We start from the raw sequence: 230,686 nt of genomic DNA, 5'->3' as shown, positions 1-230,686 counted from the left end.
TCAGGGCTATTTTCGAGTAATTTAGCTAATAATTCACTACTGTTAGGATACATAGTTTGAAACTTAATACAATAAAATGGTTTACCATGTTTACCAACTCTTTTGTGGAAGAAAAAAACCTTGTCTTTAGTTGTAAGTTTTATAATAAAAGCGATTGTAAGAAATACAGGGCTTAAAATTATTAACCCAACTACAACCAGTATCAGATCAAATACTCTTTTTAGAAAGGCATTAAAAGGACGAGCTAGATTATTGTTTAAGCGTAAAATTAAATGATCATTACCAAAAAAATGATCTATATGTGCGCCATATAAAGCTAGACCAGTAATTTCGGGTAACACAGATAAATACATACAATTATGTTGTAAATAATTTATCATCTTCATTTGATTATTTAATTCTTGATAACTTAATGCAACAATAATTTCACATTCACTATCTGCTTTAACAAGTTCAAGTAATTCATCAATATGGACAACCCCAGCAGGAAGATCTAAATCTGCCACAGAAGAATTTGTTGTAACAAATTTCTTAATACGATAACCCATGAGAATATTTAGTGCAAATAATTCATACGCCTCTTTTGCTGTAGTACCAGTACCAATGATATATAAATTTCTTTGCCAAATATTAAAGTTTGACATTAACAGCTTGGCACATATCCTAATTAATGGTAATACTATTGCAAAAGAAACCCAAAAACCTACAATGAGGACTTTTAATGAAGATTTACCCATTACAAAAGAAAGTCCCAGATTAATAACAATTAAGAGTCCAATAATCCGGTAGGTTTGAAGCAACTCTTCCCAAAAAGGTCTCCGTTTGGTGTATTGCTCCGCATACCAGAAAATAGCTATTATTAATACACCTAAGAGCTTAGAAACCCCGAAATGAAAAAAATTTGACCAAGGACTATTAAATAAATCTAAATGATAACGCTGGGTAAGAGAGATTGCTAAAAGAAATGCTACTGTTAGGCTGATAATATCTGCCCCAATCAAGCCAATTTTCTGTATGGTATTTTTTTTTAACTGCATAAAATTTAACTATTTTTCTTAAAGCTTTTATATAAATTCGGAATAATTATTAATAATGCCAGCAATACCAGCGGAATCCATAGTTCAGGATTAGTTAAAACGTCTAAAGAAACTTTTGCATTTTCTGCCAATTGACTACGTACTCCATTACCAATCATGACATAAATTACCGAAGTCGGAATGATGCCGATAAATGTAGTAATAATAAAAGTAACTAAGGGAATATCCAAAATTGCAGCAAGTATATTGAGTAACCAGAAAGGAATTATTGGAATAAATCGTAAACCAATAAGGTTATAAGCGGTTCTTGTACGTCCACCATCGCGCAAAACAATATGCCGAAGATGAGAAAATTTTTGATGAAGAACATCTTTAAATAGCGTCCGAACTAGTATAAAATTAAGTATCGCGCCACTAAGATAGCTAACAAGAACAATTGGTGTACCTAAAACCGTCCCATAAATAAAACCAGCCAAAAGGTCAAATAATATTGTCCCAGGAATACAACAAGCAATTAATACAATATAGCTCAGGATATAAATAAGCGTAAAACTAATTACATGTTTTTGCTCGAACTCTAGTATCTGCTGATGATAGTGATTAAATCCATCTAGACTTAAATATGACCATAAACCATAGTGATTAAAGAGCATATAAATAACTAATGCACTTATTCCAATGCCCAGAAGTCTATACCACAGTTTATTCATTACTTAACACTAAAAAAACAATTTATCCATTATTATAAGAGTATCTGAATTTAGAAATAAATTTATTTGCTAAAATTGCTCTTATCACACATAATCTGATATTCTAATATTGCGAAAGAATTTCTTATTTTTATCAATTACACCTTCTAACTGATAAGCTGGGTCAAAATTCTCTTTATCATGCCAGATCGATGATCTCCCAATATAATCTGGTGGTAATATATGTCGCGGATCAGATGGTCCAAAAAATGCTTTCAGTCGAGCATGAAGCCCCATCGCAACACCAAAATGCATTGCCCCACAATCAGTTGTATAAAATATTCTAGCTTTACTAATCAAATAGGCACTTTGCGCCAAAGATAACTCTCCCGCCCAGTTATAACAATTAGAATTATCAAGCAATTGACTAATATAATCATCATAATTTACCCGATCCACTTTACCACCAATTAGAATAATTTTTTTCCTTTGCTGAATAATGAGCTCAAGTAATTCAATAACTTTATCTTCTGGTAACATCCGGATACCTGTCTTCTCATAGGCGTTATTTCCGCCACTATTTACGAGAACAACAAAATCTTCAAGATTATTTTCATAAAGTTTTTCATTGATATATTTTTGGTCACTATCTTTAATTGGTAAATCAATCTGGATATCGGTATAATCAGGGCTAGCAAGATTACTTTGCTTTAATAAATCAAGATAATAGTAGCAATGGTAGCGTGTTACGTCATTATATAATACTGGATAATATAAAGTGAATTTTTGCCAATCCTCACGATAATAACCAACAGTTTTGGTGCAAAGCAGATTAGCCATCAGATTAAAATACCAGTGTTTATCAAGAAGAAAGACATAATCATATTGCTTACGAAGTCTAATTAATTGTATAGCAAATCTAAATACACCTTTAATTGAAAAATCAGTATCGGGTAATATAATTAGCCTATTAAGGTGAGGGTTATCCCTACAGGCAATTGCAGCATTCTCGCCAACCAGAAGGTCAATACTGGCATTACATTTTAATTTAAGCTGACGAATCAATGGCGTAGCCATTAATAAATCACCAATTGCCCCACGCTTAATTAATAGGATTTTCATAATATATGATCCTCAATAAGCTCTTTAAGCTGCTCTGCATAAACGCTCCATGAGTATAGTGGCAAAATTTTTCGTCCATTTACAATTAATGATTCTCTCAGTTCTGAATTTTTTAATAGATACTCTATTTTAGCAATAATATCATCTGAATTATGTGGATCAAAATAAATTGCAGCTTCTTTAATAATCTCCCGAAAGACTGGAATATCTGAAATAATTAACGGACTCCCGGAGGAAATTGCTTCAAGTAATGGAATCCCAAACCCTTCATACAGTGAAGGAACTAAAGTTGCATATGCGTTCTGATATAATGTATGTAATTGAGCATCGGAAACAACTCCTAACTGAATAAGATTATCAGGCATAGATTCTTTTTCTATTTCAACACTGCCTACGCATACAAAAGTATAATTAACTTTAGCTATCGCATCAAGATAAGCTCGAATATTTTTATAGCTTGAATTTTTTTGTGAAAAGATAGAAAGTATATAGCCCTCCCTGACAATACCAATCATTTGTAGGTATTCAGAAGATTCACTTGTGTAAGTAAAATTATCTGCACTATTACCAAATACGACTACTGGATTTTTTGGTTTGCCTATTACAGCATTAATTTCTCTAGCACTAAAATTAGAAACTGTACCAATATATTCAGACCTCATAACTAACTGTTTATGAAAAAATTGTGTAATTAGCCTGAATTTCCAGCTATATGACTCTGGATATCTAAAAATCAGCGCATCATGGATCACACATAACTGATTTTTTTTAATAATTGGCGCAAAATTAGCAAAATTAATCAAAAAGCTTTTACCTGTGTATAATGGGAGTAGTATCTGCTCCCAAAGGTATTTATTTTGAAAATAAGTAATTTCATGTATTTTTATATTCTTAAGAGAAACCTCCAAAAAATTTATCTTTGGGACTAACAAAATAAATTCAGTTTGACTATCTTGAACCATTGATTTAATGATCTTATCAAACGCAATTGTCATTTGTAATGCAAAACGATTCACACCACCTTTTACCTGTTCAGTCAGGAAATAACCATTAATATAAATTTTTTGCATCATTTTCAAATAACCGAGCAAACGTTTTCAACCAGTAGGGAATAACATTTTCAATCATAAAAGGTTTTAACGCTAAATGCCTATTTTGTATCAATTGCTTTCGTAATAACTCATCATTAATGACTTTCTCAATTGCCTGAGCAAGAATAGCTGGTTCATTGACAGGAATAATAACTCCGCAACCATGAGTTAAGATCTCTCTTGCTCCTGTATCGGTAGCAATAATAACTTTGGATAATGCCAGAGCTTCAATGATAACTGAGGGTAATGCTTCCGTGGTAGAAGTAGAAACAAGTATATCAGAAGCAGCAATGTACCCAAGAGGATTGTCTGTTTGTCCTACAAATAGTAATTGTTCATAAACATTTAGAGCAATTGCTTCCTCAATAAGCGCATTTTTTTCACTACCCTCACCACAAATAATCAACTGAAGATTTTTGTTCTGTAACATACTGAGAGCCCTTATTAATAAGGCAAAATTTTTCTCTGCCACCAGACGCCCTAACACAATAATTTTTATTTTCCGATTATCTAAGTCAGCAATCGGCAATGCTTTTTCTAATTCAGTAATTATAAATGGATTATAAATTACTTCAATTCTGGTTGATATTTCCGCCCCAGCGTATGCAGCTAGACTTCGTGCCGACTCATGACTTACACAAACAATTTGTGTAAAAGATTTTAATCCGATGCAGTGAATACTCTTGATAAGCTGGTTTGGATAATATTTTACTTTATCAAGACAGGCATGTACCCACGCGATAACTCTTATTTTTTTGAAAAGAGAAAATATCCAAACCGGAATCACCACCTGAAACAAATCACCATTAACGATGATAATGTCATAACCTGAGATTTTTCGGGATAATTTTAGACTATCCGAGAACAATCTAAATAATTTCATAACTTTATTTTTGGCTTCGTGCTGGTTTAAAATAAATACTGGTTTAAAACCTGCATAATCATTTCTGGAATTCAATAATCCTATATCCATTTGATAATTGCAATCAAGATTAATAGCTTGTTTAAGTGTTTGTGAAACTGTAGCAACACCACCACAAATATAATCCTCCGTAATAAATAAAATCTTTTTTGTCATTGTAATCTAACTTTCCTAATTAGCTTATTAACAATTGAAAGTTCGCGGACAAATAAAGATAATTCTTTTTCTGGAAAGATTTGAATTTTGCGATTATTATTTTCAATCTCTTTTAATACATAGGTTGACCATAACATATTATATAATTTGCTAAAAAGGCTTCCAGGAAGGACAAAAGCATTTAGGTAGTAATTAATTTTTTTGTGCTTAATTTTAAGCTTAGTTAATGTATATGAAATAACTTCTACTAGGGTAAGATTAATATTTTTTTGGTTTGCCTGACTTAGAGATGATTTAGAGAGTCTGTAGCTTAGAGTATATTCTGGGAGATTTGCAAATTTAATACCTTTTTGGCTTAAAGTTAACCACAAACTATAATCCTCTGCATTATTCCTCATATCTTCCGGATAATGATTATTTTTCAAAATTTCTCTGCGCAAAATTACCGTAGGATGCCCTATTGGATTATCAAGCAGATTCATATAAATTAGTATCATATCATGCTCAAGTGGCTTTTGTTCATGATAAAGCATTTTTTCCATACCATCATCAAATACATTATACCAAGTACCGCTTACACCAATTTCAGGATTAGCCTCCATAAATTCAACCTGCTTGACTAATCTGTCTGGTAAAGATATATCGTCTGCATCCATCCGTAATATATATTTCCCTACTGCATGGTCAATCGCAAGATTTAATGTAGTAGGTAATTTGCAATTCGTTTCATTATGAAAAAGCTTTATTCTATTATCACTATTTCTATATCTTTTAAGAATCTCAAAACTATTATCTGTAGAACAGTCATCAATGATAATAAATTCAAAATTGGTATATGACTGATTCAATATACTCTCAACCGCTTCAGCAACATACTTTTCAGCATTATATACCGGCATTACTACTGAAACTAATGGACTATTCATATTTTTACCCAAGAGGCTGGCAATAAATCACTAGTATTTATTTGTGGATCATTAAACCACTTTGCCGGAGCAATTACAATTTTATTGATATTACTATTTAGCCATGCACCCCACCAACTGAAGGAGCTATTGGCAATTATATTATGCTTACATAGGCTCATTAACTGCATATCACGATAACTGTTTTCACCATCATTTCCACCCACATAAACTGCATTAGCTAATGGAAGATTATTTTTACACCAGTCAATTTCATTCGAAAATACAAAAAATTGTGGACCTTCTACTTTATCTTTGATTATATCTATCGCTCTTAAATAAAACTCCTTAGTGCAAATGCCTCCATGCAATGGATGATTAACATAGTCACCCATTCTAACGTGCAAAGAAATAGCATTAGTGCTCCTTATCTGATTAGCAATAAGCTGATTAGCGGCATCTAGAGATGGAAAAGTAAAATCCTCCCTAATCTGCCGCTCTATTTCTGCAAAATATGATTCAGACTGCCAGTAGCCAATCAGATAACGTGAGAAAGAATAATCAAGATATTTGGAATTAAAGTTAAATTCCGATTGGCTAATAATTCGTTGATAAAGTTTTAATCTGGCAAGTACTTTAAAAAATTTATTTTGCCGGAATTTTTTCACTGCAATAGATGGAATAATTTTAGGAGCAACTGCAAATATTTTTTGTAACTCAAAACCATTATGGAGATCATAATTATTAAATTCACTTAAATCAAGGTATACTTCTTTCCCCATCAATTCAAGTTTACGATAAAAGGCATATTGAAACATCTGATTCCCTAATCCACCTAGACACCACACTATCTGCATTTAAACTTCCCTGCCATAAACTTGAGAAATCTTTTAACCCGGCTTTCCATATTACGCTCTCCACGCAAAAATCCATGACCCCCATAATTATTTTTATCCCGTAACCGAATTTTTGCCAAAAACGGGATCTCCCAGCCATTTGGATATAGATACGCCGGAGATAGAATATGTAATATTGGCTCAATCAAACTACGTTCGTTATTAAGTAGACTATTCCAGTGACTTTCATCATGCCACAGAGCAACAATACCATTATTTAAATCAATTTCAATATTTTCAGAAATTTTATGGCACATTTCAAGAAATAAGCGACTATCTCCACCATTTATACCGCCAGCAAAGTATTTCCATGGTTTTATTACAAATGCGGTAGAGGTTTCTCTCTTCTCATAAGTATACTCTTCATGCTTTTTGTCAAAGAATCCCGGATGAAGACAAGCTAATAACTTAGACTCAACTCCAAAGAACTCATTAAATTCAACGTTATCCACAAAAACACAATTGCCATTAAAAAACACCACTTTATCAAAATTAAGTAGTTGTTCTTCTATTCTCAAAAACATTTTATATCTGTATAAGGTATTAAATGGCCACCCTAAATTATCCTGATAGATAATACTAACATGCTCATCGCCATGAATTCGTGGTGAATCAGTAAATACAAAAAAGTGCTTTTCTTGTTCCGGACAAAACATTTTTTTACAGCTATCATAAAACTCACTCCAGAAAACATCATATTTTCCGGTACAAATATATAGTATTGCGATTTTCATGATCACCTTAAAACAAAGCGAAGTAAATTAATTCGAGGAGAATGCATGTATAGAGTCTTTTTTAAAGCATCCTTATCTAATATTTTGGATTTATTATTAGAATAAATAATCATTATTGCGGCTAATGGATAGAGTAGAATAGCTACCACTTTCCTTAAAAAATCGTCTCGTAAAAGACTTTGCCGATATAGTTTTCCAATATATTTTTTATGACAGATTAACTCAATATTTTCAATAACCATAGCCTCAACAACTGGTCTAAATTTGTGGCTATTCATTACGGTAGCCTGTAAATTATCACCAAAACGATAATAAACAAGAGGTTTGTTAATGTTTAATAATTTTAAATCATTTTTCAGAATTTGTAACCAGAATTGATAGTCTTCTGCTATACCCCCATATGATTCATCATATCTCAGGTTATATTTATTGAGAATATCTTTCCGTAGCATCATGGAGGACTGAATAAATGGATTATCTCCAAAAAAAGCTTCAGCCTTGATCAACGGATAGTTAACTGGAGGTATTATATACCGTCCAGATAAATTACCATCTTTATCTATATACTCTCCATAGCTTCCACAACCTACACAATCTGGATTATTTTCAAGATATCCAAGCTGGAGCTGAATTCTATTCTCACAGGCGATATCGTCAGAATCAAGAAATGCAATATAGTCACCAGAGGAGAGTTCAATCCCGATATTTCGACAATAAGCTTGCTTTTTATTTTTGGAGTTAGCTATTATTCTAACCCTATTATCTCGTATTTGATAGCTTTCTGCTATTTCAAGACTATCATCACTAGAGCAATCATCAATAATGATTAGCTCCAAATTAGTATGAGTCTGATGCAAAATACTCTCTATTGCACGAGCTAGATACTTTCTGGAATTATAAACTGGCATAATTACGCTAACTAGGTTCATCAGCTTTAAACTCAAATTATCTTTTTTTAAACCAAAAACACCCACATCCATAATGTTGTGCCTGGTATAACTGAGGTTCTGGATTTATAACAAATTGATGTTCGTCTGTGACTAGAGCATGTTCAATTAATTTAAACTCAGCAAATAAATCCATAACCTGCTCAAAGCTGTATTTCCGATGAGCGTTAAATTCAATTTCAGGCGTTGCTGATATTGGAACCACAAAAATTAGGCTGCCATCAGCCCTAAGAACTCGTTTAAGTTCACGAATAGCCTTCAAATCACCATTATAGTCTATACTATCACCATAACGCCCAAGACCAATATGTTCAACAACATGCATACATGATAATGATTCTACACTATTATCTTCATGTGGCAAGTCTAAAATATTGGCTGATTTACACACTAGACCGTCAAGACATATATCTGCTGGTCTAAAATCATAAAATTCTGTAGGCACAATTGCTGAAACATTTGCACAAAAATTTAATGACGAAGAAATATCAATATGCTTCGATGGGTTAATTGCGACAATCTTTCGACATGCCCAAGCCACATGATATAAGTAATGTGGATCAAAACCCGTTGTTTTTGTGCGATCAAGTAAACATGGATAGTCTTGACCAAGCTCAAAGCGTTTTTGATTGCTATTTGCCAAAAATACTTTCTTTTCTTTGTAGAACAGAAAAAGTTTAGCCAACTGCTTGAAGAGCTCTTTTGTTTGTAATTTATAAAGTTTATAAATTATCGCAATTGAATCTTTCATAGTCATATTACCTTGACTTTATATTTTTTATGAATAAATATAGAGCAAATAAGCTTATAATCTCACACAATAGATAGTTATAGCTCACCGCAAAATAAGTATAATTTTTAATAAGAATTAAATTAGCCATAATACAGTAAATGACACCTATAATATAAGCATATACCTGATATCGCTCTTTCTTTAACGCAAAGCAGTATGTTGACAATGCTGACGAGAAAGCCATAATTATAGGGACTAACGATAAAATGCGCAAGACAGGGATAGAAAGATCATATTTATGTCCGGTAAAGATATGAATTATTAAAGGTGCAAATAAATTAAGGAACACACAAATCATAACCCCTAAGAAAATATTATACCGGAATAACTTCAATGTTTTATGCTTGATAATTGAACCTTGTTCTTCGGCTGTTATCGACGGGTAAACTGCCTGAATTAACGCCCCTTGTACTGTTAACACTATACCAATAATTTTATCTGCAACACCATAAATAGCAACATCTTTATAACCACAAAACCAACTTAGTAGAAGAGAGTTAAATGTGGTATAAAAACTAATCAGTAGTACTGCGGTAAAACTTGCAAAGCCCTCCTTAATGGTAACCAGTAAGGCTGTGAACTTAAATGACAATTTAAGATGAATATGATATTTGCTGATAACAATATAGATAGCCAGTACCCCTATTATTAATGAAATAACAGCATTCATTATAGCAAAATTTAGAAGATCATCATTATTCCGTACAATCAAGAATAATAATAATACACCAAGAACTCTACTTAGCAAATTAAATTTGGCAATATTCTGCATATTATTGGTGGCCTGAAAATACCAAGTAGGAAATAATAAATTACCGAAAACCCCAGCAAAATACCACATAAAAATTGAAGCATGCCTGCTGTATTTATCCGAAATAAAAATAAAGCCACATAACGGAATTAAAAAAACAAAATATAAAACAATTTTAGCAGTTATTACACTATTAAAAATCCGATTAATTGCTAGTGGATTTTCTTTTGCTTCTTTTGCAATGTCGCGAGTTGCTGAAAGATTAAAACCAAAATCGGTAAATAAACCAAGATAACTGGCAAATGCTGTAGCAGTAATGATTAAACCATAATTATCTTGGGAAAAAATCCTTGATACATAAGGAAAGGTTACGAATGGAAAAATATAATTTATTACCTGTGTCAGATTTAGATAAACAAAATTTCGAAAAACAGCACTACTTGCATATTTTCTAAAATTGGTCATTTTTGCTGCTAACAAGGTTATTATTTAAATACCAGTCACTTAATTCTTTTACTCCACTTGAAAGCTTGATCTTATGCCGCCAACCAAGTTGATGCAGTTTACTTACATCTTGTAGTTTACGATAAGTTCCGTCTGGTTTAGTTGCATCAAATTCTATCTGTCCATTAAACTGGATTTGTTCCTTGATTAAATATGCCAATTCCCTAATTGTTAAATCCTCACCAGTTCCAATATTGATGTGAGTATTTCTAATTTCGCTCTTACCTTTGATAAGATCGGTAAAATCAACTTTATTCATGACATAAATACATGCATCTGCCATATCATCTACATGCAAAAACTCTCGATATGGATTGCCACTACCCCAGAGCTTCAATGTTGTTATCTTAGCAATTTTAGTTATACCATATTTAGCAAGAGTCTTTTCCAATAAAGTATTGTCAGGATTGATGCTCAGATTTTTTGCAATCTCTAAATAATTCCCCTCATCCAGCAATTTTGCCAGATGTATCTTACGTATCATTGCAGGTAACACGTGTGATTTCTCAAGATCAAAATTATCATTCGGTCCATAAAGATTGGTTGGCATAACCGCTATATAATTAGTCCCGTACTGCAGATTATAGCTTTCGCATAGCTTAATACCAGCAATTTTAGCTATTGCATATGGTTCATTAGTATATTCAAGCACTCCTGTTAAGAGGCAATCTTCAGGCATCGGTTGAGGTGCCTCTTTAGGATAAATGCAACTGCTACCAAGAAATAATAGTTTCTTGACATTATTCTGATAACTGGCATGAATAATATTATTCTGAATCTGTAGATTATCATAGATAAAATCTGCCCGGTAAGTATTATTAGCATGAATCCCGCCAACTTTAGCCGCAGCTAAAAATACATATTCAGGCTGTTCTTTGGCAAAAAACTCATGTACTGCCTGTTGATTTGTCAAATCAAGTTCAGCATGGGTTTTTAATACCAAATTTGTATAACCATTTACCTGTAAGTTCCGAACTAGCGCTGAACCAACCAGCCCACGATGTCCCGCAATATAAATTTTACTTTTTTTATCCATCTTAATATCTCGCCAATCTCATTCTTTCAACATAATCTAAATCGTGTGTTGTCATAATCTTAACTAGCTGTTCAAAGGATGTTTTGGTTGGATTCCAGCCCAATAGCTCTCTAGCTTTTGCCGGATTCCCCAGTAAGGTATCCACTTCTGTTGGGCGAAAATACTTTGGATCTACTTCTACCAATACTTGACCACTCTGACGGCAAACTCCTTGCTCATTAATACCTTCACCTCGCCATTCAATATCGATTCCAGCAACTTTAAATGCTAGCTCAGTAAATTCACGTACTGAATGTTGCTCACCTGTTGCAATTACAAAATCTTCTGGGGTATCGTGTTGAAGTATCATCCACATACATTCAACATAATCTTTGGCATAACCCCAGTCACGTAGGGAGTTTAGGTTACCTAAATATAATTTTTTTTGATAGCCCTTTTTGATATTGGCAACGGCTAAGGTAATCTTACGAGTTACAAAAGTCTCACCACGCCGTTCTGATTCATGATTGAATAAGATACCATTTACCGCATACATATTATATGCCTCACGGTAATTTTTGGTAATCCAGAACGCATATTGCTTCGCTACCGCATAAGGCGAACGTGGATAAAATGGGGTAGTTTCAGTTTGTGGGATTTCCTGTACTTTACCATATAATTCAGAAGTTGATGCCTGATAAATCCGAGTTTTCTTTTCCAAGCCTAGCATTCGTACAGCTTCCAAAATTCGTAGCGTTCCAATTGCATCACCATTTGCAGTATATTCAGGAATCTCAAACGATACTTTTACATGTGATTGTGCCGCCAGATTATAAATCTCATCTGGCTGGGTTTTTTGGATAATATGAATTAATGAAGTTGAATCAGTCATATCGCCATAATGTAATTGTAGCTTACGTTCTTTATGCATATCTTCAACTAGATCATCAAGATATAAATGCTCTATCCGTTGCGTATTAAAAATTGAACTACGACGAAGAATACCATGAACCTCGTAACCTTTTTCTATCAATAATTCTGCCAAATATGAGCCATCTTGACCATTGATTCCAGTTATTAATGCTACTTTTTTCAAAGTCATAATCCTTTTTTAAATTTGTCTAATGCCATCAGGATTGATGCATGCATATCATAGTATTTATAATCAGCAAGCCTACCAGTTAAAATTATATTTGGATAATCTTTGGCTTTTTCTTTATACTGATTAAATTTTTCAATATTTTCTTGTTGTGGAATCGGATAATATGGAATATCATTACGATTACAATCTTTGGGAAATTCACGAATAATTGTTGTAACATTACTCTTTTGCCCGGTAATTCTTTTCATTTCTGAAACCCGAGTAAATTCGTATTCATTTGAAAAGTGAATCGTTCCAGCTTCCTGATAAAACTCCCGGTTAACAGTTTCAAATTTAAGTTCCAGCCCCCGATACGGCAATTCACCAAAACAAAAATCAAATAATTCATCAATTTTACCAGTATAAATTAGCTTCCCTTCAAATGGCTGTCCAAATAATTTAATCTGTTTTGTTAAATGATTTACCGTTAGAACCTCGCGATAATCAGTATTTAGCATTAATTTGATATTATTATGATTAAGCATATTTTTAATCATCCGCGCATAACCAAACTTTGGTACTCCCTGAAATTCATCCTTGAAATACCTATCATCATAAGAAATATAAATTGGCACTCGCCCAGTAATTGATACATCAAGTTCTTCAGGTCTTAATCCCCACTGTTTATGGGTAAAATTTAAAAACACCTTATCATACACATAATCGGCAAGAAACTTCAGATCTTCATCCTTAGTTTCTTTAAGTTCTAAAACATGAACCTTATTGCCATAACCAAAGAAGTTTATTAACTTACTACTTAATTTTTCAGCAACGGGCTTGGGAAATAGTATTTTAATGCTGTTTAAGTTGAATGGAATTGGCACCAAATTACCGTCCACATGTCCTAAAACCTTATGCTGATAGTGATGCCACTCGGTAAACTGAGATAGATACCCCCAGATTTCTTTTAGCTTAGTATGAAATACATGTGGGCCATAACGGCTAACTAAAATACCATCTTCGTTATAATAGTCGTAGGTATTGCCACCAACATGTTCCCGGCGTTCAATAATCAGCACTCGCTTTTTTAGCTGGCTTGCAATCCGCTCTGCCATGACAACACCAGATAATCCAGCTCCGACAACCACATAATCAAACATACTCATGATACTAAACCCTTATATCTCTAATAGATTGGCTCAGGAATAGCTACCTGCTCTACTGAAGTAGTAATCACAACTGGGATTTTATCAATATGATAGCCTTGCGGCGGAGCAACAGTATACATGATATCGACTCGTTGATTACGTGGCTGGTGTCCATCACTGTCTTTAGCAAAAACAGGATGTTTATTACCTAATGATTTTATACTAATCTGCTGATCACTTACGCCCATATAAAGTAGAACGTCTTTAACATTTTGCGCTCTTGCCATAGCTAGTTTTTCATCAGATACTGAATTATGCTTATCATCAGCATTTCCCTGAATCTCCACTTTTGCATTTGGGAACCGGAGTAAATAGCCTGCATTCCAAGCAATTATTGGCATAAATTGCTGACTAACTCTACTTTCATAAAGATCAAACAAAATAGCATTTGGCATCTGTTGTTTTATAACCGTATCTTCAACCAATACAGGCAATGTTGACTCTGTTGCTGTAGCTGAATTATTTGCCGCAGTCTGATTTACACTAGCATTGCTAACACTTGTTGTCGGATTAGAAGACTGGCTATGCGATGCACATGCTGTCATCAAGCCAATTAAAGATAATAAGATTAATTTATTCTTCAAATACTTACCCCAAAATAAATTTGCTATCAATAGCAATTGTAACACATTTTATAAACACTATAAACCAAATGGAGCCTTAAACAAGACTCCATTTGGTTTATTGAACACTTTGGCTACTTATCCAGAAGCAAAAACTCATCAAGAGTCATTGCACCAAGATCTGTGCCATCCTGTTTACGGACTGTTACTTGATTATTTTGCATCTCGCTATCACCGATCACAAGCAAATATGGAACTTTTTGCATTGATTGCTGACGGATTTTATAACCGATCTTCTCATTTGATAAATCAATTTCAGCACGAACCCCAGCATCTCTTAAAGCCTCATATACTTTATTCGCATAATCATTCTGTTTTTCAGAAATGTTTAATACAACAGCCTGAACAGGTGCTAGCCAAAATGGCAGATTACCTGCATAATGCTCAATCAATACTCCAATAAAGCGCTCAAGCGAACCAAGAGCTGCACGATGGAGCATGACTGGAATTTTCTTGCTACCATCTTCAGCAATATATGATGCGCCTAATCGCTCAGGTAAGTTGAAATCAAGCTGCAAAGTACCACATTGCCATTCTCGACCCAAGCAGTCTTTTAACGCAAATTCAATTTTCGGTCCATAAAATGCACCCTCACCCGGCTGTAGAGTATATGGTAAACCTTTATCATCTAGCGCTTTAGCTAAAGCAGCTTCAGCTGAATCCCATAGTTCATCAGCACCAACCCGTTTTTCCGGGCGAGTAGAAAGCTTTAAATCAACCTTATCAAAACCAAATTTTTGATATACTCGATAAGTTAAATCAATAAATTTTGCCGCTTCACTACCAATCTGCTCATCAGTACAGAAAATATGCGCATCATCTTGGACAAAACCACGCACACGCATAATACCATGTAATGCACCCGATGGCTCATTCCTATGACACGAACCAAATTCAGCTAAGCGTAATGGCAAATCCCGGTAAGATTTAAGCCCCTGATTAAATACCAATACATGACATGGACAATTCATTGGTTTAACTGCATAATCACGGTTTTCCGATGAAGTTAAGAACATATTTTCACCATAATTTTGCATATGTCCAGACTTTTCCCAAAGAATCTTATCTACCACTTGTGGAGTTTTGATTTCCTTATAGCCGTCTTTATCCAGCTCTTTACGTAGATATTGTTCAATTGTCTGCCAGATAGCCCAGCCTTTAGGATGCCAAAATACCATACCTGGCGCTTCTTCCTGCAAATGGAATAGGTCTAGCTGTTTACCAATCTTACGATGATCACGCTTCTCCGCCTCTTCAAGCATATGTAGATATTCTTTTAGCTCATCTTTATTGCGCCAAGCAGTACCATAAATCCGCTGCAACATCTCGTTATTAGAGTCTCCACGCCAATAAGCTCCAGCAACTTTCATTAGTTTGAAAGCCTTCAATTTACTGGTGCTTGGTACATGTGGACCACGGCATAAATCAATAAAATCCCCCTGTTTATAAAGGGAGATAACCTCACCAGCCGGGATTGCACTAATGATCTCAACTTTATATTTCTCACCGATTGAATCAAAATATTTAATCGCATCTTCACGAGTCATTTCTACGCGTTCAACCTGAATATTTTGATCTACCAGATTCGCCATTTTCTTTTCTATGGCTACAAGGTCTTCTGGAGTAAATGTGCGCTCAAAGCTAAAATCATAATAAAAACCATTGTCAATTACCGGACCGATAGTAACCTGTGCAGTAGGATAAAGCTGTTTTACTGCCTGCGCTAACAAATGTGCTGTCGAATGACGAATTACTTCCAGACCTTCACTATCTTTATCAGTGACTAACTGGAGCTTACTATCTGTGGTAAGGGTAAAACTCGCATCAACAAGTTTTCCATCAACTACTCCGGCTAAAGTCGCTTTAGCCAGACCTGAACTGATGTTTTTGGCAACATCAAGTACAGTTACTGAATCGGCAAATTCACGTACTGCACCATCTGGCAAAGTAATTCGTAACATTTATATTCCTTAATCTAAAATTTTATTGTAACTACCCATACTATGTAACTCCTGTAACTGCCGGAATATATAGCAAGAGCAAGGCGCAAGGCGACGCGATTTACATGAGAAGTAAATAAGGAGCCTTGTAACGCAGCTATTGCGAGATAGTACGAGCAGTTTTATTATAACTAAATTTAGATATCATGAGTAGGTGCTCTTGAATTCTTGAATTTAGGGCACATATTTTATCATAATATAGGCTATAATCTTGCACAAACATCAAGCGAAAGGAATAAAAATGGAACAATATCATGGCACCACCATTGTTGCCGTACGCAAAGGAAATCAGGTAGCAGTTGGCGGAGATGGACAGGTAACACTCGGACATGTAGTAATAAAATCAACCGCACGGAAGATTCGTCGCTTATATAAAGGGCAGGTATTAGCTGGCTTTGCTGGCGCTACAGCAGATGCGTTTACGCTATTTGAAAGATTCGAAGCTAAGCTGGAACAACATGGTGGAGCATTGATGCGATCAGCAGTTGAGTTAGCCAAAGAGTGGCGTACCGACCGGGTATTACAAAAGCTTGAAGCAATGTTGATTGTTGCTGATAAAGAACATAGTCTGATTATTACCGGAACAGGTGATGTGCTAGAACCGGAACATAATATTGCGGCAATTGGTTCGGGTGGTTCATATGCTTATTCAGCGGCTAAAGCATTGACAGATAACACTGAACATTTATCTGCCTCTGAAATCGTTAAGAAATCATTAACTATCGCTGGTGAAGTTTGCATTTATACTAATCTTAATCATGTTATTGAAACGATTGACTTCTAATCATGAAGAATATCCGTAAATATGCTGGGATTTCACCTGAAATTCATGATAGTGCTTATGTCGATGATAGCGCAGTAATTATTGGCAAAGTATTTATTGCTGAAAATGCCTCAATCTGGTGTAATTCAGTTGCTCGTGGCGATGTAAGTTATATCAAAATTGGTAAGAACAGTAATGTTCAGGATCTAACTATGCTTCATGTTACGCATAGCAATCCCGGACGGACGGAAGAAACCCCATTAATAATCGGTGATAATGTAACCATTGGACACAACTGCTGCTTGCATGCTTGTACGCTCGCTAATAATGTATTTATCGGTATGGGTACAACTATTCTTGATAATGCATATATCGAATCAAACGTCATGATTGGTGCCGGAAGTTTAGTTCCACAAGGTAAACGGCTGGAATCGGGCTATCTTTACTTTGGGAATCCAGTTAAACAAATCCGTAAGCTTAGTGAGAGTGAAATCGAGCATATTGCCTATTCGGCACAACATTATGTTAAAATCGCTAAGTCTCATAGATAATGAATAAATTATTGAATAACTATTCAGACAGTGTAACCGCATTAACTGCCGGAATATTTAGCAAGAGCAAGGCGCAAGATGACGCAGTTTACAAAACAAGTAAATAAGGAGTCTTGCAACGTAGCTATTGAGAGATAGTCCGAGCAGTTACAATTATTGAAAGGAAAAAGATGACTCAAGTATTACTAAAAACCACTCATGGTGATATCAAACTGGAATTAAATGCCGAAAAAGCCCCTTTGACGGTAGCTAATTTTGTCGAATATGTTAAATCAGGTCACTATAATGGTAAGATTTTTCATCGTGTAATTGATAATTTTATGATTCAAGGTGGTGGCATGGATAAAAACATGAAAGAATCTACTACTCGCGAGCCAATCAAGAATGAAGCTAATAATGGTCTTAAAAATGATAAATACACAATTGCAATGGCGCGTACTATGCAACCACATTCGGCTACGGCACAATTTTTCATCAATGTTAAAGACAATGATTTTCTAAATTTCAGTGGTGAAAATCTTCATGGTTGGGGCTACGCCGTATTTGGCAAAGTAGTTGAAGGTACTGAAGTTGTGGATAAAATCAAACTAGTTGCAACGGGTCGTCATGGTATGCATGACGATGTCCCTCTAGAAGCCATTGTCATCGAAAGTGCGGAAATAGTCTAATCATTAGTTCAAAATAAAAAAGTTGGTTTTAAAACCAACTTTTTTATCATTAAGCTGCAAAAATGTAGTTTATTATACACCATTATTTCTAAACTGGATATTATATAGGTTGGCATAATGACCGTTATTTGCCAATAGTTCATCATGTTTCCCGACCTCAATAATCTGCCCCTTATCCATAACAATAATTTTATCAGCATGCTGAATCGTTGACAGGCGATGGGCAATGACTAATGTTGTTCGGTTAGACATTAATCGGTCTAAAGCTTCTTGCACAAGCTTTTCCGACTGATTATCTAAAGCAGAAGTAGCTTCATCCAAAACAAGTATCGGCGCATTTTTTAATAATGCACGCGCTATTGCCAGTCGCTGTTTTTGTCCGCCGGATAAACGAGTTCCATTTTCACCAATATCAGTATCAAAGCCATTTGGAAGTTGCTCGATGAATTCTAATGCATTAGCTAATTTTGCGGCATTATAAACATCTTCCTTGGTAAAGTTAGAATTACTACCATAAGCAATATTATTATAAACCGAATCATTAAAAAGCACGACCTCTTGACTAACTAAAGCAATATGCTTACGCAAACTTTTAAGTGCAATAGTTTCCAAATCCTGATTATCAAGAGTTATTACCCCTGTGGTTGGTGAATAAAAACGCGGAATCATATTGGCAAGAGTAGTTTTACCACTTCCGGAGCTACCAACTAAAGCAACGGTCTCCCCTGCACGAATCTCAACACTTATATTTTTTAATGCCATGTCTTCTGCAACTGGATATTTAAAACTCATATTCTGAATTGATATGTTACCAGTAATTGTTTCTAATTCAGCATGCCCATCATCAGCCTCCTCTTTTTCGTCAAGAAACTCAAAAACTGACTCAGCAGAAGCTAAACCACGTTGCAATGACTGGGTTACATTGGTAATACGTTTCATTGGCTGGGCAATCATAATCATCGCAGTAATAAATGAAACAAAGTCCCCTGCAGTAAAACCGCTTGCTTGCGAACGACTAGTTGCAAAATAAAGAATACATGATAATGCCATTGCGAATAGAAATTGACTTAATCCCGAATTAAGTGAAGAAGTTCCTGACTGACGAACATTATTTTTTTTGATTGATGAAGCAAAGTCAGTAAATCTTGAGGTTTCATAACTATAACCATCAAAAAGTTTGACTACTTTCTGACCTGACACAGCTTCGGTCACTACCTGAGTCATTTCACCATACTGTTCCTGATTATTTTTATTTAATTTACGCAGGCGCTTGGCAAGTATTCTTACCAAAACTAAAACAAATGGCATGGTAAAAAAACAAAACAAAGTTAATTGCCAGTCGGTATAAAATAAAAGCCCTAATAATCCAATAATGGTCAGGCCATCCTTAACAGTAACTGTAATGACATTAAACCCGGCATCCGTAATTTGAGTTACATCAAATAAAATCCGTGAAATCATGCGTCCAGAATTATGATTATCGTAGTAAGCAACAGGCATACGCAATAATTTATTAAACATTTGCTGACGCATCTGCTCTACAACAGTACCAGATAGCCAAGTTGATGTTGTTTCATTAACATATGATGCAGCACCACGGATAAAAAATATCCCCATTACGGCCAAGGGAGTAAGAATCATGGCAGTCTTATCCTGGTCGGTAAAGCCTTTATCAATTAAGGGCTTCATAAGTCTAGCAAATGCAGGCTCGGTAGCTGCTGCAACAGCCATAGCTACAAGAGAAATTGAAAATTTACGCCAATATTTTGAGAGGTAAGCCGTAAAAATACGACGGTATAATTGATACGATTCATCAAAACTAACTTTTGCCATAAATGCCCCATTGAAATTTTATCAAGTTATATGTTATCATCAATTATAGCATATAAATGATGTAGGGAGCTTACAAGAGGACTGATAATCGGCACGCACTCCCAAGAAATAATTTTAATTGAAGATAAAGCAAATAATTATGTGGCATGACAAGTTAAAAAAACTAAAGAAACAATCTACACTTATAAGTAAAAATCGAATAGAAAAACAAGAATCAAAAAATGAAACGCTTGATGATATCAGCTTCAAAGATTACTGTCTCAAAAACAATATTAAAGCCATTAGTAATGATACGGTTGAATTACAACTAACTCAGATAAAATTGGAAAGAAAATTAATTCAGCCATACGAATCTAGGCAACAGGAAGGATTTGACTTTTTCGATGAATACAAAAGTGATGCTACTTTTTTCCGGTATGGTCAAAAGAATCTACCAAAAGAGCTGCGTAACGAAAAGTTCAGAATAAGTGCAGTACTTGATTTACATAACTATAGTAAGTTACATGCCCTAGATCTATTAGAAAGGTTTATAAATGCAAATGATAAGGCTAGCTGCCTAAAAATAATTCATGGTCAAGGAGAAAATTCAATCAACAATCAACCCGTATTAATGAATATTGTGCGCAGATATCTGCAAAACCTACCACAAATCATTGGCTATAGCTATGGAAGCCCAAAACAGGGAGGAAACGGGGTTACAATAATAAAATTAGGTCGATGAGAAAAAGATATTAATTGTTAACTAATTTAAAGTTTAAGCGCCAATAGATAAGTACAAAAATACAATTACAAATAACTGTAAGCATTAATAACCACCAAAGGCTAATAAAAATTAATAAAATTGAACATAAAATAGATGCTACAACCATATAGGCCGCATTCATTAAATTATTTACCGCAATCACCTGAGATAAAATGTTAATTGGCGAAATTACCTGTAATTCATTATAACAAGTTACTGAGTAAAAGCCAGCTGAAAAGCCAATTAGAAAGATTAAACCAAAGTTTAAAAGACCAATTAATTGATGACTAAACTCAGGAAGATCCAAGCAATGGTTTTTTACAGTATAATTTAGAAACAACAGAATCACACTAAAAACAGATTTTCCTAAAGCACCATAAATAACAAACCGTTTATGAATATGACCATTAGAAATTTTGGCACAGACAACCGAGCCAAGCCCAATTGAAACAGAAAACACTCCTAATAAAATACTAAATACATGTGCACAGCCACCCATATAGCTTTCAGTAAATACAGGAAGTTGAGTTGTATAGATGACTCCCATTGCCCAAAACCAAGAAATGGCATGCAGGTTATTGCGAATATTTTTATTAACAGTAATTTTCTTATAAACTCGGTAAGTTTCCTGAAAAACATTCCAATTTATTTTCTCCTGCTCGCCAGCAGGAATAGTTTTTTCTAGGCGAAAACTTAATAATAATCCCATAAATGTTGATACCAACATCATTGCGACAACTATTTCTAGCTGCCTATTTGCCATATACCAGCTGCCAAGCATTTGCCCAAGAAGGACTGCCACAAAAGTACCCAGCTCAATGTAACCATTAGCGAGTAATAACGGTTTTCGCTCACTAAAATACTGCGGAAGAATTGAATATTTTATTGGACCAAAAAAGCTTGAATGTATGCCCATGGCAACCAGTGAAGTAATTGAAATATAGAAATTATGTGTGATAAAGCCCATTATTGCAACTATGACTATACCTATCTCACAAAATTTGATTATTTTTATAAGAAATACTTTACTATAAGTATCAGCCAGTTTACCAGCATATGCCGAGCAGAGAAAAAACGGCAGGATAAAGAGTAAAGTAGCAATATTTACTGAAAGCTCACGACTCAATCCTGCCAGCACCATTCCCTGATACGTAATCATAACAAGGATGGCATTTTTTAATATATGATCATTAATAGCATTTAAAAACTGTATTGTAAATAGTGGTAAAAACTTACGACTATTTAATAATGAATTACTATTTAATGATTCTTGCATCTTATTTATCTATTTAGTAGGAATGCCGTTTAGGTAAACAGTTCCACTTTCAAGCGAAATTGTACTACTAATCATGCTTTCTTTCTGCGTTAAGAACCCTTTTTTCAGCCAAACATGTAACTGATTATCAAGAAGTATATTAACCACTTTTGCCAACGCATCGCTACTTTGTTGATCCATTTGCGCATTTCCTGCGGTCAAGAAATACTTCATTTGTAAAATAAAGAAGTATGCCAGAACTGATTTAGGTACGGAAAATTTCATATTTGCCGACATTTTCTTCATAAAGCTTGCCTGATCTTGCATATCTGAAGATTCAAAATTAATTGTAGTCGCACGCCCGGAAAGAGAAATTACACCATCTGGAGTTACCAAACTGAAACCATTTAATATAACCTCAGGTTGCTGTACAAAAATAGGAGTCAAATACGTTTTTAGCATGGCAATAGTTTTGTCTCTACTTAGTTGATCTGTTTGATCCTGCCCGGCAGTATCATTCAAATTATCAAGTAATTTACTAAATTCAGGCGAAGAAATATGATTTAGACTCAAATCAAAATTCATTGGACCATATTTTCTATTATTACTAGTTAGGCTCTCAAATCCAGCCTTGGCTGCAGCACTAAAGAAATTATTTTCATCCTTACTTATCGCATTATAAACCACATTTTGGATCTGAAAATTTGCCGGGTTTATAACATCAATTCCATTTAGAAAATCAGCTGAATTTACCCCAACCAGAGCGTGAACCATCTCACCAAATCGCAGCCCAACAGAATTAGATTCAGCCATAGCAACCCTAAGATTGTCAAGCTTGAGCGCGGTCGTTCCAACTTTTATATTGTTTACACTATAACGTGAGTCTGAAGCATATTCAAACCCATTGAAAACAAACTCTCCTTTGGTTGGTGCATTCAATTCAAATAATGGTGCTGACAAATCATTTTTAAAATAATTAAATTCTGGATTATACGCAACTTTCAGATATAAACCACCCCAATTTATCTTTACTCCAGATAAAGCTTCATCATAACCAAAGCCTGGTGAATAAATTACATAGCGTCCAGATTTATTTAAATAAATAACATTGTTTATTTCAAGTGGTTTTTTACTAGCAAAAAATTTTGTTAAAAGTTTGTCTATTTTGTCAGGAAAAACTATATCAGTTGAAGCATAAGCCAATGTGGGAATAAATGTCCCATGCAACCAGCCAGCAAATAAACCGTGAGTTATTTTAGTTGTATAATGAATCTGATAAGTACCATTTGCAAGCGCATTAATTGATTCATGGGCATTAGCACCAGGTAAAATTGCCAGTACATTTTTTAGCACCTGATTATTAACCGATAAAACTACACTTTCATTTGAAGTAAGCCAACCACGATTATAGTCTCGACTAACGACCTTAATCAATGATGTATCAGTAATATATTTAAACTGCAAATCCAGTTGTTTTTCTGCCATTACACCAAAGAAATATGCAGAAATTAATTGTACTAGTAATAGAATCAGTAAAATCCCACCAACAACCTTAAGCTTTATTTTCAATATCTTTTTTAACATTAAACTTCCTATACCACAAGCAGCCACCATAAAACCGAATGGTAACAGCTTTAATCAGTATTGCACTTGTTAACAACCAAAATTTTAAGCTATAATTATATCATCAAATAAATAGCTGTATAATACTTGCTTATATTGAAGGGTGCTATTTATTGAGTTTAGATCTTTATAATAAATAAATTCATAAACCACCCGATACGCATCAAGATCAAGATTTAAAGCTATTCAAGCCAATGATTTTATACAAATGGAAAGAAATTCATGACTAATTGTATATTTTGTAAACTTATTAATGGTTCAATACCAACAAAAATAGTGTATCAGGATGAAGATCTCTTTGTTTTTAACGATATCAACCCTAAAGCAGATGTCCATCTATTGTTAATCCCCAAAAAACATATCGAAAGCATGTTGGAACTTACAGATGCGGATCAGGATTTGATGGGAAAAATGATGATTACAGCTAATAAATTAGCCCTCCTTCATGGATTAAATAAAGGATATAAAACCCAAATTAATACTGGCATTGGAGGTGGACAAGAGGTTTTTCACCTGCATATACATGTTTTTGGTAATCGTTAACAGGAAAATAGAAAATGGGTAGTATAAGTATTTGGCACTGGTTAATCGTGCTTTTAATTGTTGTGATGGTCTTTGGAACCAAGAAACTCAAGAATATCGGGCAGGATTTGGGCGAGGCAGTAAAAAATTTTAAAAACGCCACCGATGAGAATACTAATAACAAACAACATTCAGAAGATAGTAAAAAATAATGTTTGGTATTAGCTTTAGTGAAATTATTCTTATACTGGTAATTTCACTAATCATTTTTGGTCCAGAACAATTGCCTATAATTGCCAGAAAAGCAGGTAAAGTAGTTGCAACTTTCCGCGAAATGAGTAGCAATATTCGTTCACAGCTGTATGAAACGACAGGTATTGAACAGTTTAATAACCTAAAAACAGAATTTCAGCAACAAATCGATCAAATCAAAAATCAATTCAGGATAGAAACGCCTCTAATCCAAATAAATGATTTGCAGAATGAGGAGTTTGACTATCAGGAATTTTATTTCCTCTATCAACCAGAACTTGATTTCAATCGAGAACCGGAATTATTTGATGAATAAGCAGATAGATCAAGTATTTATTTCACACCTGATTGAACTGAGAAAGCGGATTATAATAGCTGGACTTGGATTTGTAGTAGTTTTTATTGCCCTATTTCCTTTTAGTAATAGACTTTATCAATTACTAGCTACTCCAATTGGAAGGTTTTTACCCAAAAACTCGCAATTAATAGCAACGGATATAACTTCACCATTTTTTGTCCCATTAAAGCTAACCGCTCTAGTTGCATTTATTATTAGCCTACCGCTGATAATCTTTCAGCTGTGGAAGTTTATTGCACCAGGCCTCTACCAACAAGAAAAAAAGTTGCTCTTAGGTACAATTAGCAGTTCATTTTTATTATTTATTGGCGGCATTACTTTTTGCTACTATTTGGTATTACCGGCAATATTTCATTTTATTGGTAGCATTAAACCCGATTCAATAACAATGCTAACTGATATTGGAAAATATCTTGATTTTGTATTAACATTATTTTTCACATTTGGCTTAACATTTGAAACACCGGTAATAATCTTTTTCTTGATTAAATTTAATTTTCTTACTATCAACACCGCTACTAAAATCCGCCCCTATATGTTTGTTGGCGCATTTGTAATCGCAGCAATAGTTACCCCACCGGACGTATTATCGCAAACAATGCTAGCTATACCGCTTTATCTATTATATGAATTAGGCGTAATTGCTGCAAAAATTTTTATAAAACAGAACCCGCAAACTTAAAGTTTATGATAAAAATCAAGTAACCGCTGCTGCTCTCGTTCCCAGCTATAATTTTCAAGAACAGCCCTACGCCCATTTTCTCCCATCTGGCGAGCTTCGACCGGATCAGACAAAATCTTCTGGCAAGCCTTAGCAATTTCATCAGGATTAGCTGGATCTACCATAAGTCCACAATTATTATCTAAAACAATTGGACGCCATAATTCAAAATCAGAAGCAATTACAGGAATACCTGAAAGCATATATTCAAAAAGCTTAATCGGTAAAGACTCCACATAGCTTGGTGTTGGCAATAAAGTTACCATGCCGATTTTCACCGAGGATAAAACTGATTTGACGCCATTACGATCAAGCACCCCATGATACCTGACGTTACTATACCCAGCACTATTCTTAACTTGTTTTTCAATTCCCTCGTTACTGAAAGGACCAGCCAAATCAAGCTTTAAATTACTTATTGATAGTGAATCAATAAGTGGTAATATGCCACGAGTTTCCGAAATACTCCCCAAATAGCAGAGGTTATCAGAACGACTACTCCAATCAATTGCAGCCACATCAAGCTCAGCAAGGATTGGATAATTATGAATGGCACAGGTATTCGGATTTGACTTTCTAAATCGATCAGCTATAATCTCAGTGGCAGTAACTATTCCGGTAAAAGCCCTTGCCGCTGTTGCTTCACGATATTTAACTAACCATGAAACGAGAGGGCGGATAGCTTTCGGAATCCAATGCTTATTTAAAACCTGCTTTGGCACATCTTCGTGGACATCATAAATTACTTTATACCCTAATTTAGCTAATTTAACTCCGATACCAATAAGTTCGGGATCATGAAAGTGAATAACCTCAGGCTTTAGCTCAAGTACTTTATCAAATATTTCCCGACTGGTTTTTCTGATTCTTTGTAATCTGCCACCTACTGGTTTACCAACATCATGAATTTTTATTCCATCTTTAATTTCTTCCCCAAGAGAATCAGCAACTATCAGGCTAACATCATGATTGTGGGCTAACGCCCTACACTCTTTAATAAAAATCCGAATATCATAGCGTGGGTGGACAGAAGTAATATGACAAATATGCATATCTAAACTACTAAAATACGGGATAAATAATTTTGTAGCTGTACTAGCTTACCATGAAAAAAATGTCCAGTATTAATAAAGACACTTACTGGCATATCATATTTTCCCGCCCAAAGATAAACCGCATCTAGTGGGATAACCTCATCATCCTTACCATGAACAATAAAAGTCTTACTTGGATCAGGAACTACTACATTATAGCGCGTAACTGCTGGACCAACGAGCAATAATTGCTGATGCTCACGTTTAGCTGCAACATTTGAAACCACAGCCGAACCAAATGAAAACCCAGCCAAAGTAAAAGGTAATTCCGGATATAACTTACGTAAATAATCATAGATAGCTAATCCATCATCTACTTCCCCATTGCCAAAATCATGCTCTCCATCACTCTGCCCTACTCCTCTTAGATTTGGACAGTAACAAATATAACCTTTAGCATTCATAACCTTGGCAATTGTTTGGACTATTTTATTGGTATAAGTTCCACCACCTTTAGGGTCTGGATGAATAATAAGTGCCACTCCACGAACTGCTTCTTTGGGACTTAATTCAAGAACATCAAGAAGCCCCGCTGGTCCCTGAATGAATAGCTGGCGTGCATTTTTAGGTAATATAAGGCTAGTGCTGTTCATTTGCCACCTCATGCTTAAACTGCTCAATCTTAGCTGCAATACTTTCTATTTGGTCATGCTTATTGACAAAGATCCAGCAAAAAAACAAACTAACCAATATTACTAGATAGTTATCACTAGGGAAAGATATAATTGACTTACCATGTAGCTCTGAAATCAGATATAAAATAGCGATATATACAATTAGAAACCAGCTTTCAGCAATTACTTTGATAAAGTTAGCTTTAGCAAATATTGTAGCGTAAACAATTGCAACGGCAATAATCAGAATAACCAAATAAAGAAGATTTTGCGTACCTGACCAGTAAACAAACAAACCACAGCTAACAAAAGCCAAATAACCAGTTAGTCTATATAGTGGCACGGTAAATTTACGCTCAAGCGTAGGAAATTTACGTCGTAAGATAATCAATGCCACCGGACCAGACATACAACTTAATAATACCAGAGATGATAAAAAATTTACTAATTCCGTCCAAGTTGGAAAAGGAAGCAAAAAGCAGATACCAAGTAACATATTTATCCAAAGACAAATAGCAGGAGCATTAGATTTATTAAGTCTAGTCAAAATTGATCTTGGGAAAAACTCACGCCCAAGTCCTAAAAGAATACGTCCGGTTACTGCAGTAAAAACATTTGCCGTCCCAAGTGGTGCAATTACCGCATCAACAAACAGAATAATATATATATAGTTTAAGCCAAATAAACTTAATAAGCCAAGTAGAGGTGCTACTGCTTTTACTAGTGCAAATTTTTCAGATGGCAAGCAAAACATAAACATTAGTGATAATGAAGAATATAACACCCAACCAATTATAACTGGCGCAAAAATCGACCATGGTATTGCCCGTTTTGGATTACTGGTACTATTTGCTAAAATCAATCCATTTTGAAAACCAGAAAAAGCAAATGCCAGACCACTTGAGGTTATCGCTAATAAAACCGGCTCAAAAGCAAGTTTGGGTAAATGGTCGCTTGCAAAAAAATGCTCTGGCTTACCAAATACTAGTATCATCCCCCAAGCAATTAGTAGTGGAATAAAAATTTTCCATAAACTGACAGCGGCGTTAGTCTTACTAACTTTAGATAAATGTAATGTATTGAACCAGGTTAGAAATACCATAATCACTAATGCAGCCCATAGCCCAGCAGAAGAAAGCGAAACGTTGCCATCATGATTGCTAACTAACTGTGGAATCCAGAAGCCAAGATACTGAATCGCAGATTGAGCTTCAAGCGGTAAATAAACAATATAGCTAATCCAACCAAGAACCAGAAACATGAAGCCTAAAGTCCGACTATGCGTAACCCCCATAAAACGCATCAAGCCACCAACAACAGGAAGACAAGTAGCAACTTCGGCAAAAGTTAACCCTAATATCAAGGTTAATAAAGCGGTTATAGTCCAAGAAAGAATAACTCCCCCTCCAGCTGTTTGTAGTCCATAATATGGGGAAAATAACCAGCCACTGCCAATCATACCGCCTGTAGATAACAGCACTAGCTGAAACGTTGATAATTTACGCATTCACTATCCTTAGAAAACTTTCCAGTATTATATTATAGAACCATCAGAAATGGCTAATTTGCTCGGGCTTCAATTTAATTTTGGCATTCTCGGACGTTTTTTTTCATAAACTAGCTCATGAAGTTTTTTACAATAGTCTTCTTTGCTAAAAGTAAACGTATTCGTGAAGTTCTCCCGTTCCATTTTTACTTTTTGGTAAATTGATAACAAATTGACATGCGAAAAATTAGTCATCATTTTTAAGTCAGTAATTACAATATCATCAAAACTATCACAATGAGCTTCAAGATAAGCAATCAATATAAAAAGCTCACTAAGATCCAGATCTTTCGTTTCAAGAACATGTATTTCAGGTAACGGGAACTCACGAGCTAGAAGCGGCTGATTAAATAAAGCCTGAATAATATTTTCAAGAAGATTCAGATTTAATGGTTGGCGTTTCAGATTATTCTGATATGCATTAGAAATATTTTTAAGTGATTTATTATAAAAAGCAAACCTGCTCCGATTATTTAAAATACTTTCAACCACCGAAGGATCTAAATCAACCATGGTAGCAAGCTGCTTTTTTAAAATAACCTGTAAAGCAATTGCCTTTATCTGCTCAGTGTAAGGTTTAACCAGACTGATTAAACGCGCTTTACCTTCGTCAGTGGCAATATTTACTTCCTCAAGGAGTTGATTTAATAAAAAAGTAATTAATCCAGTAGAATGATTATTTGCCAAATTTTTAAATGCGTCTGTACCATTTTCGCGAATATAACTATCTGGATCGTGCTCTTCTGGCAGGAAGAGAAAATTAACCGATTTAATGTCAGTAACCAAACCAATCGAACGCTCAAGTGCGCGCCACGCTGCTTTCTTCCCAGCATTATCACCATCAAATGAATAGCAAATATTGTCGCAAAATCTAAACATAGTCTTGATATGCTCTTCGGTCGCTGCTGTTCCCATTGTGGCTACAACATTATTGATTCCATATTGATTAAGAGCAATTACATCCATATACCCCTCAACCACAAATACTTGATTAAGATCACGGATCTCTTTTTTGGCTTCATATAAACCATAAAGCTCATGCGATTTATTAAATAATTCCGTTTCAGGCGAATTAAGGTATTTTGGCTCCCCTTTAGCTATTATCCGACCGCCAAAACCAATAATTTCGCCTTTAATATTACGAATTGGAAAAATCACCCGCTCCCGAAAGCGATCATAGCGTTTATTATTATCGTTAACTACCACTAGACCCGCATCCAGTAGAAGCTTATTAGTCGGATAATCTGGAAATGCCTGCTGGAGATTATTAAAGCCTGCCGGGGTATAACCTAAACTAAATTTATTTATAATCTCGGGAGAAAGTCCGCGTTTTTCACGTAAATAATGTAAGGCAACACTAGACTGACTTAGCTGCTGTCGGTAGTATAGGCAAGCTTTCTCCAGCGTCTCATAAATGTTAAGCTTATGCTCTTTACGCTTTTGCTGCTCCTCTCGGCTGATTTTTTCCTGGCGCTCATCCTCTGGGATAGTTACACCATACTGCTCGGCAAGCGACTGAATAGCGGAAACAAAATCAAGTCCCTGATACTTCATTACAAAACTAACAGCATTCCCAGATTCGCCACAACCAAAGCAATGGTACATCTGTTTTACCGGGCTAATTGAAAATGATGGGGATTTTTCATTATGAAACGGGCAACAGGCGAAATAATTCTGCCCTGATCTTTTTAGTTTTAGGTGCTTACCAATCACTTCGACCAAATCAGCACGCTGATTTACCTCATCAATGACACTCTGTGGAATTTGCATTATTTACCCGTCTTATTCATAACTTGGCTAATTTCCTTATCCGTAAGATAACGCCATTTTCCCGGTAACAAACTGCGATCATCGATATTACCAATACGGATTCTCTTTAAATCAAGAACCTTATAGCCCATAACTTCTGCCATCCGTCGAATTTGCCTATTTATTCCTTCTGTTAGTGTAATCCGGTAAACATTATCATTTACCTGCTTTAATTTAGCTGGTCTTAATTGCTTGCCATCAAGAACAATACTCCCTGATATCTGCGATCGAATAAATTCTGGAGTTACTGGCTTATCAACCCTTACCAAATACTCTTTCTCTTTTATAAACTCAGCCCCAAAAGCCTGATACACAAACTTACCATCATTAGATAGTAGCAATAATCCATGACTATCCTTATCAAGTCGTCCAGCATAAGTCAAATCTTTTATATCCGGCAATAGGTCAAAAACAGGTTTACCATCTTTGCGGCTATGACTACAAACATAGTTTTTGGGCTTATTAAGAAGAATATATACAAAGGAATCTGTTTCCTGTTTTAATTCTGGCAATATTTCAACTTTATCTAGCTCACTATTAACTTTATAGCCTAATTCAGTGATAATTTCACCATTAATTTTGACATAGCCTTTAGCAATAAACTCATCCGCTTTACGCCGTGAGCAAAGCCCCATATCTTTTAAATACTTATTTAATCTAACTAGTGTCATGTATAACTTTATTCAAGATAATTTATTAGCTAAGAATTATAACAGATTGAGTAAAAACCAGATTTAAACTAGCTAAATTAGTAAAATTATTTATATTTTAGCTGCAATTAAATATATAACAATATCAGAACATTAATAAATATAGTTGCTAAAATGAATCTTTTTTGTGCATTGCATATGACAAAGAAATCAGATTGGTTGATATAATCCAAAGTTGTCCATTACTATTTTCAAGGAAGATGATTATGCGTAGGCTCCTATTTTCTATTGTTTTATCATTAATATCCTTCATTGCCTATGCGGCAAATAAGCCAACAGTTTATTTATTAGCAACAGGTGGAACTATTGCAGGTACAGCTAGTTCACAAACATCTACAACATACAAAGCAGGAAGCTTGACGGCTGAACAGATTATTGCATCAGTGCCAGGACTAGACAATCTAGCAAATATAAAATACGAACAGGTTTATAACAAAGATAGCGGAAATGTTACACTCTCAGATTGGTTAAAGCTTGCCAATGAAGTAAATAAAGTTATCAATGATCCAAACGTAAGTGCTGTAGTAGTTACTCATGGCACAGACACGCTAGAAGAAACAGCATATTTTCTTGATCTTGTAATTAAAACTAAAAAACCTATCATTATCGTTGGGGCAATGCGTCCTGCTACTGCAATCAGTGCTGATGGTCCATTAAATCTATATAATGCAGTAGCGGTAGCAATAAATCCTAAATCTATTGGTCGTGGAGTAATGGTAGTAATGAATGATGGAATTTATGATGGTCGTGATGTTACTAAAACAAATACAACCAATGTAGATACTTTTCAATCACCTAACACAGGACCAATCGGTCACGTTGTTATGGGTAAAGTAAATTACCATGACAACGGGCGTGCAAATGCATATGATGCACCATTTAACATTAGCAATATCAAATCATTACCATCGGTAGCAGTGGTTTATGAGAACGTCGGTGTTGATACTGAAATGCTTGACAATATACTAAAAACTAAAAACCTTAAAGGGATTGTGATTGCAGGTGTTGGCGATGGCAATATCCCGGATTATGAAAAAGATTTCTTGATTAACGCGCGTAAGAAAGGTATTGTAATTGTTAGAAGTAGCAGGGTTGGTAGTGGTGAAGTAAGTTATGACTATAATAATCTTGACACAACCTATGACCTGATTGCTGGGGACGATTTGAATCCTCAAAAAGCACGCATTCTTTTAATGCTAAGTTTACTGACAACCAATGATGTTAAGCAAATTCAGAAAAATTTTTACACATATTAAATAAATTTATTAACAAAGGGATAAGATGGAATACCGGATAGAAAAAGACTTTATCGGCGAATTTAAAGTACCCCAAAATGCATACTATGGGGTCCATACTGCACGAGCCCTGGAAAATTTTAGGCTGAAAGATTATCACCTTACTCATTCATATTTGATAAATGCTTTTGCCAAAGTGAAAATGGCAGCCGCAAATGCTAATTGCCGGACAGGTAAGTTCTCCAAAGAAATCCGTAACGCAATAAATTTTGCTTGTGAAGAAATTCTCTCTGGAAAATACCATGACGAATTTATAATACCAGCAATTCAGGGGGGAGCCGGAACCTCAACCAATATGAATGCGAATGAGGTAATTGCTAATATCGCACTTGAACATTTGGGGTATGAAAAAGCAAGATATGACATTTTATCACCAATCAACCATGTAAATGCATCTCAATCAACTAATGACTCCTATCCAACTGCCATCAAGATTGCAATTTATGAGCTAATTAATGATGTAGAAAAAAATCTTAAATTGTTAAGACGAGCATTGGAAGATAAAGCCAATGAGTTCAAAGACATCATGAAAATGGGACGCACCCAGCTTGAAGATGCAGTTCCAATTGCGCTTGGTCGCGAATTCAAAGTTTATTCAATGGCAATAAACCGAGATGTTCGTAGATTACACCAAGTAAAAGAACTATTTTTACAAGTTAACATGGGTGGTGATGCAATTGGTACCGGAGTATCAAATCATCCTGATTATCGAATCGCGGTAATTGAAGAGTTACGCAAAGTTACTGGTACACCGATTACAGCTTGTGAAGACTTAGTTGACGGCACCCAAAATCTGGATGTGTTTCCCCAGCTTTCAAGTATGGTCAAAATTTGTGGGCTTAATTTACGCAAAATTGCTAATGATTTGCGCCTAATGAATTCTGGTCCAACAACTTCGATCCATGAAATAGATCTACCTGCATTACAGGCTGGTTCAAGCATTATGCCCAAAAAAGTAAATCCGGTTGGTGCTGAATTTATCATGCAGATTGCATATAAGCTCTTGGGTAATGACTTAATTATTTCTGAATGTACGGTTGGTGAATTTGAGCTAAATGCTTGGGAACCACTAATTGCTGATGCAATGATTGAGAGCCTGACGCTATTGCGGGATGGTTTGGAACGTTTTACTAATACTGTAGTAAAAGGAATCACTGCCAATAAGGAATTGTGCGAAGCTTACTTTGAGCGCTGTCCAACTGCTGCAACAGAGTTGATATCCATAATTGGCTATGATAGTGTGGCAGAAATCATTGCTAAAGTCAATGAAACTGGCGAATCATATAAGAAAGTTGCAGTGGAAATGGGCTTTGTTCCGCAAAGCTTCTTCGATAAAAATAAATAACTGCTGTTTTTTTTATCAACACTTTTTAATATTTAAACAAAACAAAAGTAAAATTGGGCATAAATATGAATGTTTTCAAATATTAAACAATCTTTTTAATGCTACAATATAGCTGGTATTTATAATTTTATTTTTTATCAATGAGGGTATTTATTATATGAAAGCTGCTAGAGCGATTATTATCAGTCTCATTCTGGGTATCCTGTTTGGTTGGCTAATTCGCAATGTAATTCAGCCAAATCAGACAGCTACTGCCAGCCTGCTTGAATATTTGGGCATGGCTTCAGACATATTTATCAAACTAATCAAAATGATTGTTGCACCATTAATTTTTGCCTCACTAACTCTTGGGGTGATAAATATTGGTGATAATGCTAAAGGATTAGGTGTATTATTCGCTCGGGTTTTAGGCTTATTTCTTATCTCATCAATCTGTTCGTTATTTATTGGCTGGTTCATCATTGATTTATTCAAGCCGGGTCTATCAATGACAGAAGTAGGTAAAAGTTTGCTTGAAGCAGGAACAACTGCTGGTGGAAAATTTGATTCATCATCAATTTCGTTATCTCACTTTGTAAAAGAGACTATTCCAGATAACGTGGTTAATGCTTTTGCTGGTAACCATATTATTCAAATTGTAATCTTTTCACTGTTTTTTGGCTTCGCACTAACTAAAATTGATGCTAAAGGTCGCGATGCAATCCGTGACGTACTTGATGGCATTATGCATGCCATGTTTGCAATTTGTCATTCAGTAATGAAACTAGTTCCAATTGCAGTATTTGCCTCAATTTCCAATGTAATTATCAAAAATGGGTTTGGGGTTCTTTATACTTATCTGGTATTTATTCTTGAATACTACCTAGCATTAATTATTGTTTGGTTTGCAATTTATCTTCTGTCACTAAAAGTGGTTGGACGTAAAATTAATCAACTAATATCAGCACTTATTCCACCACTATCATTATCATTTGCAACCTCATCCTCAGAAGTTGCCTACCCTGCTGTATTTGAAGAGCTTGAAAACTATGGGGTGCGTGAGAAAATCAGTAGTTTTGTACTACCGATGGGATACTCATTTAACATGATAGGATCAATGGTATATTTCAGCTTTGCAATTATTTTCATCACTCAAGTCTTTGGAATTGATATTGCATTCACTGACAAGTTATACATATTCTTTATGTTGTTAGTTACATCTAAAGGTATTGCTGGGGTACCTCGTGCTTCAATTATGGTAATCTCTTCAGCAGTAACAGCCTTTCACTTCCCTGCGGCAAGTGTATTACTATTATTACCAATTGATGCTTTTGCGGATATGGGGCGAAGTGCAACCAATGTCTATGCTAATGCAGTAATGACAACCTTTATTGACAAATGGCATAAGGATTAATCACAAAAAGCCTCAAAAAAACCTGATCAAACGATCAGGTTTTTTATTATCTTCATGGTGCCCTCGACAGGAATCGAACCTGTAACTGCCCCTTAGGAGGGGGCCGTTATATCCATTTAACTACGAAGACAGCTACGAAAGGTTTCTAAGAGCCTAAGTTATTTAGAAATGGTGATGATGGCTATGTTTAGGATGAAGATGCTTGTAAAAATAATGATGTACTGCTTCTTTTGCTTCTTCAATAGAACCATAATCACCAATATGTCTTGTTTCAGTAAACTCAAGACGCATCAAATCTGGTCCAACATGGGTATAACTTACAAGGTTCACGCTATAAGGTTTATCCCCTTCCTTTTTTTCCTGAAGCTTGAAAGTTGATCTTACAGATAAATCATCGTTTTTATAGTAGAGTGCTTCTGCATGAAACATATTCACAACTTCTGCAGTTACCCGATTTAAAACGTGATGATTCACTTCTTCCCAAATTAATTCATCTTTAGCCACATGAACAATCATCAAAGATTCCTTATAAATAATATATAATTAATTAGCCAAACTTTGTTTTGCTGCGCGCTTACGCTCATTCTCATCAAGATGACGTTTACGCAAACGAATATTTTGTGGAGTAATCTCAACCAACTCATCATCATCGATAAATTCAATCGCACTTTCAAGAGTTAGCTTAATGGGAGGAGTAAGCCGAACAGCTTCATCAGTACCTGATGCACGAACATTAGTAAGTTTTTTACCCTTAATCGGGTTAACATTCAAATCATTATCGCGGCTATGAATACCAATAATCATACCATTATAAAGCTTTTCGCCAGGACTAACAAACATTCTACCCCGATCTTCCAGATTCCATAGTGCATAGGCAACTGCCGCTCCATCTTCCTGAGAAATAAGCACGCCATTGCGACGACCTGGAATATCTGCTTTAACTGGACCATAATCATCAAATACATGTGCAATAAGACCAGTTCCACGAGTAAGAGTCAGAAACTCCCCCTGAAAACCAATTAAACCCCTAGCAGGAATACGGTATTCAATTCTGGTTCTACCTTTACCATCGCTAGACATGTCAAGCATTTCACCTTTACGACGTCCAAGCTCTTCCATAACTGCCCCCTGATGCTCTTCTTCTACATCAATAGTAAGCAACTCATATGGTTCACAGGTTTCACCATTGATAGTCTTCATCACCACATGTGGCTTAGCAACTGCCATTTCAAAGCCTTCACGACGCATGTTTTCAAGTAGGATGGTAAGATGCAATTCACCACGTCCAGAAACAAGAAATTCATCAGTATTTGCCGTATCTTCTACACGCAATGCTACATTTGTCAGAAGCTCTTTGTTCAAACGATCGCGAATCTGACGACTAGTTACAAATTTACCTTCAGTTCCAGCTAGTGGAGAAGTATTGACCTGAAATGTCATACTAATAGTAGGTTCATCAACTTTTAACATTGGCAATGGATCAGGATTTGCTACATCACAGATCGTTACACCTATGTTTAGCTCTTCTATCCCGTTAATCAGAACAATATCTCCAGCAGAAGCTTCATCTACTAACTTGCGTTCCAAACCGCTAAATACTTGAACCTGATTTATTTTTGCATTTTTTTTCTCACCATCAGGACCGTGAGCAACACATATCTGCTGACCAGCCCTGATTTTGCCACGACGGATTCGTCCAATACCAATTCGTCCGACAAAACTATTGTAATCTAGTGCAGCAATTTGCAACTGTAAACTGCCTTCATCATCACCAACTGGTGCTGGCACATTATTTAAAACTGTATCAAATAATGCCTCCATATTACCGGGGTTTTCTGAAGCTTCAAGCGAAGCATAACCATTTAATGCAGAGGCATAAACAACAGGAAAATCAAGCTGTTCTTCCGTTGCCCCAAGTTTATCAAATAAGTCAAAAGTCTGGTCTATCACCCAATCAGGACGAGCACCAGGTCTATCAATTTTATTAATCACCACAATTGGTTTTAACCCAAGTGATAGTGCTTTTCTAGTTACAAAACGGGTTTGCGGCATAGGACCTTCAACGGCGTCAACCAAAAGAAGTACACCATCAACCATTCCAAGTACACGCTCAACTTCGCCTCCGAAATCAGCATGTCCAGGAGTATCCACGATATTAACCCGAACTCCTTTATAATCTAAAGAAGCATTTTTTGCGAGAATTGTAATACCGCGCTCCTTTTCTAGATCATTACTATCCATTACCCGCTCAGCTACCTGTTGATGCGCGGAAAATGTTCCTGCTTGCTGCAAGAGTTTATCTACCAAAGTTGTTTTCCCATGATCTACGTGGGCGATTATTGCGATATTTCTTAAATTAGTGCGTGTTGCGTTACTCAATGTTATTCCTAATAATTAACCAAAAATTAACGCGTATTATAGCATACTTGAAAGTATTATTTAACCAGTAATATCAATATTCTAAATATGGTTAAACTCTTTAATTGAAACTACAACAAATTGGAAGTAACCGAAAAAACCAAAGCTTATGTATTTTAAACTTTAAAGCTATTCATTTCAAGATAATATAAATCTATTTCAACCTTAAACAAGATTACATTCAGCTCTTAAATCATTCAAACTTTTAATAAAGTTTGCCTCATATTCCCAGTTATCAGTGAAATCTAAGGAACAATTCATACCCACCCTGATAGCATTCCAATACTTCTTGCGTTCAAGTTTATTAACCTTTTTAATTGCATTTGGATTTTGGTAATAGTACTCAATAATTCCAATAGCCGCAACAATAAAGGAACCACTCATCAAATTTCCAGCAATAAAGGCTAATGTAAAAAGATCACCTCTTATATCGTATCGATAACCAGCAATTAATTTCACAATATCGTAAATCAGAACTATTTTATCATTGGATAGTAGCCGTTCGCCGGGCAATGGGAATTTATTTTTTCGGTATGATTTATATAAATTATAACCTAAGCTATTTTTTGCAAGAAGAGTTAATTTCTGATACTTATCACTTAAGCCAGGACTATTCTCATTAAGCATAAATCTATCATCGGAATCATTACTAGAAGTTCGACCAACTGTTGATTTCAATGCTTTACGAAATTCATTATATTCAATAAGCTGCTGATACTGATTAAACGTTTGGCTTAACTGCTTGAGCAATAGATCACTTAATTTAAGTGAACGCAGATATCCTTCCACAAGAATTCTTTTCTCATCAAGATAATCTTCTACGTAATGCATGGCTAAAACCAAAAACTCTAAAGCAGCTTTTTTCTGCTCACTATCCTGAAGCGTAGCAGCTAGTTCAATTGGATTTGCAAATGGAATCTCATTAATGTCTATTTCTGTTGATAATAAAAAGTAAGAACTTAACTGTAAGCACTGAATATTTCTTTCGGATAGATCATATTTATCCCCAACTGAAGCAATAAATTTGGCAGCACCAAGCAATGTATTTATTTGACTATTATTCCACACAAAATCTTTCACAACTGCTCCATTAACGATTAAGACATGCTATTTTATCACACATAATGTTTAAATATAATACAGCAAGCACTAATTATTATTTAACAATAGAATAACACTAGCTACAATAACGAGAGTGAAAGAGGATCAATCCAGATGATGGAATTTACCCCGAAGTAAATGAAAGTTGAATAGCAATCTCAATGGCAGAATGCAAGCTTACAGATGAAGCCAGTCCTTTTCCGGCAAGATCAAGTGCAGTACCATGATCAACCGAGGTTCTAATAATGGGTAAACCTAAAGTAATATTCACACCAGTTTCAAATCCTGAATATTTCAACACTGGTAAACCTTGATCATGATACATAGCAAGAATAACATCAAATTCAGAAGCCCGATTAAAAATAGTATCCGCCGGGTAAGAACCCGAAACTAAGTAACCAACTTGCTGCCATTTTTCTATAACCGGATTGATTATATTAATCTCTTCCATGCCAAGATAACCATTTTCACCAGCATGGGGATTTAAACCACAAACTGCAATTCGCGGTTGAGGCTGATTAAAATTACTTGTAAAACTATCATGAATTATTTGGATTGCTGAATCTAAATTTTCAGGAGTAATCTGAGAGGGAACTTTTGCCAATGGTATATGCGTAGTTAGTAATGCCACACGTAATAGGTTATTAGCCAGCATCATCACGACTTTTTTTACACCAAATTTTTCGGCAAAATACTCAGTATGCCCAATAAAATCAATTGCTCCTTGATTTAATACATCCTTATTAACCGGAGCAGTAACAATTACTTTACTCGCGCCCTTTTTACAAAGATCTATTGCAATATCAAGAGTATTTAAAACATAGCTGGCATTAATAGCTAATGGTCTACCAATACAGTTATGATCAGGACAGTCAACATGCAGCACTGCCAACTGCCCATATTTCAAGACTGGAAAATCATCGGGATTACTAATTATAATGAAATCAACATCTTTACCCAAAGATTTCGCCCGTTTATTAAGAAGATGAACATCTCCGATCAATAATAAATTATGACTATCAACATAAGGAGAATTAATTAGATCAAGGCAAATTTCGGGACCAATTCCTGCGGGTTCCCCAGTTGTAATACAAATTAATGGCTTCTTATTCATCTTAGTTATCATTAAGCTTTACATAAGCCATCTCACGTAGGTTGCGCACCCATTCAGTATAAAGCATTTGCGCCTTCATTTCTCTTAACTCCTGACGAATCTCCGCCTTTTCTTTGTCATTAGCAAGATTACTATCACGTGTTTCAGTAACTTCAAGAAGATGCCAACCAAATGGGCTTCGAACTGGTTCACTGATTTGCCCAACAGGAGTTTTTAACATTGCTTGCTCAAACTGAGGAACTGTGTCCCCTTTACTAACCCAGCCTATATCACCACCTTTAATACTGCTGGTGTCTTCTGAATACCGTTTAGCCAAATCAATAAAATCTTTATTTTGTTTGGCGGTATTTCCATTATCCTTGATTAATTGATCACGGATTGAATTAATCTTCTGATGAGCCTCTTCATCACTGGTTAATTCATTAACCTTTATAAGAATATGCCTAACATGGTACTGCTTGACAATTTGCGGCATTCCATGCTGCTTGACTCCTGTTACCTTAAAAATAAAAAAACCAACTGGCATTTTAATAACTGGAGTAACTCCGCCTTGCGGCGTTTGAGCAACAGGATCAAGAACTATTGGGGGCAAGGAACTATTACTCTTCCAACCTAAATCACCGCCATTTAAAGCATTTGGTGCTGAAGAGTATTTGATCGCAAGCTGTTCAAATGACTGACCTTGTTTTAACTGGGCATAAACCTGATTTGCCAAAGCTTCCCTTTTTGCAACAGCATCTTGAGTTGCCTGCTCTGGAATACTAATTACAATATCGGATAATCTATAGTCAATTCTATTTTTATAGGTTTCACTATTTAATATCCGGGTTACCTCATCATCATTAACAACTACACGCGCATCAACTTCACGCTGCTTTAATTTATCTGCTGTTATCTGATCATTTAACTGCTGCCTAAAATCATCATATGACATCCCCTGCCTAGCAAGCTTTGCCCTCATCTGCTGATCAGTTATACCTTGAGCTTTTTCAAGATTGTTAATTGCATCATTTACTTCAGCGTCCGTAGTCTTAATTCCCCTCTAGCAGCCAAGTCCAGCTGAATTTGCAGTAAAATTAGCTGATCAAGCACCCTAGTACGTAAATCATTGTAATTTGTATTAGTAATTCCGCGTTGCTGCAGTGAATCTCTAGTTTGGGCAATCTGCTTCTCTAACTCATTTTGGGTAATAATACGCTTATTAACATAAGCAACTATCTTATCAACTAATACCGTTGACTGCTGTCGATTTCCAGCAGAGGACGGAGACCTCTGAGCCTGAGTAGTAGCTTTGACCTGACTAGCTGTAATACTTTTGGCAGCGACAATAGGTTGGCTCGCATCCACCCCAGAGACTAATGCAGATTCAGCTTCATTAGCATAAACAAAAGCTGGTAAAGAAAATGCAGAGATCAACACTAACAATATTCTAATCATTCTAACTCCTAAAACCCTGTAAATTGTGGTTGAGAAATTGGCATATATCCAGGAACATTTGTCTTCAGATCTGAAGTAGGATCTCCGGTACCAACACCACCGATACCTTTTAAAGAAAATTGTAAGAAATAGCCAATCTGTGTCTGATTCACGTTAAAGGTAAACTGCTCATAAACTGCACTAACTGTCCAGCAACCACCATTATATTCAACACCACCCACCAGATTCAAAAACTGACTCATAGTGAAATCATAGTTGCTTCGTCCAACAGCAAAAAGCTTATCATCGTATATTGGCCATTGTCCGGAAACATCCAGTGCATATTGATTTTCAAATGTAGCACCATTCGCTGTTAGCGCCTGCCCAGGTGTCCATCCATAAAAGAAAAGCGGTAGTTGATATTGATAACGGAATCTTACATTCAAAACTTTATAGTCTTCTGGATTAAATTTAAATCCTGCACTATAAGCATCTACTGTATTATAAACGGTTGAATATTGAAAGCTTGCTGAAGTAGAAAATTTTCTGGTCCAGTTATTATTTAATTCGGCTATAAGATTCGGATTTGGCAAAAACAATTGAGCATACTGCGTCTGATTACCGTAAAGAAAATTATTTTGTTCCGTAATATAATATCTGTATCCGGCACTAAAATTCATTAATTCCATACCATTTGAATCGTTTAGTATTCTGGTAGTACCGCCAATAGTCACATCATTTGCTGAATTTATCCGGTCAAAACCAGTAAAGCGGTTTTCACTAAATAACTGATTATAATTATAAGTAGCTGTTGCGGTATCAAAATCAGGTAAATTTGCTTGATTATTCTGTGGAATATACAGGTAATATAATCGTGGTTCAAGCGTCTGAGTAAAATTTCCGCCACCACCAAGTTGCATTGGTCGATCAAAATATAAACCGTTATCCAGTGAAACAACTGGTAATGCACGCTGCACTTGCATTGAACTGTTGGCAACATTTGGTGCTTCACCAAGATTATAATAGGTATAATTATAACCAATTTTTGGCGTTGAATACCCCCAAGTCGCCTGCATTGGATAGGTTATACTCGGATATAAGTAAGTACGTTGACCGCTTTGCATTGCCGGACTATAAAAATAGGTATAATTACTGGTTAATGCCCCTTTAAAACCCTCACCAATATCTTGTGGTTTTACATTGAAATTTATCGCTGGGTAAGAAGAGTATATTGGTACGGTTGAAGCATAACCATAAGGTTGTAAGGTCTGGTAATTAAGTAATTTAATCCCAGCATTACCCCAAGTTGGCGTGTAGTTGGCAAAAACACTTTGTTCTAGGTTGACATTATCCGTTACCGAATAAAAATTTCCAAAATCATTAAAATAGTTGCTATCAGATACTACGTTATATTTATATCCCATTTGTAACTGATTAACTGGAGTATAAATATCGTTAAGACTCCAATAATAGCGATAACTATTTGGTACTGTTGTTCCCCAATTGTACGGAAGCTGCTCGGTATAGATACTACCTACGTTTGATTCAGTCATATAGCGAAACTGATCAGAAACCATAACCCCCTGATTAGCCCAGATGTACGGCGTAATCGTCATATCATAATTTGGTGCCATATTCCAGTAATACGGATCAGAGGCCATAAACCCTGAAGTAGAAGTACCACCAAACTGCGGAGTTAGCCACCCTGATTTACGCTGCCCCAAAGGAAAACTCATATAGGGAGTAGCAAAAATTGGCACGGACTCAAAATACATGGTAGCATTTCTGGCGGTACCACTTGCATCCTGATAGTTTACATTTATATTTTGTGACTTTATATACCACGCAGGATCATTGGGATCACAGCCAGTAAAATAGCCATTACTAATACCTAAATGATTTTTATCATAGACATTAATGCTCTCCCCAGCCCCAGAAAGATTACCACTTTCGAAGTAAATATTAGCTTTGGTAAACGTGCCCTTATATAAATCAAGGTAATAATCTGCCTGCTGACCAGTAATAACATCGTACTGTCTGGTTAGAACCATATTGTCCCCAGTAGTAACCCTACCAGCTGGCTGATTATAAATTAGCCAATCTGCAGAAAATGTCTGGTTCCCCTTGTAGCCAACAACATTACCCTGAGCTATCTGATTACCTTTATTTTGTCCATTAATGGTATCCGCAGTTAAAAACAGTGTTTCCGACTCAACTCGTGGGTATTTGACATAATCTGGTCCAGATTGATCAATCCATGCATCATCAGCCAAGCCGCAAACTAAAGGCTGGGATTCTTGCAATTTGCTCTGCCCAAGAAATGACCATACATCCCCAGCGGCATAGCTGCAATAGTTGGCAAAGCCAAGAATGATGAGTAATTTCTGCTTGTGATAAGTCATGCAATCCTGATAGCGTAATGGTAATAAAAGAAATAAAGCTAATAATTATATCATGTTTAATCACGTAATCATCCGGTAACAAAAGATAAGGAGGGTCTAACTATGATAAAATATTGCATTGATTCTTGGTTATCTTAAAATATCAATTAGATATTCTTTATAACTTATTGAAAATCAAATTTATACATAGATGAAAAAATGCAACAACTCACCTCAAACACTCAAATTAATCACCAACTGAATAAATTTCTAAAAGGAAAAAACGTTAGTGATCAGCTTATCAAGTCAGCTTTAAATGAAATTAGTGAATTAGCTAATGAAGTTAATAAATTTCAAGATGAAATTGCAAAAAGTAGCTACTCACAAGTCTTAGCAGAATTAACCGAAAAGACAATTGAAATATCTGAGGAAGCTGAGCTTCTTGAGTACATTATTCCAAAATGGCAAGAATTAAGAGGTAGTATAATTAGTAACAAACCGATTGATGAATTTTATTATGAACTCGAACATTACCTACTCCTTAAATTAATAAAGCAAATGGCAGAAACACAGATAATTTCGGACACAAGCCTAAAAAAAATGCGTGAGATAGTTCGCCGTTACAGCGTAATGCCTAATTTCTGGCAAATTTTATGCCTGCTAAATGGAGACTCAATAATTAATGCTTATACATTTTAGGTAATTACTCATACTATATGACCCCGTAACTGCCGGAATATGCAGCGAGAGCAAGGCGCAATGCGACGCGGTTTACATGAGAAGTAAATGAGGAGCCTTGCAACACAGCTATTGCGAAATAGTCCGAGCAGTTACCATTTTAGCTGATAAAAATGAATTACACACGAGATAATATTGTTGCAATCGCTTCTGGGACAGGATATGCCGGAGTAGGAATTATCCGCATTTCAGGGTATGACCTATTCCCAATAATCGAAGCCATCTCCGGCAAAAAGAATCTTAAACCACGTTATGCGCAGTATTGTAATTTCTACGATGACAAAAATGAAATTCTTGACTCGGGAATCTTAATTTATTTTGACAACCCAAAATCCTTTACTGGTGAAGATGTCGTTGAATTACAAACACATGGAAGCCCCGTTGTTCTAAATATGCTATTAAAGTATTGTATTTCATTAGGTTGCAGACATGCACAGCCTGGCGAATTTACCAAACGAGCATACCTCAACGGAAAGCTTGATCTACTTCAGGCAGAAAGCATTGCCGATCTTATTCATGCAGAAAGTGAAGCCAGTGCAAAGGGCGCAATTAAGTCATTGCGTGGCGAATTCTCCCATTTCATAAATGCGATTAATGAACGTCTAATCAATCTTAGAATGTTTGTTGAAGCAAGTCTTGATTTTCCTGATGAAGATATTGAGTTTGTTGCCAACGCAAAAATTAAGGAAAAACTGGAAGTAATTCGCAATGAAATTCATCCACTATTAAAAACCACCAGACAAGGTGTTTTCCTAAATAATGGTGTTAATACTGTGATTATCGGACAACCGAATGTTGGTAAATCCAGTCTGTTAAATGTAATTGCAAATGAAGAAGTTGCAATTGTGACAGATATAGCAGGAACAACCCGCGATATTGTAAAACAGAAAATCATTATTGATGGAATACCTTTTAATATTATTGATACTGCGGGAATTAGACAGACAGAAGATGCCGTTGAAAAAATAGGTATAGAGCGCGCCATTCATGCTATTAGTGAAGCGGACATCTGTATTATCCTGATAGATAGCAGATCTGGAATTATGGCGGAGGATAAATTAATTTTAGAGTATGTCCCGGACCACGTAAAGAAAATTTATGTTCACAATAAGATTGATCTATCTGGTGAGGTTCCTCGTATATCAGTAGAAGCAGAGAAAACCAATATTTACATCTCGGCAAAACACAAAGCAGGAATTGATGAACTACGCAAATATTTATTGGATACAGTTGGTTTTGAATCTGCAACCGAAAGCTTATTTATTGCAAGAACGCGACATCTTAATGCCATGCAAAAAGCAGTGTCCCATATCAATACTGCATTTGTGCACTGGGAGGAACTTGAGATTCTTGCTGAAGAATTACGTTATGCCCACACTGCGTTGGGTGAGATTACCGGAGAATTTAGTGCCGATGATTTATTAGGTGAGATATTCAGTAAATTCTGTATCGGAAAGTAGAATGAGTTTCTTACCGCATCTTTTTTATAGTATATTTGTCTGATTTTTCAGTATGTTATATAATATTTAATGTTTCAATATATCTCATAAAATCCAGTATAATTTAATATATTAGTACTAGATATGGCACTATGGTATAATCTATCAAGTACTAATTAGTATCTGGACAAAAGAGCCGTGAAACATGTATTAAAATCAACAGATGTTGATAAATTATATAAAAATCCTGTAGCAGGTAATTACTCTGATGGTGATTATCTATATCTTGTAGTTAGTGAAAAAGGAGTGTTATCATTCCGTTACAGAGTAAACCTCGGTAATGTTAAAAATTGGATAACAATTGGACGTTACCCTGCTGTAACCTTGGCGTATGCTCGTGATAAAGCTTTGGAATATAGCAAGCTTATTGCACAAGGTATTAATCCTAAAGATTATATAGAACGCCAAAAAGCACTTTCTATCACAATCGCAAAGCTCGCGGAAGAGTATATTGAACATCAAGCTCCGCTGGTAAGAAAAAATAAATCTTCACTAGCTCAATTAGTTAGATGTATTAACAGCGAAATAGTAGCTAAAATCGGCACCATAAAACTTAGTGATCTTACTTCTGAGATCATTCATAAGAAATTAATTCAACCAAAAATTAAAATTAGCCCAGCCGCAGTAAAGCGTAATATCATTACATTAAAGCAAGTCATAAAGTATGCTTATGAGATTGGCTATATAAACACAAACCCTGTAGATAGAATAAATGTAGGTACTCTCTATCAAGATAGAGTTAGAGAACGAGTACTCTCCGACATTGAAATATCATTATTATTAAATACGACTTATAAAGCAAACATTCGAACCCAGTGGAAAATTGCAGTTCACCTTTTACTTATTCTATTAGTACGTAAAAATGAACTTTTACAAGCAACTTGGGATCAAGTAGATTTTGAAAACAAGTTATTTCATATTCCCATCAACAAAACAAATAAGCCAACAAAAGTTCCACTTAGTGAAAGCGCTTTGAAATTATTTGGAATTTTAAAAGAGTTAAATGGTGAATGTGAATCAGTATTTACTGGCAAAACCGGAAAAAGCCCATGCCATAATACATTAAATAACATGATAAGATTTACAGAAACAGTTTTAGAGGAACCATTCACTATCCATGACCTAAGGAGAACTGGAGCAACAAAATTGCAAGAGCTTGGTTTTGATATGATTGTTATTGAAGCAGCACTTAATCATGAATTTAGAAACAAGTCAGGGCTTAGTTATTTTAAGCATGATTATTTAGATGAGCGCCGAAAGATGCTTGAAGTGTGGTCGATTAAAGTTGAAGCGCTTATCCCTGAATATAATAATTACCTATCTACCGTATACTAAAGGGGTGATTAAGATGAATGAACCTGCAAATAAATTTTCTGAATTTTTAGAAATGTATGACCAGCTATTCGCTCTTTTAAATAAAGAGGAAGAACGCGAAAAAAATCTATCTATTCTTAGACGATATTTTAGATATACACTAAATACTCCGAATGGTGACAGGGAAATTGACTTTGGAGGTGTAATTGAGGGAGGTACAAAATTAATAAATAGCCAATTTTTTTTATGGAAAGTGAGAGAAGTTTTAAATTATAGAGTCTTACACGGTTTACCATTAGATGAATTAAGTCGAAAAATTTATGAGATTTTAGGGGAGTTTTTACAAGAACTAATTAGCATTATTGATCAGTCAAATGTAATCAAGTTCGATGGAAGTCGTTTGGTTCCGTTAAGAAAAGATAAGCGCGTTAAGTTTGAATATCTTCGCAATGTTATATTATGTGCACTTTTTATAGTTTCCAAATTTTGGTTAAAACCTATTTCTGAGAATGATTTCCAGTCTATTATCTTTTATATTGCCGCTCTAAGGGCAATAACTAGGACTGAATTCAATCTATTATTTGATAGTAACGGTTTTAATCCAATTTTTACATTAGCAGGAAAGAAAAGCTACTCTGCCCGCTCAGAAGAGCTTCCCATGAAACCAATATTAGTTATGACGATTACCAATGAGTATTTAAAGTATAGTGTTTTGGACCCTGGATTTTCACCGAGATCATTTAATGATTTAGTTTTTGATATTGGAGAAGATATCTTAGATACGTATAGAAAAATAATGAGAGGGAAAAATAAAGCTCATTGTTACTTTTTGGAGAGCAAAGGTAAGATATATAAAGATTTTCATAAGTTAATTGCTAAAGAAGTTCAAGATCGGTTAAATGAAGAACAAGCTGATGCCAAGAAAAATAATTTTGATGGGTTTTTCTGGGGCAAATATAAAGTAGCTCTTGCAGATTCAGGTACATCATCGTTAGATGAGTTATTTAAAACTCATCATGTAGTGATTAAAAATGGTTCGTTATTCTATCACAAGCTTGATTTTAAATCGCCATATCGCAGTTCTTTTATGGAGATAAAAGAAGAAAAATTGAAGGATTTTTTGAATGAATTTGAGTATAGGGATATTAACTGTAATGACCCATTAAAAATTGCAAAATTATTAGATAAAAATGTAAAAGTGCTCTCTTATCATAAATACTGGATGTTTCCCATTTTAGCTCAGAGAGTATATAGCTGTAGTGAAACATATTGCGAAATATCCAGAGAAATATATAGTTTTATAAAAAATTTAAAATGGAATTTAAAGGGAAATCAGGAAAAATTGCGTTTAAATATGCTTAAACCTATCATTGAAAGCAATTATGAAAAATTAAATTTATTATTAGATAAACATAATTTATAACAGATGGTTAAGTAATGTTTTTTGAGGTTCGCAGTTTAAAAACATATAATTAATTTTGTTGAGAAGAGTTTAAATAATGCTATGTCATACTAAGACATTAATCGATATATTTAGAAAGGTACTTAAATGAAAAAATATTTAACAATGAAAGATGTTCTGAATATTACTGGGATCTCGCGTGCTACTTTGTATCGCCACATGAATGTGATTGGGGATTTTCCAAAGCCTGCATTCAAGGTTTTTGACAGATTAAATAGATGGAGTAACGAACAAATAGATCAATGGCTTGAACAGCAGCGAGTAGAGTTGAATGGCTAAGTAACAGTAATTACTTAGCCATATTGATTGGCTAATTTGGGGCGGCAACCCCTTATTAGCTATGCTTTTAACACCAAAGCGACTTACATTTTATCATAAATCAAATTTATATGCTATTGTAAGTTGCATGGTTGGCTATTGCCGACGTATTAGGAGTGCAATTTATGATTGTATCTGCAAAAATTACCGGAGATTATACTCCAGTTCCCAATGCCTTATTAAACTCAACATTTTTAGATCCTATTGCCAAAATTATTTATATGTTTTTGCTCTCAAAAGGTAAACGATGGATTGTCATTAATAGTTATTTAGCCAAAGCATTAGGCATAAGTATAAATACGTTAAAACGTTATATTCAACAATTGATTGATTCTGGTTGGATAAGTCGAAAACCAAGACGAAATCCAAATAATGGTCAATTATTAGGTGGCTATGATTATTTTCTACATAATTCCCCTCAAAAAAACCCTGAAGAATTAGTTGTGGATAATTTCGAAAATGATCCTGAATCGTATGAGAAATCAGTCAATTTTTATAACGCTGTTCAACCGGATCGGCAAAATTTGACACCTAATATAAAACAAAATAAAAATAATATAGAAAAAATAACAAACATAAATCAGACCCAAATTACTGTGGATAACTATTCAGAGCTTGAAATAAATGCAGCTAAACAGTACACTGCTTCGCAACCAAATGTAAAAAATACTGATGCATATACGCGTTCGGTGCTAAAAAACAACTGGCATTTACCAATTTTGAATGAACTGCTTAACTCGGAAAGGAAACAAAGATATAAGATTTTTGATACTAAAAAAGGTGATGAAGCTTATCGCGGTTTAGTTAAACAAATCAAAAAATCTGCTTTAATCAACGAGTTGATAGCTCAACAAATTTTAACTCCAGCAAGAGTTATTGTTGGTAATCCGCGCAAATGTCTAGCACCAAATTATCTCGGCTTCCTGTATTGGCTGTACTTGAACTATCCTGATATTTGTAAATTTAATACTGATGAGCCAGAGTATCTTTATATTCAATTTTTTACTGTGCTTAACCCTAATAAGGTTCCGCCAAATGAATAATTTAGCAAATTTGACACTAAGTCATGAAGATAAAATCAAGCTTAATCAGCAACGGCGGGATCAAATTTTACATTTTCTGGCGCTTGTGGATTGGACTACTGCTGATAATTTGACCATGATACTTGGTGTTAATCACATCAAATATACACGCAGACTTTTGGATAGCATGGTTAAGGATGGATTAATCTCCAAAAGTAAATTTGCTTGCAGTACTGGTTACCGAATAGTTTATTTTATTACAGTAAATGCACTTTCGGATCTGGGTTATGAGCCTAAAAAACTTAGGTCACCACAAATTTCACAACAGAATTTTATTCACTGTGAATTAGTTCAGCGATTGCAGATTATTGCCAGCAAGAATAACTTTGAATGGATTACAGAAAGAATCTTGATCAAACACAGAAGCTATAAAAGTTACCCCGATGGCTTATTGGTTATCCGGGATGAATTTAAAATCAGTATTGAATTGCAACGCAATCGTTATAGTTTGGAAGCATTAAAGAATAAAATAGCCAAATGTTTGGCAGATTGTTTATCTGGCAAATTCAATAGGGTTTTATTTGTCTGTGCGGATAATCTTAATTCCGAGGTAATGCGAAAAGCATTATTTTCAGTATCAGTTTTGAAAGGTAAGAATCATCAGGACATTCATTTTAAGGATGAATATAAATCATTTTTTGAGTTCATTAATTTTGATGAATTTCAAGATTATCTACAAAAATTAATTTAATTTTAGGAGCAATTGCAATGGCATTAGTTAAATCTATTGAAAATAAATCTGAACTCAAGCTTAAAATTTCAAGCGAGCTTTTAACTGAATTGGAGCAGCTAAAAGTTAATGCTAAAGAGCGAAATTTAATGCTTGATCTGGATGAAGCTATTGAGAAGTATCTCAAAAAACTCATAAAAAAAGCCTACGAAGAGCTAACTACAAAATAGTTAGCTCTTTTTTTATTCGTTGTTTTATTCGTTGTTTAGTTCGTGTCTGGATGACAACGATTTAAAACAACGAAGTTTATTGCTTCATGATTTATTTTGTTTATATGACAAGGCACGCTACAAACCACGGCTGGACGCCTGTTTGCTGCTATTTACTAGGGTAAATACCTTGTCGTTTATTGGTTGCCCACAACCGCCCCGCGTGAGCGAGGCCTCGGCATTTTACCGCTGGTTTTTTGTTAAAACCTAAGGTAAATGCGTCGTAACATTCTGCGTCAGCTGCACTGGCGTTTGCTGACTTGACTGTTCCTTAAAATGCCGAGGCCTCGCTCACAAAACCCTGGTGGGTGCTGGCGCTATTTTGTGGCAGGCGGTTGTGGCGGGCAAGCCCCCACTAAGGCATCGCGACTGGGGTCGCTAAAATCGGTTGGCGATTTTTGCCTAAGTGGCACCCCCATTTGAAGCTTTGCTTCAAAGGCTGCGCTCTGGACGAGCTTGCCCCATTGCGCCATTTCTGCTTCAGCTTAATTACCGCAGCAATGGCTTATGGTTCCCGGTTTCTTTTATCATCGTTTAATTTTTTATCGAAAGTTTATATCATGCAGAATTTATTGGATCAGATGTTCTTATTTTTAATGAAATACTTTTTTATACAACCGTATCATGAAGTATTTTTAATGGCTAATATTTATTGGGTGGCTTTTGCTTATGGGATATTTACTAGCTTTGTGTTTTACACTATGAAATCAAAAAATATCATTGTTAACTTTATTCAACGTTTAGGATTTGGCATTGGTATTCTCTATTGGGGCTTATCTACATATTTACTCTACATTTCATTACCTGAAGTCATTAATGATTATGGGAAAAAATTACAGGCTTATCGTAGGGAGCAATTTACTGAACATATATTATTTGAACTACTGACTTTGTTTGTTATTGGCTTAGTTGGTAGCATAGTAATCTCAATTCTACTAAAAAGGAAATATGGAACCAAGCTTCAAGGATTAATTGCCCGATTTACCAAAACTAATTTCAATAGCACTATGAGTACAGAACAGTTAGCTAAGGAGATGAGCAAGGTTCAACCCAAAGAGTATAATCCAGTATCTTATTTAAGGATTGATAAAAAGCAGGTGTTTCTAAATTGGGATGCAGAAAAAAAGCAGCCAGTTTATGAAGACTATTCAATATTCTCAAAGAAGCATGCTCAATTTAGTGGACGTAGTCAGTCTGGTAAAAATTTAGGGATTCAGCCATTGGCTATTCAAATGATGATGTTTGGTGAGTTGGTAATTATGCTTGATGTTAAAAATGGTGGTGATGATATTATGGCGCCATTATTATATAAAGCAGCTAATGAATTACAGCAACCCTATACCTATATGGAATTTGGAGTATCAACCTCATTTCAATTTAATATTCTGCAAACTAAGGATGTAGATACCTTACAGGAAATAATCCTACAGTTATGCAATATTCAGGAGACTTCAGATATGGCTACTGACTATTATCAGAAGCAAGCTAAAAAAGTAGCTTTAAGTCTGGCTCAGTTTATAGCCAATGAAGAGCAAGAAATAACTATTCGTGATTTAATGACTATTCATTATGATAAGTTTTTTAATCCGTCTGCTAAAGATAATGAAAAGTCGAAGATTGAAACTAGCTTACAAATTTTGGCTGATTGGGATTGCATAAATGCTAAAAATGCTATAAGCATTGATGAATTAATTGCTAATGGTGGCGTGTGGTATATCCAGTCCAAGACTAAGGAAGCTTATCCAATTATTCAGGCTTTAATTTCAATACTATTAAGGCTACCTAATCGTAAACGTAAAGTTTGTCTTATTGCCGATGAATTTTTTAAATATGTAAATAAAGATCTGACTGAAGTATTTACTGAAGGTGGTGGCAAAGGTATTCATTGCTTGGTAGCTTATCAAACTGCTGCATTATTAAAAGCACCACAACTAAATATTACTAGTGAGGATATGATAGGCACTCTATTTACTAATTGCAGCTACAGCTATATTTATGGCTCTAATGATCCATTTATTATCAAGCAGCTAGAAAAGGTTGGCGGAAAGATTAAAGTTAGTGTTGAAACCCAACACACTGAACGCGGGCTAACATTAGTGGATAAAGGAACTGGTAATAAAAGCTATCGTGAGCAGGATGTACCAAAAATTACTAACGACATGCTTAATTTATTACGGGATCGCGAATGTTTCTTGGTCTGTGCAGGAAGACCAACTAATCGGGCGCATACGGGGATTATTCAGATTTTACCCGGAAAGTTTGATAAAGATAGCCGTGAGTTTAAGGAACTTCGCAGAATATCGAGAGAAATCAAGTCAATTGTTCAACCAGTTTTCGATAACGATGATTCCACGCCCAAATCGATTAATCCTTTTGCGTAGCTTTTAGTTAACTATGCTATGGATAGTTTAAATTCGAGACGCACTGCGTCTTGAATTATTCATAATTAATTATGCGAGTTAAAGAATTGTCTGGGCTTATAGCTATCACAAAGTATGTACAAGTATGATTAACGTAAGAGTATAAATTAAGTATTAGTGTAGTTTTTAAATTGAGAAAGAATCGCAAGGAAGTTGCAGTATACCAGAAGAGCATAAAACCATTGTTCTCTAATTTTATCATTTAAGTCAAGTAGAAATCAATATATTTTTGATAAATTATGGGATGATCTGATATAATATTTTCAGAAAAATTACCTATTTTTTCTGAAATTTTTTTATGGAGTTAATTCTTGCAATCGATTGATAGTAAAGCATTTATCAAGATCTCTGGTAGTGGGAGAGGTTATGTATTCTCTGGGGCAGATTTTGTTGATCAATTTCCAGGTGATAATATTGACAAAGCCTTATCCAATTTAAATAAGGAAGGCAAGATTCGGCGGATCATGCGCGGCATATACGATTTTCCTAAGTACAGCGAATTATTGCAGCAGTATTTAAGCCCGGAGATAGATAAAGTAGCCCATGCTCTTGCTCGGAAATTCAAATGGCGAATTGAACCATCAGGAGATACTGCACTTTATTTGCTTGGTCTATCCACTCAAGTGCCAGCCAGATATATTTATCTTAGCGATGGACCAAAGCGAGAATATGAGGTTATGGGCAATCAGCTAGAGTTTAAGAAAATAGCTCTTAAAAATGTTGGGTTTAAATACGCAGAAAGCGCTTTATTAGTTCAGGCAATTAAAAGTCTTGGTAAAGATAATATTTCAGCTGAGATTATTACTAAACTCAAGCAAAAAATTGATAGCAAATTATACCCTAAGATAATAAAAGATACTAAGACCGTTACAGATTGGATCTATAACGTCATTAAGCAAGTTTGTCAGGATTAGATATGGATCATATCGCCACCCTTAATAAATCTCAACTGAAAGAGATATTTAATGAAACCGCAATTAAAAAACAAGTAACTCCAGTAATTGCCGAAAAAGACTTTTGGGTTACTTGGGTGCTAAGTAAAATATATAGTGATCAATATCTATCCTCAATCTTAATGTTTAAAGGTGGTACCAGTTTATCCAAGGTGTTTAAGGTAATTGAACGTTTTTCTGAAGATATAGACTTAATTTTGGACTGGAGCACTGTTACTCAAGATAATCCAAGGCTAGCAAGGAGTAATAGTCAGCAAAATAAATTTAACCAATCGCTCAATGATAGCGCTCACGAATTTATGCAAGATCAGTTGTTGTCAAGATTTAACGAGATATTGCAGCCTATTTGTCATTGTGAGTTAGACCAAACAACCAAACTAGTTATTCAGGTTAATTATCCTGCTGTTTTTAATGACCCTTATTTACGACCTCAGATTTTATTAGAGATTGGTCCACTAGCAGCATGGTTGCCATTTGGGGAATTCTCCATAACTTCGTTTGTAGCAGATGCTTTTCCTCAATTATCTAAAGATCCGATTTGTAATGTAAAAGCAATCGTTGCCGAACGTACCTTTTGGGAGAAAGCAACCATATTACATCATGAGTCTAATCGCCCGCTTGATAGCCAATTACCACTACGTTATTCACGTCACTATTATGATTTAGCTATGTTGGCTTCTTCATCTATAAAGGATAATGCATTAGCTAACATGAGTCTATTAAATGATGTTGTCGAATTTAAACAAAAATTCTATCCCCGCAATTGGGCTAAGTATGAAGATTGTTTAACTGGTAATTTAAAACTAATCCCACCAGAATATCGCTTAAAAGTGCTTCAAGACGATTATAAGCAAATGAGAGCTATGATTTTTGGTAGTTATCCAGATTTCAGTGAGATACTAACTAAGTTACACCAACTTGAAAATCAAATCAATTTGTTATAGCAGATATCCCCAAAAAATGTGAATAAGTAGTGAGTAAATACTCACGGCTTAAGTTTATTTAAGCCTATGGCTGATTACATTGTTAAATTTTTCTTTTGCGGCTAACATTATAACGCCGATAAAGCATGTCCATGCTTCAGCTTGCCGAGTGTGAAATTATTAGCTCGGTAACCCTCACTAATAATCTTCATGAACGACACTACCAGAAACCAGTTAATTAGCAAATCTTATCAATTGCTAATTATGGTTCTGGTGTGCACCAAATTTTTATAAATTCTTTTACTTCGTAAACTCCATAAAACAATTTAAAAACTTTCCTGTTGGCGCAATCGCACTGGCAAGCACATGTCCATGCTTTTTAGTATCGCCATTAAGCCGCAAAAGAAAAAATATGCTGGTTTGGATGATATGCCTCTGGCAGCCAAAGGATTATCCTTTGGAATCAAATAATCTGGGTTTGGCTTAATTAATCGGTAAATAGCGCTCGTTGGCGCTTAGTAAGCATGTATCTTTATGGAGTAGTAATCATGAATAAACTAGAAAATGCAATTGTTATCTTTGGTCTTAAAAATGGTCAATACACCATCAATGATATAAAACAGACCTATAGAAAGCTAGCTAGTATTAATCATCCTGATAAGGGTGGAAATACTGAAACCATGCAATTAATTAATACTGCTTTTGCTGAATTATGCAAATACTTTGTAACTAATCAGACTTTAGATATTAATCAGGATAATAACGAAACAGCACATAACTTTGATTTTAGCTTTCTGGATACTCTTAAAACCTTACATGGTGTAATTATCGAAGTTTGCGGCTATTGGGTATGGTTATCTGGTAATACTTACCCACATAGAGAAACTATCAACAATCTGGGCTTTAAATTCTCTGGAGCTAAAAAATCATGGTATTGGAGTCCAACCATCAACATAACCAATTATAAGCGCGGTTCTAAATCAATGAAGCAAATCCGTAAGGATTATGGCAGCAAAATCATTGAAACCGAATTACAGCCAGTAATCAACTAATCTAGTGGGAGCAATCTCATTTAGTTAAACAACCAGATCAAAGAACAAAAAAGAATTAAAAAAGACGTATCAAATACCAATTAAACCACAGGAGCTAATCAATATGACTGATAAAGAATATGCTAAAGAAATAGTTACTACGATTTTAAGTCAGTTAGGTGGCAGTAAGTTTACTACCATGACCGGAGCTAAGTTATCTTATAGCATTAATAGCAAAGATCAGCCAGTCTTACATTGTAAACTACCAGCTGATATTAAAATCAGGAACAATATTAATCTAGTCCTTATTACCTACAATATTGGGTTAGATTTATATGAATATACCTTAATGAATACCAGAAAAGATACTGAAAACCAGATAATCAAGCAGATTAATGATGTTTATGCGGAAGAACTAATCTCACTGTTTGAACAAGAGACTGGTTTGTACTGTTATTTATAAGTAATTATGCAACACTCTTCAAATAACTAAAACTATAGGCTTAGGATAAACCTAAGCCTAATCTAATTAATGCGCTGAACCAAGTTTTGCCAGCAAAACTCGCCATGCCATAGCCAGCGCTGTAATAATCCCTCCAGAATGTATGATATAACTAAAGCATAATTTGTGATTATGGTAAAATTGAGAACATTCGTTGTTTCGTTATAGAGTTTCATGCTGCTTACACCCTATCATGCCAAATTTTTTGCTTACGATATATTACGCAAAACACGTAGTGATATTTCAGCAACGGTATTTAATGCCAAGGTACAGATGAATCCGCATCAAGTTTTGGCAGCACAGTACGCAATTCGCTCACCAATTGCCAAAGGTGCAATTTTGGCAGATGAGGTTGGTTTGGGTAAAACCATTGAAGCTGGGCTAATTCTTGCGCAAATGTGGGCTGAACGTAAGCGCAAGCTAATAATTGTTTGTCCCGCAGTATTGCGTAAACAATGGCAGGAAGAACTTAAAGATAAATTTGCACTTGATTCGATTATTCTTGATAGTAAACCTATTATCCAAGCTAAAAAAGATGGCATTGACTTATTCAATTTATCCGAGCCTAACATACTAATTTGCTCTTATAATCTGATTAATCGTGAAGAATATAATTTAAAATTAAAATCCATCCCTTTTGACTTAGTAGTATTTGATGAGGCGCATAAATTAAAAAATGAAAAGTCAAAGGTTTATCAGTCGATACAAGAAGCATTTTCACACACTAAAAAAATCTTATTAACAGCTACTCCGTTACAAAACAACCTCAACGAACTCTATGGATTAGTTAATATTATTGATAATAAGTTTTTTGCAAGTAAGCGAGCATTAAATAGTAATCTCAGTGACCTTGAATTATCTCATTTACGGGAGAGATTAAAATCAGTTTGCCATCGCTCCCTACGTAAAGATGTTGCTAGCTTTATTCGCTACACAGAGCGCCATTCTCAAACATTTAATTACCAGTCAACTAATTTTGAACTACAACTATTTCAGGAATTAAATGACTTTATTTTTGATGAGCTAGTTAATGTTTATGATGTGCGGGTTATTCATTTAATCAAGGTTGCTTTATTAAAGATAAAATCTTCATCTTCAATTGCAATTTTTGATACTTTGCAAAAAATTCGCTTGAGAGTTGAGCAAAGCTTGGCTGATGATAATGCGGTTACCAGCTTAGATGAAATTGAAGAAGAGATATTGGTGGAAACCAGCGAGGATCTAGATGATGAAGAATATCAGGAACTAGCAGATAGTCCTCAATTAGTTGCCAAAGCCGAAAAATCACGTGTTTTAATTAGGCTTGATGAAATAATCCGTAATCTTAAAATCTTAATTGATAATAATCAAGACTCAAAACTACCTAATTTATTAAAAGCAATTAAATTTGGCTTCGCAAAAATGAAAGAGATTGGCGCTCGCGAAAAATGCGTTATTTTTACTGAGTCAGTAGCAACACAGAAATATCTAAAACAATATCTGGAACAAAACGGCTTTGCCGATAAAATCGTTTTGTTTAATGCTAGTAACAACGATGATAAATCCAAGCAAATCTACCATGATTGGCTAAATGTTAAAGCGAATCGCAAGAAAATATCTGGTGTTAAATCAGCGGATATGAAATTAGCCATAACTGAATACTTTGAAAAAACTGCCAAAATCCTGATTGCCACCGATTCCGCTTCTGAAGGGGTAAACTTACAATTCTGCTCATTGCTAATTAATTATGATTTACCATGGAATCCACAACGAATTGAACAACGGATTGGTCGAGTGCACCGCTATGGTCAGAAATATGATGTAGTGGTAGTAAATTTTGTCGATACCAATAATATGATTGATAAACGTATTTATGAAATACTCGATAAAAAATTTGGTCTATTTGATGGTGTGTTTGGTGCATCAAATGAAATCTTGGGAAGTATTGCCAACCTCAATAATGGCTTTGAGCAAGCAATACAAAATATTTTTACACGATGCCGTGATGAAGAATCTATTAATCAAGAGTTTGATTTACTTGGTGAACAATTCAAGGAAGAAAATAATCAACGCTTACAGAAAGCAAAACAAATTCTGGAGACTTATTTTGATGAAGATGTTCATAACCTATTGCAACAATCTGAGGAACAGAGCAAAAACCGTTTAGATCAAATCAGTCAAAAATTCTGGGAACTTACCAAGTATCAATTACCACAATTAGCGCCTAAGGTTGAATTTGATGAAGATGATAAAACTATCGAACTTAACCAGCAAATTCAAGGGATTCGCTCTGCCATCTATTACATGATCAAAAAAGACAACTGGGAAGAACAGCAGGATTATACTAATAATCAGCTCTACCGCCTGAATCATCCACTTGGTGAGCTGGTAATCAATTTTGCTAAGGCACAAACTACGCCAAATGCGTTACTTGAGTTTGATTTAAGCAACTATGGTAAACAAGTAAATGCGCTTGACGCATACAAAAATCAGAGTGGTACATTAGCTTTAGAGCATCTGGTTATTAAAACTAATGATCATAATGAAGATTATTTGGTATTTAGTGGTAAGCTGGATAATGGACAGGAGCTTACACAGTCCGAATGTGAAAGATTATTTAATCTGGTGGCAACGGTTAGGAATACTGACAAAATTGATAATATTGAATATTTACAAAAGCAAAATCGTGATATAGCATTGGCAAAATTTGAACAACAGAAAGCCCAGAATTTTGATGATGTATATTTGCAAATTGAAAATTTTCGTAATGATATTTTAGCTGATTTTAATTCTCAAATTGAAGAGATTGACGGGCAAATCAAAGAAATCAATAAAAGCATTAAACAGGCAGTTAATATTCGTGATAAAGTTTCATTAACCGGAGAAATTAACCTTTTAAAAAGTAAAAAGCGTAAGATGATAGATAATCGTCAGATGAGAGAGCTGGAACTTGATGATGAAATAGCCGAACTGGTTCAGCAATATCAAACTCAGTTAGAACCAAATATTAAAGCAAGTAATTTGTTTTCAATAAAATTTAAGGTAATTTAAATGTCACAAGAACAAAAACATGTTTTTATTTCTTATTGTTGGACTTCAAGCGAATATCAGTCATTTGTAAGAGGAGTAGCAGATCGTCTAATGTCTGATGGTGTGAATGTTACAGTTGATATTTATGACTTAAAGGAAGGTGATGACAAGTTCTCTTTTATGGAAAAAATGGTAAATGATCCTGGTATCACAAATGTGCTGATAATGTGTAATCAAAATTACAAAATTCGGGCAAATAATCGCGAGGCTGGTGTTGGTACTGAAACACAAATAATTTCTAAAGAGGTATATGAGCAAGTACAGCAATCTAAGTTTATTCCAATCATTTGTGAGAAGGATGAAAATGGTAGTGCTTACACACCTAGCTATTTATCGTCGCGTATCTATATTGATTTTTCTTCCGAACAAAGTTTAAATGAGAATTGGGAACAGCTTGTTCGATGCATTTATGGACAACCTCAATACCAGAAACCGGGATTAGGAGAAAAACCTTCATATCTCAGTGAAGAGTTTAATTTACCTTCCTCTTCAATTTCTGCTAAGTTTAGCATACTAAAGCAAGCAATTATCAATAATAAGAATAATAAGCTTTTATATCGTAATGACTTTATTAATGCATGTGATGAGTATGTTGATAGTTTAAGAAGACGGAGTGCACCAACTGTTAATATTGGACAATTGATAATTGATGACTTTAGTAAGTTAAAGGTTGTAAGAAATTGCCTGATTGATTGGATAGCTTTAGAACTTAAGCTTAATCCTGCTACGGAACTAATTGACCCCTTAATTAATGTTTTAGAAACATTTGCAGGATTTAGGTGTAGACCAGAAGGGTTAAGTCAATGGGGAGAGAATTGGTTTGATGCACATAGGCTATTTCTAGTTGATTTTGTTTATTATCTTATAGCTATTTTAATCAAATATGATAGATTCGATCTAATACACAAATTATTATTAGAAAAATATTATATTTATAATGATTATACATATCAAAAAGAATATCGCGATTTTTCAACATTTTACTACGGTGGCAATGAAAGTATAAACCAAGCATTAGGAAAACAGTACTACAGTCCTGCCGCAGAGTTAATTCGTAAGAATGCAGATAATCCAGAACTACCATTTGATAAGCTAGTTGAAGCTGATTTACTAATTTTGTTAGTTGTCTTAGTTAATGACAATATTACCCGTTGGTATCCACAATTGCAATATTACAATAGGCATCACCAACTAGAGTTATTTGCTCGCGCGGAGAAAAAAAGCTGGTTTAATAAAATTGCCACGGCAACTGGAATATCAAATCCAGATGAATTAAGAGTGAAGGTTCAACAAGGGGTTATTCGACTAGACATGAAAAGCTGGCATAGGTTTGACTATTCATTTTGGGAATGCTTAAACCTTGATAAATTAGGTACATTATAAAAATAATAAACTACTTAAAACAAAAAATCTTTATTAAAAAAAGCTTACCATGAGAATAAAAAAAATCCAGTTAAAACAATTCAAGCGTTTTGATGACTTAACTTTAGACTTAGGTAATGAGCCTAGAAAAATAATTGCGCTAGTTGGTCCAAATGGTTGTGGTAAAAGTTCAATTTTTGATGCATTTGAAGCAAAACTAAAAAATTTTAGAAACTATGGAGATGAAGGAAATACTTTTTATTCCAAAGCATTATTTTATGAAGATCAACAACATATAAGCCAGTCTTACTCTCACAATAATTCAATCATTATTGAACCATCCTTAATTACCCGAAAAAGTTTTTATATTAGAACATCTTATCGCTTTACTTCAAAATTGAATGTAACTCAAATTAAGGCATTGCCAGATATGTTAAGCGATAGAAGTGAACCAATCAGTACCATTGCTTTAGATACTCGTTTAGAATCAAACTATAAACGATTAATTGGTAATGCTCAGGAACAGTTTGAAGAAGGTTCTCAAACGTACAATCAAGTTAAAGAAGCGTTAATCGGGAAGATTAACCAAATCCTAAGAAGTGTTTTGGATATTGAGATTTCAAGTCTTGGAAATATTTTAAAACAAAAAGGACAATTATACTTCAAAAAAGGTAATACTAAAGATTTTCCATATTCAAACTTATCCTCAGGAGAAAAAGAAGTCGTTGATATAATCATTGACTTAATAATAAAAGTTGAAAAGTATACCGAAACAGTGTTTTGTATCGATGAACCTGAATTACACCTAAATACCTCTATACAAAGAAAACTACTAATTGAAATTGAAAAATTAATCCCTGAAAATTGCCAACTATGGATAGCAACTCATAGCATTGGATTTTTAAGAGCATTGCAAGAAGAGTTAAAAGATAAGTCGCAGGTTATTGATTTTTCTGCTGACGATTATTTTACTGGAACTAAAATTATTAATCCAATTAAACCAAGTAGACAAAATTGGCAAAGGATATTTAATACTGCTTTAGAAGATTTAACGGGACTTATCAGCCCGAGAAAGATAATTTATTGTGAAGGAAGAGATTCACCGGGACGTGGGGGTGTAGAACGTGGAATGGATGCGCAAGTATTTAATACTGTTTTTGCTGAAAAATACCACGATGTTCAATTTGTTTCAAGTGGTGGAAATACCGAGCTAGATCAAAGAAGTGATATTGCATTGGCGATACTGACTAAGGTATTTTCTGATATTGAGATTTTAGTATTAAAAGACCGTGATATGGCTTCAGGCAGAGATACAGATGAACAAGCGAGACAACTTTATTTAAATAATAACCCATCTAATCATAGAGTATTAAAACGATGGGAAATTGAAAATTATTTATTTGATAAAGAGGTTTTGCAAAAATACTGTCTAAGTAATGAATTAAATTTTAATGAAGAAAAATATGATTCAGAAATAACTGACATAATTAACCAACACGTAAAAGATAATTTGAGCTTAATCAAAAATATTTGCGGTATTACAACAAATGTAACGCCAGATATATTTAAAATTAATTTATCAAAAATAATAACTTCTGATATGAATGTCTATCAGGAATTAGAAAATTGCATTTTTAACAGGCAATAGAAATGGCAGAAAAATATAAATTGCAGCAAGAAGATATCAATAGTATGGATTTAAACGGTGATACATTGGCGAAACTAAAGCAGATATTGCCGGAAATATTTAGTGAGGGCGCGGATGGTAAGCCAAGTATTGATATTGAACGGCTAAAAATTGCGCTGGGTGATGAGGTTGATATAGAGGCGGATGATAAAACTCGCTATAGCTTTAACTGGAGTGGTAAAAAACAAGCTCAAGCATTAGCCAATCAACCAAGCACTGCGGCATTGCGCCCAAGTGTGGAAGATAGCAAGAACTGGGATGACACCCAAAATATTTATATCGAGGGTGATAATCTTGAGGTGCTGAAGCTTTTGCAAAAAAGCTACTACGGGCAGATCAAGATGATTTATATCGACCCACCATATAATACTGGCAAAGATTTTGTTTATAAAGATAATTTTCATGATAATGTCAAAAATTACTTACAGCTAACTGGGCAAGTTGATGATGACGGTAATCGCATCAGCACCAATACTGACAAAAGTGGACGTTATCATACTGATTGGCTAAATATGATGTATCCACGCCTGAAATTAGCCAGAAACTTACTTAAAGATGATGGTGTGATATTTATCAGCATTGATGATAAAGAGGGGCATAATTTACGTAAAATTTGTGATGAAATTTTCGGCGAAGATAATTTTGTTGTAGCCATAACCAGAGAGGCAATTAAGGGCGGATCAGTCTCGAAATTTATCAGAAAGGTGCACGATTTTGTATTGGTATACTCTAAAAGTATTGATGAGGTTGTTTTTGGTGGTATAGAAGTTGATGGTGTTACTCTTGATCTAGAAGATGAAAATGGTAAATATGCCAGAGGTAGAGAATTAAATAAATGGGGTGCAGGCTCTCGCCGTGAGGATTCTCCTGGTATGTGGTTTCCAGTTCCAGGGCCAAATGGTGAAGAGATTTATCCAACTAGAAACGATGGTTCTGATGGTCGCTGGAGACTAGGCAAACAGAAGATGCATGAATTAATTTCAAATGGCAACGCTATTTATGAGAAACGAGAAAACGGAACTTATGTTATTTATGAAAAAATACGAGATGATTCAAACAGAATAAAGCAATTCACATCATTATTTAAGGATTCTTATATAAATGCAAAAGGTACAGATTCTTTAAAGTCATTATTTAGTATGGAGCGTTCGTTATTTGATTACTCAAAGCCACTTGAGTTAATTACTGACTTTATGTTAATGTCTAACACTTTAAGTGATGACATAATCCTAGACTTCTTCTCAGGTTCAGCAACTACCGCTCATGCAGTTATGCAACTCAATGCTGAAGATGGTGGTAGCCGTAAATATATTTGTGTTCAATTACCTGAAGCAACCGCAACTGATAGCGAAGCATACAAAGCTGGTTACAAAAATATCTGTGAAATAGGCAAAGAGCGGATTCGTCGCGCTGGTGAAAAGGTGCTTGCCGAATGGCAGGAAAAACAAACTAAAAATGATTTATTAGCTGAAGATAACAAATCTTCCACTATTCCGGATATTGGTTTCAAAGTATTCAAATTAGATACCAGTAATTTCAAGCCATTTGATGGTAATTTCTTTAGCGAAGAAATGATATTATCCGGCCGCACTAGTTTAGATTTATTCTATGAGTTAGTTCTCAAACAAGGCTACTCACTTGATTATAAACAACAGATTCTTGATATTGGCGGGACGCAGTGCTATGCATTGGTTAATGATGATGGTATGCCATTTGTTTTAGCAGTACTTGACAATGCCGTAAAAGCAAACTTTGCCCTTGAATTACTCAAATATGCACTAACCTTAGTGATTATTAAAGATGATTGTTTTGCTACAGATGAACTAAAACTAAATACTCTGGCAACATTAGAACAATTGCAATCTAAAGATAATCCTTTGCAAATCCGTATAGTTTAGGAAAAGCATGGAGCCAAAAAATACTAAAGAACTGGTTTTATTTACCTTACCTGAGGGAAATGTCTCAGTAAATTTGATATACCAAAATAATACATTATGGCTAAACCAGAAGTTAATGGCAGAACTATTTGATAAGGATAGTGATACAATTGGTTTACATATTAAAAATATTTTTAGTGAGCATGAATTAAATGAAAATGAAACTACCGAGCTTTTCTCGGTAGTTCAAACTGAGGGAAATCGTAAGGTTACCCGACAAATTAAGCATTATAATTTGGACGTAATCATTTCTGTTGGTTATCGAGTAAACTCTAAACGTGGAACTCAATTCAGGATTTGGGCGAATAAAGTCTTAAAAGACTATATTTCAAAGGGCTACGCTCTAAATAATAACCTAATCAATACCACACACAAAGAATACCAACAGATATTGGATTTACTTAATAATACTCTGATTAGCAATCAACTAGTTAATGCCCAAGGTCAAAATATTTTAGCCTTGATCAATAACTATGCAACTACTTGGAGCTCATTATTACAGTATGATGAAGATAGATTAGAAATCCCAAGTACTACCCATAAAAATAGCCTGAGCTTAGATTACTCAACTACCATTCATGCAATAACTGAATTTAAAAATGAGTTATTAGCAATTGGTGAAGCAACAGCATTATTTGCTAATGAGCGGAATGAGCAATTGCAGTCAATTTTGGCTAATCTAGATCAGACCATGTTTGGTGAAGAACTTTATAAAAGTATTGAGGAGAAAGCCGCCAATTTACTCTATATGGTAATTAAGGATCATCCATTTAGCGATGGTAATAAACGAATTGGTAGTTTTTTATTTGTACTTTACTTACAATTAAATAAATTGTCAACCAACATTAATAATATCGGGCTTACTTCATTGGCGTTATTAGTTGCAGCGTCCAAGCCAGAGCAAAAAGATTTGATTGTTCGCTTAATTATAAATTTACTGGTACAATAAATGAAATTAAAATTTGAAAATCAAGCATATCAATTACAAGCAGTTGCAAGTACTGTTGCATTATTTGCAGGTATGAAAAGCCTCGACTTAGCGACCATGTTACAAAATAAAAATGAGCTATTAAGCTATGATGTGGTGGCAAATGGTTTACAGCTTGATGAAACATTATTGTTACAAAATTTGCAGAGAGTCCAAGTTGAAAACTACATCGAAAATTATAGCTCTGAATTAAATTATGGTGACTATGAAAATATTCCAAATTTCAGTATTGAAATGGAAACCGGTACAGGTAAAACTTATGTTTATTTAAGAACAGCTTTTGAACTCAATAAACATTATGGCTTAAGTAAATTTATTATCGTTGTACCAAGTGATGCAATTCGTGTCGGGACGATAAAAGCACTTGAAATTACTGCCGAACACTTTAAGGCTGAATACAATAATATCAGCTATGATTATTATCCATATGATAGTGAGAAGATCAGTAAAGTTCGTGATTTTGCAACCACCAATAGCATTCAGATTATGGTGATGACTATTGCTGCATTTAATAAAAGTAAAAATAATATCTATGCATTTAAAGACAAATTTGGCGAGTATCGTCCGATTGATTTAATTTCAGCTGTGAACCCAGTTGTAATAATTGACGAACCGCAATCAGTAGATAATACCGCAAATGCTATAGAAGCGATTAAAAACCTTAATCCATTGTTTATATTGCGTTATTCTGCAACACATAAGAATGATTACAATCAAATTTATAAATTGGATGCAATTGATGCCTATAATCAAAAGCTGGTAAAGCAAATTGAAGTAGCTAGTATTGATGAGGCTGAATTTAATAATGCAGGAACAGTAGTACCATATATCAAGGTGGTTGAAATCACACCAAAACTTGAACTATCACTCGAACTTGATGTGCAAGATACAAAAGGTAAAATTACCCGTAAAGTAATAAAAAAGATAGCTAAAGACACTGACTTACAGGAAAAAACCCAAAATGATAAATATTATGGCTATATTGTTGAAGACTATAGTCGTGACTATGGTTTAAAACTTAGTTGTTTGGATAACGAAATTGCTATTGGCGAATCAATCGGCAATGAAATTAGTATTGAACAAAAAGCTAAAATTATGTTGCGCTTGGCTATCGAAAATCATATTGATAAAGAGCTACGATTAGCTGCACGAAAAATAAAGGTTCTTAGTTTGTTTTTTATTGACCGGGTTGCTGATTATCGAATCCATGCTGATGATGGAACTAGTGATGGTTGGTTAGCTCAAGCATTTATTGAAGAGTTAAAACTTGTCTTAGCTACTCCAAAAGGTGCACGCTATGTTGAACTATGCCAAAATACATTTGGCATTAATTTAGCTAATAATGAGGAGCTAATTAAGTTACATAATGGTTATTTTGCTAAAGATAAAAAGGGTAATTATAAGGATCTCAAGGATGATAGTACTGCCGATGCTGTAGATGCTTATGATTTAATCATGCGCGACAAAGAGAAACTATTGGATTCCAAAGAACCATTAAGATTTATTTTCTCACACTCGGCATTAAAAGAAGGTTGGGATAATCCTAATGTATTCCAAGTTTGCGTATTACAAGATGGTAAGAATCAGTTTAAACGCCGTCAGCAAATTGGTCGTGGCTTACGTTTATGTGTTAATCAATTTGGTGAGCGGGTATTTGATGATAAAGTAAATACCTTAACAGTTATTGCTAGCGAATCATATAATGCTTTTGCTGATAATTTACAGCGTGAATATGAAGCATCTTCAGAAAATGGTGGTGCTGGGATTAAATTCGGGATAGTTCAAAAATCAGCCTTTGTAAATAGCTTGTTACATGATAATTTAGAGTTGTCATTTGATGCTGCCCGTAAAATTTCAGAAGATATTCATGCTGAGCTTACAGTTAGAGAATTTATAGACTCTAACAATAAAGTTACTGATAAATGTAAAATGCAGTTACAAGCTGGATTGTTTGAGTTAAGTAGTGCAGAGATTCGCCAATATCAAGTTTTAGCTAAAGAGATTCTGACTAAACTAGCTATGAGGCTACCAATCAAGAATCAACGGGATAAACGAGATATTCAAATTAATCCCAAAGTATATAATAATTCGGCATTTAAACAACTTTGGAGAAAGATTAGTGCCAAAACCATTTACTCGGTCTCACTTAATACTGATGAATTGATTAATAGTGTTGTGACGGATATTAATGCTAATCTTGAAGTAAAAAATAAAGCATTAAAGATAACCAGATCACGGATAAATATAGATGAGTCAGGTATAAGCACTGAATTAATGGCTCAGAATGAGTTAATCTTACAAACAAACCCACAAATAGATTTAGTCAATAAACTGGCTTTAGCCACGGGATTAACCAAAAAAACTATTATTACGATTTTAAAGCAAATAGCACCACATAAATTAGAAATGTACAAGCTTAATATTGATGTCTTTATTGAGCAGGTAACCACAAAAATAAATATCCAAAAATCCAAATTAATCGTTGATGGTATAAAATATACTAAAGTTGCTGATCTATCCTTGCAAGATAGCGTTATTGGTATTGAAGATCATTATTTGCAAGAAAGAATCAATGAAGATATTGATCATGGATATGTTGATAACAATGGTGGTAGTAATTTAGCTGATGCAAGGTATTTAAAGGTAGCTCCAGAACTAATAGCAAATAAGTTTTTGTATAATGTTTTAAGGTTTGATTCTAGTACCGAGGCTAAATTTCTGGCAGATTGCTTGCTTCAGGATAAGGTTAAATTAATTAGTAAACTACCATCATGGTTTAAAGTTAATACACCTCTAGGAGCATATAATCCAGATTGGGCGCTACTAGTTAATGAAGAAAATAAAGATGAGGTTTATTTTATAGCGGAGACCAAAGCAGATAATTTTCTCGAAAATGGACGTGCTATTGAAAAGGCTAAAACCATATGTGGAGAAAAACATTTTCAGGATACTTTAAACGTAAAATATCAGGTATTGAGTAATGCTGAGCAAATTTAACGAAGATGATTACTCTTGATTATACACGTATTAGATTATTTTATAGTTAAATAGGTATAACCTACCTGTTGCTGATTGCCAAATAGTTATTATCCAAGGATTTATTCTCTTTTTAGTACTTTATTGGAAAATAGAGAAAATCTCAACAATAGCTTAAAAATTCGGCACTAAAAGAAGCACTAAGTAATTAATTTACTAAAAATATATACTATATTATCAATATGTTATCTAATTAATATATTTTCTGTATCGGAAATAACACATTTAGACTTTATCATAGCGATTATGGTGGTCAATCGACAATAGTATCCCAAAACCAACCATTAAGACGATAGTAGCAGTTCCACCGTAACTAATTAATGGTAACGGCACTCCAACTACAGGGAATATACCACTAACCATCCCCATATTGATAAATACATAAGAAATAAATGACATGGTAATACTACCTGCCATAACCTGAGAAAATCTGTCCGTAGCAAGCCGCATAATTCTTAAACCACGCAAGGCAACTAATAAATAAATAGATAAAATCACACACACACCTATATAGCCAAATTCTTCTGCCAAAACTGTAATTACAAAATCAGTATGTTTCTCAGGAATGAAATTCAGATGAATCTGGGTTCCATGTAAATACCCCTTACCATGAATACCGCCAGAACCAATCGCAATCATACCCTGAATAATGTGATACCCTTTACCCAACGGATCCGATTGTGGATCAATCAAAGTTAATACACGATGCTTCTGGTAGTCTTTTAGCATGTGCCAGATTAGTGGACTAGAACAAATGACAAGAATAATACTACCAATTATTATTCGCCATGGCAATCCAGCGAAAAAAAGCACAAAAAAACCAGCAGCAAAAACTAAAATTGCAGTTCCAAGATCCGGCTGTTTAGCAATCAGTGCAAACGGGATTAAAATTATCAAAATACCAAGAGTAAACTGCCATGCCTTTACTGCCATAGGTTTAGCGGATAAAACATAAGCAACTAGCAAAGGAACAGAAATTTTACATAACTCCGACGGCTGTATTCGCATCCCTAAGTTAAGCCATCGTCTAGCGCCATTCACTTTCACCCCGATAATTAGCACCAAAACTATCAGAATCAATGAAACTATGTAAATAGGAATTGCACTAGCTCGAATACGATTATAATTAATTCCAGCTATTACCAACATGATAATAAAAGAAAATATCATATATCCTACATCATTGTATATTCTGGTTAATACCTGATCATTTGCAGAATATTGAATAAATCCATTTATAACAAATAACGAAAGCAGTGCAAAAATTAATACATAATCAAAATTATAAAAATATCGCCACAATCGATATAATCTAGTCTTGAATGAATGTTTCATTTTCTTCACCATTATCATTATTTTCAGAAGAGTCTTCCTCCTCATCGTGAGCTGATTCATTTACCCTTGGAGTAAATTTTTTATACCGTAAAGCATTCATACTTTCATGGCTTTCAGCACCTAATAAATAAGTATCAAAAATTGCCCGTGCAATTGGAGCAGCAGCAGTTGCACCAAAACCACCATTTTCAACAAGTACAGCTATAGCTATTTTAGGCTTGTCCACTGGTGCAAAAGCGATAAACCACGAATGATCCTTATATTTTTCACCAGCAAACTTTGCATGACGTGAACCTGCAGCCAAAGCGACTACTTGGGCAGTACCAGTTTTACCTGCCATTGTATATCGTAAACCTTGGCCAATACTTGCGCCTGTCCCAATCTGCATTACTTTTTGCATACCAGTTTTCACCAATTCCAGATAAGCTTTAGGAATGGGAATCTCTTCTTTAGTTCCATGATAGGTAGTTACAACGCTACCACTTTTATCAATTACTTTATCTAAAAGATGCGGTCGGTAATATACGCCATCATTAGCTAAAATACTTGTGGCAAAAGCCATTTGTAATGGAGTGTAATGATTAAATCCTTGACCTACACCCATATTTACACTATCTGCTGCCTGCCAGTTTACCTGATATGCATCTTTGGCAAAACGTTTAGCTTTCCATGCTCTTGATGGTAAAAGACCAGTATTTTCTTGCGGTAAATCAATACCAGTTTTGCTACCGAGGTTGAATAAAGAAAGCCCTTTATCCATCCGGTCAACCCCCATATCTAAACCAAGCTTGAAAAAGAAAGCATCTGAAGATTTAGCAATTGCAGTAACGAAATCAAGTGTTCCTAAGGCACGACCACCTCCGCTATTATGAAAGCGTCGAGACGAACCAGGAATGACAAAATAACCAATGTCGTTATAACGGTATTGAGGAGTTCTAACCCCCAGATATAGTGCAGCAGCAGACATAAATGGCTTAAACGTTGAACCTGGAGGGTATGTCCCCTGGGCACCTCTATTTAAGAGCGGATTTCGCTCATCCTGCTGCAAATCCTCCCAATCCTCTGGTGTGATACCGTCGAGAAACAGACCTGGATCATATCCTGGTTTCGAAACAAAAACCAAAACGCCACCAGTTTGTGGATCAATAGCAACTACAGCTCCTTTATGGTTACCTAACAATTTATATGCCTGCTGTTGAAGTACATTATCAAGAGTAAGCTGTAATGTATAGCCATCATTAGCGGGTTCATTGCTAATCAATCCAACTTCATTACCATGAGCATCAGTACGAATAATTTTTTTACCAATTGTTCCACGTAAAACCGACTCATATTTTTGTTCAAGTCCATTTTTGCCAATATAATCATTAGCCAAATAATTTTGTGTGGTTCCTGCCGCATCCAGCTTTTTCTTGTCCATCTGACTAACTCGGCTTACATAGCCAACACTATGGGAATACACCTCACTAAATGGATAATCCCGCTTGGTATGTGCAAATATATTTAATTTTGGAAAAAGATATGCATGTGAAGTTAAATTAGCTACTTCTGTATTAGACAAGTCATCCTTAACAATTACCCAATCATAGTTTTTGGATTGACGCAACTGTTTAGCATATTTCTTTTTATCTAGCGCAGTTAAATTAATATAGCTTTCAAGTGTCTTGAATAGTTCCTCAATATTGTTATTATCCTTGGGTAAAATAGCAATAGCATAAGAAACCCGATTATCAGCAAGAATAACACCATTACGATCAATTATTCCACCTCGAACAGGCTGAGTTGCAACTATAGAGGAGTAATTTTCTACTGATTTAGTCAATAAATCTTGATGATCATTAATCTGTAGATAGGCATAACGAAGTAATAATATTACTATTACCAAACAAACAAACAAATAGGCAATAACAATGCGTAATTTACTCATTGCTAGAAATAATATTCAGAGGGTTTACGAACAGTTAGCTTCTCCAGTACAAACTGAACAAGTGGTAAAATAACTAGAAGCTGAAAAATCAGGCTATCAACCGAGGTAAATACCCGATGTGTAGATAATTCAATCAAATAAATAACAAAGAAAAAAAGCGCAAAATAAAACATTGAAATTATCATACGCGGAAACCAGCCACACATGCGATAAAAATTTGCGACTTTTCCCGTAAAAAAGCTAATTATAACTACCGCCAATAAATGGCTTCCGAGATACCAATGCCCAATTAAATCACCAATAAAGCTTAATATAATAAGTTGCAACCAAATTAAATTGCCACGTAACAATAAGCTAACCAATAATATGGCAATAACATCAACATAAAAGATTGTAAAGTTATTTATTGTAAACTGCAAAAAAACCAATACAGTACATAATATTATAAACCGTAGATTATTAACTATCACTCTTTAACACCGAAACATACTGTAACTGCCTAAAATCAACAACTGGCACACATACTGCACTATTAAAACCATTATTCTCATAAAATACCCGAACTACTCTTGCAACTGGAATCTGTGCGGGATAAACATCATCCAGCCCAGTTGTTTCAAGGATATCCCCTACTTTAATTTTATCATTCTTATCAATATATTTTACAATTATAGTATTATTACCAGCTCCTTGGGCTAACATTTTTGATTTTGAAACACTATGTTCTACATAAATCTTATACTCTGGGTTAGTAATTAAACTGATCTGTGAACTATTCGGGTTAACCGTAGAAACCTGACCAATGACGCCATCTTTATTAACTACAGCGTAACCAATCTGAATATTTTTATTTTCGCCCTGATCAATCAGTAACTGATTATTAACAAAGAAATTCACATCTAACACAGCTTTGGCAATAACCGGACTAAAATCCTCATAAATACCTTTTTGGCTAAGATCATTAAGCAGTTTTACATCTTTAACCTGATTCCGGCTTTGCTTTAATAATAAGGAATACTCTTCAACCTGCTTTTTTAGCTGAACATTCTGACTTGCAAGCGCCTGTTGCTGTTGCACTTTTAATACCACTAATTGGGGATAACTTTGTATTCGATAAAGTAGAAGGGAAGTATTTTTTTCAAGAAAAACTGCAATACTATCACGTATTCTGCTGATAGGAGAGAATTTATCAATAGCAATAAGGCCTACACTCAAAAGTATAAGCCAAATTTTAAATCTTCGCATTACTTGTTACGATTTAAGTAAACACGCTGATCAGATAAATGATCTAGTGCCATACCACAGCCTTTAGCTACACATAATAAAGGCTCGTCTGCTACAACAACTTTTAGTTGTGTAGTTTCGGTAAATAGAATATCTAAACCACGTAGTAATGCACCACCACCAGTTAATACAATGCCTGAATCAATCATGTCTGCTGCCAACTCTGGAGGGGTTAATTCCAAAGCCTGCTTAACGGCACTAACCATTTGATCCAATGCATCGTGCAATGCTTCACGAATTTCGGATGAAGTTACGATAATCTTTTTTGGCAAACCGTCATAAACACTACGCCCACGAATCTCCATTTCTCCATTATCTGTATCTGGGTGAGCAGAACCAATTTGTTTTTTGATTTCTTCAGCAGTTGCTTCCCCAATCAATAACCCATGACGAGCACGAATATGGTTGGAGATTACTTCATCAAGACGATCGCCAGCAACGCGAATCGAGTTGGCATATACCAGTCCCCCAAGCGAGATGACTCCCACTTCAGTTGTACCGCCACCGATATCCACAACCATTGATGCCCTTGGAGACTCAACCGGAAGTCCTGCACCAATAGCAGCAGCCATGGCTTCTTCAATTAATTCAACGCGTCGCGCCCCAGCTGCAAGCGCAGCGTCCTTAATTGCACGTCGCTCTACTTGGGTTGAACCACAAGGAACACAAATTACAATTGTAGGTGGAACAGACATTAGTATTTTTTGTGCAGAAACTTTTTTAATAAAATATTTGATCATCTGCTCAGTAACGTTGAAGTCGGCAATTACCCCATCTTTCATTGGGCGCACAACTTCAATCTGCCCAGGAGTCTTACCAAGCATTACTTTAGCCTCCTGACCCACAGCGAGTATTTTTTTCCCCATTCCACTTTTATCAACAGCAAGTGCTACCATTGAAGGTTCATCCAGGATAATACCCTTACCATGCATATAAACTAGCGTATTTGCAGTACCCAAATCAATTGCAATACTACTTGAGAAAAACCCCAACAATTTTTTAAACATATAAAAATCCTATAAAATTAATAAGTTTACTAACAACTTAAACATTGTGCCAGATTTATTTCTAGCACAATAACTTAAATGGTCAGCTATTAGAATGCCACCAGCTTATTTTGCATTCATCAAAGCTTTAGCATTATCTAACATTCTATTCGAAAAGCCCCACTCATTATCATACCATGAGAATATTTTAACCAGATTACCATCTACACGCGTCTGAGTAGAATCAAATACCGAAGAATAGCTTGAATGGTTAAAATCAATAGAAACCAGCGGCTTATCATTATACCCCAGAACGCCCTTTAGAAAACCCTCAGAAGCTGCTTTAACTGCCTCATTAACCTCTTCCTTAGTTGTAGGACGTGAAGCAGTGAAAGTTAAATCAACTACAGATACATTAATAGTTGGAACACGTACAGCAAGCCCATCAAGCTTCCCAGCAAGCTCAGGTAATACCAGCCCCACAGCAGCAGCAGCACCAGTTTTAGTTGGAATCATAGAAGAAACCGCCGAACGAGCACGTCGTGGATCACTATGATAAACATCAGTCAATACCTGATCATTAGTAAATGCATGAATAGTAGTCATTAGCCCTTTTTCAATGCCGATGGTATCATTCAGAACTTTTGCAACTGGAGCTAAACAATTAGTAGTGCATGAAGCATTAGACACAACAGTCATATCTTTGGTAAATACATTGTGATTTACCCCGTAAACTACAGTTGCTTCAACATCTTTTTCACCAGGCGCAGAGATCAAAACTTTTTTAGCACCAGCTTCAATATGTGCAGAAGCTTTAGCTTTCGAAGTAAATACACCAGTACACTCAAAGACTACGTCTACACCTAGCTCTTTCCAAGGAAGGTTTTTAGGATCGCGTTCAGCAAAGAAACGCACCAGTTTACCATCAATTGTAATACCATTATCAACTGCTTCAACTTTATGCGGAAAATAACCATGTACAGTATCACGCTGGGTTAGCAAAGCTTGGACAGCAAGATCAGAACCCAAATCATTAACAGCTACAATTTCAAATTCATCAGTACGTTTTGCTTCGTATAAAGCTCTTAAAACATTACGCCCAATGCGACCAAACCCATTAATTGCAATTTTAATTGTCATAATATTTCTTTCACAAAGTTATTTTAATCTAGCAATGATTTTATCAACACTAAAACCAAAGTGGTCAAATAATTTAGCAGCAGGAGCTGATTCGCCAAAAGTATCGATACCGATAATGACTCCATCCTTACCTACATATTTGTACCAGCTATCGGAGACTCCAGCTTCAATGGCAATCATCTTCTTAGCTCCACCCAGAACCTCATCTCGATAACTCTCATCTTGCAAATCAAAAACAGATGTGGACGGCATTGAGATCACACGCACCTTCAGCCCATCGCTAGTTAATTTCGTCGCTACGTTAAGCGCAAGCTCTACTTCAGATCCAGTAGCAATGATCGCATAATCAGGATTTTTGCCACCATCAACAAGAATATAACCCCCACGAGCAATATTATCAATCTGGGCTTGACTGCGTTCAATAAATTTAAGATTTTGACGCGAAAATATCAGACTTGATGGTGATTTATTCCGACCAATAGCATCTGCCCAAGCAACCATTGTTTCAACAGTATCACAAGGACGCCACACTATCATATTTGGAATCATCCGCAATGTCGCTATTTGCTCTACAGGTTGATGGGTAGGTCCATCTTCTCCCAGACCAATTGAATCATGAGTAAACACAAAAATAGGTGCAATTTTCATCAGACTTGCCATACGAAGGGCATTGCGAGCATACTCTGAAAACATCAGAAATGTTCCACCAAAAACACGATAGCCACCATGAAGGAAAATACCATTCATGATTGCCGCCATACCAAACTCACGCACACCATAGGAAATATAATTTCCACTATAGCGATTAGCTTCAGTTAGGGTCGTTGCCTTACTCCAACGAGTTAGGTTTGATCCAGTTAAATCAGCTGACCCACCAAAAAACTCAGGTAAATGCTCGGCATAAAATTCAATCGCGTTCTGCGATGCCTTACGGCTAGCAATAGTCTCTTGTTTATCATTGGCAGCTTTAACTGCAACTTTAACGATACTACTCCAGTCATCTGGTAATTTATGTTCCATTCTACGTACAAATTCAGCTGCAAGCTGCGGATGGCGTGATTGATACTCAGTAAATAACTGATTCCAGCTATTTTCCGCATTCATCCCCTTACTTTTACAGTCAAATCCCGCATAAACTTCCGGAGGAATCTCAAACGAAGCATAAGTCCAGCCAAGCTCTTTTTTCACCAATTCGATCTCGCTTGCCCCAAGTGGTGCACCATGCGACTCTTCTTTGCCAGCTTTATTCGGCGAACCTTTTCCGATAGTTGTCTTACAAATAATAAGTGATGGACGGTTATGAATTGATTTTGCCTGATGAATGGCATTTCTGATAGCATCTACATCATGACCATCGATGGCTTCCACCACATGCCAGTTGTAAGCATCAAAACGTTTGGCAACATTTTCACTATACCAGTCATGAACTTCACCATCAATCGAAATATTATTATCGTCATAAAATACAATTAATTTACCAAGCCCCAACGTCCCAGCCAACGAACAAACCTCATGGGAAATACCCTCCATCAGGCAACCATCACCAACAATAGCATAGGTATGGTGATCAACTATATCATAACCATCACGATTAAACTCTTCAGCAAGGAGCTTTTCGGCAAGAGCCATTCCAACCGCATTGGCAATCCCCTGCCCTAATGGTCCGGTAGTGGTTTCAATACCAGGAGCATAACCATATTCAGGATGCCCAGGAGTTTTCGCATGCAGCTGACGAAAATTCTTCAACTCTTCAATTGAAAGATTATAACCAGTCAAATGCAATAATGCATATTGAAACATTGAAGCATGTCCGTTACTCAAAACAAAACGGTCACGATTAAACCAAGTTGGATTAATCGGATTATGCCGCATTTCTTCACGCCACAAAGCTACGCCAAGTTCAGCCATCCCCATTGGCGCTCCAGGATGTCCGGACTTAGCCTTCTCAACTCCCTCGGCAGCCAGCATTCTGATTGCGTTAGCCAGTAATTTATTATCAGCCATCAAGTAAAATCCTTCGTTGTAATTTTTTATAGACAATTTACGGTGTCTATTCTAACACAATGAAGAAAAATCCAGCCGATAACTTTTAGTCTATAACAAAAACATATTTTGATAAATTCACTCTTTTTATAGTATAATTATCTACTTAACTACCGGGGATGACATGGCTTCGACGGGGGTTACAAAGTAATTAGAGTGCATACCGTGATTTCAGTTTCACGCTAAACGCTGAACTAAATATAATCGCAAACGACGATTCATTCGCAGTAGCAGCTTAAGTCTGCTCTCGTTACCCTAACTTGTTTGTTGGTTAGATCGTAACGCCATTTAAACAAACTTTGATTTAGGTCGACCACTGACTTAGATTAAGCCTTTAGTGGTTAGTCACGAGTTTTGCCTGGTAGGCCGGCGGAATTCGGGCGAATAAAAATAGACCTTCCTAAGTATGTAGGACTCGTTATAGCGGGCTTTCGGACGGGGGTTCAATTCCCCCCATCTCCACCAAACAACTTTTTAATTCATCGCACAATACCACTTTTGAAACCAATAACATGTTTCTAGGAACATTTAATTTTGGCTTTCGTAATAAAAATACATGTTTATTAAACCAAACCCAAATGACTAAATACATTAAAAAATTCAACAATCCTCAATACATAACTAGCCCCTCTCCTTTTAAAGAGCATAGCTATCGTTATAGTTTTTCGATGTATAATTATGAGTAGATCGATAATGAAAGCGTGTAAATGCCAAATATTCATATAACAGTTGCGGCAGTGGTAGAACATCAGGGTAAATTTTTACTGGTAACTGATATTACTTCAAATGGACATAAATTAAATCAGCCAGCAGGACATGTTGAAGCTAATGAAGACATAATTGCAGCGGTTATTCGCGAAGTGTTTGAAGAAAGCTCTATGAGCTTTATTCCAAAAAAGCTGATTGGCATCTATCTATATAATCCAAATCCTGAGAATACTTATCTCAGATTTTGCTTCAAAGGCATAGTTACAAATATTCATGAAACACCAAAACCGATAGCTAATGATGATGGAGTCATTGCAGCGGATTGGTATGATCTGGAAACAATCAAATCACGCAGGAACGAATTACGCAGCACTCTAGTCATGAAATGTATTGATGATTATCTTGCAAAGATTGAGTTCCCACTTGAAGTACTAGCTAACCACCGTGATAATCTAACGGTATATCTGGATTAAAAATATGGCAAAAATCGTAATGGGGATGTCTGGTGGTGTTGATTCTTCCGTGGCTGCATATTTATTAAAGCAAGAAGGACATGATGTAACTGGCATATTCATGCAAAATTGGGAAGATGATGATAACGATGAATACTGCACCATCAAGGAAGACAGCCTAGATGCAATTGCCGTGGCTGATGTATTAGGAATAGACATTGAGATAGTTAATTTTGCCAAAAATTATAAAGATCGAGTATTTAGTTATTTTCTTGATGAATATCAGGCAGGTAGAACGCCAAATCCAGATATCTTATGTAATTCCGAAATAAAATTTAAGGCCTTTCTTGAACATGCCTTGACTCTTGGTGCTGACTATATTGCAACTGGTCATTATGTTGGAAAAACTAGATTAGCCGATGGTGAGCTTCTAATGAAAGCAGAAGATAGCAATAAAGATCAGAGTTATTTTCTTTATCGCCTAAATCAGTATCAAATAGCACATTCGCTATTCCCACTAGCCAAAATCACCAAACCGGAAATCCGTAAACTGGCAACGGAACTTAATTTACCGAACGCCAATAAAAAAGATAGTACTGGGATTTGTTTTATTGGAGAACGACCATTTCGCGAGTTCCTACAAAAATACTTACCTACTAAGACTGGCAAAATGGTCACTCCAGATGGTAAAATAGTTGCCGAACACAGTGGCTTAATGTATTATACTATCGGACAACGCAAAGGTCTTGGGATTGGCGGACAAGGCGAGCCATGGTTTGTAGCTGATAAAAATCTAGCTAGCAATGAGTTGATCGTCGTGCAGGGGCATAACCATCCACTATTACTTAAAAAGTCTCTTACTGCTAGGCAGTTAAGCTTTGGACTCGATAAACTCCCAGCTGAAGGGATTTATACCGCAAAAACTAGATACCGAATGCAAGATGCAAAATGCAACTTAAAGATAACAGGTAATGACGAGATAACACTTGATTTTGATGAAGCGCAATGGGCAATTACACCGGGACAATCAGTAGTAATTTATGATGGTAATTTATGCCTTGGTGGCGGAATAATTTTATAAACTAATTAACACTTAATCTTCTGGAGAAAACCATGCATGTAGCTCAGGTTGATTTTAAATCAGCAAATGCCAGCCCGGAATTTGCTAAATCACTAAAAGAAACTGGATTTGCAGTAATTAAGAACCATCCAATAGACACTCAATTAATGGCGGATGTTTTCAATGAGTGGAAAGAGTTTTTCGCCAGTGACTATAAGATGAATTATGTTTATAAAAATGATACACAGGATGGTTTATTTCCAATGAATGTATCAGAGAAAGCCGTAGGTTATAGCGTTAAAGACATTAAAGAATTTTATCACTATTATACGTGGGGACAATACCCGAAAGAATTAAGTAACAAGACAAAAGACTTATATCAACAAATGAATCTGGTCGCAGTAACCCTACTAAACTGGGTTGAAGAAAACCTTCCTGAGGATATCCGTAAATCATTGTCAGAACCACTCACTAGCATGATTAATGGTTCAAACCAGACACTAATGCGGATACTTCATTATCCACCACTAACTGGCAATGAAGAAAAAGGTGCAGTTAGAGCTGGTGCTCATGGTGACATTAATCTTCTAACCGTGCTCGTTGCTGCCTCACAGTCAGGCTTACAAGTAAAAGGAAGTGATGATAAATGGTATGATGTACCCGCTGATCCGGGGATGTTAGCAATAAACATTGGCGACATGCTAGAAACAGCAACTAATGGATTTTATAAATCAACCCTACATCAGGTAATTAATCCGCTAGACGATAGCAGACATTTATCTAGGTACTCAATACCGTTATTCTTACATCCACGTCCTGATGTAAGGCTTTCTAGTAGTAAAACCGCCGGTGAGTTTCTTGAAGAGCGCCTACGTGCACTAGGCATAAAAAAATAAAATATTAAGTTAACTAAATAGGAAATAGATAAATGAAAAACACTAAATATGTATCAGAAGCAACTGAATTTCTTAGAGGTCTAATAAATAAACCAGAGATTCGCGAAGATCAGCACAAAATGCGCTCAACTTGGTGGGATAAAGGATTTATTGATCAAGAAGAACAAGAAAATTATGCAAAAAACGAAATAAAACATGACGGATACGTTTATTTCAGTTATCCAGCCAATAAAAATAAATAATGCCCAAAACAGTTATCACTGATGAGCTGTATCAGTACTGCCTTGATAAAGGAGTTCGCGAACATCCCGCTCTAGTTAGTTTACGTCAGCAAACACAGGCTCAACTAAAAAATAGCCAAATGCTTATAAGCCCCGAACATGGTGCTTTTTTGGCTATGTTGATTAAACTAATGAATGTCAATTCTTATCTTGAAGTTGGAGTTTTTACTGGCTACAGTACACTATGGGCGGCTCTATCTCTACCTGAAACAGGTAAAATAGTTGCTCTTGATATTAGCGCCGAACATAAGGTTATGGCAGAATCGGCATGGGATGCCGCCAAAATTAGAGACAAAATAGAATACATCATTTCGCCAGCTAAAGAATCAATGCAGTCATTAATAGCAAAAGGTGAGTCATTCGATCTGGTTTTTATTGATGCCAACAAATCACAATATCTAGAATATTATGAATTGGCATTGCAACTTGTTTCTAGTGGTGGACTTATAATGATTGATAATGTGCTCATGTACGGACAGGTACTTGAAAATACCCCTGCCAAAACCTATATAAAGACTTTACAGAAGCTGAATGATTTAATCAAGGAAGATCCACGAGTTGACATATGTATGCTTCCTTTTGGTGATGGCATAACGCTGGCACGCAAAAAATAATATAATTTCAGGATTTTTATGAAACGACGGATAAGACGTGATTCACTACATAACCAGATGAATGTGGTGCCATATATTGATGTAATGCTGGTATTGCTAGTAATTTTCATGGTAACGGCACCAATGTTTACCCCAGGAGTTATTAACCTGCCAAGCGTAGGCAAAGCTGCCCAAGTAACCAAACAGCCACTTGAAATCAATATCAACGCCGACGGTAGCTACACCATGACCCAAGATGGTAAGACCACTCCTGTTGGCGCTCTTAATGATCTAATAACCAAAGCAATGAGTTTAGCTAAAGATGACACCCCGGTAGTAATTGCTGCCGATAAAACTGTACAGTATGACAAAGTCATAAGTGTAGTTGATAAACTATATAGCTCAGGAATTAAAAAAGTCGCACTGGTAGTAAAACAGAAAAATGGTTAAAGAACATAATAAAAGTAGTACAATATTTTCTCTAGCAATGCATATTGGCATTGCTATTCTGCTATTTTATTTTAGTAAACCAATCTCGGTACTTATCCCATCCCGCTCAGACGGGATTGAAGTAAGCCTGGTGTCAATGCCAAACCAGACAGTAATGCCCTATACTCCAAAAGTAAAGGTTACTGCTCCAACGCCGATAAAAACGATGGATACACCAGCAGACATTAATGTAAAGCAAAATAACCAAAGTAAGCCACAACCAACTCCGGCAGCTACTACTCCACCAAAGGTAGAAGCAAAACCAGTTGAAAAGCCAGTTACTAAAGATAATAATCAGACGCAATCACCGACAACAGCTAAACCTAAAACGGCAAAAAACCAAAAAGCAATGATCAATGACCTACTTGGTGATGTAATGTCCACTAATACTACCTCAGTCAGAAAAGGAAAAGCGGTTGGAGGCAATCCAAACGGAACCAGCGATAGCGATAATTTGATAGGTAATTATGCGGATCAGGTAATTAATGCAGTTCGTCCATTTGTGGTTATTCCAGATGATGTTAACCCCAATGCAAAAGCTGTTGTAAAAGTTATCCTTAATCCGGACATGAGCGTACGTCAGGTTAGTTTGATAAAATCAAGTGGAAATGATGCCTATGATCAGAATATCCAAACTGCTATCAATCGCGTAAGAGTATTCCCACCCTTACCTGACAATGCCCAGTTTGTAGATTTTCGAGTATTACGTTTAACATTTAGACCACAATAAATGAAATTTTTAGCTAGGAGTTAAAATTGACGATGAAAAAAATATCACTACTTTTGTTAATGAGCCTATGCGGCTATACATATGCTGACCAAAATATTGAAATTGTTGGGGGAAATAGTGCCGGAAACCCTAAGCTTGCAATAGTGAGCTTCACTAATGAAAGTGGCAATATTTCTGATGAATTGACCAATGACTTTAAAGTTACTGGTGAATTTAACGTACTTAACTATGCAAATGCTGATGCAATAGAAAGTGGAGTTCAATATAGTATAAGTGGCGCAATTTCACAAACTGCCGATGGGCAAATGCAACTTAAATACAAATTAACCAATGTATTGACCAATCAGGTAATGCTTGATCAAACAGCAGCATTTAACAGCAAATTTCTCCGTAAGGCTGTTCATGCTGTAAGTAACAATATTTACCAAAAGCTAACTAATACACCTGGTGCATTTACCAGTAGAATTGCGCTTACTGTCGAAGAGGCGCCTAAAAAATACTCCATTGTTATTGCTGATTATGATGGTTATAACCCAAAAACAATTTTGACTACTGCTCATCCAATTACCTCATTAGCCTGGGATAAGTCAGGTCAATACTTAAGTTATGTAACCTATGAGACAGGAAAACCAGTTGTTTACGTACAAAATCTACAAAGCGGCAATCGATATATAGCCGCCAATTTCAATGGCTCTAATTCTTCACCAGTCTTCACTCCTGATTCGCAAAAACTGCTAGTAACACTAAGTAAAGATTACGGATCACATATTTATATGGTAAATAATGGAAAATATACCTCAGCAAGTCATGCAAGTCCTATAGTTAATTTCGGGACTATTGATACTGAAGCTGATATTTCAAAAAATGGAAAAGTGCTGTTTACTACAGACCATGATGGTGGACCGCAAATATTCCTGACTGACTTAAACGGATCTACTCCAATGCGTATTACCCAAGGACTCGGTAAATATAATACTACAGCACGCTTTTCTAATGATGCAGGCAAAATCACCTTTATTAACCGCAATAATGGAGTATTTCAAACTTATGTTATGGATCTTACTACACAAGCAGCATATCCAGTTAGCCCAAATGCTCACCATGACATAAGCCCAAGCTTTGCTCCAAACGATAAACTAGTATTGTTTTCAAGCGATGACTCAATATACATAAGTAATGTAACAGGTACTACACTGACCAAGCTTAATAACTTAAACTATATGCATATCATTGACCAACGTTGGGCAAAAAATTTCTGATAAGCTTAAAATAATTTATCAATGTTGTAATATGTTCACATTTTATAGTATAATCGAGATAGTAAATAAATACATGGAAGGTACTCTACTATGTTTAAAAAAATTATTATGGTTGGGATGTGTGCTGGATTTGCAACGGTAGCCTTTGCAGATACGGATCAGTATAATGACCCTACTGTAAACTCTCTTGCAGCAAGCAGCCAACAGTTTCCTTCAGAAAATAAATTAACCGGAGAAAAAGGTAAAACCTATAATTCCCCAGATGCCCCTGAAGTAAACAAACCAAATGTTAACTCGTTTGCAGCAAGTAGTCAGCTTTACCCGCAACAAAATGAACTAACTGGCAAAAAGAAACAGAAATACTATACAAAAGACGAAATGAAGAAAAAGAAAAACAAACCAAATGTTAACTCACGGATGGCAAGTTCAGAGCAATTCCCGGAACAGGATTCATTTAATAATGATGGCAAAGGATATAGTAATAATAAATCAAATTCAAGTGGTGGTAAATAATAAAACTTTTATATTTAACTTAAATACTGTATAATCACTGCTGGTGGTTAAATCCATATTAACTTAATATCCAGAAAGGAAGACATATGAAAAAAATTTTAGCTTTGCTTATCGCTGGTGGGGCAATGGTTGCATGTTCTTCAAACAAAGCTCCTGAAACCGATATGAAAGCTGTAGCTTCTGCTCCTGAGCCAGTAGCTTCTGCTCCAGTAGCTTCTGCTCCTGAACCTGTTGTTACTAATCATAATAGTGTGTATTTTGGTTTTAATAAATACGATATCAAAGATGACTATACTGGTATCATCAAAGCAAATGCTGACTACTTGGCTGCTCACAAAGATGCTAAAGTTCAAGTACAAGGTAATACCGATGATGTTGGTTCTGTAGAGTATAACTTGTCATTAGGTCAAAAGCGTGCTGATGTAGTTAAAAAAGCTTTAATTGCTAATGGTGCTACAAAAGCTCAAGTTGAAGCAATCTCAAATGGTAAGTTAAAACCTAAATACGACAATAACTCTTCAGCTACACGAGCTATGAACCGTCGTTCAGACATCAATTACACTGCTGGACAACCTACTGGCTACTCAACTGATAGCAATGGTGTTCCAACTGTTGATGGTAGCGTGTACAATGGTACAGTTACTGAAGGTGTTGAATAACTATGAAAAAAAGTTTGTTGACAATTATAGGATTGTCAGCAAACCTTTTTCTTATAGGTTGTGCTGACGATCAAGCGCGTCAGCAAATTGCTGATACCAATCAACGCTTGAGTCAAATCCAGCAAAATGTTGGAGTCTTAGATAATAAAGTTTCAAATCAGAAATTAATTGATTTATTAAATCAAATAAACGATTTGCAAACACAAATTAATCAATTAAATGGACGCGTATCGAACCTTGAACAGGGACAAAAAACTGGTCAAGGTGATCAGAATCAACAGGTTCAGGCTCTAGAATTAAGAGTACAAGCTTTGGAAGATGCAGCTGGTTCCAAACCAGTGTCTAAATCGGTAACTACTTCCGCAGTTGCGAACAGTAACCCTGAATTGCAAGCTGCAATTAAAAAATTGCAAAATAAGCAAGTTCCTGAAGCAATAACTGATTTACAAAACATTGCCAATGGATCAGATAAAGCAGCAGCGGCTAGTGCCAACTATTATTTATCTGTAGCCTACGTTGCTAATGGTGAATACAAAGAAGCAATTACCCAAGCAAATAAATTTATTGCGGACAACCCAAATAATAAATTTGTTCCCGATGCAATGAGAGTAGTTTATATTTCCCAATCACAACTAGGAAATACAAAAGCAGCAAATGCTACAGCTAAAAAATTGATAAAAAGCTTTCCTAATAGTGAAGCTGCAAAAAAAGTTGCTAAACAGCTTCAATAGTCGAAATGTCTTGGAAAGTTGAACAAAAAACTCAGGCTTATTCAAGCTTGAGTTTTTTAAGGAAAAAATATGCAGGTTAATTTACATAGTAATGAAGGCAATCAATTTACTAACTATTCAACAAACTCCGTAACAATTAATCAAGTTGAATATAGTACGAATTTATTGGTTACACCCAATGCAATTAAGCCAGTTAGTATTAGCTTTATTTCAGAATTAACAGACACACTATTAGATGAAATTCTTAGCCATAAACCAGATATAATAATTTTTGGCACAGGTAGCTCAATTAAATATCCAGAGCGTAATATTTTAATTAAATTACAACAATTAAGAATTGGCTTTGAGGTTATGCCTGTTGCCGCATTATGTAGAACGTTTAATTATTTAATTGGTGAAGGAAGAAACGTCGTGGGGGTAGTCCTATTTTAAAGTGATTGAAGCTGTATAAATAACTCGTTAAATAATGATTGTTCCAATTTATTATTTACTCTAACTCCAGTGCCAATATGTAATTGACAAACATTCAAGTATCTAGCAAGTATTGATGCATTCTGAGGATTAACTCCACTACCGGGAAGCAACTTAGCACCACCTATACACGACTTTTCCTGCATTAATTGTAAAGTATTAATCCCTTCCATCGCAGTTGCTTTACCACCAGAACTTAATACATTATTAACTGAACAACCATAGCTTTGCAACTCACTAAATGCGATAACAGGATCAGCTGATTCATCTATTGCCCTATGGAAAGTTAAGTCTGCCTTACCATCTATAAACTTAATTACAGCCTCTAGTGTCTTAGCATCAATTCGCCGATTACTATCCAGACAACCAAAAACAACTCCATTTATTTTTGTGTGAGAAAGCAGAAAATCTATTTCTTCCAGAATGGTATACAGATCATGTTTATCATATAGAAAACTCTTTGCATGCGGACGAACCATTACATTTACAGGAATAGATACATTAGCACAAACATTTTTCGCTAACTCGAGGTTTGGAGATAACCCACCATCATCAAATGAATGAATCAGTTCTATACGTCCAGCACCAAATTTTTCTGCAGCTATTGCCTCCTCAAGGCTGGTAGCAATTATCTCAATCAACATAGTAATATCCTAAATATCATTAATAAAACTATTTGCAGCTATCCATATTTCCTCAATTTTATCTTCCATTCCATGCTCACAATTAAGGACTACTAATTTAGCAAGCTGATTTTGCCTCTGATAGACATGACTTACCTCTACAGGTATAGTCTTATCATATTTACCATGAATAAGCAATACTGGCAACCCTCGCTTAAAGTCCCTGTCTTTAATATTCTGCATATCATGAATGAAATCATATTTCAGTGGAACCTCACACTTGGCGCCACTATGAAATATATTATATACACCCTGCTTCTGCCATTTTTTGATATTATCAACGCCAAGCTCTTTATCCCATACATTTTTTATTTCTATTGCAGGAGCAAGTAAAATCAATTTCTTAACCTGTATATGCTCTTCCGCAAGAATAAGCGCAAGTAATCCCCCAAGGCTTGAACCAATCAGACAATAATCAGTATCATTAGAAATTAACTCTTTAAGGTATAATAGTTGGGATGAGACTTTTAAATTTGTGAAATCACCTAGATTTAAATCAGGTATTAATAATTCACTTCCAATAAGGTCAAACTTGGATTTAAAGAACTGCGCTTTATATGATTGTGGGCTAGATGCGAACCCGTGTAAATAGATATATTTCATACGTTGAAGAATAAAAAAGCTAACTCATACTTATAGTTAGCTTATAAAAATAAATTCATATTTAATAAGTTAAACCGATTGATACTAAACCACCAACAGTGCTTTGGGGAACCCAAACGCTAGCCCCTGCCCCAACAAGACTTTGAGTATAATATGAATTCTGATAAAAACCTTTGGCACCTAGCTGTAAACTACGCCAAACATTAAATTTTGCGCCAAGTGTTGTAGTATATAAATAATTATCATTTGGAGCTAGCCCTTGAGTAACAGGTGCTTGACTCGCATTGTAAACAGCATTTTGATCCAAGTAAACATCAAATACATCATTGATACGAAAATCTACCCTACCGCCAATTCCAAATGTCCAAAAATAGTCCTGAGTTAAATTTGTAGTCGTTCCTGCATTATTAAGAGTATAAGATGAAAGATTGGTATTACGCCCAACAAGACCATATGGTATTAAAAGTAAATGATCTGGAACAACAGCAAAGGCATAACCAACACTAGCATTAATCCCACCAAAATTAGGCTGAGAACCCGTGGTACTCCCTAGAGAACTAACGGCAGGATCCACTGCTTGGCTATAATAGGTTAGCAGGCTGGCATTTACGTCAAACCACACACCAACATTAAATAAATGTTCAACTTCAAGGTTGATAAACTGAGAGTTATTTACTCCACCTGTGTTACCATTAGTCAAATTTCCTGAAGTAGTAGCGTACCCAACATTATACTCATTATCAAATTGCTGAAAAGCTGCGTACTCATTAGTCGATTGCGCTGAATTACTGCTAGTAGCAGCATAACTAAAACTAAAGAGTGAAGCTAGAGAAAATGCTATAAGATTGCGCATTTAACGTACTTTCAGAATAAATTTTAATAACTAATTCTATATCAAGAAGAAGCCATTGTCAAATATACCAGAAATAAAAACCACTAAAACAGCAGCAAAAATTTCACCACCCAAGGCAAATATAAATAACAAATTGATCTATAACTGTTTTTTAAAATAAAATTAGTGTTAATTCGATTTAGTTTTGTTCTTTTTTACAACAGAAACAATTAGCCAGATTATAAATATTATAGCTAGAATTGAGATAATGAATGTTTCGCTCTGTTTAACCCAGTGCAATAAGTCATCAAGATCATGAGCAAAATAATAGCCTGCGTAGACCCATAATGGAACACTAATTAATGCCGCTCCTCCGTCCATTACCAGAAACTTCCAGTATGAAACACGACGGCTAATTCCTGCCGTCACAAATATTGGCGCACGAAGCCCGGGAAGAAATCTTGCAACAAACAAGATCCGGTTACCATATTTATGAACTTTTTCCTGCATTTGTTGGTAACGTTTTTCAGTAAATACATTTTTAACTAATGGAACATTTTTTACCCTTGGACCAAGGAGTTTACCAAGCATAAACATGGTTCCGTCACCAACAATAACTCCAAGCAAAGAAACTACAACCATTAGATGTACATCCATTGACGCAGCCAATCCACAAATAACCCCACCAGCAACCAAGGTTATATCCTCAGGAATAGGTATACCAAACCCACAAGCTATCAATACCAAAAATACGGCAATATAACCATATACAGTAAAAAAAGCTATAAGTTCGTGTAGTATTTCCATCGCTATCCTTTAATAGCTTCCGCAATTTTATTTGCCCAGTTTATTGCGGTATCAGAATTTTTAGCTTCTACCATTACTCGAACTAAAGGCTCAGTTCCACTTGCCCGAACAATAATTCGCCCATCATTACCAAGTGCAGCACTAGCTTCATCCATCGCAGCTTTACTCGCTAACTGCCAGTCTTTAACATTTTCAGTTAACCGGACATTTACCATCGTTTGCGGATATTCTTGCCAGTCAATCACGTCTTTTGGTTCTCTACCCAAAGAAACTATCCCTGACAATACCTGCAATGCAGCAATTATACCATCACCAGTTGAATGTTTATCAAGACATAAAATATGCCCAGAAGCTTCGCCGCCAACTAACCAACCGCGATTTAATAACTCTTCAACTACATAACGATCACCAACTTTGGCTCGAACAAACTCATAGCCTTGATTTTTCAATGCCACTTCCATTGCCATGTTAGTCATCACCGTACCGACTACTCCAGGTAGCTTATGACCCATATTAGCATATGCCTGAACTATCAGATAAATTAATTTGTCACCATTTAACAAATTGCCATATCTATCGGCAATAACTACCCTATCGCCATCACCATCAAAAGCAACACCATAGTCAGCACCAGTTTTCTTTACTTCTTCAAGCATATTTTCTGGACTGGTCGAACCAAACTCCGCATTGATATTCAAACCATCAGGATTACAGCCAATTTTAATAACTTCTGCACCAAGCTCTTCAAATACGTGTGGTGCTACATAATAAGTCGCACCGTGTGCGCAATCAAGCACAATTTTAAGCCCTTTTAAATCAAGAGCGTTAGGAAAAGTACTTTTACAAAATTCAATGTACCTACCACGTGCATCATCAAGCCGCCTTACCTTACCCAGTTGACTGGCAATAACCATTTCTCCATCAAGTGCAGCTTCAATTTCAAGCTCAATATCGTCTGGCAGCTTTGATCCATTTCCTGAAAAAAATTTTATCCCATTATCATGATAGGGATTATGTGAAGCACTAATAACAACACCCGCAGATAAGCGCAAGGTCTTAGTTAAATAAGCAATTGCCGGTGTAGGAAGCGGTCCAGCCATATATACATCTACGCCCGCATAGGCAAAACCAGCTTCAAGAGCTGACTCAAAAAGATAACCAGACAAACGGGTATCTTTACCAATGATTACTGCCGGGCGCTTTCTCCTATTTGCTAATACCTTCCCTGCCGCATAGCCAAGGCGCAAAGCGAAATCTGGAGTAATCGGAAAAGTTCCAACTCGACCACGGACTCCATCAGTACCAAAATATTTACGCATACCAAATAATTCCGTAACTATTTACACTAAAGTCGTAGTGACTTCCTGATTATTACCATAATTCATAATATATTCGATATCTTTAGCATCAATAGTTTCTTTTTCCAATAGCATTTTTGCCATCATTTCAACCTTGTCAGAATTATCAACTAATAACTGTTTGGCAAGCTTATACTGAGTTTCCAATATATTACGAATTGTTTCATCAATTTTCTGCATAGTTGCTTCAGACACATGTTTAGTCGAAGTAACACTTCTACCCAAAAAAACTTCCGATTCATTTTCACCGTATATTACTGGTCCCATCTCTTCAGTCATACCAAATCTTGTAACTATCCTACGAGCAAGATCAGTAGCTCTTTCAAAATCATTACTTGCACCTGTTGTCATCTGCTTCATAAATACCTCTTCAGCAACGCGCCCACCAAATAAGATCGCGATCTGATTCATTAGGTAATCTTTGGTATAAGCATAACGATCTTCTTCCGGTAACTGCATGGTTACACCTAAAGCACGTCCACGCGGAATTATCGTCACCTTATGCACAGGATCAGTACCCGGCAACAATCTAGCAACAATAGCGTGTCCTGATTCATGGTAAGCAGTATTTTTCTTTTCTTCATCATTCATAACCATTGAGCGACGTTCTGCACCCATGATAATTTTGTCTTTTGCATCTTCAAAATCATGCATATCAACTAGCTTTTTATTTCGTCTTGCAGCGAATAAAGCAGCTTCATTTACCAGATTAGCCAGATCAGCACCAGAGAAACCTGGAGTACCACGCGCAATCACAGAGCCTTCTACATCATTAGCAACTGGGACTTTACGCATATGTACCGTAAGAATCTGTTCGCGACCTTTAATATCTGGTAAAGGAACCACAACTTGACGGTCAAAACGACCTGGACGCATTAATGCAGGATCAAGAACATCCGGACGGTTGGTTGCGGCAATAACGATTACGGTTGTATTCGTATCAAAGCCATCCATTTCAACTAGCATCTGATTTAAGGTTTGCTCGCGCTCATCATTACCTCCACCTAAACCAGCACCACGCTGGCGACCAACAGCATCGATCTCATCAATAAATATAATTGATGGAGCCGTGCGTTTTGCCTGTTCAAATAAATCACGAACCCGTGAAGCACCCACACCAACAAACATTTCAACAAAATCTGAACCGGAGATACTAAAAAATGGTACGCTCGCCTCACCAGCAATAGCTTTAGCAAGTAATGTTTTACCTGTTCCCGGTGAACCACTTAACAATACTCCCTTGGGAATTCGTCCACCAAGATTCTGATATTTCGTTGGATCTTTTAAATAATCAACTATTTCAACCACTTCTTGCTTTGATTCTTCACATCCCGCTACATCGGTAAATCGGATAAGATTTTCTTTACTATCGATCATTTTAGCACGACTGCGCCCCATACTGAAAACACCACCGATTCCGCCACCACCTTTACCACCAGACGCTCCACGCATGAAATAAATCCAGACGCCAATTAGAAGCAGCATTGGGAACCATGAAACAAAAATATTCATTAATAGTGACTCTTCTTTTGGCTTCGCCTGAAAAGTAACTTTGTTTTTTATAAGATCATTTACTAGCTGAGGGTCAAACGGTGCGAAAGTAGTGAATTTGGTATCATCCTTACGGACCCCATTAATCCATTCACTTTGCATATTATTACCTTCAATAACTATGCTTTTAACCTGACCGCTTTCAAGCTCTGTAATAAATTGAGAGTATGGAATTGTGTTACGTGAATCCTGTTTTTCGCTAAATTTGTTAAAAACGACCATTAACCCAAGGCCTATTAATAACCAGATTAATAAGCTTTTGAATAAATTACCATTTCGCATATAATGTGTCCAATATAGTTTAAATAATTAGTCTTACCAAGCAGCATTTTGGATAAATAATAGAAATATTATATCACATTGGCTTCTTTGACTTGCAAAGTAAGTACACTTCCTTACTTTTACTTCGTGAGGCTTCAGGCTTACGAATTATTACCTGAGTAAAAACATTTCTGGCTAATTTAACCAAGTCTTCAAACTCACTCCCCTGAAACACCTTAATCAAGCAATTCCCGCCCACTTTCAAATAGCTAGCAGAAAAGTCAAGAACTAGTTCAACAAGATAAGCAGAACGCGCCTGATCAACATTCTTTATCCCACTTAAATTAGGTGCCATATCAGAAATAACCAAATCAACCTCTTTATTATCAATTGCCATTAACAATCGATTCAAAGTTTCCTGCTCAGTAAAATCACCGTGTATAAAATTCAACCGTGGGATAGGATCAATCTCAAGAAGGTCAACGCCAATAACTTTACCATTAACGCCAACTTTCCCAATAGCAACCTGTGACCAGCTACCCGGTGCACACCCCAAATCAACTACAATCTGTGCTTTATTGAAAAGGTTATCATCCCTATCAATTTCAAGGAGTTTATATGCCGCCCGCGAACGGTAGCCATCTTTCTGTGCCTGATTCACATATGCATCATTAACATGCTGATGAACCCATGCCTTAATTACCTTATTTTTTTTAGGCTTTTCGCTCATTACTTGCTCTTTGTAAAAAATCTATTCAATAATGACAAAGAAAAATAAACAACACTTACAAAGAATGTAATTTTAGCTGTCATATCCGCTAGATTAGGATATTTTACTAAAGGAATAAGTACCGGTATATCAGAAACATTTGCAGTTAACAACAGGGCAATAATCAAAATATAGATAATAAGGTCAAGAAGCCAACTACCTTTATTATTAAGAATTAAAGCGCAGGCTATTGGAGTAGAAAGAATAAAAATCAGACAAAACATGTAATAAAAACTAAAAAATTTGAACAGTACTAATCCAATACAAATTGCAATTACAAATAATGCAAACATAAAAACTCTTGCAGCCCAGAGATTCTCAAGATCCTCTCCCGATTTATTAAACCTTGGGGCATAAATACCATTTATTATAGTAAATGTTGCAAACAAAATGCTATCACTAACTGTTTTAAAGAAAAATAAAATAATTATAAAAAGAGGAATAAATGCATATGGCAAGGCTTTTTTTATAACTACCAATGCGGCAGAGATATAATCAAAATTTCCTTGGGTAGAATTACTTAGGGTTTGATCATCGTCTTCTGCTGCCTTAACTGGAATCACTCCTCGCTGCAAAGTTGCTCCATTACCCGGGACAGCGCGAACAACATACCCTAACTCACCATTATCAAACCGAGTCTGAGTTGTAATAATTTTTTTCCCAGCTATTTCAGGTAGCTTATTAGGTGTAGCTAAAGCAAAAACACCAGTAAAGATGATGATTGCAATCATTATGAATTTAATAATTTGTGCAATGAATGTTGTGCCGGAGTTTTTTAGTACAATTTGCTTTAAATTGGCAAATGGATTTATGACGATAAATGTTAACGAAACAATAACCATAAGCCATAGTTGTAACATTGGGTTAGCAAGTGCTGCTATTGAAGTAAAGCTACTAGCCTGAAGTTTATTATCAGTTGCCACACTCTGTAAACTAGCCACTAAATTCCCAAATCCAATATTTTTATATGAAATCACAGCAATAATCAGCAATAACAAAAAAACAATCACTGAGGATAGTATTTTGCTATACGACAAACCAGCGAAGCCACCAAGAATAAGACAAATCGCTGCAATGGCAATTAATGAAAGCGTGCTATTAGCAAATTCCCAACCAAGCAGACTTTTTAGCATCGAAACCATTACGGCAATTCCGGTACCAGCAACAAGCAACATCAGTAAAGCATAAACAACAAGCATGACAACTGATTGCGCACTAAATTCTGCAATTTGCAACCGCTGGTATAACACAGAATTTTTCAGCCTAAATCCGGCAAATAGGTCAAGAACTATATAGACTATCATAAAAAGCATTAAACCACTAAGCCCGGCATAAGCACCATAACCGCTTAGGCTAATGAACTCTATTATTCCGATACTGATTGCGCCTGAAAGAAAAGTTATCTGCGTAGCTGAAGCACCCAGAAAAAAATCATGGCTACTTCTATTTTTGCGCCTAAAATAGTAAGCACTAGCAAATATAGCACCAAACAGAATAGTCATCATTACATAATCAATATTTGTAATATTTAATAAATACATAAGCTTTATTGTCCAATAAGATTCTTTTTTTAATAGCCAGTTATTATATAACAAATAAAAAACGATGGTAAGGATACCATCGTTTAGATTCTTCAAATAGCTAATTAGCCAAGAATTGAATGCCAGAATCCAGCAACTGTTGCGGTCATGAATCCCGCCAGAATTGCAGCAAAAAGTGCTTTGAAACCCATTGCAGCCAGATCAGACTGTCTTCCTGGTGCTAATGCGGAAAAAGCTCCCATTGAAATCCCAATCGAAGAGAAATTTGAAAAGCTAGCTAAAGCAAAAGTTGAAATAAATACTGAGTTGGGTGAAAGTAGATGCGCCGCCTTCATCTGTCCAAGGCTCATAAAGGCAACAAATTCATTGATAGCAACCTTCTGCCCAAGCAGGCTTCCCACTTGCAAAGTTTCATTCCAACTAACCCCATAAAAAAGGCAAAAAAACGAAAAATTAAACCAAAAATATACTCAAGCGATAAGCCATCAAAACTTTTATTTGAAGAGGTAGCAATATAATCATTAATATGAACCAGACTACCAATCCAGAATAAAAACCCATCTATCGCATGAATCAATGGTATTACTGCCATCAAAGCCGCACAAATGGCGACACCAATTTTAACTCCAGTAAATGCACCGTGCATAATAGCATCAACCAGTGAATCATGTCTGCTACCAGTTACCTTCAAATGTTTGGCATCCATGATAGCTTCATAATTAGTTTCAGGAAAAATCATTTTAGCAAAAACAATTGCTGAAGTTGCATTCATAAATGTTGCTGTTAAAAGTGAATTAGCAACCATTAATTCTTCTGCATGATTCCCTGCTGCTAAAAAGCTTAAATACATCCCCAAAGTTGAACCGGATAAATTCGCTAAGCCCGCAACAAAAGCACACGCCAATTCTGAACGAGTCATGTTTTGCACATAAGGCCCGATAACCATTGGACCTTCTGATTGCCCAAGAAAAATATCGGCGATAACGACAAGGCTTTCAACACCGGACAGTTTGATTGTTTTGCGTAATAAAAAAGCAAGTTTCTCAATTATCCATTGCATAATTCCAAAAAAGTAAAGAATCGAAATTACGCTCCCAAAGAATATAATCGTAGGCACTACAACAAAAGCAAATACAAAACCAACTTTGGATGTATCAGCCAATCCACCAAAAACAAAGCCAGCCCCTTGTTCGCATAATCCATGAACTTCAATAGCCCACCGGATAAAACATGTAGCCCGCTATTTACAATTGGCACATAGTGAATTATAAGAAAGAGACAATTTTGCGCGACAAAAGCAGTTAAAATAAGTCTCCAGTTAATTGCCTTTTTATTTTCCGAACAGATAAACGCTATACCGAGTAAGAAAAAAAAACCAAAAAAACTTTGAATAGCAAGAGTTGACATGCCAAACCCCAAAAATGAAATATAATGTGATTAATGTGAAGGAAAGTAATAACATCAGCACAAAATACCTTATTTACTATTTTAAATAAAAAGGATTTTGCTCCCTGTTTTTATTGCGTATTACTGCAGTTTCGGGTGAAATTAATTACTAATAAACTATTTGTTAGTGCCAGACAAATATTATAATTCAAAAAAACTTTATTAATAACACTAGCACCAAAAAATCTTACCTGATTAAGTTATTTTTTCAATAACAGCAGCAAAGAAACCATCTGTACCATGGACTGCCGGGCTAAGTGTCAAAAAACGACTATCAGTTAGCTTTAACTTTTCTAGTACTGGAATTTGACCAATATCAATCAATCGAAAGTCACTTTCAGCTGCCAAAAATTTCTCAACAATATCCTGATTTTCTTCGCGAAGAATGCTGCATGTTGCATAAACAATTTTACCGCCAGACTTAACTAGCTTACTTGCTGCGCTAAGGATTGAAAGCTGTTGCTCATTAATTTGTAAAAGACTTTCTTCATTATAGCGAAATTTTAAATCCGGGTTACGGCGTAACGTACCCAAACCAAGACATGGTGCATCAACAAATACTTTATCTATCTTGCCATGAAGACGCTTTATCTTGCTATCATTCTCACTCTCGATCAGTTGTGGATAAACATTGGATAAACCTGAACGAGCAAGACGAGGAGTCAGATTCCCCAAGCGGCGTTCATTAATATCAAAAGCATAAATTCGCCCAGTGTTTTTCATAAGCATGCCAAAAAGTAAGGTTTTACCACCACTTCCGGCACAAAAATCAACTACCATTTCACTACGTTTTGGCTCTAATAAAATCCCAGCAAGCTGACTCGCCTCATCCTGCACTTCAATCGCGCCATCAAGAAACAGTTTATTGCGCATAAGGTCAGCTTTATTTTCTAGAGTAATTCCGAATGGAGAAAATTTAGTTAATTCAGATTTGATTCCCTCTGCATTTAAAACCTTATGTACTTCAGATACTGACATTTTGAGAGTGTTGACCCTTAATGTTAGTGGAGCCTGTTGTTCCATCGCTTTCGACAAATTCTTTATTTCCGCTTCCGGAAGATTCTTACTAAGTCTATTCTTGATCCACTCCGGAAATTCAATAGTATTTTCATTGACACGAGGTAAGGTTTCAATTACCGCAAGCTTGATTGACTTTAATTTAGATAACTCAGAAGGAGGAGTTTTTAGATAGTGTAGCCAAACATAAGCAATCAGGGTAAAAGTATTTTTTATCTCTATCGCAGTACTCAGCTTATAGTAATTTCTTAAAATGGTATAAACTGTCTCAGCAATAATACCCCGATCTGTAAACTGTAACTTACGATTCTCACGAAAAAATTTTGAGAGTAATGCATCTGTTGGGATTTTGAATTCCAACACCTCCCTTAACAATTGCACATTTAATTTCAATAAACTATCATTAATCATCTTTTAACTACCATTCTTAACTTTCAAAGCATCCAGTACCGTTTCGGGAACATAACGCTTAACAATTTTTTCCCAACCAGCAGTACCAACCAATCCTTTTACCAAACTCGATGAAACTTCAGCATAATTTCGCGGCGGCATTAGGAAAATGGTATCTATTGTGGAACAAAGGTCTGAATTAATATAGCGCATAGTTTTTTCATACTCATAATCTTGAGTATTCCGAATACCACGCACAATAAAACTGGCTCCTACACCTTGGGCATAATTAACCAGAAATTCACCATTAAAATGCCCTATTTCGATATTTTTATATTGATGCAATGTCTCTTTTAGTAATCCCAATCGCTCATCGAGGGAAAAAGAGTAGTTTTTGTCCGGGTTATCACCAACTGCAACAATTAATTCATCAAAAATCGCAGCAGCACGATCAATCACCCACAAATGACCGTTGGTAATCGGATCAAAACTACCAGCATAAATTGCTTTTGGCATAATGGTTTTATCCTGTGTAATAAGCTTCAAAAACACACATATTCCGGAATTGATACCGGCTACATCCCCAGTATTGTATCCAAGATGGACAGAAAAAATATTATATTTAACAATAAAAAATAATTTTTTGGTAAAAACCCGGTTACATGGTAAACTATTGACCGTTAATTTGTACTCTATTAAAGGATAAAAATATGGAACATACATTACCTCAATTGCCTTATGCACACGACGCACTTGCACCACATATTTCAAAAGAAACTATTGAATTTCACTATGGTAAGCATCATCAGACATATGTTACAAATTTAAACAACCTGATAAAAGGTACAGAATTTGAAAATGCTAGCTTGGAAGAAATTGTGAAAAAATCATCTGGTGGCATTTTTAATAATGCTGCTCAAATCTGGAACCATACATTCTACTGGAATTCTCTATCGCCAAACGGTGGTGGTGAACCAACTGGAGCATTAAAGGACGCTATCATCAATAAATGGGGTTCTTTTGATGAGTTTAAAAAAGCTTTTGCTCAAACTTGCGTAGGTACATTTGGTTCTGGCTGGGGTTGGTTGGTTAAAACACCTGCTGGAGAGCTTGAACTAGTGTCAACTTCAAATGCAGCAACTCCATTAACTACGGCAAATAAACCATTACTGACCTGTGATGTGTGGGAACATGCTTATTACATTGATTATCGTAATAGCCGTCCAAACTATATGGATGCTTTCTGGAAACTAGTTAACTGGGAATTTGCTAGCAAAAATTTTGCATAAATAAAACCAGCGAGCTAAATTTACCTATCTCCGCCGCAAGCAACGGAGTATTACGGCGAATTTGGCTCAAGATTTACCGATAACCGTGATTTACTGTTTTTTAATAGTTTTGCATCATACTTAAATAGTAGCAATGATGCCAAGACGCGGCAAACATCAGCCAATTTACAACTGGTTCTATTGGTCTTGGAATGCAAATAGTGGCGATACTGGTGGAATAGTAGATGATAGCTGGAAAAACATTAATTGGAATCGGATTGATCATCTAAGCCGTGGGGTATTATCCGGACAAACAGTTATTAATCCTTCAGGAATCGGCTTACAACCGTGGTATATTAACCACCAGCTTAAGATGATGTTATCATTGTTTGTGATGTTACCAGTAAGGTATCAACAATACAGGAAGCCAGCGGAATAGCTGGCTTTTTATTAATTGTGGCAAAATTCATCTTATTGACTTTATTAGTTCAAAATTTTATGAGTTTCTTTTAATTTCTGTAATCTTTCCAAAATTTCTTCTGTTGCACAAATAACATTTACATGACTTTCAACATGCTTAATTTGTTCCATGTCAATTAAAGGAATTTGACCATTAGCACCAACTTCCTGAGCTAAAATACATGATCTGCGCAATAAATTGTCATCAATCAGCTGATTCATAATCATAGCAAAATGTTCTTTTTCTTTTGTAGTCAATGATTCCGTTAACTTTTCTTGACTAATATTAAATTTAGAACGCGTAGCTCCTGTACGAATTTCATCAAGCGTTGGATGTTGGCAAATCTCAAAAAGCTTGTTTAAAATTTTAATTTCCGCTGTTACATAATTTTCCATAAGATACTCCAAAACGATATATTGTGGTTACATACTGATATTAACACTACATTTAGTAATTTGTCAAATTAGATATGTAATAACTAAGCTTTTAATTAAATCATATGGTTGAATGGTTTTATGGATAATAATGTGTAAAGAATTACAAACTCATACAAAAACAAGTGGTCAGCCATGCATTCCGCATCGACTATTTTTTTGCCTATACCGTAAGGCATGGCTTTGAGATTTCAAATTTCGACGTTATTATCAATGAGTAGGAGTGCAGCTAATATATTAGTAAGTCCGATCACTTTTTGTTTGATTTACAAATCTCCAGTCCTACTCTCATAAAATATGCAAACGAAATCATCACACCTAGGCATCTATCAATAGCTGTAGTACACACATATGAATAATAGAAATTTAACCGCTAACAGTTTCTATTTGGATAAAAACCAAATGTTTAGCTTATTTCATTAAAATAAAGTGCAGCAGAACCAAGAATCTGAATATCAGAAATATCGCTACATTCTATGGTTAGCTTTTTAATCGTTCTTGGGTATGGGAATTTTGCTAATTCACTAAAAAGAGCTTCTTTGTAGATATCATAGGCTTTCGCGATTGAGCCTCCGATCAAAATTGCTTCCGGATCAAATGCAAGAATGATAGAGTAGATTAATTTACCCAAGTGACTACCAAATTCATTAGCGATTTTTATAGCAGAGGCATCACCAGAACGCGCCAGATTAAAAATTGTTTCACCATCAGAGTTATGTTTCTTACGGAAAAATACTCCGCTACAATAATCTTCAAATTTGCTATCTAGATATGGTATCTCGCCAAATTCTCCCGAACCGCAATTTACATCAAGAAGAAGCTTGCCATTATTAATAATTCCACCACCAATACCCGTGCCAATGGCAACGCCAACAAAGTTCTTATATTGCTGCCCTTTGCCAAATAACCGTTCACCAATCGCAAAACAATTAGCATCGTTATTAATAAATGCTTGACATGAATAACGCTCTTCCAAAACAGCTTTTAATGGTACTTCTTTCCATGATGGTATATTCTGCACATCATAGACTACGCCACTAGCCCGATCTACAACACTCGGAACACCAACGCCGATTCCTCTAACTTCGGGATCAAACACCTGATCAATGCAATCAAATATTGTCTGCATAACTAGATCATATTCCTTGCTATCTGGCAGTGCAGCTTTGGCTAATTTAATTACTTTGCCATTTTGGACAAGTCCAGCACGAACATTACTTGCCCCCATATCAACCCCGATTACTTTAATATCTTTCATCATTACCCCTAGGAATTATTTATCTTTTGTGAAAATCGTTTTATTTTTTATGAATGGCTTGGCTACAAGAGCAATCCAGAACATATAGCCTAGAGTCAGATAGACTAGACACATACCATATTTTAAACCAATCATGTCACCAATGATACCCTCTGCAAAAGGTATAATTGCACCTCCAATAATCCCTGTACAGAGAATACCCGCAAAAGTACCATGATGTTTACTTAATGAATTAAGCCCTAGAGATAAAACACCCGGATACATTACTGAAGTACAGAAACCAAATGCAGGAAAGGCAAATAAAGCCATCTCGTAACCACCAAATAAAGCACAGCTTAACATAATGATACCAAGAATGATGAAAGCACCAAGCAACACTCTTTGATCAAGAAGTTTTATCAGAAACATGCCAAGGATACATCCGAGTGCTTGCCCTGCCCAGAATAACGCCGAAATATGCGCACCAATAGTATCTGGACTGGCATTATAATAAGTCTCAAGAAATTTTGAAATCCAAACAACAACACCTTGCTCGGTACCAACGTAGGCAAATATACCAATAAAATAAACCCATACAGTTTTACTTCTAAATAACTCAAAGACTATTGCTAACCCTTCAACTCGTTCATCTTCTTTTAGTTCTACTTTTGGAAATTTGGTAATAGCAATAATCACAAATAATATTGCAAACATAATCCCGGATACCAGATAGAATGCGACCCATGGCATAGTAGCAGGAGCAACTGATGCAAGTAAGCTGATAAATTTATCCCCACCAGATTCCGCAGCAGGTAACTTAGTAACCAAATATGAGTAAACATATGGCGAACCAAACGAGCCACAAGCAAAAATCATCTGCGCCATTACTGAAAAGAAAGAATAATGCTCTTCACCACCAGCTGTGCGTAAAAGCGGATTTATTACTACCTGTAATAATGCCATACCCAGCCCCATAAAAAAGAGCGAAATCAGATAAACTGGCAAGGTATGAATAAGTGTAAATAACCAGCAAGAGATAATTGCAAACAGCATCCCAAGTAGCGTAATTGATTTAGTTCCATAAATATCAGTGAAGTAGCCAGTTGGTAGAGATCCAACTCCATAAGCAATAAAAAATGCAAATGGTAAAAACCCAGCTAGCCATAAACTCATATGAAAGCTTTCATTGGCAGCAGGCATTATCGGACCGATTATATTAGTTAGAAAAGAAATAGCAAAAAAAGTCAACATTACCATTATAACTAGCACGGGGCTACGTTTCATCGATAGATTCCTGATAAAGGTTAAAATATAGCGTAATTATACTCTTCGCTCCTACGCCAATTTCTCTTTTTTATATTCTATTTAAAGTCTGAAATTCACTGAAGAATACTTTTAATGCTTATTGATAGCTGGATTTTAGAGTAGGTTTTTTATTACGGAATTATAGCGATTAAAGGAAAATGATACTACCATCCAATTTGGTGGGTATCAATTGTTATTCGTGGGCATTCGTGACAAGGGTTAAGGATAAAGAGTCTACCAAAGAACGCTACAGGTAACTATGTGATGTAAAATATTTAAATTGTATGCAAGTATTGATAGTAGTAAATTTATCTATTGTTGATAGTCTATCCTTTAACCTAAAATAACGTTATAAATCAAAAGGAGAAATAAACGTGAAAACATTTGTCGGTAAACTTAAAAACCTGCCAGTAGCAGTATCTGGTTTGGCTCTGGGAACTGCAGGATTGGGTAATGTCCTTGCTAACGAAGTTCATTCTAGCTTACGCTATATTTGTGCGATGATTGCCTTATTGATATTATTGATGGTAGCAATAAAGAAATTATCACATCCAAAAGTACTTTGGAATGAAATCAGTCATCCTGTAGCAGGCAGTTTTATCCCAGCTTTTGATATGGCATTAATGGTAATTGCCAGTATTATTGTCAAACATAATCAAATAGTTGGAAAAGGAATGTGGTATCTAGCAATTCTTTTCCACTTATTTTTTGCAATTAGCTTCATATATCATCGTTACAAAGATTTTGACCTAAATCATATGTTGCCGAGCTGGTTTGTTCCACCTGTGGGTATAATTGTAGCTTGTGTGACAGGCGAGGCAATGCAGGCAGAATTTATTACCCATACAATATTTTACTTTGGTTTTATTTGCTATATTTTATTACTACCAGTCATGATGTACCGTCTGATATTTGGTGATAGAATTCAAGACGCCCAACTTCCATCCTTTGCTATCATGGGTGCTCCAGCAAGCCTATGTCTCGCTGGTTATCTTACTGCCTTTAATGAGCCAAGCCAGATTGTTGTTGGAGTTTTATTATCTTTATCGTTAATGATGACATCATTAGTTATAATTTCAATGATTAGAATCAATCACTATCGGATTCGTTTTATGCCAATTTATGCATCATTTACATTTCCGCTAGCAATTGGAGCTACTGCGCTAATCAAATACTCTCATTTTATTGGTTTGAATACACTTAGTGGACAGTTTTGGCATCAAATCGGGCTAGCCGAAATGGCATTTGCAACTATTGTTGTAAGCTGGGTCTTAATTATGATGACAAGATTTGTGTTCCATAACGTTCTTAAAACAAATCATAGTTAATAAAATGAATCATCGTTATATAAATTTTACTGCCTTATTACTAGCTAACATCCCGATTATGATTACATCGTTAAAGCTTGCCTTATCGATAATAATCATAATCACTGGATACTGTATTATTTATAAAAGCTACTGGATTCTTGCACTATTAACTGGAACAACGATTATTAGCACATTAATTGGCAAATTAATGCCCGTAATTACACTAGAAAATTCAAATCTGACAGTAAACCATGAGAATTTGATAGTTGCGTTAATAATTATTCCAGTTCCATTAATTATAAATAGTCTTTTTATCTGCCTCGGTGAAACAACCAAGTCGGCAGATATCAGCTAATCAGAAGAATCATGAGAAGATAAATAATTATGGTTTGCAAAGTTGCAAGTAAAAATCAGGCAATATCAATGAACTTCAATCTGTTTACGTATATATATGCTATAATTTGCAAGCCAAAAACACTAAATAACTATACAGTTACACATCAGGGTGATAGAGCAGCAATTGATAAGCTGGGAAGCAAAATTAAATTAAAACTCTGAGTTAAATTACAACATTTATTTATTAAAGTACAGATGCAAAAATTTCTTGAATGGATAAACTTCCCCAAATTCGTTTTAATCGTTGGTATTATTAGCGCAATTACTTATTTATTTTCATTCTTATACCCGATTACGGATAATGCTTTTATTGTTGCCAATATTCGTCCCGTCGCAGCCGATGTCTCAGGATATGTAACTGATCTTTTTGTAGTTAATGGGCAAAAAGTGAAAAAAGGTGATCCCTTATTTATCGTATTTCAAAAACCATATGAATATACCTATAAAGCAGCACTAGCTGATGTAGAAGTAGCAAAACATGAATATACCACCATCAGTGAGCAATTAGCACAAGATGTTGCTAGCCAAAATGCGGCCGAACAAACCTACAAAAAATTAGCCAATGACCTAAAAAGTTATCAAGCAGCCTATCAGACTTATGCCGTAGCTAAGCTTGATGTGGATAACCTTAATTATGACACCAAAACTGCGTATAATAATTTTATTGCATTAAAACAAAAAGTAGCCGTAGATAAAAGTAATCTGAAAGTTCAGGAACAGAAAATTAAGCGGCTTGAAGCATTGGCTGGAGTTGCCAAAGTCAATCTTGATGAAACAGTCGTCAGGGCTGCCAGTGACGGGATAATTCAGAATATGTATCTGTCACTTTATACACCGATAAAAATTCATGATCCAATCTTTTCTTTTGTTGATACCAGTGATATTTATATTCAGGCAAATTTTACTGAAACTGATCTGCGTCTAATCCGTGCAGGCGATAAGGCAACAATTATTCCTCGGATGTATCTTGGGCAAAAAGTGTTTCATGGCCTAGTCTTATCAACCAACTGGTCGGTTGAACGGCAGGAAACGAACCCAAGAAGCCAGTTACAAAAAGTAGCGCGAGAAAATGAATGGGTACTATTACCACAGCGTTTTCCAGTACAGATTAAAATTCTCGATCCTGACCCAAAATTTCCGCTAAATGTGGGCGCAAGCATGTATGTATATATTTCACGCAACTGATGTTATCACAACTACCGGACTTTCACAATGAATTCCTTTCTAAGTGCAGGTTATACCCAGTTTAAAAACTATGATGCATACGGTAATGGTCGAATCTCCGTCATTGTATCGTTATATATCTATATTATTCTGTCATGCTTTAATATTTACAATCTGAATTTCAGCCTTAACCAGACTTTTTTCTTTGTTATCCCAGCAGTTTTGGCAATTGGCGCTGCACATCTTAACAATATAAACTCATTTCAACAAAGAAATAGCACTTTTATAGTTTTCATGGTATTTACTGCTTGTGGAGTTTTTGGCTTCACAATCGCAGAAAAATATAATACTTATGCTCTGCTGGTATTTTCTTTTGCGCTATATTTTGCCCTAATGACTGTAACCTCATTTACTGGGTTTACCCAATATCGTGGATTGATTCCACCTGTTTTTGTGCTAAGTTTTCTGACAATTCTTGTAGGTGGTGCCGGGCAATTTTATGTTGCGGTTAATCGCTGTATTTCAATGGCGGTTGCCGGGATTATCGCCTATCTAAGCTTACAACTGATTCCGGCGAAATATTATCATCAGATATGGTTTAATTCAGCAAATATGGTGTTAAAACGGATCATAGATCAATTAGAGTTAATAGTTATAAATAAATCAGGAAATGTGATATTTCATGGTGATTGTGTAATCAGAATGAATAATAGTCTTGGCTTTACTAAGGTAGCCAAACACGAGAAAGACTTTCAGCATTGTACCACAAAAATCAATCAATTCTATTTTGGGATAGCACTCACATATAGCAACTATGCAAAGTACAACCAGAATGGCTGCTTGAGTAATCTTTTTAGCTGGCTAAAAACTGCTTATCCAATATTTAAAGAACATAATAGTATCCCAGCTGATTTGATTGAGCAAATTGTAAGAAATCAGTACACTGCACCAAATAGCGACATCAGAAATCTATGGCAAATTCTTCATGAAATTAGTCAACTATGGAATAGCTTATGCATATCAAATCGCTAAAATACTCAAGATTAATTCATAATACACTAATTTTTACAATTAGTCTCTTCATAAGCTTTTATAGTCATATTCCATTTGCATTCTGGGTTTCAGCAACCGTTCTTGCCATCATGCTACCAATGGATAGCCAGCAAATTAAGGAACGAATTAGCGGAGTCTTTTGGGGTAGTGTTCATGGTTTGGTACTCTTTATTCCTATCTGGCTACTTTTAGACATAAATAGTGGACTGATTTTTCTAATTATTCCTTTATCACTAGCAGCTGCCAATTTTTTTCAGATTCATAATTTTTCGCGAAATATTGCATTTCTAAATATCAATCTTGGACTATTTCTTGAATATATGCAATACGGCAATTACCATTTTTCAGCGTACTTTGTTGCCCGCTTTATGACAATAGTTATTGGCATCATCTTAGCCGGGTGTGGGGATTTCTTTTTTACTCATCGCAAAAATTATGGTCTATATGAATTTAATGATGCCATAACTAGGCTTGATAGTATTATTGCTAAAGCCCAACTTCACTTTAACTCTCTCAATCGCTCTACCTTAAATAAAAATCAAGAACTTGAACTGATTATGCACTTTAATAGCCTTAACCTTTTAACAGTAACTATTGAAAATAGCTTTAAAAGCGCAATTCTTGAACAGGGAAATCAATTTAGGGAAAAAATTGGCAAACATTATCAAGCCTTACCAATGCTAATTAGGCAATATAAGTTAAAGTTATTTGCTTTGGGTTATGCGATTGATTCCCACCCTATATTTACAGAACATAAACTAAAAAACCTCCTCTTGGAGGTTAATAGTGGTAGCGAACAAATTCTTGCTCAAACCCAAAAAATTTTGCAGGCTCAACAATAATGAAACAGCTAACTATCATTCTCACTATTCTTCTTGGCAGTTGTAGCCTCGTCTCCCCCGACCGACCAACAGCAAAAGCAGAAGTTAATAACAACTGGTCATCTTCAAGTAAAGAGGTCGCAACCAATAGCAAAATTAATACTAGCGAAAGTGGTAATTATTGGTGGTATAAATATAGCGACAATACACTAAATCAGCTGATGGAGTCTGCTTTCCAACAAAATAATCAGTTACAAATAGCGGGGGCAAGTGTTGAACTGGCAAATGCTCAGTTAAAAAGGATCGAATTTGCATGGATACCAAATTTGACTGCCATGACTGGTTATTCATCATTCCCAGCGATGGGTAATCTTGGTTACTTTTTTGGGGGTTTTGCCAATTATACAATTAATGTGTTTCAGCTAATTCAGCAACAAAAACAAGCAGAATATATTGTAAATACAATCATGTTTGCAAAAACCCGTGTCCAGCTAGAAGTAATTTATCAGGTTGCAATTAGTTACTTTAGCCTTCTTGCATATGAACGAGAGGAAGTCTTATATCAAAAGCTTCTGTCGGATATGGAGATGGTATTAGCTCTTAACCAACAACGATTTACTACTGGCGTTAGCTCCGAAAAAGAACCATTTGTAAGTAGCGCTGAAATTGCTGAAATCAGGTCAAAACTCGAAATAATCAGGCATAATATTGTATTAAGTCAAAATGCATTACGCTTCCTAACGAACCAAAATCCTGGGAAGATAATTCATAAAAATACATTTAATAATCTTGCACCGAATATACTGATCCCAGGCAATTTGCCGCTTACAGTATTAAATAACCGCCCAGATGTAGCGGAGGTAACAGCGCGTCTTGAAGCAGCCAATGCTGGAATTGGCGTAGCACAGTCAGAACTATTACCAACAATTAATTTTAGTAATTTCTATCGCGATGCTTCACAAAATGAAGGCTATGGTTATGTTCCCGGTGATCTGAAACAGTCCATGATAAGCGTGCCAATCTTAAATGCACAAATATTTGCTGATATTGCTGCCAGTAATGCTATTTACAAGCAGGTTTATTATAATTATCTGCAAACGGTTGAAGCTGCCTTACGCGATGTTGACAATGACATTTCTGCCCATAACCAATTTTCAAAACAGCTTGATGATAATACCCGCGCGCTTGACTATATAAATAAATCTTGCGCGCTCGAAAGTACCAGATTCAATACTGGCATCAGTAGCAAACTAGAATACACTAAATGCCTAGTACGAATTGACTATTATGAGATTCTACTCACCCAGATAAAAATGGCTAAATTATTGGCAACGGCAAAACTTTATCAAGATTTTGCAATTATTCGTGAATAATTTTCTTAAAAGTCTAATAGCAAAAGAAAACAACCACCGTAAACTACGGTGGTCGTCAAGGATCTTTATACTATCTTTGTTTCTATGTACTTACTGTGTTTACCAGAAACTATGTCCTGCACCTGCTACAGATACACTATTACTTACCACTGTCCATGCATCTGACCAGCTAGTCCCTGTTCCCGGTGCATAAACCGATGGAGCCTGATTACACCATCCGGTGTAAGGAAATGGTTTACACTCATAAGTCTTACCATCTGTACCCTTAATACGATCACCTGCCTTATAGTTAGGGTAACCTTCCGGATATACCCCTGCTTGTGGCGTTGGCTCAGGATTGATATGTGTACCTACTGCTATATTTACTGCAGGATTGTTCTTCTCTACTTCATCATTAAACGCATGGTTTAGGAATGTTCCTGCTGATTTTGATGTCGTTGATCCACTTTGATTACCTGATACTGCACTAATCTTAAAGTAAGAACCTTTGTTCTCTAATGGGCTTTGCTCTAATGTAACTTTACCATTAGTAGCTGGAGTTACTGTTGCACGATCATAATAAACACTTGCTGTTGCCGACAATGCACATTTCCCAGTTGGTCCATCCATCTTCTCTAGAAGAGCACTGGTTGCACCTAGCGTAATGTTTCTTGCTGTTTCCCCAGCTTGGATTGTTGGACCACCCAGTACCATCATCGGACAGGTTGTATTATTAGTTATTGTTGCTCGAATTACACTTGGGTATTGGTAATCCGGTTGTACTGGCTTTGGTTTCTCACTTGATGGAATAACTCCACCACCATTTACTGTCAGAACCGCATTATGTGTCTGACCAGCGGATAATTTAATTGAAGCATTATTTAATGGCTGGCTTTGCCCGTCAACCTGTAGTACACCACCAAATGGGTTACTGATTGTCGAGAATGAACTCCCTTGGATTGCAGTCAGAGTAAACGAATCATCTTCTTTTGCTCCTGAGTGATTCCCCGCTGTTGATAATAGCACTGAACCAGCTGCTATCTCACAATGGTATGAACCATCGGAATATGAAGCATATTCGGTTACTGCATATGTACCATCTGAATTTATTGTTGCTGTGCCTGTACCACCAGGAGCTACTGTACTACCATTTACTGATACCGGGCATACTGTATTATTTTGTAACTGAACATTTATATTACTTGCAAAAGCATTTACTGAACCAATTGCAGCTAAAGCGATAAGTAGTTTTTTCATTTGATGTCTCCTTGACGTATGTTTTTTACTTTTTTGCTTACCGGGCTTTTTATTTCCCATGACGCTATATTAACAATTCATCACATAGACTGAATATAGCTAACTACGCAATCTACCTATACGATTTTGAAAAGCCAAATAAATATGATTTTTTAAGATCATAGCAAAAATGGATAGATAAATTGCAGAAATAGCTATATCAAAAACTCATGTTTATTGGTTAAGATCTAATATAAGTAATAATGGTTATTCAAAAGGAAGAAAAATGTTAGTAGTTACAGCAAGTTTATGTATGGCAATTAATCTATACAAAGAATGCCGTAGTGCATCAGATAAAGAATGTCAGTTAGTAAATCGGGTAGTTATAAACCGGATGCATGATAGCCATAAGACTGCTTGTGATATTATTTTTGCTAAAAATCAATTTAGCTGGACTAATTCAACCCAGAAGAAGCTGCAATTTAATAGCTATAATGATATGCTTGCATATTATAAAATTGATGATAGCACACAATTAGTTCGGGCTTTTGAAAATATAAATAAATCACAAGATCAGAGTAATCAATTTAAAACCCCAGATAATATGATCTATTACTATGATAAGTCCATCGTTCAACCTAGGTGGGCGCAACATATGCAAGTAGCTTATAAAACCAAGAAATTCATATTTTATAATGCTTAATTCGCTTAAACTAATAAATCGGAATCGGACGGTTCTCTATAATTCTATTGAGCACAAAACTCGAATGAACACCGCTTACTCCGGGAATTTTGGTAATTTTGCCAAGTAAGATTTGGTGATAATGTTCCAAATCAGTTACCAGTATTTTTAGCATATAATCGGCTGACTGCCCGGTAATTAGCAAACACTCAATTACCTCCGGAATTATCGCAATCTGCTTTTCAAAGAAATCAAATCGCTCGGTAGTATGTTTATCCATTGAAATGGATACAATTGCCATTAAGCTAAGCCCCAACTTGTTAGAATTTAGTATTCCCTTGTAACTACTGACTATCCCACTATCTTCAAGAACCTTTACCCGCCGTAAACAGGCAGACGGTGATAATCCGACTAGATCAGCGAGATCCTGATTAGTTATTTTGCCATCTTCCTGAATAGCCCTCAAAATTGCTTTATCATATGAATCAAGGATCACCTGCAATAATCTTTCATAATTTTACTAACATACAAAATTATATATCATATATATACAAAAATAAAGAATTTATGCAATAAAATTAATAAGGCTAATTAATATAATATTGTTATGAATGATAAAAAGGAAATCAAGATGCTAAAAAATCCGGCTACAAAATATCAACCCGCTGAACAATTTTATTTTCCAAAAAGAACATGGGTAAATAAAACCATAGAAAAAGCCCCAAGCTGGCTATCAACCGATTTACGTGATGGTAATCAGTCCTTATTTAATCCTATGAGTATTGACACTAAACTTAAATTTTATAATGAGTTAATCCGAGTTGGATTTAAAGAAATAGAAGTTGGCTTCCCTGCTGCTTCTGAGATTGATTTCAAGTTTGTTAGAAAACTAATTGAAGAAAATCGGATACCTGATGAGGTAACTATTATGGTGATGACCCAGGCTAGAAAAGATTTGATTCAAAAAACTGTCGAAGCGGTAAAAGGCTGTAAACAAGTAATTGTTCATATTTATAATGCAACGGCAAAACCATGGCGTGAAATCGTTTTTGGAATGACAAAAACGGAAGTTTTAGAATTAATTGATACTCATGTTAAGTACTTTAAATCATTAACTGACAATATTCCTAGTACCAAGTGGATCTTTCAATACTCACCAGAAACATTTTCTTCAACCGAGCCAGAATTTGCCTTAGATGCATGCAATACGGCAATAAGAGCATGGGAAACCTCAGATACACGCCCAATAATTATCAATCTACCTTCTACGGTTGAAAATACAACCCCGAATGTATTTGCTGACAAAATTGAATGGATGAGTAATAATCTTGATTGCCGCCACAATGTGATTCTATCGGTGCATCCACACAATGATCGCGGCACTGGAATTGCAACCGCAGAATTAGCACTACTTGCTGGAGCAGAGCGGATTGAAGGCTGCTTATTTGGTAATGGCGAGAGATGTGGGAATCTTGATCTTGCAACAATTGCTCTAAACCTTTATACTCATGGAATCAATCCAGAACTTGATTTTTCAAATATAAACAAGATTGCCAAAATCGTCGAAGAATGTACCCAATTACCAATACACCCACGACATCCATATGTTGGAGACTTGGTATTTACTGCTTTTTCTGGTTCACATCAAGATGCAATCAAAAAAGGTTTCACTTATCAACAAGCTCAAGAATTATGGACTGTCCCTTATCTACCAATTGACCCAGCTGACTTGGGTAGAACTTATGAAAGTATTATTCGAGTTAATAGCCAGTCAGGGAAAGGTGGCATTTCGTATATCATGGAAAATAACTATGGAATTACAATGCCACGCCGAATGCAAATTGAATTCAGTAGCATAGTACAAAATCATGCTGATACTAGCGAAATGGAAATAAGCCCGGACGAAATATGGAGATTATTTAATCAGACCTATTTGGACAAGCCTGAAAAATCACTAAAGTATATAAGCCACTCATTTACTGATACTGGTGCAATTGGTATTAAACTAGAAGTTAATGGCAAAGAAATTTTAGTATCCGGCACAGGGAACGGCACTATGGAAGCAGCGGTAGCAGCTCTAGGCAATTATCTTGAGATTATTAGCTACGAAGAGAAGTCCATTAGCAGCGGAACTAGTGCCGAAGCAATTACCATGATTGAATGTAGAAGTGGCAGTCACGGTACAAGTAAATTTGGCGTAGCCAAACATCAAGATATTGTAACCGCCTCAATAATGGCGCTGATAAATGCGACCGAAAGGCTTGGATTAGTTACAAAGATATTATAAAATCATGAAGAAGCTAAGCTGATAAGATTATTTATATTTTATCCGCTTTATATACTAAATCAGATTGAAGATTCATGGTAGGCGTGGGTGACAACGCCTAAGGGTAGTAGGCAAGGAGCGAGACAACACTCTAGGAGCTTCAAACGGTTTGAGTATATGAAAGGAATTAATCATTAGATAACTGTGTCTTTATCCTTTCTTATTTTAAGCCAGAATTTAATCAAAAGATATGCTGAAATGATGCCAATTAACCCTCCAATTATCACATCGCCAATCCGATAAAGTGCTACCTCAAACGAATGGTTGGCAGCATAGACAACCGCACAAAAGGAGCGTAATAAATATCCCGGGAAATAATCTTTAAACATTTTCAGACTAAGACAAACCAGTATAAAGCAGCTATAGGTTATCCAAAGAGAAATTGGCAATAAACTACCGACTATCAGCCCACAGCTAACTCCGATTAGCCCAGCAATCGCGCGCTGTCTAAATTTCAATAACGCACTTTCAAACTCTGGATATGTAACACTTAATGCTGACCAAATCACCCACTCTGGCTCATGCAAATGAAATATTTGCCAAGCAAGAACTGCTAATAATGTTGGGATCACATACTTGAAATTAAAGATAAAATTTGGATTGTTGGGTGGGATAAACTGTAAATTAATTTTAGTTACTGGATGCTTTAATGGCAAAAGTAGTACCAAGCCAGCGCTAGCCGTAGCTAGGAACATAATTTCAAGAAGTTGATAAAAACTTAGTGGATATTCCCCTAGCTTAACAGCACCATAAACACAGCCAATGATAACCCAGCTCGAAAGTACTCGTAATTCACTATCCATATTATCAATAATCCCTGCAATTAATGCAAGAATTAACGTAGCAAATAAAAACCATTCCCAAGCACTTAGTAAGATAAGATGTAAGAAATAAGCAACTAGACACACGAGCAATGAGTTTAAGAGAACAAATTTTGGACTATTATGACTTGCCGTATATGGGATAACTCCACATACAGCAAGAAATGAAGCGGTTAGCCACATTAGTTGACCAGTAAGAATGCTTACAATAATACCGGGAATTACCGCCGTTAGCATCATCAAAAACCAGCGGTAATTTATCTTCCAGCCAAAATTAAATACGCTACTAGCCATTTTTTATTACTGACTCACTATCAATAACATTTGCCATATACGTTAGCATTTCAAGAGAAGCTTCATGCCGATGCGGATGACTACTAGCACAACAATCACCGATCACATTTACAACATAGCCTCTATCATGAGCATCACGAGTTGCTGATTGAATTGCTACCTCGGTAGAAACTCCAGTCAAGTATATTTCTTCGACACTATTAATCCGTAAGACATGATCAAGATTAGTACCATAAAATGGATTTACTACATTTTTACAAATAATTGGCTCAGCTAGATCATAATTGAGATCCGCTATAATCTCGGTTCCCCAAGTCCCTAGCTGAAGCTTTTTATACTCGACTGCTTTGGAGAAAATCGGCGATTTGGCATTTGCTTCTAGGTAGTTTTTGCTAAAGCCAACGATAATCCAGACTACTAGCCAGTCAGACTTACGCGCATGCTCAAGGAGTTTATTTAATTTATTAAATGCATCATTAGCGGCAAGCATTGGATAATTACCAAATGCACCATCTTTATGACAGATTTCATTAATATAATCGATTAAAATTAGTGCTTTTTTCATATTATTTTCCTTCATGAGTTGTTAATAAATGTAATTTGATTAGCCCTTGAATACTTTTTACAATACTTTCCGGTATTATATTTTGATCTTCAAAAAGTTTTAGTTTATCTGGATTCTTTACGAGCTTAGTCCAAATGGTTGCACCACGAACCAGATCCAATATCTGACAAGCCAAAATATAACAATTATCTTCGTTATAATTATTTTCTCTGGCAAAAGCCCCAAGAAATCGGACAATGTCTTAGTTATTCCGGTATGATTACCAAAAAACATCTCAAAGAGCTCAGGAAATTCATTTATCTCCGCAATCAATATCCGATACAGATTCACAATTGCATCAGTATTATAATAGTCATATGCCTGCTGGCTATAATCTCGCACACTAAAATATAAGTCATCCAAATTCTTTGCTGCTTTAGACTTAAATATCGGTGCTTTTATCTGATGTAATTCCTGATAATAAGTAAGGCTTGCCACAAATAACTCATTTTTATTTTTAAAATGAGCATAAACCGTTGCCTTAGATACCAGAGACTCTCTAGTCACTTGATCCATACTTACCCTACCATACCCTTCTTGCATAAAGAGTTTGGTTGCTGATTCCAAAATTTTTTGCTTTTTTGCCATCTTACACCAACTAAACTAAACCGTATAGTTCAATATTTTATCAGAGAACCGTGACAAATGTCAATAACATTAATAGAACTCCATACAAAATAGCCAAACTAATTGAAGAGTCAGCTATAAATGATTTAGCGCATTAGCTAGCAACAAGCTGATTTATGGTAAAAATAGAAGAGATAAAATTTAGAGAAATGGAATAAAATAAGCCAGAGATTCTGGCTTATTTTATAGAGGCAAAGCAAATTATGCATGAAGCATAACGCATGATTCTAGCATCGAATAGAATGATTATGCTACCGTCCAAAATGGATGGTATTATCTATTACTCAATAATACGTTAATATTTACGGATTATTTTATGGTTGTGTTAAAATAATTTGCTATGTTTTTTTAAAAGGATCTAACATGCGTAAATTACTAATCATTCTTATGGCTTTACCTGCATTGTCTTTTGCATCTTCTCTAGATATGAGCACTTTGAAATGTAAAAACATGAGTATTACTAATACTACAACTCTAAAAGAAGTACAGGATAATTGTCTGATTAAAGATCAGAAAAACCACAAAGGAATGTATGAAGTAGAATTCACAAACACTACTACTGGAAAAAAAGTAAAATGTGATTTTGCTAAAAATGATCCAACTGCAGTTGTTAACGGCTGTCGTTAATCAAATTAAAAAACAGGCTAAATGCCTGTTTTTTAATTTATAATCATCTGTTGTATCATTCGTTTAGGTTTTAATTGCAAGCGTCCGTTATCTTCTATAATATCTGCAACCCCAAGAAATTTTGATTGATAGTAAAGTCGATATTTGCCCAAATCTAATTGCTCATTAATCTCACAAACGTTACCATGCCCAACTTTAATATACTGCGCATCATTGATCTGGTACGAGTTTAAATCTGGCAAAATTGAGTCTATCGGTAACAACGGTAAATTGCTAATATCTTCAGCTACTTTTTCAATAGTAATCGCAGTATTAATAGAAAATTGATTAGTCCGAGTTCGTCTAAGCGCGATAAGCGAAGCTCCACAGCCAAGAAAATTACCAATATCTTCAGCCAAGGTACGGATATATGTTCCTTTACTTACTAAAGCACGAAACTCGAGCTGTTGCTTAATTGAATCATAATTAATCAATTCCAACTCATAAATGCTAACTTTTCTTGACTGGCGTTCAATAGTAATACCTGCCCGCGCGTATTCGTAAAGCGGTTGCCCATTATGCTTTAACGCAGAATACATCGGTGGAATCTGATGAATCTCTCCAGTAAATTTGCCTAATGCTAACTGAATTAACTCCAGACTTACATTGACACTATTTCTAGCAATAATTTTGCCTTCTGCATCACCAGTATTGGTAACTACACCCAACTGCATTGTAGCGTAATATTCCTTATCACCATCAAGCAGATAAGAAGCAAACTTAGTCGCCTCACCAAGGCATACTGGTAATAAACCTGTTGCCATAGGATCTAGGGTTCCAGTATGACCTACTTTGGTTGCATTAAGCAAATATTTAACCTTATTGATTGCCTGATTGCTGGATATTCCTAATGGTTTATCCAACAACAAAATACCATCAATCTGGTTTCTGATCTTCCGGCTCATCGTCTTCGGTAAACTCACTACTAACTTGACTAATCAGGCTTAAAATTCTTGAACCACGTTCAAGCGACTTATCATACACAAATTTAAGCTGCGGCACGGTATAAGTTGTCAAACCTTTTGATAATTCTGAACGAATAAATCCCTTCGCCTTTTCCAAAGCTTTAGCAGCATTATCAACCTCATTGCTATCCATTACCGTATAGTAAATTGTTGCCAATGAGTAATCATTAGTAACTTCAACATCATTTACAGTAACCCAAGACACACGAGGATCTTTTACCCGACTTCGTAAAATCTGCATAATATCCTTATGGATCTGATCCGCCATCCGCCCTGAGCGCGGATTAGTTTTCTTTGTAACCATCTAAACTATTACTCCAAGGTACGCTGAACTTCTGAGATTTCATAAGCTTCAACAATATCACCCTCTTTAAGATCATTGAAATCTTTTAGCGATAAACCACATTCATAGCCAGATTTAACTTCTTTAACGTCATCTTTGAAGCGTTTCAAACCACTTAGTTCACCACTATGGATAACCATACTATCACGAATAATCCGTACTTTAGAATTGCGACGGATAATACCATCCAGAACCATACAACCACCAATTACCAGCTTACCAAAGCTAAACACCTGACGGATCTGAACGTTTCCGGTAATAGTCTCACGTTCTTCTGGCGATAATAATCCAGATAATGCAGCTTTAACATCATCAATAACTTCATAGATAATATTATAATAGCGAATTTCGATATTATTAGCTTCCGCTTGTTTTTTGGCATTATTATCGGCACGAGTATTAAACCCAACCACAATCGCACTTGAAGCAATCGCCAAGTTAATATCCGACTCATTAATTCCACCAACCGCAGCATGAACTACCTGAACCTGAACTTCTTCATTTGATAAACGTTGTAAGGAATGGGTTAATGCTTCATATGATCCCTGTACATCTGATTTGATAATAATATTAAGAGATTTAATTTCACCAGCACCAACAGAAAACAAGTTATCAAGTTTAGCGGCTTGCTGTTTCATTAGACGTTCCTGACGTGATTTTTCTTCACGGAAAGACGCTATCTCACGAGCTTTACGCTCATCTTTTACTACGATTAGATCATCACCTGCATTAGGTACTTCAGTTAGACCCAAAATCTCAACAGGAATAGATGGACCAGCTTCATCAACAGGTTTACCACGTTCATCAAGCATCGCACGTACACGTCCATAACTAGTACCAGCAAGGACAATGTCACCTTTACGTAAAGCACCCGATTGCACTAGAACTGTTACTACTGAACCACGTCCTTTATCTAGCCTTGATTCGATAACAACTGCTTTAGCAGGAGTATCATAAGTTGCTTTTAATTCTAGTACTTCAGCTTGTAGTAGCACAGCTTGAATCAAATCATCAATTCCTGCACCAGTTTTTGCTGATACCGGAACGCACATCACATCACCACCCCAATCTTCGGCAACTAGCTCATAGGTGGTTAATTCTTGTTTTACTTTATCTGGATTAGCTTCTGGCTTATCCATCTTATTCATTGCAACTACGATTGGAACACCCGCAGCTTTTGAGTGATTGATCGCTTCAATTGTCTGTGGCATAATCCCGTCATCTGCCGCAACCACCAAAATTACTATATCGGTAAGTTGTGCACCACGAGCACGCAAAGCCGTAAATGCTTCATGCCCAGGGGTATCAAGGAATGTCACCATTCCATTTTCTGTTTCTACATGATAAGCACCGATATGCTGAGTAATCCCACCAGCTTCACCTGCGGCAACTTTAGCTTTACGAATGTAATCAAGTAATGAAGTTTTACCATGATCCACGTGCCCCATTACCGTTACGACTGGTGCTCTTGGTTTAAGATCAGAGTCATCATGAGAAACAACTTCATCCAAGAAGCTTTCTGGGTCATTAACCGCGGCAGCAACAGGAGTATGCCCCATTTCTTCGACCACCAGCATTGCCGTATCCTGATCAATTGACTGGTTAATCGTTACCATCATGCCCATTTTCATTAAGCGTTTGACAACTTCAGCTGCTTTTACTGACATCTTATGTGCCAGATCGGCAACTGTTATTGCTTCAGGGATGGCTATTTCAAGTGTTTGTGGCTTCACTGGCTTCTGGAACTCCTGTACTTTCAAGGCTTTAGCTGGAGCTTTCACCTTATGCTCTGATTTTTTAGCTACCTGATGAGTAGCAGGAATAACTTCAATATCTTCCTCTATCTCTACCTTAATATCATCAAATGCCTCATCAAGAACCCCATCTTCCAAGCTAGAGTCTTCCTTACCAATAACTTTCATTTTATTTGGTTTCTTAACTACCTTACCAGGTTGTAGTTTGGCACCTTTTTTATCTTCAACATCATCAAGTTCCGCACCTTTATCTTTTTTCACTGCAGGTCTTGATAATTTTGCTGATGCCTCCTCAACTACTACACCTTGTTCTTCAACAATAATAGCATCATTAATAGTAGTATCAGGTACTACTGCCGCAACTTGTGGTTCCACGTTATCAACAGGAGTGGTTTCTTCAGCTAGCGTAGTAGGAACTTCACGAACTTCAGTTTTCTGATGTGTTGGCTCAATTATTTCTTCATTATTTACATTTTTGTGAATAATTTTTTTCCGCTTTATCTCAACCTTAATTTTGCCACCAGGATTAGCGTCTTCCTCTATAGCCGTTGCATCAGTAGTAGCTTCTTTCTTTTTGCCTAGTGATAGTTTTTTAGGTTTTGCGCTACTTGCACCGCTAAGATATTCTAAAAGTTTGGTTTTATCTTCAGCAGAGACCTCATCATCAATTGATTTGTCAATTCCGGCCTGTTTAAACTTACTTAAAAGCTCAGACTGGGAAATATTTAATTCAAGAGCAAATTCTTTTATAGTCATATATTATCTCCTTACTCTTGAAAGTAACCACATACTTCACGAGCTTTTAAAATTAATTTATTAGCTGTTTCAATGTCAACACTGATAACATCCATCAACTCATCACCGGATAAATCAGCAAAATCATCAATACTTAAAATGCCACTTTCTACTAACTGCAATAAAACATCTTGCGAAAACTTTACAACCGCTGCCAACTCATGTGCAAGCTTATCCATTTTATCCTTATAAATAATTGTTTTGGATAAAAGTTTATTTTTTGCTCGCTCCTGAAGTTCACTAGCTACATCTTCATCAAAATCCTCAATTACAAGTAATTCGGCAACATCGACATAAGCAACCTCTTCAAGCGATGTAAAGCCATTATCAACCAGCAACTCAGAAATGTCATCATCAACATCCAAAGCCTCACTAAATGATTTAATCAAATCAGTACGTTCGTGAGATTTTTTATCTTTGGCTTCAGTTTTACCATAGATATTAATGGTACAATTAATCAACTTGCTAGCAAGTCTTACATTTACTCCATCTGGACCAATTGCCGAACCAAGCTTATCATCTTCAACTACAACATCAATTGTCCGTTTTTCTTCATCAACAGTAATACTATCGATTTCTGCCGGAGCTAATGCATTAAGGGCAAACTGAGCTAAATCATCAGCATATTCGATAATATCGACTTTTTCACCAAATAACTCCTTAGTTACTCCATCAATACGTTGATTTCTAAACCCAATACAAGCACCCTTAGCATCAATCCGTTGGTCTGTGGTAAACACAGCAATCTTGGCACGATTGCCAGGATCACGTGCAATGGCTTTAATCTCAACGCGACCATTCATGATCTCTGGCACATTGTTTTCCATAAGTTTAGCCAAAAAACCTTCACTGGTACGTGAAATGCTTAAACGCCCATTTTTAATTTGCGGATTGGCTTTATCAAAATAACCTTTTGTCATATCTCCTGGTTTTAGTACTTCTTTATCAATTAAATCTGGACGCATGATAATTGCTTCAACTTTACCACAATCAACAATAACATTACCACGCTCAAATTTACGAACTTTTCCAATAATAATTCCATTATTGCGGGATAAATATTCATTTAAAACCTGATCCCGTTCAGCATCTTTGATCTTCTGGGCAATAATATTCCGTGCCGTTTGTGCTGAAACACGTCCTAAATCAACATTTTCTAATTCCTCTTCAATCACATCACCAATATTGGTATCTTCACCAAAACGTTTTGGATCAGAACGGACATCAGACAGAGAAAGCTCTTTATCATCATCATAAAAATCAATATCTGAAACTACATTCCATTTACGAATAGTTCTATATTTACCAGTATTACGATCAATAATTACATCAATTTCAGGAAATTCACCATCAAAACTACGTTTAGTTGCAAATGCCAATGCTTTTTCCAGACTTTGAAATACAATTTCTTTGTCCAGATTTTTTTCTTTGGCCAAAACATCAACTAGCATCAATACTTCTTTACTCATGGCTACCTCCTATTTCTTTTTTGGTTCAAAAATTAAGCGCCCACGATTTATATCGTCAAAAGCGACTTTAAATATTTGTTTATCAGTAAGTTCAAGGCTTATTATTTCACCCTCAACTCCAACAATTCTACCCTCAAAAACTTTCTGATTATTAATTAATTCATGAGTTTTAATTTTGGCAAGCCTGCCATTAAAGCGGATATAATCATTTAGTTTTTTTAGTGGACGCTCAAGCCCGGGAGAAGAAATTTCAAGTCGGTTATAATCGATTTCTTCAACAACTAGTACTCGACTAAGATGATTGGAAACATCGGCACAATCTTCAACGGTGACCCCACCCTCTTTATCAATAAATACCCGGACTATTTTGGCTGGTGTAATTTCAACATCAACCAGCTCATAACCCAACCCCGGAACGGTTTGCTCAAGAATCTGTAGTAACTTCATTTTTCTTACTCAACAAAAAAGTGAGCCTAAAAAGGCTCACTATAATATTTTACTACAGAGATTATAGCACAATTCATCACCCAGCGTCCATAGCAAAACATAATATTTTAATAGCGTTGTCGATTATTCCAACATGCTTTGTTAAATACCATTTAAGCATAATTAGCAACCGATTACTTTAGCAATACTCCAACACCTTGTGCATCATAATTTCAATAGGCATTGCTATTTGAGACATATACTGTCGCATATGTAGGTGATTCCTGAGCAATTGCCATTAAGGTACCATTACTTTGCACTGATAAGCTAACTATACCAACAGAACCATTTTGGACCCAACCTAATGGCGCAACCTGATTATTTGAGTTAACATTTAAAGCATTCCCAAATTTAACTGGGCAAGCATTTTTCTTATACTGTCCATTGTTACACGCATAATTAGTTGCAGAATAAATATTAAATAGATTAGTCCCAACATAAATATTTCCATCGCTAAATGTCACTGCAGTTACAAACTCGTTAACATTTGGAAGAGTATACTGATACTGAGCTGGTACCGGATTCATCGTACCAGGATTACTCTCAACTGTATAATATGTAACTGTATTACCAGTTGTAACCACAGGATTATAAGTTACAGGACCCCATGTACCAAGATTATAATAATAGAATGATGTAGTGTAGTTATAGTTTGCTGGATTATTTACATATAATCCTGATTCAAATGTTGGGATCAAAGCAGTTTGCGCCACTAATGCCATTGCTCCTTGGTTACCAGAGTTACAACTGCCATTAGCAATACAACCAATTGCCATTACAGGACCAATAGCCCCGGCAATTTGTGAAACTTGCTTGCCAGCTGGATTATTAAGTAAGCCAACATAACCTGTATTTGTACCATAAAAAATTGAGCCATTTGATGTAGCAGGCGATACAGCTGAAATAAAGCCATAAGAAGAATCTATGCTACCTACAGCACCACCATTAGCATTATAAATAGTGTCAGATTGTGCTGGCACATAATAAACAGTTCCATTACTTCCTGAGATTACCACGATATTTGAAGTGCCATTTACTGTGGCTGTATTATTACCTGTCACTTGGTAGAAGCCACCATTTGTAGCAACATAAGCACTGCTACCATTACTTCCAAAAGAGGTATAAACCTGATTTGAAGGTGATTTTACAGTAGATTGCAATGTATAATTATCTGATGTTGGAGGCGTTGGTGATGGAGCTGGTGAGCTGCTTCCCCCACCACCATTACATGCGGCAAGACCAATTGATGTTATTAATGCGATTAAAAGATAATTTGTTTTTTTCATAACTCCCCTTCATACAGATTAAATAAGCAATTATAGCACGGCATCATATTGCATCGCAATATAAGACAACACTAAAGTAAATGTAGCATAAATTTTACAACAGAAAGACTAAAAGCGGGAATAAAATAAGATAAAACACCGTCAGACAACTGAAAGCAAGATATTTTACGATTTACACCTCACAGTATGGAACTGCGAGGTGTACTTAAATTTAAAAATTAATTAGTTAAACATTCTTAAAGCACCAGAATTTTTATCCGCAACCACCATTGAAGTAGCTTTAGCAGAGGAAATTACAAATAACTGATAAACTTGCTCAGGTGATAAAACGCCATTAGTTTTCTTCGAAATTTCACCAAAATCTATCATTCTACTCAAGTAAACATTATTCGCTTTATTTTTTTCATACAGTTTGTAATCGCACACATCATAATCACGTGAAGTATCTTCCAACTTTTTCCCTGTTAAACTAACATAAGTAATATTTAAGGCATCACCAATGATATTATTTTTGTCAGCACCAAATATATTAAGTGCAGAACGGACTTTTGAGCCTGGCTGAGAAGCAAGTAGTAATGATTTTAACTTAGGATTATCACCCATTGAATTATTAAAACCATCTCTGAAGTTATCCATTGCTGCCTCACAAGTTGAGTTATTAATATTAGTATCAATAACCCTTCTAACATCAGACTTCGTATCAGCTTTCTGTGCTACAACAAACTCACTCACTCGGTTAGTAAACTGATCCTCAGAAAAATATGTTGCATTTGCCAGAAAAACATTTGCCACACTTGAAACAGCACCAACAGTAGCGGCATAAACTTGTGCTTTTTTATCCAAATCTTTACTAGTATTTGCTTCATGAGAAACTATACAATCTGCAACTTTTGTAGAATTAACAACTGTTTTTATCCATTTGAAAAGCCCTTTGCCTTTTTGTACTTCACTATTCTCATAAGTACACAAGAATAGATTTGCCTCGCGGTTTACCACAAAATAACCACCTTGATTATTGCCACTATCACTAAATAACTCCATACGGGTATTTTGATATTGTTCAATTTCTGATTTTGCCAGTGCTAGATTTTGAGCAACTTCACTCCTACTTGCCCCAGGTTTAATGTTAAGGATAGCCTGATTAGCCTTCATCAAGTGCGGGAAAGATTTAGCCTCATAAGCATTAAGAAATGAAACCATAGTGCTTGAATTACCATTACCTTTAGCAGTATAAACCAATTGACGGTTAAATTCATTATAGGAACTATTTTGTGCAGCTTGAGCATTATTTACTTGTGAAACATCGCTTGACACATTATTCATGAAATTTGTAAATGCCGTTGTAGTCGGAGCAGCAAATACAGCACCAGAAAGTGTCGCAACCAATGTACCAATAATCATTTTTAATTTCATTTTTAATTCCTTCTACAATATGTTTTACTTATATGGAGCTTTTTTATACTAAAATTTTGTTCATATTACGAACTTGATAAAGCTCATGTTTTTTCTTTTGAGATCGATATTATATGATTTTAGCATTCAAATTTTTGTCCCACGGTGAGACACTTTAGACCCTTCCTGCAAATATGCAAGCACTGCCTGTTAAATTTCGCATTTACAAATGATAAAATTATATTTATAATTACTATATGAAATTAGGGGACAGAGACAATGATTAGTTCACTTGAGCAAATAGTAGATACATATAATTATACTTATTCTGATTCATTTATCCAGATTTGCGATAATGATTTTTATTTTCAGTTTTCTGGCAAAAAGGCCTTAGCTTACATGGAAACAACAAGAAATGAAGCTGATAACAGGAGGCTATCTGAAATTAGCTCGCCAATACAACATCTTGCTACAGAATATCGAAAAATAAATGAACCAGTTTTAACAGGAAAAGCTAAGGAAAGTATTTACACCACATACGTAAAAACCAAACAATCTCTAGTCATTGCCCAAAGCCATGTAAAACCTATTGTTATAAAAGATAAAATAGCAGGACTTTTCATAGATAATTCAATTACAAATAATATTCTTAACTTTGATTTTAGCCTCCTTGGTAATAATTTTGCTGAAAACTCGGCAACCATTACCAAAATGGACAAATCAAACAAGGAGCATCAGGAACTATTTACAGAAATTGAAGAATTAATAGTATTTTTGATTGTAATTGGCAAGGTGGATAAAGAAATTGCTGATTTATTGCAAACAGCAGGTGTTTTTCTATCAAGAGCGGGAGTATCAAAACTTATCGCGCGTAAAATATTCCCAAAGCTAAATACGGATACTAGAAATCAATTCATCAGTCAAGTATTCTATCGGGGACTAATTAAAGGTCTTCCAGCTATCTTACTTAATAATCAGGACTTATTTAATCTAACATTTAAAGGTTTTATGAGTCATAACTAGGCTTAAATAATTTAAACAACCTCTCAATAAACTCTGCCAACAGATTTATTGCCTTTGACTGACGATATGGATGTTTTAGTAAATACATTGAAATAGGCTCTATTTCATAATCAGGTAGCACATGGATTAAATGATCTGGAATACCCCTACCTGTGTAATCCCAAACTCCGGCAATTACTTCATTTGATTTAATCAATTCCATATTATTAATTGCACTATTTGTTGTAATATTATTTGGCATTTCCAACATTACCACTTCATCAGTATTTTTATTTTTGAATTTCACCGTTCTATAAACTTCAAAACTATCTGTTATCAAGCCAACACAAAGATGATGAGGTAATTCATTTATAGTCTCAGGCACTCCATATTTTTCTTTATACTCTTTGGTACAAAGCAAATGAATAGGAAAACTTGCAATTTTCTTAAACTTCTGATTAGGATGTTTATGGGTAATATATGGCACCAATGCCAAATCAATATTATCTTTGGCTAATTCAGGTTCTTTATTCTGATAACATAGGTTAAGTTTAATCCCCGGATTCTTACGAATAAATTCAGGAATATACTTAGAGATAAGACTTATCCCCAACCCTGGAGGTAATGAAAATAGCACCTCCCCTGAAACTATCATATCATCAACGGAATTATTTACAAGAAGTTGCAATTTGTCAAAGCTAAATTCACCACCAGCCAGTAAATCAAAAACTAGCTTCCCTTTCATGGTTAAACTAAACGAATTATTACTAACTTCGACTAACTTTACTTTCAATGAATCCTCAAGTGCTATTATCCTACGGCTAACAGTAGTACTATTTACTGAGAAAAATTTTGCCGCCAATGAGTAGGAACCTATTTCAGCCGCTTTATAAAAAAAATATAAATCATCAAAAGAAAATCTGCTATTTTTTGTCATAACAATATTACTCACATCAAATACAAAAATCTGCCTTAAATAAGGCAGATTTCAAAATTTTAACATCAATAACAATGATTAGAATTAAACGTACATCCCACCATTTACATGAATTGTTGAGCCAGTTACATAACCAGCATCATCACTTGCTAGGTATTTGACAGCATTGGCAATATCTTCTGGTTGTCCCAAACGACCTAATGGAATAGCTTTAATATATGCAGCCTTAACATCTTCCGATAATTTATCAGTCATATCAGTTTGAATAAATCCTGGTGCTACACAGTTAGCGGTAATATTACGACTACCAAATTCTTTAGCTAATGATTTCGTCATAGCAATCATACCACCCTTAGCAGCAGAATAATTCAGCTGACCAGGATTACCCATGAAGCCAATAACTGATGCAATATTGATAATCCGTCCAAACTGTGCCTTAGTCATACCACGAATAGTAGCTTTTACTAGCAGAAATACAGATTTAAGATTAGTATCAAGTACCGCATCCCAATCTTCTTCTTTCATACGCAATAAAAGTGTGTCTTTAGTAATTCCAGCATTATTCACAAGTATAGTTACATCGCCTTCATTTTCAGCAATATTCTTGACAACTGAATCAATGCTTTCTTTATCATTAACATTTAGTGCAATACCTCTGCCACCAAACTCTTTTAGATAATCGGTTATTGCTGCTGCACCAGCATCAGAAGTAGCAGTACCAATTACGGTAATACCTGATCTTGCCAAAGTAAGTGCAATCGATTTACCAATTCCTCTACTTGCTCCAGTTACCAATGCTACTTTTTTGATATCACTCATTCTTGAACCTTATAAAAAATGTATTATGCCAATGCCGCAACCAGATTTTCAATAGACTCTCGATTATTTAAATTAAATAACTGAGCCGACTCATGAATCCGTTTATTCAAACCTGATAACACTTTACCCGGACCACATTCAACAATTAATGAAACTTCATTTACAGCAAGAGTCTGGACACTCTTAGTCCATAAAACTGGAGAATAAAGCTGTTTTAATAGATTAGCTTTTATTGTTGATACGTTATCAGCAATACTAGCATCAACATTTTGTACCACCGGAATTTTTGGCTGATTAAATCTAACTTGCTCAAATTCAAGAGCTAACTTTTCAGCAGCAGGCTTCATCAAATCACAATGCGATGGCACTGAAACAGGCAAAGGCATAACTTTACGCGCTCCTTTAGCCTTCAAAACTTCGCTAGCTTTTTCAACTGCATTTTTGCTACCCGCAATTACAACTTGTCCCTGTGAATTAAAATTAACACCCTGAACGACACCAGCACCACTTGACATAACCTCATTACAAGCCTCAATAACCTGCTGATCATCTAAACCCAAAACAGCAGCCATAGCACCCTCACCCGGTTTAACAGCGTCTTGCATATATTCAGCGCGCTTACGCACTAATTTAAGTGCATCAGAAAAGGAAAGTACACCACTAGCGACCAAGGCAGAATATTCACCAAGACTATGACCTGCTACAAAATCCGGATGCTTACCATTTGAAGATTCAAGCCAAGCAAGATAAGTTGCATAGCTTGCTGCCAATAATAATGGCTGAGTATTAATTGTTTGATTAATATTTTCAGGAGACTCTTCCTGCAACATAGCAAGAAAATCTAGCCCGAGAATCTCTTTAGCTTCTTTGAAAGCATCTTTTACTACAGAATACTCAAGTAAGCCATCCATCATTTTTAAGGCTTGCGATCCCTGCCCGGGAAAAACAAAAGCAAATTTAGCCATTTTATTCCTTGTCTGTAAATACTATAAATAACAATTTATTATTAATCTTTAATACTTTAAAATCTAGCAATAACTGCACCCCAAGTAAATCCGGCACCAATACCTTCAAAAAGAAGGTTATCACCACGTTTGATTCGACCATCGCGAACAGCCTCATCTAAAGCTAGCGGAATTGATGCGGCTGAAGTATTTCCATGCCGATCAACTGTAACCACAACCTTATTTATTGGTGTAGCTAACATTTTTGCTGTAGCCTCAATTATCCGTAAATTAGCCTGATGCGGTATCATCCAGTTAATTTCATTAGAAGTCATGCCAACTTTTGCCAAGAGCTCCTTGGCAATTGCGGTTAAGGATTTTACAGCAAACTTAAATACAGCCTGTCCATCCATATATATATATGGACTGCCTTTGATCTGACCATTGTACAGATGCCCACTACTTGTCAAAATAGATCCATAGGAGCCATCTGCTTTTAATTCCGCGCCAAGGATACCAACTTCATCACTGGCTTCAAGAATAACTGCACCAGCCCCATCGCCAAAGAGAATGCAGGTTCCACGATCAGTATAATCAACTATTCTTGAAAGACTGTCTGCTCCAACAACTAAAATACGTTTTGCCAAACCTGCTTTGATATAGCTATCAGCAGTGGCAAGTGCATAAATAAAGCCGCTACAAGCTGCCTGCATGTCATAGGCACCGCCACCCTTAATACCAAGCTTATGCTGCAAAATACAAGCTGTAGAAGGAAAAACTGAATCAGGTGTAGCCGTCGCAACCAGAATAAAATCAATTGAGGAAGGATCAATCTCTGCCATCTCAATAGCCTTCAATGCGGCCTGATACGCCATATCACTGGTATTTTCATTTTCACTAATAGTGCGCCGCTCTTTTATACCTGTGCGCTCAACAATCCATTCATCATTTGTATCAACCATCTTTGCTAGATCGTTATTAGTAAGAACTTTTGCTGGAAGGTAACTGCCTGTTGCAATTATTTTAGAATATTTCATATTTGCCGAATAAACCTTTTAACTGGTCATGGATGTGCATAAATAACCCTCCAAGATTATACCCTATTTTGCGAGACAGATGGCACATGATGCAAGAATGTAGAATAAAAAAACTGCCATACTTATGGCAGTTTTATAAACTACTGAGATCCTTGAATTCAAGCAATTCTTCGTCTTTCTCAAGCATCCCTTTATTCTGTTCAAGGTACTCACGCAAGAGACCAATAACACCAACCTCAACCTCATGATGAGCCTGTTTCAAGGCATAATAAAACCCATCAACATCAGCTCCACCATGGCTTTTAATAACTAACCCATTTAAGCCAAGTAACACGGCACCGTTATATTTACTAGGATCAACTCGTTTTTTTATCCGCTTTAATACGGGTAAAGAAGCCAAAGCAATCAGCTTGGAAAAAATATTACGCGAGAACTCTTCTTTTAATGAGAAAGCAATCATTTTTGCTATCCCCTCTGCAGTTTTCAATGAAACATTGCCTGTGAATCCATCGGTAACTACAACATCTACGATACCTTTGAAGATATCATTACCTTCAACATTGCCATAAAAATTAAGGTTACTATTTTTAAGTAATTCAGCAGCTTTTTTAACTGTCTCATTACCTTTAATGTCTTCACTACCAATATTCAAAATACCTACAGTTGGAGTAGACTTGCCGACTACACCGCGCATTAATTGAGCACCCATAACACCAAACTGTAATAAATGCTCCGGGGTACACTCAACATTGGCACCTAAATCCAACATGCAGGTTTCACCCTTCATGGTTGGCATTAATTTAGCAATTGCCGGACGGTCAATTCCATCCATAGTACGTAGTACATATCTAGCAGTAGCCATTAAAGCACCAGTATTACCAGCAGATACAACCCCATGCGCTTTACCAGTTTGCACTTGATTGATTGCAACACGCATAGATGAATCTTTTTTACTCCGCATCGCACTTTGTGGTGCCTCATCCATCCCCACAACTTGGGTAGTATGGATCACCTCAATCCTATCGCTATACTGAGACAATCTGTCGCCAACCTGCGAATAGATAGCATCACGATCACCGACCAGAATCAGCTTAAGATCAAAGCTTTCGGACAAAAAACGTAAACAGGCGGGAATAGTGATATTTACACCATGATCCCCGCCCATTGCATCTACTGAAAGTATTATCGCCACGTCAATGACTTTCTAAATTATTCGCCTTTAGTTTTGATGACTTTTTTACCACGATACACACCATTTGGACTAATATGATGTCTCAAATGTACTTCACCAGTTGTTGCTTCAATAGCAGTAGCTGGGGCAGTAATAAAATCATGCGAACGATGCATTCCACGTTTTGATGGAGATTTTTTATTTTGTTGAACAGCCATTTCTATAACCTCTAGATAATTTTTTTTAAAACTTCAAACGGATTTTCTGCTTTATCAGCATAACTCATCCCGACACATGTTTCATGCTTGGTTGCATAAGGAAGTAGCATAATAATCTCATCCTCGACCAGCTGCATGATATCAAACTCCTCTTCAGCCACAACACCATCTTCAACACCCGATCCAGAATCAGCAAATAATGCAGCATCCAGATCTTCCTCAGAGAAAAATACTGTTATCCTGGAGGTATTGTCTATAGCTACATCCATTGGCTGTAGGCAATTTTGACATAAGGTATGTATTGTACCACAAACTCGTAAACTAAGTGTAGGCCTATTTAGCTTATCAACAAACCCGACCAATTCATAATCAATTTCACCAGCATAATCATCAATTTCCTGTACACGGGATAATTTCTTTAGGTCTAAAACTCCTTTTTGCTGCTGATTACTTCTGGCAAATTTAACATTATTTATATACATTTTTTCATCCAGGTCTAAATTAATACTTACTATCTCACAATAGTTGCTTGGCAAGACTTTTTATTTATTCTCATTGAATTTAAACAGTTAACTTTAATACTTGAATCTTAATACAGCACAAGGCAAGAATGCAAGCTGTTTTTCTTCACTAAAAATTGTTTTACGAATAACCACACTCAATCAGACTCGAAACACAACTAGGCGGCAAACGCCACTGCCTACAATTAGTAAGCAAAAAGCTTGGCAAACCTAGGATGATGAGTCTGTTTGAGTATAGATTATTTTTCATCACCTAAAGCCGGCTTAGGCTTCAAAAGCCCTTTTGACTTATTAAATACTTTTGCGCCATTACTCTTACCCTTACGCAATAACTTACGCTCTTCATCGGGAAGGTGAATAACTTCCTGACAGTCAGTACTGCAACAACCCTCATAGTCTTTTGCACACTCTTCACATTGAATGAATAGCAAGTGACAACCATCGTTAGCACAATTCACGTGAGTATCTGCGGGCTTTCCACACTGATGACATTTAGCAATAATTTCATCACCAATCTTCTCGCCAAGCCTGCCATCAAATACAAAATTTTTACCAAGGAATTTATTTGGAAGTCCAGCTTCTTTAACTGTATTTGCATATTTTATGATACCACCTTCAAGGTGATATACATTATTGAACCCCTTATGTTTCATCCAAGCACTGGCTTTTTCACAACGGATACCACCAGTACAATACATGATAATATTCTTGTCTTTTTTATCCTGCATCATCTCAACAGCCATGGGTAGCTGTTCACGAAATGTTTCACTAGGAACTTCAAGAGCATTTTCAAAATGTCCCACTTCGTATTCATAGTGGTTACGCATATCTATAACTATGGTATCTGGATCATCAGTCATTTTATTAAATTCTTCAGCATTCAAATATTTACCACGATTAGACATGTCGAATGCTGGATCATCAATTCCATCCGCAACAATCTTCTCTCTTACCTTGATTTTCAAAATCCAAAATGACTGCCCATCATCTACAGCAGTATTTAACCTAATCCCATTTAACTCCGGAATCGAATATAGATAGTCACGAAGCTCAATAAAACTTGTTTCTGGTACACTTATCTGAGCATTAATTCCCTCATGTGCCAGATAAACCCGCCCGAACACTTTAAGGTTACTTAGCTGAATAAACATTTCATCACGAAAGGTTTTGGGTTCTGCGATATGAAAATACTGATAGAATGAAACCGTAATTCTCCTTACCGTTTCTTTAGCTAATAAAGCCTTGGCCTCCTCATTTGTGAGTTGGTTGTATAGCTTCTTTGGCTTGATTTTTTTATGGGTTTTAAGTGGAAATGATAAATCAGTATTATTGATGTCATTCATGTTTATATACCTTTACTTGCAATGTAAGATGTTATAAACCAATAACTTCTGTATTGGGTCAAATAAGGCGGAATTATACCAAATCACTGCTAACAAAAATAGATTTTTATAAAAAGGCTAGCCTCCAGATCTAGAAACCAACTTAAAATCTTCCAATCTATCATAAAAACACTAAATAGAAGCCTCCAGCACCATCAAATTAACCTTTGGTTTTTTTGCTTCGATTTCAATTTGCCGTTCGTAAATAAAACCTATTTTCTCAAGGAGCTTGACCGAACGAAGATTATCTGGATTAACAATTGCCAATAATCTTGTTAACCCAAGACTAACTCTAGCAAAATCAGCAACAGCTCTTGCTGCCTCAATTCCATAGCCACAGCCGTAGTATTCTGGCAAAAAAGCAAACCCTATGTCTAATGTATCAAGGATATCGCGCTTTAATAAACCACACATCCCAATTAATTGCCCTGTGTCCAGACTCTCAACAGCATAAAGACCAAAGCCATGATTTTCATACATAGCCAGTGGACCAAATTTCAAGTATTTAATCGCATCGTTAATGGTATGAATATTACGACCACCTATATATTTGATCCAGTCAGGCTGATTTACTAACTTCACAATAAATTTAGCATCCGAAAGAATAAATCTTCTGATCTTCAATCTTTCAGTAATGACAATTGGCTTCATCAGGAACTTTTTCCACAAAACATAAAGCTAAATAAGTGCACTTATTACTCCAAGTACCCCACAAATGGGAATTAACGCCCAAATTGGAATAAGTTTTTTTCTAACGATAAATAGAACAATTAAAATTAGTACCACATCTAAAACATCACGAATGGCAGAAATACCAAGCTTTAGTGTAGCACTAGCAATACCACCGATTACCGCAGGAAATGCCCACATTGTAAAAATTTTAAGATATGGTGAACTTGTTAATTTCTTCCAAAATAAAGGTATTAATACTAGTGCATTAAACATAGGTGGAATATAAAATCCGACTAAAGACACAAGTAACCCAGGAATACCCGCAACCACAAAGCCAAAGAATACAATACTTATCGTTGTTGGTCCAGGTGTAATTTGCCCAAGAGTTATGCCATCAAGAAATTGTTTATCATTTAACCAATGCATCGAAGTTACCAAGTCAGCGTGTAATAGTGGAATAATTGCTAGTCCAGTACCGAATGAAAATTCTCCAGCCTTAATACAAATCCATAACAACTGTAGCAATTTCGAATAAAGAATCTCAGACTTTGGTATTGAGGCGGCAACAGGTAATGAAGCAGCAAAAATTGCCGGAAATTTTGATAAATCTTTTCCAAGAGTACTATAACATAGAAGTCCTCCAACCCCAAAAGCTATAATTGCTAATGGTTCAATACCTGGATGAAGATAAATAAGTAGAGTACAAACCGAAACAATTACCCAAGCAGTTATATTTTTCACATAGAGACTAATCAGATCCCATAAAGTACATAAGATAATAGCCAAGGTAGCATCCTGCATAAATCTGAATACATCCTTCACCAATGGAGAACTGGTATTCAAATTATGAGTATAAAGGGAACCAAGAATAATTATCATAATAAGTGCAGGCAATAAAAACCCAACACCTGCCAGAAAACCACCTAAACGGCGCCCTCGTTGAAAGCCACAGCAAATAGCTACTTGAACAGCAAGCGGCCCGGGCAATAATTTACATACAGCAAAAATTTCAGTAAAGCTCTCTACGGATAGCCATTTTTTATTATGACAAATTTCTCGCTCGATCAAAGCGACTAAAGCAATAGGTCCACCAAAACCAACCAGACCGATCCTAAGAAACACCAAAAATATTTCAAGCATGTGTCATCTCTAGTGGATTTACCCACTTAGAATATTCATCCTCAGTTACATAGCCTAATTTGATAGCTGAATCTTTAAGACTTAATCCTTCCTTATGCGCTTTTTTAGCAATTGCAGCAGCTTTATCATAACCAATATAACGATTAAGAGCTGTTACTAACATCAGATTTTTAGCAAGGTTTGCCTCAATTACCGGGTAATGCGGCTCAATTCCTACCGCACAATGCTCATTAAATGCAAGACAAGTATCAGATAGTAGTTGAATACTCTCAAGTACATTATGTACCATCACTGGTTTATAAACATTTAATTGAAAATTACCCTGACTACCAGCAAATGCAACTGCTGCATCATTACCATAAACCTGAACGCAAACCATAGTCATCGCTTCACATTGGGTCGGGTTCACTTTACCCGGCATTATTGACGAACCAGGCTCATTTTCTGGAATCAAAATTTCACCAATTCCGCAACGTGGACCACTAGCAAGCCAACGCACATCATTTGCCATTTTCATTAAGGCACCAGCTAAGGTTCGTAATGAAGCAGATACATTAACTAAGGCATCATGTGCAGATAAGGCAAAAAACTTATTTGCTGCCGAGTTAAATTCAATTCCGGTTTCCTGAGTGATATATTTAGCAGCCAGATCACCAAATTGCGGATGCGCATTTAATCCTGTACCAACTGCTGTCCCGCCGATTGCCAATTCAGTCGTCTGCTTGGCACTTATTTTGATATTTTCAAGCGCAGAGTCAATTTGTGCAACCCAAGCACTGATTTCCTGCCCAAGCGTGATTGGCGTTGCATCCTGTAAATGAGTCCGTCCAACCTTAACTAACTCACTATATTGCTGACTTTTTGTTGCTAGAGTATCGCGTAAAATTTGAACGGCAGGGATAAGTTTATGTAACACTTCTTCACTAACCGCAATATACATAGCTGTTGGAAAAGTATCGTTAGAAGATTGACCGCGATTAACATGATCATTTGGATGAACCGGGTTTTTACTCCCCAAAGTACCACCAGCCAATTCTATTGCGCGGTTTGAAATAACCTCATTAGCATTCATATTTGATTGCGTCCCAGAACCTGTCTGAAATACTACCAAAGGAAAATGTTCATCTAACTTACCAGCTATCACTTCATCAGCAGCTGTAACTATCAAATTAGCTAGCTGTTTATCCAATTCACCAAGTTCAGCATTTGCTTTTGCCGCAGATTTCTTAAGAATACCTAAAGCGCGGATAATTGGGCGAGTAAATTTAAAACGCTCGACACCAATTGGAAAATTATGTCTAGAACGTTCAGTTTGCGCCCCCCAGTATTTATCATCAGCAACAGAAATTTCACCCATTGAATCCGTCTCTCTACGCATCATCTTCCCCTAGAAAATAGATTTATCAATTTATTCTTCAATAAATATTGAAGGATTTTTCTCTACCTGAAGCCATCTTATAATTTTTAATAACTTTTGTTCAGGCATTGCAATACAGCCAGATGTCGGCTCATCCGGATAATTCCAGTTATGCACAAAAATTGCGCTTCCTTTACCCTTTATTATCGGATTCATATTGTATTCAATGACAATCCCATATTTATAGTAACGCTTCATTGGTTCATAGCTTTTTGACGTAGTTTCGCCACTAACCCAACTATTGTAATCATCGTTATCAGCATCATCAATAAATTTATCCTGATCAGTTAGCACACGATAAGGAAAATTAACATTCTGCGGTTTTATTCCAAATCCAGTTCCAAGAAGAAAAACCCCAGCTGGTGTTTTCAAGTCCCCTTCAACCTTAGTACCTTCTTTTGCTAAACCATTTTTGCCAATTGCTACTTTAGTTCTAAGGTTTAAGCTTTCATGCCAAGCATTATCCTTCCAACTACAAGCATATAGATAAAATTTACTTTCTGATTTTTTAACTATCAGTAACTGCTTAGTTTTAGCTGAAATTTCTCTATTTTGGTAAATATCATTACAAACAGATGGTTGATCAGCATAACTGTTACCCATAGCAAAAATAGACAAAATGCAAAAAATTAAGCGGATATATATCATTATTAATCAAAAAGCTTACTTGGATTAACCGGCGTCCCTAGATGCCTCAACTCAAAGTAAACCCCACCCATCGGCTGATTACTCGAGTTACCACTAGTCGCTATCGTTTGTCCGGCACTAACCCTTGAACCTTTAGCAACTTTTGCTAAAATCCCACTATAAACTGAAGTATAATTATCTCCATTATCAATAACAATAATTTGCCCAAACCCAGGAAGTTCACCACTAAATAAAACACTACCGCCAGAAATAGAGTAAATCGGAGTATTTTCTTTTGTTGCCAATAATATTCCGTTATTACGCACGCTATCACGCTTTTGCCCAAAACCAACCAAAATTTTCCCTTCCACAGGTTTGGCTAGCTTCCTTTGCATAAACGGTGAATTATCTTCAAAGCTATTATCAGGCTTAGATTGGGTAACTTTCGAGCTAGTGTTAGCAGTAGTGGTATTTTGTTGGTTAGCTTTCTTAGCTGCCAATGCCGCTTGCTGTTTTTGGCGTTTCTCAGCTTCAGCCAATTGCTTTAAAAGCTTATTTAGCTGAACTTGACGCTGTTTAAGGTGTGATAATTGCGCTTTTTCCTTAGCAATTTGTTTTGCAACGCTACTTGCTTGCGCTAATTTAGCATTTTTATCAACTACCAATTGCTGATGCATATCTTTAGTATCACCCAATTTATCATCAAGCCGTTTCACTTCTGCCAAAAGACTTTGATTTAAACTACGCAACTTCAGCAATTTATCATTGAGCTTAATATAACGCTCCTGCTCCAGTTTTAATAATTCAACTAGGTAAATTTTTTTTCGTTCGGAGTCAAGACTAGCATTACCCATTAAAATACTTGACTCCTGAAACTGCAACTCCCTAATTTGCTGGTAAATCTGAGTCATTGAATACTTGACATACTCCTCCGCCCGCGCAGTTTGCGATTCAATCTGAGGAATAGACACTTGTAATTGCCGCAGTTGCGCAACATCCGCATCCCTTTCTGCCTTTAACTTCCTCAATAGAGATTCAGCACTACTAATTGCCTCCTGAGAAGTCTTAATCGCTGAATCCAAAGCCTGTTTTTTTTTCTGCTTGGAATCAAGATCCTGATTTAACGAATTAATCTGCTGGTTTAATGTATTTAAATTACTAGTAACACTGCTACTTTGGGTATTATCTGCAAATGCATGACCAACAACTACGAACACTAACAGAAAGCGCACAAAAACAGAGAACTTCATTCTTTTATCCAATAAACTCAACCAAACTTTCACCCGTCATTTCAGGTGGCTTTGCAACCCCCATCATGGCAAGAAGTGTTGGAGCTACATCTTTAAGTGCTCCCCCTTCACAAATTTTAGCATTTCTCCCGATATAAATGCAGGGTACCAAATTGGTTGTATGCTGCGTATGCGGTTGATTACTATCATAATCAAACATTTCCTCACAATTACCATGATCAGCAACAATAAGAATTTCGCCACCCTGAGCGAGCATAGCATCAACAACTATTCCCAAATACTTATCTAATGCTTCCACCGCATTAATACTTGCCGCATAATTGCCAGTATGTCCAACCATGTCACCATTTGCAAAATTACTAATAATCAACTGATATTGATCAGATTTAATTGCCGCAACAAGTTTCTCAGCAACTTGCGGTAGACTCATTTCAGGTTTTAGATCGTAGGTTGCAACCTCTTTAGGTGAATCAACAAGGATTCTCTCTTCGCCAGCAAATGGCTGTTGGGCACCGCCATTAAAGAAATAGGTAACATGTGGATATTTTTCTGTTTCTGCAATTCTTAGCTGCTTATAACCTAGGGAACTGATATACTCACCTAGAGTGTTTTTAATTGCAACAGGCGGATAGGCAACAAGACAATCAAATTTATCGCTATAACGAGTCATTGAGACATAAGCACCAAGTTCGCCATCCATTCGTTTAAATTGGTTAAAATCTTTTCCGACAAAAGCATCGGTTAGCTGAATTGCCCGATCAGCGCGAAAATTAGCAAAAATAATGGCATCATGAGCTTTGATTCCTGAATAACCATTAAAAATAGCTGGTTTTACAAATTCATCATTAACCCCTTGCCCATATGAAGCCAATAATGCAGATACTGGCGTTGAATGAGTAGCATCACCAATTGCAAAGGTAAGAGCATTATAGGCAAGTTCAACACGATCCCATCTTTTATCTCTGTCCATTGCGTAATAACGACCACAAATTGTTGCAATTTTAGCTTTTGGATTATTGATTATATATTCCTCAAGTCTAGTAATGAACCTTTCAGCACTTTGTGGCGGCGTATCTCGACCATCTAAAAATAGGTGTAACCAAATAGTCGTAATATTTTCTTGTTGACTAGCAAGCTTAACTAATTCTTCAATATGTGTTTGATGTGAATGTACTCCACCATCTGACAATAAACCTAGTATGTGTAAATTACCAGATTTAGCTTTTGCAAAAGCTTCTAAAAAAGCCGGATTTTTATAAAAGTCTCCGGTTTCAATCTCATAGTCTATCTTGGTTATATCTTGACGAATGATTCTGCCAGCCCCCAAATTAAGATGCCCAACTTCAGAATTCCCAAACTGTCCTTTAGGTAGCCCAACAAACTCCTCGGATGCATTTATTGTGCCAAATGCATTATTTTGCATATATTTGAGTAAATTTGGTTTATTAGCACCATTTACCGCATTAAAATCATCATCATGGCGAATCCCAAAACCATCCAGAATAACCAGCAAAACTTTTTTCATAAACTTTCGTTCCATTTATAATATTTACTACATTTTGTTGTTGACTACTGTTTTTTTTGCTACAATAGAGGGGTTATATATCAGCTAATCCAGCCAGTGCTTAGCCTATGCCAACACAATTGGATTATCGTGCTCCTTCTGTAAAAATCTATCTACATAATTGTGATAAGGGGCGATATTTGATGATCTGTATAACCTTAAGATCATGCATTTAACCGGAAAATTACTTAGGTCAAAATTTTAAACAATGACAGTACGTTTGAATAAATCAATACAAGCATACATTTTAATACACATGAGGGCTACATGCAATTAGATTATAATAAAGCGCAGGAAATAATTAGTAATTCTTCTATCCTTTATACTGAGGCAGAGCTCTCGAATGTGATTGATAAAATGGCTGCTACTATTGATGCAGAAATCCAAGGCGAGCTGCCGGTCTTCTTAACAGTCATGAATGGTGGAATGATGTTTGCTGCCGAATTGACAAAAAGACTAAAAAACCCAATCCTTTGCGATTATATCCATGCATCACGCTACGGAGATGCGTTATATGGAGGTACGCACATCACTTGGTATCGCCAGCCAAAGCAGGAACTTATTAACGGAAAATCAATTTACATCATCGATGACATTCTAGATGAAGGCTATACAATCGCAGAAATAAAGCGTTTCTTGATGAATATGGGAGCCAAGAACTGTAAAGTTGTTGTTTTAGTCAACAAAGAAATAAATAAGGAAAAGCCAGTATATGCAGACCATGTTGGGGTATCTGCTCCAAACCATTTTCTGTTTGGCTTTGGAATGGATATCTTCGAAATAAATCGTAATATCCCTCAAATTCACGTATATAATAATTAAGCAAATTTATAGGTGCAACCATGTCATTTCTGGCTATATTTCTGACACTATTTCTTGAGCAACAAAAACTTTTAAGCAAATTACGCTCGTGGTTTAACGAAAAAATGGAAGCATACACCAACCTGTTTACCAATAAAGAATTTGAAAGCGTAAGAGCCATTCGCATAAATTTTATTTATGCAATTATACCTTTTTTGGTAGTCACCATCATCCTAATGCTTTTACTGTATCATAAGCACCATGTCATTTATTTTGTAATAAACTGCTTTTTATTTATCTTATGTTCTGATTTGCTTGGTTGGAAAGAAGAAGCTAAACAGGCAAACCCAGGAAGTGATTTTCAACAGTTTGTTCAGACTTATGCAACAAGGTTCTTCGCTACAACTTTCTGGTTTGTAGTTTTGCCATCATCGCTTGGTGCAATTTGCTATCTTGCACTTACAATAATGGGTAAAAAATTGCGCGAAAAGGGCAAAGACTCAGTTGTTTATACCGTTGTTGTCGATAAAATGCTGTTTTGGTTAAATGTAGTTCCCTATACCGCACTATTTATCTTGATTGCTGCAGCTGGTGATTTTGAAGAAGTAATGCATTACGTACTGGAACAAAAAAAGAATTTCAAACTAAGCTTTTATTTCCTTGAAACAGTACTCAATGAGGTTGCTTTTATTGCAATTGGCAAGGATAAATTTAAAAATAGTCAGGCAATTGAAGAAAATGAAGATTTCGCACATTTACGTAATTCCAATAATCTCTTCAATCCTAAAGTAGTAGATTTTGTAGTTGCATTGTTATATCGTAGTGGGATTTTCTTTATTTTAGCGGTAACAGTTGTTTCCATTGTGCATTTAATCTGATATATGGCTATGCGAGCCGCTAAAATTGTACTTTTTCTTTCAATTTACACTCTGGCAAATGCGGATGATATATACCAGTATGTAGATAAAAATGGTACTACAGTATTTAGTAATAAACCTGTGAAAGGTGCCAAAAAGGTTAATTTACCACCAATTACAGTTTATGCGTCCCCCATGACGAAAAACGATTATAATGCCGCAGGCTATACAACACCCGCGACTATTAAGAAAGCTAAGAACACCAGCACAGCTAGAACCCAAAACCTAGGAACAAACGAAGTAGGACGTAACCAGATACTAAGCGAGGAGCTTGAACACGAGAAACAAGCGCTAGATGATGCGCAAAAAGCACTGGAAGCCGGAAAACAAACAAAGTTAGATAGTGAAAAGAATAATCCGGATCAATATCAGGCAAGGATGAAAGCATTACAAGATGCCGTAACCGAGCATGAAAAGAATATTGACATCCTCACCAAACAACTTGGTGGAAACTGAATATTTTATACAGGAACATTTTATTTATGAAGAGACATTTTCTTGAATTTGAAAAACCTATTGCTGAACTCAGTAATAAAATAGAGGAGCTACGCAAGGTACAGGATGACTCCTCAGTTAATATTGAATCAGAAATTGAACAATTGCAGGCAAAACTCGTTGATTTAACCAAAGAAACCTATGAAAAACTTGGAGCATGGGAAATTTCTCAAGTTGCACGCCACCAACAGCGTCCTCGAACATTGGATTACATTGCCAGCCTCTTTACTGATTTTGTTGAACTTCATGGTGATAGACACTTTGCTGATGATAAATCAATAATTGGTGGACTGGCTAAATTTGGCGAGCAATCAATTATGGTTATTGGACATCAGAAAGGGCGCGACACAAAAGAAAATTTGGAACGAAATTTTGGAATGCCAAGACCAGAAGGCTATCGCAAAGCTTTGCGACTAATGCTTCTTGCAGAGAAATTTAATATACCAATCATTACTTTTGTGGATACACCTGGTGCATACCCAGGAATTGGTGCTGAAGAGCGTGGGCAATCAGAAGCGATTGGGAAAAACCTTTATGAAATGGCAAATTTATCGGTGCCTATCATTTGTACCGTAATTGGTGAAGGTGGCTCTGGTGGTGCCTTGGCTATTGCCGTAGGCGATCAGGTAAATATGCTACAGTACTCTATTTACTCAGTAATTTCACCTGAAGGCTGCGCTTCCATACTATGGAAAGATGCAACCAAAGCTAATCAGGCGGCTGAAATATTGGGTATTACCGCCGATCGCTTAAAAGGCTTAGGATTAATTGATAGCATCATTAATGAACCTTTGGGAGGCGCTCACTCCAATCATGAAGAAATGATGTCCAAAATGAAGCGTAGTCTTAAAGATCACCTGAAAAAGCTTAAAGAACTTAATAAAGAACAGCTTATTGAACGCCGTTTTGAACGTATAATGAGCTACGGTAAATTTAAACTTGAAAATGCATAAAAATTATTCAGATCTTCTTGAAATGCTTATTGAAAAATGGCCGTCAGATTTTGACGGTCATTTACATTATACTGTGGGATTAAGTGGTGGAGTTGATTCTGTTGTTTTAGCTCATCTAATGGCAAAAGCCTGTCAAATCAAGCCAATACACCTCTCAGCAATTCATGTTAATCATGGAATTTCTGAAAATTCAGACAGATGGGAAGATTTCTGTAAAAAGCTCTGTATCAATCTGAAAATTCCATTAACTGTAGCTCGACTCAAAATAGTAAAAACTCCGGGCGAAGGTCTTGAAAATACAGCCAGAATTGAACGCTATAATGAATATTCAAAACTAAAAAACTCTATTATTGTACTTGCCCACCATCAGGATGATCTGATTGAAACAATGCTCATCCAATTAGCACGGGGTAGTGACATCCATAATATTGCAGCAATGAATGAGATCATGACAAAATCGAATCAAATTTATTGGCGACCACTTTTAAATTTGGATAAAAGCGAAATTATGAATTTTGCCAACACGAATAATCTACAACACATTGAAGACGAAAGTAATACAAACAACGCCTATTTACGCAATTTTCTCCGTAATCAAATTATCCCTAAGCTAGTGCACTTTGATCCATTTATAAAGAAAAAATTTTTAAATAGCCTAGTCTCAATTCAGAAAAATACTGCCCTTACGGATGAATACCTAAAGAATGATCTTAATTCTTGTCTTAGTGAAAATAAAACACTTTTGATTGAGAAATTTGCAAAACTTACATTATTACGACAACAAGCTCTACTTGCATATTTCATCAAGTCAGAAAATTTGCCATTACCAAGCCAACGACAGCTTGAAGAGTTTAGACTTCAAATATTAAACGCAGCTCCAGATCGACATCCTAGCTTATTACTTGGCTCCCAAAAAAAAATAATCAGGATCAAAAGTCAAATAGCAATTACCGATATCTAACTTTTAAAGTATAGCCTTGATTTACACCCAGTATATTTGAGGAAATGTAATATAATTACGCATTAATGTATTATTTTTCTTAGAGGGGTTATACCTTGATCACCAGAAAGAACCTTTACTTAAAAATCATCATGTTGACATCAATTGCAAGTCTGGCTGGCTGTGGATTATTCCAAAGTCCTCAAGCTCCAAGCCCACAAAAAGTAAGCTTGAGAATTGATTTACTTGAGTCTGGCACCGTTATCCATGCTGTTGATCTAGTACCAATGGATATACCTAATCCATCGCAGCCAAAAGTAGTTAACTCTGCAGCATTTAGAATCACTCAGGACATTCGCTCAGTACCAGGTAACTTACTTGTTTTACCACAGAATGCATTAATTACCGGAGTCTATACTAATGATGGAAAAACCTGTCAAGTATCATGGCAAGAAGTTTATTACGACTACAGATCACTTGAATTAAATCAGTCAATTTTAAGTATCGGTAGCCGGACAGCAAACACACCATGCGATCCAAAATTAGGGATCAAACCTGGACAAGCCGTAGAAATAACACTCAAAAATTAAATATCAGGATTATATAATGTCAATAAAATCAGATAAGTGGATTAGAAAAATGGCGGAAGCCAATGGAATGATAGAACCATTTGAGCCCAATCAAATAAAACAAATAAATGGACAAAAGGTAATTTCTTTTGGAACCTCCAGCTATGGCTATGATATTCGCTGTGCCAATGAATTTAAAATCTTTACTAATATAAATAGCACTATTGTTGACCCAAAAAATTTTGATCCCAAAAATTTTGTTGAAGTCAATGCAGACTATTGCATAATTCCGCCAAACTCGTTTGCCTTGGCAAGAACAGTTGAGTACTTCAGGATTCCACGCAATATCCTGACAGTATGCCTAGGCAAATCAACATATGCTCGCTGCGGAATAATTGTTAATGTTACACCATTTGAACCAGAATGGGAAGGATACGTAACCCTAGAGTTTAGTAACACAACTCCATTACCAGCAAAAATCTATGCCAACGAAGGCGTGGCTCAAGTATTATTCTTTGAGTCAGATGAAGAATGTGATGTTTCGTACAAAGATCGTAACGGAAAATATATGGGACAAGTTGGCGTAACATTACCTAAAGCCTAAATCATCACAAACTAAAGCTTATTTACTAAAATTTTATCTATAGTTACCTGTACACTGCCATTTTGGCAGATTGTCAAACATATTTCATCTGGATATAATCCCTTATTCTAAAATCAGATCAAGGGAAATCTTTTATGAAAACATGTTTAAATAAAAAGCTTATAGTTATAACAATTATTGCGAGCATCTCTTTGGCTGCTTGTAATAATGGCTCAGGAACTGCAACAGCTACGGGGGCTGGGGCCTTAACACAACGCTCAAGTAATCAGCTAGCTGCCACTCCTGGAACATTAGCTTTTAATTTTCCACAAATTGGCTTAAAAGCCACTTCGAGCAGCCGTCAGGAAATTACGCTAGGATTAAAAGGTAGCAGTGGCGTTACTAATTTAAGTGTAAAAATTGCTGTAAAAGATAGTAGTATCGCTAATTTTTACAAGTCAACTGGAGATTGCACATTTTCCGATACAAATAATAGCTGTAAAGTTACCGTTGCCGGAGTTAATCCAGGCTCTACTCAATTAGTCGCAACAGTTACCGATCCACAACAAGCAAACACTTATACGATTACACCTACAGAAATAAAAGTTAGTGCTGCCACACCTACGCCAACTCCTACGCCAGCTCCAGCCCCTACGCCAACACCAAGTAGTCAATACGGAGAAATCTCTTTCGATAAAAGCGGGGTTAGCATGAATGGTATCGGGCAAACCACTACACTAAAACTAAGTCTAAAAAATAGCTTGGTAAGTGATAATAATGTAACGCTAAATCTTGGCTTAGATAATAGCAATGAGATCGTCAAACTTGATCGTGATAGTTGTAATCTGACAAAAAGCATCCCAGATTGTGAAATTAAAGTAACCAGTCTCAAATATGGTCAGGTTGCGATTCAGGTTAATGACCGTAAACAAATTACTGACAATAATGGTAAATATACTTATAACCCGGTGATGGTTGCAAGTGTGAACGTTCAAGATCCAAACTCAAAAACAGATAGCATTAGTAATAAGTATGTCTTATCTACAGTTTACCCTGAATACAATGCAGCAGGTGATAAAGTAAGCTTTGTAGTACGTGGCGCTACCTTATCTGGGGTTCAATCACTTAATGGTGATTTCATGAGAAATGTTATGAATACAATTCGTCAGGCTGATCCGGTAGCATTCAGCAAAGATTTCAATTCTAGTGTCTCAGGTCAGACATTCCGTTTTGTCGATGTAATTGTTGGTGATGGAAATGATAATGAGGCTAAACTATTTGCAAGCTTGAGTGGTGAAGATGAGCTAAAAGCTAAATATGATGGAAATAAAGGAATGCCAATGACTCCAACCATTGAGCATTCAAGTGCTTTTACTGATACAGACAATACTACTTATAATATTATTACACAGATATCTTTCCATGATAATCCACAGAGTGATGCCAAATTAACCAACACTAGAAGATTAATTGACGAAGAAATGTACAATGATGCACGTAATACCAATATCCCAACAATTTATTATATCCATTGCGCCCAGGGCATGGATCGTACTGGATTTACTAGTGCGTGGTATTTATTACATTCATATCTAGCTAAAGCAGCAGCAACGATCAATGAAACAGATGCCAAAAAAGAAGTGGCAGAAGTATTACATTATGGGTTAATCAAATGGAGCGGGGACTCAAATATATTCAAACAGAAAGACTGGCAGTATTCAAATGTAATGCCAACTTTCCCAGCCATATTTAGTAAATATGAAACTACAGCCAATAATAGTAATTACGCTGCTCCATATAGCTTCATCAACACTGATAGCTGGTGGAATAGTGTAATTGCAGCAAGTTCAACTGCGATGAAAACAAACTGGGGAACTCCACCAACTGCCGATTCATACGCATGGAATAAGCCACTGGAAACAAGTTTCATTAATAATACAGTTACCGTTAAAAATTCTGGTGATTACAATGATATTTATGTTGCTTATGCAGATATTAACGGTGTAACAATTAAAAATACTCAAGGTAGCTATGTAGATCATGTTGGAACTCAACCATCATTTACTCTTGCAAATAAACCAGCAAATGCCGTTACCGCCAAAATTTATGTGCTTAATTCAAATGCAAAAGATATATTTTATAAAGAAAAAGTTGGTATCCTTAATCTAAAATAGACTCTCAATATCTATCTTATAATAACACGTGAAATAGGCAGAATAATTATTCTGCCTATTCTAAATACTGATAATCATATCCACAGCATAACTATTAGCTGCTATCAAAGACATAAATGCGATTTTTTAAGTTGCTTCTTCATAATTTTCCCTTTTGAAGTAGTTGGAAGCATAACAACAATACATATTTGCATAGCAACTTCTATTTATTCAAGAAGCTAGCAATCTCTTGATAGGTAGTATTACACTCATCAGTACAAAGATTTTCAAGCATCAAATAAGCATGGACAACCCCCGAAACTTTGAGAAGCTCTGAATCAACACCTACCTGAGCGGCATATTTCTGATAAAGAATCCCTTCATCAATTAGCGGATCAAATTCTGCAACTATCACCATTGTTTTTGGCATGTTAGCATAAAATTCTCCATGTAAAGGCGATACTTGCCGCGCATCCTCACCATTTTGGAAGTAACTTCGGAAGTAATACTGCATTTTGGATTTTTCAAGCAAATACCCTTCACCAAATGCATCTGTCGATGGCAAACTACAAGTGTAATCAAGCGAAGGATAAATCAAAACCTGATGTTTGATCGCATGAGTTGCTACAAATTCCTTATCCATCACAATCGAGGCACAAACACCACCACCCGCGCTATCACCGATGATGGTCAGATCTTTATTTAGGTATTGGATTTTTCTTTCTTCAAGGATAGCAAATACATTTCTAATCGCAGCCTTAGCATCTTCGATTCCAGTGGGGTAAGCAAATTCTGGCGCTAAACGATAATCTACTGACACAATAATATGTCCGGTTGTTTTAGCAAGCTTACGCACTATCCCGTCATAAACACTGATACCACCAGCCATGTGTCCGCCACCATGAATAAATACCGCTACAGGCAATGCCTTAGTCAGATTTGGTACATAAGTCCGTACCGGCACAGGATAAAAACCATTTAATACGGTATCGTCAATTGCGAAGACGGTATAATCAATATCCGTCATATATTTGGCAGTCATCATTGCCAGAGCTTCACGGACATTAGTCTGATTTGGTTTAAAATTAACTGCTGTCAATTTTTGCTTTAATATTACAGCATTATCAAGTAATTCCTGAATTTTAGGTAATACAGCCATTTAAACTCTCCTGAAAATTAATTTTCACTTTTTTAGATTTGCGTAACATCAATCAAGCGATTTTGGGTATAAACATAGCGTGGAAAACCCGTCAGATTCATACCGCTAAATGGCGACCACTTGCATTTACTAGCCATTTGTTCATCGGTGAGTTCACGATAATTTTTTATGTCCACAAGCACTAGATCATCATTTGCTGGTAGGCTAAATAATTTCTGTGGGTTAGAATGAAGTAACTCAAGTAAACGCGATAATTTCACCCTACCCTCGCGCCACGCAGTTAGCATCAATGGCAATGTAGTTTCAATCCCCGGTACACCCGATGGACATTTACACAATGGCTGAGCTTTTTCATGGAGCTGATGTGGCGCATGATCCGAACCAATGGTATCAATCACACCCTCATTAAGTGCCTGCCACAGGTAATCCTGCTCGGCTTTACTACGTAAAGGAGGGTTCATCTTCGCGCGTCCATTTAGTGCTGGATACATACTTTCATCGAGAAACAGATAATGTGGACAAGTCTCAGCAAAAACTTTTATTCCTCGTGCTTTGGCAGCTTTTACCAAATCGAGTTCACCACGGGTACTAAGATGCAGAATGTACGACGTCACCCCGTATATCTCACTTAGTTTAATCACTAGATCAACCGCCTTAACCGCAGCTTCTGGCGAACGAATTATCGAATGATATTTATAATCAGTTTCACTGGCATACTTGGCGGCATTCTCACGAATAATTAATTCATCCTCAGCATGGAGCGCGATAATTAGATTATGTGCTTTTGCCAGCGCATAAATCGCATGTAATGATGCCTCATCATCCATCAATAAATCACCAGTAGATGCCCCCATAAATACCTTGATGCCGACTATCTCGTCTTTTACTTTGACTATTTCATGGAACTGGTTTTTATCCGCCCCGAAAAAAAGCTTATAGCGTAAGGGTAGGTTTACTTCAGCTAATTGACCATCAATTATCCTAAATTTATTATGTAGGCGCTCTTGTGTCGTAGTTGCTGGCTTGGTGTTTGGCATATCAAAAACGGTAGTTATCCCACCTTTTAGCGATGCTTTTGAAGCATGTTGCCAATCTTCCTTATCTTCCATCCCCGGCACCCGAAAATGCACGTGCGGATCAACTAGCCCAGGTAGAGCCAGTAAGTCTGTCCCATCGATGGTTATATCTTCGTGGTATGGTCTAGTTATCGTTTGCCGAGTTTCGTCCGGCATCAATATATTAGCTATTGTAATCATCTCGTTGTTCTTTCTTATTTATCTTTTTTAATGTCAATCTTAATGCGTAGATAAAGATTTTTCTGGTTTGGATTAGACGAAGGTCTTTCTTCAATTTCAAAAATATTTCTACGTGCTTTGACCAAATTACTTAATTTATCATATCCATAATCTCGAGGGTCAAAATCTGGTTTAACTCTGGTTAAGTATGATCCAAAACCTCCCAATTGTGCCCATCCATCATCTCCGCTAGATTCTTCAACCGCCCTAGTAGCCAAGGCAAGTGGAAATCTTTTCTTCACAGATTCTTTATTTATATTCTGAGATATGTCACCAGAATTTTCTTTGGAAAGATTTTCAGAGTTTGCTAATTCTTCTTTAACCTTTTCCTCAGAGGCTACTTCAAGTGCCAATATTTCATCTTCACCTTTACCTTCCAGACGCAGGTTTTCAGTACGGATAAATTTATGACAGGCATTCCGAAAAGCCGCCGGGGTTTTCTCTTCCCCAAAACCATATACCCATAATCCTTCTTCACGAATCCGCATCGCTAGTCCGGTAAAATCGCTATCGCTTGAGACGATACAAAAACCGTCAAAACGTTTGGTATATAATAAATCCATCGCATCAATAATCATGGTGCTATCAGTTGCATTTTTGCCTTTGGTATAAGCAAACTGTTGAACTGGTTTAATCGCGAATTTATTTAGGACACTTTTCCATTGCGAGCTATATTTAGAGGTAAAATCGCCATAGATACGTTTAACGGTAGCTTCACCATAACGGGCAACTTCCGCCAATAACGCTTCAATCACCGAAGCCTGCGCATTATCCGCATCAATTAGCACCGCTAGGTGCAGATTCGCCTCTTCACCTTGTTTTGGTATATACATTTTTAATCTTTTCTATTTAAGTTGTAACTGTTTTATTATATCTTGTGTAATCGCTTTTGCTTGCGGTCCACCAGAAGTATCATGTTCACTACCAGTTGGAGTTTTTATATCAGTCAGATTAGTTACGACCACATAAGTCTGCCCGGATTTTTGCAAATAGCCAACGAACCAACCATCGCGCACCCGTTCAGTCTTGCCTTGATAGCTAGTATTTCTGCGTCCACTACCCGTTTTACCGTACCAATCCCAGCCATCATCAGTCAATTTACCCAAGTATATATTTTGCATAGTATTATCAATCGCGGTATGACTTATACCCAAATTATAATTATGCATATTTATCAAAAATCTTAGCTGCTCCTCACCCGAGATTTTTAGGCTACCGCTTAGCCAAGCATGAGTAAGCCCGTTATTTTTGCCCTTATCACCACTAAAATCCTGATTACCATAATTAAATTTGGCTAGATAATCTTTGATTGTTCTCATCCCAAGCTTAGGCGTAATCTGCTGCGATACCCAAAGCACCGAATATTGTTCCCAAGTGCGCGGTGTTTGATTTTGATTCCAGCTTTCCATCTCACGCTTTTTGCCATCCCAGACAAATACAGTACTTTCAGTAATCACCCCTTTATCAAAAGCCATTAGTGATAGTGGTACTTTAAAAGTCGAATTGGGTGCAATTCGTTCTTGACAGCGCTTAGAGTTATACTCTTCGATGGTTTTCTTTTTATTTAGATCATATAGGATAAAGCAGGCATTTTTACCCGCAAAAATCTGAGCATAATTTACTTCCGCCGCATAACTAACACTAACGATTGAGCTTGCAATCATCGTTGACACAAAATATTTTTTCATAAACCCCTAAGCTTTCTATCACAACAACTATTAAGTTCTTACCTCAATTTTACCATACAAGAGTATTAACCCCCTAATATCCTATTAAGATGTAGAAAATCGAATAAGTACTTATCATGAAATCACTATTTACTAATAATTGGTGCCAAACTATAATAGCGTCAGTTCAAAAAAGTCTGTAGCGAAATAATTTAATCGGCAAGGGAAAATTAAATTATTTTATTACTGACCTAGTAATAGCAATTTAAAAGGATTCAAAATGAAACTAAAAATGATAACTCTAGCACTTTTGGGTGCAACCGCTCTAACTGCTTGTAATAATACTGGTAGCGCAACTTCGGCAACTACAACAGCTACAGCTGCAGCATCGACACAGTCAGATTTGGCTGAAAAACTTTCTTCAAAGAATGCGGTTGATACAACAATTGATGTTACTGATTTGAATCCGCAGGATTGGCAAAAAGATTGGGCTGATCAAATTAGTAAATTAAGTGCTGAAGAACAATTGAAACTTAAAGAGATTGGTTACTATGTTCGGGCATCAAAAGTTAATCTGGACAAAATTTATCCTGGTTCAAGCTCAAATCCTGAAAATGTAAAACGGATTGAGCGCTTGATGCCACGTGCCAATTTTGAGAAAACTTTCCCGCTTACTGCGCATCACCAGATTATTAATGGTTTTGATCCCGCAGATGTGTATTCTTATTCAAATTTCTTGAAAGCTGCAGCAGTTCTTCCTGGTTATTGTGGTGATTTTAGTAGTTATCCTGGTACCAAAACTGCAGAAATGACAAATCCAGATGAAGTATGTAAACGTATGATGGCAACGACTTTTGCCCATGCGGTTCAGGAAACAGGTAGCGCTAAATCAGATGACAAAGTGGATATCCAAAATAAAATTATTACCGCGTTTTCTAGTGTTGCTGAAGAAAACTCAACCCCAGAAAATCGGAGGGTAGGCCCTTACCAAGAAACCAGTGGGCCTTTCTCTGCCTCTGGTCAATTTGCTTCAATGGTAGCAAATAAATATTACTATGGTCGTGGTGCCAAGCAATTAAGTTACACGAGTAATTATGCTAATTTATCTTTAATGCTTTATGGTAATTTATTATTAGTTGAAGACCCTGATTTGGTAGCTGGCGATAATATTCTTCCTTATCTAAGTGCACTGGTTTATGCTGTGCAACCAAAAAATGGTCGTCCATCAATTGCTGAGGTTATGGATGGTAATTTTAAAAAATCTGCACAGGGTACCGCTGCTAGCTACGCTAAATTAGGCTTTCCATTTACGATTGCTTTAGTTAATGGTGGACCTGAATGTAAAGGCACAAATTATGAAAATACTCGAACACGCCTTAGATCATTTAAGTATTTTTCTCAAGCAGGCAACTTATTTACTAGTGGATTTGCCTTAACTGATGCTGAAACTAATGCCACTACTTGCGATAACATTAATCCAGATGATCCTTCAATTTGGGCTGCTTCGCAACGTTATTATTATTTTAGTCCAGCTGATGGTTGTACATTAGTGAAGTGGGACTCTAATAATCCTATATATGGTGGTAGTGGTTATCGTCAGGCTGTATGTAATGCTCCAACTCCATCACCTACCCCGGCTCCAACACCGGCACCTACGCCAACGCCGGCTCCTGATGTTGTTGATTATAATGGTTTTAAATTGACGGTTATTAATGATAGTAATAAGATGGGGATTGATAAATTATATATCAGTGACTTTCGCGCCAAAGATCAAGGCTTTAATCTACCATATGTACATGAAGCTGAAACACTGATTTTCCCTAATGCTACCCCTTCGGATGCAGCAGCATTGAAGAAGCTGAATAAAAGAACTCTATGGATTACATTTTCACCAACGTGGGAAGAAGATTCCGAAACTGTACATACATATAATTGTTCACCATTTGCGTTTACTCAAAATACTACAGTAGTGATTCGCCCATCTTCAAAAGCTGGTGAGAACGCATGTGAAACTTACCCAACTGATGAATAGTATAAAGTTTAATTTCTGATTTCTTCCCTAAAAACCGTCACTCATCTCCCTCTTGAGTGGCGGTTTTTTTTATTTCATCCCATCTTGCTTATAGTATTCTTTTAGAAAGTTTAGATGTAGAAAATCGAATAAGTACTCATCATGAAATCGCCATTTACTAATAATTGCTACTCAACTATAATAGCGCCAGTTCAAAAAAGTCTGTAGCGAAATAATTTAATCGACAAGGGCAAATTAAATTACCCTAATTTTACCATAATGAGAGATTCACTTAATATTCTGTTACTTAAGGTCAAATTTAGAATAGAGCAAAAGTACTATTTTAGTTTTTTAGTCAAACCAGTAAACTAACGGTATCAGAAAACAAACTACAAGGGGCTCACAAATGAAAAAATTACTTACAACTTTATTGGCTACTTTAACTTTAACTGCATGCAATAGCGGCGGTGGTTATAACCATAATCAAAATAATCCGCAAGGAAATAATTATTCAGAAGTAGCTGCAAAAAGTGCAGTGGCAACAACTAGCGCTGCCGCGACATCTTCAGGGAAAATAGTTTACCAATATAGTTATGATGAACATACCTCAACGGCTTTATCATTAAGTAGTAATTACGATGATCTTATTGTATCAAATTACATTGCGGGTGCTATGCTAGGGCATTTAGTTCGTCTTCATGTGCCGGGAATAGCAATTAACCGTGATCACTTATATGGTTCACTATTTGCACATCTATTACAGGAAAACAATAATACCGCAGATTATCAAGCTAGCAATCAATTAATAGAAGCTGACGCTACTACAATTATGCTACCAGGACAAGGTGGTCCATATCAGTTAAACTCATGGGATAAAGCAAACTATAATGTTTGGGCATGGGACTCAAAGACTCAACAATCCATCGTCAATTATTTTGGATTGGTTAATGTGGTGGCATTGCAAAAAGGTTTAGCTCCATATACAGTACAAGACGATCTTGTAAATGAAAATACCCGTATTGACAAATATCCGACTGCTGCTAATCTTGATAATAAATACTATGCTCCAATGGCAGCTGCTTATTGGCACTATCAAAATCTTGGCGAAATTGAAAAGTTAAATCCAGCTGGTAGTACTTTTGATATGACTGCTTGTGAAAAAAATCTGCAATCAGGCTCAGTTAGCGATAAAGACAATATTCTTGATTTAATCTTAAATGCTTCATATAATAGTGGTGCGGCCACCCGCAATGATGGCACAACTCCGGTAGAAGCATATATTCAGGCTTGCCAAACAAACAATAGCCAGCTAATTGAAAATTCACTTACCAATAATACTTTAAATAGTGTAGATTACTTGCAGCAAGCAGGAATTACAAGCGAATCTTCGAATGTTGGTGGTGTTGGCTTTCCATTTTATGGTAACTATGCGCGTCAGTTACGCTTGACAGTTGACGAAATTAATGGTGATAGCAATGTAAATCCATTTCCAGCTGGAGTATCAGCAGTTAATGAAGTATTAACACTTGATTTAATTAAAACTGTTTTTGTAAACCAGATGCAAACTCTTGCTTATGTTAATAATAATGGTGCTTACGTTAATATTCAGGCAAGTGATGCAACTAATGCAATTACAGCAGCGATTGCCTCCGCCGATACAAATGGACAAAACACTTTCACATTGACCAATAGCAATGACCGTCAAGTATTTTTCAATATCCTTGATGCAGCGATCAATAATCTGGAAAACACATTAAGTCAAAATGGAACCAATCCAAATTTCAAAGACTTTAGTGCAACAACACAAACTGACATCCAATAAAAAAAGAGCCTGTCGGCTCTTTTTTTATTAATTAATTCTATCAATTATCCTGAGATAGTTCTTTTTTATACCTCAGAAACTAGAGTTAGGTTCCCGGATGAGGAACATATTGCGGAAGGTATGGTCCTGGTACTACTGCATAGCTTGGCGTAATCCAATACCATGGGTTTGAAGTATCTTCATAGTTTGTTCCCGTTCCACCATTATTCCGAATATTAATACTGTCGCCATTTGTAAAGCTTAGTGAATAACCGCTATTCCCACTAGTTCCCATAGTACAGCTATTATCATTTGGTAAACACTGGATTCCGACATAAGTATCATGTAAAGAATTATCATAAACAACTGCCATATAAGCATGTGCACCATCAAATATCAGCATTCCCCCGGTCACTTGAGACACCTGAGTATAACCAGTAGTAAGCCCTGAAATTGATATTGACTGATTATAATCGCCATCCTGATTGTAAGCTGCTGCAGTGTTATTTCCATCTCCAAATGATACTTGAGCTGTTGAACTGGTAACTGGTGATGCGATTGGTAAATAATTATCCCAGCTTAAAATACCATTCCAAGCATTCTGTCCGGTAGCTCTGCCTATATTAGCACTTTGTAATTCACTGCTGATGATATCGGTATCAGGTGTAACATTATTGCTATTAAAGATTGTAGTTTTCCAATTCTGTGTTCCGCATGAAACTGCACCATTAAAAACGTATAGATTATAGTTATTCGGGTTTACCGTCATATTTGGATAAGAGTAATGCCCTGCCTCACCAACCGTAGAAATTGGATTACTTCCAGTATTGATAGTACATAAATCACCGACATTATAAGTAATACTTATAGCATTTCCATTATTTTCTTTACAGCTGGCTTTTAATGTTGTACCATCCCAGCTATATGGATTATTCCCATTGCTATCCATGGTTATGGTACTTTCAGCATCAATTCCCTGATAACTAAGATTACATTGGCTAGTCATGGTTGTTGAAACTAACGCTCCAGCAAACTGATTGAATAATTGACTTTTAGCGCTGGCAAATAGCTGTTGCAAGTTAGCTAATCTCATATTATAGGCTAGTGCTAGATCAGATTCAGCCAAAGCATAGTTATTATATGCAGAATTTGGAATAACAATTGGTGCCTGAATATTTATGCTTCCTGATGGATTAGTCACTGGCAACCCTAAATAAAGCCGTACCTGATCAACTGCATAAGCCTCGGTCATTGCGTTAAGAATTTTGAGATAAACTAGGTCTAATGCCTGATCAAACCCTTGCGTTGTATAAAAAATATTAGAACCCTGAGTTAACTGGGTAATTCCATACTGATTAATGGCATCGTTAAGAAAATTTGCTACCGCACAATTATTCTGAAGTAGAGATGATTGGGGATGCTCCTGCTGCGTTAACGATAAATTTGTAGCATCATAAGTAACGGTAGAATTATTTTCATCACAAGAGAGAAACTGTTCATATGAATCCTGTGTCCCTGCAATTTTTGGGTTAGAGCTAAATAGTGAAGATTGATTTTGTAGTAATGCTAGTGAAATGCTTTCATTCATTTGTGCTTGACTATAACCGCCAAAAATACCCTCGGCAATGCTAACATTTTGTTGACCTAAACCAGAAGTTGCCTTAGTAATCCAATCACTAGTGTCATTATTATTATCAACAAGAGTTTCAGTTATCTTGCTAATTGCCGTACCTGTTGAACCTAATGCTGTCGATTCAATTACATTATAAGTTGTCTGTAATACAGCATTTTGCTGTGCTAAAGTATCTTCTACATGATTTAATTCTTGATTAATTGCGTTTAATGTCTGCTGTGTTGCTTGTCCACTGTTACCACTAATACTACCACCAGAAATCAAGTTCCACACAACTTTGCCAACTGTATCATCAATATATTCATTTAATGTCGCAGATGCAAAATCCATTAATACTGAAGAGATGCTACCTATTGGTGCAGAATCCAAAGTTTCCGCATTAGTATTTGTGGTATTGCTTGCTGTCTGAGTAGTTGAGGCTTGATTATTGACATTCCCACTTGCGCCTGAATTACATCCAACTAAAGTTGTAGCAATGATTCCTGCTAACATAAGCGTATTGATTAATTTATTTTTCATGATGCTGTTCTCCAGTTTATATACAATTACACTCAAATAAGAATAACTCTTATCTGCATAGGAGAGATAATAGCACCATCAAATAATCAGTGGTTTCCCGTATTTGAAAACCTTTTTCCCATTTTTGGAATAAATATTTAACCCCATAAAAACTATTGGCAACAACCTCTAGCATCAACCTTCCAATAATCTACCACCACATCATTTTCTGTAATGTAAAAATAATCAAATAGATTTATTGTTGGATCACAATGCGCAACAATCAGCTCAAGAACTTCACCAGCATCAGGTAATTTGGCACCATTAAGCGCAGTCACCTTACCATGCTCATCACCAAATCCATCCCAATCATATTGCAAATCTGGATGGCTAATTACAAAAGGCTTAGTTGCCACTCGATATAAAGCTTTCGTCCCTGCATCTACCGTAACATGTGTAGCATGATTAGTGCTAATCACTGTTGTTAGCATCGTCATTGCTGGTGAAAATTTTGTCTCTTTATATTCGATATTATTATACTCCTGATCCATGACACAGTATGAGCCTGGCTGAATCTCGGTTACACAATCAAGTTCAGCATCAATACTAAATGTACCTGTTCCACTACCTGTTTGGATTTCACAGTTTAATCCACGTGCTAATAGTTCACGTTTGATTGTACCTGCTTTACTCAATATCTCGTGCGTTTTGATTCTGCGCTCAGCCAAGTCAGGTATATGCTGTAGGTGTCCGGCGTAACACTGTATGCCTCGAAGTAAAAGATTGGATAATTTATCAATAGCCAGAGCCACTTCAATAGCATTATCTAGGGATACTCCAGTACGACCGATCCCACCATCAATATCAAGGAGAGTATTTAGCTTATAACCGTGTTTCTGGCAAAACTCATTTAATTGTAATGCATTACTAAGACTATCAACAACGAGTAAAGTATCTGGCGCTAAATCAAGAACCTTAAGTAAAACCGCAAATTTCCCAAAAGATACAACTGGTGAAGTGATTAAGACCCCTGTGATGCCCGCTCTTGCCATTATCAAAGCTTCAGAAACCTTGGTTACACAAATACCAATTGCACCATATTCAAGCTGTAACCGAGCAAGCTGACTACATTTATGAGTTTTGGCATGCGGACGTAAATTTACTTTTCTTTGTTTAGCTAAATCACGCATTAATTCAAGGTTATAAATCAACTTATTTTTGTCGATTACCAAAGATGGTGTAGGTAATTCATTTTTATGCTTGCCAATGTATTTATTCATCATCCACCAACCATCCTAATTCCTGTCGAGTGATTAAAATTGCCATTAAACTGAGTACAAGCTGTAAGCGTTCCATCTGGATTTACATTACAGCCCATTATACTACTGGCATTACTAATATAAGCCATATTGCCAACTGAATTTAAGGTAAAATCAGATGGCGCATTAAAACCACTTCCTGTAAACTGACAATTAGAAAATTCACCACTCACAGAATCAACCTGACATAAGCTAACACTATTAGCTGCCTGATTAGCGATATATGCATATTTATCATTAGTGGAAATTGTAACCGATTGTGGTGCAGAAAAATCGCTACCAGTCGGATGACATTTTATCAACTCTTTGCCAGGACCAACAGCACATAAAACGATGGTATTATTCCCAGTATTTGCAATATATACATGATTAGTTTCCGGCGCAAAATTAATATCTGATGGACTGACAAGATTAGTCAAGATAATACTACAGTTAGATAAAGACTTATTTGCCTTATCATGCTGACAAATACTAATGCTATTACTATTTTCATTTACTACATAAGCAAATTGTCCATTATTTGAAATAGCAACTGCAGTTGGTGCAGCAAATCCATTCCCTGTTGGAGTACAATTATTTAACTGCCCATTTGTTTTATCTATCATGCAAACATCCACCTCACTAGATCCTTGATTAGTTACATATAACGCCCGTTTATCATGAGTAAGTGCCAAACCACTGGGGGCATTTAATCCATTACCAGATTGCCCACAACTAGCAATTGAACCATCCGGCAGAACAGGACAAACTGAAACGGTAGTACTATCTAGGTTAGAAACATAGATGTAAGCATTTGTTTTACTAGCTGTAGAAGTGGAAGCTGATGCCACAGATTTATTTGTACTCGGATCTCCACCTACCGGAGGCATTGGGACAGGATTACTCGCAGGATGTTTCACATCTGAGGCAATCGCGGCAACATCACTATTAAAATCATCAAAAAGATTATGAATAATATAGTAAGCCGCGATAAAAACAATTGATATTGCCAAAATAATATATTTTTTCATTTACCCCTCCTTGCCCTATACTTGGCTATATTTCTGTAGTTTATATTCCAGATTTGTTCTAACTGCCGTCCACTCGCTTTTAATGATACTATAAACATGGCTATCATACGTTGTACCATCTTCCATTAGTCTTGCGCTGCGTAAAATACCATCCAGTTTTGCCCCAAGGCGGCTAATTGCTCGCTGACTTTCAAAGTTAAAGGAGCTGGTTCTAAATTCAACAGCGATACAGCCAAGAGCTTCAAAAGCATGACGCAATAGCATCAGTTTACATTCCGTATTAACTAATGTTTTCTGATAACTTCTACGATACCAAGTAAACCCAATCTCAAGCCGTTTATTCGCAGGATCTATCCTACAATAGGTAGTCATTCCGATAACTTTATCGGTAATTGCATCTACTATAACAAAAGGAAGCATTTCTCCCTTTTCCTGTAAATCCAACCGACGCTCTATTTCTGCATTCATACGTTCTGGAGCTGGAACACTAGTAAACCATAAATTCCATAACTCACCATCTTTAACTGCTTCAATCAATTCTTCCAGATATTCAATCGACAATGGCAGTAATTTTGCATATTTCCCAATCAAACTAACAGGCTTTACCAACAGACTCATGCTAATACCTACATAAACAAAGTTAAATATACTCAACTAGGCTGAAGAATCACAGTAAAATCAAGCAATGATACTCTTACAAATAATAGTACGTAAGAAATAAAACAACGATCTAGGAACTTTAATCTATTTGAGTATAAACAGGCTAATTTTAGCATAATCGAACTACTTACACTGAAAGAAGCTTACTAAAACAGTTGTTATTCCCGATAACATGATATAATCCAAGTGATATATCTACTCACAACCATAATTAAGTTTCAAGTATGAAAAAAACAACTCTTACTATTGCTGCTCAGGATGCAGACCTCCGAAGAATCGATGAGCTTATTAGACACGGCGCAGACATTAATTCGCTAAACCATCTGGGGTTAACACCTCTCTCGTGCGCCGCGGCTTATGGACATGCTGAAACGGTAGAATATTTGCTTGCAAATGGAGCTGATCCTAATATTCTTGATCGGGATGGCTTGGCACCACTACACAAGGCAGCAGATGGGAATGATTTATTAAGCTGTGAAACCTTACTTAAATATGGAGCCAATGTCAATCAACCAACCCCATCAAAAACTACACCATTAATGATTGCCGCCAGTGGCGGATATCTGGATTTGCTCAAATTACTAATTGAAGTTGGACAGGCAAAAGTCAATCTGACTGATATAGGCGGAAGAACAGCACTGATGCGTGCAGCAGATCGTGGGCGGAGCGAAATAGTTGCAACTTTACTAAAACTTGGGGCTGATTTATATTCGCGTGATTGTGATGGTCGCAATGCCACTTATTTTGCAGAAACGCAAAATTATACCAATATTCTGACTATATTCAAGCATTTTATGCAGATTAATCCTCAACCAAGCTTTTGAAGATCAAACAAAAAGGCTGAATTTAATTCAGCCTTTGATTACTAATTGTTATTTTCCGGATTTTTAAATGCATACTTAATTGCATCTTGAACCCAAGTTTTAGCAATTTTAGTAAATTCACCAGACTCAGAACTTTGTAAGCGGAATTTTTCACCACTAATTTCAGTTGCACTAGTAGTCAATAACTCATTTGTTCTACTATCAACAACCTTTGTTTCAATAATTAAAATTGGCTTTTTATTATGCAAATTTGTTGCATGCTGTGCAATCTGTAAGGCAGCAGAAATTGGCATCAAATAACGAGGTCTGAAGCCATCGCCTTCAAGCATAGCACCAGTAATAGCTACACTTAGTTTAGCTGTTCTTGGTCCTGGCTTATTAGTGATAGTAACTTTTTTCGCAAGCATCTCTTTCAAGTCTTTAGTAATTGTTGCTTGAGCATTAGCAATTTTGTCTGTTGTAATCCCTTTACTTTCAACCGCCTGCTGATTAAGTGAAGCTTCCTCAATTATTAGCTTATCATAATCACTACGATGAAAATTAGGGTTTTTATAAACAAAGGCATGAACATCATCCTGATCTGTTGGAACAGGTTTCATTAAGTTAATACTATACTCTGGCAAAAAGCCACCAGAGTTTGCAACAGTAGGCGTGTACGCCGTTGAACATGCAGCTATAGCAGCACCTAATCCAGCAATCATGGTTAATTGTAAAATATTTTTTTTCATCATCTACCTCTACAACAAAATTTACATAATGAGTTTAACATATTAAATAATCAATAAATAATCCAAAATGGTTTTGATCGAGAAATAATGTAAAAAAACCTATAGTTAACCAGATAATTATCAATTAACCTAGACAGTTATTTAAATGTGTCATTTACAAACATACACCTATCTTATATAGCTTTTTTCAGGAAACTTAGCCGTCAACGATAGTATCGTTATAATTACTGCAAGAAAAGCTAGAATAAAAGTAAAAGGAATAATACTTTTCGCGTCAAAGAAACTTATCAATCCAGTAAAGATAAACCCAGCGATGAATTGACAAGTACTCATGACAGCTGATGAGCTTCCAATATCTTTATCAACCGAACTAAGTGCCATAGTTAGTCCATTAATCATAATAATACTACCAGCAATAGAACCCAATACTACAAAAATCAGCATTATAGTTAGCGATAGTTTAATAAAGAAACAAACAGATAGCAAGATAGCAAGTCCAACCCACATCATTATTATGGCAAGAGTAAATATTGTTTTTATTGACAAGTAGGTAACTATCCGGCTATTTATAAATGCTCCAAAAATATAAGCAATTGAAATCAGTAAAGCAACTAAACCAAATTGAGTCGCAGATAATCCCAAATCATTTTGGAAAATAAACGTACCAACTGTTGAATAAGTAACTTGAATCGCATACACTGCACTAACAATGCCATTAAAAAAGAGGAAAGTTTTATTTTTAAGGAGCTGAAGCATGGGTTTAAATAAACCATATAATCCGGGAAAAGGTATATCAGCCTGCCTTAGCTTAGATTTAACGCAAAATGTCGCCAACATAACCACTAAATTATATGAGAGAAATGTAACAAATACAAAACGCCAGCCAAAATGACTCTCAATAACTCCTCCTAATAGTGGCGAAAGGCATATAATTAAAACGTCAAGCATAGTCAAAAGTGAAAAAATCTTTGCCAGTTGTGAACCAACTGAAATATCGCGAGTAATAGCCCGACTAATAATCCAAACACCGCTTAAACCAACCCCCTGAATAAACCTACCAATGATTAAAACGATTGCATTCTCTGCAAAAATGCAGCATCCTGTACCAAGAATACCAAAAAGTAAGGCAGCAAGCATAACTCTTCGCCGCCCGAAGTAATCTGACAGATAGCCAAGAATAATTCCTGATAATGCCATTCCCAATAAATAGGCACTGATACTTCTTTGTACCAAACCAGCACTAACAGCAAAATCTTTGGCAATAATTGGTAATAATGGTGTCGTAATCTGAGTTGCTACCTGCGCAACGGTACTACTTAAAACCAAGAATAAGATAAAACCTATTCCAAATGATTTATTATTAAGCATGATAATTATCAAATACCTTTATTAATTCTGGTGTATTAATCAACTCCTCAAGATATCTCTTATCAATATCATCAAATTCAGCATAACTTGCGCTATCAACATCCAGCACTCCAATAATTTTAGCTTGTGAGGTTTTTAGTGGAACGACGATTTCAGACTTTGCCAATGAACTACAAGCAATATGTCCGGGGAATTGATCTACATCAGTAACGACAATGGTTTCGCCTCTTTGCCAAGTAGCACCACATACGCCACTGCCAAATTTGATTCTGGTACAAGCAATTGGTCCCTGAAAAGGGCCTAAAACCAGTTCTTCATCACGAACTAGATAAAATCCCACCCATAACCAGCTAAAGGTCATTTGCAGGGCAGCAACTATATTTGCAAGATTAGCAATCGTATCCGTTTCCCAGCTAACTAATGCTTTAATTTGCGGTAACAACTCCTGATATTTTAATTCTTTATCCGATGCTGTAATAATAAGGTTTTCTGCCATTTGTCTTTCCACTCTAATTTGTATGTAATACCCGCTGTGCAGCCGTAAAATCACTAGCCAAAATTTGCTTCGTCACTGATAATGCTTTATCTATTGCCCGATCAATCTCAATTCTATCGTCAATAACTGGTGAATTTAGCACATAGCCCGCAACTTTATTACTATCCCCAGGATGTCCAATCCCAATCCGTAAGCGCCAATAATTCTTACCAATCACTCGATCAATATCTTTTAAACCATTGTGTCCGCCGTTACCACCAGCATGCTTAATCTTTATTACTCCCGGCTTAAAATCAAGCTCATCATGTACAACAATAATTTCTTCCGGACTTATTTTAAAAAAGCTACTTAGAGCCTGTACCGATTTACCAGATAGGTTCATATATGTTTGTGGCTTCAATAGAAATAAATCATTTCCATCTAATTTGGTTTTAGCGACTTCGCCAAAATATTTACCTTCAAGATTAAAACGCATACCAAGTTTTTTTGCTAACAAATCTGCGTACCAAAACCCAGCATTATGGCGTGTATCTTCATATTCACGACCTGGATTCCCAAGACCAACAACAAGCTTAATCACAATTACTCCATATCATATCTGTCGAGCCATATAGCTAATAATTAATAGCTTATGCTTTGCAGTTTCAAATTATAGTTAGTTTTTAATAGTTTCTGTATTATTTTTATCATTTTAGTAGAGTTTTAACAAAAATAATACTCTATCAAATAAATAGTGTTGCATTAATGAAAAAACCCCGGCAAATACCGGGGTTTTGATTTTCTTGGAAGAAAATTATTCTGTAGCGCCTTTAGCAGAAGGAACATCAGAAGGTGATACAATCTCAGCATCAGCAACTTCAGCAATTCCACCAGCGATAACCAAAGCAGCATCATCACCACGAAGTAGTTTTTCAGCTTTAACACCTGCTGGTAATACAAGATCTGACAAATGAATTGTCTGACCAGCTTTAAGATTAGCAAGATCAACTTCGATGAAGTGTGGCAAATCTTTAGCTAATGCACGAACTTCAACTTCAGTTGCAACGTGTGTTACGTGTGCACCTTGAACTTTAACTGCCTGACTAATTTCTTCATTCAGGAAGTGTAAAGGAAGTTTCATGTGAATTTCTTCAGTCTCAGAAACACGTTGTAAATCCAAATGTAAAACCTCTGGACGGAATGAATGCATATGGAAATCACGTAATACTACTTTTTCTGATTTTCCAGCCAATTCAAGATCAAGAATCGAAGTATGGAAAGCTTCTTTTTTCAAAGCATGGAAAACTGTATTATGATCTAAAGTTACTGCAACTGGATCAGCACTACCACCATAAACGATCGCTGGAACTTTACCAGCGTGACGCAGGCGGCGGCTCGCACCTCTACCTTGCTCAGCACGTGCTTCAGCAACTAATTTTAAATTTGACATATTAATTCCTTTAATATTAAATTAACCAAATCGCGACCAACTTGGCATAAGGGCGTTATTTTAACATAAATACCTGACAACAATTATTTAATTTCATCTATTGAACGGCACAGTAAAGTCCACGTTTACTGCATCCATCAAGTACTTTTTTACCATCAACCTCAGTATAGCAATACTTACCACCAAATCCATCTTCTTTGTTATATTGAGAGCAGCCACCTGCATGCCCAGCACCAGCACAAATACTTCTATGATTGATTTGCTCTGAATAACCAATCATTCCAGCAAGCTGATTTACACCACTATCTCCAATTGTCCAGCGTTCACAGGTAATATTTTTCTTTGATGTCCAAAATGGCATCAATCCAGTCCACGCTTTCCCACCATCACTAATTGCTTCACTAAACTGAAATCCAAGAAGAAAATTAAATATGCCCTGACTATTCGTTGTACCAATAACCGTACCCTTTGTATTAACATAAGTTGTATTAGGCGTTAATACCCAATCCACGCTATGTCCAGCTCCACATAGTTTTACTGCTGACTCAGGATCATTTGGATTATCAACACAAGCAATGCGGTTTAAATCATCAGAAATAACAGCCTTGCAGGTTTTTCCAGCAGGACACTGCGCATCCATCTGGCAGAGATAATCAGCCCCAGCTACACCTGTTGTAGCAGTGGATCCTGCCTTTTGAGCTGTTTTCAACAAATCCCCCCACCATTTATCACTAGTTAAGTAAAGTAACTTGGTTTCTGTTGCTGTGTAGAAGCTAATATTTGTTGCACTAATCGGCATCCCAGAATTACTCATTATGCTAGAGCTTAAATGTACCGTGTAGGTTTTTCCGGGTACTAGACTGGAACTAGGGGTGAACGTAAAATTAATATTATCAGTTGTGGCTATAGTGCCGGAAATTAAATGACCTGTAGTCTCTGGAAAACTTTCGCTAACTGTAAAGGTACTGGTTGTTACTGTTGCTGGGTTTATTCCACTTACCACATTAAACATAACACTAATTGGCGTAGTATAGTTATTGGTAGTTGATCTTGCTAGCGGGTTTGTTAAAACAGCATTTGGCTGCATAACGCAGTAAAGCTTACGAAGACCATTGCAATCCTGTTTATCATTTGAGATTGCGCCCGGATCAATCTGTCCAGAACGTCCGCAGCGTCCTTTATTCTCACTTGAACTAGATGTCCAAGCTTTACAACTATCGCCACCATCAACAGATCCCCAAGTAGTAGATAGTCCTGTCCAAACATGATTTGATGAACCGACCCCAAATGCAACTGTTAGTGGGAAAGTAAAAATAGATTGTCCCGTAGTCGTGCCGATTAATTCAGAATTAACATTATAATAACCAGTACCAGGTTGCAATACCCAGTTAAGACTATTTGTTCCACCACATACACTATCTGAAGCACATGCATAACGTTCGCCAACTACGCTAAACATTGCTTTATAGTATTGCGTCTTATCCGGGCTACCTGCATCACTATTACAAATTGCGTCTGCTCCAGTACTTGCATTTGAATAACTCCCGCGCAAATTACCTTTATAATCACCAGATGTCAAAAAAATCTTGTATGAAGCTTGAGTTGTATAACTTGAAGTGGTCAGAACTTTTGATGAAGTGTTAGATCCTTTACGATTTAAAACAAATTTATATGTTGTATTCGGTTTTAACTTTATGCTTGGAATAAAGGTATATGTCAGATCATTACCATTCATTATTAATGGTATTTCTACGGAATTTACATTATTAGCATCGATTAACGAAGCTGAGATTCCTGTTAAATCAAATTTTGTTTTAAATGTAACTATTACTGGTGCGGAAATTCCAATTCCCGTATCGCCATTTGCTGGTGAAATTTGCTGTATGCCAATACTTTCAGCTGATTGAGGATCATTTTGAGTTGTTTTAGTAGTTGATGTATATATAGGCTGAGATAGCATATCATTAGTAGTTTGAGTATTTGAAGTTGAAGTATCCGAACTATCTTGTGCGTTACCTGCATTACATCCGGTACTTAATATAATACACAAACTAATAAATAGTTTTTTGTAGCTATTGAGGTTTTTTAAGGATCTCATCATTTTTTCCTTTGTAATATTTACATCTGGAATAATAGCATGAAGCCCAAAAAATTCACTTATCCAAAATGGACACACTTTAAAATAAAATTATCTTATTTAAAGCACATTCTTCTTATTAATCACTGATATTCCGCACTTATGTGATTTTCAGAGTTATAAAATGAATTTTGACGATTTTGCGGACTGGTTTGTCGTTTTGAACCAGTCCGCCATGAGGAAAAATTTATTTTATACCTCTACCTCAGTTAATCAATCTAGGATTATTTTATAATATGTATGTTATTATTTTTAGCTTTATAATTAACTATAGCGATTGATAAATCTTTCTGAAGGATATAAATCCTACCGGGAACTTTACTATAGATTATTGCCTGACGTGGTTCATCAAGCCCATAAATCGTCTTGATAAGTCGATAATCGACTAAACTAAATACCTGCACACTACCATCTTCTTTATTTCCGGTAATCAATGTTTGACCATCTTTTGAGAGTGAAGCTCCATATGGATCTTTGCCAGTTGGAAGCACCTTCAAAATCTGATTATCTTTAATCGATATAACCCGCAAAGAATTAGTCTTGGATGATGCGCCATAAAGCACTTTTTCATCCGGAGAAATCGCAATAGCCCTTACTCCGGGTATTCCACTCAATGTTTTAATAATCTGCCAACTATCGGTATCAATTATTCGTACATCATCACCAGCAAAATTAGTCACGTAAACAAACCTACCAGTTGGACCAATCTTGATCCCCTGGCGCGGATTAGCAAAGCCAGTTATTATTCGTTCAATTTGCCAATTATCCATATTCAATACCGTTACTGTACTATTAGCTTCATTATTGATGAACATCTGATTTTTATAAATTGTAAAGCCAAAAGCACCTTTACCAATTTTTACTTCATGGATTACTTCTAATGATTGTGCAGAAACCTGTTGCACCACTCCTAGTGAGCTATCACTAATATAAAATGATTTACCATCATCAGCAAATTGAATATTACGTGGAGTAACATAATCAAGTGTAGCTAGTAGCTTTTTCTTCTTTAAATCGTAGACCTTCACGCCTCTATCATCACTATATGAAGCAACAGCCAGTGTTTCCGATTTATTTATTGCTAGCGAATTATTTTTTATCTGCTGATCAAATGGAACGATGGAAGTAGTTTTAGCATTATTACTAGTAGGCAAATTACTACAAGCAGTTACCCCAAGACTAAGCGCCAGAAGCAAAACCACTATTAATCTATTTTTATACATATTTATCTTTATCCAAAAAAATTGAAATCTCAGCAACTAATCTATTAATTGCAGCAAACGTAAAAGCTTCTCAGCAAGCTTACGATCCTGTCCCAAGTAAGGATAGGTGTGAATATGGATTGCCGGATTATAGTTTAACTCAAGTAGTGCGTAATTATTTTCAACATATGGATTATTAACATTTTTGATTATCATATCTACACCACAAATGCAGGCACCAATACTCTTTGCTGCCTTTACCGCAATCCGCTTATAACTTTTAGGCACAATATCGGTATAATCCAAAGAATCACCACCAGTGGAAATATTAGAATTCTCTCGCAGATAAATCTTTTGCCCAATTTTTGGAATTGATTCAAAAGTAAGTCCCTGTTGGGCAAGAAACATTGCTTCTGCTTCTTCAAGTTTGATAAGCTCAAGCGGTGTTTTATAGCCACTACCACGCAATGGGTTTTGATTTTTTAATCCAACTAGATCGCGAATCGAAAGCACCCCATCACCAATAATATTTGCTGGTTCACGATTAAGTACTGCCACTGTCTCGCCATTAATGACAAAGAATCGATACTCTTTACCCGGGACAAAGTCTTCGACAAGTACCCGTTGATCATAGCTAAAAGCAATTTCCAGTGCTCGGCTATATTCTTCAAAGCTAAATTTATCTTTAAAAATCGTTATCCCCAAGCCAAAATTAGTTGAATTGGGTTTAACCACGATTGATTTCTCACTAAAAAGTGGGTAATCAACCAATGCCGATTCAATTGTAAGATACTCCTCACCCCGGGGAACACAAATCCCAGCACGCGATAATATTGTTTTAGTGACTTGCTTGTTTTCCATCGCCAGTATAGTTACATAATTGTCGGTTGCGGTTCTAGTTGCCTGTTTTACCAGCTGACGATGACCACGATTTTCCAGCTCAATAAAATTATCTTGGCGATCAAGAAGCTTAAACTTAACTCCATTTTTAATCGCTTCTTTTAATAATACTTGCGTTGATAATTCAAGATCTTCAAAACCAATAAATTTATAATAGGTTTGCTGACTTAATTCAAGATAACTCTGTGCTTTAGTTATGAAATAATTTGCATAGCCTGAATCAGATACTCCATCAGCTATCAGTTGCGCTGCACTTGCTTGATTTTCTTGCAGCTGAAGCCTTAAATCTTCAATGATAGCTAGTTTATCCTCTGGAATACCTGCTTCGCGGAGTAATAATAACATGTTCTCAAGGATTTCCTGTCCCCATTGCCGTAAACAACGAGTTTCAGAAGTTGAATAATGAAGTAGAATACCATTATCTCGGTTGGCATCAGCAGCAAGTATCTGGTTTTGGTTTGCGATGCGGTATTCATCATCACTCATGATAAAATCAGGAGCAATCAGAGCATAAATGATTAACAGATGAATAAACTCCAGCGATTCAAGTGTAATCCCAACTTTTACCAGTGGGTTTAGATCTAAGGTCCGAATCTCAATATAGCAAATTCCATCATCATGTAGATCTTTTAACACATTGGTTTTTGAATGTCCTTTTAGGCGTAGCTGGGAGTAATATTCTTTTGCGGCAATTATATGTCCCTGATTAATCGCCGTCTCAATATCTTCGATATAATCATAAAGTGAATTATAGGAAACATAAAAATGCTCAAGATTCCGGTAACCACTAACGCCATTCCGAAATGAGCTAGCCCCAGCAAAAATATAACTATCATCAGTAAGGCGCGCCTTATCGCAACGGCAACAATCAATATATGATTCATGGGCAACCGAATTAGCACCAAAAAGATAAATTGCAAGCCAACTATACTTCAGATAGTACCTAGCAACTTTCAAATAAACCTGATCATTAAACTCACGAAACGAAGAATTACTTGGATCAGCCTTATAAAGAAGCTGCATAAATTTATCAGAAAATGATACGTTAAAATGAACACCAGATAGTAACTGCTTACGTTTACCGTATTTATCGGCAAGATATTCACGATACTCCGTAATCTCTGGATCACTAAACTGAGCTTCCTTAATTAGGCTCTCATCATCGGGTAAAATCGGTGGCAAAGAATATGGCCAAAGTAACTCATCTTTTAATTCTAGCGAAACCAGATCATGTAACGCTTCCATAAAATCAAGTGCTTCTTTAGGCGTAGCAAAAGTTGGGGTAACCATCTCAACCTGTGACTCGGCAAAATCAGTTGTAACATATGGATGTCTAGCTTTATCACCAAAAACCGTTGGATGTGGAGTTAATGCCAGATTCCCAGTAGCGGTAGTTCTAACATTTTCCTTTTCAAGACCAAAATTACCACTTAAAAGTAGTTTCCCCAGATTATTTTCTTTAATTAATTCAAGATAATTTACCATTCTACCACCTTATAATTTTAGCCCATTATACTATTACAAATTAGTGTCAATATGACTAAACTATTCAACATCAATATAAGTCATCATCCCAGCATGCATATGATACAAGGTATGACAATGTAGCATCCACTTGCCTTTATGATCAGCCTTAAATTCAACAGTAACTTTACTATGTGGCATTACCAAAATTGTATCGCGAAGTGCTCCATCAATTTTCTTACCATTGATTGATACCACCTTAAAATTATAGCCATGTAAATGCATCGGATGACTCATCATGGTTTGATTATCAAATTCAAAAGTAACGGTATCACCATAATTAACTTTTGGCGGCGTAATATTTGGCCAAGTTTCGCCATTCATTTGCCAAGTGTATTTATTCATATCTCCAGTAAGTTTGATTTTATAAGTGTGATCAACCTTGCCAAAGGCGATAGGATCGCTTGAATGTAACTGTAATTCTTCGTTATAATTTAGCGCTGGAGCAGCACTATTTGCATTATTAGCTAGTTTTTGAACGGATGATTTTGACTTACTAGTAAGCATTAATCCAGTTTGTGATTTAATTCCTTCGACCTGACCTAAAATTGGGAAGTCGGCGGATACTTTAGGTATATCAACAATAATATCTGAGCGTTGCCCCATTGCCAGCTGAAATTTACTACCAGCTATAGGTTTTATAGGGCTACCATCAACGGCAACTAAAGTTCCTTTCAATTTACCAAGATTAATCCAGAAATTTGAAGCTGATGCCGAATTAATAAATCTTAATTTGACACTAGTCCCGGGTTTAACCTGAGTAATTTGCGGCTTCAGATTGTCATGATAATTAGTCAGATAGGCATCATACTTAACATCGTTAATATCTTGCATATCATCCATATCGCCCATATCCATGCCATCCATTTTCATCCCATGCATGTCATCATGATTCATATGCCCCATATTGTCTGAATTATTTGCTTGTAGCCCTTTTAATACCTGATTGGCAGATTTACTACTATAGTCTTGGAACATTACTACTACCTGCTGGTATTTAGCATCTTCAGGCGTTTCAATAATTAATGGCGCAGCAATCATATCCTGCAATTGCATCCCATCATGTGAATGCATCCAATAGCTGCCACTTTGCTGTAACGGAAAATTAAAATGAAACTCCTTACCCGGATTAATTTCAGAATTAGTTACACCTGCAACTCCATCCTGATTATTTGGTAAAATCAGACCATGCCAATGAATCATTGTTGATTCCGCTAGTTTATTTCTAACTATAACATCAAATGACTCACCAAGTTTACCCCAGTAGCCCCAAGTACCATCTGGCTGTTCAATGGTACTGACTTTGACCGATTTACCATTAACTGAAATTATTTTTTGTTTTACTTCAAGAATTACCGGATTAGCAAAAACAATGCTCGTAAATAATGTGAAAATGATTAGATTTTTTAGTTTCATGCTTTTCTTCCTACTGATAGGATTTGATTATTTTTATTAGTTCGCTAATTTTATTATCAATCGCTGTTTTGTCTCCACTAGAACATACATCCTCAAGACATAATTGCATATGCTTTTCTAGAATATTAGCTTCAACACTTTGAATTGCTGATCTTGCTGCCTTTAATTGAGTAAGTATATCAATGCAGTAACGACGATCAACAATCATTTTCTTTACCCCATCAACCTGTCCCAAAGCACGATTAAGACGGCTAAGCTGCTCGGTATGATCCGGATGTTCATGACAACAAGTATTCATTTGCAACCCTAAAATTAAAATCTGATATCCCCCATTATATACCCCCTTTAGGTATCCAGTCAAATTGTTAAAACAATGTAATAAAAAAGATTCCTTAAAGCCTACTCTAATGCAAGCTAAGAAAATACTGGATATAGATAGTAATAGTGGCTTCATAGAGATCTAACCGCAAAGGCTAGAAGTAATGCTAAATAAAGGATAAACCATCTAACTAAAGAGTAATAAGATAGATATAAAGAAGGTAACCCCATAACAAGATCCTGACCAAAGGTCAGGAGGTTATGGAGGGAGATATGAACTTTTTGATTGTTTTGTAGCTAATTTGTTGCTAATTGAAATTGTCGTAAGTCCGATGTACGATGTGTCAATGCTTATATACTCAATCAGATTGAAGAAGCATGGTAGGCGTGAGCTACCCAGCTTACGCTATTGTGTTGCCGTATTGTCTACTATCAACTATTTCGGCTCCACAAATGTAAAGACCCGGTATTATCCGGGTCTTTCTCTTGTATGGGAGCTTGGCAATGTCCTACTTTCGCATGGTATACCCCACACTATCATCGGCGATCACCCGTTTCACTGTCCTGTTCGAGATGGGAAGGAGTGGTTCCAGGTCTCTATTGTCACCAAGCAATTCTTTTGCACGTTCTTTTGAACTATGCGAATTCGGTTTAACAGATGGATTTTGTTTTGATATTAACTATGTTTATTTACTTAAGCTCTTCTCACACTTATCTCAGCAGTACTGCCATGCCTATTTGTAATAACTTCGTTACAAGACTCCTCATTTAATTTCATGTAAATCACGTCATCTTGCGTCTCGTTTTTACTTCATATGCTTTTGCAGTATTTTTACTAAAACTACTAAAATAATAGAGTCAAGCCTCTCGGGCAATTAGTATCGGTTAGCTTAACACATTACTGCGCTTCCACACCCGACCTATCAACGTTGTAGTCTTCAACGACCCTTCAGTGTGCTCACGGCACAAGGGAGATCTTATCTCGAGGCAAGTTTCCCACTTAGATGCTTTCAGCGGTTATCTCTTCCACACTTAGCTACCCGGCAATGCGACTGGCGTCACAACCGGTACACCAGAGGTGTGTCCACTCCGGTCCTCTCGTACTAGGAGCAGCCCCCCTCAAATCTCCAACGCCCACGGCAGATAGGGACCAAACTGTCTCACGACGTTTTAAACCCAGCTCACGTACCTCTTTAAATGGCGAACAGCCATACCCTTGGGACCGACTACAGCCCCAGGATGAGATGAGCCGACATCGAGGTGCCAAACACCGCCGTCGATGTGAACTCTTGGGCGGTATCAGCCTGTTATCCCCAGCGTACCTTTTATCCGTTGAGCGATGGCCCTTCCATTCAGAACCACCGGATCACTATGACCTGCTTTCGCACCTGCTCGACTTGTCAGTCTCGCAGTCAAGCAACCTTTTGCCATTGCACTTTCCTCACGATTTCCGTCCGTGATAAGGTTACCTTCGTACTCCTCCGTTACTCTTTGGGAGGAGACCGCCCCAGTCAAACTGCCTACCATGTACTGTCCCCGGTGCTGTTACACCTAGGTTAGAACCTCAAACATATCAGGGTGGTATTTCAACGTCGGCTCCATTGTGACTAGCGTCACAACTTCAAAGCCTCCCACCTATCCTACACAAATATGGTCAAAGTCCAATGCAAAGCTGCAGTAAAGGTGCATGGGGTCTTTCCGTCTAGCCGCGGGGAGATTGCATCTTCACAAACATTTCAACTTCGCTGAGTCTCTGGAGGAGACAGTGTGGCCATCGTTACGCCATTCGTGCGGGTCGGAACTTACCCGACAAGGAATTTCGCTACCTTAGGACCGTTATAGTTACGGCCGCCGTTTACTGGGACTTCAATCAAGAGCTTGCACCCCATCATTTAATCTTCCAGCACCGGGCAGGCGTCACACCCTATACGTCCACTTTCGTGTTTGCAGAGTGCTGTGTTTTTAATAAACAGTCTCAGCCACCATTTCACTGCAACCCCTTACTGCTTCGGAAGTAAATTCCTACACATCATCGGGGCGCACCTTCTCCCGAAGTTACGGTGCTAATTTGCCGAGTTCCTTCTCCAGAGTTCTCTCAAGCGCCTTAGAATACTCATCTCGTCCACCAGTGTCGGTTTGCGGTACGGTCGTGTACAGCTGAAGCTTAGAGGCTTTTCCTGGAAGCTTAGTATCAACCACTTCTTACCCGTAGGTAATCGTCATCACACCTCAGTGTTAGAAAGCCGGATTTGCCTAACTTCCCCACCTACATGCTTAAACCAACTATTCCAACAGTTGGCTGGCCTAACTTTCTCCGTCCCCCATCGCACTATACATCGGTACAGGAATATTAACCTGTTTCCCATCAGCTACGCATCTCTGCCTCACCTTAGGGGCCGACTCACCCTACGCCGATTAACGTTGCGTAGGAATCCTTGGACTTTCGGCGAGCGGGCTTTTCACCCGCTTTAACGCTACTCATGTCAGCATTCGCACTTCTGATACCTCCAGCATGCTTTTCAACACACCTTCATCGGCCTACAGAACGCTCCTCTACCACTCACATTACTGTGAATCCGCAGCTTCGGTTATCAATTTAGCCCCGTTACATCTTCCGCGCAGGACGACTTGACTAGTGAGCTATTACGCTTTCTTTAAATGATGGCTGCTTCTAAGCCAACATCCTAGCTGTCTATGCCTTCCCACATCGTTTACCACTTAATTGATCATTTGGGACCTTAGCTGGCGGTCTGGGTTGTTTCCCTTTTGACACCTGACGTTAGCACCAGATGTCTGTCTCCCGTGTATTACTTTCTCGTATTCGGAGTTTGCCATGGTTTGGTAAGTTGCAATAACCCCCTAGCCATAACAGTGCTCTACCCCAAGAAGTATCAACCACGAGGCACTACCTAAATAGTTTTCGAGGAGAACCAGCTATCTCCGGGTTTGTTTAGCCTTTCACCCCTATCCACAGCTCATCCGCTAATTTTGCAACATTAGTCGGTTCGGACCTCCAGTGCATGTTACTGCACCTTCATCCTGGCCATGGATAGCTCACCCGGTTTCGGGTCTACACCCAGCAACTATCGCCCTATTAAGACTCGGTTTCCCTACGCCTCCCCTACTCGGTTAAGCTTGCTACTGAATGTAAGTCGCTGACCCATTATACAAAAGGTACGCAGTCACCCCAGCTTAAAACACCCTGATCTTTATTCAGGCTTTTATCTGTTTCCAGCTATTTCACTTTTGTTGGTCTTTTAATTCGCAAGTTTCACTTGCTCATTGAAAGAACTACAAGGTGCTTTAAGCTGGGGCTCCCACTGTTTGTATGCATGCAGTTTCAGGTTCTATTTCACTCCCCTCCCGGGGTTCTTTTCGCCTTTCCCTCACGGTACTGGTTCACTATCGGTCGATTACGAGTATTTAGCCTTGGAGGATGGTCCCCCCATCTTCAAACAGGATTTCTCGTGTCCCGCCCTACTTCTCTATAGCTTAGTTCTTAATGTCGGATTTCAGATACGGGGCTATCACCCACTATGGCATACCTTCCCAGGTATTTCTCCTATCTCGTCACTATAACACTATACGGCTCCTCCGATTTCGCTCGCCACTACTTTCGGAATCTCGGTTGATTTCTTTTCCTCCGGGTACTTAGATGTTTCAGTTCTCCGGGTTCGCTTCCCTTGCGGGATGACCATTTCTGGCCGGGTTTCCCCATTCGGAAATCTGCGGATCAAAGTCTGTTTGCCGACTCCCCGCAGCTTATCGCAAGCTACTACGTCCTTCTTCGCCTGTAATCGCCAAGGCATCCACCACATGCACTTAGTCACTTGACTCTATTATTTTAATAGTCTCTTTACCGTATTAATAGCTAACTTTGTCAGCTTAGTTAACGCGATAAAAAATTCAAGTAAACTGCTGATTCTCAAAGATTCGTTTCCAAACCTCTAAGATTTTATTTTTTACTGTATGAGTTTCTTTTTGCTTAAGTTTTTTACATATGCAATCTACCCGCATATAATCCTTTACTCCAAAGTAGTTACCTACTTTGAATTTAGTTTATGCTTATAAGATTTGTAAGTCCGATTTATTCGGAATTACAAAGATTATTAGCATTAATAATATACGCGTTGGTAAATTTTTAATATCTAACTCTATCCATCTTGTTAAAGATCTTAGTACCAAAGTACTTAATATAAATGACTTAATCTTAATCTCATCTACATTAGACACTCTGTCTTGGTGGGTCTGGGAGGACTTGAACCTCCGACCCCACGCTTATCAAGCGTGTGCTCTAACCAACTGAGCTACAAACCCGTTATCTCACCTATACCTGGTGGAGGATGACGGGATCGAACCGACGACCCCCTGCTTGCAAAGCAGGTGCTCTCCCAGCTGAGCTAATCCCCCAAATGTCTTCGTACTACTTTGTCGCTCAATTGCTCATTTAGATCACTAAACTTTGCAATTTCGCTCCGCGCATTACTCGCATTTTTTATACTCTGTATTTCTACCCAGTACTTCTAATCTTAACTACTATAAACAACCAATAAATGTGAGGCATCCAACCATTCTCTAGAAAGGAGGTGATCCAGCCGCAGGTTCCCCTACTGCTACCTTGTTACGACTTCACCCCAGTCATGAAACATACCGTGGTAATCGGCCCCCTTGCGGTTAGCCTAACTACTTCTGGTATCCTCCACTCCCATGGTGTGACGGGCGGTGTGTACAAGACCCGGGAACGTATTCACCGCAGCATGCTGATCTGCGATTACTAGCGATTCCGACTTCACGTAGTCGAGTTGCAGACTACGATCCGGACTACGATAAGTTTTATGAGATTTGCTCCACGTCGCCGCTTTGCTTCCCTCTGTACTTACCATTGTATGACGTGTGAAGCCCTGCTCATAAGGGCCATGAGGACTTGACGTCATCCCCACCTTCCTCCGGATTAGCTCCGGCAGTCTCACTAAAGTGCCCAACTTAATGATGGCAACTAGTGACAAGGGTTGCGCTCGTTGCGTCACTTAAGACAACATCTCACGACACGAGCTGACGACAGCCATGCAGCACCTGTGTTACGGTTCCCGAAGGCACAATCTCATCTCTGAAATCTTCCGTACATGTCAAGAGCAGGTAAGGTTTTTCGCGTTGCATCGAATTAATCCACATCATCCACCGCTTGTGCGGGTCCCCGTCAATTCCTTTGAGTTTTAATCTTGCGACCGTACTCCCCAGGCGGTTTACTTCTCGCGTTAGCTTCGCTACTAAGGTTGCCCCCAACAGCAAGTAAACATCGTTTAGGGCGTGGACTACCAGGGTATCTAATCCTGTTTGCTACCCACGCTTTCGTGCATGAGCGTCAGTTTTATCCCAGGGGGCTGCCTTCGCCATCGGTGTTCCTCCAAATCTCTACGCATTTCACTGCTACACTTGGAATTCCACCCCCCTCTGACAAACTCTAGATGACCAGTCTTAAAAGCAGTTCCCAGGTTGAGCCCGGGGATTTCACTCCTAACTTAATCATCCGCCTGCGCACGCTTTACGCCCAGTAATTCCGATTAACGCTTGCACCCTACGTATTACCGCGGCTGCTGGCACGTAGTTAGCCGGTGCTTATTCTTCAGGTACTCTCAGCGATAGATGGTATTAGCATCTACCCTTTGCTCCCTGACAAAAGAACTTTACAACCCGAAGGCCTTCTTCATTCACGCGGCGTTGCTGGATCAGGGTTCCCCCCATTGTCCAAAATTCCCCACTGCTGCCTCCCGTAGGAGTCTGGGCCGTGTCTCAGTCCCAGTGTGGCTGATCTTCCTCTCAGAACAGCTACTGATCATCGCCTTGGTAGGCCTTTACCCTACCAACTAGCTAATCAGCCATCGGCCGCTCTTTCAGCGACAGGCCCGAAGGTCCCCGCCTTTCCTCCTCAGAGATTATGCGGTATTAGCACATCTTTCGATGCGTTATCCCCCACTAAAAGGTACGTTCCGATGTATTACTCACCCGTTCGCCGCTCGCCACCAACCCGAAGGTCGTGCTGCCGCTCGACTTGCATGTGTAAAGCACGCCGCCAGCGTTCAATCTGAGCCAGGATCAAACTCTTTTGTTTTAATCCTAGACTTATAGTCTACTCTTTTTATAGTGCATTCATTAGAACACACTCGCTTGACGTCTTTGGTTTCCCGTTAGACATCTGCTATTTTTTTTGTAACACCATGAAACAATTCAATTAAGAACCACTCCACGGCACTACCTTTTCTATAGCTAGATGCCTCACATTTATTGATTGTTTATCTTGTTAAAGATCTGTTTTGTTTCTCTTTTTCCCAATCGATTCCTTTTGGGGAGAACGTTATTATTACACAAACAAAACTTCTATGTCAAAAGTTTTTAACAAATTTACACTAATTATTTCAGCAACCAACTAAAATCCCGAGAAGAATCAAAAGCATTTAAAATAAATCACTTAAAACCATACTAACTAAAATAATATTAAATAGCATAGAAGCGGAGTAAAAATTGAAATCTATTAAACTCAGCCATCACCAGCAACATAATATTTCAAAACCACCTGATAATAATTTATAGACCAAATAATCAAACCTATTTAAACTTAAAACACAAACTCAGGATAAAGTAAGTTATTGATAAAAGCAATAATAGATGTTTTTTGCAAACATCATGTTTCTATCACAGCGCTTATTACTTTACCCAAAAAGGACAAGCTCACATCAAAACCAAGAAAAGAAATATTATGCGTACGTAACTCTAGATACCAAGCAAAGAGCGAGGAAAGCACGGCAATAGAATTCGAATAAGACATAATTAATATCTAGGACCCGTAAAACAAACGTAGAGAGTATAACCCATTAATTAATAAGCTCCTCTACACCTACCCACTAAAATACACAAACAACAAAACAACAAGAAAGTCTGAAAGGGCTACTAAGCTAATTTCTTTGCACTGATAACTCAGTACACAACCTTAACTTGGTAAGCAATGATAAACTTACTAACTTAATTAATACAATATTAAAAGAACCACTTAAAAATTAGATTAATAAACCCCATGACATTTCGACAGTATATAATACAATACATGTTATTAAAACCAACGAACTAAATTTGCCTACTTTCACACCATAAAAGCAATAAAAACTATTACAACAAAAAAATTAGCCCGTCGTATATACGGGCTAATTCAATTAATCCAATTAATCCTCGGCAAAATGTTTTTGCATTTTCTCTCGCCTCTCTTGAGCCTCAATACTAAGAGTCGCGGTAGGTCTGGCAAGCAACCGTTTCAAGCCAATAGGCTCTCCAGTATCCTCACAAAAACCATATTCACCACTTCCTATAAGCTCAAGCGCAGAACGAATTTTCTGCAGCAACTTACGCTCCCGATCTCGAGTTCTTAGCTCAAGCGCGTACTCCTCCTCTATGGTTGCACGATCAGATGGATCCGCTATGTAGTTAGTTTCTTGCTCCTGGAAGGCTTGCGTTGTCTTTTTAGCATTTTCGACCATCTCAGACTCCAGCGCAATCAATCTTTTTTTAAAAAAGGCTAACTGAACCTCATTCATGTAATCAGAATCTGCCATTTGCAATATATCATCATCTGTCATAGTTTCCGGATTAAATTGTTTAACCATGTGAATCCCTAAAAATGCAAACAAAAAGTAAAATTAGATAATATAATTAGATAATATAATTAGATAATATAATTATACTAATTTAAATTATATCATTATTCTCATAAAGAAAGGTGCTTATTATAGCTGGTTCATAAAATTTTGACAATAAAAATATCACAAATACGCCAATTAAAATTATCAGAAATTAAAGCAAGTAGTTAATAATGTCAATACTTCATGGGAATAACTTTTTTATAAAAATAGTTGACAGTATGTGGCACTTTGGCTATAATACCGTACTCTAAGCGAGACAGCTTAGTCTCGGATGGAGAGATGGCCGAGTGGTCGAAGGCACTCCCCTGCTAAGGGAGCATACGCCCAAAAGCGTATCGAGGGTTCGAATCCCTCTTTCTCCGCCATTTATGTGCGCCCGTAGCTCAGCTGGATAGAGTACTTGGCTACGAACCAAGGGGTCAGGAGTTCGAATCTCTTCGGGCGCGCCATAATAAAACTATAGTGTCCCTATCGTCTAGAGGCCTAGGACATCGCCCTTTCACGGCGGTAACAGGGGTTCGAATCCCCTTAGGGACGCCAGTTCTATTTATATAGTAGGACATATTTAAACTGTGGAGCGGTAGCTCAGCCGGTAGAGCAGCGGACTTTTAATCCGTTGGTCATGAGTTCGAATCTCATCCGCTCCACCATTCTATTAAGTTTCCATTATGAAATTTAAGCAGATACTAGCACTAAGTTGCTTCATTGGCAGCCTTTATGCTTATACGCAGACAGACTTAATGTCCGCACAATATACGTACCAAGCAACCAATGATAAGTTAACTCAAGCTAAAGATGAGAAAAAAGCTGCTTCAGAAGCATTAGCAAAAGCCAAAAGTAAAATGGAAGATGCTCAAAAAAAGCTAAAAGAAGCTCAGCAGGAATATCAGCAAGCGCAGACCAGAAGCAGTAATGCAGAATCAAGTTTGATTCAAGCAACTAAAGACTTTACAAATGCAAATCAAAAAGTCAATCAAATCTGGAATAGCCTGAATCCAAAAAATTAAATCTTTTGTCCCTATCGTCTAGAGGCCTAGGACATCGCCCTTTCACGGCGGTAACAGGGGTTCGAATCCCCTTAGGGACGCCATCTATACCGGAGCGGTAGCTCAGCCGGTAGAGCAGCGGACTTTTAATCCGTTGGTCATGAGTTCGAATCTCATCCGCTCCACCATTAGTCATTAACGGTTAGATCCACTAACCATTTTAAATTCATAAAGCCGACATTCTAGTGCACCATTATATACAGGTATTTTACGACTTGGTTTTAAGCGTACTAATTTTGGCATCCGCAAATCAGCAGTAAAGAAATAACAATTCCAGTTCGCAAAATTTTGCTTCAGTTTATTGCCTATTTGAGGATATAATTCTGTAAGTCGATCAAGTTCTTCAAGACGAACCCCATATGGTGGGTTAGTAAGTAAAACACCACTTTCAGCAGGAGCTTTTTTAGATAAAAAATCCCCATAGCTAAATTCAACATATTCTTCAAGCTTAATTTGCTGAAAATTTTGCCGAGCAATTTCAATAGCTTTACGGTTGATATCGCTAGCATAAATTTTTAACTTGCGTTCACGATTCTCTTTTTTCTTTGCCAATGCCTGTATTCTTTGATAATTATCAGAATCAAAATTAGCTAGCTTTTCAAAAGCAAAATTTCGGTTAAGCCCAGGCGCTAGATTTAATCCAATCCCAATTGCTTCCACAGCCAAAGTTCCACTGCCACACATGGGATCATAAAAAGCTTGATCAGGCTGCCAACCACTTAATTGGATCAAGCCTGAAGCAAGATTTTCGCGGATTGGTGCCTCAAGTTTAAGCCTACGATAGCCACGCTTAAATAAAGTATCACCAGAAGTATCTAGATAGATAGTTACCGTGTCTTTGGTGAGAAAATTGTAAATTCGCATATCTGGCTCAACTTTATTAACATCTGGACGCGAATCCACTTTTTCATTAAAGTAGTCACAAATAGCATCTTTTACTTTTAATGTCACAAAGTCTAGACTCTTTAACGGGCTTTGAATTGCGGAAGTAGCAACCTTGATACTATTACCACTATGAAACCAGTCAAGCCAGTCTATCTTTCGTGCCAGACGGTAAATGTCATCCTCATGGCGATAACCAGAATAGCCAAGCCGAATCATAATTCTGCTTGCCAAACGTGAGTTTAAATTCATTGCCATTATGTTTGACAATGAAGCATTAAACTCCATTCCAGCATTAACAATTCTAATTTCTTCAGCACCAAGCTCTTTTAATTCAGTAGCTAATAATTCTTCAAGCCCACGCACAGTTGTTGCAAAACATGCTAATAACATAAAATTAATTTTTCTTAAAACGTTTAATATAATTATTTATTCTGAAAAGAAGTTTTCACACCTTAACTTTTTCAATTGAATGGATTGTAGCATAATCAGATTTTCCATAGCTAAAAACAATAATAAATTTATTCGCGAATTGATCATTTTCGAGCTATAATAGCTCTATAATGGTTATGTTTTCCATAAGACTAACTATGTTTTAAAAGTTATGGCAAGTATCAAAGACGAAAGGAACTGTCCATGAAAAATTTATCAATTTTATGCAAAGATTTTGATTTAACTGATGCAATCAAATTGTACGCAACAGAAAAGATGTCGGCATTAGATAAATATTTTCCAGAAGCTGGAGCTGCGGCATCATTTAATCTACGCTTAGGTAAAGTAAGTAACAGTCATAACTCGGGTAAGATTTTTTATGCTGAGGTCAGTATAAAAACCCCAGAAAAGAATTTTGGCGCACTGGTTGAATCTGAAGATATTTATGCAGCAATTGACCAGCTAAAAGATGATTTAGCACATAACATTGCACATTACAAGGATAAAGAACATACCAAAAATATTCGTAGTGCACGTAAATTTAAGGAAGAACTCCACACAGTGGCGGAATAGAATAGATAATAACAAAAAAGCACCACTCTGATCTGCTCCCCAAATAGTGGACAGATTATAAAAAGCCTCTGGTAGATTCAAAATGGTTTCGATATTCAATCGGAGCCATTTTTCTTAATTTGCGCTGTATTCTATCATTATTATAAAAATAGATATACTCATCAATTAATAATTTTAATTCTTCGTAAGTACTTATTTGCTCTAAATAAATACTCTCACTTTTCAAATGTCCAAAGAAACTCTCAATACATGCATTATCCAAACAATTACCTCTCCTGGACATGCTCTTTGTTATACCTAGTGATTTTAATAAAGATGTGTAGGCAATAGATGTGTACTGTGAACCTTGATCACTATGTAGAATAAGCTGATCATTACTCATACTTGGGAATGCTCGTTTGATAGTCTCTATTACTAGCGGATTATCATTGTATTTACTTAGCTCATATGATTTTACTTCATTGTTAAATAAATCATAAATTACGGAGAGATAATAATTTACTCCTCTAACCTTTAAATAAGTAATATCAGTAACTAATTTTCTATTAGGTAAATTGCTTTGAAACTTCCGGTTTAGAATATTAGCTGCCAGTAAATTTTCATTTCCAAAAAAATTACGCTTCTTTCTAATCCTAGACTTTAGGCCAAGTTTGCGCATTAAGCGTAAAACCTTCTTATAACTTATTACCATACCTTGCTTTGATGTTAAAGTATCACGTATTCTACGGTAACCATAGCGACCTTTACTTTTAATGTAGATAGCTTTGATACTATCCATTACCATAGTTTCTGTTAACACAGCTTTATTACGGTTGGCTAATAAATATTTGTAATATCCGCTCCGGGATACACCAAAAAATTTGCAAGCAGATATAATAGACAAACCAGATGTAGAAATATAGCTCTCAATAACACTAAAAGACAGAGATTTTATTTTTCCTGTTTGTCTCTTAGCTCCTTCAACTTTTTTAGTAGAAATAGCTCTCCTTTTAGCCTCATATTTTCATGACGCAACGCCTCAACTTCTGAATTAAATCTTTCTTTCTTTGGTCGGCCGTGAGAGCTATGGTTGTTATGCTTGCCACGACCATCTTCTAAACCTGAAGCACCATAAAGTCGAAACTTCCTTATCCAATCTTTTATTATGCTTATCTCTAATTCATATTCTACAGAAAGTTGGGGACCTGTTTTACCCTCATTTAGATACTTATTAACAATAAGCAATTTAAATTCTCGGGTATATGTTTTGCGATGTTTATTTTGTGTGTACATAAAAAAACTCCCTACGAGTAGTTAAGTATAAAGGGCTTTCTTTATACTTGTCTACTTTATAGGGAGCAGATCACTCTGGTGCTTTTTTACTATCTAAAATAGCATATTTGTAAACCAAAAACAGGTCATTATATATATAATTATCAATTCACAGTATGTACAAGAATTGGTACAACAGATTTTAAACCAGAAACAATCATTTCACAAGCGATTGCAGCAATTATTAATCCCATTAATTTTGTAAGAACAATTATTCCTATATCACCCAAAGCACGCGCAATATAATTAGCAAGCATAAAAACTACTATTACCGAAATACTTACCAACCCCAGAATTCCGACAATTAAAAATTTGCCGAGCACAGTATGTTCCTGCTGTCCATATAAAATTACCATAACAATTGCAGCTGGTCCAACTATCATTGGCAGCGCAAGCGGGCTAATTCCAAGGCTTTTAATCCGGTTCGGATTAATAGTTTTTTCAGTACTCTTCCCTTCTTCTACTTTATCACTTGGTTTCATGATCATAAAAATCCCGATAAGAAGAACCACCACTCCTCCGGCAAGCTGTAAGGAATAATCATGTAACCCGAGCACGGCCATCAAGGGTTGACCAACAAAAAGAAAGGCTGTAAGTATTCCAAAAACCGAAGCTCCGCAAACTATTGCAACTGAGCGTTTTTCTGAATTTTTAAGACCATTTGTTACATCTAAATAAATCGTTATCGCCAAAATTGGGTTAAGAATACTAAATAAAGAAATGAATATTTGCAAATAGTTTGACATACATTATTCTCTTGAATAAATAATCGGAGACCTGATTATATCAGAATTATGTAAGTCTAAAAAAATAGAACCCTGAATTATTGTAGAGCTATCGTAAAAGCATTGATTATGCTATAATTTACCTTTAATCAATATTCTATCCGATATATATGTCAACAAATAAAAACAGTAACAAAATTCTATGGACAATATTTTTAACCATACTCATTGATATGTTGGGAGTAGGTATACTAATCCCTGTGTTCCCAATGTTGGTAGTTCCACATTCTACATTTAGGGTTATCCCTGATAGCTGGACAACTGCTGAAGGATTTATAATGCTTGGCTGGCTATTAACCTGCTTTCCATTAGCCCAATTTTTGTGTGCACCGATCCTAGGACAATTAGCAGACCGTTATGGGCGACGTAAAATTCTTGCCTTATCAATCAGTGGTACTTGTATTTCTTATATTTTGTTTGCTATTGGTATAGTTAGCAAGAATATCCCGTTAATGTTTATTTCACGGGCACTAGATGGTGCTTCTGGAGGCAATATATCAGTTGCTCAAGCAGTTATCGGAGATATAAGCACGCCACAAAACCGAGCAAAAAACTTTGGCTTGATTGGCATGTCATTTGGAATTGGCTTCATTATGGGACCTTTTTTGGGAGGTAAGCTCTCAGACCCAGCAGTGGTCAGCTGGTTTAATAGCTCAACTCCATTCTGGTTTGCCGCCATCTTAAGTTTTATTAATGTGCTTTTAGTACTTGCTTTGTTACCAGAAACACTAAAAGTTGCAAGTGATAAGCAAATTGATCTCTCCAAGCCCTTTCATAATATAAATAAAGCTTTTTCAACTCCCGGACTTAGGAATATAATTCCAACAACTTTTCTATTTAACGCAGGATTTACATTCTTCACTACTTTCTGGGCAGTAGTACTTGCTGATGAATTTGGATTTAGTCAGGGTAAAATTGGTAATTTCTATGCGTATATTGGAATAATGATTGTTTTTGCTCAGGGTATGATAGTTCGTAGATTATCCGGACGAGTGGCAGATTTCCAGATACTTAGAATTTCTCTATTTATCACCGGTATATGTGTTGGAGTATATTATTTTATACCATTTAGTCACATTGGACTTATCTATCTCATACCTCCTTTTATGGCATTAGGAAATGCTCTCACTATGGCATTTAGCACAGCACTGATTACTCGAGTAACTCCAGCAAATATTCGTGGTGAGGCAATGGGCATCAGCTCAAGTTCATCAGCACTGGCACAAGCAATTCCGGCAATGCTCGCAGGCTACGTTGCCGCCCATCATGCAAAACTACCAATACTAGTTGGTTCATTAATTATACTTTGTGGCGGACTCTTATTTTGGCTAATCTTCCAACCTAAACAATTTGATGAAATGAATTAAGGAAAAATATGTTTGATACTGGATTGATAGTTAAAACCTTAATTATCTTGCTCTTGGGAGTTATCTCTCCAGGACCAGATTTTTTTATGGTGCTTAGGAACTCCCTTTCATTTGGTCGTAAGGCTGGGTTAATTTCGGCTGCGGGAATAGCTACAGGCTGCTTTATTTCATTTACTATTCTGATTTGTGGCTTGAAATTTCTTTTCACCTATAAATTTGTCAAGCTTGCATTAGGGCTAATTTGTGGGACTTACCTTATTTATCTCGGGATAATGAGTATAAAAAGTAAAAGTCATCATGAACGAATTAGCTATGAAGTAGCCCCCTCAGAGCCTCTAATTGTTTACTATCGCAATGGTTTTTTTACCAATTTGCTTAACCCAAAGCTCTATACAATCTCAGGGGCAATTCTGGCATTTACCGAACAACAGCATCCGAGCGTATTTACCAATGCCGGGATAGTTATTGGTAATGCAATCATGGTTTTTTGTTGGTTTGCCAGTGTTGCACTAGTTTTAAGTCATCCAAAAATTCAAACAGGATATTTTAAACGTGAACAGCTAATTAACCGTATTTTGGGCTTTATTCTAATTGTAGTTGGCACTCGGGTTTTATTTGGCTGATATTAAATGGCTATAGATAACAAGCCGGAATGACTTAACATTCCAGCTTACTATTAATTAAATATACGTTAACGACATCCATTAACTACAGCGTCAGGTGAATTGGTTGCGAAATCACACTTGACACTTTTCTCGGTAGTATCATTTCTAAACTGAACCTCGTACAACCCCGAAGACCGCGAACTTTGGCTTGAAATCAGGCACATATCCTGAACTTGCTTCAACGTTGTTTTGTTGGTAATCTGCATATTCCGGCATTTTAGAGTGCTCATGTCAAGTGATGAGCAACCAATAACTAAAAGGCCTAGTGAAGTTACTAATAATTTATGCATGGTATTCTCCCTTACTCTAAAAGATTATAATCTCCGAATTGTGAAAATTGTCCAGATAACAATTATATAATAACTTAATCCTACTTACCAAGCATACTCTCTTGTTTTATATACTTTCCTTAAAGAAAAACACCTCTGAAAAACTAGCCCATATTCCAATCAGGAGAAATATGAATGGCTACATCTAGAATCCACCTTAAAAATCAAATAAGAAATTTTATCAACTACTTCAAAGAATTACAACTGGAACGCATTCAAATCTGACAAGTTAAAATGATGTTCACAGTAATGACACTGAGCAATCGCATTTTCATTACTGTAACTTAATCTAAACAAGGAACGATACTGATGGGAAATACAACGGTGATTCGGACATATGATCAGCTCATCGATACTTTCCGGCAGTGTTAACTGGATTTTGCGGACTACCTCATAATTACGAATTTCGCTATAAGTTGCACCCGGTGCAAAAACACTTACAGCCTTTAATTGCTTATCAGTCAGGAAGTAGTTTTCTACCTTTACTAGATCTTTAACTCCCATCCGTTTACTCAAGAGATTAAGCCCAATTCCGACTGGATATTTGCGCTCCAGTTTAAGTAACTTAATAATATACCACGCATTACCCTGAGGAATATGATCCAGATTTATACCATTTTCAATCGCGCCAATCTTTTTATTTGCCATCATAGCCTCCAAAAATTATGTCTAATAATGCCTGCCGCACAAAAAGTCCATTCCTTGCTTGTTCAAAATAATAAGCATATGGCGTATTATCGATTTCTGTTGGTAACTCCTCTAGTCTTGGCAATGGATGAAGTATCCGTAGATTTGGCTTAGCTTTTGCGAGTAACTCCAGATTAATCCTATAATTACAATCAATTTCGCTACTAAAGCGCTCTTTTTGTAAGCGAGTAAGGTATAGACAATCCAGTTTATCAATTACGTCTTCTGGGCTATTATGAAAAGAATAACTAATGCCATGACGTTTTAGCTCAATCAGATCCTCACTAGGTATTCTAAGTGGTGCAGGAGCAATCAAATATAGACGCATATTGAATAATTTACTGGCATCTATCAATGAGTGGACTGTTCGGCTATATTTCAGATCGCCCATTAAACCAAGATGTATTTCTTCTAATTGTCCCTGACTATCTTGTATTGAAAATAAATCAAGTAGAGTCTGGGTCGGATGCTGATTCGCTCCATCGCCGGCATTAATCACTGGGATTGACATGATTTCGGAAGCCAAACGGGCAGCACCATCATTGGGATGACGCATTATAAAACCATCAGCATAACAATTTAACATTCGTAGCGTATCAACAAAGCTTTCACCTTTATTTGTTTGTGAGGTAGCGCTACTATCTGCAAAACCAATGGTTTTACCACCTAAGTAAGCAACGGCTGATTCAAAAGACAGCCGGGTACGCGTTGAAGCTTCAAAAAAACAGGAAGCAATTACTTTGCCTTCGAGAGTATTTTTACGTAACCCTTGTTTGAAACTACGTGCATGAGTAAGAATTGAGAGGATATCCGCCTTACTTAAATCCTGTAGTGCGATTAATCCTTTGGCTAAATTAAGCATTATTGGCACCTTTTAATAATTCATTATAAGAATAAACTGTCATTGGTTTATCGAATATTACAGTTAAACTTTCTAGTAGTATTTCACTTAATTGGAAATTAGTTACTAACGGGATGTGATAGTCAATTGCGAGACGACGAATTTTGAAGCCATCGGAATGCTGGCTGGTATTAAAGCTATCGCCTGGCAAATTAATAATTAGCCCAACTTCTTTATTGATAATTGGACGTTCAATATTTGGTTCTACCTGTTCCGATAATTTAAAGACAAATTTTGACTGAATCCCACTTTCAACAAGCATATCATGGGTTGAACCAGTGGCAACAAACTGCCAACCTTGATCACTTAGTTGTTTAACTATTGGCAGGATTTTTTGTTTATATTTATCATCGACACTTAGGAGAATAGCTTTTTTATTAATCCGCTGCCCCACCGATAACCAAGATTGATAGAATGTCTCAAGCATATCTTTACCAATACAGGCAACTTCACCAGTTGATGACATCTCTACCTGAGCCACCGGATCCGAACCTTTAAAGCGGCTATACGAGAATACTGGACTTTTAACGCCAACTACGCCACAATCAAGAGTATTATAGGTTTGAGTAATTTCCTGATTTAAGAACACCTTTGCCATCAATTCAACCAGATTTTGTCCACTAACTTTTGAAATGAACGGGAATGAGCGCGAGGCACGAACATTACATTCGATTACCTTTAATTCATTATTCCGCGCAATAAACTGCATATTAAATGGGCCGCTGATATTTAATGCTTTAACTATTTTACGTGCAATATCACGGGCACGATTGACAGTTTTCAGATATAAGCGTTCTGGTGGAAATACCAACGTTGCATCACCGGAGTGTACCCCTGCATTTTCAATATGTTCACTTATTGAATCAATAACAATCCGTCCGTTTTGGGCAATTCCATCAATTTCCAATTCTTTAGCGTTTTCGATAAACTGTGAAATCACGACCGGATGCTCATTGGAAATTAGCATCGCATCATTAAGGTAACTATTGAGGGTGTTTTGGTCAGAAACCACTTTCATTGCTGCACCAGATAATACATATGATGGGCGAATTAATACTGGTAAACCAACTTCGGCGATAAACGCCTGAATCTCTTCACTGCTAGTAGCATTAATCCAGCGTGGCTGATCGATATTTAATTCATTTAGCATAGAGGAGAATTTAGCCCGATCTTCGGCTTTATCAATATCCAGTGGTGAAGTACCCAAAATTGGATAACCACGTTTATGCAAAGCTAAAGCTAAATTATTGGCAATTTGTCCACCAACACTAACACATACACCAGCCACATTTTCAAAATCGAGAATATCGCAAACCCGTTCAAGAGTCAATGCTTCAAAATAAAGCCGATCTGATTCATCATAATCGGTTGATACTGTTTCAGGATTGGAGTTTAGAATGATAACTTTTTTACCATGAGCACGTAACTGACGTGCCAAATTAACAGTACACCAGTCAAATTCAACTGATGAACCAATTGAATATGGTCCAGAACCAATAATTACATAAGCTCCATTGGAGATTAGATTATCTGTGGCTTCAGTTGGACTAATATCATGATATTTACCATGGTAAGTCGTGTAAAGATAATTGGTTTCGGCAGTAAACTCATTGGCAACAGTATCAATCTGTTTCACTACTGGCGTAATAGCATACTCCAACCGCTTAGCCCGAATTGCCTCTTCATTTGCTTCTGTAAGTTTGGCAATAGTTTTATCACTAAAGCCAAATTTTTTAGCTTTAAGTAATAGTTCTGAATTTAATTGACTAGATTTCACTTCTAAAGCAATATCTGCAATCTGCTTAATTTGTGTCAAAAACCATGGATCAATTCTTGATAACTGTTGCGCTTCATTGACTGTACCACCTTCATAAAACCAGCGATATAAGGCAAATATCCGGCGGTCGGTAGCAAATTCGACTTCATTTTTCAGGTTCAAAATTGGCCAGATATAGTCATGTAAGCCTGAAGCACCAATATTTAACATTTGTACTGCTTTTTGTAAGGCTTCGGGGAAGGTTCTTCCAATTCCCATCACTTCACCAACTGATTTCATTTCAGTACCAATGGTGCGTTCTGCTAGGCGTAATTTATGGGTATCCCAACGCGGAATTTTTACCACTACATAATCAAGTGCAGGTTCAAAGAAAGCAGTAGTTTTTTTAGTAACTTGATTGGTTAATTGGTTGAGGCTAAAGCCAAGGCATAGTTTGGCAGCCACAAATGCGAGTGGATAACCAGTTGCTTTTGATGCCAATGCTGAAGAACGAGATAGGCGCGGATTCATCTCAATTACCCGGTAATCGCCATTAGCCGGATTTACCGAAAACTGAATATTACATTCGCCAATGATATTAAAAATCTCGGCACATTGAAGCGCAATATTGCGTAGATTCTGATGTTCTTCATCATTAAGAGTTTGCGCTGGGGCAATTACGATACTTTCACCAGTGTGGATACCCATTGGATCAAGATTTTCCATATTGCAGATAGTTAGGCTATTCCCTTTCATATCACGGACAATCTCGTATTCAAACTCTTTCCAGCCAGTCAGATATTCTTCAAGTAATACCTGTGGTGTTGTACTTAATGCTTTACTAGTTTTATCAATCAGATCTTTTTCGTTAAAAACTTTACCCGAACCAAGTCCGCCCAGAGAAAACGCAGCACGGAGCATTAACGGATAGCCAAATTCGCGGCCAACCGCAATTGCTTCATCAATGCTAGTTGCCGATTTACTTTTTGGCGTTTTTACCTTGTTTTTTTCCAGATAGTCACGGAAAATATCACGATCTTCGGTTGCTTCAATCGTTTCTACACTTGAGCCTAATACTTTTACATTATGTTTATCTAAGATGCCACTATGATATAGTTCTAAACCAAGATTAAGTGCAGTTTGTCCGCCAAAGCCTAGAGCAATCAGGTTTATCTGCTCTTTTTCAATAATTGGTGCAACAAACTCCTGCTGTAGCGGCACAAAATAAATCTCATCTGCCATTGATTTATCTGTCTGCACTGTAGCGATATTAGGGTTTACCAAAATTACTCGATAGCCTTCTTCTTTGAAGGCTTTGATTGCTTGTGAACCAGAGTAATCAAACTCTCCGGCCTGACCAACGCGTAAACCACCTGAGCCTAAAATCAGAATATTCTTCATTATTTGCTACCTCCAGCCTGAATCTGGTTAAAAAACTGTTCAAACAGATAAAATGTATCTTGTGGTCCACTACTTGCTTCCGGATGGAATTGAACTGCGCTATACATGCCACTTGTGTGTGCTATACCAGCGACAGTATTATCATTAAGATGACGGAATGTTACTTCCCAATCACTAGGCAAAGTTTTATCATCAACCGCATAGCTATGATTTTGTGAAGTCAGATAACAGCGATCACGTTTTAAATCAATACATGGCTGATTATGTCCGCGATGTCCATATTTGAGTTTATAGGTATTAGCACCGATTGCAAGAGCCATAAGTTGTGAACCAAGGCAAATACCAAATATCGGTTTGTTTCTAGTCATTGCTTTAGCCAAAACTGCTACTGTTTGATTACATAATTTGGGGTCGCCCGGACCATTGGATAACATCACTCCATCATAATCTTCATTACTATAGTCATAGTCGAATGGGACTCTTTTTAGGGTAATATCGAAATTTAATAGACAACGGATAATATTTTCTTTAGCGCCGCAATCGACCAAAATCACCTTATATTTTCCATTACCAATAGTTTGTACCTCTTTAGGGGAAACTTCCTTAACCCAGTCATGAGTCATACTATCGCTAAAATCTGGCTCTAAATCAGCTTTTGTGGTGATAACACCGCTTAAAACACCATATTCACGAATAACTTTGGTAAGTTCACGAGTATCAACCCCGCAAATAAGTGGTATATTATTCTGTTTAAGCCAGCTTAAAAATGTTTGTCGTTGTGAATGATGTGCTGGCTCATCAAAAACAGTCTCACAAATTACGCCTTTGGCATGTATTTTCTCTGACTCCCAACGTTTGCCAGCCGATACGCCATAATTACCCAAGATGGGAAAGGTGAAAGTCAGAATCTGCCCTGAATATGATGGGTCAGTTAGGGTTTCTTCATAGCCGGTCATCCCGGTATTAAAAACCACTTCACCATAACTGCTATCTGTTTGCCAGTCTGGTGCTAGTCCTTCAAAAATTCGTCCATTTGCTAATTTTAAATAAGCTTTTTGCATTTGCATCTTACACCCCAATCAAAGCTACGGCTTTAGCTTTATCTTCTGTACTTATTTTGCCATGTTCTAATAAAATATCAATCAGCTGATATAAATCAATAATGCTATGTAAGGTATATCCCTGAGATTGCATTCTTTCTCGCCCACCTTGATTTCTATCTACAAAGCAGACAATATCGCTTACCTTAACTCCGGCTTCTTCAATAACTGTAGTAGTTTCACTGATACTCATTCCAGTTGTGATTACATCTTCAATTATTAAGCAGCGATCACCAGATTTATAATTACCCTCAAGGATTTTTTTTGTGCCATAATCCTTAGCTTCTTTGCGTTTAAGCAACATAGGGATTTTGTGGGCATAAGCTATTCCACTGGCAAAAGTCAGCGCAGAATATGGAACACCACAAATTAAGTCATAGTTTAACCCCGTCATTTTGCTATAAAGTAAATCACACAAAGTGGTAAAGATTGTTGGATGTGAGATTGCGGTGCGAATGTCTGCATAGACATAAGATTGTTTGCCTGATTTAAGCGTAAATTCACCAAATTTAATCATTCCGACATCATACATATCCAAAATTAATTTTTCCAGCATCTAAAAATCCTTATTAAATTATATTCAGGCAAAAAAAAACTCACTAATAAAATAGTGAGTTTTTAAATCTGTTATTCACGGTACCAATGCAAAAAGAGCCAATAAATCAATCTGGATCAGATTGATGGCTTGAATAAATTTAGGTTTAAGCATTAGGTTACCTTTTTTAAAATCCGCAAATTATAGCATAATTAAAGAAGTTAAATGAAGATAATTGCAGTTTAGCGTTACTTATATTGTGTCGTCAAATTAACCTATTACCCCATCAGAATCTATCTCTAACCGCTACAGAAGCCAAATATGACGATTCTTTTTCTACATAACACCTAGCAATTCCATGCTACTTCTTCAAGGCTAAAAATGCGCCCTACCAACCTATTGCAATCATGCTTCTTAGTATAAACACTTGCGAATGATACTTTTTCATTAATTGTAACTCTTTAATTATTTATGAATATTAATAGGGTCTTATTTTAGCATTATGAGTGTAGTTAATGGTTGCCCTATTGGCTGAATGAATTGGTTTTTATGTTGGTAAAGAGATACACCAATGTTTTTATCGTAATATAATTTTGACTATTTTAAGTGAAACGGATATAATTTGGGGATAGTTAAATTATGCAAGTGGGTAAGTTAATAGGTTCAACTCCTATACAGCTATGTTCTCACCCGTTACTATTCTTTTTATTGCTGATTTTTATATTATCTTATATTAAAAATTCTTTGCTTACAATAAAATCTAAGCTAGATCAGACTAGCGGAAAAGGGGGATATATGAGAACTTTCATACTAACAACTACAACTATCGAGTTGATAACTAGCTTGGGTGTGAACTGGCTAGCTGGGTGCACACTTACCTAATTTAATTACTCTGGAACTTGATGATCTACAGAAAGCTACTGTCTTAGAACCTGTTTGGAATTAAATTGCCAAAAGGATTAAACTACTGGCTGTTAGTAATAAAGAGCGAGTACAATGAGAAAATCATATCCAAGCGACGTAAGCAGAGAACAATTTGAGTTAATATTGCCAGAATTAGAATTAGCACGTAAAAAGACAAAACCTCGCAAAATAGATCTGTACGATGTATTTTGCGCAGTCTACTATGTTCTCAAAAGTGGTTGCCAATGGCGAATGTTACCAAGTGATTTTCCAAAATGGGAAACAGTTTATTTTTACTTTAACATGTGGGCAAAAAAGCCAGAAAGCAATGAAGACAGTATTATAGAGATAGTCTTAAAAAAAATTGGTAGGCTTAGTACGTACCGAAAATGGCAGGAACGCAATGACGAGTTTCTGCATAGTAGACGCACAAAGCGTGAAGAATACTAATACAGCCGAGAATAAGGGCTATGATGCGGGTAAAAAAGTATCAGGAATAAAGCGTCACATTGCAGTAGACACGCAGGGACTACCACATGCTATTCATGTTACAACTGCAAATGTAACTGACCGCGCAGGAGCAATATTAATGTTTGAAGGAGCCAAACGTAATCTGGCTGGGGTACAGAATATATTGGTAGATGGAGGTTATAGAGGCGATAGCTTTGCAACCGAAGTCCATCGAATATTAAATGCTAGAGTTGAAGTTGTTAAAAGAAATGAGCTGCATCAGTTTGTGGTTTTACCCAAGAGATGGATTGTTGAGCGTTCCTTTAGCTGGCTTGAGAAATGCCGTAGATTATGGAAAAATTGTGAGAGATACTTAGGTACTAGCCTACAAATGGTATCTCTTGCTTTTGTAGGCTTAATTTTGAAAAGATTCTAAACAGGTTCTTAGAAAACTTTCCTCCTTTAATATAAATTAAAGCTCAGAAAAAACAGCTTGTATCCGAGATTTTTGTTGCTGTAAATATTGCTCTAACTTATCTTTATTATCCACCAGATAAAACCCATTTATTGCATATTCAAGAATTTCATCTATAATAATATCTAATATTGAAAAAACAAGTTTTCTTAAATTTAGTATTGTTACAATATCCAAACAAAAACTTTCATCATTTTCAATCTTACTACCGTGAGCAATTGTATGCCTCCTATGAAGAAAATTCTTATCAAGGTAGCTACTCTTGGCTTCATACTCTTGCCTGTAAGTCAGCCCAATAACATTAAGAATTTTTCTTAGCACTTCTGGAGTTAAGTTTGATTCAGTATCTATAATCGAGTTGTCTTGATCATTATCTACATTGATCCCAACAGCATATTTAAGATTTTCCAACTCTAATTTTTGTATTATATTCATTTCATTAGCTAGATGCAATGAATTTTGATTCTTTATGCATTCTGCAATGATATTCTTAACCACTAGGGCTTTAAAATTTAATTCAACTTCATGAAATTTGTGATTACGCTCTTTTATATATCTCAAATATAGCTTAGCGCTACGTTTTATTAATCCTTCCCAGTGAGCATATAACTGTAAAAGAATAGACTTCAAAATAACAGGTGGATTATCATTACCTTCAGAAATGAGAATTAAATCAGCAATCTCCTTTTTTCTCCAAGCGGATTCAGCAGCAAGAAGCTCTTCAAGCAGTTCTATATTCATTCAGTAAAATAATTTTTTGAAAATTCAATCATTGATTTTATTCTTGTTATAGCTTTAATCCCTCTATCAGAATTTTGATTGTATTGTGAATCGTTTGTTATACCTCTAATTTTCTCAATTACTAACTGTGGTGATAATTGTTCGTACTTATCAAGATTGGAAGAAATGCCTAAGGTAATCACATCAAATAATGTCGTTGAAAACCCACCCTCTATATTACACCTATCTGAGTTATATTTTCTAAAAACCGAACTCTGAAGCAATGAATCTAGTAATCGAAAAACTCTTTTAAAAGTTTCAATTTCTAGATTTAAATTTAAACTTCCATCTAGCACCAAATTTTTTGCTTCTTCATCAAAAAAATCACTTAATAACGTATAGCTATTATAACGTGCGAAATCAATATTATTATGCTTTAGAATTAAATATCGTAAAATCAACTCCATATGGTACTCTATCTCATATTTCTTTGGCTGTAATGCAATACAATTCCTAAAAGGCTCAAAATCTTTTAATTCATTTATTTTCTCGTAAAACTCCTCATTAAGCATAATAATTAAACAATTTCTTATTTCTTGTGGCTCTAAATGGACTGCCCCAGTATTGAGTCGCTTGAATAATTCATACTGCGCTACGTAGTTATCTTCAACTACAATTATTTTTACATCTAACTTTGTTCGCCGAATTATTCTTTTTGTATCATCATCTAGCGTTTCCCATGTTAATCCTTCCATGGCAGTTAATTTTTCTGGTTTGATAAATGTTAATGGTGGTTGCTCCTCACCATTTGGCAGTTTTAATTTGAGATCGCCACTTAACTGTAGTATGGTTGAAACCCTTTGTAAACCATCAACAATATTCCATGTAGCCCCCTTTTTTTGCGCTACAAATATCGGCGGCAAGGGAATACCAATAATAATAGACTCGATGAATTTTGTTTTATGATCATTATCCCAACGAAATAACCGTTGGTAATTAGGAGTTAGCTCAAGTTCATTATCTTTATACATAGCAATCAATTCACCTATAGAAATCGCATAGCTATCAGTTTTTATAATTTTTCGCTCTTTTTCAATTTGACTTGTTAATAACTCCATTTGCTTTTGACTCATTTATGTTACCTAATCTAATATTAAAATCAAATTATTTAAATATTTGATTGTTTATTAATTTTATTTCTTCAAAATTTGGGATAGATAACTCCCTCAATTCTGTTGCACTAATATTTAGGCTACCGCTAAAAGTATGGAAGTATTGATTATATATTTCGCTATTTAATAATTCAGATAATCCCATTACCTCTTCAGGCGTAAACATACCGTTAGCTTTATATAAATAGTTTACCCGATTTTCAATTCCCAAAGCAGGAAACTCGGGATTATTATTTATGTACGGTGCAGCAATTAAGCGATGCTTATCATCTTTACTACTAAAGCGTCTTACAAAAATATAGTTTCCATTTGGAATAGTTAAGCGTTGCGATTTTGCATCAAGTTTAAGGTATTGATGACATTGTTTATAATTTAACGGCCAATCGAATAGCATGTTATTAACATTATGAAGCCAGATTAACGGAACTTTTTGGCAGTTCTCAGAATCTTCCGGCAAGAGAAATTCTTTAGCCCGAAAATATACCACCCGACCAGTAGAAACCTTAATATCAAAATCAGAAAGTTTATTTTCCCAACTAGAGAATATCTCCAAAACCTTTTCTTCTTCACGTGTGGTAGGGATATGAAGAATTTTTTCACTTGAACTATAGTTTACAATCTTACTGAGTGCAATTCGCATATGTTCCTGCTGATTTATATCCTGCAGGTCATTCGATGTAGTAATAATTACATCGCCAGTAATATCAGATTTTTTTACTGCTTTAAGGATAATGTTATCCTGCAGCACCCCATCTCGGCGAAAAATAGCACGACGAGAACGGAACACATGAATTTTTTCTATAGTAACTACCCGCAGAAACTTATCACGAAATCCCCTAAAATATTTCCCGGAGGCAAAACTACGAGGAGTGACAAATATCATCTCACCTGCTGAATTAAGTAGCTTGGCTGCATATGCCATAAACATGGAATAAATATTAAACTGGCGACCAATTTCTTTCTCAGTCAAGGCAACTTTTGTGTCTGTCACATCCAATTTAAAATATGGTGGGTTTGAAATAACAACATCATATTTTGCTGCATTTTTGTCATTAACAATCTGACTAGCACAAATAATAAAATCATCTGGGACTATCTTAGTTAGGAATTTTATATTACGTTTATTTAACCAACGTTGTAGGTTTAGTAACGATTTTTTTAGATATGGAATTATATCTGGATCATTTTCATAACAAGTTAATTCAATGGACTTAACTTTACTATTATCTACCAAATGTTCAACCAATGTACAACATAAAATACCTGTACCACAGCCTGGATCAAGGATTGTGATGTGAGAAGATTTAATTGAGCAGAATGAAGCCATGAATTTTGCTAGTTCAAACGGGCTAAAGAACTGCCCTTTGCTTTTCTTATGCACAGAATTGACTGTTTCCCGGTAGACTAATCCCTGCTTTTCAGCAAAGCTACCCGGAGCTTCAATCGAATAAGATGTTAATACATTTTCACTACAATATCCAACATCTTGAACTACTGCGATTATTTCTTCTTGCATTGATCAAATTTTATTAATAGATTAATACATAATTATAACATTTATCACCATGAGAATTGATAATGCTATTAAACAATAAACCGCATGCCTTTTACGTTATACCTTATGCATTTATTCCTATCCACTCATAAAAATACTACATCTCCGGTGTGGCTTACCCTCATTTAACCCCGATCATTATTTCAAATTCAGCACTCTCTGGATTTGCGGCTTTAGCCCCGTAGATTTCCAGATCCGCGACATAGCTGCGTTCCAGATTTAGCGACCAGATTTCTTTCCATGCAGCATAAACCGCACCAGCAAGGATATTACCCGTATAAACTTTCTTAGCATATTTACTACCAGCATAATGCCGTCCACATAATCCATCAGGAATTTCATCGAGAGAGCTTACCCGGCAGCCAAGGAGCGCGGTATATGGCTTAGTATGATCGCCCTCATAATCGGTGTAGATACAGCAAATCTCATCATCAACCCGATTCGGAATTTTTTGCATGATTCCTTCAGCCATAAATCGCCCCCATAGCCCTTGCATATCATTAGTTAATTTATCCAGATCGCTATTATTTGTCCTGACCATAATACCGATTATCTTAAATTCGTTTAATTGTATAGTTTCCATTATTGACCTTATATTTGGTTAGGTTTGATAGTTAAAATTTATTGCGGATTATCTCGCATAGTCCGGCATGGCTAAAGCCAAGTATCTTAGTGCTTGTCACATCGCTAGCAAATAGTTTATTTAGTTTAGTAATGATACGCCCTTGCTCTTCTTGATTCATGTTTTTAACAAAATCGATCAGAATTATCCCCAGTAAGTTTCTAAGGCATATTTGCTGATAAATCTGCTCGATAACTGCGTTATTCAGAGTAAATGCATTCATATCAAGACTAGCACTATTAACATCGATAACATGAATACCGTGTAATGAAGCGAGCGCCAGAGTCGCCCCATTGGCTAATGTGATTATCGATTGATTAAGAAGCTGGCTATATTCATCGATATTGCTAGTCAGATTAAGCTTGGGGTTGAAGCTTATCACATCGATTTGCCAGAGATCTTGCCAATATCTGATCTCATCATAAATAGTTTCGTTATTAGTGGTAAGTTCAAACCCACTATCTAGGCGAAATGAGCGTAATAGTTTTAGATAATTCCGCTTACCAGCAGATATTAACCCCAGATTATTGCTAGCCTTGATGGTTTGTATCTGCTCCTTAATCATTTTTATTTCATTAATCACTAAACTCAGATCGGATTCATCATTGACTGAGCTACGTAATATCCATCGCCCATGATTTAGCTCGGTACGTGATAGCAGCTCATCCTTTTTAGCTTCGGAGAGTTTTTTGGACTGGAGAGCAAATTTATCATCATCAAGCCAGACTACATATTTACCAGCAAGCTGTACTCCGGGACGTAATTTTGCCTGTTTTTGAGTATCACCATGCCAAGCTAACTGACAGACGATATTACTTCCATTTTGCACTCCGGTTTTACTAGCTTTTAGATTTATCCAACCGCTAAGCCCCGGCAAGTACTCGACAAAGGCCGAGCCTGATTTATGATTTACACGGCTTACCCGCGCATTAAATAGCGATTCGGTAGCTGGCTCATTCAAATCATCCTGTAAGACATAAACCAATTTATCATTAGCGTAGACAAAAGAATAGACCGTTTCCCCAGTTTGATAAACCAATACTCGACTAAGTTGCATATCTAGCTAACTCAGCTAATAGATGCTTGACCGTATTTAGGGGTAAGCCCATTATCGAATAAAAACAGCCATCTATCTTCTGAATAAACTGTCCGGCAAAAGTATGGATACCATATGCGCCTGATTTATCTTGATAATCCCCAGTTGCCAGATAGGCATGGATATCCTCATCAGTCATCTGATCAAAATAAACTCGGCTCTCACTACTCACAGTTTTATGAAATTCACCGTATTTTAGCGTGACAGTGGTGATTACCAGATGATGATTGCCCGCAAGTGTCCGCCACATCCGAAATGCATCTTGATAGTCAATCGGCTTACCAAATACTACATTGTCAAAGACGACCTCGGTATCTGCCGTCAATACCGGCATCATAGCTAAGTTATTTGCCAAAACATGCGTCCATGCAGCTTCAGCTTTTTCATTACAAATCCGCGTCGAATAATCACGAAAACTCTCGCCCGGAAAGACCTCTTCAGGAATATCTATCTCCAATAACTCAAAGTCCACCCCCATCATCGCCAATAATTCACGTCGTCTAGGACTTTTTGAAGCCAGATAAATTTTTGATATAATTTTAGAATCCATAATTACCGCTACTAACCCTTCATTTTTCGTTAAATAATAGTTGACAGATATAGCATTTTGAACATATAATCATGTTCTCAAATTGAAACAACGCCTCAATAGCTCAGTCGGTTAGAGCGACGGACTGTTAATCCGCAGGTCGTAGGTTCGAATCCTACTTGAGGCGCCATTTCAACCTTCCTAATTCTCTGTAAGTTCCCCAACAAGATTTTCACTCAAAGCAACTTTTATACTTTCTTTACTCATATTACTTGATAATAATACCAGTAACTTCGCTAATGCAGCTTCAATTGTCATGTCACAGCCACTAACAATCCCCAGATCATGCAAGCAACTACTGGCATAATCATTAGAAACACGCCCTTCGATCACTTGCGTAATATTTACAATTATCACGCCCCGAGCTACAGCTTCTTTTAGCGCAGTCACTAACTTCTGATTATGAATCGGAATATTGCCACTACCATAAGTCTGTAAAACAACCGCATCTAGCTCGGTATTCATTAAGGTATCGGCAATGAAATCGGTTGTAAATCCCGGACGCATACTTAAATCAAGTATCTTGGCAGCTTTTGGCATCACCGGGGCAAAGCTAAACCGGGTAGCTTTTAGCCAACGGCGAGTAAACCAGTTGATATGAATACCAAACTCTGCTAATGGCTCTTCATCCACCGAATCAAAACCGAAAAATCGATAAGTACTTACCTTTTGTGCCCGACAACCACGAAGTAGCTTATGATTAAATGCAATCGCCACCTCGTTTAGATCATCGCGACAAGCAGCAAATACGGCATCAATCAAATTATTCCAGCCATCACTTCGTCTATGTACCAATGGCAATTGAGATCCAGTCAATACCACTGGTTTATCTAGCCCTCGTAAGGCAAAAGCGAGCACACTAGCAGTATATGCCATGGTATCAGTTCCATGAATAACGATAAAACCATCGTATTTTTCATAATTGCTAGAAATATCTGCAATCATTCTTTGCCAGTGTTCCAACCTGACATCTGAGGAATCAATCAACTGTTCATACTCGATCAGATCAACCTTGATATTACTTACTGGGTCTAGGGTATCAATCTGTGATTTGAATAAGCCATTAACTGGCTTTAATCCATCATCGGTATAGTCCATACCAATAGTACCACCAGTATATAAAATTAATATTTTTTTCATTTATTTGATTAAACCTTATTTATTTTTAATATTTGGGCTAAGTATGGTGTATTGCCCCTTATATTGCGACCAAAACCTATCATCGAGTGTAAAACGATAACGCTCACCCATATTGTATAAATTAGCACTAAACTGGGCTGCCTCTCCTTTAGTTTTCGGGATTTCAACTCCAAAAAAAGCCAGACTTCTTACACTTCTTGGATCATTACCCTCACCTGTACGATAGATGCTATTATTTGCACCTTTATTATGATCTAGTGCGATTATTTGCATATCATCAAGAGTCATTCCAGATTTGCTACCAACCAGCATTTTTGTTCGAAAAAGACGCATCTGACTATCTTGCAAGCGCACTTTCTCCGACGCGGTATATGGATAATCTTTGATCAAGCTGCCATCCTGATAATTATTCGTATGGGTAAATGTTCCCTTATCGGTTAGCTTGTAGGTAAATTTATGATCTGGGGCTACTTCTATCGACAAAATCTGTTTATTATCCGCTACCTGATAAAAAACTGGGTCAGGATATTTGGCTACCAGCTTCGCAATATCGGGAATGACAGCTTTAGCTGTGGCATAATTCTGAAGAATATCTTTACTAAAGTCATCATCTATAGCCCCAACTGCTTTATCTGAGTACTCGACGGTTACTTCATTAAAAACTGCCAGATTCTTTTCATTGATCCCAGCCGAGACAAAATTTGGATAATCCTGCCTAGATAAAGCAAGGTATTTGAATTTATCTTTTTCTGCCACTACTTGGATAATCTGTCGATCTGGGCGATTATCACGATTTTTTGCCATTACGATGCTGTCATTTTCGCCATTAAAGCTTGCAAAAGTTGTGCATGCGAGTGCCGGATAAATAAACCCGAGCATACTGGTGATTATAAGTTTTTTCATTGCTACTCCATAAGTAGAGCTAAGGATAAAGTTCTCGTTATTTTAACATATAAACAGTCAAGATAATGGCAACGCCAAAACCCTTTTAGATCAACCCGATCAGCTTAATAAGTGTCGATTTTTTAAACAATGATCAATTAAGTCAGCATTAGTGTATACTCTTCTTTTAAATCAATCTAAATTTACTCATGCATAGAATAATATGATTTTCACAAAATATATAAAATCACACCAATATGTTATAAAATAATTAACACAAACAATACCAATCCAACTAAAAATCCAATCAAAACAAAATACTAACTAAATAGGCTATTTACAAATTAAGATAGCTCATAAACATTTCATGGTTTTTGTATAAATGTTATACATTTTTATAACTATGTTTTTTAAAAATGATTTGTTAGAATATCTTCATAAATATAATAAATAATTCACAGCATATAAACTAAATTGCTGTTTTAATGTCATAACTAAACGAGGGAAATAAAATGAAAACTAATAAACTACAATGCCTATTGCTTGCCGCAGGGATAATTACCATAGCGGGCTGTAATACTGGAACAAATGCCAATACAATTGGTAGTGGGAATGCTTCTGGGCTTAAGATTGTCTCATGTACAGGTATCCCAACTTGGAATAGTGGCACAGCTTATTCAGCGCCAAATACAAAAGTTGTATATAATAACATTCAATATAGAAATAACTGGTGGACACAAGGACAACGTCCTGACCAAAATAATGGAGTGGCAGGAAGTGGACAACCATGGACAAAGGTTGATAATTGTAGTTCAACACCTACGCCCACTCCAACACCCACCCCTACACCAAGTCCAACCCCAGTACCAACACCCACTCCTACACCGGTACCAACTCCTAGCCCTACTCCAACACCAAGCCCAGCAACAGCAGGATTACCTGCACACATTGCATTTTCGCCATTAAGTACGGCTTCAGGAACTCTCTACTATCATCTGAATTTACCATATGGGTCTGGTAATGTAGAAACAATGGCACTATCAGCCAACTACACGGATCTAATCATTTCAAACTATGTAGCAGGTGCATTATTGGGGCATTTGATACATAAAAAAGAACCAAACTTACAATTTAATCGTGATTACATCTATGGCTCATTATGGGGGCAATTACTTCAAGAAAATATCAGTACCTCAAACTATAAAAACAATTCAAACTGGATTAGTCCTGATAGTGGAACACGTAATCAGTTGCTTGCTGCTGGACAGGGTGGACCATACCAAATTAATGACTATTCTAAACGCCTTGAAACTAGTGCTGGAATAGGGCTAATTAATTTCGTCGCACTACAAAAAGGTTTGGGCTTTACGGTAGACGCACAGGATAATGGAACCCAAACAACAAGCAGAGGACCAGACTCACTGGATGATAAATATTTTGGTCCAATGGCAGCAGCTTATTTCCATTTAAATGATATGAACCGGATGAAGATGAACAATGCCGACACATGGGGTCCGCAATATCAGTACTATACAAGCTGCATGAATAACTTGTCTTCATCACAGGCATCTCAATATAAATACAATATTTATGATATGTTATTAAATGCGGCCTATAATGCAGGTACTTATTCAACTATTCTTAAAGACTATTATCGAGTATGTGCTGGCATGTATAGTAAGAGCCCTGAAAATACTCAAATTAATCTGATGGCTGATTATACACTATCAGATACACAATATCGCAGTCAATTTGGAACATCAGAAGCTGCAGGTAGTACATTTATCATATATCCACGTCAAATCCGGATTTACTTGGATCAGATGCATAATCAAAAAAACTATAATTCGGCAGCAATTACAGGCAATAATGTTTTAAGATTTAGCCTACTTGATGTTGAATATATTTTCCAAAATGCAATGGGAACATTGGCATATGTGAATAGTTCTAATCAATATGTATATGTAGACAAAAATATAGCCAAAACCGCATATGAAAATGCCTTATCAAGCCTAGGGTTAAGCCTTAATGGTTTCTTGAATATTGGTGTGGCGGCAGATAAAGTTAAATTTTTTGATTTATTAGATAAATCAATCAATAATCTTGCCAGCAGTTTGAATACTGATTTTGGGGCAGTAACCCAAACTACAATTGGCGCAACATCAGGAGGTGGTAATAGCGGAGGTGGCACCAACTGTATCAATAGTACCGGAACATATCCAGCAGGTAGGGGAAGCTATACTTCAAATACTGTAATCACCGGAACTGATGGTAAACTCTATAAATGTAATATAGCTGGTTGGTGTAACAGTGTTGGTGGAGCATGGGCATACGCTCCTAGTACAGGTCTTTACTGGAGTGATGCGTGGTCACCTTACTCCTGTAACTAAACAAAAAAGGAAGCAATCAAGCTTCCTTTTTTTAACTATTCTGCATATCCATTCATTTTTTTAAACTTTCCGTAATATTCTATCTATTTAGATAAAGGGAAAACTGAAAAAGATGAAGATTTATGCAATTAATTATCTCTTAGTTGGTGTCCCCCAGCAATATGCATCCACAGATAGCTGTCTAGCATGACAATAATCTTTCCATAATTGAGCAAAGGTTTTTCTAAATTTATGCTCATCAGTTTTTGTTGAAATAAACGATGATATTATTTTACTATTTAGTAATTGTTTTATAAATGACATAATGTCCTCCAGATATTAATTGTTATACTTTTATTTGAACCTAACTTGCCCAACGATTGGACTTGGTTAGCCAAATAAAACTCACACCTAAATGTAACAAGCTATTTCATATAGATATTTACATTTAGGAAACAATTATAACACCGTTAGGATTTTTTTGCAATGCACAATAATTTTTTTTATTCTATATTAATGAGCTGCCGACCAGTTGCCTGCAGCTTTAACATCAACTTCAAGAGGCACATTAAGTTTGATACCTTCAATCATAAGGTTTGCTAAATTTTCTAATATCAATGATACTTCATTATTTGGAACTTGCAAAATCAATTCATCATGAACCTGCATAATCATTTTTGATTGTAATTGATTATCCCGCAGCCATTTATCAACATTTAGCATCGCAATTTTTATTATATCCGCCGCACTACCCTGCATCGGTGCATTTAATGCCAACCGCTCTTCCGCCTGACTCAGGATTTTATTACTACTATTTATATTTGCCAGATAAATTTTTCGCCCATAAATCGTCGAAACATAACCATCACGATGGGCATCTTTTTTTATCCTATCCATAAAATCTTTTACTTGTGGATATTTGGCAAAATAGTTATCGATATAAAGTTTGGCAGCGCTTCGCTCAATTTTTAATTCTTTTGCCAAACCAAATACTGATTTGCCATAAATTAAGCCAAAATTAATTGATTTAGCATAGCTTCTTTCATCCCGGGTAACTTCTGCCTGCGGTTTATGAAAAATTTGACTCGCAGTTGCCAGATGAATATCATAGCGTTTATTAAAGGCATCAATCAAATTTGCATCATCACTAATATGCGCCAAAATTCGTAATTCAATCTGGGAATAATCGGCACAAACCAACTGATGCCCAGCTTCAGCAATAAAGCACTTACGGATTTTTTGTCCATATTCAGTACGTACTGGGATATTTTGCAAATTAGGATCTTTTGAAGATAACCTTCCTGAAGCAACAACAGTCTGTTCCAGTGTAGTGTGAAGCCGCTCCTGATTATCAGCTGCCAAAGGTAATTTATCAACATAGGTATTTAGTAGTTTACTTAGTGTCCGAAATTCAAGTATCAGATTTGCGATTCCAATCCCTTGATCAGCCAAGATACTTAAAGATTCCTCATCGGTAGAATAACCAGTTGTATTACTTTTGATACCATCGGTAGGTAATTTTAATTGATTAAAAAGTATATCCTGTAGCTGCTTTGGTGAATTAAGATTGAAAACACATCCCGCTTCTTGAAAAACAGCCTCTTCAAGTAAACGGATTTTTTGCTGTAATTCACCTTTTAATAATTGAAAAGCCGTCAAATCAATTTTCATACCCGCCTTCTCAATTTTATCAAGAACAATACTCAACGGTAATTCTATATTTTGGTACAAATTTAGCTCTTTACTATCCATCTCCTTAATAATTGCAGAATATGCCGATAATAATTCTTCATTCAGCGATTTAGCCAAATGATTTTTTTGCGTAGAATCAAGCTCATGCCATAAAAGACGTTTGGCACCTTTACCACAAACAGTTTCAAAGCCATCAATACTTCCCTGTGTTTGACCGTAGCGCTCAAGTATCGCTGTTAATGACTGATTTTGTTGTGATTCACGAATATAGCTAGCTAGCGCAATGTCGCCTTCAATACCATTAATGACATCAAGATATTTGGATAAAGTCTTCAGATTATTTTTAAGATTTATACATATTTTAGGACAATTTGCTTGAAAATAAGCAATAACCAATGAACTAAGGTCAGTAGTCTCAGATAAAAATAATTCATTATTTTGATTATGCTCTGTAGCTAATTCAATTAGATAAATATTATCATCATCGGTAATTACCATTGCCATCAGCGGTGACAGAATATCTGTATAATCAGAAGTAATCAGGCTATAACTAGTTAATTTATTGCTATTTATAATCTTCTGGATAAGTTTGCTAATATCATCTGGTTTATTAACAACATGCAAAGGCTTTGCCTTAAACTCTTGCTTAGTTAATAAGTCCTCGTTAGCTTCATTAGCTATAGTTCCACTCTGTGGATTATTGTTTAATGCAAACTCACTTTCTTTGAGCCAAGTTCTAAAATTTAACTCGCGGAAAATTGGAACGAGTTCATGATGTCGCGGTTCTTTTCGCGTAAGGTTAATAAGACTATTAATATCAACATGCTTGACATTAACCTGATCATCAATGGTAATTAAGCGTTTTGCGGTTGGTAACCAATCAATTGCGCTTCTAAAATTATCTCCCACAGCACCGGTTAGTTTATCTTTGTTGGCAATAAGGGCATCGATAGAACCAAATTCATTAAGCCATTTCTGTGCCGTTTTCGGTCCACACTTATGAACTCCCGGTACATTATCTACTGTATCACCAATCAATGACAGATAATCAATTATCTGATCTGGTCTTACTCCAAACTTTGCTTCAACACCAGCTATGTCAAGTATTTCTCCCGTCATGGTATTTACCAGAGTTATTTTATCATCAACTACCTGAGCAAAATCTTTGTCACCAGTCGCAATTAGAATATCATGTCCTTCACGCGCATATTTCTTAGCTATTGTTGCAATCACATCATCAGCTTCTACACCCTCTTCTACAATAACAGGTATTCCCAGCTTGTCAATAATATCATGAATATATGGAATCTGAAGCACCAATTCCGGCGGCGTCTCACGGCGAGTTGCTTTATACTCTGGATAAATATCATCACGAAAAGTTTTGCCTTTGGCATCAAAAACACATACCCAATGAGCTGTAGTATATTTTTTCTCCATTTGCTTTAGCATATTGATTATGCCATAAGTCGCATTAGTAGGAATCCCTGATGGAGCAGTCAGGTTTTTAACTGCATAAAACGCGCGAAAAATAAAAGATGAACCGTCGATCAATAATATAGTATTGTCCATGAACCAGAATCCTCAAATCCTTATCTGTTACTTCAGACCACTAGTATAGTACAGTATTAGTCAATCAGCTTAAATTTCGCGTACTAACCTTAATTTTTAAGTCATAAGATCATATTTGCCAAAATTAAGATAAGCTTTATTCTGATAAATAATTGACACAGCTATAGTTTGCCAATTATAATTTAACCACAATTAACTATTGATATTGGTTTAGCTATGTATGATGATATTTTTATGTTTGTCAAACTTGTTGAGATTGGCTCATTTAGCGGATTATCACGTAAGCTGGACACGACTCAGGCAACAATCAGTCGGCGGATTCAGAGTCTTGAAACAAATCTCGGAGTGTCGCTTTTTCACAGAAATACGCGCAGACTGGAAGTGACTGATATTGGCAAACAAATTTATGAGAAATTCCGCAATCAAGAAGCACATCTGAGCTCCTTGATTGAAGAGACAGTCCACTCGTCTCATGGAATATCTGGCACGCTAAGAGTTGCTTTACCAATTGCTATTTCGAGAACAATAATAACTCCACACCTAGCGAAATTTCTCGCCGCTTATCCCAAAGTAAATCTGGTTACATCGTTTATCACAGGTCAGATAGAGCTAGTAAAGGACGGTTTTGATCTTGCGGTTAGCATTGTGCTACCTAAAGCACAGAATAATATTGTCAAGCTTCTTCACCGCTTCAACATACATCTATATGCAAGTAGTGCTTATATAAACAAATATGGAAATATCAACTCACTTGCCGAACTTGGTAACAACCATATATTAAAAATGGGAATCCTGACTCCGGAAGGTACTATTATCAAGGAAGTCATCGCTAAAAATAGAATTACTCATGAAGAACAGCAAATTAGCTTAAACCCAAGATTAAGCATAAATAATCTTTTACATGCATATGAGATTGCCCAATCTGGTGAAATCATCGTTGCTGGCTGGGATTCACTTCTTGATCCATACATGAAATCAGGTGAAATTATAAAAATTCTACCCGAATATTCATTTGGTGAGATACCATGCTACCTGATTAGACAATCGCTTGAAACAACAGCACTACAATCAGCATTTATTGATTTTATAGAGCGCTGCTTTGATTATTACCGAGCAGATAGTTATGTTAATAGCGAGTTAATTTTATAATTTTTGTATTAACTCTATATACTTTCAAGATTCACACTACTTATCACCCATCTATACTTAACAACCGCTAGATAAATCAACATCTTAAAATGCCACAAAAACGTATAGCTAGATTGCATAGATGGCTGTATTTATTTGTGCGTGTGAATTGCTAATATAACGTCATGGAAAATAGAAATCATTTCTAAAATATAAGATTAGAGAATGAAATTAAAATACCCGCTGATTTTAGTTACACTAATTTCTTCATTAGTTGCATGCAACAAAAGTAGTAGCAATTCAGATCTACCAAAAAAACAATTCAAAAAAGGTAATTCATAATGAATAGAAAGAAAAACAAATTATTGTTTATACTACTAATGTTGATTTTTCCAATTTTTGCTACAGAAATTTTTATGATTAAGAATCATAATTGCTCCTCTGCACCCATTTTATATAAAGTAATAAGAGCTAAAAAGCCAATAAAAATGCATGATTATACTTATAGCTATGATAATAAAGATGTGGATATTGAAAATGGTATAGTTGGGGAGTCCTCTGGAAAGCAAGTAGTTCTTGAGAACTCAAACGGTAAGGTACAAGTGATCATTATCAAAAATATTGCTAGTAATGGTAGTCGCTATCTTTCGGAAGAGTATTTTTTTAATCAGAAGGTATATTGCATTACTTTAGACAAGAAAAAATGCTACTCAATGCCGGAAGAGTTTTTTAGGTCTGCTAAAGAGTCAAACTTTGGAGTTCAATGGCTATGCCCTAATCAAATAATCACTACCCAACCATCAAAACCTATGTCTAATCAGGAAAAGTATGTTGGGACAAATACAATGATAGGAGGTTCTCCTTTTAAACCAATATATGAATCCAGTATTACAGAATCAATTAATTGAATTTTACTTGTATTTAACTATTTTCGAATAACCTAACGTTGATAAACGGTATAATAGAGTACCAAACCCTTATTGTCAATAATCCAGTAAGAAGATACTATGTTTGATGAAATTTTTCTGTTTGTAAAGCTTGCCGAGACGAAAAGTATAAAGGAAACAGCCCAAAGCCTAGATATTTCAAATTCCACTGTAACTAGAAGTATTCAGAAACTTGAAGCAGAATTAAATATAAAACTATTTAAAGCACACGCACACCACTTCGACTTAACTACTGATGGTCAAAAAATATATGATCACTTTGTGATTCATAAGCGGAATTTTATCAATGAAATTAACAGCTTTATGCAAAACAAAGATAAAATTCGAGACACTCTCAGGCTAGCTTTACCGCATTCAGTTGCTGAATTGATTCTACCATCATTAATTAGCTGGTTTAAAGATCGCTTCCCTGAATCAAGACTAATTATAAGCTATATGGCTACTTCAATTAATCTATTAAAAGACGGGCTTGATTTAGCGATAAGTCGGCGTGAACCGGCTTCAACTGATCATAAAGTAAGCATTTTAAGTCGCATAGCTACCAAGCTCTATGCCACACCTGCGTACTGCCAACAATTTGGTTTACCACAAGATATAGATGAGCTTATGAACCATAATTGGGTTGTGCAGACAATAGATAACCGAGTGGTTAATAATTTTGCAGCACACAATTTGAATACGGGTGAACAAACCGTCATTAATTATCAGCCACAATTTTTATTAAGTAATGGATCTCAGAGTTTATCAATGGCGCTTTCCAATCAGGTAATTGTACTTGCACCGGATTATTTCGCAAAACACGAAATCGAGCGTGGCAATCTGATAGAAGTTTTACCAAAATGGGAGTTTGGCAAAAGTCATCTATATTTGATTCGTAATCCACATTTAATAAACCAGCTGGAACAGGAAGTAGTTGATTTTATTCTCAGCTTATTTGCTGATGATTGTAAGGATTTAGATAATGATTAGCTGTGATGATGTGTTATTTTTTGTTGATGTAGTCAAAGCTGGCTCATTCAATAAAGCTGCCGTTGCTCTAAATACCACTCAGGCAACCATTTCTAGACGGATTCAATCTTTAGAAGAAGCTACTCAACAGCAACTATTAATCAGAAATTCTCGTGGATTTACCCTAAGTCAGGCTGGGAACGAATTATATGCCAAATTCGAAGGCTTAGGAAAGATACTACAGAATGATCTATCTAGTATCTTATCAAACAAGCGAGAGCTAAAGGGCACCCTCAATATTGCAATCTTTTCTGCATTTATGCATAAGGTTTTACTACCGCATATCCATGAGTTTACTTATAAACATCCACAAGTTAAAGTAATTGTCCGTATTATCAATAAATCAGTGGATTTAATTCGCGATAAATTTGACTTAGTAATTAGCCCGATGCTGCCTAATTCAGAAATAGCCAGAGTGAAAGTAATTTTTAAAACCAAACTTAAGCTATATTGTTCGGAAGACTATATTAAAACTTATGGTAAGCCACAAACACTTGAAGAATTGAAAGAACATCATTTATTGAAACATTTTGCTGATGCCGGGACTCCTGTTGAATATTATATGGCAAAGCATGAAGACCTAACAACCGAAGAGCAGCTTATTGCTTTCCCTGGCGCACTATACATTCGCGATACTATTTTTGGTAATCTGGTTACTCAGGCAGGACATTATATCTCGCTAGGAATTCCCGAGTTCGTCAATGAGGAAGTTGTAGCCGGAAGGATGATTGAAGTACTACCCGAATACAGCTTTTCTGATTTAAGTCTTTATCTAATTCGGTGTGGCTCTGCTAGCAATCCGGCAGAACGGGAATTTATCCGATTTATGGAAAATGTGATAAAAAGCTGGAAAAAATAATTTATACAAATCTCAGCTTTTTAAATAAATTCATATTATACATAAACCCTTACGATTCGGGTCATATAGAAATAAGTTATACCTCTGGTACTATATAAACCATAATTATTGATAAACTATCTTCTTATTGGAAAAAATAATTCTCTAAAAATTTTCATTTTGCAACAAATTTGATTAAGCCAATGCCCACAATAATTTGCTATTTGTCAACCCAAAAATTTACCTTTTTTACTATGTTTTATTTGCCATCATGTACTATATCTAGGTTATAATCCAGCATATAACCACTACCAATAGTGTTTTATAGATAAAAACAATACAACCATAGTGATTTGATAATAATAAGGATATTGTTATGCAGTTAGGCAGCGAGGCTAATTCTTTTGCATCCAAAATTGGGCACAATCTTGCTCCATTTGGAGATTACTCTTTATATCATGTAGTTCGGCGTAATGGTGAAGTTGTGCCATTTGATGCCAGCCGGATTGCTGTTGCGATTACCAAAGCCTATATTGGCGTCCACGGTCACAATAGTATGTCGTCGGTTGGTGTTCGCGATCAAGTATCTCAATTGACCAATATGGTAGTCCATGCCCTGCAAAGCAGAAAACCTGCTGGTGGTGGCATTCACCTTGAAGAGATACAGGACCAAGTAGAGCTGGCATTAATGCGTAGTGGCGAACATGAAGTTGCCCGTTCATATATTCTTTATCGTGAAGAGCGCCGTCATGAGCGTGAACTTGAGGGTGTAAAACAGCCAGAACAAAAAATCAATGTAAACTATAAAGATGGTTCAAGCAAAGAGCTAAATATAAAATACATTTATGGTGTGATTCAGGCGGCATGTGAAGGGCTTCTCGAAGTAAATTCAAAAATCATCCTTGATGAAGCGTTAAAAAACCTTTATGATGGTGTCAGTGAAGATGAGGTATTTAAATCAGTAATTCTTGCTGCGCGCCAATTGATTGAAAATGAGCCAGCCTATAATTTTGTAACAGCTAGATTATTACTCCATTCAATCCGTCACGAAGTAATCGGACGTGAAGTAAGTCAGCTTGAAATGACCGAGGTATATCGCAGCTATTTTCCTGAGTATGTAAAAAAAGGGATTGAAGCAGAGTTACTTGACCCGCGTCTTGCTGAATTTGATTTATCAGTACTAGCTGCGGCTCTTGAAGCTAAACGTGACTATCAGTTTAAATATCTTGGCTTACAAACGCTTTATGATCGTTATTTTATTCATATTCGTGGACGTAGGATCGAATTACCACAAATTTTCTTTATGCGCGTAGCGATGGGGCTTGCAATTAATGAAGTTGAGCGTGAAAAACGGGCGATAGAATTTTACAAATTATTATCAAGCTTTGATTTTATGTCATCAACTCCAACATTATTTAATTCTGGTACGCTACATTCGCAATTATCTAGCTGCTATTTAAGTACCGTATCTGATGATTTGATTGGTATTTATGATGCAATCAAAGAAAACGCCCAGTTATCTAAGTTTGCAGGCGGTTTGGGAAATGACTGGACGCCAATTCGCTCTCTTGGTGCGCATATCAAGGGTACCAATGGTAAATCGCAGGGTGTTATACCATTCTTGAAAGTAGTCAATGATACTTGTGTTGCCGTAAATCAGGGTGGAAAACGTAAAGGTGCTGCTTGTGTATATCTGGAAAGCTGGCATGCTGATATCGAAGAATTTATGGATTTACGTAAAAATACCGGTGATGATCGTCGTCGTTGTCATGATATCAATACTGCAAACTGGATTCCTGATTTATTCATGAAACGGGTACATGAACAGGGCGAGTGGTCATTATTTTCACCAAATGAAGTAGCTGATTTACATGATAAATATGGTAAAGAATTTGAAGAAGCTTACCTAAAATATGAACAGCTAGGAGCTGAAGGCAAATTACGTGTTTACAAAAAAATCCCAGCATTACAGTTATGGCGAAAAATGCTAACTATGCTTTTTGAAACTGGGCATCCATGGGTTACTTTTAAAGATCCATGTAATATTCGTTCGCCACAACAACATACTGGTGTAGTCCATAGTTCGAATTTATGTACTGAGATTACCCTAAATACTAATGCCAATGAGATTGCTGTTTGTAATCTTGGTTCAGTAAATTTAGTTAATCATCTAACCGATAAAGGTCTTGATCTAGATAAGTTAAAACGTACTATTGCTACAGCAATGCGTATGCTAGATAATGTGATTGATATTAATTTCTATCCGGTAGTTAAGGCGCGTAATTCAAATCTTAAACATCGTCCAGTTGGGCTTGGCTTTATGGGCTTTCAGGATGCCTTACATATGTTACGGATTCCATATTCATCGAATGAAGCAGTGGATTTTGCCGATAAATCGATGGAAGCAATTGCTTATTATGCATATATGGCATCAACTGATCTTGCGGTTGAACGGGGACGTTATTCTAGCTATGAGGGTAGCCTTTGGTCAAAAGGTATTTTGCCTCTTGATTCATTAAAATTATTGGCCGATGCGCGTGGCAGTCAGTATATTGAAGTTGATACTTCAGCAACTCTTGATTGGGATGCTTTACGTCAAAAAATTCAAGAGCAGGGAATGCGTAATTCAAATTGTCTGGCGATTGCACCAACTGCTACGATCTCAAATATTATTGGGGTTTCAGCATGTATTGAACCTACTTATCAGAACATTTTTGTTAAATCAAATCTATCTGGTGAATTTACCGTGGTAAATGAATATTTGGTTCGTGATTTGAAACAACGTAGTTTATGGGATGAAGTTATGCTATCGGATATCAAATATTTTGATGGCTCTTTGGCACGGATTGAGCGGATTCCTGCTGATTTACGTGAGCTTTATGCAACTGCTTTTGAGATGGACCCAAGCTGGCTTGTTGAAGCAGCTAGCCGTCGTCAAAAATGGATTGATCAGGCGCAGTCATTGAATTTATATGTGGCGCAAGCATCAGGACGCAAACTTGATGAATTGTATCGTTTAGCATGGATTCGTGGGCTTAAAACCACTTATTATCTACGTACTCTTGGTGCAACTTCAGCCGAGAAGTCAACAGGACGTGGTGGTGAATTAAATGCTGTTTCTGCCGATGGTAGTGCTGGTCAGTTTAGTTCTCGGGTAAATGTGGATACAGCAGCTCCAGCTACTGATGCCAAATTCTGTTCCATTGACAATCCTGATTGCGAAAGCTGTCAGTAATATAATCATGAATTACCCCAAGGCTAGCTTGGGGTAATTCATTTAAAATGGAACTTAGATTTAAATCATCAGTATCGAATTAAAATCAGGTAATATTTATACTTGACAATGAATATTAAATCTGATTAAGTATATCTCTCAAGGCATTAAACCCGGAATGCATGCATAATAAAATCCTGATATTGCTGATGATGCTGTTCAGATTCCGGATATTTATTTCGTTCAACAATATGTTTCATTAGTTGCTTTCTTACACCCGGAAATAATGATTTCAAATAGTCATCAGTAAATTCATGATAATTAATAACACCAAAATGTGCAGTTGGCGCAAATAAATCCGAATGATAGCCCAGCTGGATTGTCATGCGCTCCGCAGCTAAAGCCTCGGTATAATTACGATGAATAGTATAGTTATTGTAAAATACTGCTTCACCCGGCTTAAGCCTTATTTGCAGAGAGTCTGGCAAGTCAGTGTCAGAGATGGGCGCAATTTTTAAAGAACCCGCAAAAGCTTCTGCTTCAGTTTTAGTAAAGTTTCGTTTATGACTCCCCTTCACTAGCCATAAACAAGAGTCTGGCAATAGAGCTATGCTAGCTTGCACATTATTATGAAAGTGATTTCTAGTAAACCATCCAGTATTTATTTGTCGATATGGAATCGGCAGAATATCACGATGCCATCCCTGACGATAATCCACCCCTACCCTACCACATAAAACCGATGCGCCATCAAGAACAGCTGTTCCGCCACTCAGTAAATCTGTGCAAACATTATGTATTTTTTTGTTACAAATAATCTGTTGTAACCCAAGAATAGCATTCCTTGGTTGTAAAAATTGAGCATTTATCATCTTATTTGATACTTTTACCAGTTTTGCCAAATGTGAGTTATTAATCTGATCTTTATAATACTCAAGCTCTAAGTCTGATAAAACCTCTTTAATAACAAAACCTGATTCTTGATATTGTTTGATCTCACTTTTACTTAACACTTTATTCTCCAACAACTGAATTAATTACCATTAAGAACCAGATAATAATTCATCATGGTATTTATTACAACCACACTTTTGCGTGGGTATAAAAACATTTTAAACTTAATATTTATTGATAATAGAAGAATGGTAATCTACGAACTTATGACTGCTTAGCTAGAGATGTGCTAAAATAATAAATTAACCCTTAATGAAGGAAGATAATGATAAGTATAGAAGAAATTGCCAAGATAGCAGTAAACGCATTAGAGGATGTAAAAGGCGAAAACATAGTTGTTCTTGATACAGAGGAACTATCACCATTATTTAGCAGAATGATAGTCTGTACCGGAAATTCAAATCGTCAAGTTAAAGCACTAGCCAATAACGTTACCGAAGAATTCAAAAAAAACCAGATTGAAATAGTTGGTGTAGAGGGAGAACAAGGTGGTGAATGGGTATTAGTAGATAGTGGAGATTTGGTTGTACATATAATGTTACCACAAGTAAGAGCATACTATGATTTGGAGAGCCTCTGGAATGGTCAACGACCAGAGTAATACCTATCAAAATGATTTATTTGCTGAATCAAACCATACAAGCCCAAACAAGCGGGAATGGAAATCAACTCAGGACTCTATCGCTCACCATGGAATTGCATTTGAAATCTTTAATCAAGGCGTAGTAATTATCGGCAAAAGTGGAGTTGGGAAAAGTGAGCTGGGGCTAGAATTAATTGATCGCGGTCATCGGCTGATTTGCGATGATCTTGTTTCGGGGCAATTGATAAATCAGGAAATTATCCTTTCTGCACCGCAATCATTTGGCATCGGCTTTATGGAAATTCGAGGTATCGGTTTTGTTGACATTGGACGTTTTTACGGAATGCAGGCGCTTTGCCAGCAACAAAGACTTGCACTAGTAATTGAGCTTGTTGATAACAGTATGCTCGATATTGTAAATAAAGACCGATTAATGCAACTAATTAGTGAAGTTGATGTTCTTGGCGTAAAGATACCACTTTATAAACTCCCAATTGGTGCTAATCGAAATCTACCTGTTTTGGTTGAATTAATTGTCAAGTATGCAACTTCAAGAGAAATAGGCTATGATTCCCATAATTTCTTCATTGAAGAACAGAGTAAAATGATTGAACAGGATAACCAATAGATGCAAATTATTCTCGTTAGTGGTTTATCTGGAGCAGGAAAATCAACAGCATTAAGAATTCTTGAGGATAGTGGGTATTACTGTATTGATAACCTGCCACTCTCCATGCTGGAGCAACTGGCACAAATCTATCAGCAATATGGCTATAATCAGATTGCTGTCGGGGTTGATATAAAAACTAGCCCTTTACTAGATAGACTACCAGAATCAATCAAAACATTACGCGATAATGGAATTGATACCCGCTTAATCTATCTCGATGCCAATAATACATCTTTACTAACTCGTTTCTCAGAAACACGCCGCAAACACCCGCTTACTACAGCAACACGCACCATTGAAGAAAGTATAGAGCTAGAGCGCGATTTACTGGCTGAAATTGCAATGATATCTCATAGGATAGATACCAGCCATTTATCAGCCAATGATTTACGCAAACTGGTAAAAGAGTTTGTTGAAGCAGATTTTAATCAATTAAATATAATTATCCAATCTTTTGGCTTTAAATACCATCTTCCGATTGATTCTGACTTCGTATTTGATGTCCGTTGTTTACCAAACCCTCATTATGATAGAAATATTCGTGATTTTAACGGAACACAAATGCCAATAATTGAGTTTCTCGATAAAGAATCTTCAGTTCAAAATATGCTTGGCGATATATATAAAATGTTAAGCCGCTGGTTTGATGAATTTAGTAGGGATAATCGTAACTACTTGACAATATCGATTGGCTGTACAGGTGGAAAGCATCGTTCTGTATATTTAACAGAAAAACTTGGGCACCTTATCAAACATAATTTCCCCTATAATGTAATAACCCGCCATCGACAGCTACTTAAACAGGAAACCGATATTCCGCAGTAATTCCCCCAATATTTACAATATAAAAGCCAAAAAGACTAAGAAATGAGAAGTTGTTCATGTATGATGACATAATATTATTTGCCCAATTAGTAAAATGCGGTTCATATAGTACCGCCGCTACAATCTTAAAAATTCCACAACCAACAATTAGTCGGCGAATAAAAAACCTTGAAGAGGCACTAGGAGTATCACTACTAAAAAGAGATACCCATAATTTCTCACTCACTGATGCAGGAACTACTCTATTTCATAAATTTAAGGATCACGCGCACTATATCGAAAATGTTATTGAATACCTAAAACAGAAAGAAAATAGTATTTCGGGCAGACTAAGAGTTGCATTACCAATAACGATATCAATTGAAATAATTAACCCATACCTAGGTAAATTCATGCAGGATAACCCGGAGCTTGAATTAGATGTTGATTATATAAATACCGATTTCGATATGCTAAGAAGCGACTATGATATCGCGATAATTTCACATCTACCAGAGCGACCAACCCAAAAAGTCCGCAAACTTTATTCGGCAAAATTAATCGCCTGCTGCTCAGATAAGTACATTAAGAAGTATGGCAAAGTTAAATCACTTGATGACCTATCTAAGCATCACATTATTCTTAAAAATAATGATTTACCATCAAGCACGATTGCTTACAATATAGAGGGTGATGAAGCTGCACCATTTGTTGCCAAAAGCAAAATGTTATTGAATAGCTGCTATCAAACAATTGAAGTAGCAAAAGCTCATCATGCAATTGCAGTTTGTCTTGAAGAACATTATAAACATAGCAAGCTCATTCAAGTATTACCTGAATACCACTTTGGTATAGTGAATTACTACTTAATGTCAAATAGTAGCGAACATAATAAGAAGGCTCAGGCTTTCATTCAGTTTATTGAGCAGTGTTTTAATCAAATCACGGTTTAAATTGTAGGATTAAATAAAAAATTATCACACTGACTTATTTCGAATTATTTAAAGTAAAATTTTTATTAAAAAAATAATAGAATAATTTAATACACACTAATAAGTTTCTAGGGTAAAATAATTATTGCCCTACAGTGCTCGCGTAGTTGAAGTAATATTCTTGAACCAATGATGCTCTTAGATAGGTTAGCTTTCATGTGGTGAGCGTGTATCGTTCCTTGCGGATGATCCCATTAAACCACAAGCCGACCTAAAATTTTGACTAGGTTCATCATGAATATTCATCATACGACATAGTGGGGTTTTTTATTGCCCAATAAAAAAAGAGCTGGTACAAAATCCAACTCTCTTGAATAAGTAGAACCGATCAAATTAGCTGATAGAAATAATTTCAGCATGAATTAAATCATCAACTTTGGTTCCACCCACATAACTAATTGAGGATTGAAGATCTTCTTTAAGCTCATTAAGAAGTCGCTCTATATTTCCACGATAGTCGATCAGAATCTTCTTCCCTTCAACATTCTTGTATTCACCCTTATTATACTGAGAAGCTGAACCATAATACTCTTTAAACGCGCGTGGTGAAGCTTGACCATCAATAGTAACTTCAATAATATTACCAGCTGATTGATCATACCCAGCAAAAAGGCTACCTGCCATTACCAAATTGGCACCACAGGCAAACGCTTTGGCAATATCGCCATGTTCAACTATGCCACCATCAGCAATCAGTGGCACTCCAGCTTCACGGGTGTAGCTAGCACAATCCAAAATAGTAGATACCATTGGACGATGAAATCCGGTTTTATTTTTGGTAATACAAACTTTACCACCAGCAATCCCAGCTTTAATTGCATCAGCTCCCCAAGCATGAACGTCCCTAGCAGCATCACTACCAGCAATATTTCCAACAATCAAAAATGACTCAAAGTGGTCTTTTACATATTTTATCATCCGTTCAGCTTTTGGACACCAAGCGTTAGCAATATCCAGTGTCATAAATTCAGGAGTAAGCCCAGCTACCTGTAGCTGCTTTAATTGTGCAATCGTATCATCGTTAACTCCAATACTAATCGAAGCCACCAACCCGTTTTCCTGCATATAACTTACAAATTCAACCTGCTCAACATTAAAGCGATGCATGGTATAAAACCAGCCACGTCGGGCAAGAAATTCACAAGTATCCACATTAACTACTGATTTCATATTTGAAGGATAAACGGGCATAATAAATTTATGCCGACCCAGAGTTACTGAGGTATCACACTCTTTACGGCTATTAACCACTGTATGACGAGGTCTTAAATACACATCCTGATAATTATATTCACGAGCAACAACTGTTTTAAACATATTAAATTTTCTCCAAAAGTAATTACTCATACTGAGTAACCCATATAACTGCCGGAATATCTAGCAAGAGCAGGGCACAAGGCGACGCGGTTTACATAAGAAGTAAATAAGGAGCCTTACAGCGCAACTATTGCAAGATAGCCCGAGCAGTTATCTCCAAAATTATAAACGCCACAATCTATATCTACGACTAAGAATCTCATCTTTTGGCAATGCAGATTTAACGTCCAAAATTATTCCACCTGGTTTGACTTTCGCCAGTAAATTCTCAAGTTCAATTTCCTTAAATTCACGATGTGAAACTGCCAAAATCAATAATGGTGTTTGCGGCAGATCTTTAAAATCAGTGAATTTAATACCATACTCATGTAAGGCATCCTCTTTATCCGCTACCGGATCATGCGTATAAACCTTAGCATTATAATCTTCAAGTTCACGGATTATATCAATTACCTTGGTATTACGAACATCCGGACAATCTTCCTTAAAGGTAAACCCAAGCACTACCGCTTCAAGATTATCAATAGCCAAGCCATGTTTAAGAAGTAGTTTAATCCCTTTACGCGCGACATAACGCCCCATATTATCATTGATTCTTCTCCCAGCAAGGATTACTTGTGGAATATAACCAATTTGTTCAGCACGATAGGTAAGATAGTACGGATCAACACCGATGCAGTGCCCGCCAACTAGCCCTGGACGAAATGGCAGAAAATTCCACTTGGTACCAGCTGCTTGAAGCACCTCTTCCGTGTCAATTCCTATCCGATCAAAAATGACTGCCAATTCATTCATAAAAGCGATATTTAAATCACGCTGGGAATTTTCAATTACTTTAGCAGCTTCAGCAACCTTGATGGAACTAGCTTTATGTACTCCGGCAGTGACTACACTCGCATAAACATCGGCAACAATCTCTAGAGTTTTCTGATCAGAACCAGAAACAATCTTATGAATGGTAGTAAAACTACGCTCTTTATCACCCGGATTTATCCGTTCTGGAGAATAGCCAACTGTAAAATCTTCACCACAACGCAACCCCGAAATATGTTCAAGAATCGGAACACAAATATCATCGGTAACACCCGGATAAACAGTAGATTCATAAACGACTATATCACCTTTTTTAAGTGCCTTAGCAACAGTTTCTGAAGCTTTTTTTACTGGAGTTAAGTCTGGTACATGTGCATCATCAACCGGAGTTGGTACAGCCACTATGTGAAAATCAGCTTTTTTCAAATCGTGAATATCACAAGTAAAAAGAATGTCTGCCGATTCAAGATCTTCCTTTGTAGTTTCTTCGGTTCGGTCAATCCCCTGCTTTAGTTCAAGTATCCGCTGTGGATTAATATCAAAACCAATAACCTGCTTTTGTTTACCAAAGGCAACCGCTGCGGGCAAGCCAACGTATCCAAGCCCAACTAATGATACTATTCTATTATGCATATATGTCTCTTCACTCATATTAATTATTATACTTTAATTGTAAATATTCACCTAATGCCTGTTTATAATCTGGCATTACATAATACTTAGCTAATTTAGAATTATCAAGTATTGTATATTGTGGTCGTTTAGCCTTAAATTGATAATCTTTATAGCTAACTGGCTTAACTTTATCCGGGTTTAATCCACTTAGACTAAGAATCTCTTGAGTAAATTCATACCAACTACAACCTGTACTACTTACACAATTATAAATACCAAAATCCGTAATTTTATCATCAATTAGGCGACAAATAGCCCGCGCAACATCAAGAGTGTGCGTTGGACAGCTAAACTGATCATCAATCACCTGCCAGCTATCTTTTTCATTCGCAAGTCTTAGCATGGTATTAATAAAGTTACCACCCTTACCAGCTGCCCCAGCAATACCAAATAATGAAGCCACGCGTAAGATAAAATATTTGTCACAATTAGAACTTACTGCAATTTCCCCAGCATATTTGGATAAGCCATAAACATTTAACGGATTTGCTGTAACAGTTTCCAGAATTGGCTTATTAGCTATACCATCAAGGATATAATCAGTAGATACTTGAATCAATATAGACTGTTGTTCCTGACAGAACTTTGCTAGCTTTACAACAAAGGCACTATTTAAGATAAACGCCAGATCTGGATTATCTTCACAACCATCAACATTGGTTGTCGCAATACAATTAATAATATAATCATAAGCAATATATTTGGCTAATTGTATACTCACATCAGCTGATGCTGCATCCAAATCTAGTTGGGTTAATCCACAAACTTCATGTGTAGAATTAGCAAATATCTTTATCAAATCGCTACCAAGCTGCCCATTTGCCCCCAGCACCAAGATTTTAGCCATTATCACGTCCTGAATAATTCTGTTTAATCCAGCTTTGATATTCACCACTAATTACATGTGCTACCCACTCTTGATTATCCAGATACCATTTAACTGTTTTCCTGATTCCGGAATCAAAATCTTCCTGTGGCTGCCAGCCTAATTCAGCCTGAATTTTTGCTGGATCCATTGCATAGCGGTAATCATGTCCAGCACGATCTGTGACATACGTAATTTGCTCTGAGTATGAAGTTTTATCTACTTTTGCTTGTAATTCATCAAGAATCCGACAAATGGTTTCTACCACTTGTAGATTAGTCCGTTCATTATGCCCACCGATACAATAACTTTCACCAACCCGACCTTTTTCAAAGGCAAGAATAATACCCCGAGCATGATCATCAACATAGAGCCAATCACGAACATTATCACCCTTACCATAAATCGGTAGTGGCTTACCCTGCAAGGCATTATTAATTACCAAGGGAATTAATTTTTCCGGAAAATGGTATGGACCATAATTATTGGTACAATTAGTTATAACTATTGGCAAATTATAGGTATGATACCAAGCACGCACTAGCATATCGCTACTTGCCTTAGATGCTGAATACGGGCTACGCGGATCATAAGGTGTTTGCTCACTAAAATAACCAGTATCACCAAGTGAACCAAATACTTCATCGGTTGAGATATGAACAAACTTAAACTGGCTCTTGTCCGTAAGCTGATTATAATATTCCCTTGCACACTCAAGTAAATTATAAGTTCCAACTATATTTGTTTCAATAAATTCACCGGGACCAACGATTGAACGATCAACATGACTTTCCGCAGCCAAATGTAAAATTCCAACTGGTTGATAATCATTAAAAATCCGCTGAATATTCGCCTTATCACAAATATCCACTTGCTCAAATTTATATCTTGAACTATTTTCTACACTTTTTAATGATTCAAGATTACCAGCATAAGTAAGCTTATCAATATTTATCACCGTATAGTCTGAATTTTGAATCAGTTCCCTGACTACTGCTGAACCAATAAACCCGGCTCCACCAGTAACTAATAATGTTTTAGTCATTCTCTTTTCCAAATACAAAATTTATCTCTGCATCTTTCAATAATGGTTGCGCTTGATCTTTCCCCGATAGAAGCAACTCCCCTATCTCTGGCCAAACGATACTAATTGCTGGATCATCATATTTAATCCCACGATCATATTCTGGTGCATAATCATTAGTCGTCTTATATAGGAATTGAGTATTATCTTCTAGGGTAATAAAGCCATGGGCAAATCCCGGAGGAATCCATAACATTTGCTTATTAGTAGCACTTAATTCATAACCAACCCATCGCCCAAATGTTGGCGATCCTCGACGAATATCAACCGCCACATCAAAAACACTGCCACTAACGCAACGCACCAGCTTCCCCTGTGCTTTTGGATTTAACTGATAATGTAAGCCACGTAAAACACCTTTAGCCGACATAGAATGATTATCCTGAATAAAATCATAATCAATACCATTCGCTACAAAGAGTGGTTTCTTATATGACTCTAGGAAAAATCCTCTATCATCGCCAAACACTTTGGGCTTGATAAGAATTACTTCCGGAATCGCGCTTTTTATAAATTCCATAATCTAAACCTTATTTTATTATCCGGCGTAAATATTCAGCATAGGTACTTTTACCCATAGCAGATAAGCGCTCAAGAAGAGTATCTTTTGTCAACCAACCTTTATGAAGGGCAATTTCCTCCAAACAAGCTATTTTGATTCCCTGTCGATGTTCAACTGTCTGGATAAAATTGGATGCTTCAAGTAATGAATCATGAGTACCAGTATCAAGCCAAGCAAAACCACGCTTCATCGTGATAACATTTAATTTACCTCGCTCCAAATAGAGGCGATTTAGATCAGTAATTTCAAGTTCACCACGTGCTGATGGCTTTACTTCTTTGGCTAAGCTAACTACACTACTATCATAGAAATATAAACCTGTTACCGCAAAATCTGATTTAGGCTCTTTGGGCTTTTCTTCAATACTGATTACTTTCTTTGCAGTATCAAATTCAACTACGCCATAACGCTCTGGATCAGCTACCTGATAAGCAAAAACCGTTGCCCCATTAGCATTCTGGGCAGAAATGAGCAACTCTGTCATTCCACTACCATAAAATAGATTATCGCCAAGGATCAAGCATGCTGGACTACCATTTAAAAACTCTTCACCAATTATAAATGCTTGGGCTAAACCATCTGGGCTCGGTTGAATCGCATAAGAAATGCTAATTCCCCACTGACTACCATCACCGAGCAATTGCTCAAAACGAGGAATATCTTGTGGCGTTGAAATAATCAACACCTCGCGAATTTCTGCTAGCATCAATATTGATAAAGGATAATATATCATTGGCTTATCATAAACCGGAAGTAACTGCTTGGACATTGCAAGTGTAGCCGGATGTAAGCGTGTTCCACTACCACCAGCTAGAATAATTCCCTTATAATTATTTGCCATTTCTTTCTCTTAATAAACTAACGGTAATGATATTTTTTTGCCATCTCTGGCCGACATATAAATTGCAATTAGTAACTCAAGCGAACGTAACCCTTCTCGCCCATCGGTTAGTGGCTGCGCCTTACCCTGTAATGTTGCAATTACATTATCATAATAAAGCGGATGCCCAAAACCATAGACAGAAGTCGTAGCATAGCTTGCTTCCATTACTGAATCATCTTCCGGACGTTTATCTTCAAACTCCCAATGCTCAATCTTATTTACTGCCACACCACCAATTTTCACGGTTCCTTTTTCGCCAATTATGGTTAATGAACCTTCTAAATTTTTCGGATAGGTTAGCATAGATACATTCATGGTTGCTAATGCTCCACTACGATATTTTATTGCCACTACGCCACTATCTTCAGTTTCAATATTTCTTGCAAGCGTAGCAGTATAGCTTTGAACTGACTCTACCGAACCAATTAGCCACTCCATCAAATCAACATAATGTGAAGCCTGATTCATAAATGCTCCGCCATCAAACTCCCAAGTTCCACGCCAAGCATCTTGATCATAATATGCCTGTGGTCTAGTCCAAAAGACATTACAGGCAACAGAATAAATCCGTCCAAAACGCCCATCATCGATAGCCTTTTTCACCATCTGAATGGTTGCATTTTGACGGTTTTGTTTAACCACAAAAAGGCGAACTCCAGCTTTATCGCAAGCCTTAACCATTTCTATACCATCTGACATTCTAGTAGCCATTGGTTTTTCAGTAAGCACATGAAAACCCGCTTCGGCACAGGCTATTGCCTGTACTGGATGTAAGCCACTTGGAGTAGTAAGAATAACAGCATCGAAGCCACCAGCTTCAAGCATTTCATCCAAGCTGTAATAAGCTTTGGCATTATTTTCACTAGCTGCCTTATTGGCACGCTCAGGATTAACATCACAGACTGCAATCAATTCACAGTTATCCGCATGCTGACTTATAGAACCAAAATGGTTTGCCGCTATGCGCCCACAGCCTACCAATGCGAATTTAATCTTTCTTCCAGTTATCGGTTTATATTTTTGTAGCATCCTAGCTTTCCTGAAATAATTTAATTTGCATAATTATACTACATACAGAAGATCTTTGAAATTTGGAATAGACCTTAACTTAGAGTTGAATATATGTTGATAATTTTTAAACCAATATACAAACAAAAAGCCGTACAAATGTACGACTTTTATAACAGTGTATATTTAGGCGAATTAGCCAGTTATCAACTGATTACAATACATCATAACCATAGTTGGGAATATACCAATTATCACCAATAATGCCCCATTAACCAATAAAATCGTCCGACTAAAAACACAAGTGTCAGCTGGAACTATTTCCTTAACTGGCTCATCAAAGTACATTACTTTAACCACTCGGATATAATAGAACGCACCAATCAATGACATTACTACGGCAAATACCGCAGCAGGAATATAACCACTAGCTACCAAAGCCGATAATATCTTCAATTTAGCATAGAAACCAACTAATGGTGGAATACCAGCCATTGAGAACATCACAAGTAATAATAAACCAGCATAAACCGGATTAGTTTTGCTTAGTCCTTTAAGGTCATCTAGATTCTCGCATTCAAAACCATCACGAGAAAGCATGGTCAAAACACCAAATCCAGCAAGTGCGGTTAGAGAGTAAGTTACTATATAGAATAAAGTAGCTGAAACCCCATCGACATTAACTGTAACTAAACCTAATGCAACAAACCCCATATGCGATACAGTTGAATAGCCTAATAGACGTTTGATATTAGTCTGGGCTATAGCAATAATATTTCCAAAAAATAAAGACAATAACGCCAATAGTAGCAACATTATTGACCAGTATGGATTTAATAATACTAAGCCACCAATCAAAAATCTGATAATAAACACAACAGCAGCAATTTTAGTCAGACTACCAATAATAGTCGTAACCGCTAAAGGAGAACCTTCATAAACATCAGGCACCCACATATGAAATGGTACCAAGCCAAGTTTAAATACTAAACCCGCTACAATAAATACCAAACCAAAGACTAGTAATGCACCATTGGTATCATTTTGGCTCAACATAGCTTTTAATATATACTCAAGCTGTAAATATCCACCAGTACCGCCATAAATAAATGAAATACCAAAAAGTAGCATCCCTGAAGCTAATGCACCAAGAATGAAAAACTTCATTGCCGACTCGGTGGCTTTTACACTATCACGCTGTAAAGCAATTAAACCGTACAACGCCAATGATAATAGTTCTAGTCCAACGTATAAAACTAGCATATTATCAGCAGAAATCATTACCATCATACCAAGCACTGCAAATAGGAAAATTGCGTAGAACTCACCTTTAAGCATTTGCTTATCACAAACATAGCGTTTTACATATAAAACAGCCACAAATGAAAACAGATAGGTAAACATCTTGGTACCAGTAGCTATACCATCAAGAATAAACATATTATTGAAGGTAAGCTGAGTAACACCACGATCAATAACTTTCTGGATAACGAAGCATCCAGCCAGTGTCAACAAGGTAAGAACTAGATTAATACCTTTTTTCGATTCTGAAGTAAAAGCATCAACGATCAGAATTAATACGATCATAAATGCCATAAACAGTTCGGGTAAAACCGGAATTAAATTCGGATAAGTCAACATCATCATCTACCTTGCTTAAATTTTGCTTAATGTAACTTGAGTCAATAACTGCTCAACGCTAGCATGCATTTTGGCTACAAATATATTTGGACATACACCCATTACAATCACGGCTATAGCCAAGATAGCCAGAATCAAAAACTCACGCTTACTAACGTCATCCATTTCAGCTACATGACTATTAACAACGTCACCAAACACAACTCGTTTATACATCCATAAAGTATAGCCCGCACCCAAGATCAGGGTAAGCCCGGCAAGAATTGCTGCCACAAAATTAGTCTCAACTGCCCCCATGATTACCATAAACTCACCAGCAAAACCAGAGGTACCAGGTAGTCCTGAGTTAGCCATTGCAAATAGCATAAAGAATGCAGCAAATACAGGCATTTTGTTAACAACACCACCATAATCAGCTATATTCCGAGAGTGAACTCGATCATACATTACACCGATACAGAAGAACATAGCCGCCGACACAAAACCATGAGAAATCATTTGAGTAATCGCACCTTCAACTGCCCAAGTATTTAATGTGCCATTAGCAAATAAGAAGCAACCTAGAGTTACAAACCCCATATGTGAAATTGATGAATAAGCCACTAGCTTTTTCATATCTTTCTGAACGACTGCAACTAATCCAATATAAACTATAGCAATCAATGACAATACTACCATCAATCCAGCAAGTTCACGTGAAGCATCTGGAACAATTGGTAAAATAAACCGTAAGAAGCCATAACCACCAATTTTAAGTGTAATTGCCGCAAGTACCATTGAACCACCAGTCGGTGCTTCTGGATGGGCATCCGGTAACCAAGTATGTAATGGCCACATTGGAACTTTTACTGCAAAAGACATAAAGAAAGCAATAAAAATAAGTGTTTGTGCAGTAATACTTAATGGCAATTTGTAGTAACTAAGAATCTCAAAATTACCATTACTCTTGAAATATAAATAGATCAAGGCAACTAACATTAGCAATGAACCAATCAGCGTATAAAGGAAAAATTTAATCGCTGCATAAACGCGGTTTGAGCTTCCCCATACCCCAATAATCAGGTACATAGGAATAAGCATCGCCTCAAAGAATACATAAAACAAAATTGCATCTAGCGCACAGAACGAACCAGAGATGAAACCAGTCATCATCAGGAACATGCTATTATACAAAGATACTTTATGTTTAATAACCTTGAAGCCAGCAAGAATTACTAATACAGTAATAAAATTATTTAGTACCACAAAAGGCATTGATATACCATCTACACCTAAGTGATAATTAATATTTAGGCTACCAACCCAAGGCCACATTTCTTGAAACTGCATGCTAGTAGCACTAGAATCAAAACCAAAGAAAATCAGTAGTGAAAACAGAAAGGCAATTATCGAACCCAAAAGCGCAAAATAGCGCGCCAGACAGTCATTCTTATTTATTAATAAAGTAATGAGTCCAAATACAATTGGTGTCCATATCGTTAAACTTAGCAAATAATTCATCATTACTCTATCCTTAATGCAAGATTAAACCGGTACAAAAGGTAAGAAGAATCAATATACCTAGTACCATAAATGTTGCATAACTATTTACATATCCAGTCTGAGCACGGCGGAATATCTTAGAAAATACCCCAATAACTCTTGCTGAACCATTAACAATTAGCCCATCAATCAATAAAACATCCCCAATTGACCATAGAACTTTACCGATTCCACGTCCAAGAGGAGCTAAGAGATTTATAAATAAATCATCCATAAAATATTTACGTTCCATTACATAAATTACTGGCTTGAAGATTGCTTTAATAGCAGACACAAACGCAGGTGATTTATGTGCAATGTACGCAGCAATAATACCTGATAATGCTAGATAAACTGGCGG

At 36.3% G+C, this 230,686-nt stretch carries 204 protein-coding genes, 10 tRNA genes, 3 rRNA genes, 1 other RNA gene and 3 pseudogenes (2 of these 221 cut by a window edge); 88 read left to right on the top strand and 133 right to left on the bottom strand.

What is annotated here, in order from left to right; genetic code table 11:
* From wbaP to thrS, 16 genes are all read right to left on the bottom strand, one after another.
* On the bottom strand, positions 1–1,037 hold the 5' portion of the coding sequence (wbaP, locus tag CUN60_RS04555; protein ID WP_102950888.1) for an undecaprenyl-phosphate galactose phosphotransferase WbaP. 376 nt of this gene lie to the left of the window's left edge; the window shows 1,037 of its 1,413 coding nt (coding positions 1–1,037); the start codon lies at positions 1,035–1,037; its stop codon lies off the left edge, out of view.
* 5 nt (positions 1,038–1,042) lie between these two features.
* Positions 1,043–1,747, bottom strand: a complete 705-nt coding sequence (locus tag CUN60_RS04550; protein ID WP_102950887.1) for a TVP38/TMEM64 family protein — start codon at positions 1,745–1,747, stop codon at positions 1,043–1,045.
* A gap of 84 nt (positions 1,748–1,831) precedes the next feature.
* Positions 1,832–2,848, bottom strand: coding sequence for a glycosyltransferase family 9 protein (locus CUN60_RS04545; protein WP_102950886.1), 1,017 nt, complete (start codon positions 2,846–2,848; stop codon positions 1,832–1,834).
* On the bottom strand, positions 2,845–3,921 hold the full coding sequence (locus CUN60_RS04540) for a glycosyltransferase family 4 protein (protein WP_102950885.1): 1,077 nt from the start codon (positions 3,919–3,921) through the stop codon (positions 2,845–2,847). The genes CUN60_RS04545 and CUN60_RS04540 overlap by 4 nt, the downstream gene beginning before the upstream one ends.
* Positions 3,899–5,017 (bottom strand): glycosyltransferase, encoded by a 1,119-nt coding sequence (locus CUN60_RS04535; RefSeq protein WP_102950884.1) that lies wholly within the window; start codon positions 5,015–5,017, stop codon positions 3,899–3,901. The genes CUN60_RS04540 and CUN60_RS04535 overlap by 23 nt, the downstream gene beginning before the upstream one ends.
* The gene (locus CUN60_RS04530; protein WP_102950883.1) at positions 5,014–5,943 is read right to left on the bottom strand and encodes a glycosyltransferase family 2 protein; all 930 of its coding nucleotides are present in this window, start codon (positions 5,941–5,943) and stop codon (positions 5,014–5,016) included. The genes CUN60_RS04535 and CUN60_RS04530 overlap by 4 nt, the downstream gene beginning before the upstream one ends.
* On the bottom strand, positions 5,940–6,779 hold the full coding sequence (locus CUN60_RS04525) for an alpha-1,2-fucosyltransferase (RefSeq protein WP_102950882.1): 840 nt from the start codon (positions 6,777–6,779) through the stop codon (positions 5,940–5,942). Before CUN60_RS04525 ends, CUN60_RS04530 begins: the two co-directional genes overlap by 4 nt.
* Positions 6,770–7,552: a family 6 glucosyltransferase gene (locus CUN60_RS04520; RefSeq protein ID WP_102950881.1), complete on the bottom strand. Its 783-nt coding sequence runs from the start codon at positions 7,550–7,552 to the stop codon at positions 6,770–6,772. Before CUN60_RS04520 ends, CUN60_RS04525 begins: the two co-directional genes overlap by 10 nt.
* A 2-nt stretch (positions 7,553–7,554) precedes the next feature.
* Positions 7,555–8,532: a glycosyltransferase family 2 protein gene (locus CUN60_RS04515; RefSeq protein ID WP_102950880.1), complete on the bottom strand. Its 978-nt coding sequence runs from the start codon at positions 8,530–8,532 to the stop codon at positions 7,555–7,557.
* Positions 8,498–9,250: a DUF268 domain-containing protein gene (locus tag CUN60_RS04510; protein WP_222593300.1), complete on the bottom strand. Its 753-nt coding sequence runs from the start codon at positions 9,248–9,250 to the stop codon at positions 8,498–8,500. Before CUN60_RS04510 ends, CUN60_RS04515 begins: the two co-directional genes overlap by 35 nt.
* 7 nt (positions 9,251–9,257) lie before the next feature.
* Positions 9,258–10,508 carry a flippase gene (locus CUN60_RS04505; protein WP_102950878.1) on the bottom strand — a complete coding sequence of 417 codons (1,251 nt, stop codon included), beginning with the start codon at positions 10,506–10,508 and terminating at the stop codon, positions 9,258–9,260.
* Positions 10,495–11,583 carry a GDP-L-fucose synthase family protein gene (locus CUN60_RS04500; protein ID WP_102950877.1) on the bottom strand — a complete coding sequence of 363 codons (1,089 nt, stop codon included), beginning with the start codon at positions 11,581–11,583 and terminating at the stop codon, positions 10,495–10,497. The genes CUN60_RS04505 and CUN60_RS04500 overlap by 14 nt, the downstream gene beginning before the upstream one ends.
* Position 11,584: 1 nt before the next feature.
* Positions 11,585–12,658: a GDP-mannose 4,6-dehydratase gene (gene gmd, locus CUN60_RS04495; protein WP_425266150.1), complete on the bottom strand. Its 1,074-nt coding sequence runs from the start codon at positions 12,656–12,658 to the stop codon at positions 11,585–11,587.
* A gap of 2 nt (positions 12,659–12,660) precedes the next feature.
* Positions 12,661–13,809, bottom strand: a complete 1,149-nt coding sequence (glf, locus tag CUN60_RS04490) for a UDP-galactopyranose mutase (protein WP_222593299.1) — start codon at positions 13,807–13,809, stop codon at positions 12,661–12,663.
* A gap of 20 nt (positions 13,810–13,829) precedes the next feature.
* Complete coding sequence (locus CUN60_RS04485) at positions 13,830–14,435, bottom strand: OmpA family protein (RefSeq protein ID WP_102950875.1); 606 nt, start codon at positions 14,433–14,435, stop codon at positions 13,830–13,832.
* A 113-nt stretch (positions 14,436–14,548) separates the two neighbouring features.
* Positions 14,549–16,435: a threonine--tRNA ligase gene (gene thrS / locus CUN60_RS04480; RefSeq protein WP_102950874.1), complete on the bottom strand. Its 1,887-nt coding sequence runs from the start codon at positions 16,433–16,435 to the stop codon at positions 14,549–14,551.
* 280 nt (positions 16,436–16,715) lie between these two features.
* Between thrS and hslV the strand changes: the two genes are divergently transcribed.
* From hslV to CUN60_RS04465, 3 genes are all read left to right on the top strand, one after another.
* On the top strand, positions 16,716–17,258 hold the full coding sequence (gene hslV / locus CUN60_RS04475) for an ATP-dependent protease subunit HslV (protein WP_102950873.1): 543 nt from the start codon (positions 16,716–16,718) through the stop codon (positions 17,256–17,258).
* 2 nt (positions 17,259–17,260) lie between these two features.
* Positions 17,261–17,788, top strand: coding sequence for a gamma carbonic anhydrase family protein (locus CUN60_RS04470; protein ID WP_222593298.1), 528 nt, complete (start codon positions 17,261–17,263; stop codon positions 17,786–17,788).
* A 170-nt stretch (positions 17,789–17,958) separates the two neighbouring features.
* Complete coding sequence (locus tag CUN60_RS04465) at positions 17,959–18,456, top strand: peptidylprolyl isomerase (RefSeq protein WP_102950871.1); 498 nt, start codon at positions 17,959–17,961, stop codon at positions 18,454–18,456.
* A 72-nt stretch (positions 18,457–18,528) separates the two neighbouring features.
* Here the strand turns inward: CUN60_RS04465 and msbA are convergent, their stop codons facing one another.
* Positions 18,529–20,289, bottom strand: a complete 1,761-nt coding sequence (gene msbA / locus CUN60_RS04460; RefSeq protein ID WP_102950870.1) for a lipid A export permease/ATP-binding protein MsbA — start codon at positions 20,287–20,289, stop codon at positions 18,529–18,531.
* Between the two features lie 118 nt (positions 20,290–20,407).
* On the opposite strand from msbA, the gene CUN60_RS04455 reads away from it, so the two are divergent.
* On the top strand, positions 20,408–21,010 hold the full coding sequence (locus tag CUN60_RS04455) for a Smr/MutS family protein (RefSeq protein ID WP_158649284.1): 603 nt from the start codon (positions 20,408–20,410) through the stop codon (positions 21,008–21,010).
* Positions 21,011–21,020: 10 nt separating this feature from the next.
* Here the strand turns inward: CUN60_RS04455 and CUN60_RS04450 are convergent, their stop codons facing one another.
* Positions 21,021–22,307 carry an MFS transporter gene (locus CUN60_RS04450; protein WP_102950868.1) on the bottom strand — a complete coding sequence of 429 codons (1,287 nt, stop codon included), beginning with the start codon at positions 22,305–22,307 and terminating at the stop codon, positions 21,021–21,023.
* Between the two features lie 9 nt (positions 22,308–22,316).
* Complete coding sequence (locus CUN60_RS04445) at positions 22,317–23,870, bottom strand: YdgA family protein (RefSeq protein ID WP_158649283.1); 1,554 nt, start codon at positions 23,868–23,870, stop codon at positions 22,317–22,319.
* A 261-nt stretch (positions 23,871–24,131) separates the two neighbouring features.
* Between CUN60_RS04445 and CUN60_RS04440 the strand changes: the two genes are divergently transcribed.
* Genes CUN60_RS04440 through tatC form a run of 4 tightly spaced genes read left to right on the top strand, consistent with a single transcriptional unit; the run spans position 24,132 to position 25,723 of the window.
* Positions 24,132–24,452 carry a histidine triad nucleotide-binding protein gene (locus CUN60_RS04440; protein ID WP_102950866.1) on the top strand — a complete coding sequence of 107 codons (321 nt, stop codon included), beginning with the start codon at positions 24,132–24,134 and terminating at the stop codon, positions 24,450–24,452.
* Between the two features lie 14 nt (positions 24,453–24,466).
* Entirely contained in the window at positions 24,467–24,643 is a 177-nt protein-coding gene (gene tatA / locus CUN60_RS04435; RefSeq protein WP_102950865.1) for a Sec-independent protein translocase subunit TatA, read from the top strand.
* Positions 24,643–24,999, top strand: a complete 357-nt coding sequence (tatB, locus tag CUN60_RS04430; protein WP_102950864.1) for a Sec-independent protein translocase protein TatB — start codon at positions 24,643–24,645, stop codon at positions 24,997–24,999. The genes tatA and tatB overlap by 1 nt, the downstream gene beginning before the upstream one ends.
* Positions 24,992–25,723: a twin-arginine translocase subunit TatC gene (gene tatC, locus CUN60_RS04425; protein WP_102950863.1), complete on the top strand. Its 732-nt coding sequence runs from the start codon at positions 24,992–24,994 to the stop codon at positions 25,721–25,723. Before tatB ends, tatC begins: the two co-directional genes overlap by 8 nt.
* On the opposite strand, the gene CUN60_RS04420 is transcribed toward tatC, so the two are convergent.
* The 5 genes from CUN60_RS04420 to CUN60_RS04400 all read right to left on the bottom strand — a co-directional run bounded on the left by CUN60_RS04420 (position 25,720) and on the right by CUN60_RS04400 (position 31,496).
* Entirely contained in the window at positions 25,720–26,814 is a 1,095-nt protein-coding gene (locus CUN60_RS04420; RefSeq protein ID WP_102950862.1) for a glycosyltransferase family 4 protein, read from the bottom strand. The two genes, tatC and CUN60_RS04420, sit on opposite strands and share 4 nt — an antisense overlap.
* 2 nt (positions 26,815–26,816) lie before the next feature.
* Positions 26,817–27,449 carry an alpha/beta hydrolase gene (locus CUN60_RS04415; protein ID WP_102950861.1) on the bottom strand — a complete coding sequence of 211 codons (633 nt, stop codon included), beginning with the start codon at positions 27,447–27,449 and terminating at the stop codon, positions 26,817–26,819.
* On the bottom strand, positions 27,436–28,977 hold the full coding sequence (locus CUN60_RS04410) for an APC family permease (RefSeq protein ID WP_102950860.1): 1,542 nt from the start codon (positions 28,975–28,977) through the stop codon (positions 27,436–27,438). The genes CUN60_RS04415 and CUN60_RS04410 overlap by 14 nt, the downstream gene beginning before the upstream one ends.
* Positions 28,978–29,046: 69 nt before the next feature.
* Complete coding sequence (dnaG, locus tag CUN60_RS04405) at positions 29,047–30,786, bottom strand: DNA primase (protein ID WP_102950859.1); 1,740 nt, start codon at positions 30,784–30,786, stop codon at positions 29,047–29,049.
* Positions 30,786–31,496: a pseudouridine synthase gene (locus tag CUN60_RS04400; RefSeq protein WP_102950858.1), complete on the bottom strand. Its 711-nt coding sequence runs from the start codon at positions 31,494–31,496 to the stop codon at positions 30,786–30,788. Before CUN60_RS04400 ends, dnaG begins: the two co-directional genes overlap by 1 nt.
* A 245-nt stretch (positions 31,497–31,741) precedes the next feature.
* Between CUN60_RS04400 and CUN60_RS04395 the strand changes: the two genes are divergently transcribed.
* The 3 genes from CUN60_RS04395 (at position 31,742) to CUN60_RS04385 (ending at position 35,568) form a co-directional block, all read left to right on the top strand.
* Positions 31,742–32,791 (top strand): asparaginase, encoded by a 1,050-nt coding sequence (locus CUN60_RS04395; protein WP_102950857.1) that lies wholly within the window; start codon positions 31,742–31,744, stop codon positions 32,789–32,791.
* A gap of 25 nt (positions 32,792–32,816) precedes the next feature.
* Positions 32,817–34,175, top strand: a complete 1,359-nt coding sequence (locus CUN60_RS04390) for an aspartate ammonia-lyase (RefSeq protein ID WP_102950856.1) — start codon at positions 32,817–32,819, stop codon at positions 34,173–34,175.
* A 157-nt stretch (positions 34,176–34,332) separates the two neighbouring features.
* The gene (locus CUN60_RS04385; protein WP_102950855.1) at positions 34,333–35,568 is read left to right on the top strand and encodes a dicarboxylate/amino acid:cation symporter; all 1,236 of its coding nucleotides are present in this window, start codon (positions 34,333–34,335) and stop codon (positions 35,566–35,568) included.
* A 55-nt stretch (positions 35,569–35,623) separates the two neighbouring features.
* Here the strand turns inward: CUN60_RS04385 and CUN60_RS04380 are convergent.
* The 8 genes and pseudogenes from CUN60_RS04380 to CUN60_RS04345 form a co-directional block, all read right to left on the bottom strand.
* Positions 35,624–35,698: transfer RNA gene (locus CUN60_RS04380), tRNA-Arg, on the bottom strand.
* 32 nt (positions 35,699–35,730) lie between these two features.
* Positions 35,731–36,084: a hypothetical protein gene (locus CUN60_RS04375; protein ID WP_102950854.1), complete on the bottom strand. Its 354-nt coding sequence runs from the start codon at positions 36,082–36,084 to the stop codon at positions 35,731–35,733.
* Positions 36,085–36,111: 27 nt separating this feature from the next.
* Positions 36,112–37,947, bottom strand: coding sequence for a translational GTPase TypA (typA, locus tag CUN60_RS04370; RefSeq protein WP_102950853.1), 1,836 nt, complete (start codon positions 37,945–37,947; stop codon positions 36,112–36,114).
* 204 nt (positions 37,948–38,151) lie between these two features.
* Positions 38,152–39,066: a hypothetical protein gene (locus CUN60_RS04365; protein WP_102950852.1), complete on the bottom strand. Its 915-nt coding sequence runs from the start codon at positions 39,064–39,066 to the stop codon at positions 38,152–38,154.
* A 145-nt stretch (positions 39,067–39,211) separates the two neighbouring features.
* Positions 39,212–40,201: a 4-hydroxythreonine-4-phosphate dehydrogenase PdxA gene (gene pdxA, locus CUN60_RS04360; protein ID WP_102952444.1), complete on the bottom strand. Its 990-nt coding sequence runs from the start codon at positions 40,199–40,201 to the stop codon at positions 39,212–39,214.
* Position 40,202: 1 nt separating this feature from the next.
* The gene (locus CUN60_RS13175; protein ID WP_245866379.1) at positions 40,203–40,676 is read right to left on the bottom strand and encodes a peptidylprolyl isomerase; all 474 of its coding nucleotides are present in this window, start codon (positions 40,674–40,676) and stop codon (positions 40,203–40,205) included.
* A 27-nt stretch (positions 40,677–40,703) separates the two neighbouring features.
* Positions 40,704–41,638, bottom strand: a pseudogene (locus CUN60_RS13170) (peptidylprolyl isomerase); the annotation flags it as partial.
* A gap of 8 nt (positions 41,639–41,646) precedes the next feature.
* Positions 41,647–44,019, bottom strand: a complete 2,373-nt coding sequence (locus tag CUN60_RS04345; RefSeq protein WP_102950849.1) for an LPS-assembly protein LptD — start codon at positions 44,017–44,019, stop codon at positions 41,647–41,649.
* Between the two features lie 198 nt (positions 44,020–44,217).
* On the opposite strand from CUN60_RS04345, the gene CUN60_RS04340 reads away from it, so the two are divergent.
* The 19 genes from CUN60_RS04340 (at position 44,218) to CUN60_RS04250 (ending at position 69,219) form a co-directional block, all read left to right on the top strand.
* On the top strand, positions 44,218–44,697 hold the full coding sequence (locus CUN60_RS04340; protein ID WP_102950848.1) for a hypothetical protein: 480 nt from the start codon (positions 44,218–44,220) through the stop codon (positions 44,695–44,697).
* Between the two features lie 152 nt (positions 44,698–44,849).
* Complete coding sequence (gene mnmE, locus CUN60_RS04335) at positions 44,850–46,196, top strand: tRNA uridine-5-carboxymethylaminomethyl(34) synthesis GTPase MnmE (protein ID WP_102950847.1); 1,347 nt, start codon at positions 44,850–44,852, stop codon at positions 46,194–46,196.
* A 177-nt stretch (positions 46,197–46,373) separates the two neighbouring features.
* On the top strand, positions 46,374–47,570 hold the full coding sequence (locus CUN60_RS04330; protein WP_102950846.1) for a tyrosine-type recombinase/integrase: 1,197 nt from the start codon (positions 46,374–46,376) through the stop codon (positions 47,568–47,570).
* A gap of 13 nt (positions 47,571–47,583) precedes the next feature.
* Positions 47,584–48,972: a hypothetical protein gene (locus tag CUN60_RS04325; protein ID WP_102950845.1), complete on the top strand. Its 1,389-nt coding sequence runs from the start codon at positions 47,584–47,586 to the stop codon at positions 48,970–48,972.
* Positions 48,973–49,098: 126 nt separating this feature from the next.
* Positions 49,099–49,290, top strand: coding sequence for a helix-turn-helix transcriptional regulator (locus tag CUN60_RS04320; RefSeq protein ID WP_102950844.1), 192 nt, complete (start codon positions 49,099–49,101; stop codon positions 49,288–49,290).
* Positions 49,291–49,454: 164 nt separating this feature from the next.
* A complete protein-coding gene (locus tag CUN60_RS04315; RefSeq protein WP_102950843.1) occupies positions 49,455–50,372 on the top strand; it encodes a helix-turn-helix domain-containing protein in 918 nt (305 codons plus the stop codon).
* On the top strand, positions 50,365–51,102 hold the full coding sequence (locus CUN60_RS04310) for a hypothetical protein (protein WP_102950842.1): 738 nt from the start codon (positions 50,365–50,367) through the stop codon (positions 51,100–51,102). The genes CUN60_RS04315 and CUN60_RS04310 overlap by 8 nt, the downstream gene beginning before the upstream one ends.
* A gap of 17 nt (positions 51,103–51,119) precedes the next feature.
* Positions 51,120–51,311 carry a hypothetical protein gene (locus CUN60_RS04305; protein ID WP_102950841.1) on the top strand — a complete coding sequence of 64 codons (192 nt, stop codon included), beginning with the start codon at positions 51,120–51,122 and terminating at the stop codon, positions 51,309–51,311.
* A gap of 677 nt (positions 51,312–51,988) precedes the next feature.
* Positions 51,989–53,731, top strand: coding sequence for a TraM recognition domain-containing protein (locus CUN60_RS04300; protein ID WP_158649282.1), 1,743 nt, complete (start codon positions 51,989–51,991; stop codon positions 53,729–53,731).
* A gap of 350 nt (positions 53,732–54,081) precedes the next feature.
* Complete coding sequence (locus CUN60_RS04295) at positions 54,082–54,684, top strand: DUF6088 family protein (protein WP_102950839.1); 603 nt, start codon at positions 54,082–54,084, stop codon at positions 54,682–54,684.
* Positions 54,685–54,686: 2 nt separating this feature from the next.
* Positions 54,687–55,667: a nucleotidyl transferase AbiEii/AbiGii toxin family protein gene (locus CUN60_RS04290; RefSeq protein WP_102950838.1), complete on the top strand. Its 981-nt coding sequence runs from the start codon at positions 54,687–54,689 to the stop codon at positions 55,665–55,667.
* A gap of 527 nt (positions 55,668–56,194) precedes the next feature.
* The gene (locus CUN60_RS04285; RefSeq protein WP_102950837.1) at positions 56,195–56,698 is read left to right on the top strand and encodes a J domain-containing protein; all 504 of its coding nucleotides are present in this window, start codon (positions 56,195–56,197) and stop codon (positions 56,696–56,698) included.
* Between the two features lie 103 nt (positions 56,699–56,801).
* Positions 56,802–57,140, top strand: a complete 339-nt coding sequence (locus CUN60_RS04280; RefSeq protein ID WP_102950836.1) for a hypothetical protein — start codon at positions 56,802–56,804, stop codon at positions 57,138–57,140.
* Between the two features lie 213 nt (positions 57,141–57,353).
* On the top strand, positions 57,354–60,209 hold the full coding sequence (locus tag CUN60_RS04275) for an SNF2-related protein (RefSeq protein ID WP_102950835.1): 2,856 nt from the start codon (positions 57,354–57,356) through the stop codon (positions 60,207–60,209).
* The gene (locus CUN60_RS04270; protein ID WP_102950834.1) at positions 60,210–61,631 is read left to right on the top strand and encodes a toll/interleukin-1 receptor domain-containing protein; all 1,422 of its coding nucleotides are present in this window, start codon (positions 60,210–60,212) and stop codon (positions 61,629–61,631) included.
* Positions 61,632–61,680: 49 nt separating this feature from the next.
* Positions 61,681–63,258: an AAA family ATPase gene (locus CUN60_RS04265; RefSeq protein WP_102950833.1), complete on the top strand. Its 1,578-nt coding sequence runs from the start codon at positions 61,681–61,683 to the stop codon at positions 63,256–63,258.
* A gap of 2 nt (positions 63,259–63,260) precedes the next feature.
* Positions 63,261–65,195 carry a site-specific DNA-methyltransferase gene (locus CUN60_RS04260; protein WP_222593297.1) on the top strand — a complete coding sequence of 645 codons (1,935 nt, stop codon included), beginning with the start codon at positions 63,261–63,263 and terminating at the stop codon, positions 65,193–65,195.
* Positions 65,196–65,202: 7 nt separating this feature from the next.
* A complete protein-coding gene (locus CUN60_RS04255; protein ID WP_102950832.1) occupies positions 65,203–66,183 on the top strand; it encodes a virulence RhuM family protein/type II toxin-antitoxin system death-on-curing family toxin in 981 nt (326 codons plus the stop codon).
* Positions 66,184–69,219, top strand: coding sequence for a restriction endonuclease (locus CUN60_RS04250; protein ID WP_102950831.1), 3,036 nt, complete (start codon positions 66,184–66,186; stop codon positions 69,217–69,219).
* A 264-nt stretch (positions 69,220–69,483) separates the two neighbouring features.
* Here the strand turns inward: CUN60_RS04250 and rodA are convergent, their stop codons facing one another.
* From rodA to tkt, 7 genes are all read right to left on the bottom strand, one after another.
* Positions 69,484–70,593, bottom strand: coding sequence for a rod shape-determining protein RodA (rodA, locus tag CUN60_RS04245; RefSeq protein ID WP_102950830.1), 1,110 nt, complete (start codon positions 70,591–70,593; stop codon positions 69,484–69,486).
* Positions 70,571–72,520 carry a penicillin-binding protein 2 gene (mrdA, locus tag CUN60_RS04240; protein ID WP_102950829.1) on the bottom strand — a complete coding sequence of 650 codons (1,950 nt, stop codon included), beginning with the start codon at positions 72,518–72,520 and terminating at the stop codon, positions 70,571–70,573. The genes rodA and mrdA overlap by 23 nt, the downstream gene beginning before the upstream one ends.
* Positions 72,521–72,522: 2 nt before the next feature.
* Positions 72,523–72,939, bottom strand: a complete 417-nt coding sequence (locus tag CUN60_RS04235; protein ID WP_158649281.1) for a hypothetical protein — start codon at positions 72,937–72,939, stop codon at positions 72,523–72,525.
* Positions 72,940–72,979: 40 nt separating this feature from the next.
* A complete protein-coding gene (gene mreC, locus CUN60_RS04230) occupies positions 72,980–73,735 on the bottom strand; it encodes a rod shape-determining protein MreC (protein WP_158649280.1) in 756 nt (251 codons plus the stop codon).
* 29 nt (positions 73,736–73,764) lie between these two features.
* Positions 73,765–74,811, bottom strand: coding sequence for a rod shape-determining protein (locus CUN60_RS04225; protein WP_102950826.1), 1,047 nt, complete (start codon positions 74,809–74,811; stop codon positions 73,765–73,767).
* Between the two features lie 105 nt (positions 74,812–74,916).
* On the bottom strand, positions 74,917–75,930 hold the full coding sequence (gap, locus tag CUN60_RS04220) for a type I glyceraldehyde-3-phosphate dehydrogenase (protein WP_102950825.1): 1,014 nt from the start codon (positions 75,928–75,930) through the stop codon (positions 74,917–74,919).
* Between the two features lie 18 nt (positions 75,931–75,948).
* Positions 75,949–77,934, bottom strand: a complete 1,986-nt coding sequence (gene tkt / locus CUN60_RS04215) for a transketolase (protein WP_102950824.1) — start codon at positions 77,932–77,934, stop codon at positions 75,949–75,951.
* Positions 77,935–78,088: 154 nt separating this feature from the next.
* Between tkt and ssrA the strand changes: the two genes are divergently transcribed.
* The 13 genes from ssrA to CUN60_RS04150 all read left to right on the top strand — a co-directional run bounded on the left by ssrA (position 78,089) and on the right by CUN60_RS04150 (position 86,776).
* Positions 78,089–78,438, top strand: a transfer-messenger RNA (tmRNA) gene (gene ssrA / locus CUN60_RS04210).
* A gap of 242 nt (positions 78,439–78,680) precedes the next feature.
* On the top strand, positions 78,681–79,154 hold the full coding sequence (locus tag CUN60_RS04205; RefSeq protein ID WP_102950823.1) for an NUDIX domain-containing protein: 474 nt from the start codon (positions 78,681–78,683) through the stop codon (positions 79,152–79,154).
* A gap of 4 nt (positions 79,155–79,158) precedes the next feature.
* Entirely contained in the window at positions 79,159–80,214 is a 1,056-nt protein-coding gene (gene mnmA / locus CUN60_RS04200) for a tRNA 2-thiouridine(34) synthase MnmA (RefSeq protein WP_102950822.1), read from the top strand.
* A gap of 32 nt (positions 80,215–80,246) precedes the next feature.
* Positions 80,247–81,089 carry an isopenicillin N synthase family dioxygenase gene (locus CUN60_RS04195; RefSeq protein WP_102950821.1) on the top strand — a complete coding sequence of 281 codons (843 nt, stop codon included), beginning with the start codon at positions 80,247–80,249 and terminating at the stop codon, positions 81,087–81,089.
* 32 nt (positions 81,090–81,121) lie between these two features.
* Positions 81,122–81,331, top strand: a complete 210-nt coding sequence (locus CUN60_RS04190) for a DUF3460 family protein (protein ID WP_102950820.1) — start codon at positions 81,122–81,124, stop codon at positions 81,329–81,331.
* Complete coding sequence (locus CUN60_RS04185) at positions 81,331–81,984, top strand: O-methyltransferase (protein ID WP_102950819.1); 654 nt, start codon at positions 81,331–81,333, stop codon at positions 81,982–81,984. Before CUN60_RS04190 ends, CUN60_RS04185 begins: the two co-directional genes overlap by 1 nt.
* An 18-nt stretch (positions 81,985–82,002) precedes the next feature.
* Positions 82,003–82,413: an ExbD/TolR family protein gene (locus tag CUN60_RS04180; RefSeq protein WP_102950818.1), complete on the top strand. Its 411-nt coding sequence runs from the start codon at positions 82,003–82,005 to the stop codon at positions 82,411–82,413.
* On the top strand, positions 82,406–83,182 hold the full coding sequence (locus CUN60_RS04175; RefSeq protein ID WP_102950817.1) for an energy transducer TonB: 777 nt from the start codon (positions 82,406–82,408) through the stop codon (positions 83,180–83,182). Before CUN60_RS04180 ends, CUN60_RS04175 begins: the two co-directional genes overlap by 8 nt.
* A 32-nt stretch (positions 83,183–83,214) precedes the next feature.
* Positions 83,215–84,441, top strand: coding sequence for a PD40 domain-containing protein (locus tag CUN60_RS04170; RefSeq protein WP_102950816.1), 1,227 nt, complete (start codon positions 83,215–83,217; stop codon positions 84,439–84,441).
* Positions 84,442–84,531: 90 nt separating this feature from the next.
* A complete protein-coding gene (locus CUN60_RS04165) occupies positions 84,532–84,954 on the top strand; it encodes a hypothetical protein (RefSeq protein WP_102950815.1) in 423 nt (140 codons plus the stop codon).
* An 86-nt stretch (positions 84,955–85,040) separates the two neighbouring features.
* Entirely contained in the window at positions 85,041–85,613 is a 573-nt protein-coding gene (locus CUN60_RS04160) for an OmpA family protein (protein ID WP_102950814.1), read from the top strand.
* A 2-nt stretch (positions 85,614–85,615) separates the two neighbouring features.
* Complete coding sequence (locus tag CUN60_RS04155; RefSeq protein ID WP_102950813.1) at positions 85,616–86,344, top strand: tetratricopeptide repeat protein; 729 nt, start codon at positions 85,616–85,618, stop codon at positions 86,342–86,344.
* A 69-nt stretch (positions 86,345–86,413) separates the two neighbouring features.
* Positions 86,414–86,776 carry an Mth938-like domain-containing protein gene (locus tag CUN60_RS04150; protein ID WP_102950812.1) on the top strand — a complete coding sequence of 121 codons (363 nt, stop codon included), beginning with the start codon at positions 86,414–86,416 and terminating at the stop codon, positions 86,774–86,776.
* Here the strand turns inward: CUN60_RS04150 and CUN60_RS04145 are convergent.
* The 12 genes and pseudogenes from CUN60_RS04145 to coaD form a co-directional block, all read right to left on the bottom strand.
* Entirely contained in the window at positions 86,773–87,459 is a 687-nt protein-coding gene (locus CUN60_RS04145) for a copper homeostasis protein CutC (RefSeq protein WP_102950811.1), read from the bottom strand. The genes CUN60_RS04150 and CUN60_RS04145 overlap by 4 nt on opposite strands.
* A gap of 9 nt (positions 87,460–87,468) precedes the next feature.
* Positions 87,469–88,101 (bottom strand): YqiA/YcfP family alpha/beta fold hydrolase, encoded by a 633-nt coding sequence (locus tag CUN60_RS04140; RefSeq protein ID WP_102950810.1) that lies wholly within the window; start codon positions 88,099–88,101, stop codon positions 87,469–87,471.
* Positions 88,102–88,162: 61 nt separating this feature from the next.
* A complete protein-coding gene (locus tag CUN60_RS04135) occupies positions 88,163–88,954 on the bottom strand; it encodes a hypothetical protein (protein ID WP_102950809.1) in 792 nt (263 codons plus the stop codon).
* 168 nt (positions 88,955–89,122) lie between these two features.
* On the bottom strand, positions 89,123–89,740 hold the full coding sequence (locus tag CUN60_RS04130) for a DedA family protein (RefSeq protein ID WP_222593296.1): 618 nt from the start codon (positions 89,738–89,740) through the stop codon (positions 89,123–89,125).
* 2 nt (positions 89,741–89,742) lie between these two features.
* Positions 89,743–91,059 (bottom strand): phosphoglucosamine mutase, encoded by a 1,317-nt coding sequence (gene glmM / locus CUN60_RS04125; protein ID WP_102950808.1) that lies wholly within the window; start codon positions 91,057–91,059, stop codon positions 89,743–89,745.
* Positions 91,060–91,122: 63 nt separating this feature from the next.
* Positions 91,123–92,931 (bottom strand): annotated as a pseudogene (gene ftsH / locus CUN60_RS04120) (ATP-dependent zinc metalloprotease FtsH); the annotation flags it as partial.
* 73 nt (positions 92,932–93,004) lie between these two features.
* The gene (locus CUN60_RS04115; protein WP_102950806.1) at positions 93,005–93,640 is read right to left on the bottom strand and encodes an RlmE family RNA methyltransferase; all 636 of its coding nucleotides are present in this window, start codon (positions 93,638–93,640) and stop codon (positions 93,005–93,007) included.
* Positions 93,640–95,220 carry a sodium:solute symporter family transporter gene (locus tag CUN60_RS04110; protein WP_102950805.1) on the bottom strand — a complete coding sequence of 527 codons (1,581 nt, stop codon included), beginning with the start codon at positions 95,218–95,220 and terminating at the stop codon, positions 93,640–93,642. Before CUN60_RS04110 ends, CUN60_RS04115 begins: the two co-directional genes overlap by 1 nt.
* Positions 95,221–95,324: 104 nt before the next feature.
* Positions 95,325–96,337 (bottom strand): annotated as a pseudogene (locus CUN60_RS13395) (nucleoside transporter C-terminal domain-containing protein).
* The gene (locus CUN60_RS13430; protein WP_102950802.1) at positions 96,337–96,627 is read right to left on the bottom strand and encodes a Na+ dependent nucleoside transporter N-terminal domain-containing protein; all 291 of its coding nucleotides are present in this window, start codon (positions 96,625–96,627) and stop codon (positions 96,337–96,339) included. Before CUN60_RS13430 ends, CUN60_RS13395 begins: the two are co-directional and overlap by 1 nt.
* Positions 96,628–96,861: 234 nt before the next feature.
* Positions 96,862–98,094 (bottom strand): RsmB/NOP family class I SAM-dependent RNA methyltransferase, encoded by a 1,233-nt coding sequence (locus CUN60_RS04090; protein ID WP_102950801.1) that lies wholly within the window; start codon positions 98,092–98,094, stop codon positions 96,862–96,864.
* Positions 98,095–98,097: 3 nt separating this feature from the next.
* A complete protein-coding gene (gene coaD, locus CUN60_RS04085; RefSeq protein WP_102952441.1) occupies positions 98,098–98,589 on the bottom strand; it encodes a pantetheine-phosphate adenylyltransferase in 492 nt (163 codons plus the stop codon).
* Between the two features lie 194 nt (positions 98,590–98,783).
* Between coaD and CUN60_RS04080 the strand changes: the two genes are divergently transcribed.
* A complete protein-coding gene (locus tag CUN60_RS04080; protein WP_102950800.1) occupies positions 98,784–99,362 on the top strand; it encodes a superoxide dismutase in 579 nt (192 codons plus the stop codon).
* 133 nt (positions 99,363–99,495) lie between these two features.
* Positions 99,496–99,780: a hypothetical protein gene (locus CUN60_RS04075; RefSeq protein ID WP_158649279.1), complete on the top strand. Its 285-nt coding sequence runs from the start codon at positions 99,496–99,498 to the stop codon at positions 99,778–99,780.
* Positions 99,781–99,824: 44 nt separating this feature from the next.
* Here CUN60_RS04075 and CUN60_RS04070 read toward each other — a convergent pair whose 3' ends face one another.
* The 3 genes from CUN60_RS04070 to CUN60_RS04060 form a co-directional block, all read right to left on the bottom strand.
* A complete protein-coding gene (locus CUN60_RS04070) occupies positions 99,825–100,196 on the bottom strand; it encodes a hypothetical protein (protein ID WP_102950798.1) in 372 nt (123 codons plus the stop codon).
* 445 nt (positions 100,197–100,641) lie between these two features.
* On the bottom strand, positions 100,642–101,496 hold the full coding sequence (locus CUN60_RS04065) for an ROK family protein (RefSeq protein ID WP_102950797.1): 855 nt from the start codon (positions 101,494–101,496) through the stop codon (positions 100,642–100,644).
* A gap of 12 nt (positions 101,497–101,508) precedes the next feature.
* Positions 101,509–102,756: an MFS transporter gene (locus CUN60_RS04060; RefSeq protein WP_102950796.1), complete on the bottom strand. Its 1,248-nt coding sequence runs from the start codon at positions 102,754–102,756 to the stop codon at positions 101,509–101,511.
* Positions 102,757–103,151: 395 nt separating this feature from the next.
* Between CUN60_RS04060 and CUN60_RS04055 the strand changes: the two genes are divergently transcribed.
* The 6 genes from CUN60_RS04055 (at position 103,152) to CUN60_RS04030 (ending at position 108,894) form a co-directional block, all read left to right on the top strand.
* A complete protein-coding gene (locus tag CUN60_RS04055) occupies positions 103,152–104,105 on the top strand; it encodes a TDT family transporter (protein ID WP_158649278.1) in 954 nt (317 codons plus the stop codon).
* Positions 104,106–104,109: 4 nt separating this feature from the next.
* A complete protein-coding gene (locus tag CUN60_RS04050) occupies positions 104,110–104,442 on the top strand; it encodes a hypothetical protein (protein ID WP_102950794.1) in 333 nt (110 codons plus the stop codon).
* Between the two features lie 236 nt (positions 104,443–104,678).
* Positions 104,679–105,668 (top strand): HlyD family secretion protein, encoded by a 990-nt coding sequence (locus tag CUN60_RS04045; RefSeq protein WP_102950793.1) that lies wholly within the window; start codon positions 104,679–104,681, stop codon positions 105,666–105,668.
* Between the two features lie 27 nt (positions 105,669–105,695).
* Positions 105,696–106,679: a hypothetical protein gene (locus CUN60_RS04040; protein WP_102950792.1), complete on the top strand. Its 984-nt coding sequence runs from the start codon at positions 105,696–105,698 to the stop codon at positions 106,677–106,679.
* Positions 106,661–107,542 carry an FUSC family protein gene (locus CUN60_RS04035; protein WP_102950791.1) on the top strand — a complete coding sequence of 294 codons (882 nt, stop codon included), beginning with the start codon at positions 106,661–106,663 and terminating at the stop codon, positions 107,540–107,542. The genes CUN60_RS04040 and CUN60_RS04035 overlap by 19 nt, the downstream gene beginning before the upstream one ends.
* Positions 107,542–108,894: a TolC family protein gene (locus CUN60_RS04030; RefSeq protein WP_102950790.1), complete on the top strand. Its 1,353-nt coding sequence runs from the start codon at positions 107,542–107,544 to the stop codon at positions 108,892–108,894. The genes CUN60_RS04035 and CUN60_RS04030 overlap by 1 nt, the downstream gene beginning before the upstream one ends.
* Positions 108,895–108,993: 99 nt before the next feature.
* On the opposite strand, the gene CUN60_RS04025 is transcribed toward CUN60_RS04030, so the two are convergent.
* Complete coding sequence (locus tag CUN60_RS04025) at positions 108,994–110,130, bottom strand: hypothetical protein (RefSeq protein ID WP_102950789.1); 1,137 nt, start codon at positions 110,128–110,130, stop codon at positions 108,994–108,996.
* Between the two features lie 265 nt (positions 110,131–110,395).
* Here CUN60_RS04025 and CUN60_RS04020 point away from each other — a divergent pair, with 265 nt between their 5' ends.
* Positions 110,396–110,812 (top strand): cell wall hydrolase, encoded by a 417-nt coding sequence (locus CUN60_RS04020; RefSeq protein ID WP_102950788.1) that lies wholly within the window; start codon positions 110,396–110,398, stop codon positions 110,810–110,812.
* 10 nt (positions 110,813–110,822) lie between these two features.
* On the opposite strand, the gene CUN60_RS04015 is transcribed toward CUN60_RS04020, so the two are convergent.
* Positions 110,823–111,287 carry an Lrp/AsnC family transcriptional regulator gene (locus CUN60_RS04015; protein WP_102952440.1) on the bottom strand — a complete coding sequence of 155 codons (465 nt, stop codon included), beginning with the start codon at positions 111,285–111,287 and terminating at the stop codon, positions 110,823–110,825.
* 135 nt (positions 111,288–111,422) lie between these two features.
* Here CUN60_RS04015 and CUN60_RS04010 point away from each other — a divergent pair, with 135 nt between their 5' ends.
* Positions 111,423–113,078, top strand: a complete 1,656-nt coding sequence (locus tag CUN60_RS04010; protein ID WP_102950787.1) for a 2-isopropylmalate synthase — start codon at positions 111,423–111,425, stop codon at positions 113,076–113,078.
* A gap of 173 nt (positions 113,079–113,251) precedes the next feature.
* Here CUN60_RS04010 and CUN60_RS04005 read toward each other — a convergent pair whose 3' ends face one another.
* From CUN60_RS04005 to CUN60_RS03995, 3 genes are all read right to left on the bottom strand, one after another.
* Complete coding sequence (locus CUN60_RS04005) at positions 113,252–114,232, bottom strand: FUSC family protein (RefSeq protein ID WP_102950786.1); 981 nt, start codon at positions 114,230–114,232, stop codon at positions 113,252–113,254.
* Complete coding sequence (locus CUN60_RS04000; RefSeq protein ID WP_102950785.1) at positions 114,225–114,797, bottom strand: cysteine hydrolase family protein; 573 nt, start codon at positions 114,795–114,797, stop codon at positions 114,225–114,227. Before CUN60_RS04000 ends, CUN60_RS04005 begins: the two co-directional genes overlap by 8 nt.
* 117 nt (positions 114,798–114,914) lie before the next feature.
* Positions 114,915–115,424, bottom strand: coding sequence for a TetR/AcrR family transcriptional regulator (locus CUN60_RS03995; protein WP_102950784.1), 510 nt, complete (start codon positions 115,422–115,424; stop codon positions 114,915–114,917).
* Positions 115,425–115,826: 402 nt separating this feature from the next.
* Here CUN60_RS03995 and CUN60_RS03990 point away from each other — a divergent pair, with 402 nt between their 5' ends.
* On the top strand, positions 115,827–116,090 hold the full coding sequence (locus CUN60_RS03990; RefSeq protein WP_102950783.1) for a hypothetical protein: 264 nt from the start codon (positions 115,827–115,829) through the stop codon (positions 116,088–116,090).
* 32 nt (positions 116,091–116,122) lie between these two features.
* Here CUN60_RS03990 and truB read toward each other — a convergent pair whose 3' ends face one another.
* The 7 genes from truB to CUN60_RS03955 all read right to left on the bottom strand — a co-directional run bounded on the left by truB (position 116,123) and on the right by CUN60_RS03955 (position 124,640).
* On the bottom strand, positions 116,123–117,052 hold the full coding sequence (gene truB, locus CUN60_RS03985) for a tRNA pseudouridine(55) synthase TruB (RefSeq protein ID WP_245866369.1): 930 nt from the start codon (positions 117,050–117,052) through the stop codon (positions 116,123–116,125).
* On the bottom strand, positions 117,006–117,398 hold the full coding sequence (rbfA, locus tag CUN60_RS03980; protein ID WP_102950781.1) for a 30S ribosome-binding factor RbfA: 393 nt from the start codon (positions 117,396–117,398) through the stop codon (positions 117,006–117,008). The genes truB and rbfA overlap by 47 nt, the downstream gene beginning before the upstream one ends.
* 8 nt (positions 117,399–117,406) lie before the next feature.
* Entirely contained in the window at positions 117,407–119,947 is a 2,541-nt protein-coding gene (gene infB / locus CUN60_RS03975) for a translation initiation factor IF-2 (RefSeq protein WP_102950780.1), read from the bottom strand.
* A gap of 11 nt (positions 119,948–119,958) precedes the next feature.
* Positions 119,959–121,455 (bottom strand): transcription termination factor NusA, encoded by a 1,497-nt coding sequence (nusA, locus tag CUN60_RS03970; protein ID WP_102950779.1) that lies wholly within the window; start codon positions 121,453–121,455, stop codon positions 119,959–119,961.
* Between the two features lie 9 nt (positions 121,456–121,464).
* Positions 121,465–121,902 (bottom strand): ribosome maturation factor RimP, encoded by a 438-nt coding sequence (gene rimP / locus CUN60_RS03965; RefSeq protein WP_102950778.1) that lies wholly within the window; start codon positions 121,900–121,902, stop codon positions 121,465–121,467.
* A gap of 212 nt (positions 121,903–122,114) precedes the next feature.
* Positions 122,115–123,227, bottom strand: coding sequence for a hypothetical protein (locus CUN60_RS03960; protein ID WP_102950777.1), 1,113 nt, complete (start codon positions 123,225–123,227; stop codon positions 122,115–122,117).
* A gap of 222 nt (positions 123,228–123,449) precedes the next feature.
* A complete protein-coding gene (locus CUN60_RS03955) occupies positions 123,450–124,640 on the bottom strand; it encodes a hypothetical protein (protein WP_102950776.1) in 1,191 nt (396 codons plus the stop codon).
* Positions 124,641–124,898: 258 nt separating this feature from the next.
* Here CUN60_RS03955 and CUN60_RS03950 point away from each other — a divergent pair, with 258 nt between their 5' ends.
* Positions 124,899–125,642: a helix-turn-helix transcriptional regulator gene (locus tag CUN60_RS03950; RefSeq protein ID WP_102950775.1), complete on the top strand. Its 744-nt coding sequence runs from the start codon at positions 124,899–124,901 to the stop codon at positions 125,640–125,642.
* Here the strand turns inward: CUN60_RS03950 and CUN60_RS03945 are convergent.
* The 14 genes from CUN60_RS03945 to gpmI form a co-directional block, all read right to left on the bottom strand.
* Positions 125,626–126,558 carry a LysR family transcriptional regulator gene (locus tag CUN60_RS03945; RefSeq protein WP_102950774.1) on the bottom strand — a complete coding sequence of 311 codons (933 nt, stop codon included), beginning with the start codon at positions 126,556–126,558 and terminating at the stop codon, positions 125,626–125,628. The genes CUN60_RS03950 and CUN60_RS03945 overlap by 17 nt on opposite strands.
* An 84-nt stretch (positions 126,559–126,642) precedes the next feature.
* The gene (gene fabG / locus CUN60_RS03940; RefSeq protein WP_102950773.1) at positions 126,643–127,377 is read right to left on the bottom strand and encodes a 3-oxoacyl-ACP reductase FabG; all 735 of its coding nucleotides are present in this window, start codon (positions 127,375–127,377) and stop codon (positions 126,643–126,645) included.
* Between the two features lie 23 nt (positions 127,378–127,400).
* Positions 127,401–128,342, bottom strand: a complete 942-nt coding sequence (gene fabD, locus CUN60_RS03935) for an ACP S-malonyltransferase (protein WP_102950772.1) — start codon at positions 128,340–128,342, stop codon at positions 127,401–127,403.
* 56 nt (positions 128,343–128,398) lie between these two features.
* Complete coding sequence (locus CUN60_RS03930; protein ID WP_102950771.1) at positions 128,399–129,358, bottom strand: beta-ketoacyl-ACP synthase III; 960 nt, start codon at positions 129,356–129,358, stop codon at positions 128,399–128,401.
* A gap of 133 nt (positions 129,359–129,491) precedes the next feature.
* Positions 129,492–130,550, bottom strand: a complete 1,059-nt coding sequence (gene plsX / locus CUN60_RS03925; protein WP_102950770.1) for a phosphate acyltransferase PlsX — start codon at positions 130,548–130,550, stop codon at positions 129,492–129,494.
* Positions 130,551–130,567: 17 nt separating this feature from the next.
* Positions 130,568–130,747 carry a 50S ribosomal protein L32 gene (rpmF, locus tag CUN60_RS03920; protein ID WP_102950769.1) on the bottom strand — a complete coding sequence of 60 codons (180 nt, stop codon included), beginning with the start codon at positions 130,745–130,747 and terminating at the stop codon, positions 130,568–130,570.
* Positions 130,748–130,758: 11 nt separating this feature from the next.
* Entirely contained in the window at positions 130,759–131,229 is a 471-nt protein-coding gene (locus CUN60_RS03915; protein WP_102950768.1) for a YceD family protein, read from the bottom strand.
* 278 nt (positions 131,230–131,507) lie between these two features.
* Entirely contained in the window at positions 131,508–132,611 is a 1,104-nt protein-coding gene (trhO, locus tag CUN60_RS03910) for an oxygen-dependent tRNA uridine(34) hydroxylase TrhO (protein WP_102950767.1), read from the bottom strand.
* Positions 132,612–132,782: 171 nt separating this feature from the next.
* Positions 132,783–133,301, bottom strand: a complete 519-nt coding sequence (locus CUN60_RS03905; RefSeq protein WP_222593295.1) for a GNAT family N-acetyltransferase — start codon at positions 133,299–133,301, stop codon at positions 132,783–132,785.
* 27 nt (positions 133,302–133,328) lie between these two features.
* Positions 133,329–134,462 carry a chromate efflux transporter gene (gene chrA, locus CUN60_RS03900; protein ID WP_102950766.1) on the bottom strand — a complete coding sequence of 378 codons (1,134 nt, stop codon included), beginning with the start codon at positions 134,460–134,462 and terminating at the stop codon, positions 133,329–133,331.
* Complete coding sequence (fumC, locus tag CUN60_RS03895; RefSeq protein ID WP_222593294.1) at positions 134,455–135,843, bottom strand: class II fumarate hydratase; 1,389 nt, start codon at positions 135,841–135,843, stop codon at positions 134,455–134,457. Before fumC ends, chrA begins: the two co-directional genes overlap by 8 nt.
* A gap of 27 nt (positions 135,844–135,870) precedes the next feature.
* Positions 135,871–136,527 (bottom strand): L,D-transpeptidase family protein, encoded by a 657-nt coding sequence (locus tag CUN60_RS03890; RefSeq protein WP_102950764.1) that lies wholly within the window; start codon positions 136,525–136,527, stop codon positions 135,871–135,873.
* 2 nt (positions 136,528–136,529) lie between these two features.
* Positions 136,530–137,756, bottom strand: coding sequence for a murein hydrolase activator EnvC family protein (locus CUN60_RS03885; RefSeq protein ID WP_102950763.1), 1,227 nt, complete (start codon positions 137,754–137,756; stop codon positions 136,530–136,532).
* Positions 137,757–137,760: 4 nt separating this feature from the next.
* Complete coding sequence (gene gpmI / locus CUN60_RS03880; RefSeq protein WP_102950762.1) at positions 137,761–139,281, bottom strand: 2,3-bisphosphoglycerate-independent phosphoglycerate mutase; 1,521 nt, start codon at positions 139,279–139,281, stop codon at positions 137,761–137,763.
* 306 nt (positions 139,282–139,587) lie between these two features.
* Here gpmI and CUN60_RS03875 point away from each other — a divergent pair, with 306 nt between their 5' ends.
* The 8 genes from CUN60_RS03875 (at position 139,588) to CUN60_RS03840 (ending at position 146,752) form a co-directional block, all read left to right on the top strand.
* Complete coding sequence (locus tag CUN60_RS03875) at positions 139,588–140,142, top strand: hypoxanthine-guanine phosphoribosyltransferase (protein ID WP_102950761.1); 555 nt, start codon at positions 139,588–139,590, stop codon at positions 140,140–140,142.
* A gap of 20 nt (positions 140,143–140,162) precedes the next feature.
* Positions 140,163–140,999: a CobD/CbiB family protein gene (locus CUN60_RS03870; protein ID WP_102950760.1), complete on the top strand. Its 837-nt coding sequence runs from the start codon at positions 140,163–140,165 to the stop codon at positions 140,997–140,999.
* A gap of 9 nt (positions 141,000–141,008) precedes the next feature.
* On the top strand, positions 141,009–141,494 hold the full coding sequence (locus tag CUN60_RS03865; RefSeq protein ID WP_158649277.1) for a DUF4124 domain-containing protein: 486 nt from the start codon (positions 141,009–141,011) through the stop codon (positions 141,492–141,494).
* A gap of 26 nt (positions 141,495–141,520) precedes the next feature.
* A complete protein-coding gene (locus CUN60_RS03860) occupies positions 141,521–142,486 on the top strand; it encodes an acetyl-CoA carboxylase carboxyltransferase subunit alpha (RefSeq protein ID WP_102950758.1) in 966 nt (321 codons plus the stop codon).
* Positions 142,479–143,447: a tRNA lysidine(34) synthetase TilS gene (gene tilS / locus CUN60_RS03855; protein WP_158649276.1), complete on the top strand. Its 969-nt coding sequence runs from the start codon at positions 142,479–142,481 to the stop codon at positions 143,445–143,447. Before CUN60_RS03860 ends, tilS begins: the two co-directional genes overlap by 8 nt.
* A gap of 131 nt (positions 143,448–143,578) precedes the next feature.
* Positions 143,579–144,016, top strand: a complete 438-nt coding sequence (locus CUN60_RS03850) for a hypothetical protein (protein WP_102950756.1) — start codon at positions 143,579–143,581, stop codon at positions 144,014–144,016.
* Between the two features lie 16 nt (positions 144,017–144,032).
* Positions 144,033–144,599, top strand: coding sequence for a dCTP deaminase (gene dcd, locus CUN60_RS03845; RefSeq protein WP_102950755.1), 567 nt, complete (start codon positions 144,033–144,035; stop codon positions 144,597–144,599).
* 134 nt (positions 144,600–144,733) lie between these two features.
* Positions 144,734–146,752, top strand: a complete 2,019-nt coding sequence (locus tag CUN60_RS03840; protein WP_102950754.1) for a hypothetical protein — start codon at positions 144,734–144,736, stop codon at positions 146,750–146,752.
* Positions 146,753–146,954: 202 nt separating this feature from the next.
* Here the strand turns inward: CUN60_RS03840 and CUN60_RS03835 are convergent, their stop codons facing one another.
* The 4 genes from CUN60_RS03835 to CUN60_RS03820 are packed head-to-tail and all read right to left on the bottom strand — an operon-like array spanning position 146,955 to position 150,873.
* Positions 146,955–147,890 carry an alpha/beta hydrolase gene (locus CUN60_RS03835; RefSeq protein ID WP_102950753.1) on the bottom strand — a complete coding sequence of 312 codons (936 nt, stop codon included), beginning with the start codon at positions 147,888–147,890 and terminating at the stop codon, positions 146,955–146,957.
* Positions 147,891–147,922: 32 nt separating this feature from the next.
* Positions 147,923–149,146, bottom strand: a complete 1,224-nt coding sequence (locus tag CUN60_RS03830; RefSeq protein ID WP_102950752.1) for a dihydroorotase — start codon at positions 149,144–149,146, stop codon at positions 147,923–147,925.
* Between the two features lie 14 nt (positions 149,147–149,160).
* Positions 149,161–150,018, bottom strand: coding sequence for an NYN domain-containing protein (locus CUN60_RS03825; protein WP_102950751.1), 858 nt, complete (start codon positions 150,016–150,018; stop codon positions 149,161–149,163).
* A gap of 12 nt (positions 150,019–150,030) precedes the next feature.
* Positions 150,031–150,873, bottom strand: coding sequence for a penicillin-binding transpeptidase domain-containing protein (locus CUN60_RS03820; protein WP_102950750.1), 843 nt, complete (start codon positions 150,871–150,873; stop codon positions 150,031–150,033).
* A gap of 259 nt (positions 150,874–151,132) precedes the next feature.
* On the opposite strand from CUN60_RS03820, the gene CUN60_RS03815 reads away from it, so the two are divergent.
* Both CUN60_RS03815 and CUN60_RS03810 read left to right on the top strand, forming a co-directional pair.
* Positions 151,133–152,884, top strand: a complete 1,752-nt coding sequence (locus tag CUN60_RS03815) for a chitinase (RefSeq protein WP_102950749.1) — start codon at positions 151,133–151,135, stop codon at positions 152,882–152,884.
* A gap of 385 nt (positions 152,885–153,269) precedes the next feature.
* A complete protein-coding gene (locus tag CUN60_RS03810; RefSeq protein ID WP_102950748.1) occupies positions 153,270–154,685 on the top strand; it encodes a hypothetical protein in 1,416 nt (471 codons plus the stop codon).
* A gap of 85 nt (positions 154,686–154,770) precedes the next feature.
* Here CUN60_RS03810 and CUN60_RS03805 read toward each other — a convergent pair whose 3' ends face one another.
* From CUN60_RS03805 to CUN60_RS03790, 4 genes are all read right to left on the bottom strand, one after another.
* Positions 154,771–156,816, bottom strand: a complete 2,046-nt coding sequence (locus tag CUN60_RS03805; protein WP_102950747.1) for a hypothetical protein — start codon at positions 156,814–156,816, stop codon at positions 154,771–154,773.
* Positions 156,817–156,968: 152 nt separating this feature from the next.
* A complete protein-coding gene (locus CUN60_RS03800) occupies positions 156,969–158,078 on the bottom strand; it encodes a DSD1 family PLP-dependent enzyme (RefSeq protein WP_102950746.1) in 1,110 nt (369 codons plus the stop codon).
* Positions 158,075–159,124 (bottom strand): beta-propeller fold lactonase family protein, encoded by a 1,050-nt coding sequence (locus CUN60_RS03795; RefSeq protein WP_102950745.1) that lies wholly within the window; start codon positions 159,122–159,124, stop codon positions 158,075–158,077. The genes CUN60_RS03800 and CUN60_RS03795 overlap by 4 nt, the downstream gene beginning before the upstream one ends.
* A 15-nt stretch (positions 159,125–159,139) precedes the next feature.
* Positions 159,140–159,742 (bottom strand): GNAT family N-acetyltransferase, encoded by a 603-nt coding sequence (locus tag CUN60_RS03790; protein WP_102950744.1) that lies wholly within the window; start codon positions 159,740–159,742, stop codon positions 159,140–159,142.
* 266 nt (positions 159,743–160,008) lie between these two features.
* On the opposite strand from CUN60_RS03790, the gene CUN60_RS03785 reads away from it, so the two are divergent.
* Positions 160,009–160,608 carry an ankyrin repeat domain-containing protein gene (locus tag CUN60_RS03785; protein ID WP_102950743.1) on the top strand — a complete coding sequence of 200 codons (600 nt, stop codon included), beginning with the start codon at positions 160,009–160,011 and terminating at the stop codon, positions 160,606–160,608.
* Positions 160,609–160,649: 41 nt separating this feature from the next.
* Here CUN60_RS03785 and CUN60_RS03780 read toward each other — a convergent pair whose 3' ends face one another.
* From CUN60_RS03780 to dksA, 16 genes are all read right to left on the bottom strand, one after another.
* On the bottom strand, positions 160,650–161,339 hold the full coding sequence (locus tag CUN60_RS03780) for a DUF3313 family protein (protein ID WP_102950742.1): 690 nt from the start codon (positions 161,337–161,339) through the stop codon (positions 160,650–160,652).
* 165 nt (positions 161,340–161,504) lie between these two features.
* Complete coding sequence (locus CUN60_RS03775; RefSeq protein ID WP_102950741.1) at positions 161,505–162,704, bottom strand: MFS transporter; 1,200 nt, start codon at positions 162,702–162,704, stop codon at positions 161,505–161,507.
* Positions 162,697–163,200: a GAF domain-containing protein gene (locus CUN60_RS03770; protein WP_102950740.1), complete on the bottom strand. Its 504-nt coding sequence runs from the start codon at positions 163,198–163,200 to the stop codon at positions 162,697–162,699. Before CUN60_RS03770 ends, CUN60_RS03775 begins: the two co-directional genes overlap by 8 nt.
* 13 nt (positions 163,201–163,213) lie before the next feature.
* Positions 163,214–163,783, bottom strand: a complete 570-nt coding sequence (gene pth, locus CUN60_RS03765) for an aminoacyl-tRNA hydrolase (RefSeq protein WP_102950739.1) — start codon at positions 163,781–163,783, stop codon at positions 163,214–163,216.
* 210 nt (positions 163,784–163,993) lie between these two features.
* Positions 163,994–164,629, bottom strand: a complete 636-nt coding sequence (locus CUN60_RS03760) for a 50S ribosomal protein L25/general stress protein Ctc (RefSeq protein ID WP_102950738.1) — start codon at positions 164,627–164,629, stop codon at positions 163,994–163,996.
* A gap of 97 nt (positions 164,630–164,726) precedes the next feature.
* Positions 164,727–166,730 carry a DUF1554 domain-containing protein gene (locus CUN60_RS03755; RefSeq protein WP_158649275.1) on the bottom strand — a complete coding sequence of 668 codons (2,004 nt, stop codon included), beginning with the start codon at positions 166,728–166,730 and terminating at the stop codon, positions 164,727–164,729.
* A gap of 260 nt (positions 166,731–166,990) precedes the next feature.
* Positions 166,991–167,989, bottom strand: coding sequence for a YncE family protein (locus CUN60_RS03750; RefSeq protein WP_102950736.1), 999 nt, complete (start codon positions 167,987–167,989; stop codon positions 166,991–166,993).
* Between the two features lie 36 nt (positions 167,990–168,025).
* On the bottom strand, positions 168,026–170,353 hold the full coding sequence (gene gshAB, locus CUN60_RS03745; RefSeq protein WP_102950735.1) for a bifunctional glutamate--cysteine ligase GshA/glutathione synthetase GshB: 2,328 nt from the start codon (positions 170,351–170,353) through the stop codon (positions 168,026–168,028).
* A gap of 60 nt (positions 170,354–170,413) precedes the next feature.
* Positions 170,414–171,808, bottom strand: coding sequence for a multicopper oxidase family protein (locus CUN60_RS03740; protein WP_102950734.1), 1,395 nt, complete (start codon positions 171,806–171,808; stop codon positions 170,414–170,416).
* A gap of 10 nt (positions 171,809–171,818) precedes the next feature.
* The gene (locus CUN60_RS03735) at positions 171,819–172,106 is read right to left on the bottom strand and encodes a metal-sensitive transcriptional regulator (protein WP_102950733.1); all 288 of its coding nucleotides are present in this window, start codon (positions 172,104–172,106) and stop codon (positions 171,819–171,821) included.
* A gap of 516 nt (positions 172,107–172,622) precedes the next feature.
* Positions 172,623–172,737: ribosomal RNA gene (gene rrf / locus CUN60_RS03730) — 5S ribosomal RNA — on the bottom strand.
* A gap of 243 nt (positions 172,738–172,980) precedes the next feature.
* Positions 172,981–175,962, bottom strand: a 23S ribosomal RNA gene (locus tag CUN60_RS03725).
* A gap of 404 nt (positions 175,963–176,366) precedes the next feature.
* Positions 176,367–176,443, bottom strand: a tRNA-Ile gene (locus tag CUN60_RS03720).
* A gap of 17 nt (positions 176,444–176,460) precedes the next feature.
* A tRNA-Ala gene (locus CUN60_RS03715) sits at positions 176,461–176,536 on the bottom strand.
* A gap of 169 nt (positions 176,537–176,705) precedes the next feature.
* Positions 176,706–178,235 (bottom strand): 16S ribosomal RNA (locus CUN60_RS03710).
* The 16S, 23S and 5S rRNA genes sit together here with 2 tRNA genes alongside, the layout of an rRNA operon.
* A gap of 1,105 nt (positions 178,236–179,340) precedes the next feature.
* A complete protein-coding gene (gene dksA, locus CUN60_RS03705; protein ID WP_245866378.1) occupies positions 179,341–179,751 on the bottom strand; it encodes an RNA polymerase-binding protein DksA in 411 nt (136 codons plus the stop codon).
* A gap of 336 nt (positions 179,752–180,087) precedes the next feature.
* Between dksA and CUN60_RS03700 the strand changes: the two genes are divergently transcribed.
* From CUN60_RS03700 to CUN60_RS03670, 7 genes are all read left to right on the top strand, one after another.
* A tRNA-Ser gene (locus tag CUN60_RS03700) sits at positions 180,088–180,179 on the top strand.
* Between the two features lie 7 nt (positions 180,180–180,186).
* Positions 180,187–180,263, top strand: a tRNA-Arg gene (locus CUN60_RS03695).
* A 15-nt stretch (positions 180,264–180,278) separates the two neighbouring features.
* Positions 180,279–180,354 (top strand) — tRNA-Glu (locus CUN60_RS03690).
* A gap of 34 nt (positions 180,355–180,388) precedes the next feature.
* Positions 180,389–180,464, top strand: a tRNA-Lys gene (locus CUN60_RS03685).
* Between the two features lie 18 nt (positions 180,465–180,482).
* Positions 180,483–180,821 (top strand): hypothetical protein, encoded by a 339-nt coding sequence (locus CUN60_RS03680; protein WP_102950731.1) that lies wholly within the window; start codon positions 180,483–180,485, stop codon positions 180,819–180,821.
* Between the two features lie 7 nt (positions 180,822–180,828).
* Positions 180,829–180,904, top strand: a tRNA-Glu gene (locus tag CUN60_RS03675).
* Positions 180,905–180,912: 8 nt separating this feature from the next.
* Positions 180,913–180,988 (top strand) — tRNA-Lys (locus tag CUN60_RS03670).
* Positions 180,989–180,995: 7 nt separating this feature from the next.
* Here CUN60_RS03670 and CUN60_RS03665 read toward each other — a convergent pair.
* A complete protein-coding gene (locus CUN60_RS03665; RefSeq protein WP_102950730.1) occupies positions 180,996–182,135 on the bottom strand; it encodes a THUMP domain-containing class I SAM-dependent RNA methyltransferase in 1,140 nt (379 codons plus the stop codon).
* 243 nt (positions 182,136–182,378) lie between these two features.
* Here CUN60_RS03665 and hpf point away from each other — a divergent pair, with 243 nt between their 5' ends.
* Complete coding sequence (gene hpf / locus CUN60_RS03660; RefSeq protein ID WP_102950729.1) at positions 182,379–182,747, top strand: ribosome hibernation-promoting factor, HPF/YfiA family; 369 nt, start codon at positions 182,379–182,381, stop codon at positions 182,745–182,747.
* A gap of 55 nt (positions 182,748–182,802) precedes the next feature.
* Here the strand turns inward: hpf and CUN60_RS03655 are convergent, their stop codons facing one another.
* The 3 genes from CUN60_RS03655 to CUN60_RS03645 form a co-directional block, all read right to left on the bottom strand.
* Positions 182,803–183,630, bottom strand: coding sequence for an IS3 family transposase (locus tag CUN60_RS03655; RefSeq protein ID WP_245866341.1), 828 nt, complete (start codon positions 183,628–183,630; stop codon positions 182,803–182,805).
* A 47-nt stretch (positions 183,631–183,677) separates the two neighbouring features.
* The gene (locus CUN60_RS03650; protein WP_102950727.1) at positions 183,678–184,019 is read right to left on the bottom strand and encodes a helix-turn-helix domain-containing protein; all 342 of its coding nucleotides are present in this window, start codon (positions 184,017–184,019) and stop codon (positions 183,678–183,680) included.
* Between the two features lie 143 nt (positions 184,020–184,162).
* A complete protein-coding gene (locus tag CUN60_RS03645; protein ID WP_102950726.1) occupies positions 184,163–184,804 on the bottom strand; it encodes a MarC family protein in 642 nt (213 codons plus the stop codon).
* Positions 184,805–184,953: 149 nt separating this feature from the next.
* Between CUN60_RS03645 and CUN60_RS03640 the strand changes: the two genes are divergently transcribed.
* Positions 184,954–186,210, top strand: a complete 1,257-nt coding sequence (locus CUN60_RS03640) for an MFS transporter (RefSeq protein ID WP_102950725.1) — start codon at positions 184,954–184,956, stop codon at positions 186,208–186,210.
* Between the two features lie 8 nt (positions 186,211–186,218).
* Complete coding sequence (locus CUN60_RS03635; RefSeq protein ID WP_102950724.1) at positions 186,219–186,833, top strand: LysE family translocator; 615 nt, start codon at positions 186,219–186,221, stop codon at positions 186,831–186,833.
* Between the two features lie 569 nt (positions 186,834–187,402).
* Here the strand turns inward: CUN60_RS03635 and CUN60_RS03625 are convergent.
* From CUN60_RS03625 to pyrE, 5 genes are read right to left on the bottom strand one after another with little or no spacing between them, the layout of a single operon-like run.
* Entirely contained in the window at positions 187,403–187,855 is a 453-nt protein-coding gene (locus CUN60_RS03625; protein ID WP_102950722.1) for an aspartate carbamoyltransferase regulatory subunit, read from the bottom strand.
* Entirely contained in the window at positions 187,842–188,753 is a 912-nt protein-coding gene (gene pyrB / locus CUN60_RS03620; RefSeq protein ID WP_102950721.1) for an aspartate carbamoyltransferase, read from the bottom strand. The genes CUN60_RS03625 and pyrB overlap by 14 nt, the downstream gene beginning before the upstream one ends.
* Positions 188,746–191,949 (bottom strand): carbamoyl-phosphate synthase (glutamine-hydrolyzing) large subunit, encoded by a 3,204-nt coding sequence (carB, locus tag CUN60_RS03615; RefSeq protein WP_102950720.1) that lies wholly within the window; start codon positions 191,947–191,949, stop codon positions 188,746–188,748. The genes pyrB and carB overlap by 8 nt, the downstream gene beginning before the upstream one ends.
* Positions 191,949–193,016, bottom strand: a complete 1,068-nt coding sequence (gene carA, locus CUN60_RS03610; RefSeq protein ID WP_102950719.1) for a glutamine-hydrolyzing carbamoyl-phosphate synthase small subunit — start codon at positions 193,014–193,016, stop codon at positions 191,949–191,951. Before carA ends, carB begins: the two co-directional genes overlap by 1 nt.
* Position 193,017: 1 nt before the next feature.
* A complete protein-coding gene (gene pyrE, locus CUN60_RS03605; protein WP_102950718.1) occupies positions 193,018–193,605 on the bottom strand; it encodes an orotate phosphoribosyltransferase in 588 nt (195 codons plus the stop codon).
* A 975-nt stretch (positions 193,606–194,580) separates the two neighbouring features.
* Between pyrE and CUN60_RS03600 the strand changes: the two genes are divergently transcribed.
* Positions 194,581–195,373, top strand: a protein-coding gene (locus tag CUN60_RS03600) for an IS5 family transposase (RefSeq protein ID WP_102950127.1) whose coding sequence is annotated in 2 segments (ribosomal slippage) — positions 194,581–194,844 and positions 194,846–195,373 — 792 coding nt in all. Because the reading frame shifts where the segments join, the coding sequence is not laid out codon by codon here.
* 36 nt (positions 195,374–195,409) lie between these two features.
* On the opposite strand, the gene CUN60_RS03595 is transcribed toward CUN60_RS03600, so the two are convergent.
* From CUN60_RS03595 to CUN60_RS03570, 6 genes are all read right to left on the bottom strand, one after another.
* Entirely contained in the window at positions 195,410–196,153 is a 744-nt protein-coding gene (locus tag CUN60_RS03595) for an MAE_28990/MAE_18760 family HEPN-like nuclease (protein WP_102950717.1), read from the bottom strand.
* Positions 196,150–197,265, bottom strand: a complete 1,116-nt coding sequence (locus tag CUN60_RS03590) for a DUF262 domain-containing protein (protein ID WP_102950716.1) — start codon at positions 197,263–197,265, stop codon at positions 196,150–196,152. The genes CUN60_RS03595 and CUN60_RS03590 overlap by 4 nt, the downstream gene beginning before the upstream one ends.
* A gap of 31 nt (positions 197,266–197,296) precedes the next feature.
* Positions 197,297–198,820: an Eco57I restriction-modification methylase domain-containing protein gene (locus CUN60_RS03585; RefSeq protein ID WP_102950715.1), complete on the bottom strand. Its 1,524-nt coding sequence runs from the start codon at positions 198,818–198,820 to the stop codon at positions 197,297–197,299.
* 160 nt (positions 198,821–198,980) lie between these two features.
* Positions 198,981–199,442, bottom strand: coding sequence for a GyrI-like domain-containing protein (locus tag CUN60_RS03580; RefSeq protein ID WP_102950714.1), 462 nt, complete (start codon positions 199,440–199,442; stop codon positions 198,981–198,983).
* A 31-nt stretch (positions 199,443–199,473) separates the two neighbouring features.
* Positions 199,474–200,538, bottom strand: coding sequence for a ribonuclease E/G (locus CUN60_RS03575; RefSeq protein ID WP_102950713.1), 1,065 nt, complete (start codon positions 200,536–200,538; stop codon positions 199,474–199,476).
* The gene (locus CUN60_RS03570; RefSeq protein WP_102950712.1) at positions 200,528–201,127 is read right to left on the bottom strand and encodes a Maf family protein; all 600 of its coding nucleotides are present in this window, start codon (positions 201,125–201,127) and stop codon (positions 200,528–200,530) included. Before CUN60_RS03570 ends, CUN60_RS03575 begins: the two co-directional genes overlap by 11 nt.
* Before the next feature lie 92 nt (positions 201,128–201,219).
* On the opposite strand from CUN60_RS03570, the gene CUN60_RS03565 reads away from it, so the two are divergent.
* Positions 201,220–201,296 (top strand) — tRNA-Asn (locus CUN60_RS03565).
* A gap of 11 nt (positions 201,297–201,307) precedes the next feature.
* Here the strand turns inward: CUN60_RS03565 and CUN60_RS03560 are convergent.
* The gene (locus tag CUN60_RS03560; RefSeq protein ID WP_102950711.1) at positions 201,308–202,306 is read right to left on the bottom strand and encodes an asparaginase; all 999 of its coding nucleotides are present in this window, start codon (positions 202,304–202,306) and stop codon (positions 201,308–201,310) included.
* Positions 202,307–202,321: 15 nt separating this feature from the next.
* The gene (locus tag CUN60_RS03555) at positions 202,322–203,209 is read right to left on the bottom strand and encodes a C45 family peptidase (RefSeq protein WP_102950710.1); all 888 of its coding nucleotides are present in this window, start codon (positions 203,207–203,209) and stop codon (positions 202,322–202,324) included.
* A 491-nt stretch (positions 203,210–203,700) separates the two neighbouring features.
* On the opposite strand from CUN60_RS03555, the gene CUN60_RS03550 reads away from it, so the two are divergent.
* Positions 203,701–205,578, top strand: a complete 1,878-nt coding sequence (locus CUN60_RS03550) for a hypothetical protein (RefSeq protein WP_102950709.1) — start codon at positions 203,701–203,703, stop codon at positions 205,576–205,578.
* 492 nt (positions 205,579–206,070) lie between these two features.
* On the opposite strand, the gene polA is transcribed toward CUN60_RS03550, so the two are convergent.
* Positions 206,071–208,818, bottom strand: a complete 2,748-nt coding sequence (gene polA / locus CUN60_RS03545) for a DNA polymerase I (RefSeq protein ID WP_102950708.1) — start codon at positions 208,816–208,818, stop codon at positions 206,071–206,073.
* Between the two features lie 216 nt (positions 208,819–209,034).
* Between polA and CUN60_RS03540 the strand changes: the two genes are divergently transcribed.
* The 5 genes from CUN60_RS03540 to CUN60_RS03520 all read left to right on the top strand — a co-directional run bounded on the left by CUN60_RS03540 (position 209,035) and on the right by CUN60_RS03520 (position 215,974).
* Positions 209,035–209,967: a LysR family transcriptional regulator gene (locus CUN60_RS03540; protein WP_102950707.1), complete on the top strand. Its 933-nt coding sequence runs from the start codon at positions 209,035–209,037 to the stop codon at positions 209,965–209,967.
* A 320-nt stretch (positions 209,968–210,287) separates the two neighbouring features.
* Positions 210,288–210,854, top strand: a complete 567-nt coding sequence (locus CUN60_RS03535; protein WP_102950706.1) for a hypothetical protein — start codon at positions 210,288–210,290, stop codon at positions 210,852–210,854.
* Between the two features lie 99 nt (positions 210,855–210,953).
* Positions 210,954–211,862 carry a LysR family transcriptional regulator gene (locus tag CUN60_RS03530; protein ID WP_102950705.1) on the top strand — a complete coding sequence of 303 codons (909 nt, stop codon included), beginning with the start codon at positions 210,954–210,956 and terminating at the stop codon, positions 211,860–211,862.
* Positions 211,855–212,760 carry a LysR family transcriptional regulator gene (locus CUN60_RS03525; protein ID WP_102950704.1) on the top strand — a complete coding sequence of 302 codons (906 nt, stop codon included), beginning with the start codon at positions 211,855–211,857 and terminating at the stop codon, positions 212,758–212,760. The genes CUN60_RS03530 and CUN60_RS03525 overlap by 8 nt, the downstream gene beginning before the upstream one ends.
* A gap of 355 nt (positions 212,761–213,115) precedes the next feature.
* Entirely contained in the window at positions 213,116–215,974 is a 2,859-nt protein-coding gene (locus CUN60_RS03520) for a ribonucleoside-diphosphate reductase subunit alpha (RefSeq protein ID WP_102950703.1), read from the top strand.
* Between the two features lie 146 nt (positions 215,975–216,120).
* Here CUN60_RS03520 and CUN60_RS03515 read toward each other — a convergent pair whose 3' ends face one another.
* Entirely contained in the window at positions 216,121–216,966 is an 846-nt protein-coding gene (locus CUN60_RS03515; protein WP_102950702.1) for a phytanoyl-CoA dioxygenase family protein, read from the bottom strand.
* Positions 216,967–217,172: 206 nt separating this feature from the next.
* On the opposite strand from CUN60_RS03515, the gene rsfS reads away from it, so the two are divergent.
* Genes rsfS through CUN60_RS03495 form a run of 4 tightly spaced genes read left to right on the top strand, consistent with a single transcriptional unit; the run spans position 217,173 to position 219,917 of the window.
* On the top strand, positions 217,173–217,508 hold the full coding sequence (rsfS, locus tag CUN60_RS03510; RefSeq protein ID WP_222593293.1) for a ribosome silencing factor: 336 nt from the start codon (positions 217,173–217,175) through the stop codon (positions 217,506–217,508).
* Positions 217,468–218,118 (top strand): hypothetical protein, encoded by a 651-nt coding sequence (locus CUN60_RS03505; protein WP_102950701.1) that lies wholly within the window; start codon positions 217,468–217,470, stop codon positions 218,116–218,118. The genes rsfS and CUN60_RS03505 overlap by 41 nt, the downstream gene beginning before the upstream one ends.
* Positions 218,119–218,985, top strand: a complete 867-nt coding sequence (gene rapZ, locus CUN60_RS03500; RefSeq protein WP_102950700.1) for an RNase adapter RapZ — start codon at positions 218,119–218,121, stop codon at positions 218,983–218,985.
* Positions 218,986–219,041: 56 nt separating this feature from the next.
* The gene (locus CUN60_RS03495; RefSeq protein ID WP_102950699.1) at positions 219,042–219,917 is read left to right on the top strand and encodes a LysR family transcriptional regulator; all 876 of its coding nucleotides are present in this window, start codon (positions 219,042–219,044) and stop codon (positions 219,915–219,917) included.
* 372 nt (positions 219,918–220,289) lie between these two features.
* Here the strand turns inward: CUN60_RS03495 and CUN60_RS03490 are convergent, their stop codons facing one another.
* The 10 genes from CUN60_RS03490 to nuoL all read right to left on the bottom strand — a co-directional run.
* Positions 220,290–221,273: a GMP reductase gene (locus CUN60_RS03490; protein ID WP_102952437.1), complete on the bottom strand. Its 984-nt coding sequence runs from the start codon at positions 221,271–221,273 to the stop codon at positions 220,290–220,292.
* Positions 221,274–221,435: 162 nt separating this feature from the next.
* On the bottom strand, positions 221,436–222,719 hold the full coding sequence (locus CUN60_RS03485; protein ID WP_102952436.1) for a nucleotide sugar dehydrogenase: 1,284 nt from the start codon (positions 222,717–222,719) through the stop codon (positions 221,436–221,438).
* A 19-nt stretch (positions 222,720–222,738) separates the two neighbouring features.
* On the bottom strand, positions 222,739–223,608 hold the full coding sequence (rfbD, locus tag CUN60_RS03480) for a dTDP-4-dehydrorhamnose reductase (protein ID WP_102950698.1): 870 nt from the start codon (positions 223,606–223,608) through the stop codon (positions 222,739–222,741).
* Positions 223,601–224,683, bottom strand: coding sequence for a dTDP-glucose 4,6-dehydratase (gene rfbB, locus CUN60_RS03475; RefSeq protein WP_425266151.1), 1,083 nt, complete (start codon positions 224,681–224,683; stop codon positions 223,601–223,603). The genes rfbD and rfbB overlap by 8 nt, the downstream gene beginning before the upstream one ends.
* Positions 224,664–225,230 carry a dTDP-4-dehydrorhamnose 3,5-epimerase gene (rfbC, locus tag CUN60_RS03470; RefSeq protein ID WP_102950696.1) on the bottom strand — a complete coding sequence of 189 codons (567 nt, stop codon included), beginning with the start codon at positions 225,228–225,230 and terminating at the stop codon, positions 224,664–224,666. The genes rfbB and rfbC overlap by 20 nt, the downstream gene beginning before the upstream one ends.
* A 10-nt stretch (positions 225,231–225,240) precedes the next feature.
* Positions 225,241–226,113, bottom strand: a complete 873-nt coding sequence (gene rfbA, locus CUN60_RS03465; protein WP_102950695.1) for a glucose-1-phosphate thymidylyltransferase RfbA — start codon at positions 226,111–226,113, stop codon at positions 225,241–225,243.
* A 9-nt stretch (positions 226,114–226,122) separates the two neighbouring features.
* Positions 226,123–227,184 (bottom strand): Gfo/Idh/MocA family protein, encoded by a 1,062-nt coding sequence (locus tag CUN60_RS03460; RefSeq protein ID WP_102950694.1) that lies wholly within the window; start codon positions 227,182–227,184, stop codon positions 226,123–226,125.
* Between the two features lie 174 nt (positions 227,185–227,358).
* Entirely contained in the window at positions 227,359–228,807 is a 1,449-nt protein-coding gene (nuoN, locus tag CUN60_RS03455; protein ID WP_102952435.1) for an NADH-quinone oxidoreductase subunit NuoN, read from the bottom strand.
* A gap of 12 nt (positions 228,808–228,819) precedes the next feature.
* Positions 228,820–230,307 (bottom strand): NADH-quinone oxidoreductase subunit M, encoded by a 1,488-nt coding sequence (locus CUN60_RS03450; RefSeq protein WP_102950693.1) that lies wholly within the window; start codon positions 230,305–230,307, stop codon positions 228,820–228,822.
* A gap of 10 nt (positions 230,308–230,317) precedes the next feature.
* Positions 230,318–230,686, bottom strand: partial view of an NADH-quinone oxidoreductase subunit L gene (gene nuoL, locus CUN60_RS03445; RefSeq protein WP_102950692.1) — the 3' end only. 1,638 nt of this gene lie beyond the right edge of the window; 369 of the gene's 2,007 nt are visible here — the last part of the coding sequence; the start codon falls outside the window, past its right edge; its stop codon occupies positions 230,318–230,320.

The sequence above is a fragment of the Aquella oligotrophica genome (assembly GCF_002892535.1).
Lineage (GTDB): Bacteria > Pseudomonadota > Gammaproteobacteria > Burkholderiales > UBA11063 > Aquella > Aquella oligotrophica.
This window is presented reverse-complemented; position numbering and strand designations above follow the sequence as displayed.

Coding starts and splice junctions, on each gene's coding strand:
- CUN60_RS04550 (WP_102950887.1), bottom strand. CDS start 1,747: ATGAATAAACTGTGGTATAGACTTCTGGGCATTGGAATAAGTGCATTA.
- CUN60_RS04545 (WP_102950886.1), bottom strand. CDS start 2,848: ATGAAAATCCTATTAATTAAGCGTGGGGCAATTGGTGATTTATTAATG.
- CUN60_RS04540 (WP_102950885.1), bottom strand. CDS start 3,921: ATGATGCAAAAAATTTATATTAATGGTTATTTCCTGACTGAACAGGTA.
- CUN60_RS04535 (WP_102950884.1), bottom strand. CDS start 5,017: ATGACAAAAAAGATTTTATTTATTACGGAGGATTATATTTGTGGTGGT.
- CUN60_RS04530 (WP_102950883.1), bottom strand. CDS start 5,943: ATGAATAGTCCATTAGTTTCAGTAGTAATGCCGGTATATAATGCTGAA.
- CUN60_RS04525 (WP_102950882.1), bottom strand. CDS start 6,779: ATGCAGATAGTGTGGTGTCTAGGTGGATTAGGGAATCAGATGTTTCAA.
- CUN60_RS04520 (WP_102950881.1), bottom strand. CDS start 7,552: ATGAAAATCGCAATACTATATATTTGTACCGGAAAATATGATGTTTTC.
- CUN60_RS04515 (WP_102950880.1), bottom strand. CDS start 8,532: ATGGATGTGGGTGTTTTTGGTTTAAAAAAAGATAATTTGAGTTTAAAG.
- CUN60_RS04510 (WP_222593300.1), bottom strand. CDS start 9,250: ATGAAAGATTCAATTGCGATAATTTATAAACTTTATAAATTACAAACA.
- CUN60_RS04505 (WP_102950878.1), bottom strand. CDS start 10,508: ATGACCAATTTTAGAAAATATGCAAGTAGTGCTGTTTTTCGAAATTTT.
- CUN60_RS04500 (WP_102950877.1), bottom strand. CDS start 11,583: ATGGATAAAAAAAGTAAAATTTATATTGCGGGACATCGTGGGCTGGTT.
- glf (WP_222593299.1), bottom strand. CDS start 13,809: ATGAGTATGTTTGATTATGTGGTTGTCGGAGCTGGATTATCTGGTGTT.
- thrS (WP_102950874.1), bottom strand. CDS start 16,435: ATGTTACGAATTACTTTGCCAGATGGTGCAGTACGTGAATTTGCCGAT.
- hslV (WP_102950873.1), top strand. CDS start 16,716: ATGGAACAATATCATGGCACCACCATTGTTGCCGTACGCAAAGGAAAT.
- CUN60_RS04470 (WP_222593298.1), top strand. CDS start 17,261: ATGAAGAATATCCGTAAATATGCTGGGATTTCACCTGAAATTCATGAT.
- CUN60_RS04465 (WP_102950871.1), top strand. CDS start 17,959: ATGACTCAAGTATTACTAAAAACCACTCATGGTGATATCAAACTGGAA.
- msbA (WP_102950870.1), bottom strand. CDS start 20,289: ATGGCAAAAGTTAGTTTTGATGAATCGTATCAATTATACCGTCGTATT.
- CUN60_RS04450 (WP_102950868.1), bottom strand. CDS start 22,307: ATGCAAGAATCATTAAATAGTAATTCATTATTAAATAGTCGTAAGTTT.
- CUN60_RS04445 (WP_158649283.1), bottom strand. CDS start 23,870: ATGTTAAAAAAGATATTGAAAATAAAGCTTAAGGTTGTTGGTGGGATT.
- CUN60_RS04440 (WP_102950866.1), top strand. CDS start 24,132: ATGACTAATTGTATATTTTGTAAACTTATTAATGGTTCAATACCAACA.
- tatA (WP_102950865.1), top strand. CDS start 24,467: ATGGGTAGTATAAGTATTTGGCACTGGTTAATCGTGCTTTTAATTGTT.
- tatB (WP_102950864.1), top strand. CDS start 24,643: ATGTTTGGTATTAGCTTTAGTGAAATTATTCTTATACTGGTAATTTCA.
- tatC (WP_102950863.1), top strand. CDS start 24,992: ATGAATAAGCAGATAGATCAAGTATTTATTTCACACCTGATTGAACTG.
- CUN60_RS04420 (WP_102950862.1), bottom strand. CDS start 26,814: ATGCATATTTGTCATATTACTTCTGTCCACCCACGCTATGATATTCGG.
- CUN60_RS04415 (WP_102950861.1), bottom strand. CDS start 27,449: ATGAACAGCACTAGCCTTATATTACCTAAAAATGCACGCCAGCTATTC.
- CUN60_RS04410 (WP_102950860.1), bottom strand. CDS start 28,977: ATGCGTAAATTATCAACGTTTCAGCTAGTGCTGTTATCTACAGGCGGT.
- dnaG (WP_102950859.1), bottom strand. CDS start 30,786: ATGCAAATTCCACAGAGTGTCATTGATGAGGTAAATCAGCGTGCTGAT.
- CUN60_RS04400 (WP_102950858.1), bottom strand. CDS start 31,496: ATGACACTAGTTAGATTAAATAAGTATTTAAAAGATATGGGGCTTTGC.
- CUN60_RS04395 (WP_102950857.1), top strand. CDS start 31,742: ATGCGTAGGCTCCTATTTTCTATTGTTTTATCATTAATATCCTTCATT.
- CUN60_RS04390 (WP_102950856.1), top strand. CDS start 32,817: ATGGAATACCGGATAGAAAAAGACTTTATCGGCGAATTTAAAGTACCC.
- CUN60_RS04385 (WP_102950855.1), top strand. CDS start 34,333: ATGAAAGCTGCTAGAGCGATTATTATCAGTCTCATTCTGGGTATCCTG.
- CUN60_RS04375 (WP_102950854.1), bottom strand. CDS start 36,084: ATGATTGTTCATGTGGCTAAAGATGAATTAATTTGGGAAGAAGTGAAT.
- pdxA (WP_102952444.1), bottom strand. CDS start 40,201: ATGAATAAGAAGCCATTAATTTGTATTACAACTGGGGAACCCGCAGGA.
- CUN60_RS13175 (WP_245866379.1), bottom strand. CDS start 40,676: ATGCCGCAAATTGTCAAGCAGTACCATGTTAGGCATATTCTTATAAAG.
- CUN60_RS04345 (WP_102950849.1), bottom strand. CDS start 44,019: ATGACTTATCACAAGCAGAAATTACTCATCATTCTTGGCTTTGCCAAC.
- CUN60_RS04340 (WP_102950848.1), top strand. CDS start 44,218: ATGCAACAACTCACCTCAAACACTCAAATTAATCACCAACTGAATAAA.
- mnmE (WP_102950847.1), top strand. CDS start 44,850: ATGAATTACACACGAGATAATATTGTTGCAATCGCTTCTGGGACAGGA.
- CUN60_RS04325 (WP_102950845.1), top strand. CDS start 47,584: ATGAATGAACCTGCAAATAAATTTTCTGAATTTTTAGAAATGTATGAC.
- CUN60_RS04320 (WP_102950844.1), top strand. CDS start 49,099: ATGAAAAAATATTTAACAATGAAAGATGTTCTGAATATTACTGGGATC.
- CUN60_RS04315 (WP_102950843.1), top strand. CDS start 49,455: ATGATTGTATCTGCAAAAATTACCGGAGATTATACTCCAGTTCCCAAT.
- CUN60_RS04310 (WP_102950842.1), top strand. CDS start 50,365: ATGAATAATTTAGCAAATTTGACACTAAGTCATGAAGATAAAATCAAG.
- CUN60_RS04305 (WP_102950841.1), top strand. CDS start 51,120: ATGGCATTAGTTAAATCTATTGAAAATAAATCTGAACTCAAGCTTAAA.
- CUN60_RS04300 (WP_158649282.1), top strand. CDS start 51,989: ATGGCTAATATTTATTGGGTGGCTTTTGCTTATGGGATATTTACTAGC.
- CUN60_RS04290 (WP_102950838.1), top strand. CDS start 54,687: ATGGATCATATCGCCACCCTTAATAAATCTCAACTGAAAGAGATATTT.
- CUN60_RS04285 (WP_102950837.1), top strand. CDS start 56,195: ATGAATAAACTAGAAAATGCAATTGTTATCTTTGGTCTTAAAAATGGT.
- CUN60_RS04280 (WP_102950836.1), top strand. CDS start 56,802: ATGACTGATAAAGAATATGCTAAAGAAATAGTTACTACGATTTTAAGT.
- CUN60_RS04275 (WP_102950835.1), top strand. CDS start 57,354: ATGCTGCTTACACCCTATCATGCCAAATTTTTTGCTTACGATATATTA.
- CUN60_RS04270 (WP_102950834.1), top strand. CDS start 60,210: ATGTCACAAGAACAAAAACATGTTTTTATTTCTTATTGTTGGACTTCA.
- CUN60_RS04265 (WP_102950833.1), top strand. CDS start 61,681: ATGAGAATAAAAAAAATCCAGTTAAAACAATTCAAGCGTTTTGATGAC.
- CUN60_RS04260 (WP_222593297.1), top strand. CDS start 63,261: ATGGCAGAAAAATATAAATTGCAGCAAGAAGATATCAATAGTATGGAT.
- CUN60_RS04255 (WP_102950832.1), top strand. CDS start 65,203: ATGGAGCCAAAAAATACTAAAGAACTGGTTTTATTTACCTTACCTGAG.
- CUN60_RS04250 (WP_102950831.1), top strand. CDS start 66,184: ATGAAATTAAAATTTGAAAATCAAGCATATCAATTACAAGCAGTTGCA.
- rodA (WP_102950830.1), bottom strand. CDS start 70,593: ATGAAACATTCATTCAAGACTAGATTATATCGATTGTGGCGATATTTT.
- mrdA (WP_102950829.1), bottom strand. CDS start 72,520: ATGAGTAAATTACGCATTGTTATTGCCTATTTGTTTGTTTGTTTGGTA.
- CUN60_RS04225 (WP_102950826.1), bottom strand. CDS start 74,811: ATGTTTAAAAAATTGTTGGGGTTTTTCTCAAGTAGTATTGCAATTGAT.
- gap (WP_102950825.1), bottom strand. CDS start 75,930: ATGACAATTAAAATTGCAATTAATGGGTTTGGTCGCATTGGGCGTAAT.
- tkt (WP_102950824.1), bottom strand. CDS start 77,934: ATGGCTGATAATAAATTACTGGCTAACGCAATCAGAATGCTGGCTGCC.
- CUN60_RS04205 (WP_102950823.1), top strand. CDS start 78,681: ATGCCAAATATTCATATAACAGTTGCGGCAGTGGTAGAACATCAGGGT.
- mnmA (WP_102950822.1), top strand. CDS start 79,159: ATGGCAAAAATCGTAATGGGGATGTCTGGTGGTGTTGATTCTTCCGTG.
- CUN60_RS04195 (WP_102950821.1), top strand. CDS start 80,247: ATGCATGTAGCTCAGGTTGATTTTAAATCAGCAAATGCCAGCCCGGAA.
- CUN60_RS04190 (WP_102950820.1), top strand. CDS start 81,122: ATGAAAAACACTAAATATGTATCAGAAGCAACTGAATTTCTTAGAGGT.
- CUN60_RS04185 (WP_102950819.1), top strand. CDS start 81,331: ATGCCCAAAACAGTTATCACTGATGAGCTGTATCAGTACTGCCTTGAT.
- CUN60_RS04180 (WP_102950818.1), top strand. CDS start 82,003: ATGAAACGACGGATAAGACGTGATTCACTACATAACCAGATGAATGTG.
- CUN60_RS04175 (WP_102950817.1), top strand. CDS start 82,406: ATGGTTAAAGAACATAATAAAAGTAGTACAATATTTTCTCTAGCAATG.
- CUN60_RS04170 (WP_102950816.1), top strand. CDS start 83,215: ATGAAAAAAATATCACTACTTTTGTTAATGAGCCTATGCGGCTATACA.
- CUN60_RS04165 (WP_102950815.1), top strand. CDS start 84,532: ATGTTTAAAAAAATTATTATGGTTGGGATGTGTGCTGGATTTGCAACG.
- CUN60_RS04160 (WP_102950814.1), top strand. CDS start 85,041: ATGAAAAAAATTTTAGCTTTGCTTATCGCTGGTGGGGCAATGGTTGCA.
- CUN60_RS04155 (WP_102950813.1), top strand. CDS start 85,616: ATGAAAAAAAGTTTGTTGACAATTATAGGATTGTCAGCAAACCTTTTT.
- CUN60_RS04150 (WP_102950812.1), top strand. CDS start 86,414: ATGCAGGTTAATTTACATAGTAATGAAGGCAATCAATTTACTAACTAT.
- CUN60_RS04145 (WP_102950811.1), bottom strand. CDS start 87,459: ATGTTGATTGAGATAATTGCTACCAGCCTTGAGGAGGCAATAGCTGCA.
- CUN60_RS04140 (WP_102950810.1), bottom strand. CDS start 88,101: ATGAAATATATCTATTTACACGGGTTCGCATCTAGCCCACAATCATAT.
- CUN60_RS04135 (WP_102950809.1), bottom strand. CDS start 88,954: ATGCGCAATCTTATAGCATTTTCTCTAGCTTCACTCTTTAGTTTTAGT.
- CUN60_RS04130 (WP_222593296.1), bottom strand. CDS start 89,740: ATGGAAATACTACACGAACTTATAGCTTTTTTTACTGTATATGGTTAT.
- glmM (WP_102950808.1), bottom strand. CDS start 91,059: ATGCGTAAATATTTTGGTACTGATGGAGTCCGTGGTCGAGTTGGAACT.
- CUN60_RS04115 (WP_102950806.1), bottom strand. CDS start 93,640: ATGAGCGAAAAGCCTAAAAAAAATAAGGTAATTAAGGCATGGGTTCAT.
- CUN60_RS04110 (WP_102950805.1), bottom strand. CDS start 95,220: ATGTATTTATTAAATATTACAAATATTGATTATGTAATGATGACTATT.
- CUN60_RS13430 (WP_102950802.1), bottom strand. CDS start 96,627: ATGTCAACTCTTGCTATTCAAAGTTTTTTTGGTTTTTTTTTCTTACTC.
- CUN60_RS04090 (WP_102950801.1), bottom strand. CDS start 98,094: ATGATTAATGATAGTTTATTGAAATTAAATGTGCAATTGTTAAGGGAG.
- coaD (WP_102952441.1), bottom strand. CDS start 98,589: ATGCCAAAAGCAATTTATGCTGGTAGTTTTGATCCGATTACCAACGGT.
- CUN60_RS04080 (WP_102950800.1), top strand. CDS start 98,784: ATGGAACATACATTACCTCAATTGCCTTATGCACACGACGCACTTGCA.
- CUN60_RS04075 (WP_158649279.1), top strand. CDS start 99,496: ATGATGCCAAGACGCGGCAAACATCAGCCAATTTACAACTGGTTCTAT.
- CUN60_RS04070 (WP_102950798.1), bottom strand. CDS start 100,196: ATGGAAAATTATGTAACAGCGGAAATTAAAATTTTAAACAAGCTTTTT.
- CUN60_RS04065 (WP_102950797.1), bottom strand. CDS start 101,496: ATGATGAAAGATATTAAAGTAATCGGGGTTGATATGGGGGCAAGTAAT.
- CUN60_RS04060 (WP_102950796.1), bottom strand. CDS start 102,756: ATGAAACGTAGCCCCGTGCTAGTTATAATGGTAATGTTGACTTTTTTT.
- CUN60_RS04050 (WP_102950794.1), top strand. CDS start 104,110: ATGAATCATCGTTATATAAATTTTACTGCCTTATTACTAGCTAACATC.
- CUN60_RS04045 (WP_102950793.1), top strand. CDS start 104,679: ATGCAAAAATTTCTTGAATGGATAAACTTCCCCAAATTCGTTTTAATC.
- CUN60_RS04040 (WP_102950792.1), top strand. CDS start 105,696: ATGAATTCCTTTCTAAGTGCAGGTTATACCCAGTTTAAAAACTATGAT.
- CUN60_RS04035 (WP_102950791.1), top strand. CDS start 106,661: ATGCATATCAAATCGCTAAAATACTCAAGATTAATTCATAATACACTA.
- CUN60_RS04030 (WP_102950790.1), top strand. CDS start 107,542: ATGAAACAGCTAACTATCATTCTCACTATTCTTCTTGGCAGTTGTAGC.
- CUN60_RS04025 (WP_102950789.1), bottom strand. CDS start 110,130: ATGAAAAAACTACTTATCGCTTTAGCTGCAATTGGTTCAGTAAATGCT.
- CUN60_RS04020 (WP_102950788.1), top strand. CDS start 110,396: ATGTTAGTAGTTACAGCAAGTTTATGTATGGCAATTAATCTATACAAA.
- CUN60_RS04010 (WP_102950787.1), top strand. CDS start 111,423: ATGCTAAAAAATCCGGCTACAAAATATCAACCCGCTGAACAATTTTAT.
- CUN60_RS04005 (WP_102950786.1), bottom strand. CDS start 114,232: ATGGCTAGTAGCGTATTTAATTTTGGCTGGAAGATAAATTACCGCTGG.
- CUN60_RS04000 (WP_102950785.1), bottom strand. CDS start 114,797: ATGAAAAAAGCACTAATTTTAATCGATTATATTAATGAAATCTGTCAT.
- CUN60_RS03995 (WP_102950784.1), bottom strand. CDS start 115,424: ATGGCAAAAAAGCAAAAAATTTTGGAATCAGCAACCAAACTCTTTATG.
- CUN60_RS03990 (WP_102950783.1), top strand. CDS start 115,827: ATGCGTAAATTACTAATCATTCTTATGGCTTTACCTGCATTGTCTTTT.
- rbfA (WP_102950781.1), bottom strand. CDS start 117,398: ATGGTTACAAAGAAAACTAATCCGCGCTCAGGGCGGATGGCGGATCAG.
- infB (WP_102950780.1), bottom strand. CDS start 119,947: ATGACTATAAAAGAATTTGCTCTTGAATTAAATATTTCCCAGTCTGAG.
- nusA (WP_102950779.1), bottom strand. CDS start 121,455: ATGAGTAAAGAAGTATTGATGCTAGTTGATGTTTTGGCCAAAGAAAAA.
- rimP (WP_102950778.1), bottom strand. CDS start 121,902: ATGAAGTTACTACAGATTCTTGAGCAAACCGTTCCGGGGTTGGGTTAT.
- CUN60_RS03960 (WP_102950777.1), bottom strand. CDS start 123,227: ATGAAAAAAACAAATTATCTTTTAATCGCATTAATAACATCAATTGGT.
- CUN60_RS03955 (WP_102950776.1), bottom strand. CDS start 124,640: ATGAAATTAAAAATGATTATTGGTACATTGGTTGCGACACTTTCTGGT.
- CUN60_RS03950 (WP_102950775.1), top strand. CDS start 124,899: ATGATTAGTTCACTTGAGCAAATAGTAGATACATATAATTATACTTAT.
- CUN60_RS03945 (WP_102950774.1), bottom strand. CDS start 126,558: ATGACAAAAAATAGCAGATTTTCTTTTGATGATTTATATTTTTTTTAT.
- fabG (WP_102950773.1), bottom strand. CDS start 127,377: ATGAGTGATATCAAAAAAGTAGCATTGGTAACTGGAGCAAGTAGAGGA.
- fabD (WP_102950772.1), bottom strand. CDS start 128,342: ATGGCTAAATTTGCTTTTGTTTTTCCCGGGCAGGGATCGCAAGCCTTA.
- CUN60_RS03930 (WP_102950771.1), bottom strand. CDS start 129,358: ATGAAATATTCTAAAATAATTGCAACAGGCAGTTACCTTCCAGCAAAA.
- rpmF (WP_102950769.1), bottom strand. CDS start 130,747: ATGGCTGTTCAACAAAATAAAAAATCTCCATCAAAACGTGGAATGCAT.
- CUN60_RS03915 (WP_102950768.1), bottom strand. CDS start 131,229: ATGTATATAAATAATGTTAAATTTGCCAGAAGTAATCAGCAGCAAAAA.
- trhO (WP_102950767.1), bottom strand. CDS start 132,611: ATGAATGACATCAATAATACTGATTTATCATTTCCACTTAAAACCCAT.
- CUN60_RS03905 (WP_222593295.1), bottom strand. CDS start 133,301: ATGAAGCCAATTGTCATTACTGAAAGATTGAAGATCAGAAGATTTATT.
- chrA (WP_102950766.1), bottom strand. CDS start 134,462: ATGCTTGAAATATTTTTGGTGTTTCTTAGGATCGGTCTGGTTGGTTTT.
- fumC (WP_222593294.1), bottom strand. CDS start 135,843: ATGATGCGTAGAGAGACGGATTCAATGGGTGAAATTTCTGTTGCTGAT.
- CUN60_RS03890 (WP_102950764.1), bottom strand. CDS start 136,527: ATGATATATATCCGCTTAATTTTTTGCATTTTGTCTATTTTTGCTATG.
- CUN60_RS03885 (WP_102950763.1), bottom strand. CDS start 137,756: ATGAAGTTCTCTGTTTTTGTGCGCTTTCTGTTAGTGTTCGTAGTTGTT.
- gpmI (WP_102950762.1), bottom strand. CDS start 139,281: ATGAAAAAAGTTTTGCTGGTTATTCTGGATGGTTTTGGGATTCGCCAT.
- CUN60_RS03875 (WP_102950761.1), top strand. CDS start 139,588: ATGCAATTAGATTATAATAAAGCGCAGGAAATAATTAGTAATTCTTCT.
- CUN60_RS03870 (WP_102950760.1), top strand. CDS start 140,163: ATGTCATTTCTGGCTATATTTCTGACACTATTTCTTGAGCAACAAAAA.
- CUN60_RS03865 (WP_158649277.1), top strand. CDS start 141,009: ATGCGAGCCGCTAAAATTGTACTTTTTCTTTCAATTTACACTCTGGCA.
- CUN60_RS03860 (WP_102950758.1), top strand. CDS start 141,521: ATGAAGAGACATTTTCTTGAATTTGAAAAACCTATTGCTGAACTCAGT.
- tilS (WP_158649276.1), top strand. CDS start 142,479: ATGCATAAAAATTATTCAGATCTTCTTGAAATGCTTATTGAAAAATGG.
- CUN60_RS03850 (WP_102950756.1), top strand. CDS start 143,579: ATGTTGACATCAATTGCAAGTCTGGCTGGCTGTGGATTATTCCAAAGT.
- dcd (WP_102950755.1), top strand. CDS start 144,033: ATGTCAATAAAATCAGATAAGTGGATTAGAAAAATGGCGGAAGCCAAT.
- CUN60_RS03840 (WP_102950754.1), top strand. CDS start 144,734: ATGAAAACATGTTTAAATAAAAAGCTTATAGTTATAACAATTATTGCG.
- CUN60_RS03835 (WP_102950753.1), bottom strand. CDS start 147,890: ATGGCTGTATTACCTAAAATTCAGGAATTACTTGATAATGCTGTAATA.
- CUN60_RS03830 (WP_102950752.1), bottom strand. CDS start 149,146: ATGATTACAATAGCTAATATATTGATGCCGGACGAAACTCGGCAAACG.
- CUN60_RS03825 (WP_102950751.1), bottom strand. CDS start 150,018: ATGTATATACCAAAACAAGGTGAAGAGGCGAATCTGCACCTAGCGGTG.
- CUN60_RS03820 (WP_102950750.1), bottom strand. CDS start 150,873: ATGAAAAAATATTTTGTGTCAACGATGATTGCAAGCTCAATCGTTAGT.
- CUN60_RS03815 (WP_102950749.1), top strand. CDS start 151,133: ATGAAACTAAAAATGATAACTCTAGCACTTTTGGGTGCAACCGCTCTA.
- CUN60_RS03810 (WP_102950748.1), top strand. CDS start 153,270: ATGAAAAAATTACTTACAACTTTATTGGCTACTTTAACTTTAACTGCA.
- CUN60_RS03805 (WP_102950747.1), bottom strand. CDS start 156,816: ATGAAAAATAAATTAATCAATACGCTTATGTTAGCAGGAATCATTGCT.
- CUN60_RS03800 (WP_102950746.1), bottom strand. CDS start 158,078: ATGATGAATAAATACATTGGCAAGCATAAAAATGAATTACCTACACCA.
- CUN60_RS03795 (WP_102950745.1), bottom strand. CDS start 159,124: ATGAAAAAATATATTATTTTGGCAATATCAATTGTTTTTATCGCGGCT.
- CUN60_RS03790 (WP_102950744.1), bottom strand. CDS start 159,742: ATGAGTCTGTTGGTAAAGCCTGTTAGTTTGATTGGGAAATATGCAAAA.
- CUN60_RS03785 (WP_102950743.1), top strand. CDS start 160,009: ATGAAAAAAACAACTCTTACTATTGCTGCTCAGGATGCAGACCTCCGA.
- CUN60_RS03780 (WP_102950742.1), bottom strand. CDS start 161,339: ATGATGAAAAAAAATATTTTACAATTAACCATGATTGCTGGATTAGGT.
- CUN60_RS03775 (WP_102950741.1), bottom strand. CDS start 162,704: ATGCTTAATAATAAATCATTTGGAATAGGTTTTATCTTATTCTTGGTT.
- CUN60_RS03770 (WP_102950740.1), bottom strand. CDS start 163,200: ATGGCAGAAAACCTTATTATTACAGCATCGGATAAAGAATTAAAATAT.
- CUN60_RS03760 (WP_102950738.1), bottom strand. CDS start 164,629: ATGTCAAATTTAAAATTAGTTGCTGAAGCACGTGCTGAGCAAGGTAGA.
- CUN60_RS03755 (WP_158649275.1), bottom strand. CDS start 166,730: ATGATGAGATCCTTAAAAAACCTCAATAGCTACAAAAAACTATTTATT.
- CUN60_RS03750 (WP_102950736.1), bottom strand. CDS start 167,989: ATGTATAAAAATAGATTAATAGTGGTTTTGCTTCTGGCGCTTAGTCTT.
- gshAB (WP_102950735.1), bottom strand. CDS start 170,353: ATGGTAAATTATCTTGAATTAATTAAAGAAAATAATCTGGGGAAACTA.
- CUN60_RS03740 (WP_102950734.1), bottom strand. CDS start 171,808: ATGAAACTAAAAAATCTAATCATTTTCACATTATTTACGAGCATTGTT.
- CUN60_RS03735 (WP_102950733.1), bottom strand. CDS start 172,106: ATGAATACTTGTTGTCATGAACATCCGGATCATACCGAGCAGCTTAGC.
- dksA (WP_245866378.1), bottom strand. CDS start 179,751: ATGACAGATGATGATATATTGCAAATGGCAGATTCTGATTACATGAAT.
- CUN60_RS03680 (WP_102950731.1), top strand. CDS start 180,483: ATGAAATTTAAGCAGATACTAGCACTAAGTTGCTTCATTGGCAGCCTT.
- CUN60_RS03665 (WP_102950730.1), bottom strand. CDS start 182,135: ATGTTATTAGCATGTTTTGCAACAACTGTGCGTGGGCTTGAAGAATTA.
- hpf (WP_102950729.1), top strand. CDS start 182,379: ATGAAAAATTTATCAATTTTATGCAAAGATTTTGATTTAACTGATGCA.
- CUN60_RS03650 (WP_102950727.1), bottom strand. CDS start 184,019: ATGTACACACAAAATAAACATCGCAAAACATATACCCGAGAATTTAAA.
- CUN60_RS03645 (WP_102950726.1), bottom strand. CDS start 184,804: ATGTCAAACTATTTGCAAATATTCATTTCTTTATTTAGTATTCTTAAC.
- CUN60_RS03640 (WP_102950725.1), top strand. CDS start 184,954: ATGTCAACAAATAAAAACAGTAACAAAATTCTATGGACAATATTTTTA.
- CUN60_RS03635 (WP_102950724.1), top strand. CDS start 186,219: ATGTTTGATACTGGATTGATAGTTAAAACCTTAATTATCTTGCTCTTG.
- CUN60_RS03625 (WP_102950722.1), bottom strand. CDS start 187,855: ATGATGGCAAATAAAAAGATTGGCGCGATTGAAAATGGTATAAATCTG.
- pyrB (WP_102950721.1), bottom strand. CDS start 188,753: ATGCTTAATTTAGCCAAAGGATTAATCGCACTACAGGATTTAAGTAAG.
- carB (WP_102950720.1), bottom strand. CDS start 191,949: ATGAAGAATATTCTGATTTTAGGCTCAGGTGGTTTACGCGTTGGTCAG.
- carA (WP_102950719.1), bottom strand. CDS start 193,016: ATGCAAATGCAAAAAGCTTATTTAAAATTAGCAAATGGACGAATTTTT.
- pyrE (WP_102950718.1), bottom strand. CDS start 193,605: ATGCTGGAAAAATTAATTTTGGATATGTATGATGTCGGAATGATTAAA.
- CUN60_RS03595 (WP_102950717.1), bottom strand. CDS start 196,153: ATGAATATAGAACTGCTTGAAGAGCTTCTTGCTGCTGAATCCGCTTGG.
- CUN60_RS03590 (WP_102950716.1), bottom strand. CDS start 197,265: ATGAGTCAAAAGCAAATGGAGTTATTAACAAGTCAAATTGAAAAAGAG.
- CUN60_RS03585 (WP_102950715.1), bottom strand. CDS start 198,820: ATGCAAGAAGAAATAATCGCAGTAGTTCAAGATGTTGGATATTGTAGT.
- CUN60_RS03580 (WP_102950714.1), bottom strand. CDS start 199,442: ATGGAAACTATACAATTAAACGAATTTAAGATAATCGGTATTATGGTC.
- CUN60_RS03575 (WP_102950713.1), bottom strand. CDS start 200,538: ATGCAACTTAGTCGAGTATTGGTTTATCAAACTGGGGAAACGGTCTAT.
- CUN60_RS03570 (WP_102950712.1), bottom strand. CDS start 201,127: ATGGATTCTAAAATTATATCAAAAATTTATCTGGCTTCAAAAAGTCCT.
- CUN60_RS03560 (WP_102950711.1), bottom strand. CDS start 202,306: ATGAAAAAAATATTAATTTTATATACTGGTGGTACTATTGGTATGGAC.
- CUN60_RS03555 (WP_102950710.1), bottom strand. CDS start 203,209: ATGAAAAAACTTATAATCACCAGTATGCTCGGGTTTATTTATCCGGCA.
- CUN60_RS03550 (WP_102950709.1), top strand. CDS start 203,701: ATGAAAACTAATAAACTACAATGCCTATTGCTTGCCGCAGGGATAATT.
- polA (WP_102950708.1), bottom strand. CDS start 208,818: ATGGACAATACTATATTATTGATCGACGGTTCATCTTTTATTTTTCGC.
- CUN60_RS03540 (WP_102950707.1), top strand. CDS start 209,035: ATGTATGATGATATTTTTATGTTTGTCAAACTTGTTGAGATTGGCTCA.
- CUN60_RS03535 (WP_102950706.1), top strand. CDS start 210,288: ATGAATAGAAAGAAAAACAAATTATTGTTTATACTACTAATGTTGATT.
- CUN60_RS03530 (WP_102950705.1), top strand. CDS start 210,954: ATGTTTGATGAAATTTTTCTGTTTGTAAAGCTTGCCGAGACGAAAAGT.
- CUN60_RS03525 (WP_102950704.1), top strand. CDS start 211,855: ATGATTAGCTGTGATGATGTGTTATTTTTTGTTGATGTAGTCAAAGCT.
- CUN60_RS03520 (WP_102950703.1), top strand. CDS start 213,116: ATGCAGTTAGGCAGCGAGGCTAATTCTTTTGCATCCAAAATTGGGCAC.
- rsfS (WP_222593293.1), top strand. CDS start 217,173: ATGATAAGTATAGAAGAAATTGCCAAGATAGCAGTAAACGCATTAGAG.
- CUN60_RS03505 (WP_102950701.1), top strand. CDS start 217,468: ATGATTTGGAGAGCCTCTGGAATGGTCAACGACCAGAGTAATACCTAT.
- rapZ (WP_102950700.1), top strand. CDS start 218,119: ATGCAAATTATTCTCGTTAGTGGTTTATCTGGAGCAGGAAAATCAACA.
- CUN60_RS03495 (WP_102950699.1), top strand. CDS start 219,042: ATGTATGATGACATAATATTATTTGCCCAATTAGTAAAATGCGGTTCA.
- CUN60_RS03490 (WP_102952437.1), bottom strand. CDS start 221,273: ATGTTTAAAACAGTTGTTGCTCGTGAATATAATTATCAGGATGTGTAT.
- CUN60_RS03485 (WP_102952436.1), bottom strand. CDS start 222,719: ATGCATAATAGAATAGTATCATTAGTTGGGCTTGGATACGTTGGCTTG.
- rfbD (WP_102950698.1), bottom strand. CDS start 223,608: ATGGCTAAAATCTTGGTGCTGGGGGCAAATGGGCAGCTTGGTAGCGAT.
- rfbC (WP_102950696.1), bottom strand. CDS start 225,230: ATGGAATTTATAAAAAGCGCGATTCCGGAAGTAATTCTTATCAAGCCC.
- rfbA (WP_102950695.1), bottom strand. CDS start 226,113: ATGGCAAATAATTATAAGGGAATTATTCTAGCTGGTGGTAGTGGAACA.
- CUN60_RS03460 (WP_102950694.1), bottom strand. CDS start 227,184: ATGCTACAAAAATATAAACCGATAACTGGAAGAAAGATTAAATTCGCA.
- nuoN (WP_102952435.1), bottom strand. CDS start 228,807: ATGATGTTGACTTATCCGAATTTAATTCCGGTTTTACCCGAACTGTTT.
- CUN60_RS03450 (WP_102950693.1), bottom strand. CDS start 230,307: ATGATGAATTATTTGCTAAGTTTAACGATATGGACACCAATTGTATTT.